We start from the raw sequence: 230,686 nt of genomic DNA, 5'->3' as shown, positions 1-230,686 counted from the left end.
CATCAATAACCCAGTAATTACAGACATATCTGTAATATAAATTTCATCAGGCTTGAGCAACTTAATAAACTTGCGAATTGCAATTAAATTCGGCAAAGTATGTTCTGCAACTGCCGGCTCTAGTTGATATTCTTGCATCATATATGATGCCGGCATATTAACTGTGTTTTTATAAAATTGATCGAATTCTTTCGAAGTTATTCTAGTGACTGTGTCATTTTCATGAAGATACTTATTACTTAAACTATCTGCATGTTGAATCATAATCGCTGCGTTAGCACTAGGTTTAATTTGCCGAGTTAAATGACCAATCTTTGCTCCAATGTAATCTTTGATCACATCGATCGGATTATTTGGAGTGGTAGTAGTAATTTCATTAATTTCTTGAATCTCACGTGGTCCTAAAGGTAAACTCCAAGTTGAAGCAAATTTATGATTTTCAAAATAAGACAGATTGATCATTGCTGATCCTAAACTTAATAAATAAATAGGAATTGTCTCAGTTTTCCCACGTTGAACTTTAGAAAAACTTTTAATTCCACTTAATACTTTAGCGTAGACAATTTGACTCCCGCTTAACCATTCAACTTGTAGTCCAGTTCGAACTTTAATTTGATCGGCAATATAACTCGCCGATAAGTCATCAATTAATTGTTGATTAGCGTAAAACTTAAAATCTTCAATTCTGTACTCTTTAAGTTTTTGCTTGAAACCATCAATTGCTATGCAGATTTTTTCCATGTCATTTTCAAAAACTTCACTTTTAGAATCCGCCTGTGCAAAAGAGGGAGAATCAATTTTTTCAATGATTGTCAAATCCTTCAAATTCACAATATTTAACTGAATTTTATAGGAAGACATATAAATAAGACCAAATAATTTATTTCGCATAATTTATCACCTATATTGTTAATGATGAAAATGATTACATAATTATTGTAACTTTATTTTTTAATAATGTAATAGATAAACGCTTATAAATAGCATATTTTTTATAAGTGCTTATCTTTTAATAAATTAACTAAGCGTGTTACTATCAAATTAGGCTATTAACAAAGAAAGGAAATCATTATGCAAGAATTTACTCTTGAAGAATTAAAAAAGTACAACGGTAAAAATGGCAATCCTGCTTATATCGCAGTCAATGGGAAAGTCTATGATGTCACTAATAACTCTCATTGGAAAAATGGTGAACACCATGGATACGAAGCTGGTAATGATTTAACCGAACCCCTTTACAACAAATCACCTCACGGAGATAAAGTTTTATCAAAGATCAAGCAAGTAGGGGTAATTAAAAAAGATTAAGCTATCCACGAAACGAATTATATACTTACAAAAAATGCCAGGCCTTTAAGGCTTGGCATTTTGCATTTAAAGATCTATATTATATTATTCTCTAATTATAAATAGCGCTTTTATGATATAATTTACTTTATGAATATAGTTTTATAGGGGAACTTTTATGATTAAATTAATTGCAGTTGACATGGACGGCACGTTTTCACAAAATTCATTCTAAATTAGACGAAAAAGGTATTCATTTTGTGGTAGCAAGTAGAAATCAATATTTCCAACTTAAAGATTATTTTACAGAATATAATGATATTGATTATATTACAGAAAACGGTGCTTTGATCCGTAATCCTAAAAAAGTTTATGTAGTTCATTCATTTTCAGAAGATGCGGTTAAACATATTGAAAGCTTTTTGATAAAACAAAAAGAAATAAATTTTTTAGTATGTGGTAAAAATGCTGCTTATGCTCTTAATAAATGCCTGAAGAATATTTTAAATTTTCAAATCATTATTATCATCATTTGAAAAAATACAAACTCTAGATTCAATTCACGACAAGATTCTCAAGTTCTCTATACAATGCCCTGACGATAAAACTGAGTACTATATCAAACTCTTTAAAGATAAATTAGGTAATTATAGTGATGTAACAAGTAGTGGACATGGAGATCTCGATATTATTCAAATTGGTATGCATAAAGCTAATGGATTAAGAGAACTAGGTAAAATTTTAAATATTAAGCTTAGTGAAATGTGTGCTTTTGGGGATGGTGGTAATGACTTGGAAATGATTCAAGAAGTGGGATATAGAGTTGCTATGAAAAATTCATCTCCTCCACTATTAATAGTAGCTAGCCATATAACTGACACTAATGATGAAGAAGGCGTTCTAAATTATATATAAAATAATATTTTATGATTCTCTACCTCTACTTATAACTATGAAAAAATAATGTAATTGACTACACTAATTACTAATGATTTTTACTATAGCTAAAAATGACGCCGTTGACATAACATTTTCCCACATAGTAACATAGAATAATAACTATCGTTTATGCATGAAGGAGCTGATCTCATTAATGGAATATGCAGCTAAAGACCCAGAACTCTGGAAATCCATCAAAAAAGAAGAAGATCGTCAACAGCACACTATCGAACTAATTGCATCTGAAAATATCGTTTCTGATGCTGTTCGAGAAGCACAAGGAAGTGTTCTCACCAACAAATACGCTGAAGGCTATCCCGGAAAACGTTACTATGGTGGATGCCAATATATCGATGAAGTTGAACAAAGAGCAATTGATTATGCTAAAGAATTGTTTGATGCAAAGTTTGCTAATGTTCAACCTCACTCTGGCTCACAAGCTAATATGGCAGTTTATCAAGCACTTTTAAAGCCTGGTGATAAAATTTTAGGAATGGGCATGGACGCCGGTGGTCACTTAACACACGGTTCCAAGGTCAATTTTTCTGGTAAAAATTATCAATCATTTTCTTATGGTTTAAATCCAGAAACTGAAGAGCTTGATTATGATCAAATTATGGCTGATGCTAAAGAAATTCAACCTCAAATCATCGTTGCTGGTGCTTCTGCCTATAGCCGAATCATCGATTGGGATAAATTTAGAGAAATTGCGGATGCTGTCGAAGCTTATTTGATGGTAGATATGGCTCATATTGCTGGCCTGGTGGCGACTGGTGATCATCCAAATCCAGTCCCTGTAGCTGATGTAGTAACTACTACTACACACAAAACTTTACGCGGGCCTCGCGGAGGAATGATTCTGACTAATAATTCTGAAATTGCAAAGAAGATCAACTCTGCCCTCTTCCCTGGAACTCAAGGTGGTCCCTTAGAACAGGTTATTGCCGCAAAGGCGCAAGCATTTTATGAAGATCTACAACCTCAATTTAAAATTTGGACTGATCAAGTAATCAAGAATGCCAAAGCCATGGCAGCTGAGTTCAATAAATCTGAAACTATCCGCGTTGTATCTGGTGGAACTGATAACCACCTAATGATTTTGGATATTACTAAAACAGGTTTAACTGGAAAAGATGCACAAAATTTGCTCGATAGTGTAAATATCACAACCAATAAAGAAAGCATCCCTAATGATCAGCGTAGTCCCTTTATCACATCCGGCTTACGAATTGGCTCACCTGCAATAACTTCTCGTGGTTTTAAAGAAGACGATGCTCGTACAGTTGCAGATTTAATTATTAAAGCTCTTACTAATGCTGATAATGAACTTGCTATTAAAGAGGTAGCTGAAGATGTTAGAGCTTTAACCGATAAATATCCAATTCACTAAAGTCCAAAAAGTGTTGCTAATTGGCAACACCTTTTTTGATGAAAGAGGCGCTTTGTTAATGACAAACATTATTGATGGTCGTAAAATTGCTAAAGAATTAAATGCTAAAACTAAAGAACGAGTAGAAAAGCTAAAATCTGTGGGTATTATTCCAGGAATTGTAGTAATTTTAATCGGAGATAATCCTGCTAGCGTTATTTACACTCGAAATAAACATAGAACTGCAGAAAAGTTGGGAATGAAATCTATCTTGAGAAAATTCCCAAAAGATGTGAGTCAAGCTGAAGTTTTACAAGCAATTCATCACTATAATGACGATCCAACTATTCACGCAATTTTAATTCAGCTTCCTTTACCTAAGCATCTCAATCAAACTGAACTTATTGAAGCAATTGCTCCTGAAAAAGATGTGGATGGTTTTAATTCTAAAAATGTTGGTAAACTTTATAACAATGAAAATGGACACTATCCTGTTTCTTGTACTTCACGGGGAATTATGACTTTGCTTCACTCTTATTTAGATAAAATTGAAGGCAAAAACGTAACAATCATTGGACGCAGCATTTTAGTAAGTCGTCCTCTTCAATCGCTTCTCATCAATGAAAATGCGACAGTAACAATGGTAAGCTTACATACGGATAATATCGATTATTACACTAAACATGCTGATATTTTAGTTGTAGCTGCTGGCAAACCTAACTTAATTAAAAAAGATCAGGTTAAGCCCGGTGCAACTGTGATTGATGTAGGAATTAATCGGATGGCAAATCATCATTTAGTTGGGGATGTAGATTTTGATGATGTTAAAGAAGTAGCTGAAAACATCACTCCAGTTCCTGGTGGCGTGGGTCCAATGACTATTGCAACCTTAATGCAGCAAACTGTAGATTTGGCTGAATGGAATAAATAGAAAAAGACGTTAAGCAGTATTATTGATACATTCCCCGTCAAGTAGACAGTAGAAACACATAAAGTTTTTATTCCTCAGTTGATTTTTAATCAGCTGAGGATTTTTTAGCCTCTTTTAACTTCTTTTCGTTTGCCAATATCTTTCAATTCGATGATTTGGTGCAATGGTTTGAGGATCGTAATAGTCAAAAATTGACTATCATTTTTATCCACATCATCAATCTTACTCATATTATCATTACTTAGTTCAAACCTGGATGGCAAGAAGATACAGTCGATCGCATCCTTGTCAAGATTTCTAATAAAAAGGCGACAATGACTTTTTATGCCAATTACTTAGCTAAAAATAAAAAACGGCTTCTTCCCTCAATCACATCTATGCAAGATGTGTGAGAAAAGCCGATTAGATTATAAACTATATAAGTAAGGTATGTTTTTTACTCTACCTTTTCAAAAACTTCACATACCATTGGTGCTTGAGGATAAAAGGCTTTACCTGCTTCTTGATATTCATGCCTAAAATAGTCATCGTGAACCCTACGCCAATATTCATAACTGCGATCACCCTCACCTTCGTGGTAGGCGTGCTCTTTAGAAATTAAACCATAAGGTATAATTTCCACTACCTTATCTTGAATAACACAAATAGGTTCTTCTTTACTATTCAAAACAATACTCCACTCACCTACTTGAGGTATTTTTTCATTTTTATCATAAAGTTCATAGGCAGATGTAGTAGCAGTTTTTATGCCTCGATTTACCAACTCAGCTAATTCGTCTGCTTGCTGCGGCGTTGCACCAAAAGCCCATGCTTCTACCGGAGTATCATATTCTAAGTTATGGCTTTGGCAAAAATCTTGCCAAAATTGTTTCAATTGTTTATTCATTTTTACCTAATTTCGTTAAAACTTTAGATCCAATCTCTAACCCCGCACTATGAGATTCATACCCCCAGTCGCGTTCATCATAGTTTTCTATATCAGCCAAAGTATCAGCAGTAAATAAAATTTGAGCGAAATCCACTTTTCTGAATTGCGCACAAGCTGCTAACGACGCACATTCCATTTCAACAGTTGCAGCTCCTAACTGACGAAAATGTGCGACTTTCTTGGGCGTTTCTCTGAAGAAGCCATCAGTTGTCCAAGTAGTAATTTCATCATACTTAAGATTTAAAGTAGCTAATGCATCTTCTACCCGTTTTAAGAAATCCTGATTTAAATCAATAAATTGACCTGGCTCCATATAATGAAAAGAGGTTCCTTCATCACGAATTGCACGTTTGACTAGTAACATCTCATTTTCAGGTAAATCAGTTAGCGTGCCCGCATTACCAACAGTTAAAACTTGATTCACGCCATAACTAATCAACCAATCAAGTAATTGGACAGAAGCAGGTCCTCCAAGCGGTGCTTGACATAAAGTAAAGTATTTACCATTTAATTCAACTTCATAAATCTTTGGACTAAAAGAAACTGACTCAAATTCACCTATAGTGCGGTGAAGATGCTGATCTAAAAATGCATCAATTTCATTCTGAGGAACAAAGGCATAAAGCAAGCGTGAGTGAAAATGAAATGGTTCTTGATCATGATCTGGTTCAATTACTGCATGATGGTTTGGGTCAAAATCTAAAATAAATGGTTGTTCTTTCATAAGCTTCTCCTACTTCTTTAAAGTCTTACAGATTGAATTTCTATTTAAAATTGTTCAATTTATTTAACACTTGACTACCCACTTCTAATCCAATTCCATATGACTTACGTCCCCAACCACGGCGCTCGTAGTTTTCCATTTTTGCCAATGAATCTCCAGTAAACAAAATTTGCGCAAAATCTACTTTTCTAAATTGTGCACACGCTGCTAAAGCCGCACACTCCATTTCAACAGTATCGGCTCCTAATTGACGAAATTGAGCAACTTTCTTTGGCGTTTCTCTGAAAAAACCATCAGTCGTCCAGGTGATGATTTCATTGTATTTATAGCCTAATTCTGAAATTGCTCTTTCAACTTGAGACAAGTATGCAGGTTCTAGTTTTACAAACTGACTAGGTTTTAAGTAATAAAATGAAGTTCCCTCTCCTCGAATTGCTTTTGTAGGTACAAGCATTGTATTTTCGGGCAAATCATTTAATGTACCAGCATTTCCAACCGCTAAAATTTGTTTAACTCCATAGTTAATTAACCAATCAAGTAACTTTGTGGCCGCAGGCGCTCCTAATGGAGCTTGGCATAAAGTGAAATATTCGTTTTCAATTTTGACCTCATAAATTTTAGGTCTAAACGAAATAGTACGGAAACTTCCTAGAGTGCGATGAGGATGTTGATCTAAAAAAGAATCAATTTCTTCTTTAGGAACAAAGGCGTAAAGTAACTTCGGATGAAAGTGAAATGGTAAGTCTTCAAAATCTGGTTCAAGCACGGCATGATGATTCCCATCAAAATCTAAAATAAATGGTTGTCCTGTCTTTTCTTTCATACCTACTCCTCCTACAATTTTTGTAATATCTCAAAGCAAATTTCTAATCCACGCCGATGTGAATCGGTTCCACCATCACGTGGATCATAGTCCTCTTCATTAGCTAAAGTATCAGCTGTAAACAAAATTTGCGCAAATTTGATTTTTCTAAATTGTGCACAAGCTGCTAGTGCTGAACATTCCATCTCTACTACAGAGGCTCCTAAGTCACGAAATTGCTTCACTTTTTTCGGTGTTTCTCTGAAAAAGGCATCTGTTGTCCATGTCGTCACTTCATTATATTTGTAGTCTAGCTCAGTTATTGCCTTTTTTACTTGACTTAAAAATTTGGTGTTCAAATCGACCGTTAGACTATCTTCTAAATAATGGAAAGAAGTTCCTTCATCTCTAATTGCCTTAGTCGGAATAAACATCTCATTTTCCGGTAAATCTACAAGCGCACCGGCATTTCCAAATGCTAAAACTTTTTTAACCCCGTATGCAATTAACCAATCAAGTAATTGTGTGGCTGCTGGTGCTCCTAAAGGAGCTTGGCATAAAGTAAAGTATTCTCCGTTCCTTTCAATTTCATAAATATCTGGTTGAAAGGAAATGGTATCATACGAGCCTAACACTTTATGGGGAACTTGTTCTAAAAAATTATCAATATCTTCTTTAGGAACAAAAGCAAATAATAATTTAGAATGAAATTTAAAAGATTGTTTTTCATAATCGGGTTCAATAACAGCTTTTGTATCTTTATCTATTTGTAAAATACATCGCTCTTCTTTCATACATACTCCTATTCAAAAAATGGATAATCTCGTTTATAGTAATGCTCAATAAAATTTAAGTGCTGCTTATTAAAAATATCCGGTAAATTATCTTTAGAAAAATATTTCAATTCCAATGTTTCTAAATCCGGTTTCTTATTCGTTTTACCTACTAGCTCTACCAAGAATTCAATCACGACAGCTTGGGCTACATCCCCATTAGGATAATGCTGGATAAAATCTGTCGAAATTCCTAGCAAAGATTTAACTTTCACTTTCAATCCTGTTTCTTCTAAAAATTCACGCACACATGTCTCTTGAGCAGATTCTCCAAATTCCATTGCTCCACCTGGCAGACCCCATGACTTAAAATCCGACCTTTTCTGCAACAAGATTTCATCTTGATCGTTGACTAAAACTCCACCAGCAAAATTTAAAATTAGTGGTTCATGGTCTACCTTTTTACGCAAGTTTTTAATGTAATCTTGTTCCATCTATTTCTTCTCAATCGTGTCTAACATTGTCTCTCCAATATGTCTGAAAGCCAGATCCTCAATTTTTTCAGTATAGTTAAAAATGCCCACTGCAGTAGTAAAAATCAAATATTGTTTTGTTAAGTCAGATAAGTGATAATTAGGATTCTTACTTGAATATCCCGCCAGAAATGATTGAATCAATTCTTCATTCAAATCAAAATCTTGGTAAAACAATTTTATAAAATCTTGATATACTGGCCCTAAACGTGCTTTTTCAAAGTCAATAAGTGCTAGCTTACTATCAACATATTTATAGTTTCTGATGCCCACATCACCATGCAAGACAAATTTTGAATGTTGAGATAATTCTAACTTAATTTCATTTTCATAAGGTAAAAATTTACTAGTAAGTTTCTTCAATCTTCTTTTGTATGAACTTTCTTTAAAAGAATCTATTTCAGCCACGTAATCATCAAACTGCCCATTAACAAGCTTAATTCTTATAAATGGTTTCACCTTTAAATGATATTCTCCTAATACTTGTCCCATCTCAAAAACTAGATTCGAATCAATCTTTTCTCCTATATCTTTTGGTGAGCAATCTTTTAACACTAAAACAAACGTATTATTAAGCGGAAAACCGCCTAAAACTCGATCATTTAACTGATTTGTAACCATCTTTTCAGTGTAATAACCTTGCTCTTTTGCAAATTGTTTTACAAAAATCGATTGCCGATATAAATTACTATAGCCAACAAAAGTGCTGTTAAGTGATTCATGATTAATTTCGTGCAAGTCAGATTTCAACCGCCTATTTAATTGATTAATGATTGTTGACATAGCCAATATCCTTCATAATCATTTCAATTTCTTGCCTTAAAGTTGTTTGGCTAGAAAACTTAGTTTCAGAAATAAAATTGATATAATCTTTTTCTTTCCACCACGAACGCATTTGCTTTTCTCCAAAAGAACTAATATGACGCTGCTTATGGCGTATTAGGGTTTCCTCAAAAGAAATATCAAAATAATATGCAAAAATTTCCTTACCAAATAGCTCCTCTGCTTGTCTAAACAAAGGCTCATACCATTCCGCATTCAAAATGCCTTCAAGGATCACATAATCACAATTTTGATAACCATAATGAAGTAAATCCTCAAATAATGGTAATCCTAAAGTGTTTTTTCCATCTTTAACGCGGAGTATATCTCGTCTAACTGTATCTTGTGAAATCAGTAAAGTATTACGCGGCAGCCGTTGATGAATTTCTTTCGCCAGAGTGGTCTTACCACTACCGGAATTACCTCTAATGATAATTAATTTAGACATTCTTATCTCACCTCTTTCATTTGTTGTCAATTTAAGCATTGCGTAATACAATGGTATTCCATGAAAGGAGATGTTTTTATGGATAATATGGTTACTCGTAATAGCACTGCTTCAACTCGTGTTTCTAAAAATGTAAAAGAAAAAGCAATAAGAAATTTAGCAACACGAGGAATTACTCTTTCTGAATTTTTAAGATTTGCTGTTGGAAAAGCAGCAGATGATGATATAGAACTCATTAATTTTCTAGATTCACCTGAAGCTTTAAAAGCAAAAAAAGAAGTAGAAACTGGAAATATTGAAAAAATTGGCACTTTAGACGATCTAGATAATTGGATGGATCGTTTATGAAAAATATTAGAATTTATATATCTCCGACCTATAAAAAAGAATTAAAGAAATTAAAGAGAAAAAATTATCCAGTTGAATTAATTAGTATCTGCCTAAAGGCTATTTTAGAAAATGACACCTCAAAGTTAAAGAAAATGAAGCACCATCAATTAAAGGGAAAATGAGAAGGTTATAACGAATTTCATCCTTCTCGCATTGGTAACTTTAACAATTCTACCTACGACCAATGGATTGTTGTATATTCGTTAAATCATAATGAATTAATTTTAACTTTAGTTACAACAGGAGATCATAAAATTTTAGATAAACATGCTCCATCCAAAATTTAAATATACATATTAAGAGACAACGATCACTCGATTATGACTGATCGTCTTTTTTTATTTTGCACTTAACTCTTTCTTCTGCTTTATCAACGGAATTATTAATAAAACAATGCTAAAGTAAGCTGCTGATACAAAAAACATCACTTTTAAATTTCCAGCCCACTTCATAATTGCGTTACTTACAAATAGAGAAAGACTGACTAAAATTTCAGTAATAAATGAAACTGTCGAAAGCATAGTAGATTTGTTGCTTTCTCCATAAATTGCTTCATTACTAGTAGCAAAAATCTGTCCTGACATCATCCCCATTAGTAATTCAATTAATAGAAAAAGGGGCAACAACAAATATTTATTTTCTATAATTCCACTCAGAACAAACACCAAAATCATGCACACTGTATTTAATATCGTAATACTTCTTGAACTAGCAAATGTTGATATCCTATTAAATATAAGCGACCCTAAAATAAGTGCACACATAAACAAGGTATAGACAAGAGATAAATTAAAGCCTAATTTTTTAACGTAGATAATCGACCAATATATTAGAATAAATTGCGTTCCACAATCATATCCAATATTCAGCAACAACAATATCCAGAAATTTCTTTTTTTAAAGAAACTAGCAATATTTTTAATATTATTTTTCCGCTTATGTGATGCCTTATTATCCGAAAAAGATAAAAACTGTATCATGAAAAAAATAAACGCAGGATATAATCCTAAGCCAATCAATGCAAACCAAACTGGTGCAGTATCTGTAATTGCAAAGAGCCCGGTACCAATATTTCCACCTATTAAGGTGGTTAAATTTAGGATGATAACTTGCATCCCCATTAATTTGCTATTCGGAGAAAGATGATTTTGCTCTTGCAAGTCAGTTATATAGGCAATGAGTGTTCCAGAATTAAGTGCAAGTCCAATTCCATATAAGAGTTCTGCTAAAGAAAAGAATAAAAAGTTTCTAAATAGAATTAGGATTAAAAAACTACTTGCAATAACTATGGAAGATAAAGCTAGAACTTTTAATCTTCCAATTCTATCTGCTAAATATCCAGCTGGTAGCAACCCCAGCATGATACCAATATTTTGAAAGGATTTTATTGAACTAATATTAGCATTCGGGATACCATTTTTAGCATAGAATAATGAAAATATTCCTGACATTGATGATCGGAATAGTGTAAACACTGCCGTAAAAGTTAAAAATAAAACTGCAATTTTAAAGCTTACACTTTTTGATTTCATAATCATCAATCCTCTTTATTTTTTTACTGCTACATAAACTTATTCCTATTCAAACTCCGCTTGCCAATATGGATCATGATATGCCTTAAAGCACATTTCTACCTGTTCACGTGATCCCTTATCTTCACTCAACTCGGGTAAATTATCCAACGCAAAATAACCACTTGCAATAGTTTCATCGTTTTCTTTAAAGCTTCCACCAACCGGCTTACATAAGAAAAATACTGTGCTAATTCCATAAGGATACATCCCTTTATAGTGCTTATTACTATCATGAATTGCAATTAATTTTTCAACTGTAATATCAATGCCAGCCTCTTCCTTGATTTCTTTAATCACATTCTCTTTAACTGATAGATTTACCTCACACCAACCACCTGGAATTGACCATAAGCCATCACTTTCTTGAACCAGCAACATTTTACTATCTTTAAAAATAGCTGCCCGAGTTCCTATCTTAGGAGTTTGATAGCCTACTTCATTACAAAATAGATTTTTTACCTTCTCAATTGACAAACCTGCCTTCTCAGCCACCATTTCAGCCGAAATATCGCGGATTTCTTGATAACGCTCAAGGTCAAAATTATCTTTTCCATATGTTAATCCAGCTTGCGCTAAGCTTTGAAGACGAATAGCCCAATCAACAAGTTTATCTGTCATTATTTTCACCACCTAAATCGAGTACTAACACAATTTCTTCCTCATCTTTTTCTCCGTTCGGAACAAACCCAGCTTCTTTGTATAATTTCTCCGCCCATTCGTTTCCAGGTACATAGGACAAATATATTTTTTTACCTTCGCTTAGAGGCTTTGCTCTTATATAATCAATAAGTTTATTTAGTGCTTTTTTGCCCAATCCTTTTCCTTGATATCTTTGGTCAATCATAAATCGCCAGATACAATAATTATTACGAGCTACTTTTGGTGCTCCGTCCCAATTGAATACATTAAAGTTAATCATAATAAAACCAACTAATATATCTTTTTCATACACAGCAAAAGTTTCAACTCGTTCATTTTCATTCTGGGTAGCATAAGCTTCTAATAAACTAACTGTATTAGTCGCAACATATGTCTTTTGATTTGCTTTAACTTGAAGATTGACAACATCCCATAAATTTTTGTTTGTTATCTTCTTAAATTCCATACCTGTTCCTCCTGATTTTACTCGTTCTTTAATACAAAGACTTTATGATTATTTTTATCATCTTTCACATACTGAAATCCTGCACGCTGGGCCACATGTTGACTAGCTAAATTATCCTGAGCCGTTCGTAAAATTAAAAATTCTAAATTCAGCTGTTTAAAAGCATACTCTACTAAAAACTCAACCGATTTGGTCATAATTCCTAAATGCTGCGCATCCCCAGAAAGCCAATAACCTACTTCACCTGATCTTTGATTCAATTCGTGCAAATCAATCATTCCACTAGGGACACCATCAACTAAGATAACTAAATTGAATGCCTCCCCAGCAACCATCTTTTCTTGAAACATTTTAATTGATGCAGCTTCATCTTTAGCAGACTTAATTTTTTCAATCCACTCTAAATATTTAGAAAATTCAACAAAATTCTTTTGAAGTTGATCAAACAGAGAAGCGGCTTGCCAGACTTCTGGTAAAACTAATTCAATTTTCTTATTTCCAGTTGAAAAACGATGTAAAACAAATGCAATATGTTTCATATATGGTGCTCCTCTTTTCTTAATTGTTAAATTATATTAAATTTTACTTAAGCTTATTTAATATTTCAAGAGCAAAATCATAAAAAATATTCATAAAAAATAAGCAGAGATCCACTAACTAATCTCTGCTTATCGTAATAATATACTTTTATTTTATTAAAAACTCACTAACTAATTTTAATACTTCAGGTCTATTTTTTCCGTTAAACATATGACCCTCATCTGGAATTAAATGGAGCTCACTTTTAGGCAAAAGTGTATGGAATTTTCTTGAGGCATTAGGTGACACAACTTTATCTGCTAAGCCATGAATCAATAAAACTTCCCTATTATAATGTTCTGCTGTTTGATAAATCGGTAATAATTGAGCAGTTCTAAAGTAAGCTCCGCCCACTTCAAAACCACCAACATTGACAGTTTCAGGGATATGCATTGGATCATAAGTACTGCCCTGACAAACTCCATCTAAAGCATCAGATTTAAGAGTTGCTGCAGGAGCGAGTAAAGCCAATTTTTCAATAACATCTCGATAATATCCAGCCAGCATTGACGCTACTACTCCACCTTGCGAGTGTCCCACTAAATAGATATGTTTTGCCTTAACAGTATTACGAACATAATCCAATATTTTTATTCCATCTAGGATTTCGCTGTAGACAGTCATATCTTCAAATTTACCATCACTTTTTCCGCACCCATCAAAGTCAAACCGAATTGTTGGAAGGCCTTGATCATTTAAGTAGTGAGAGAGAGCATACAAAATCTTACTGTCATCATAACCCAAATCACCTTTAAAACCATGCATTAAAATAGCAATCGTATCATTTTCAACCTTCTCGGTTCCCTCAAGTAAACCATGTAAGTTTAGACCATCACGTTTAATTGTAGTCTCCATTTTCTTCACCTCAAGTTAATTATAGTTTATAACTTAGGTTCAGCATAATTGCTAACGATTAAATAGACGAGAAATAAAACCTTTTTTCTTATTTTCTTGCTCTTTTTGCTCAGTTAACTTTTCAACTATTATCTTGTTCTGTTCAACTTGAGCTTTAATTAAAGCTGTCACAGTATCTTGCTGCTTTTCATCTTTATGTATTCGTTCATAGTGCTTTCTAATTAATGGCTCACCAATGAACTTATCAAACTTGTCAATATCAAGACGCATTCCATTACCGTATTGCTCAATTGCAATACCGCCTTCTCGTGGGAACATATTAAAGTAATTATCTAGAGTTTGATTAATATTCTCATATCCATTGGCTTTAAAATCATTAAAAATTGCTTTTGAAACATGGAAATACTTATCATCTCCATCAGTAAACGCAATATGTTCATAATGATCATCAAGAATTAACATTTTCCATGTAATACGGTTGCGATCAATTTTATAATCGTAGTTAGCTCCTAAAATATTCTTTAGGCGATCATAATAGCCATATTTCTTCAAAAGATTTCCTAAGATTTCTTTCGTTAAGCTCAAATAATCTTCGATTAGATTTGCCTCTTCTTCACCTGTAAGATGTACTAAACGCTTATTGAGTTCAGAAACTACATAGCGATAAATACGGTCATTATTATCATTAATTAACATATTATAGTTAATTTCTTGTTGATTTGATGGAAGCCATGGAGCTTCAAAGGATAAGTAATATACACGCTTGGTAATTTCTTCAAGATTGTTAATTTCTTTACTACCTGCATTATGGTTCATCGCAAAGATATTAACATTATGAATTCCTTTAATAGTATTAGACCATTGCTTAATCGCATTAAGAGCCACTTTACTATGTAAAAAATTACTATTCAATTCATCGACAATCATCGGAGAAATAAAACGTTGAGAATGCAAATAATTGTCTAAAAATCTAACTGCTTTATCAGTTCTAGCACCATTACCATCATTAATTTCAGTGTATTGCAAACTATGAGACTTGTCTCCAGTAAATTTTTTAAAATAATCTCGCACCAACAACGTTTTCCCAGTAGTGCCTCGTCCAATTAACACCATCGAAAGAGGAATCTGATCAGCACTTTTTGAAAAATTAGATTTACGATAAATTTCACGAATTTTCCAAATCATTGGAGCAGTCATCAGATAAATAAATGCAGAAAGTGCCTGGTGACTTTCATCTTTTACCTTATTCAATTTAAAGCTTTCAATAATTCTAACAAAAGTACGAACATCATCCTCACTAACTATGTCCGAATTAACTTCAAGCGAATGAAATAAATTAGTGTTTGTATCTTCAACAATAATATTATTATCTTTATAAGCCCAAACTGGTTTAGGATATAGAGTGCTAGCTTTTATTACACGGTTTTGAGATGCATCACTAAAGTCTTGATAGACAATTTTTTTAACTTCTTCACGGACCTTTTCTTCATTTCTTCGTTTATTACCCTTTTCCGTAAAAAGTTGCTTAGCTACTTTTTGAACAGTCTCAGGATGGAGCTCATAAGTTTCTTCTTTTCTAGCCGCATCCTTAGTAATCTTTACAATATCCTCCGGATTTACTTCAACAATATTTTGTTGGACTTTATCTACTACTTCATCTGCAATAATTGCAGTAATTTGCTTTTTAGTTTTACCATATAGATTATTGATAATTTTTCTATCTAAGTATTCAACACTATCTTCTTCGAAATTTTTCTTAAAAAGCTTTTGATGCTCTTCATAGATTTTTAAATCCTGTAGATCATTTTTCTTACCTTCATACATCCAAAGCATTTCATGATTCTGTTTTAAAGCTTTTTTAGTAAGATTCATTGAACCATTGAAGATAATAAAATTAGTATCATTTTCAATAATAAAATATTTACTATGAAAAAGTTCATCCTTAGTGAATCTTAAATTTAAAGTTTGATTTTCAATTCGATCTAAAAAGTCCGAATCTCGACTTAAAGACAATAGCTGTTTTACTTTATTAGAGACATTTAATAATTGATCTAAATTCTTACCAGTTTTCTGATCTTCCATCCCTAAAATTAGATCAATCTGTTTAAAGCGTGGCAAAAGCTCTTTCTCTATTATTTTAAAACTTCCAACAAAACTAACTCCCTTAAAAGAGTCATATCCTTCGACCAACTTAAAGAAATCTGGTTGTTTAAGCATTACATTATTCTTTAAATCATAAATTGTTAGCATATTTATCCCCTTTCTTTTTATTTTTTCGCACATATGTTCGCATTATTTACATAGAAATTATATCATAGTTTATTTTTATCTTTAATTTGTTTTTCCAAAAATTAATAAAAAATAGCCACTGTAGTTACAACACCGATTATCATAATTAATCCAAAAGTAGTTAATTTACTGAATTTTCTTGTTAATAAAAAGTAAGCTAATATTATTTGAACCAGCTCTGCACTAATCTGAATTATATTAAGATGGACTCGTATACTAAATATCCAACAAATAGTCACAATCGCAACTATTGCGATACCATACCATTTTAAAGCGATATTTTGAAACCAATCTTGAAAAACAAAATATACGGTGGCCAATAAATAAGGGACAAGCATATGCACTTCTAATTCCATTCCTCTTCCTCCTTTTGTAAGGTCGCTTCTGTCTAATGACTGTTAAGTTAAAAACTATGATCGAAAATCATATATTACTTTATAAAAATGTTTTTCTAAAACTTACTTTTCCTCTAAATAAAGCTCACGTAAACGATCTCTTAATTCAGGTGTCACATCCAACACATTTCTCAAATATGCATCCATGTTTTGATACTGCTCTTCGATTGTAAGTAATATCGTATCAAAAAAAGAATCAGAAGCAGAGCTCAAGATTCGCATATTGCTCCTAAAGGTAAGGTTTTCGCCTGCATTTTCAAACTTTTTATCACGTTCTGCTCGGTAAGAAGACAGAACCGAATTAGACACCAAGTAGTCTTGACGAATCGTTTCAAGATCAACGCCTAAAGTATACAAAATAAACAAAGCAACAAAGCCAGTCCGGTCTTTTCCTTCAGTACAATGGAAAAGAATCGTTCCTTCTTTAGTTTCAGACAATATTTTCAATACTTGACGAACAGTTTCTTGATCATGTGCCGCAACAACATGATCTCTATAATGATCACACATCATTTTAAATGCAGCATGCGGATTCTCATTATATAACTTTGCTTCTTGAGTTAAATTACTTTCTCCACCTAATGTTCCTTCTTCGCTGGAAAGTGGTATAGAAATATTTTGAATGCCGTCGATTTGAGGATCAGGATGAGAAGTGCTTTCTGATTTTGAACGTAGATCAATAACTTTAACAACGCCGTAATTCTTTAGAAATTGCTTGTCTTCTTGCGACATCTTACTAAGATCACCGGTTCTAAGAAGCCGATGCATTTTTATTTTGCGATTATTAAAACCTGTTAATCCACCTAGTTCACGCGGATTAATAGCTGTTGCGATTGATAATAGATTTGAGTACATATTATTCCCTACTTTTTACTATGCTTTAAAATTGCCAGCCAAATTAGATAACCTATTAAAATGATTAATCCAAATACCCCCCAGATAATTAAAGTAATATTTCTCATTTCTAGCGTCTGTACTACACCTGCTCCATCAACTTTTCTAATACAAATAAATACACTAATAACTACATATAAAAGTAAGACAATACCTCCACTAATTTTCCATGCTTTCATTTAACATTACGCATCCCTTTCAATTACCTTCTCAATATTTGGTGCAATTAAACTCTCTTCTAGTTTCATATCAACTGGCTTATATTCCATATCAATACATTCGTCCCAATATTCAATATGTTTCTTATCAATATAGCTTTCTGATTCTTCAACAGCATTTCCGCCTTCGCCTTGAACTGAATACCAGTAAAAATATGTATATCCATCTGGATTTTTTTCTTTGAACACACTCTCAATATACATCTTTTCACCAGCCATTGTGGCTACAGTATCAGCATGATGTTCATTTAAAAAATCCATCCACTCTTGTGCTTTAGCTTCTTTCCCTTTTTTAATTCTAAAACGAGTAAGTTCTATCTTAGTCATCAGTACTTATCTTCTTTCCATGCACATATTTTCGTTTTGCATTAATCGCCATTTTCTTAACAATGTTTTCACCAAGATCACTCCCAAGCATTTCAGAAATTCCTAATAGAAAAATGGCTACATCAGCCAGCTCTTCATTGATATTTTCTTGGTCCTCTTTAAGCCACGCTTGAAACAGTTCATTCACTTCGCCATACAACAAAAGAAGCTCAAACTTAACATCAGTAGTATTAAAATTATGTTTTTTCTTGTTCTCAATAACTGCTTTTTGTAATTTCTTCGTATCTATAATCATAATTTCAATCCTCAGTATTCACTATTAAATTTTTTCTCTACTATTTCTTTTACACTAGGATCAAGCAATGAAATAGAATTTAACTTTACATATATATCCTGCAATAATGATTTCAGATTATTAAATCGATAATATTCTAAAAGTTCATCTGAATAAGGGTCAAAAGTAAAAGCTTCAATCCAATTAACAAAACTACCAGAATTGATCTTATTTGCTTTAAATCCATTTACAAAAACATCGGCTAAACGATATTCTTCCCCGTTAATAAAACGTCTATCCACCTTATCCAACATTTCCTTAACAGCTAATAAAAAATCAGCTACCATTTTTTGATCAAAATTATCACAAAGTATGCTGTCTGATAATGCATCTGAGCAATGTGCTACTGCATGCACCCAACCATATTTTGGAGAGAAACCAGTAAAATCATGTTCATTTTCCAAATACTTGATTAAATCTTCAAATATTTGTCGCTCTTCATTCTTATTTAAAACCTGATAGTAACGAGATTTTCTATCATTATTTGTTCGAATAATTAAATCCCACAATAAGCACGTAAAAGATCTAGTTAGCGTTGCTTCTCTGCTTTCTTTAATGCAATAAAACAAGAGATTTTTTCTTCTAAGTTGCTTTATCAAAAATAAAATTTGCCGTTCAGTAAATTTTTCTTCTAAAAAACCAGCGCCCAAACTATTACAAACTAAATCATCTCGTATTTCACTCTTAGAATCTCCAATATTATCTAAAAGCCAATTCGTTTCTTCATCTGAATATAGAGCTTGAGAATTGTTCAATTTTTGTTTTAATATTTCTAAATCCATTTACTCACTTCAATTCCATCGTATCCTGTGAAAACTCTATTGGATACTCATCAGACCACTTTTCAACCACAGTTTTTACTACTTTAAAACCATATTTCTCATATAACATTTTAGCCGCAAAGTTGTCAGTAAACACTTCTAGCTTTATTGGTCTTTCTAATTGCTTTAAAGCAAACTCCATTAATTTCTTCCCAACTCCATGATTTTGAAAAGTTGGATCTACATATAAAAACGATAATTCATGTTGTTGCAAACCAACGAATCCGACTATTTTTTCTTCCTTAACAGCTACATAAATTTTGCATTTTAACAAATATCCTAAATATGGGGCATCCCTCAATTGGATAAACACTTGCTCCATATTAGCTGTCTTTAATTCCTGCAGTCGTGCCCTATCCATCACATGACACAATTGATCGAAATCAGAATTTTCATACTTTCTAATACACATTAGATATTAAAAGTCACTCCTAGCAAAATAAGCAGTACAATTGCCCAAACGAATCCTACAATCAAACCCAAAATCCAAGCCAGCCACTTTTTCATCTTTTGACTAAATAACATTGTGGCCAAAACAAACACTGCACTTTCAGAGAGAATTACTGGATAAGTAACCCAAGATTTTAAATTAAAAATTGGCAAAAGGAAACTAATAATTGTTGAAATAATAACTATAATGATCGGTACTCTTATAGAAGCATTTTCATTAAGTGAAACTACAAAGCCAATAATAATTGCAATAAATAAAGGTGAGGTATTAATAAACGATATTAAATTTTCTTGCATTTACACTTCCTCCAAATTCTTTTATTAAAATAATATCTAATACTATTTTAATTTTCAACAAAATATGCTATATTATTTTTATCAAAGAAGAAACGACTAAATAAGTCACTTTGATGGGGTCTAGAAAGGTATATTATGTCTTTAAAGTTTGCTAACAAAAAGAAGCTAGCACTTTATGTCCTTTTAGCCTGCATAAGTGCTTGTGGTAATGTCGTCATCGCTTATGTCACGAAGATAATGTTGAACAGTGCACAATATCATCGTGGCTCATTAAAGCAATTAGTTCTTATCGCTCTTTTAGGAGCAACTGTTCTAATTGTTATCATGTTTTTAAATTTTGGATATCGTTATTTACGTTTCGATATCACACGGGATATTAATATTAAGCTCAAGGATAAAACTATCACCTACTTAGTAAATCAACAAGCTGATTCACAAAAAGAAGGTCTCAACTTGATGACCAATGATTTAAAACAAATAGAATCACTAAAAATTGCTAACGAATTAATGATTATCTCAGAAGCTGCAGCTTTCATCATTTCAATTATTGTTGGTTTATTAAACTCTTGGCTTTTAACAATAATCTTTGTAGTAGCCACGATTATTCCAGGTTTTGTTCAGAAATTATTCGTTAAAGATATTCAAAACAAGGCAAAGGTTTGGGAAGAGAAAAATGCCGAATATACTCAAGCCGTTACCGATGCTATTAATGGTTCGAAAACAGCGATGCTCTATGATGTTGAAATACCGCTTGTTTCTTATGTAATCAAACAAGCAAAACAGATGGAAAATGCATTGCGTTCTTTGAACTATACCCAGGGTGCTATTTCTACTTTAATTATTACAATAGCAGATATTTTCAGCTTTATCGTTCCATTTTTAATTGGCGCCATTCTAATGTTCAATGGCCAAATTGGAGCTGGTACCTTAGTCATGATTGTTCAATTATCTAATGACTTTATTAATCCAATTACAATGATTTTTGATCAGATTAACCAAATACATTCTACTAAACCAATCTGGGACAAAATCGAAAAGGCACTACACTCAAAAAATACATCCCCTACCTCATCTTTTTTATCTTTCAATCAATTAAAGATTGAAAATTTAACATATATTGTGAATGATAAATCAATTTTAAACGATGTATCCTTTACACTCGAAAAGAACGAAAAAATATTACTAATGGCTCCAAGTGGTTTTGGTAAAACTACTCTCTTACGCTTGTTAGTAGGACAGCTTACTCCAACTGCTGGTTCAGTCATTATCGATGATCAACATATAGAAGATAACTGGACCAAGGCTCATGAATATTTCGGTTATATCAACCAAAAGCCATTTATATTTGATCGGAGTTTACTTTTTAACTTAACTTTAGGTAAAAAATATTCAAAAGATGAATTAATGAATGCGATTCAATTAGCCGGACTGACAGAATTAATTGACAGCAAAGGATTCGACTATCGAGTTGGTCAAAATGGTAATAATCTTTCTGGAGGTCAAATTCAGAGAATTGAGATCGCTCGAGCTATTTTAGCTAAAAGACCAATTTTACTTGCTGATGAAGCAACCAGTGCGTTAGATAATAAACTTTCATTGCAAATTCATAAAACACTTCTAACTAATCCTAACTTTGCAGTAATTGAAGTAGCCCATAAAATTTCCGATCAAGAAAAGAAACTTTTCGATAAAATTATTGATTTAAGTAAATAAAATATAGTAAAAAGGTACAGCCACTACATATAGCGTCACTGTACCTTTTTAGTATATTTTCACTTATTTTCTAACCACTTTATAACGATTGCTTCTATCTTCTACTTGTTCTTTATCAGCTGGATAACCAATTGGCACGAGCACAGTAGTTTCATAACCTTCATTCATTCCCAATTCTTTTTGGAGCTCAGGAAACTTATTTAGTGCAAATACTCCGCCCATTACATAAACTGATCCTAAACCTAAATCAGCTGCTTCTACCATTACATTCTCAACAGCTACAGAAGCATCCCTTTCACCAAATGGACTGTCCTTTTTAGTATTAATCATAAATATTAACGGTGCATTGTAACACGAATTGTCCGTACTATCTTCTATCTTTTTAAGTAGTTCTGGTTTTGTAATTATGCTAAGTTCCATGACATCTGTTTGGTGCATAGCACAAGGCGAAGCTTGAAAAGCATCAATTAGCTTTTGGATTTTTTCTTCATCTACTTCTTCATTAGTATATTTTCTACCTGCTTCTCTTTCAAAAATTGCGTTCATGATGTTCTCCTCCCTTCAAAAAGTGAAATACTTTAATAAAAATGTCTATAAATTAATCTTACACCATTTACATTCATCATCCTTAATGAGCGTTTTTATCAATTATTTTCTTCTAATCTTGTTTTTATTTTTCTTCTTTTCTATACTTAACTTAAATATAAGCACAATTAAGGAGTTAAAATGACAATTCACATTACTACTTTAAATGGAATGGCCTTATATAATGATGCTCAAAATAATCAACAGATAGTTGCAAATTACGGTAAGCAATTGGGAATGAACAAATTTTGTATCTTCACTTACAATTGGCCAGATGAACCAGTAGATGCCCGCAATACACGTTTTGATGGAATCATGGCTTCTTTAAATGCTGGAGATACAGTTATTTTACAATCTCCTAGTTGGATCTCTATGGACTGGGATCAAGCTTTTATTGATCATCTATTTATTTATCAAGCTATTCAAAAAATTATTTTTATTCACGATGTTATTCCTCTAATCGATAATAATAAAAAAGATTTACTGCCTAATGTAATTAATTATTATAATAAGGCAGATGTATTAATCGTTCCCTCTCAAAATATGTATGATTTTCTAAGAAAAAATGGGCTCCAAAAGAAGAAATATGTAATCCAGCATTTTTTCGATCATCCCTATACTTCTACTATTGACTCTTCTAACAAGCCTAAAAATAGTAAGACGATTAATCTTATAGATAAATTTCCCAATTCTGATTATATAAATCAGTGGAGTAGTTCTGATATAAAATTAAAATTATATGGTGCTAGAATTGACCACAGTATTAGCAACAATCCTAATGTAGAATTAGCTGGTCAAAAAAGTGATCCTGCTTTACTTGCAGAACTCCGGCAAACTGGAGGATTTGGCTTCGCTTGGTCTCAAGATGAATACAGCCACCTTCACCCCTCTTATATCGTAAGCACATATTTAGCCGCTGGTATTCCTGTAATAGTCAGTGATACATCTCCAATCGCAGAAAAAATAAAAGAGAAGAAATTAGGAATTGTCACTACAAGTTTAGAAGAAATCGCAGAAAAAATTTCAATACTCTCTGATGAACAATATGAAGACATGATTAAAAACATTGATAAGTTTTCAAAATTGATACAAAATGGATATTTTACTAAAAAAGTTTTAATAGATTCAGTAATGAAAGATAATTTTGAATAGGTAATTATATAATGGCCGTATATATCACAAAAATTAATGGTTTTTCCGTAGATATTATTCAACCAGTTCAAAAAATGGTTGTAGATTATGCAAATGAATTAGGTATTGATGAGTTTGGAATCTTTACTTACAATTGGCCAGATGAGCCTAAAATGTACCTTGATACGAGATTTGATGGAATCATTGCAGCTTTAAATCCGGGTGACACTGTGATTGTTCAAACTCCCGTCTGGCTTGGAGTAAACTGGGAAAATGCTTTTATCGATCATCTTAATATTTATCCGAATATCAAAAAAGTGCTATTTATTCATGATGTTCCTCCCCTAATGTCTCCGGAGAATCACTATCTTCTTCCTGCTTATATTGACTATTATAATAAATTCGATATTTTAATTGTTCCTTCTCAAAATATGTACGACTTTTTAAGAAAAAATGGATTAGCTGAAAAACCATACGTTATTCAGTATTTTTGGGATCATCCTGCTCAAATTCTTTATGATACTAAGCCAGAAAATAAAAAAATAATCAATTTTGCAGGAAGTGCTGAAAAATTTGGTTCTCTACCCGATTGGAAAGATTCCAAAGCTAATTTAAGAATTTATGGCAATCCAGTTGGTGAAAACAGGTCTAATGTACAATTTGTTGGGCATAAACCCGAATCAATATTATTAGACGACATACGTTCTCATGGTGGCTTTGGACTTGTATGGGGAACTATTAATAAATCCTGGGAACAATATATGACCTTAAATACTACTTTTAAAACTAGTACCTATTTAGCTGCCGGATTACCACTTATTGTAAAAGATAACCTAGCTGAAGTAGAAATAATAAAAAGAAAAAATCTCGGTCTAGTTGTAAACAATTTAGAAGAAGCTCAAGAAAAAGTCCTTCAAATTAGTGATTCTGAATATAATCAAATGGTCGAGAACGTAGATAATTTTGCAAAATTAATTAGAAACGGATATTTCACTAAAAGAGCACTAGTGGAGGCAATTTTTAAGGCTCGATTTGACTAGTTTTTAATCAATATCTTTATTTTTAGGCTTGATTTCAATATCGCATTGTAAATCAAGCTTTTTTCTATGTTTTCCTTATTCTTCCTTTTACTCCTAATGTTTATTTCTTATTCTTCTACCTATCTTTGTTAGAATGACGGTGAAAGCAATATTTTCAAAGAAAGGACGATAGTTATGGATATTGAAAAAGAGGTATCTAAACCAATCTTTAAAGCTACTTTATTAGCAATTTCTCTCTTCATTATGATGCCCTCTGTTATTTCTCCTGCTCTTCCCTTAATGGAAAGAGCCTTTCCTAATATTCCTCGTGTGACAGTTGAATTACTGACTACTATTCCTAATTTTGGAGAAATATTTGGTCTTTTAATAAATCCTTTTCTAGTTAAAAAAATTGGCAGAAAAAAAGTAATTTTAATTGGATTAGCTCTAGTTGGAATCTGCGGAACTTTACCAGTAATTGTTAATAGTTTTTGGCTAATATTTATTCTCCGGATCTTGCTTGGATTTGGTATCGGGATTTATAACTCCTTAGCCGTAAGTTTAATTATGATGATTTATGAAAATCATAAAACTGAACTCAATCGCCTATTATGTTTCCAAAACATTATGAACGATGTTGGCTACATCGCTTCTGCCTTTATTATTTGTTATCTAGTAACATTATCTTGGCACGCTGTTTTCTGGGTATATATCCTAGCAATTCCAGTATTTTTTATGTTTGAACACTTTATTAAAGTTCCTAAGAAAACTAAGCATTCTTCTGGAAAACATTTTTCCCTTTCTAATATAAAACAAGCTTTTAATTCAAACATTATTTATCTCAGTATCCTTACACTTTTGATTTATATTTTCTACATGGCTCTTGCTTACAAACTTCCTAGTTTTATCGTAGATTTTCATTTAGGAAATGAAAGTATGGCTTCGTTAATGCTAGCAGTAATTGCTATTACTGGTATTCCATGTGGTATCGCATTTAATTGGCTTTATATTAAACTGCACCAGCGGGTATGGGTTTTATGTATGGTTTTAAATGCACTTGGGTTTTACTTAATTAGTAGCGCAAGAAATACCTTTGTGTTGGTAGTGGGATGCATTGTACTTGGTGCAGGTTTTGGTATTGTAATGCCATACATCTTTAAATCGATTTCCTTAAGTGTCCCTGACAAATTAAGTAATCTTGCTACCACCTTATGCTTAATTATGATGGACATTGGGGCTGTAATTTCTCCCTTTATTATTTCAATCATTGCTAAGAATTCAGATAAAGCTCTACTTTCCTCAGCTATCTTCTTTGGAATCGTAACCTTAATTGAAGTTGCTAGGAATATATACGCCAGTCTAAAATACAAGAATTAAATACTTTAATATTAATCTAAAAAATGCTGCTAAATCTAAAGGTTATTAAGCCTTGATTTAGTAGCATTTTTCTTGTATTAGAGTATTTCAAACTTCTAATTAATCAAAATCTTATTTGGAAAATTGCTTAATTGTTCAATTGTTATCATTATCTGTCTTCTCATAAAAACATTTAATAAATGTGGATTTTACGCTATATTTATTTTAATACTTCTTTCGTTTTTATAGTAAAGGGTTAAGAATACAATGACTAGCAAGATCCTTAAAATCAACTCAAATACTTACCAATTATTTGAAAATAACAAAAGTATCGGCACAATCTCTACTTATACCAACGACTATCATAATCAAAATTGCTATCTTAAATTTAACCTTCTTACATATCCACTCTCTTCGCCTTTTTCTTTAATCATACAAGATAAAAAGAAACCACTACAAGTTATGCTTGATTCAACTGAAAAGTATTTAATCGCTTTTTTAACTAAAAATGGCTTTCAATTAAAAAGACGGTGTTTTTCATTAACTGTTAAAAAAGATAATATGAAATTGCTTCCTGAAGAAAAAATAACTATTCAAAAATTCGATATGCACAATAATAAATATTTAGACTGTTGTGATTTTCTATACCAATATTATAAAAATAGTCATAAAGTTGTGTCACCACTAACGATCTCAAAAGATCAGTTTATTAAAGAAGTTCCGACTAAAACAGGATATTATCAACTTAATAAAGATTCTCAAATTGAAAATATTATTTTTACCGAAAATAATGAAATTGCTTATATTTGTTCTACGAATCCAAAAACATGTCCTAAGTTCATTCAAAGCGTGCTATTAGATATGTTCAATTCTTTCGAAAGCATATTTTTTGAAGCAGACGATACTGATTGGGCAGCAATGGACTTACTTAACCAGTTTGATGTAGACGTAACTCAAAGTTACAATACATATATTCTAGATACATCCGTTACTAAAAATAAGTTAGACAATGATCTTTAATTAAAAATACATCCCTTTAGGCAGAAAATACTGGCAATCAATATTTATTTTAACGTTGATTACCAGTATTTCTTTATCTTCACTCTTTAACTAAATGAATTTCACGATCAAATAATGCACGCATATCTTGATTAAAATTGTGCGCTATAAAAATAATCGTTTCTTTACCCTTAACTAAATTCTTTAAAATATTCATGGTTGCTTTTTGATCTATCGCACTAGTTCCTTCATCGATCAAAATTATATCACTTCCATGCACTTTAGCTCGGGCTAGAACGATCTTTTGTCTTTGACCGCCCGAAATATTTAGTTTATCTAGATTTAATTGATGCTCTAATCCTTCCTTGAATTTAGCAATATCATTAGCAAAATTAACTTCTTTGATTATAGGCTCTACTTGAGAATTTAATTTTGAATTAAACATGGTAATGTTTTCTTCAATCGTCCCAGGAAAGAGATTTGGATCTTGTGGAATATAACCAATCTTCGACATATCAGGAACAACTTCTTTTCCATTTTTATCTTTAAAAATAATAGATCCCTGTGTCGGCCTTACTGAACCTAATATCAATTTAAACAAGGTAGATTTTCCAGCTCCTGAATCTCCAGTTAACAAAATCTTTTCTCCGGATTTTATTTGAATATCAGGAAAACTTAACTTCTCACCATTTGGAAAAGCTAAAGCTAAATTCTCAGTAGAAATTAGAGCTGGCTTTTTCCTCTGAACATTTGAATTATTCTGTAGTGGTGCAGAATCATTACTAATTTGGCCCATTAGTTCTTCAGAAGATTTCATAAAACTCAATGCTTGGATCATTTGTTGCAAGCCAATGGAAATATTAGCTGCAAAATTTTGTACTGACATGATTGCACCAAAAAGTACTTGTCCTTGAGTGATCATATATCCAGTCAAAGAAAGAAGGATCAATTGTCCTATTGAGTTACATAATCCATTTATTACAATTAGTTCTTGCTGAGTACCAGTTTGATGAATATGGGCTTTTTCAATCTTATTAGCTGCTTGATTCTGAACTTGAAATAGCTTTGCACCAGCAAAGTATCTGCGTAATTCTTCAACTCCAGAAAACCATTTTTCCAACACATCTAAATAATGTTTATTTTGAACAGAAACATTTGTTGTGGCCTTCTCCATCTTTTTCTGAATAAGTTTAGGAATATAGTAAGATGCAATATCAATCAAAATACTTACAACAAAAATTTGCCAATGAATTGTGAGTAAGGCAACTAAAGCACCAACAAACATTGTTCCATAAAAAGGAACGATAATGTACCAATCAAAATAATTTTCTCTTACCATCTCAAGGTCGTTGGTCATTCGATTTTGAACCGCAGCTATTTTGTGATACTTATCATCTTTAAAGTAATGACTAGCAAGATTATTACGAATTTTTTTATTATATTCCTCTTCTTGAATACGCGTAACAAACTGAATGTAATAAATTAACCCTTGCGCTGCTAAATATAAGAGTCCGCTAGCAAGACTTGTCCATAACACTCCCATCCAGTTTTTGTTCTTGATGAAAGTTAACCAGTACATTTGGACATACCCAGCACCAATTGCGCCCAATCCAGAAATAATGGATAAAAAATTGATATAAATAAATCTAAGGTAATTTGTCTTGATAAATCCTTTAAAGCTCATCCCTACTCACCTCCATTTTTCAAGCTGATTTTTCGATCAAACAGGTTCTCTAGCTCATCATTAAGATTATGGGCAATCATGACAATAGTAGTTTCATGATCAAGTAAATTTTCCAAAATTTTCTTTGTTGCCTTACTGTCAATTGCACTTGTTCCCTCATCAATAAAGAGCCATTTTGATCCGGCTAAAACTGCTCTCGCCAAAACGATTTTTTGCTTTTGTCCTCCTGATAAATTTCCTTCATCCAAATTAATTTCATGCTTTAAACCATCGGGGATTTTTTTAAGATCATTTTCAAACTCAACTTGTTTAGCTACTCTTTTTACTTTCTCATCAAGCTTTGAATTGAACATTGTCATATTATTTTCAATAGTATCGGGGAAAAGAGTATTATCTTGTGCTACATATCCAAGTTCATCACGATTGAGTTTGACTTCTTTACCATTCTTATCTTCAAAAATCACTTTTCCACTAGTTGGTGATAATTTACCTAAGATTAGCTTAAATAAAGTGGATTTTCCACTACCACTATCGCCTGTTACTAAAACTTTTTCACCACTTTTAATAGTTAAATCTGGATAAGAAATAAGTTCACCATTCTTAAATTGATGCTGTAGGTTCTTTATCTGTAATTTAGCTACTTTTTTATCTTGATGTTCATTTTGTAAAGGTGCGCTCGCGCCTTCTAAGGAGGTTATCTTTTCATTTAACTTCTTTGATGATTTAATTAGGTTCCATTGAGCAGCAAACTGTGCAGTGCCATTCATAACCGTTGTACAAAATTGAATTGTTGTAATGACAGCACCAAAGACTATTTGCCCATTAAAGTATAAATATGCAGCCAGAATCATCAAGATTATCTGTCCACCTATATTAACAATAGAGGTAGCTAAGTCCGCAATAGCAATTGTCGCACCTTGGTGAATAGCCGCCTTTTTATAATCATCAGCTGCTTGATTCATGGAGTCAGAATAAATTCTAAAACTACTATATCTTCTTAATTCATCTAAGCCATTAATCCAGTTTGAAATTGCTTTTAAAAGTTTTTCATTGCTTTTAGTGACTTCAATCGTGGCATTTGAACTCATATTTTCAAATACCTTTGGCAATAAAAGTGAGACTAAAGTTAGGATAACCGTTAATAAAACTAAGCTCCAATTATAGGAAAACAACACTACTATTGAAAAAATAACCATCAACCCATATAAGAAGGCAGCTTTAATTGGCGTTAAATAGTTTCTAGTTAATTGATCTAAGTTAGCAGCTAAATTGTTTTGAATTGATGCTGTATCATCAATTTGCTTTTTAAACAAATATAAGCTGATCTTTTTTCTTATTTGATGTAAATAACTTTGACTTTGTTTACTGTATAAGTAGTCCGAACCAGAACCCAATAATAACCGGCAAATATCACAGAGCCTTGATAAAGCAATAAAGATTACAAAGCCTAAAAAATTTAAATTCTTTAAATTATTAAATGCCGGTGTCATCAAATACTGAGAAAGGGTATCAATTACAGCAGCAAGTATTATCATTAAAAAAATTAAAATAAAGCGACCTTTATTTATTTTAAATATTCCCTTTAGCTTCATCCCTAGCCCCTCCCTTTTAATTATTTATTATATTTTAATGTTACTGCACCGATTTTAATTTACAAGCTATTTTTATTAAGTGGTCAAAAAGATAAACTAAGATGCAAAATTATACAAGTTAAGCGGCATAGATCGCTAAGTACGTGCATTTTTACTGAAAAAATAGAGTAGTATTTTTTATGCTTACATAAAGTTATTGCTTAAAAGTTACTATTGATACAACAAAAATGATTAAATAATATTTCATTTTTGCTTAAAGTATTGGATAATATCATTAAATTTAATTAATGGAGGTTATAGGGATGACGTATGTTTTTATAGGAGTAATTATTTTATTAATTCTTATCTATTTTTTATGCGGCTTACGGATCGTACCGCAAAACTATGTAGGTTTAGTTGAAACTTTAGGTAAATACTCAAGAACTGTAAAAGCTGGTTTAGTCTTTATTTGGCCAATTTTCCAAAGTTTAAGAAAAGTAAGCTTAGCATTACAGCCTTTAGAAATTTCTAAATATCGTATTATCACTAAGGATAATGCTGAAATCACTACCAGCTTAACCTTAAACTATCTTGTCACTGATGCATACAAGTATTTTTACAACAATACTGACTCCGTTGAATCGATGGTACAGTTAATCCGTGGTCATTTACGTGATATTATTGGACGAATGGAATTAAATGAAGCATTGGGTTCAACTAGTGAGATCAATGCTCAACTATCAAAAGCAATTGGCGATTTAACTGATATTTATGGAATTCAAGTAGTTCGTGTTAACGTTGATGAATTGCTCCCGAGTCCAGAAATTCAAAAGGCCATGGATAAGCAGTTAACTGCTGACCGTGAAAAAACTGCCGCTATTGCTCGTGCGGAAGGTGAAGCTAGAAATATTGAATTAACTACTAAAGCCAAGAATGATGCACTCGTTGCTACTGCAAAAGCAAATGCTGAAGCAGTAAAAACTCAAGCTGATGCCGATGCTTATCGAATTGATAAATTACAACAAGCTCTTGATAAAGCCGGAGATGGTTATTTCAGAAATCAAAGCTTAGATAGTTTTAACCAACTAGCACAAGGACCTAACAATTTAGTTGTGTTAGACAAAGATGAAATCACTGATTTAGGTAAAATCCCAGCCGCTAAAAAGATTTGGGATCAAAGTAAAGATTAATAAGAATACTAAAAAAACTTCTACCGTAAAAAAATAGAAGTTTTTTGCTCTATTCTAGATTGTAGTAATCAATACAAACATATCCCAAACGATTTCAACCTTAAGAAATTCCAGAAATTTCCTTCAGTTATATAAAAAACATCTTGCTCAAATCTCTACAATATGATATAAATTTATATACAATATAGGGAGTAACCTACAAATATAATTTGTATTTATGGCGTCATATCACGAAAGCAATTTCCGCTGTAAATTTAAATGGTGAGACTATGCATAAGCTTTTTAAGTTTGGCATAGTCTCTTTTTTGTCTGAACTCACCTAATTTCTGGAGGTTTTTATGAAAGACTACTACTTACAGCCAAAAGCTGAAGTTTTAAAAGAATTTAAAACGGACGCTAATGGTCTTACCGCTGAGCAAGCCGAAAAGAATCTTGCTAAATACGGTAAAAATGCTTTAGTTGAAGGCAAAAAGAAAACTGTTTTTCAAGTCTTTTTAGAGCAATTTAAAGACTTGATGGTCATTATTTTGATCATTGCTGCAGTTATCTCAGCTTTCACAGGTGAATTAGAAAGTACATTAGTAATCATTGCAGTTTTGATTTTGAATGCTGTATTAGGCACCGTTCAACATGTTAAAGCTGAAAAATCACTAGCATCCCTAAAATCACTTTCCTCGCCGAGTGCGAAAGTTTTACGAAACGGAGAAAAGATTGAAATTGATTCTACCGAGGTCGTACCAGGAGATATCATGCTCCTTGAAGCCGGTGACATGGTCACAGCTGACGGTAGAATTTTGGATAATTTTTCTCTCCAAGTAAATGAAAGTTCCTTAACTGGTGAATCGACTAATATCGATAAAGCCGATATAGACATCGATCACGAACTTCCTATTGGAGATCGAATCAATATGGTCTATTCAAGTTCCTTAGTTACTTATGGACGTGCAAATGTCCTCGTTACTGGGACTGGAATGAATACTGAAATTGGAAAAATCGCTTCTTTAATGAATGAAACTAAAGAGCGTAAAACTCCTCTTCAAGTTTCTCTCGACAACTTCTCTTCCAAGTTGGCTACCACTATTTTAATTATCTGTGCGGCAATTCTAGGTTTACAAATCTGGCGTGGTCAGCCCTTAATGGATGCCTTACTCTTTGCAGTTGCCTTAGCTGTTGCTGCCATTCCAGAAGCTTTGAGTTCCATTGTAACTATCGTACAAGCTATGGGCACTCAAAAAATGGCTAAAGAAAATGCAATTATTAAAAATTTAGCAGCTGTTGAATCCTTAGGTTCTGTTTCTGTTATTTGTTCTGACAAAACTGGTACTTTAACTCAAAATAAGATGACAGTAGAGGAAATCTATATCGGAGGGAAAGTATTAAAGCCCAACCAATTAGATTTAAGTAATCAGCTTCACCGGTACTTGCTCTATGATGCAGTTTTAAATAATGATTCAAGTATTAAAGATGGAAAAGTTATCGGTGATCCAACAGAATCAGCTCTTATTGAAATGTATCGCCAAGTGCCCGGAATTGATTTAGGTAATAATCAACTTGGTTTATCTGAAGACGATTTACGCGATTTATTAACTCGTCAACAAGAAATTCCATTTGATTCTGATCGAAAATTAATGAGTACTAAGCACCTGATTCACAATAAGCCAACAATTTTTGTTAAAGGTGCTATCGATGTTTTACTTGATCGCTGTGAAAATATCAGAATTGGCGATGAAGTTCGACCAATGACCGCTGAAGATAGAAAACAAATTTTAGCTCAAAATACTCATTTTTCCGAAAACGGTCTCCGCGTTTTAACTTTTGCTTATAAAGAAAAAGACGAAGATCTCTCTTTAGAAACTGAAAACGGCTTTACTTTCATTGGATTGGTTGCAGAAATGGATCCTCCAAGAGAAGAAAGTGTTGTAGCAGTTGCTCGTGCCAAAAAAGCTGGGATTCGCACAGTCATGATTACCGGTGACCACAAAGTTACCGCGGTTGCTATCGCTAAAAAAATTGGTATTTTCACTGAGGGCGATATGGCCGTAACTGGATTAGAACTTGATAAAATGAGTGATTCAGAACTTGAACAAAAGATTGACAAGATTGCGGTTTATGCTCGAGTGTCTCCTGAAAACAAAATTCGAATTGTTAAAGCATGGCAAAACAAAGACAAAATCGTTTCCATGACTGGTGACGGCGTTAATGATGCACCTGCTCTTAAAAAAGCTGACATCGGTGTGGCGATGGGAATTACTGGTACTGAAGTTTCCAAAGACGCTGCCAGCATGATTTTAGCCGATGATAATTTTGCAACTATTATTAAGGCAGTGGCAAACGGTCGAACAGTATTTGAAAATATCAAAAACGCAATTATGTATCTACTTTCAGGTAACTTATCCGCCATCATTACTGTTTTGTTCGCTTCAATTGGCGGCTTGCCAGTTCCATTTGTTGCTGTTCAGCTTTTGTTCATTAACTTAGTCACTGACTCTCTTCCAGCCCTAGCAATTGGTATGGAGCCGGGGGCACCAGATGTTCTAGATAAAAAGCCACGTGATCCAAAAGTGGGAATTCTTGATAAAAGCTTAGTGACTAAAATCACTTTACAAGGGGCACTTATCTCAATCGGTGTAATTGTTGCCTTTATGCTCGGCCTTCAAACTAGTTCTGCTGTAGCAACTACAATGGCCTTCTCAACTTTGACGTTTGCTCGTTTACTTCACGGCTTTAACTGCCGTTCACAACACAGCATTTTCAAGATTGGATTTAAGAATAACTGGTACAGTTTAGCTGCCTTTGGATTAGGTACGTTATTATTAGCTGCAATTTTATTCATTCCTGGATTACACAGCTTATTTGCAGTAACTCCATTAACAAGCACTCAATTCATTTGGATTGGCGTTTTAGCTCTAATTCCAACTGTAATTATTCAAATTGTTAAAACTATTAATGATAATAAGCAACACGTAGAAAAAGAAGTTTCTAATGTGAGATAGTATCAATAAAGAAGACAGTTGTAGTTCCAGCTAAGAATGATGATAACAACAATACACCATCATCAAGTGCTTCAACTTCAGCTCCTGAAGAACAACCTAAGACTGTTCAAGCTTTACCAGTAGTTACTGCTCAACCAAGCAATACTTCAAGTGATAATACCGATACTAATACAGGTGCATTACCACAAACTGGTAACTCAAAGAGCAACGTCTTTGTTGAATTGATTGGTCTTGGCTTCGTGGCTATTCCAGCATTGGCATTTGTTGAATACATTCGCCGTCACCAAACTTCTGGTATTGACTAAGATATATGTATTACGAAAAAAGAGATAAGCATTCATTGCTTATCTCTTTTTTTATTTATTTAATAATTAAATTATTTTAAATCTGCAACTAATGAGCCGAAATTGAAATTATTAGTACCTTTAGCGAAGTAAATACCGACTCCTATAGTTGTCCAGTAAGAATGTAATAAGTTGTTTTTATGTGCCCAATTTTGATCAGCATCGTTTTCCATAAATTGATTGTATGCAAAACGAGCTAATTCTTTAGGGGTATCATTTGGATATACCATAATTCCTGCTTCTACTTCTCCACCAGCATCAGAAGGCATTAAATCGTTACCTTTTTCGTCTTTATGGGCATCTTCTTCCCCAGTATTTGCTAAAGTGGTTCCATCGTGAATAGCTCTTTGTTGAGCTTCTGCGCTTAATTTCTCATCTAATTGAAGTGGATTCAATCCATTTTTAGTTCTTTCTGTATTAATCATTTGTACAAAGTAATTAATCACTTCTTGTTTTTGAGTAGAAGATAAATTTCCTACAATAACATCACTCTTTGAAGAATTCCTGTTTTTATGAGATGTGTTCGAAGAAATAGATGATTTTTTAGAGGTCATTTCAGTATCTTCTGAATGAGAAGCATTGTTAGTAGGGAGTTTTTTGGTTTTATCTTGCTTAGTCGAAAGATTTGGACTTGAACTGTTTGAAATTACTTCTGCAATATCGCTATGAATCCATTGACCATTACCAATTTCGTACATACCATTATCTTCTGCATAAACATTGTATGTACCATCTAATGCCATAGTTCCAATCCAGCTACCATTTGCAGTCGTATGAGAAGCACTGAAAACATCAGCATTTGTCTTATCAATTGAAACTTGGAACTTTGGTGTACCCATACCAGCAGTCTTAATTGTTAATTTGGTATTTGTTTCTTCAATAGAGCCAGTATTTACTCTGTTTGTGTGCTTTTTTGCATGTTTCTTTCGGCCGAGAATATAACTGGTTTTTACATTACCAGATTTAATGTAGCGGTTTTTACCTACTCGATAAAATACTTTGTCATTAATGCTTTTAACTGAGTAATAAGTGTAAGAATGACCTCTGTATAACTTACGTTTACCTACTCTGTGGCCTTTGGAATTGTATAAGAAAGCATTGTGCTTTAAAGCAACTTTCATAGTAGCTGCTTCCACAGTTTGTGGGTGACCAAGCAAATTACCATTAGTAGTTGCAGTTAATGGAAGGGCAAGTCCCATAGAAATTACAGTTCCGACAATAATCTTCTTTGCATTTAGTTTTTTCATAACGCAAACTCCCTCAAATTATTTTTATAATCATCAATAACTTAATGCTCTATGTCCATCCATTGCCCAGTGATGTTTGAAAGTTGCAATACTCATTGAACGCCTAGTTCCAGTCCACGGATCGTTATAATAAAGTGTATTTCCATGATAACCCGTTAAGGTAATAGCATGATTTGAAAAACCATCAAACCATCCTACCCAAGCTACCACCAAATGAGAGCGAATTAATTTCCTTTTAATTGCAGTTAAACTGCAATTGGTCATGTTACTAGCAGTACCAAGATAATGGGAAACAACGGGTTTAACGCCATTAGGAGCAACCCAAAAACCAAGTGGGAATTCTCTATATGGGGAACCTATAAAACCTTTATTTGGATTGTAGCTTCGTGGCATAATTTTAGCTGCTTGATCTTTAGTAACCATTTTGCCGGCAAAATTAATCATCATCGTTACGGCTGTAATTTCACATCCAGTCGGCATCTGGGGTCGTTGACATATCACCTTAGCGTTGTTTTTAATGCCCACAATAGAACCAGATTTATTAATCCAATAAGAAGATTTACCAGAGTTAGTATTGTTAAATCTCCTCTTACCATCTTGAGCAAAGTAACCGTAAGAAGATTTTTTAGGTATTTTACGCACTCCTGTGAGCATTACCCCTTGTTTATCAAACAAATACCAAGATTTATTAATATTTCTTAGTCCCTTTACAGGTTTATTATTTATTAAATAGTAGTTGTGACCTTGACGAGTTACCCATTGATTAGAAATATTTTTTGATTGAGGATGGGATGTAGGCGTTTTGACATCTTTATTTTCTTGATTTGGTTGCTTCTGTTTTTGAATATCTTTTTGTTCAGAAGTAGTTGTGCTTGACACATTTGAATCATAACTTTGATTATCTGCATTATTAATAGCTTTAGAACTAGAATTAACACTAGTTACAGTAGCAGCTGATACACTTTGGCTATTGACATTGACAAATATTATTCCTGAACATAGGAGCCCAACTAATAGAAATGCTTTTTTATTTTTCATATCTTCCCTTGTAACTAAATGAATGGTCTCTTAATACCAGCAATTATATTTCTTTGTCCGTTGACAATTGGCTGAACCATTACGCATGGTGGCCAGCTCTCAATTACACGGTTATTTCCAAGGTAAATAGCAATGTGCCAAATTGTACGGGTTCCTGGTTGATAGTAAAATACTAGATCTCCTCGTCTACGTTGTGAATATGGTACCCTCTTCAAATGCTTATCTGCCCATAGATTGCGAGAATTCCATTCATTTCCAGGATGAGCGTGGCCGATTGAACTAGTTGGAATTGGGCTAATACCCCCAGCATAAAGACTTTGCATTACCAAGCCAGAACAATCAACACCATAATTTGGACTTGATGAACAGCCAGCAAGCCAAGGTTTACCCATATATTTATAAGCTTGATTAATCATAGCTTCAATGTGAGCAGAGCGACCTTGCCATGCTTGAGCCTTAAGGGGCGCAACATAGCTATCAATGCCATACCATGAACTCTTAGAAAAGCCCATTTTTTGCCAAGTCTTCAAGTCAACATTCCCTGTTACAGGTAAATTATGGTTTCTTTGGAAATTTTTTACAGCATTATAAGTAGCTTGGTTATAGTAGTTTGTACCATACCACGTACCCAGTCTGTGCATTACTTTCCAAGTTTTGATACCTTCATAGCCTCGATAAAGATTATAACCTACTTTTCCATATGGTTTCACTTGTGTATAGTGAACTTGATGATAAGCTTTTGGATTTTGATAACCCTTAATCTTTTTAATCGAATTCTTTTTAGCAATGATAAAGCCAGACTGAGTTTTCAATACAGGAATTCCATCACTATTTTTAATCAAACTACTAATTAAATAATGACTACCAGATTTTGCTTTAACAGCAACTTTGGTTAAATTTGCATCTTTATACAAAGTAGTAGTTTTATTTAAACGAATAATCTTTGGATTTTTCCAAAGATAATCTGACTTGTTAATACTCGACTTTTTTTGAGAATCTATTGTTGCCGAATCATTTCCGTTAGACTCCCCTGAATCAATTTTAGCTGAAATTTGTGATGAATTCCCTTCCAAATTATCAGCATGTGCAACAGTAGAAGTAGATAAACCAAGAGCTAATAAAACAGCAGTAATACTTGCTGTAAACACTTTTCTTTTCATTCATTTTCCCCTCACATTTATAAAATTCAATGTAATTTTACTCTTAAATGAATCAAATTAAAAGATAATAATTTGTCTAAACACATTAAAGTAAAAATCCACTTATTTTTATAAGTCAAACGAAAAAGAAAATAACAAAAGTGAGTAAGCTCTATTCACAAATATATTCAGACGAAACATTAAAAAGTACTTTTATAAAATATTACTCAGAGCAATTTAATTGATTTCCACCATAAATATACAGAAAAAGGAGCGATGCTTTCGTATCGTTTCCTTTTTTCTAGATTCTAGCTTTATATCTTGTTAATCCATATTTTATGCTTACATATACAACCATGAAAATCGATCCACTAATAAGCCAATTAGGAAAAACGGATGTCATAACCACGGAGTAATCATTACTCCTAAGATCTATCTTTACCCCTAAAACATTCGAAATTAACGGAATATTTAAATGAAGCCATAAAATTAGTGAAAAATATCCCATTATTATAAGGATCCAAATTCCTAAAGCTTTAATTATTTGCCTTTCCAAATACCTCATCATCGTTATTTTCATCCCCCATAAATTACTCCTACCAAACTTATCAACCAGATGGCCCAAATAGTTCCTGCTATCAATGCGATAATGAATGCTAGTATTTTATTGATTTTCTTTTCTAGGAGGATGTTAATAAAAATTATCATCAGTACTTGAGAAATAGTTACTATCCCTTGTATTATCCTTTGTCGACCAATTAAGGGTAGTAGTAATGCAAATACAACTGTAGTAACTATTAAAATTATCCATACTTTCCAGGATGCTTTTTTCAATAATCCATCAGATTCAGTCAAAGCAAATCCTATTATTCCACCAATTAATACTGGGATCATAATAACACCTCCTAAAGATTATTTTTAATTATCACATAATCTTACTATCATTTACAATTAAAATTTCTACTTTTATAAAAATCTGCTTAACAATATTCTACAGGTACCTGTAGAATATTGTTATCATTTATAACAGGTACCTGATGTAAATTCAAGAGGATGTTGAAATAATGGAAAACGAAAAACAAAAATTGAATGAGATATTTATGGATTTACTCTATTTAATTCGAAAATATCATATGCTAACGCATCAACATGGTGGCCCGCTGGCAGATACTAGTCGGGACCAAGGAAGAATTTTGGCTATTCTTAAACTTAAACCAGAAATGACTACCAAAGATTTAAGTTATCTTCTTGGAATTCGGCAGCAATCTTTAAATGAAATGCTGAAAAAGCTGGAAAAAGAAGGCTATATTTCTCGAAATCCTTCTTCAAAAGATCGACGTGTAATGTTAATTAACTTAACTGAAAAAGGAAAAGCAGTTAAACAAATCGCTGATGATAATTCCGGGATACTGGACGATTTTTCCGAAGAAGAGCTCAGAGATTTCAACAAGTATCTCACTCAACTTTGCGAAGCTTATAATAAGAAAATTAAAGAAATTGCTACTCCAGAAGATGAAGCAAAATTTGATGAATTTTATCAACGAATCGAAAAAATGCGCGAAAAGATGGGCGATGAAGAACTCCGCAAGTTTATGCAGAATAACAGTCCTTTTGGTCCCATGTTTCATCGCCCTTTTTAAAGGAAAATTTAAATGAATAAAGAGAGACAAAGCACATTCAAATTTAGTGACTTTTTTTAAATTGATCAATCAAATTCATCCCAAATATTGGCAGCTGATTGTCGGAATTTTACTAGGTTTTATTTCAACGGGTGCTAGTTTATTCGTTCCACAATTAGCCCAACGATTAATTAACAACTTTCGACATGTTAGCACCAGCTTGATTATCTTAACAGCAATAATTTTTATTGGAGGATTATTAATCGGTGCTCTTTCTGGTTTAATTCTAGGGATTTTTGGTGAAGATGTTGTAGCCAAAATGCGTAAAACGCTTTGGAGTAAATTGCTTTATTTACCAGTTAAGTATTTTGATAATACTAAAACTGGTGAAATCAGCTCGCGTTTAGTAAATGACACTTCTCAAGTTAAAAATCTGCTTGCTAATACTTTGCCAAATGCTGTTACTTCTCTTCTCCAATTTTTTGGAGCCTTAGTGATTATGATGGCGATGGATTGGCAAATGACTTTAATTATGTTCATTGCAGTTCCCCTAGTAATTTTAGCCTTGTTGCCAATCATGCAACAATCTCGTAAAATCGGTCGCAAACGTCAAGATGAACTGGCTAATTTTTCTAGTGATTCAACTAGTGTGCTCAGTGAAATTAGATTAGTTAAATCTTCAAATGGAGAAAACAAAGAACTCACTACTGGAAACAAACGAATTTCTAGTCTTTATAATATTGGCGTTAAAGAAGCTTTTATTAATTCATTAACTCAACCAATAACTAACATGCTGATGATGTTTTTATTCCTAGGAATCTTAGGCTACGGGGCACTTCGCGTAATGAAATGCTTAGCGAAATTGAAGAAAAAGCCAAACATGATCAAGAAGTTGATATCGCGAACAAAGAACTTAAACTAGAACATGTTAACTTCTCCAAACAAATCTTACATAATATTAATGTTGAAGCAAAGCCAAATACAGTAGTTGCTTTCGCGGGACCATCTGGGGGCGGTAAATCGACTATCTTTTCCCTTATTGAACGTTTCTATAAACCAACGTCTGGTAAAATTACCATTGGCAACCAAGATATTGATGAAATTAGTTTAGAAAACTGGCGTAAGCAAATTGGTTTAGTGGGACAAAATTCAGCAGTAATGCCCGGAACTATTCGCGAAAATCTTCTCTATGGATTAGACCGTGAAGTTAAGTGATGCGGAATTATGGAATGCTTTAGAAATGGCCTATGCTAAACAGTTTGTTTCAGAAATGGACGATCAATTAGATACCCAAATTGGAGAACGTGGAATCAAACTTTCAGGTGGTCAACGTCAACGAATTGCGATTGCACGTGCTTTCTTACGTAATCCGAAAATTTTAATGCTTGATGAAGCAACTGCCAGTCTAGATTCTGAGTCCGAAGCAATGGTTCAAAAGGCCTTAAGTAGTTTAATGAAAGATCGAACTACTCTAGTTATTGCTCACCGTTTAAGTACCATTGTAGATGCGGATCGAATTTATTTTATCGATCATGGAACAGTTTCAGGGTTTGGAAAGCATGAAGAACTGATCAAGTCCACCCCGCTTTATGCAGAATATGTAAAGAATCAATTTAAGAAATAAAGTAAAAGACTAGTATTCTCGTTAATTTAAAAACGAAAATACTAGTTTTTTACTTTATCCATGTAATGCCTTATTTTCTCACTACCTTATAGCGATTCGATCTATCTTCAGGTTGACCATTATCAGCTGCATAGCCAATTGGCAAAAGTACTGCAGTTTCAAATCCATCATCCATTCCTAATTCTTTTTGTAAATCTGGAAATTTATTAAGAGCGATTACGCCACCCATTACGTAAACTGAAGCTAAGCCTAAGTCAAAGGCTTCAACCATCACATTCTCAGCAGCAACTGAAGCATCCCTCTCACCAAATTGACTGTCTTTTTTAGTATTAATCATAAATACCAAAGGTGCGTTGTAGCACGAATTATTAGTCTTTTCTTCTAATTTTTGCAATAATTCAGGATCCGTAATTACACTTAATTCCATCACATCAGTTTGATGGAGTGCACACGGAGCAGCTTGAAAAGCTTCAATTAGTTTCTTGATTTTCTCATCGTCAACTTTTTGATCCGTATACTCTCTAACAGCTCTTCTTTCAAAAATTGCATTCATAATTGTTCTTCTTTTCTATCCATGTAATCTTTATTTTAGAGGCATTTAGAGTGATTTTCCATAAACAACCTTTAGGAAATTATCTTTACGGCTCTATAATTTTTCCTGTTGAGAATACATCCTAAAAAAATAACCTCTACATACGTGGAGAACATAAATTGCAAATAATACATCAAGTACAGAAGAAGTTCCTAAAGAAGTACCAAAGAAGACTGTTATTAATAAATTACACCAAATTAAGAAAACTAAAAGACTACCGCAAGCTGATTTAGAGCTTTGGGACGATCAAAATTTTGACAATTTATAGAATTAAATTTGCCATTTTAAGAATATTTCTATGTCCATAATTTGTAGACGCATCTTTGTAGATAAACATATTAAAAACATTTTGCGCCATTTCTTGTGGTGTACTATATTTAATCAAACAAGATACTTCTCCGTAAGTTGAAGCGACTCCAACATGATAATCTGGCTGTTAGGTAGTATCCCATGCATTTACGTCATGGATTGCTCGTTGAATATCATAAAAATATTTAGCTGTATCATAAGTAACTGGTGCAATTTCCCGTATTATTCTCCATTCATTTACAAGCTGTACAAAATAGCGACCAGTTTCTTCAATAGTCTGCTTATCTAATGTTGGAACCGTAGTTGTAGAATTATTAATTGTTTTATTATTCTAAACACTGCTATTATCAGCAGTGTTCGTTAAATCAGTTTTAGTTTAAGAACACTCTCATCACAACAAGAAAAATTACTTCTTGTTGATTTCGTGAATGATTAAAAGTATGACGATTAATGTAAGGATTGTGTCATTCATTTTTCTCCCCTCGGCGGTGATAAAAATGATGACTGGGCGCCCTAAGAGTTTTTTACTCATTAAGGGATGTATGGAAGGCGTAAAATTGCGCCTTCTTTTTTTATCGGGTTTTTTTAGTTGTCATTTTCAAACCAAGAAGTATCCGATAGACTACGTTTAGTTGTATATATCTCATTAGTAAGTAAATGATTATTATCATCATATGTCCATAAAATGTCCCAGTGATATTTTCCATGAGAAGCTCGTTTTAGTTTAATACAATCGTTTTTTTCTAGATCGTAATAATCCCAACTTATTGCTTTACCATGCTTGTTAAGACGATATACTCGTGTTTTCTTAGTAATAGCTTTTGAACTATATCTATTACTACTTACTGGATTAGCTTTCTTTGCCAGTTTAAACCACGAATAGTCATTATGATTTCTAAGGATAGTATATACCCCTTTATCACCCGGAATCTTTAAGAACCACCCAAAATCAGCTCCTGTTTGTTCTACATATACAGGATCTCCTTCTGCGAGGTACGTTTTATAGCCTAAGGTACTTTTATAAGCTGGAACTCGTAAATAAATCTGTCTGATATAAGTTTGTTTAGTAAGCACAACTTTTTGAAAATGATTTCTGTTAACAGCTCGCTTTCTAGCTTTTAGCGTATTGCTATTAACAGCTTGAACAGTTTGTGTAGGAGTAATAGTAGTGGAAATTGTACCTACGCTCCCAGCCAGGATAATTGAAACCATTGCAGCAGTTAAATATTTATGCTTCATGCTTTTTCCTCCAATAAAAAATTTTGTCGAATACTTATACATTCTATTATCTGGAATATCGTAGTAGCTTAAAAATGCCGTCGGCGTAATAAAACTACTTTTCCGTAATTTTTTGCATAGGCATGAATCAGCTCAACAGAATACACATTTGCTGTATGTTCACAGGATCTTTTTGCATTCGGATCTGTACATATAGCTACATCATCTTGATGTATTATGTGGGCTATCTCATGACCTATCCCAAAAAGCAGCTTCTTAGTTTTATAGTAGTTTATATTAATGATTATCATATTTTGTGAGGGAAGAGCCTTACTGGAAAAACTAGGACGATGTTCGCCCAAATCGTAGTCAATATGATGAGCGATTGCTACATATAACATATAATAGGAAGTTGATTAAATCAGCTTCATATTTTTTTCTTATTGTGGCGTTCCAGTACAGCTTCAATGATTTCTTTATCTTCGTCGCTAACGGGGATACCATCGTAAGCTAAAACCACAGGGTCCTTGGCTAAATCTACTTCTAAGGAATGGGAAGATGATTTCAGACCGCCCATTCCTTTTATTATTTCATCTAATGTTCTAGGATCATTTGATTTACCAGTTAAATAATCAGTAGTTGTATTAAACTTATCTGCAAGTTTAGCTATTATTGGAATGTCTGGTTCTCTTTTTCCTAATTCATAGTTGGAATACGTTTGGTAAGGAAGATTAAGCTCAGAAATAGCTCGCTTCCGTGACCACCCCATAGCTTTACGCAGGCTGCTAAGCCTTTCACTAACAATACTCATAATATTTGTCTCTTTTTTATCCGATTTGATTTAATTATAGTTTTTGATTTCCATTTTAAAAATATCAATCACCTCCACATACGTGGAGAACACTTTCTTGCCAGTCTGTCACTTTTTCGCTTTGTGAGGATCACCTCCACATACGTGGAGAACACAAATGATCTATGGTGACATCTATCCATGTATCGGGATCACCTCCACATACGTGGAGAACACTAAAAGATGGAAAGGCACAAAGTACGAAGACTAGGATCACCTTCACATACGTGGAGAACACCTACAAGTGCCGTATCTGCAGACCAATGATTAAGGATCACCTCCACATACGTGGAGAACACTTTCTCATTATTAAATGTGTACTGTACAGATTGGGATCACCTCCACATACGTGGAGAACACGAAGGAGAACTGCAGTCAGCAAAGCGTGAGCTGGGATCACCTCCACATACGTGGAGAACACCACAGTTGCATTGTCGTCGAAGGTTCCTTGTTTAGGATCACCTCCACATACGTGGAGAACACAATTACTGATATTCCATTAAAATCAGTTCTTAGGGATCACCTCCACATACGTGGAGAACACTGATATTGGCGATTGCTACTTTAATTGGGGCGAGGATCACCTCCACATACGTGGAGAACACGATTTTTTTCTACTTCTTGAAATGAATTGGTCAGGATCACCTCCACATACGTGGAGAACACCTTATTCTACTTTTAAGTACTTTTCCAATCGAGGGATCACCTCCACATACGTGGAGAACACACTAAAGAAACGCCGTCATTAACCCATTTCAAATTTGGTAAAAAGCAATTTTTCTTTAGTTTGTACTTTATCCCACATCAAACCATCGACTCAATTATATCAAATATTCTTCTATATATATCTATCTCATATAATAACAATCTTAAATTATTATATTAAATAATTAGAAAACAGGATCAATCTTATAATGATCATTATTGCAAGTTAGTTTTTTACTACATCTATGAACTATATTTCAACTTCCGCATCACTTTTATCAACTACCATCTTAAGCAATAATTTCATCGAGCAATTGGATACTGGGCCGTAACCTCCTTCTGAAAGAAACGGAGCAATCTTTTTATTAGAAAATTGACTGCCATATTGAAGTAAAAAAGCTCTCATTGGCTGGCTTAAGATCATGGTCCAAGTTTGATAGCCTAAACAAACTAGGTCATGTTGACTCAAATCAGGTAAAACCATCACACGCTCTGGTGGATCATTTTGAATTCTTTCACGGTTAGCAGCCTTCACTGTTTTACGATAGTTACTCTGTAATATGTTCTTAAAATACTTTCTAAAATACTAGCATCAGTTTTAGGAACAATTTTACTTACTAATAATTTAGTTGAACCAAAGCATAACTAGAAAATAATAATACTTTTAGCATCCTTAGTTATCTTTCTGACTGGTTGACCATCGCCGTTAATATCTTTTTTCATCAGACGAAGTAGCATATCCATTTTTCCAGTCATAGCCACGTCTTTCTAATTGATTAGCACAAACATCTTCACCATCTAAATTGTCAAATCTTAAGAAGTACGATCAAATATAATTTTTAATTTTCCTTTTCATTCTTAACTTGATACTACAAGTACAAGTGATAAAACAAGACTGAAAATCACTTAAGATTTGCCAGTCTACGATTACGAAGATGATCTTATCAAAAAAATAGATCAACTCTTGACTTGAGAATTGATCCATTACGGTTCTATAATTTTTCCAATTGATGACAAGCTCTTTACTTACGATAATCATCAATATAGATAATATTATCAATATGGTTAGTATGCTTAATATTCTTTTTAGACGTAAAATGCTGATTAGCTGGATTCAGTAAATCAATCAATTGGTCCATTACCGAATCTTCAGTCGCTACTTTGCGAACAAGACCACTTTCTCTTAAATCAACGTTTTTAGTGCGGTGCAAACCCAATAACCCTGACTTAGCCAGGATTTTACGTAAATTACTTTTTTCAGTCATATTCAATTTTCCTTATTACTATATCTAAATTATATCCTCTCAATAATTAAATATCGCACAAAATTTGTTAGAGATCAAGTTAAAACAAGAGTTATGTTATTTTTTGAAAAGTATAAGTCAAAATTCTTTAACTCCTCTTGAAAATGTTTAATAATGACAATGTAAAGAGGGTGTTACTATGAACGAAACTGTAATGCGCGTAGCAATCAGAGAAAGAAAAATGGGTGAAATTCTTGCCCCTATTGAATTGATTTATATGTTTTGGTTGATGATGACTGTAATGTTTAATTTCAAGATATTCATGATTTCATTGGTTGTTCAATTTATCCTCATTGGGTTATTTGCAATTGTTGATTTGGTAATTGAAAGACCCGAAAGAAAGTTATTAGCCCAAAGGTATTAATTTATAATACTGTTTGTTATTTGACTTTGCATATAAAAAGCTCTTCGTTTGAAGAGCTTTTTTGTTACATGGTTAGATGTTCATCATGAATATGATTCTTCTTTATTCCCAATTGATGCAAAGTTTGTTTAACTCTAATTACAATTGGCGCAGATCCCACTATAAAGAAATTACTCCTATGCATTTTAGAACCCGACAAAATCTGATTCAATTCTGATTTCGTATAACGGTTTTTCTTTTTATCTATTTGAACTGCTTGAGATTTTAACTTTTCTAATTCATCTTCAAAATAAGGTTCTGAGCTGCTTCTTGACCAAAAAATCCAATTTTCCTATCTTCCAAACCAACATTTCTATAAAAGCAATGGCACACAAAAAACTTCAAGATCACAAAAGGAAACTTATTCCAATTAGTGATCCTGAAGCTCATTTGAAAATTTATGCAAATTATAGAATTAATGAGAAAGATAAAGTGTCCAAGCTTATTTTATTAAGCCAAAAAGTGATAAGTTTCAACCATATTCATACTCCTTTGTAATTACTTCTAAATCAATTTACATATTTATTGTAATAGTTGATAATTAAAGATAAAATTACTTTTTGAGCATAGTGGTATACAGTTTGTTGATAGTAGTAAGACTTATTTCTAGAAATTAGTTTCTTAATTACATTTGTTGAGTAGTAGGCCGAATAATAACTTCATTCCAAGCAGCATCAGCTGGTAAATCAATAGATTGTTGGATAGTTTCAGCAACTCGATCAACAGGAATACTAAAGTTCTTATAGAATTCCTCAGTTCCTTCTTTAATTTTTTCATCCGTAATAGAATTTACCAATTCGGTATTCACTGCTCCTGGAGAAATTAATGTAACTCGTACATTAGATTGTGCTTGTGCCATTTCTTGACGCAATCCTTCACTAATTGCCCGAACTGCATATTTAGTTGCAGAATAAACTGCACTCATAGGACCAACAATATGACCAGCTACAGATGAAATATTAATAATTTGGCCGCTCTTTTGCTTCATCATGTAAGACAAGGCAGCACCAATTCCATACAAGGTACCTTTGATATTAATATCAATCATATTGTCCCAGTCTTTAATCTTCTTTTGAGAAAGTAATGACTGTGGCATCACTCCCGCACAATTGATCCAAACATCAATTCTACCAAACTTATCACTTGCCAATTTAGCCAAAGCTTCTACTTCATCGTCTTTGGTAACATCGGTAGGTAAATAAATTGCTTCGCCACCTAGATCAGTAATATTTCCAGTAATTTCTTGAAGCCGTGGCACACGGCGTGCTCCTAATACAACTTTATTTCCATTTTTTGCTAAAAGCTTAGCAGTTGCTTCACCAATTCCACTTGATGCTCCAGTAATAACTACAACTTTACTTTTGTTCATTTTATGTTCTTCTTTCTAATACTAGTGATTAACTCTCTATGTTTTCTTCTTTTATTGTATATTCACTTTACCTTGATTTGCACATGATTTGAATTACTTCTTAGCATAAAGCTATAACTCACACTTATAGCTTCTTTGATCTCTTATCATGAATATAGATGTAAAATATGCAAAACAAGCTTTAAAAAGCAATCAAGCAGTAATCACTAAAACGCGACAATTTGATCATAAACTTTCTTGCATTTCTCTAGAAGAATGATAGTTTTACTCTAGATAACGCCAGTGAGCTGCAAGATCTTTTTCGAAAATACAATGTCCGAGCAACTTTTTCTGGACATATTCATGCTCAAAATATCATTTCTGCCAAAACTGATTGTCCTAGTTTTGACGTGGCAAGTTCTTGTTTTTCAATGTGTGATCAAGGCTATGGAATAATTTCACTGACTTCCAAAGAATTAAATTATCAACATTGTTCTTTTGATTCCACTGCCTTTTTAACTCCAGAGGAAATGCAACAACTTCCATCTGGCAATTTTCACGATTACTTGAGACACCAATTTTCTAAAGTTAGTCAACTACAAATGGACAAATATCAAGCAAAATTTGATTCCAAATCGGATTGGCAAGCAGCTACCAACTTGGTTAACAATTTGAATTAGGATTTTTTTACAGGAAAAAGCAATTACGACGTTGTAAATAAAGAAGAAATCAAAACTTCACCAGCTTATCAATTACTCCAGCAAAAGTTGCCCATGATGATTGACTATGTTGACTCTTTACTTTCAGTATCAACTAACAGTCAGCACATTAACATTAAATGGTAGCTTTTTCTAAAGATATTTAAGTCTTAGTAAAAATTATTCCTTACTTATTCCAAGTTGATTCATTTAGATCAATAATATCTTTTATTATGAAGAAATTTTTTACTATTTTATTTTCAATCATTATTTTAATAGGTTGTGCCTATTATTTTTTACCTAAGAAAGTGAATCCAGTTAAAAATGGACAAATCGTTCTTCAACCAGCAAAAATTACGGATTATGATACTGTTCAAACCAAATTAGCAAGTTCACGCGACTTTCCTATTTATCGAAATGTTTCCCAAAAGGGTGGGATTAATGCAATTTCTTCCACCAAGTATTTTAAAAAAGGACTGCTGCAATCACAGCATTCTGCTAAAACCGATCATGGAACTTATTGGCAGTTAGCCATTAATGGTAGAGACGTTGGCTGGGTTAGTGAAAAATTTTTCCGCCGAAATGAGATTTCAGTTGCAAAGAATATCTCACTAGTCAGAAATCGCTATTATAGTTTTCCAAGCAGAGACGCGATCGCTTACGCAGTTGATAGTCACGGCACCTTAATTAATCCAAGTCATGTGCATGTTTCCCAAAGAAAAATTAGTTCCGCCAACTCAGGGACTTTTCCAGTTAAATATAGCTATGAAAAGCTAAGCACTCAAGCACTGATCAATGTACGTTCCGATACTAGCGAAGGTATAACTGTTGCTAATAAAATTGGAGCACCGGGGCCAAGTGAAGCTAATGCTTTTACCGGAAGTTCGCAATCTTCTTCTCCGAATTGGAACCCCGAAAATAGCTACCAGCCTGAGACACAAGTTAATAGTTATGCTGGAAGTGGGCATGCAACAATGCGGACAGCATTTTACCAACCACGCTTTCATCTTTTGAGCTATGATCAAGAATATAATCAACTGAATCAGGTCGGCGTGATCCCTCAAGGAATCAATTTGTTTAATAATCAATTGACAGTTTCGTATTTCAGCCAGCCGAATGCTACTTGGGGACATTTAGTTACCTATAATCTCAATCAACTAACTAGCCCAACTCAAACTCAAAATTTACTCAATATGAGTTTTAAAGATTTTAAACAAACTAGTCAAAATATCGCGGTGTCACCATATTTGAAACTTGGTCATGGTCAATCGCTAGGTGTTACCAAAAACTATATTTATGTTTTGGCTAACAGTAATGCCATAGCCAATCCTGCTAAGTCAGAAGAAATTTTACAAATTTCACGTAAAAACTATCAAAGCAAGAATTTATGGACAATTAAAGTTTGGAATCGCTCGGAATACTATCCGCGTTATTTCCACAATGCCTACTTCGTCAATAGTCATTTAATGTATGGTGTTTTCCATAATGCGACTAAAGGGACCTATGAATATTGGCGGCTCAGCCGCCAAGGAAATACATGGACGCCAACGGAAGTCTCTGCCACTCAGTCTAATTTTGTTAAAAACAACTCTCCTCTTCAAGGCTTTACTTACGCAAATGGTAATTTCTATTTAGCCTTTAACGATAATGTTTTTGCAGTTAACGCCGAATCTGGCAGAGTTCTTAAACATTATCATTTTCATACTTTGCGCGAAAGCGAAGGAATTGCAGTTAAAAACGGCACGCCATATGTAGAATTAGCACGCCGCCCTGAATTATTAGAAATCAAATAGAGAGGCCAATTACGGCCTCTTTTATTGTATTTACGTAAAATATTGGCTGGGAAGGTGATCACATAACCACACTTCATCATTTCCAACATAGAAATCGATGCCATCATCATGTGCTTTTTGAGCATTGATCTGCAAAATTGCGGGGTGTGCATCCTTGCGCCGACCCACAGATTCAGCCATTTCAATATCAGTTGAAAGGTGAACATATTGGCGCCCCATTGGAAGAAGGCCCTCTTTTTCAATACTTGACAAAAAACGACGTGCAGTTCCATGGTACAGAACCTTAGGAGGAATGGCTTTCTTACGTTTAATAATTCCTGGAATTGAGTGACCATAGAGAGCGCAGATTTTATCATTTTTTATCTCAAAACGTTCTTTATCACTTGCTTGCATAATTTCACGGATCTTTATCTCAGTCAGCTTTGGCCAAAAATGGTGCATGTGATTCATCGCATTGAGAAATTCTTGTAAATCAACATAACCATACTCGTCAAGTTTTAAACCATATTTTCCAGGATTATGACGCAGACAGTAGGACATCTTTTTACTAATGAAAGTATTACTGCGTTGATCTTTCCTCGTTTGCATTTTATCATCTTCCTAACTAATGATTTGCATATAAATAATGAAGCCTAATTACCCCATCATACTTAGCAGGAACATCAAAAGTTTGTACTTTATCCGTGTTTTCATTTAAATCATTCGTCCCCTTAGTATATACCGTCATCGCATGAAGTACACTACCAATTAGCATGAAAACATAGTCTGCTCGATGCATAGCATCAAATATTCTTCGTTCTCCATCTTTATATCCATTGAAAGTTTCAACAGAACAATACTTCTTTATTTCATTTAAAAAGCCTACTGAATATTTATCTCCTATAATCACAATGCGCTTACTTGCTAACCGCACTAATTCCTCTGGGTTAGTTAACGAAATTGTAGGCTGACTTTCTTTTATCTTCTTAGAACTCTTCTTTTTATTAATTGACTGTGATTTAGAAACTGATCTAAAGGAAATTGTTCGATAAAAATGATCTACTCCCCAGCTCGCATTGTCATTAAGATGACATCGTACCACCGTATTTAAATCAAAATTAATATTCTTTAGAATAGAATCTGGGACTATAACCGGATAGTCTTGATTTTGGTTGATATCATGTAAAATATATTGGGCGTTCACAGTTTTAATATAACCATAGCTGTACTTTTCATGGTAATGAAAAGACAAAAAATCTTGCATGGCATTATCATAAATTTGATTTAATGTCGTTAATCGACGATATGAAGTAACATTATTTACTGAACACTTATCTATTAACAAATCAATCATTAATTCAGGAGAAGCAGCTCGCACGTTATCACGATAATGTACATTTTTTACCAAATCTCGTCTTCTTTTTCTTTCTGCGTTTAACTTACTTTCTAAATCAGTGATACGCCTTCCGTTTTGACTTTGACTCCGTTGCAATTTTAAATTTTCTCCATACAACTTATCAAATTGCTTAAGATTGTTCTTGTACAACATGTACAATTTATCATTCTGTTTCATTACTTCTTAAAATAATTGTGCCATGAATTCATTCTGCCTGATTAAACTATTAATAAACTGACGTACTTTACCATTTTCAGTTAATCCATGTTCTTTGAGCCAGTCAGATTCTTGATTTTTCAACTTGTTTATTTTGGTTGGTAATTATAGTTTGTAGTTGTTTTATTTTCTCATTCTTTTCAAATTCAACTGTCTTAATTTTTAAATATAAATTCTTTTGAAGAGCGTTCGCTTCTTTCAAATCCTTCTTGGTTTCCCGAATTCCTTTTTCTAAAAAATTAGTCCGAGCCATAGCTTTAGACAATTAGCGTCTTAACTTCTTGATTTCCGACTTATCTTCTTTAGAACCAATTTTTTGGATAGGTATGGTACTTTTCAAAGCGTGCTTCTTTTTTACTTTATTAAGCAACTCTTTTCGACGATCAAATTTTTGCTTATTATCTTTTGGAAGCTTGGCAGGCTTAAAACCATTAATTCGATATTTCTTAGCTACACTCATCTAAAAAACCTCTTTAATTATGTTCTATAGTTTGTAACCATTATACTATTTAACAAATAAAAATCTCCCTTCAAACGAAGAGAGATTTTATTATTTTTATTCAACTTCATCAACAGCAGTAGCCACATTGCGACTTCTGACAAAGTGTACTAAAAGTCCAATTACTAAACCAACCAAAGCGGGAACTAACCATGATAAGCCCATGCTTGCAAGTGGTAGTGCATTTCTCATTGAAGCAACCGCTAAGCCGAAGTTACTTTGACTAACGACACTTGGAAAGGCAACTACCATATCACCCAAGGCTGGCACAACTGTAAAGACGATTACAAAGAAGTAAACTACACCATCCTTTTTAAATAAAGGTGAACAAACTGACAAGATGATCAACACCATTGACAATGGGTATAGGAACATCAACATTGGAGTTGACCAAGAGATGATTTGATCTAAACCAAAGTTAGCTGTCAAAAATGATGCCAAGCAACTAAGTGCAAGCCAAGTATGGTAACTTACCTTTGGAAAATGCTTATGGAAGTCTTGGGCAAAGGCAGCTACAAGTCCTACCGCAGTGGTTAAGCATGTAACAGTTAATAAGAATGCCAAGAGAGCTTGACCAAACATCCCGCCGTAGTAATTAACGATTTGGTTAAAGGCAACACCGCCGTTGTCAGAAACCTTAAAATGACCAAGTGACATTGCACCCATTAAGATCAACAATAAGTAGATCAAGCCGATTGCCAAAACTGCCAACACACCTGATTTAGCAACCACTTTTGAAACGCTCTTGGCATCTTTTTGTCCCATGGAGCGAACCGCCGTGACAACAGTTACACCAAAGGCTAATCCAGCCAAGGCATCCATTGTATTATATCCTTCAAGAAAGCCGTTAACTAAAGCTGAACTCTTGTATGCACTGGTAACAGCTGCAGTTTGCGGATTTCCTAATGGATTAACAAATGCAATTACAAATACTAAAAACAATAAAGCTAAAAATAGTGGATTCAATACCTTACCAACATTAGATAAGATATTATTTTCGTGATATGAAAAAGCAAACGCTGCTAAAAAGAATAATGCTGAAAATACTAGTAACGCTCCAGTTTGCATATTTTTAGGAATAAATGGAGCTACCCCAACAGTAAATGATACAGTCGCAGTTCTTGGAGTACCAAAGAGTGGTCCAATTGTTGCATGGATCAATACCATGAAAACTACCGCAAATCCTGCACCTAGTGGCTTTCCGATATCATAAACCCCTTCCGATCGAGTGATGGCAACTGCTAAAACTGACAACAATGGGAGTAAAACCCCAGTGATTAAAAATCCAACAGCTGCGGTGCCCCAATTTGCACCTGCTAATTGTCCTAGATGCAGTGGAAAAATTAAGTTTCCTGCTCCAAAGAACAATCCGAATAGTAAGGAAGCAACAACTAAGTATTCCTTCCAAGTCAACTTACGAGATGTAAGGTTTTTCATACTTTTTCCTCCTAAAACATAACTCTGACCACAAAAAAAGTCCCCCAACCAGAATTTACTGATTGAGGGACGCTTGAGCGTGGTACCACCCTTTATTTATATTGCTATTACTAGCAATACCTTTCACGTACAGCCAAATTGGCGATACGCTGGCACTATAATGGGTGCTCCCACTATTTCTTACTAAAAGATTAAGAAATAGAACTCGAAAGTGATTTTCACTTAATCTTGAATTTGTCTTCTTCCACCTAACAAGACTCGCTGTTAATTAAGAATTAAGTTACTCTTCTTTCTCTTTGTTTTCAGATTAATTAAATTTGTTAATAACTATTTTAATTAATACATCATAATTGTCAAGACTTTTTAAGCATTTATTTATTAAAAAACATTTTACTCAAATTTAGCTTATTTTATGGTATCTTTAAGATGATTAAACAAGAAAGGAATTTCGACATGACTGTTAAAAAATTAGAAAACAGTAGCGATGAAGCTGTAGTTGCCGAAGAAGCTAAGATTTTAACTAATTTGCTTAATGAATCTACTCGCCAAGTGGTCAGCGATGAAACTTTCAATAAGATTCAAGAGTTGATTAAAATCTCAGCTGATAAGGATCATGAGAAACTTAAAGCTCAAATCGCCAAGTTAAATAATCGTGAGATGATCGTAGTAGCTCGCTATTTTGCGACATTGCCACTTTTAATTAATATTTCAGAAGATGTAGAGTTAGCAAGTAAAGTAAACCTGTTTAACAATACTGATCAAAATTATCTTGGTAAACTTAACGATACTATTGATCTAGTTGCCAAAAAGAAAGATGCTGAAAATATCCTTGAAAATGTCAATGTAGTGCCAGTTCTAACTGCTCACCCTACTCAAGTTCAAAGAAAGACAGTTCTTGAATTAACTGACCAAATTCATCATCTTTTACGCAACTATCGTGAAGTAAAAAATGGAACCATCAATCAAAAAGAATGGACCGAACAATTACGTGCTTGCATTGAAATCTTAATGCAAACAGACATTATTCGTAGCCATAAATTGAAGGTTTCTAACGAAATTACTAACGTTTTAGCTTATTATCCTAAGGCATTAATTCCAGCCATTACTAAATTCACTGCTCGCTATAAAGAATTAGCTAAAAAGCATGATTTAAACGTGCAAAACGCCACCCCAATCACTATGGGTATGTGGATCGGTGGTGACCGCGACGGAAACCCATATGTAACAGCTGATACTCTCAACCTAAGTGCCACTCTTCAAAGCCAAGTTATCTTTGAATACTACATGAAGAAACTTAAAAAGCTCTATCGCGGAATTTCACTGTCTACATCTTATATGACGCCTTCAGAAGAAGTAGAAAAATTATCTCAGCTTTCTAATGATAATTCTCCATTTAGAACCAATGAACCTTATCGTCGCGCATTTTACTATATTGAAAGTAGACTGGTTCATACTGAACAAGAACTTCTTGGGGTAATTGATAAAAACAATTTCCTAAAAGATCATGATTTAAAGCATTTAGATGGGATTCCAACTTATAAAGATGCTCAAGAATTTAAACATGACCTTGAAATTATCAAGGACTCATTAGAAGTTGATCACGATCAAGCCATAATCCGCAGCTACTTTACCGAAATTTTAGAAGCTATTGATGTATTTGGGTTCCATCTAGCAACCATTGATATGCGTCAAGATTCAAGTGTCAATGAAGCTTGTGTTGCTGAATTACTTAAGAATGCTGGTATTTGCGATAATTATAGTGAGCTCGACGAACAAGATAAAGTTGAACTTTTACTTAATGAATTAAATAACGATCCACGCAATTTACACGCTACTAATCGGCCAAAATCCGAACTTCTTCAAAAAGAGCTCAAGATTTATAAAACTGCTCGCCACTTAAAAGATCTTTTAGGTGAAGATGTGATTAAGCAACATATCATTTCTCACACTGAAAGTGTTTCTGACATGCTTGAACAAGCGATTATGCTTAAAGAATATGATTTAGTTGATAGTCAAAAAGCCCGCATTCAAGTTGTCCCTCTCTTTGAAACAGTCGAAGATTTACAAAATGCTCGAGAAATTATGAAAGAGTATTTGAGCTTTGATATTGTCAAAAGATGGCTTGTATCCCAAAACAACTATCAAGAAATTATGCTTGGCTACTCTGACTCTAACAAAGATGGTGGCTATCTGGCTTCTTGTTGGAACCTTTACAAGGCCCAAAAAGATTTAACCGCGATCGGCGAAGAAGATGGTGTAAAAATCACCTTCATGCATGGCCGGGGTGGTACAGTTGGCCGGGGCGGTGGTCCTTCCTATGAAGCAATTACCGCTCAACCATTTAAGTCGATCAATGATAGAATTCGGATGACCGAACAAGGAGAAATCATTCAAAATAAGTACGGCAACAAAGACACTGCTTATTACAATTTAGAAATGCTCGCCTCTGCCACAATTGATCGTATGGTTTCTAAACAAATCGTGAGCGAAGATCATATTACTGAATTTCGTTCCTCGATGGATGAAATCGTCGCCGAAAGTAATAAGATTTATCGTAAGCTCGTTTTTGAAAATTCTGCTTTTCTTGATTACTTCTTGCAAGCAACTCCAATTAAGGAAATATCTAACCTAAATGTTGGTTCTCGTCCAGCATCTAGAAAGAAAATTTCTGACTTCTCTGGTTTAAGAGCAATTCCGTGGGTATTTTCTTGGTCTCAAAGCCGGGTAATGTTTCCTGGTTGGTATGGCGTGGGTTCTGCTTTCAAGCACTTTATTGATCAAAATCCAGACAACTTAAAAGAGCTTCAAGCTATGTACCAAGGTTGGCCATTCTTCCATTCATTGATGTCAAATGTTGATATGGTTTTGTCAAAATCCAACATGGAAATTGCCAAACAGTATGCCGAACTTTCTGAAGGATTAGAAACTCAGGCTGTTTTTGACGCAATTTACAAAGAATGGAAATTAACCAAGGAAGTTATTCTTAAAATCGAGGGTCATGATGAACTTTTAGCTGACGCTCCTCTTTTAAGAAAGAGCTTAGACTACAGAATGCCATACTTCAATATTTTGAACTTTATTCAAGTTGAAATGATTAAACGCGATCGTGAAGACGAAATTCACGGCGTTTATGAAAGCATTATTCCAATTACTATCAACGGGGTTGCTTCTGGTTTACGTAATTCGGGATAAATTTTCTAAAAAGTCCATTGCATTCGATGGGCTTTTTTGTTTTGCTTCTTTTATATTGATAATAGAAATAGGAGGAAAAAATGGACATAGTTAAGAATTCTTTTACTGATGATGAAGAACTTAAGATTTTACAAGATCTAATCGCCATTCACTCTGTAAACGATCATGAAATGGAAGTTGCTTTATATTTACAAAAATTACTCAAAAAGCACGATATTTCGGCTAAGATTCTGCGATTTAGCGAAACTCGAGGAGATCTGATTGCAGAAATTGGAAGCGGTAAACCTGTTTTAGGCTTGTCAGGTCATATGGATGTAGTGGCAGCAGGAGATTTAAGTCAATGGAAAACCGATCCTTTCACACTGACCAATATTGATGGAAAGCTTTATGGTCGCGGAACTACCGACATGAAATCCGGTTTGACAGCAATGGTGATTGCATTGATCAGTATTCATGATCATCATTTATTAAAACATGGAACTTTACGTTTGATGGCCAGTTTTGGTGAAGAAATCGGCGAACAAGGTTCCCAACTGCTTAAAAATAAAGGATATATGCGGGATGTTGATGCCCTTTTGATCGGTGAACCAACCGGATATCAAATTGCAATTGCTCACAAAGGCTCTATGGATGTTCGTTTCACTTCTCATGGAATTGAGGCCCATAGTTCACGTCCTCAAAATGGCTATAATGCAATCAATCCATTGATGAAATTGCTTATCGAGGCCAATAGGTTCTTTAATCATAGTTCAAAAACTAATTCTCAATTGGGAAAGTTAACTTTTAGTACTACAATTTTTAATGGTGGTGATCAAGTAAATTCAATTCCTGCATTGGCTCAAGCTGAAGCAAACATTAGGACAATTCCCGAATTCAATAATGCCGAAGTTGAAAAGAACTTAAAAGAAATGATCGCTAAACAAAATAAAGCTGGCGCTAAAGTCGACCTTGATGTTTACATGTCTGAACCTTCTATTGAGACTAATGGCCAATCCAAATTTATAAAATTAGCTCAAAAGATTGGCGCTGAATTTGTAGGAAAAGCAATTCCAACGTTCGCTCTGAATCCAGTTACTGACGCTTCAAATCTAATTATTGATAAAGGTCCAGATTTTCCATTGGCAATTTTTGGCCCAGGAAATGATACGCCTCATCAAGTCAACGAGTATGTCGATCAAGAGATGTATTTAAAATTCATTGATATTTACATAGCGTTGTTCACTGCCTATTTAAATAATTAGATAGTTCGTATACAAAAATGGATCTTCTCACTTCTGGGGAAGATCCATTTTTATTTTAAAACTTGAATTGCTTTTGAAAAATTGGTTGCTGGCGCAAATCATAGATTGAACCATTAATGGGAGTAATTGCAAATGGACGTAAAATTTCAGGTCTTTTAGCAAAAATTTCATCTAAATACTTATCGTCCACTTCATGAACATCTCCATTTAAAGTAAAACTAACACTATCTAATGTCTCCTCACCCTTTAGAGCAGTAATTGAAATTAGCGGATGATTTTTCAATCTATCGTAAAAGGCTTTTTGATAAGTTGTGGCAAATATTAATTGATTGGCATCTTTTACTTCAATATCAGCAACATTGGTGATGGGATTGCCGATTTTATTGACAGTTCCAAATAGTACGGATTGAAAACTCTCTACAATTAAATTCAAAAATTGATCATTAGTTAAACTATCATCTAATTTTGGAACGGCTTTCCTCATGTTTACTGTTCCTTTTTTACTGTTCCTTTCCAATTTTGGAAACATAATCTTTTAGTTCTGACAATTTATCAATCCAAAAAGTAAAACCATACATTCCTAAATCTTCAGCTGCCGCAGTATTTTCCTTCAAGTCATCAATGAATAAAGATTCCCCAGCTTTAAGATGGTAACGGGTGAGCAACTTTTCATAAATGCGAGCATCCGGCTTCATCAATTTTTCGGCTGCCGAGAAAACACCGCCATCAAAATTTTCCCCATACTTACTCTTCATCAAATAATTCGCAAAGCGCATCCCCGTATTCGATAAAGCATAAATATGATAACCATCGGCTTTTAATTCTTTCATCCAATCAAATACATCTTGATAAAAGACCACTTTGCTTGGCCAAGTCTGCATAATAGTTCTTGCCTGATCATGCAATCGTTTAGGGAGCTTTTTGATAAAAATCTTGGTAGCTTCATCTTCTGACAAATTACCCCGATCTATTTCTAACCATTCTTTAGATTGAAAAATTGTCTTCTTAAGTAATTCATGATCAGCCGGACTTAAGTCATAATGATTCAAAATTTTATCGGGATCATAATTCATTACTACATTTCCAAAATCAAACACAATATTTTTCAACATTTTAAACACCCTTATTGAAACTAAAATAATATCTTCTATCTATTCTAGTAGTTTCAATCTATAATAGGCAATTTAATTTTCTTGATAATTTCTTGCTAAAAAATGCTCCATCCCTTCCGGTTCATGGCCAGTAATATGAGCAAAAGCGTCACTCATTCCATGCAAATATCCCATCGCTCCACCTTTATACATTGAAGCAAGTTCTGCGCCATCACCTTCAGCAGCATAAATTTTTCGCAATTAAAACTACTCATGGCACCCCTGATCCTAAATTAGCTAAAGCTACTGATCAAATTTCATTATTGGATGTTTATTTAGTAGTTGAAAAAAATAAACCACTTTTTCAAATTGATTATAAAACTAATCCTGACTGCATCGTGGGTGGCAATATCCAAGAAACTCTAAAAGAATATTACAATCAAGCTGAAGTTGCAGCTAAAGCTAAACTCAATAGTATTAAGCTTTCAGATGTAATTGACACAATTTTAGTAAAGCAAAAAGAAAAAGAAGCTTTCAAAAGACAAACAGAACAATAAAAAGGATTTTCTCTAAGATGGTTCTTTTGAGAAAATCCTTTTTAATTCAATATTGACGCAAATAATTACCAGTTTTAGTTTCAATCAGTTCAGAATTGATATTAAAAATCGGATCAACCAATTCAGGTATTAAAATCTCTTCGCTTCTTCCCTCAGCAACAATCTCACCGTGATTAAAAAGAACACTTCGATCACTAAACTCAAGAGCTTCATTTAAATCATGCAAGATCATACAAATTGTCAGATTCTGTTCTTTATTTAAACGTCGTAAAAGTTTTAAAAAACTATATTGAAAATGTAGGTCAAGATACGTAGTGGGCTCATCTAAAAATAAATATTCTGGATCTTGCATTAAAGCCACTGCAAGCCAAACTCGCTGTCTCTGGCCTCCAGAAAGGCAACTAAGATCTTTATTTTTTAAATCACTCAATTCCAAATAATCAAGAATTTTAGTCAACCGATCACTGTTTTTAAAATTATCCTCATAAGGGATCTGGCCCATTCTAACTAAATCAATTACTTGAATCTGATCATAAATTTGATTTTGTTGATGAACAATGGCGACATTTTGAGCATATTTTTTAGGGGGATAAGTCCAAATATCCTCTCTATTTAATAAAATCTGGCCTTTATTCGGCTTTAAGCTTCGCGTCAGTAATTTAAATAAAGTTGATTTTCCAGAACCATTAGGTCCAATTAAGGTCGTAATTTGATGGTCTTTTAATTCATAAGACACGTCCCTCACCGTCGGATAATCTCCATACGCAAAACTCACGCCTTCGAGTTTAATCATAACTTTTACCTCGATTTTCTTTAGCCAAAATGGCAATCAAGACAGGCCCCCCGATAATTGCTAAGAGTACGTTGGCAGCAATTTCATCAGGAGCAATGATTGTTCTTCCCACCGTATCGACAAATAGCAAAAACCAGCTTCCTGCAATAATCGAAAATGGAATTAATTTGTCATAATCATGACCTACTAAAAATCTTCCTTGATGAGGAACAATAATTCCGATAAAAGCTAGTACGCCCACACTGGCAGTCACAGCCGAAGCCAAAATCGTTGCCAAAAGAAGTAAAATCAGCCGCATCTTTTGTGCTGATAAGCCTAAAGAGCTCAATTCTTCATCATTCACCTTTAAATAATTTGCCCATGATGATAGAAACAAAGCACCAATAATCCCAATGATCCCAATAATGCCTAAACAAATTGTCGTCGTCCAGGTACTGGTAGCGAGCGACATCCCAGCATTTTTTTCAGGAGCAATCACTGAAATTAACCCACTAAAAATTGCATCGAGTGCCACTCCAACAATAATTAACTTATAAGGATTCATTCTAATTTGGAACTGAACTAAAAGTAAAAATGCAAAACAGCCGCCCAAAATGGCAAAGAAGATTTTCCCTAAAAACATGCTGGGAAAAATCAAGGCAAATACAATTTCAAATAAACTTGCCCCTGTCGAGACTCCCATAAATCCAGGATCCGCAATCGGATTGCGCAAACTTGCCTGAAAAAAGGCCCCACTTACCGATAAAGCGGCACCCGCTACTAAGTCCGAAAATATCCGCGGAAGCCGAATATTAAATAAAACATTTAATTGCGTGTTGATTAAATTTGTAAACGAAACCTTACTGGCGCCATGCGTTAAAGCAAAATAGAAGGTCGCTGCTAGTAAAACAATGAGCGCAAAATAGGTAATAATAGTTTTTTTCATTCTTATTTCTCCGGATAGAGCCAGTGACTTACTTTATTCAAGGCAATTGGGACATTCATATTCGCCGAAGCATTAAAATCAGGCTGCTGCAAGTCATAAACGCGATGGTTTTTAACCGCGAGCATTTTCTTCCATAGTGAGTTAGTCTTAAATTCTCGTTTAAACTGAGGCAGAGTTACCTTTGGCAGCGCATGTTCTAATCGTAAAATCACGTCTGGATTCTTTGTTGCTAAGCTTTCATTGCTAGGAGAAAGATAGATTTGATTATTTGAATGATAAACATTTTCGCCACCAGCAATTTGAACTAAATTACCAACATAAGACTTATTGGTCAAAATCATATAATTAGCACCTGGTAAGCCCATTAAAACTAAAACTTTTGGCTTTCGACCATGAATGCGTGCCTTCACCTTTTTAACAGCGATATTGATCTTATTAATTTGAGTATTCGCTTCGGACGTCCGATAGTACTCTTTGCCTAAATTGTTAAGAGTTGACTTTAAGTCATTTACTGAATCTAATTTTAAATACGTGACATCAACACTTTGCTTCTTGAAAGCTGCCCCATATTGATCTTTAAGTGTTGAAACCGCATAAACATGAGTGGGATTTAGAGAAGCAATTTTTTCAACACTGGGATTCATTGGACTACCAATTTTGGGAACATTTTGATAACGAGCTGGGAGTTTAGTCTGCGTCTTGGGCACGGCAGCCAGATTAAGATTCAATTTATCAAAGATTTCCACGATTGCCGCACTCGTTGCCACAATCTTTTGATTATCGGCAACCTTTTTATCAATAAAATGTTTAGCTGTAAATCCTCCCCCTACTAATACCAATAGGAAAATGATTAAGCCAATAATTAATCCTTTATGTGATTTCATTTTTTGTTTTTTGACCTTTTATTATTCTTTACACTTAATACGAAGAAGACACATGCTACTATAAGGATAATTAAACAAATTATCCCTCCGAGCATCACATAATAAAACATGCGCTCGTTATGTTCATTATCAAGCCTATTTTTTTGATTTTGCTTTAAACGCTGAGCAGCCAGATCCCCTTCTTCTTTCTTCACTGCTTCTGACTGCTTCTTTGCCTGACTAATTAGTGCATCTGGATCTTGTGTCTTCTGACCACTCTTACTTTCATCCCTTTTAGGATGAGAAGTGCTCGCTAATTTAGTAGGTGGTACTTTGTCCTTGGTCGGAGTTTTATCCGTTTTCTTTAAGGCAGGCAAATTTTGATCAAACAGGAACGAAATTTGGTGATCGGCCTTGTAAACTTTGGGCACATCAATGCTAATCGAACTCGAGATTTTGTGGTCAAGATTGTCGGCATAAAAACTGTAGTTATAATCATAATCAGTTCCATGACGCGTTTTAGTAATCTTCAAAGGGCTTTGCCCATTGATGGTGTTTACTTTTACCGGCCACGGACTCAAGTTATGCTTGGTGCGAATCGTCATTGTGACTAAATAGCGATTTCCGTCCGCCACAACTTTAGCTGGGCGAGCATAGTAACCATCAGCCATTGAAGTTTGGGAAGTCCCATATTTATAAGTCTTGTAATTTACATCTTTAGCTAAAACCGTCTCTGCAGAAAACAGACAGATAAAAAACAGCAAAAAGGAGAATAATCCAAATTTTACAAATTTATTCATTACCTCTCCTCCTTTTTCTTAACTTTTTTCGACAAAAACAAGGTCACTCCAACAATCGCTCCCGCTAAAACGATAAAGATAATTACTTCTTCCAAAATTGGATATTTAATTAGTACCACATCTGCATACGTGGGCTGTTTATCTTTAGGCAAAACATCATATTTAGCAAGGGCCTTTTTACTAGGCAGAGCAGCTTGAGATTCTGCTTTTTCTGGTTTGGTAGCAGCTTCTTCAGCTAAAGGCGCCTGCGTCGCAGCAGTGGATGTTTTTGAACTAGTTGTGCTCGCTGAATCCCGGGAGATAGAAGTTTTGGACTCGGTTTCATTACTAATGGCACTTTGTTTTTGTATAATTGTGCCTTTTCTTAAATCAAGCTTACCAAAACTAAACCAAACTTCAAAAGTCCGCTGATGAATGTTCGCAATCGGAACGCTTAAACGTACTCTACCCGAAATTTCATGCTCAAGCACCTTAATAGAACTAATATGAAAAGTATAAGTCCAAATATCTTTGCCATTTTGATGGGTAAAAGTTCGATCAAGAATCCTCCCCACTGACATTGATAACGGTTCAAATTTTACCAATCCATGTTTAACTCTGATAGTTAAAGTGACTTTGTAACCAGATTTTTGCTTTACCACCTTGGCTTTATGGGTATAAAAGTTATTGGCAGCAGAAACTCCACTATGATATTTCTTATATACTACATATTTTATATATTGGATATGTTTACTTTCAGAAAAAGCCTGATTTTTACTAATGGCTTGCTTTCTTACTCACTTTTTTATGTGAAACTGCCTTAGTTTTGGGAGTAGCAGCAGTTTTGATCCCGCCTATTTTACCGAACTTGATCCAAGCATCTTCAGTCATTTTGCCACCAAAATTAATAGTCACTTTCATTTTACTCCATGAGTCATTTTGAAAAGCCTTAGCTGGAAAAACAAAATCAAAACTGGAATGATTCTTCGTGATATTGGCTTTCTTACCACTAATTCCATTAATCTTTAAATTGCGAATAATACTTTCTACATTTTTACCTTTTCCTAAAGGGCTATTTTTTCCATCTACATGGACAATCAGCTTAGTGATTTTTCCATTTTTCACTCCTACATGAGCTTTAGTACCCACGAAGCCACGCGCCATTGATTTTTGTCGACTAGTGTGGTTAGCACTATATTTATAAACAAGCATGCTGACACTCTTTTGCGAAGCTTGGGCTGCCTTTACAATTTGAGGTTGATTAATTGATGAATCCGCTGTCATTCCCATTAGACTAATGGCCGCGGTGGTTGTTACTAGAACCTTGATAAAATTTTTATTCATTCTTATTTACCTTCTCTTCCACTTTTTTACCTATTATAAAATTTTTATACCAACTAAAGCAAACGGTTACAAGTTTAAAAAAGCTGTTATTTATATAAAATAAAAAATAACGTAACCGCTTTACTTTTTTGAACTATAATATAAAAGTAATATATTTATTCAAATAGTTAGGAGTTAATTCCATGAAAAAAAGTACTAAAGTCATTTTAGCTGCCTTGTCTTTAACTGCAGCTGGTATTACTACTACTGCCACTGCTGTACCTGCTTTTGCAGCAGATGATACCACTAACGATGTAATGGTAATCAGCACCCAAGATCAAAAGCAAACTGTTTCCCTTTCCGTTACTAAAGCAGGCACGACTACCCCATCTGAAGCTGCCCAATTTTTTGGCGACAGCGCAACAGTTACTACTAAGGATGGCAAAGTTACTGGTTTAAGCCTTCACGTTGATGGTTCTAAGTCACCAATGACTAAAGGCCAAGACATTTCAAAGATGATTGAATCTGTTACCTTGAACGGCGCTGAAGGCACAAAAGAAAACGTTGCTACTGACGGTTCAAGCTTCGATCTTGTCTTTCCAGCTTCCGCTTATAAAGAAGGTAAAGGCAGCATTGAATTCACCCTCAATGTAATGGGCCAAACAATGTCAGAAAAAGCTGACGTTACTTTAGGCAAATTATCTACTGAAGAAAATAAGGACAGCCAAACTGAAAACAAAGATAATCAAACTACTGATACCACTGATAAAACTGACGAAGAAAAGACTGACACTGATACTACTAATACCAAGGGCAGCAAGAAAGTTGTCATGGCTAATGCTTACGTTTATAACAAATCAGGCAAGCGTGTTGGCAAAAAGACTATCAAGCTCGGTGCCACCGTTAAGGTTTTAGGTACTAAGACTATCAAAGGCAAGCGTTACTACCAAATTGGTAAAAACAGCTTCATCAGAACTGTTAACATTGACGGCACTAAGCGCACTTTGAAGAAGAATGCTTACACTTACACCAAAGCCGGCAAGCGCGCAAGCAAGAAGCTTCTTAAGAAGAACACTAAGGTTGCAACTTACGGTAAAGTAATTAAGTTACATGGTAAAGATTTCTACCGGGTTTCTAAGGATACTTACGTTAGAAAAGCTAACTTTTAAGCTATAGAAAAAATTTTTTAAATGAAAAAAGGCGAGGATTCCCTCGTCTTTTTGTGTAGATGTTATTTATGGAATTTGGTGCAACTATTCCTCTACTACTGCAGAATTCTGTCTTCTCAAGAAATGAATTCCCAATCCAACAATCAATCCTATTAAGCTGAAACTTACCCAACTAAAGCCAATATCAAACATCGGCAAGTAATGTTGAGCATAAGTCAAAATTTCTTGAATAAAAGCAGTTGACCGCAATCCATCTGGCAATGCATTAATCATATCAAAAATCGCCGGAATCAACGTCAATGCAGTGGTTACTCTATAAACAATTGGATCATTTTTGAATAAAGGTGAAAGAATGCCCAAGATAACCAATGAAATTGCTAATGGATATAGAAGCATCAAAACTGGCTTTGACCAACTTATAATCATATCTAATCCCAAATTAGCAATTACGAATGAAAGGAAACAATTAATTGCTAAAAATGTTTTATAAGAAATTTTAGAAAAGCGTTGATGAAAATCTTGCGCAAATGCCACTACTAATCCCATTGCTGTTGTAATACAAGTCAAAGTAGTTAAAACAGCAATTAGTGCATCCCCTCCAATACCTAAATAACGATGGAATATTTGAGATAATGCTGTTCCCCCATTTGAACTTAATTTAAAGTCATGCAAACTTGTTGCACCTAACCAAATTAAGCAAATGTAAATCACCGCAATCCCCAAAATACCCACGAGACCACTTTTAACGGTAGTCATCGCAACTTCTTTTTCTTGTTTAAAGCCCATCTCACGAATGGCCGTAATTACTGTGATACCGAAGACCAAAGCAGCCAAACAATCCATAGTATTATAGCCTTGTAAAAAGCTATTCGTAAAAGCATTTGTCGTATATGCACTGGTCACCGGAGCAGTTTTCGCAGCTCCCATTGGATTTAAGAAAGCCAAGAAGAAAATCAAAAATAAGAGAACAAGGAATATCGGATTCAAGATTTTCCCAATTAAATCAGTAACCTTAGCTTCTGTCGCTGACAAACCATATACAATCCCAAAAAATATTGCTGAAAAGATGACTAGACCTACTTTATCTAAATTTGCTGGTAAAAATGGTGCAATTCCAATTGTATAGGGCACAGTTGCTGTTCTAGGAGTTGCTAGAAGCGGTCCAAGAGTAATATGAATTAACACTAGAAAAACGAGAGCATACTTTGATCCAACAGGTTTAGCCAAATCAAAAACACCTTGTGAATGGGTAATACTAATCGCTATCAACGCCATTAACGGTAAAAGCACACTCGAAATTAAAAAGCCATTACTCGCTGCGAGCCAATTTTTACCCGCTAATTGACCGAGATGTACTGGAAAAATCAAATTCCCAGCCCCAAATAACATTCCAAAAATCAATGATGCAATAACTAATGTTTGTCGAAACGATTTCGATTTTTTCATTATTTCTATCCCTTCCCGTTTTTTCACCATGAAAAAAGGCATCCCTTAAGCGAATTGCCTAAAGGACGCCCTTTGCGTGATACCACCTTTTATTTACATTATTATCACTAATAATGCCTTACGCGTACGTGAAAACTCAGATACGCTGGTGCAGTAACGGGCACTCCCGTCTAAAACTTCCTCCTGGTCGCCTTAGTCACTCATAGATTACTTTCACCTACACAAATTTAAACCTGCTTTCACTACGCCAGGCTCGCTGAATTAAACTAGCTGCAAGCTACTCTTCTACTCATAGTGTGTGAAATTATTGTTGTTAATAAATATACAGGATCGTAGTAAGTGCGTCAACTAAAACTTGAAAGTCCTTCTATCTTATATTCTTTTTATTATACCTGATCTGTTTTTATTTTCCTTATTGAAAGCGTGTTACAATTTTCTTCAGAAAAACACTTTGGAGGATTATATGGAAAAATATAACTATTCTAGTTTCAAAATTGCCGATATTGGTGATTATCTAAAAGTTTTTGCCTGCACAGCTGTAATGTCCCAACCCATCATGGCAATGATCATGACGCCTAAAGAACCCAATCCAATTCAAGATATATTTGGACTTTTATATAATTTGGTCAAATACACTGCCCCAGCTTTTATCTTTGGCATCCTCTACACAACTATTCGAATCCATGACCTAAAATGCACATTCAATCCTAAACTTTACTATCAAAGTAGCTGGAAGAATCTCTTTGTACCAACTATTTGGTGGACCTTGATTTATTTATTAATTATGCCGAATTTGCAACAAGTAAATCATTACTATAATTTCACGTCGTTCTGCTGGCAATTCATTAATGGTAATGCCGCTCCCCATCTTTGGTACAACACAATGATGCTCCAATTCATTATTTTAATGCCACTCTTTTGGCAGCTAAGTCAAGCCATGACTAGCCCTAAGCGCGGAATTAAGGTAGCAATTTTCACTTTTATTATCTATTTTGGCTGGCTTTTATTTTATGATTATTATGTCTTTCACGGAATTCACGCTAAAGATTGGTATTTATTAGATCGCATCTTTATTTCATTCTTCATATATGGTGTATACGGGATGCTCGCTTGGAAATTTCACACATATGTAAATTCATTTTTTACAAAATTTTGCAGTGTTTTTGCACTGCTATTTGCGAGTTGCTTTATCTGGACAAATCTCGAATTTCAATCTTTTGGCCATCCTGTTAATTTTAATAATGCTCCTTATTATAAACCATCTATGACTTTTTATTGTTTAGCAGTTATTGCCTTAATTAGCGCTTTTTGCCTCTTTCAAGTAAAAAACCACAAAATCAAAGAATTACATATCTTTCATTTCTTAGCGACATACGCTTATCGCGCTTATTTATCAAATGTATTTTGGAGCGAATTACTTTGGCAAATTCTCCATTTACAATCAACTGCTTATATCCATCCCTTTCTCACATTAATTTTCCTATGGTCCAGTACATGGATACTATCCTTTGCTTCAGCTTACTTAATCCATCAAATTTGGACTAAAACTAAAAGCATACTTTTTAGAAAAATTTCTTTTACTTAACACTTTTTTCTAATTCTTCCTTTTATAATTAAATACCATAGAAAAGGGTGATTAATGTTGAATATTTACGGAGATTTCGAACCTACACTACACGAAATACTAGATGACTTAATGACAGGGATCAATGACTTAAATTCTGATTATCAAAATCAGCATCATGAAAGTCTATTTGAACACTTAAATGGTCGAATTAAATCGCAAGATAGTATGAAGCAAAAGTGTCAAAAGAAAAATTTACCCTTGACGCCTTATTCTGCCTTAAGAGAAAATCGCGATAGTATCGGCATTCGAATTGTCTGCAATTTTATCGATGACATTTATACTTGTATCAACTCGCTAAAACAGATGTCAGACATTCAAATAATTAAGAAAAAAGACTACATTACTAATGCTAAAGCAAATGGCTATCGCTCCTACCATCTAATTTTAGCTAAGACAGTAGAAAAACTAGATGTTGATGGTACATTGGTCTTTCTATGGCGCGTGACTTAGTACATACTTTTAAAGGAAAAATCAAGGTCGAGTATCATGGGGATATGATCTCGTTCATTATTAACTTAAAAACACTGAAATAGTAAAAAACATTCATGCATCGTGTCATGAATGTTTTTTCTGTTTTTATCTCAAAATTTTACAATTAGTCATTGCTATTATCTTGTAATTTTTGTGCTTTCTTTACTAATCTCTCATTTTCTTTTTTAGCTTTTAATAAGCGCTCATGATAATAGAACCAAAAACTAATTAAAATGACTAATATAATTAATGAAACAATCTCTAGAGTATTCATTTTTATTATTATGATTTAAGGTATGGCAAGCTCAAAAACTATAATCATGAAATTGATTATCCCTTAAACTATAACTGATCTCCTTTTCAGTAATCTCACTTAAATTATAAGACGTTCACAAACTAAAAGAAATCAATTGTTAAAAAATACTCGTCATTTTCATCAAATCTAGCATCTGTTTCGCACTCCATGGAAGGTATTCCGCAATAGTAAAACCAGCCAAATCAAACTCGTTGCTAAGGTCACCAATATAGCGCCATATAGCTTCTCGTTCAATTTTTCCTTTAGCCGCATTTTCTGGAATTTTCTTTAGCTCTGGATTATTGAAATAAGTTGCATAAAAGACTGATGGGCTAGGATCCATCACGTCAACATCTAAGTGAATATAAAGATATTCGAAATTGTTCTTTTTAATCCATTTTCTGACTTCAGCCGGATCCAATTCATGAGACTCTTCGATTTTGTACTCTACGCCAGCTTGACTCAAGAGATCCTTTTCGGCTGGTGTTACTTCTTGCAAGCCTGCATAGTAAATTTGATTAGGCTTTAAAGGATGATCCACTTCTTTTTGAATGACCGAATCACCGCAATGAAGCAAATTTCCCACCACCATCGCATGTTCATTGTAATAAACATCGGGTGTTGAAATGTCTGGATGCGCATCAATCCAAATTACACCCATCTTTTCGCCATAAATTCCATTCAGATAGCTAATCGGTTGTTGCGAAACCAAACAATTTCCGCCAAAAGTAATAATGCTGTCAGGCTTTTCTTTTAAAATAACCTCTTTAGTATTTTGAAGATTTTTCAAAATTGCGGATTGTCCCTTAACCCCATTTTCCATTTTTTGAGGTTTAGTGCTATGGACTGTTTTTACTGTAATCGTCTTTTGATTTTTATTTTCAGGGGCAATAGCTTTTAATACTTTAGCCCCCAATTCATAAACAGGGTTATCTCCTGCTTGCCAATCTGGAATTACAAGTCGAATAGTTTTTTCTAACATAATATTTCACTCCTTTTATCTTCATTATAAAAATTGACATAAGTTAGCAGTCAAGAAAAACACCTTCCTACTCTTTATCCAACTTTTTTACAACTTTAGCAGGATTTCCAGCCACCATGACATTATCTAGTACACCCCTTTTACATTTATTCAAACTTAGTTTTCCAATTAGGACCTTTAGCTGCTGCCAAACACATCGCAATTTGCTCTTTAGTATTTCTGTCAATTGACAACTTCGGTAAATTATCTAAACTAAAGTAATCACAAGCATCAGTTTCATCATTAGGTACAAATTCCCCACCTAGTTCCTCACACAAAAAGAACAATTTCGTAACGTTTGTCGCCAAAATAGGTTTATTGTGATGATTTCGATCTTGAACAGCAATCAATTTTATCGGCTTGACAATTCGGCCAGATTCTTCTCGAGCTTCTTTAACGCAATTCTGGGCTACAGTTTGATCATAGTCATTCCAACCCCCGGGAAGTGACCATTCCTGGGCCATTTTTTCGCGAACAAGCAAAATTTTGTCATCTTTTACAATTACTGCGCGCGTTTCAATTTTTGGAGTTTGATATCCTTCATCCCCTAAAAACAGAGTCTCTATTTGCTCTTGCGGAAGACCAGTTTTGGCTTGCATCATTTCGCCGGCGATTCTCCTTACTTCTTCATAACGCTCACGATCAAAAACATCTTTGCCATAATGCAAGCCAGCTTGGGCAATACTTTGCAAATCTTGTGCCCATTTTGTAAATTGATTAATTTTTCCCATATTAAAACTCCTTATCTAAAAGAGGTAACAATGAATAATCTTAATATTGAACTCATCAAAATCTTTATCGCTGTCAGTCAGTTCCATAGTTTTAGTCGTGCAGGTAATTATCTTTACCTGGATCCTTCTACCGTTAGTAAAAAATTCGTCAATTAGAGAAAATCTTCCATCAACAATTTTTTACTCGCAACAGCCAAGGTGTCGAGCTTACAACAGCTGGTCTTAACTTAAAAAATAAATCTCAGTACCTTCTGGATGACCTAAAAAGTCTCAGCCTTACTCCTCAAATCAACTGGGAACTGCTACGCATCGGCATCTTGGACAATATTGCTGCCTATCACTATTCTAACTTTATCGCTCAACATCTCAATGATATCAAACACCTCCAAATTTCTGTTAAAGGGATTGATTTAGTTAAGTATTTCAACGACGGTCAGCTTGACACCATCATCATTAACGAGGAAAACCAATCAGATATTGAGGGCGAATTTTTGGAAAACAAACTATTTCAAGAAGGATTTGCCTTAGTTTCTAGCCAGTCTGCTCTTCCTTCAGCCTTTTCTTTAAAACAAATTACTTCTTCCAAATTGTTAATTGCGTCGCGTTATTGTCCCGTCAGCCAGCAATTACTTAATATCTTTGATTTTTCTGACGATCTTAAGCAAATTGGTCACACTAACACCCTTTTAGAAGTAATTGCTAATTCTGATTATCAGACGATGTTACCCTTGCAAATGGCAAAAATACTTACAACTAATGATCATCGCTTTCAAGCAAGTGAATTAATTGATTTTCCACCACGTACTATCAGCCTATTTTCTTGTACTGAAGATGTCCAGAATTTCTTACTTTCTCATCTTGGATGATCTGCCATACCTCCTTTGGCTGAAATAGCACTTCTCTACTCAATTTCCAAATAAAGACTATAATTACGTTCGGATCCTCCTATCCCTTCCTAAACTCTTTAAAAAGTATCGCTATCTTCGCGGTTCAGCTTTAAACGCTTTCTGCATGTTCGGAATTGTCAAACTGTTTTGGTCAACGCTGGCTTTTCTTTTAGATAAATATTTCAATTATGATAGCGCTGTAGCTGGAAGTATGGGACTACTAGGAATCGTATCGATTTTTGCTGCTCCCTTTATTGGGAAAATGGTCGATCGCTATTCTCCTAAGACTAACATTCTTATTAGTTGGTGGTTTGGAGTAATCGTCTATATCATATTTAGTATTTTTACTCATTGAATCTATTTATTGATGGTTGGAATTATCCTTCTAGATTTGAGCACTCAATTCAGTCAAGTTACTAATCAAGCAATTATTCAATCACTGAGTCGGAATTCTAACAGCCGGAACAATTCAATTTTTATGTTTTCCTATTTTTTAGGTGGTTCTTTAGGAACCCTGATTGGAATTAATGCTTGAAGTTACTTTGGCTAGATTGGGGTAATTATTAGTGCCGTCATCTTCTTGACGATCGCGCTTCTTAATTACCTCTTCGTAGGTGCGCCTGAAAAATTAAAGTAGCTATAATTAATAACAAGCTAAATTGCCAGATAATGGAGAAAATGGAATAATAAGAAAAAAGAAATGTTTTATGGATCTCTTTTACATTTGCTCTGGAGGACATTATGTAGCTAATAATTTTACTAATCCTACTTTTACGTCCCTTTATTAAAGGAACGTTTGAATACGAAAAGATTACTCGTAAAGAAATGGTAATTTTGCCAATCTATTCTTTCATTATGATGATTGTTTCCATCAATACCCACATGAATTGGCAAGATATTTTATTAACGCTGCTTTTATTCGCACTTGGCCTCTTTATTGGTTGGCTTCAAGCGCGCGGGGTAAATATTAAAGATGACGGAAAGAGCGATAAATATGGGCGCCCTATTATCAAAATCAGACGCAATTGGACTTATTTAGTGGGTTGGATCTTTATCTTTGCTCTTAATATTGGGATGCAAATTTATTTTGGCAAGCATCTTGATGTTGAAGACCTATCTTCTGATTTGGTAATTGATTTATTAAAGGATGCTTCTAGTGTCTTCTTCATTTTCTGGCATTCAGAATGGTTTGTGTGGGTATTGACAGTTGCTTCTACCTTAGGATATAGAATAAGTATTATAAGAAAAGATCCTCGTATCCAAGAAGCCGTCCAAATTAAAGAAAAGCGCAAACAGGTTATCACACAAAAGAAAATGAATAAAATGGCCAAGCAAATCAGCGAAAAAGATAAATAATATCTATAAAATTAAGTGAAAATTTCAAACTTTTTCTAACCTTAAAACACCTAAAGCTCTAGACTTTCACAAAAATATGTTAATTCTGTTATCAGAATATTAAAGTATGATTACGTTCTTTATTTTTAGATTTGTATATGACAAAATAGTAAGTAACAACCTTTGAAAGGATATATTTTGATGCAAATTATCACAAGAATAATTAATGTAACACTCAATTCAGATTTAGTTTTTGCTGTAAAAAAGCGTTTAGCTAAAATTGGACTAAGCCAAGGAACTTTTATTAATGGATTCGTACATTTTCTGGCAAACAATCGTTTCTTACCCTTTAAGAAGATGACACGAAAAGAAGAAGAAACCGCACAAAAGATTGCAACATTGAATGCTCTTGAAGAAAATGTATGTGAATATGACAAAAAGAAAAAAATTCAAAAATCTGTTAATAATTCCGCATATATTGCTGCCAAACAAGTTTTGCAAACTTGTCATTTGACAATGTCACGAGCAATTAGAATGCTATATGAAAAATTTGTTTTATCTGGCGAAATGCCATATCAATTCATAATATCAACTCCAGATCCCGTATATTGATCAAACTCCCCTTTAAAAAAGGGGAGTTTTTTAATAATCCGTATTATTTATTACTTTTTTGGCTCAACCTTATTCTACGTAGCGCTCAACTGTGTTAGAATAGTGTAGCTATGGAAAAACGTAATTGTTTTTCCAAAATTGTCAATCAGAAAGAGGTATTTTAAATGGCAACTATTAACAAAGCTGAATTGATTAAAGAAGTAGCTGATTCTACAGATTTGAATAAGACTCAATCTGACCAAGCTATTGATGCTGTATTTTCAGCTATCCAAAACGCACTTGCAAAGGGCGAAAAGGTTCAACTTATTGGCTTCGGTTCTTTTGAAGTTAGAAACCGTGCTGCTCGTAAGGGCCGTAACCCACAAACTGGTGCAGAAATTGATATTCCTGCAACTAAGATTCCTGCCTTTAAGCCAGGTAAGGGCTTAAAGGAAGCTGTTAAGTAATTTTTATTACAGAATAGTTCACACGACTTTCATCATGAAGGTCGTGTTTTTTTGTATTCAAAATAGTGAACATTCGTCTTTTGTTCTAACTAAATAGTATGCTTTTTGCTGTTATTTTTGCAAATATTAGCTAAATATAATATTTTTATTTGACTAAATACGTACATATTGATATTATAATACACAAATCGTTCGTATTATTTGATGGAGGAAAAACGATGAACACAAAGTTCAAAAAGATTTTATCATTCGGTGCAATCTTGGCATCTGTTGGAATTGCTCTTTCAGCTTGTTCAGGTAAAAAACAAGATACTGGCGGTAGTAAAAGTAGTAAACATAGCATTGCCTTAATTACCGACTCTAACGGTGTTGATGACCATTCATTCAATCAAGCTGCTTGGGAAGGTTTTAAAGCTTATGGCAAAGAACACGATCTCAAGCAAGGAAAAGGTGGTTATCAATACTTCCAATCCAGTGGTGCTGCTGATTATACTCCTAACTTTAATCAAGCTGCGAGTGCTGGTTATCAAACCATTTTTGGGGTGGGATATATGCTGGCTGATCCTGTTAAAGCAGCAGCTAAAAAGAACCCTAAGAAAAACTTTGTAATTATCGATAGTGTTGTAAATGGTCAAAAGAATGTGGCATCCGCAACTTTTGAAAGTAATCAAGCTTCCTATCTTGGTGGATTAGCTGCAGCCTACACTACAAAAACAAATAAAGTAGGGTTTATTGGAGGTGCCAAATCTCAAATTATCGATTTATTTGAAGCTGGATTTAAGCAAGGTGTGGCTGCGGGCGCTAAAGCTCTCCACAAAAAGATCACAGTTCAAACCCAATACATCGGTAATTTCACTTCAACTGATAAAGCAAAATCAATTGCTCAATCGATGTACGCTGATAAGGCTGACGTAATTTATCAAGCAGCTGGTAATGCTGGAAACGGTGTCTTCCAAGAAGCTAAGGACTATAACCAAACTCGTCCTGTAAAAGATAAGGTTTGGGTAATTGGAGTTGATGTAGATCAATCAAATCTCGGTAACTATACTGCTAAAGGTGGTCAAAAATCCAACTTCACTTTAACCTCTGTATTAAAGGGCTTAAACGTTGCTACTAAGAGTATTGCTAATGATGCTTACAAGGGTAAATTCCCAGGTGGTAAGCATTTAGTTTACAGCTTAAAAGGAAACGGTGTTTCAATCACCAAAGGTAACCTAGATGCTAAAGCTTGGACAGCAATTCAAAAAGCTCGTACTCAAATTATTAATGGCAAGATCAAGGTTGCTACCTCACCTTCAAAGTAAGTAATTTTAACGAGAAAAACTCTTCGCTTTGAGTCGGAGAGTTTTTTTATAAACATAGAAAGGCTAAATTATGGACGAACAACAAAATGTCATCGAAATGGCCAATATTGTTAAAGACTTTAATGGTTTTAAAGCTAACAATGGTATTAATCTTGAACTTAAAAAAGGTGAAATTCTAGCACTTTTAGGAGAAAATGGTGCTGGAAAATCCACCTTAATGAGTATTTTATCTGGCCTTCTTGAACCAACAAGCGGAGAAATTTTAGTTAGAGGTAAAAAAGTAAACATCAAAAATCCAACTGTCGCTAAGAATTTAGGAATTGGGATGGTTCACCAACATTTTATGCTTGCCCACTCTTTTACAGTCCTAGAAAATATTATCCTTGGTCATGAAACTACCAATGGACCCCTGCTTAATTTAAAAAAAGCACGCGAAGAAGTACTTGCCCTTTCTAAAAAGTATGGTTTAAGGGTTAATCCAGATGCCAAAATCTCAGACATCACTATTGCTCAGCAACAAAAAGTAGAAATCTTAAAAGTCCTTTATCGTGGTGCTAATATTTTGATTTTTGACGAGCCCACTGCGGTTTTAACTCCTCAAGAAATCACTGAATTTATTCAAATCCTTAAAGGTCTCGCCAAAGAAGGAAAATCTATTATTTTAATTACACATAAGCTAGAAGAAATTAAAGCTGTTGCTGACAGAGTAATTGTTATTCGCGCTGGAAAAAGTGTAGGCTACTTTAAAGTTGCGAATGTCAGCGATGAAAAACTAGCTGAATTAATGGTGGGCCGCCATGTTGAAATGACTCTCCATAAACAACCTGTTCAGCTTGGACCTGAAATATTACAAGTTAAAGATCTAAAAGTTAAAGAAAATCGTGGGAATTTGGCCGTCAAAGGATTGTCCTTTGATATTCATGGTGGAGAAATTGTAGGAATTGCAGGAATCGATGGGAATGGTCAAGACGAACTAGTTGAAGCTTTAACTGGTTTGCGCCATGTAGAAAGTGGTCAAGTAAAAATCAAAAGTAAGGACATGACTAATCGATCACCTCGCACAATTACGCAGCTCGGTGTATCTAGTATTCCTGCCGATCGTCAAAAATATGGCCTCATTCTTCAATTGCCTATCGCTGAAAATTTAGTTCTAAAGAATTACTACCATTCTCCATTTTCTAAGCATGGAATTATTAACTTTGATAAGATTCATCAACATGCTAAAAAATTAATCAAACAGTTTGATATTCGTACCACCAATGAAAATTTAGCAGCAGGTGAACTTTCGGGCGGTAATCAACAAAAAGTAATCATTGCTCGAGAGTTAAATCTTAACAGTGATCTAATTATTGCTTTTCAGCCTACACGAGGACTGGACGTTGGTGCGATTGAATATATTCACAAACAGCTTCTCCATGAACGTGACAATGGTAAAGCAATTCTCCTAGTTTCTTATGAATTAGATGAAATTATGCAACTCTCAGACAGAATTTTAGTTTTACACGATGGACAATTAGCTGGAAAAGTTAAACCTGAAACCACCAATGAAACTGAACTTGGCTTGCTCATGACTGGGGTTAAAAAAGAAAGGGCGTAAAAAATGATTCGTGTAAGTGAAAAAACTAAAAAAATTTTAGTACCGATCACTTCAGTTATTGCCGGTTTTTTGGTCGGTGCGATCATTATGATGATCTGGAGTTATAATCCTATTCAAGCTTATAGCTCTATGTTCGAAAGTGCTTTGGGAAATATGAATGGAATTGGTGAAACGATTAGAGAAGCCACTCCGCTAATTTTTACTGCGATTGGTTTTTCAATTGCTTCAACTGCTGGCTTCTTCAACATTGGGTTGCCGGGACAAGCTCAAGCTGGCTGGCTGACTTCTATCTGGATAGTGCTAGCAAATCCTCACCTGCCAAAAATAATTCTTCTTCCTTTAGCAATTATTGCTGGTGCATTTGCTGGTGCGGTTATTGCTGGAATTGCCGGATATTTAAGAGCTTATTTTGGTACTAATGAAGTAATTACTACCATTATGCTTAACTATATTGTGCTTTACTCATGCCAATATTTAATGCAACAAATCATGCCCCAAAGTTTTCGGATTGATACCGATACTACTAAAACTATTTCCGAAAACGGAAGCCTACATATTAATTGGCTCAGTGAACTTTTTGGAAGTTCTAGAATTAATGGCGGTATCTTCTTAGCCCTAATTGCTTTAGTCAGTTTCTGGTTTTTAATGAAAAAAACCACTTTAGGATTTGAAATTAAAGCTGTTGGTCTTAATCCATTTGCAAGTCGTTATGCCGGAATGTCCACTAAGAAGAATATTATTACTTCGATGCTGTTATCTGGTGCATTTGCCGGAATGGGCGGTGTTGTTCAAGGTCTGGGAACTTATCAAAATTACTTTACTCAAACCACTAGTGTAGATATTGGTTGGGATGGTTTATCAGTATCTTTACTTGGAAGCGGAACTGCCTGGGGAATTTTGATCGCAGCTCTCCTTTTCTCCATTTTAAAAATTGGTGGTCTTGGAATGCAAACAGCTGCTGGAATTCCTTACGAAATCGTTTCAATTGTAATTGCCGCTATTATCTTCTTTGTCGCAATTAATTATGTTGTGGGACTTTTATTTAAAGTAAAGAAAAGTTCTGAAAGTCATCCTCTTAAAAAAGGTGAAGAAATCGGTCCTAACAATGCTGTCGATGGTCCTGACATTAAGATTCCTAGAAGTGAGGTAGAAAATTAATGGATTTAACTACAATTTTAGCTTTAATTATTTCATCAACTCTCGTCTATTCAGCTCCTTTAATTTTTACATCTTTGGGTGGAGTTTATAGCGAAAATTCAGGAATTGTTAATATTGGGCTTGAAGGTATCATGACGATGGGAGCTTTTAGCGCAATCGTATTTAATTTAACTTTCGCTTCCACTTTCGGAAAAGCAACCCCTTGGCTGGGCGCTTTAGTTGGGGGAATTGTTGGCCTAGTATTCTCACTTTTACATGCTGTGGCTACTATTAATTTTCATGCCGATCATATTATCAGTGGAACTGTATTGAATTTAATGGCTCCTCCTTTAGCTGTATTTTTAGTGAAAGCTATCTATGAAAAAGGTCAAACTGAAAATATTACTGCCAACTTTGGTTACTTTTCTTTCCCTGGATTGGCTAATATTCCTATTGTTGGTAACATATTTTTTAAAAACACCTCTCTCCCAGCATACGTTGCGATTGTCTTAGCTATTCTTTTATCTTTTATCCTTTATAAAACGCGCTTTGGGCTACGCTTACGTTCAGCTGGTGAAAATCCTCAGGCAGCAGACACCATGGGTGTAAATGTTTATAAAATGCGCTATGCTGGCGTACTAATTTCCGGATTCTTAGGAGGAATTGGAGGCGCTGTATTCGCTGAAGCCATCTCTGGCAACTTTTCTGTTTCAACTATTGTTGGTCAAGGATTTATGGCTTTAGCTGCAGTAATTTTTGGTAAATGGAATCCAATTGGTGCCATGCTTTCTTCATTATTCTTTGGCTTTGCTCAAAGTTTAAGTATTATCGGCAATCAATTACCGGTCATTTCTAAAATTCCAGCTGTTTACATGCAAATCGCTCCATATGTAATTACCATTATTGTTCTTGTAGCTTTCTTAGGAAAGTCTGTCGCACCTGCGGCTGATGGTATTAACTATATTAAAGCTAAGTAAATTTCACCTATACAAAAAGACGAGTTCTACACTCGCCTTTTTTGTCTATCATTTTTATTTTTCTGTAAAGGTATTAGCTTTAATATGATTTAAAATTTGGTAACCAATAGCTTTATTCTGATCCTCATTATTTTGAGTTTGATTTAAAAACATAATCAAGCCATTTTGATTATCAGTTGTCATTTGGAACCAATTTCCAAAATGAGTCCCATATAAGTTACCATAGGCCATCTTCAAATTATCATTATTTTTCAGGTAAACCCCACCGGAATAGGAAGTTACTCGTGATTGAAGATGGGTTAAATAATTAAACTGGTCCTTCGTTAGGATTCTACCATCAGTTAAAGCAACCTGAATACGGTAATAATCCATTGGTGTAGAGAACAAGTTACCCGCACCCGGGAGTTGAGAAGCAAGAGAACGCTTCACATATTGAGCATTTTGGTAATTCTTATTTCTCCAAGTATAAGAAATTGCATCGGTTTTACTTTTTGGGATATCAGGATAAAAGAAAGTTCTCTTCAATCCTAATTTATTAATAATTCGGCTTTTAACATTAGCTTCATAAGATTGATTAGTTACTTGACGAATAATACCAGCTAGTAAAATATAGTTAGTATTATTGTAATAAAAGTTACCAGGATTTCCTTCTCGAAGTTGATTTACCCGGTTAATTACCCAATTAATCGCATCCCCTTCAGAATAATTAATCCCTTGATTCACTTCAGTTCCTGTAGCTAACAGCCCTGAAGTATGAGTAAGCAAATTACCAACCGTAATTTTATCTGCATTCTTTAAATTTGGATACCAACGAGAAATCTTGGTGTCTTGATTAAATTTCCCCTCAGAAATAAGTTGAGTAATAATCGCCCCAGTAATTACCTTTTGAAGAGAACACACAGGATAGACTACTTTAGTATTACCTGCGCCTAATCGGCGTCCATAATAGCCATATCCATAACTAATTTGTTGAGCATGTCCATCTTTAATTACTACTACAGTCCCTCGCACCTTATTTTGAGCTAAAGTGTTTCTGACAAAACTACGCATCTCATTTGTATCATAAGGTGCACTTGCAGCGAAAACTTGATTACTTGTTTGATTAGCAACCACAGGCGCACCCACTCCTAAAGCGAGTGCAGCAATTGCAATTTTTATGATTTTATGATTTTGTTTAGAACTCATTACCTTATAAATTCCTCTATCTTTACTTGATACAAAATCATTTTAGCATTCCAGTTTTACAAAAAAATTACAAAAGAAATACCGAAGCATCAATACTTGAAAAAGTTTGTGCTTCGGTGTAAAAATTATCTATTTACAAAAGTATTAGACTTAATTTTCTTTAGAATCCGATAACCTGCATCTTTATTTTTATTCTTATCTTGAGTTTGATTCAAGAACATAACTATTCCATTTTGATTATCAGAGGTAAGTTGAATCCAATTGGCAAAATGAGTATCTCCAAAATTGCCATACGCCATTTCAAGTTTACCTCCACGTCTCATATAAAGTCCACCAGAATAAGTGGTATCTTTTGCTTTAGCCTTTAAATGGGTCATGTACTTAAATTGCTTTTTAGTCAGGATCTTACCATTTTGCATCCCAACTAAAATCTTGTAATAATCCTTAGGACTTGAAAATACATCACCCGCTCCTAATAATTGAGTTGTAAGCCCCTGTGGTGCATATTGTGGGTCCTGATAATTTCTTCCATAACGATAAGTATACGAAATAGCATCTGTCTTACCCTTAGGTATTTGATTATACATGTAAGTTTGCTTCAAATTAAGAGGTTTAATTATTCTACTCTTTAAATTAGAAGCATATGACTTTCCCGTGGTCTTTCTAATAATGCCAGCCAACAAAATATAATTAGCATTATTATAATTAAATTTACCAGGACGCTGCTCCGATTGAGAATTTATCTTATTAATAATCCAATTTAAAGCTCCATTTTCAGAGAAGTTAATTCCATTATTCACTTCAGTTCCTATCACTGTGATTCCTGAAGTATGAGTCATTAAGTTCCCTACGCTAATCCGGGATGCATTCTTTAAATTGGGATACCAACGAGAAATTTTAGTATTTTGACTAAATTTTCCTTTATAAATTAGTTGAGTAATCATGGTAGCTGTTATTGATTTTTGTAAAGATCCTAATGGATATACTAATTTGCTACTTCCTGCTCCAATTCGACGTCGATAATATCCATAGCCATAACTTACTTGTTGAGCTTTCCCATCTTTAACTACAATCATACTTCCACGCAAATGATATTTTGCCATGGTATTCTTTGCATATTGTCGCAACGTAGTCTTCTTTTTATTAGATGTCTTTTTTACTTTTTTACTAGCTGCATAAGTAGGAGCAGAACTAGCTAAAGGAGCTGATAAAAGTAGCCCACTTGCTAGAGTAGCTACTGTGAATTTAGTAAGTAATTTATTTATCTTCAATTTTTAAAACCCTCTATTCTCAATACATCACTCACTATTCTAGCATTAAAATTCTTTCGCAGATAATATTTATACCAAAAGTTGTTTTTTTATAAGTTTATCTTTTTACTAATTTTTTGAGCATCTCTTTTATAGACACTATGAACAACTTTTTTAGCTAAATCTTGAAATTCAATTGCTTGGCTAGCCCCTTTTCTACTATTAATAAAAGTTATTCTGGCATTTTCAGGGTTGGTCTTATCCGATACCACATATCCTACAGCAGGACTTAGGACATAAACTGTTCCAGCGCTAGGCGCTTTGACTTCGTAATTTCCAAAATCATATTGAGGATAGGATGCAATGGTTAAACCTTCATTTTCTGCATTATTAAATACATTGTTCCATGCTGGATCATCAGAAAATTTTATATGAGCATATGCAATTGTAAAAGCTGCCGCTTCTTTAGAGGATATATTTCTATGATGAGCATACCTAACATTTTCAGTTGTTTTAGCTCTATTTTTATTACTAATCAGGGCCGATGAACTAGCCTGATTGCTACTTTGCGTTTGGAGAGTAAAAAACACCACCCCACCTGCTGCTAACAAAATTGTTCCTGCCGCAATGATTAAACAATTTCGCCGAGTTTTCCTATTCTTATTTGTTTCATGGTTATTAGAAGCTAATTTTCTAATTGAACTATTTTTTAAATTAGCTCCACAATGATTACAATATTTATCATTTTGACCTACTTTAGTTCCGCATTTTGGACAATACTTCATTATTTTTTACATTCCTAACTTCTTCATTAGTTCATCGTTGTGGTTTTTATATTTATTAGTGAAGCGCGCCGCATCGGTTGGATTTTTAAAGAAAATTCCTGCGGGTCCTGTAGATCCACTCATTAAGTATTGAACTCCATCAATAGTATCTACACTGTAATTTTGAGTATCAATTCCATAATTTTGTGCAGGAATATAACTCACCCCATCCGGGGTACTTTCGCCAATTAACTTACCATAATACTTTTTGCGAAATTCGTTTAATCCTTTTTCACTATTAGGCATCTTTTTAACTTTATAAATAGTCTTTCCATCAACAGCATTATTGGTAATTTGAACTCTATCACCTAGTTTTGAAGCAAATAATCCAGCCGCATACCAAGTTCCTTGTAATTTCGATGAAATAGAAATAGGTTGAAGATTTCCGTTATCATTGTTTGGTTTGCTCTGTTCTCTTGAAGCATGAGATCGCAAAGATTGCTGTGCTTGAGAACTACTCTGCTTTTCACTTTGGGTAGCCATTTGAGTCTCAAGATTCATATTTTCACTAATCTTTTTTGCAATTGACAGTTTTCCTTGCTTTTTAACAGTAGTATAAACTGCCTGCAAATTAACATGCCCCAATTCTTGTTGAGTATCGCCAAATGTTACACTTCCTTGGCCTGGACGCTTATCATTACTAAACGTCAAAGCCCCTTCTTTATTTATAATGTATAGAGATTGAGAATTTTCAGGCTGAACAGTATAATTCTCAAATTTATATTCTTGGTAGCGATCAACTTCAAGAGTTCCTACTAGTGAATTTTGATAAATTTCATTCCAATTTTGATTATTACTATATTTCAAGTGAGCGTATTCAATGGCTAACCCCGTAGCTTCCTTAATAGTTAAATCTGCCACAGGATTATTTTTAGATGATATTTTACTTAATGAGTTTTTATGAGTTACAACCACTTTATGATCTTGATGATTAAAATAAAAAAGTCCCAAAAATATCACCAATAAAATTAATACAACAACGATTAAACTTGTTAATAATGTTTTTTGTTTTTTAGTATTCATTCTTACTCCAGATCTATTATTTCTACACTTTCAAGGTCTATTCTACTACGAAAAGACATCTTAATAACAATAAAAAAGCCCCAATAAATGGGGTTAATTGACCTAGGGAATATTAATTTTCAGATTCATCCGTGAAAGTTATTTTATTAGCTAATTTCTTAACTTTAGACATGTTATTTACATCCTCTAACATTTGATAATCATAGACGCGAACTGGATCACTCATATCCTTGTCAAAAAACGAAACCAATCTTTGCCCTTTTTTATCTTGATAACCAATGCCGATGCCTTTTTCAAAAACATAAATATAATTCTTACCTTTTGCGGTAACTGTCGCATTCCCAAAAGTATAACGTGGAAAACGTCCAATATTATAATTGTTATTGCTTACATCGTCATAAACACTCTGCCAATTGCTATCTAACTTAGAATCATCGTTGCGATTTGCATAAATTAAACTAAGCGCTAAAAGTTGTTTAATAGTCAACTTTGCTGCTCGCTCTTTTAAAGAAGAATTTGACGTTTGAACGGTGGAATTAGTTGGCGCATTTACCATTTTAATCACTTCATAGCCAATTCCTGTCAAAATAATAATTCCCACTACAGCAAAACAAGCTATCAAAATTTTCATTCCAACACTCATTTTCATGAATTGAGATTTATTTGCTGAAGTTGGCTGAATTATTTGTTTATTTTTAGGTGCTATTCTTTCATCAATGTGGCCGTAATTAGTATCCGATTTTAAAATCCAAGAACTTTGATCTCCCACTCGATAAAAGGTCCTCCCATTAATTTTTTTGACTTCAAAAACTGTCAACTTTGTACCGTTTTTTTCAGTCTTATTCTGTTGTTGACCTTGTGCATTATACAAATAAGCTGGTGCACCATTTTCAGTCATCACAATAATTGTATCTTTAAATTGTGGATCGGTTTTATGATTCTTATCCATTTTTCCTCCCCTTCTTATCTATTTATCCAAGAAAAAACTACTGCTAACCTCGTTGACCTAGCAGTAGTTTTATAGATATTAATCGTCAGAATCTTCATTATGAGAACTGATTAACTTACCATCACCTATAGTTTTAATAAGATAATCGTCCCCATCTTTTTGTAAGATTCCCCCCGTATATTCAACAATTTGTTTCTTAGTGTAATCATCATAATTCAAAGTATAGGTAACCTTATAGTTAACCTTGCTTTGATTACCTTTAGCAGGATAGATAGATTCAATAGAAACATCTGTATCATAACTGTTAATCTCATCTGATTTATCCCAACGATCATTTTGTTGTTTGATTTGACCGTACCACTTATTGTCAGAACCATTCACAAATTTATCATCATTTGGATCTTCATAAGCATCACTCAACAAATCATTGGCATCATCTTTTGAAATTAGGCCCTTCCATTTAGGAGTAACCACATAAGAACCGTCTTGTTTAGTAACATCGGCACTGTTTTCATTACTTGCATCATCAGTGTAATCGTCATCCTCGTCACCTTCGCTGGTGAAATCACCAAATGAATCAGACATATCAGTTACAAGTTCAGACTTGGTACCATTATAAAGAACATAAAGTGCCATATTACGAGTAATTGGATAAGATTTAAACGTTATCTCTCCATCGTTATCCAGCGTACCAACTTTTTTATCATTAATATATACTTCACCATTTGGAACACTCTTCACACTAAAAGTTTGAGTTTCAATATCCATATTTAAGGTCTTATTTGCCCAAATATTGCTAGTTGAAGTTGCTGATAAAGATCTCCCTTCAACCTTGGAGTTAACCGCAAAATGATACTTACCTGGAAATACGAGACTTAATTTCTTATAGTACTTACCATTGTCTCCACTTAGTTTTCCAATGCTCTTGCCATTCATGGTAACTGATGAATCACCGTGATTGGTTTCTACTTGAGGTTGATAAGTCTTAACTTGTAATTGATATTTAGGGAAAAACAACAAGTAGTGTCCATTTTTAACTAAAGAGATATCCGAATTTGGATCAATTCCATCCTTCAAATTTTGATTCATTTTAGTAACTGAAGTTTGGTGTTCTTGATAATAGTTCTGAAGTGGCTTAACTGTCTCAGCCGTCACTTTCATTGCAGGAGTATCCGGAACTACATATTTGGACATATCTTCTTTAGGATTTCGTAAGGTTTCAGTAATTTTATCAATCTGGTTATTTTTACTGTAATGGTGAGTTCCCCAAGCATAGAAGATGATAAATACCACGAATGGTGCACTTACAGTTGAAATAATAATTTTAGTTTTCTTGGAAAGTGGCTTATGTGGTCGCGGTTGTGTACTTCTCGATGGAGTAGGCTGAGTAGAATTTTCTTTTTGTGGAGTTTGCTTTGTCCTCACGTTATACCCACAGTTTGGACAAAATTCTGCACCTGGCTTTAAAGGATGACCACAATTTGGGCAAAACACTTGCGCTTTCGACCTCTTAGGAGATTCTGGAATTTCTTGTTTCTTTTCACTAGCCGATATAGGTGCATCTTTCTTTTCAGTTTTTGGAACTTGACTTTGTTTATCAGCTTTCTTACTAAGTTTAAAGCCACAATTTGGACAAAAGTCAGCATCAGATTTTAATTCAGCACCACAGTTTGGGCAAAATTTTTTCGCTTTTTCCACGATCTCTCCCCCTCTTTATAGTCCTGGAATCGAAGATCCGATTTGAGAAATAAGTGTAGCGCCCATAATAGAAACAAAGATTAAGCCCGCAACAGCTTGTAATACCATGAATAACAAAAATCCATAAAACTTATCATGTACAGGATTAGGATCACCGAGAACTACTACCATTAAAGCAAGTTCAAACACACTTACAGCTAACCATAGCATCAAAACAGATACGGCAATACCTGCAGGTCCCATAATTAACATAAAGAGGAAATAAACCACTATAAAGATTGCAGCTAAATTGCTGGTATGCACAATATGATTAGTAAATTCCATAAAGTCTTTACTTTTGCCATAAATAACTTTATAAGATAAATGAGCAGCCAAAATAACAATAGCTTCAGCTAATGCAATAAAGAAAATAATTTCGATAGCTGTACCAAAAGTAAAATTGGCTGATGAACTCATAAAGTTTGTACCACCAAGCATAGAATCAGCGGCACCAGCTACTCTTTGCTCCCCAATAAACATCCCTAGACCAATTAAAATATCTTCTACCAATAAGGTGACCCAACCATACCATCTTTCACCTTGCTGATCCGCAAAAGGATGTTTCCAAGAATTTACAAACCATTGCCACATATTATGAGCATCAAAATTTTGAACGTTTTGAGTAATATGTTGTCTCATTTGAGCACCAAGAGGTTGTTGATTGCTATTTGAATTAGAATCAGCAATTTTTTGAGTATTTTGAGTATTCTGAGTATTAGGATTAATACCTGTATCATTGGTGGAACTAGATTGATTATGCCCAACATTTCCATCAGTGGAAACAGTTTGTTGATCATTTTGTTGAGGTGCATCTTGAGTAGAAACCGATTGCGCCTTTTCCACTTCAGAATCTAATGGTACATTTCTTAAATCAGTACCACAATTAGTACAAAAATTTACATCTTGGTCCATTTTAGAACCACAATTTGGACATGCTTTCATTTCATTCTCCTCCATATATATGTCTCCACACCATTTTAAGCTATAGATCCAGATAAAAAAACACTAAATTTAAATTTTATATAAAAATAGTTAATTTTTCACTAAGAAGCTGGACTTTTGTGCAAATATTACTATTTTTGATAAAAATTTCCTTCTAATCACCTCAAAATCGATGTAATTAGATAGAGAACTTTTTAAATTTATTCAAATAATCAAATTCAATGCTAATCCTCAGATTCTTTCATTCTTTCAATTGTTACAATTCGAGGAGTGGTATTAATTCCATACTTTTTAGAAATATTGTTAGAAGGAAGGATAATTTTTACCTTATCACCATTTTTAGATCTTCAGCTGTGGATACCAGCTTAGGATGTGTCTTTTCCATGTAATTAGTAACAATATCTGAAAAAACTTTTCGCAATGCGCTATCATGTTCAGCATAATCTTCTAATTGTTTAGATGCAGCAGTCTCTTTATAATCATAAGCATCTAAAAAAGCACTTGGATGATTAATTAAGTATTTTGCTCCTGGAGAATTAGGATCAGCAATTAGGACAGAAATTCATTTATACTATATCCTCCATTTTCCACTTACTCCCAAAAACCAAATAAAATATTATTTAACTTTTGTTTAAACATTTTTAGTATAGTTTTTCAATTTAAATATTACAATACTCTCCTTTTATCGCATTTTTTATAATTAAGAGCCTTTTTATCAAAACTCTGTTGCGGTACACTAGTAACAGAATACATGAGGATAAATTAATGAAGAAAAAGATATTACTTATTACATTAATAGCTGCTGGATTAGCTCTCGCTGGCTGTAGTCGGCAAATAAAAAAAGCATCTCGACCATCACCCAAGACTAGTCAATCTTCTAAGAAGAAAGTTTCTAAACCTGATAGAATTACTCAAATGATGAATAAAATGACTCTTGATGAAAAAATTGGTCAGCTCTATTTTGCTCATAGTACAGATAACTTTGATCAAATGAAAGCGAATATTTCTAAATATCACTTAGGAGGAACTACTCTTTTTGGTCCGGACTTTAAAGATCGTTCCAAGACTCAATTCAAGCAAGAAATGCAAACATATCAAAGTAATAGTTCATACGGACTCCTGATCGCGACCGATCAAGAAGGAGGAACTGTTTCACGGATTAATACTAATTCAAAAATTTCAACCAGAAAATATCCCAGTCCTCAAGAAATTTATCAAATTAAAGGATTAAATGGAATCAAGCAAGAAGATAGTAAAGTCGCTAGAATTTTACGAGAAAATGGTATTAATATGAACTTTGCTCCAGTGGCAGATGTAGCCCGAGATAGGCAAAGTTTTATTTATGATCGAACACTTGGGCAAAATTATGAAGTAACTGCAAAATATATCCCGATTGCAGTCGATGCTATCCAAAGTCAAGGAGTTGCAAGTTGTTTAAAGCACTTTCCGGGTTATGGAGATGCAGCTGATACTCATACCGGCTTTGCTCAAATCAATAAACCTCTCACAAAATACGAACAAGAGGATCTTCTTCCCTTTAAGGCCGGAATTGAAGCAGGTGTAGACAGTATTATGGTTTCTCATATTGTAATTAAAGGTCTCGATCCTAACCTTCCAGCCTCTCTTTCTCCTGTAGTTCATAAATTGCTACGAAAGAAGTTAAACTATCAAGGGCTAATTCTCACTGACGATTTACAAATGGGAGCCATCACCCAATATGCTAAGAAGCATAATACAAATGCTGATGTTCTTGCTTTAAAAGCGGGCAATGATATGCTTTTAGGCGGAAATTATCAAACTGGCATCCCTGCCATTAAAAAAGCTATTCAAACTGGACAAATTAGCACTAGCCAAATAGATCATTCTGTGAGAAGGATTTTCTTACTTAAAGAAAAACTAGGTATTTTGAAGTAAACAAAAAGTCTCCAAATGGAGACTTTTTTGCTAATTAAATTCCTTGCGTAACCAGTTTTTTAGCCAACTTATCTACATAAGCTTTTTGCTCACTTGTTTGATAATACTTTTCAGCTAAATCTGAAATAGTAACATGGATTGTTTTCTGAGGAGCATCTGCATTATCTTTTGCTCCTATTGGATCAAGATACTTAATAATAAGTTCATCGCCATTTAGCTTAAATTGAGTTTGACTCACACCATCGCCACCAAGTTGTAAAATATAATATCCATTCTTGTACTTCAGATCTTGAGTATGGTTCTCATAATTAAAATTAACGTCTTGTTCAATATCTGCAGAATGACTCAATGCTGCAAAAATAGCCAGTTGCCTAATAGAAAAATTAGAATTAAAGCTCTTACTATTATCAACTTTTTGAAATTCATTCCAATTTTTCTTTTTTACTTCTTTATAGGCAGTTACAGGGTTAACCGTTCCCAACACCTTTTTACCATCAGATATAGTAAGTGTGGAATCACTATTTGCTTTATTTTTATTGGTAGAGAACACTACTTTATTGTTGATTACATAAATGTAATGATCTTTTTGAGCCGCGATATTTACACCGTTTAAGTTGTAATGAGTATGTCGTTGCACCATCAAATTTCCATGAAGAGCTTGGTGATATACTTTATTCCATGAGGGATTATTATAATGCTGATGTGTATATACAATTGTCAAATCTGCCAATTTTTTCTTGGGCATTTTATTTACAGCTGTAATTTGCTGCTTGTTTTCATACAACTTATATGTAAATATCCCACCAACAACTAAAATAATTACTGAAACTAATAGAATCCACCATTTTTTTGAGTTATGTGTTCGAGACTTGGAAGACCTGGTGGGCAATGAAATGGATGATTGAGACGTCTCTTTTTTATGAGTCAAATTTTGACCACAATAAGGGCAAAATTTTGCAGCCGCATCTAATTTTTTACCACAGTTAGGACAAAATTTGGTCATTAATTTTCTCCTTTACTGGTAGCATTTACCTTTGCATGATACTGTTGTTGATCTAATAACTTGTTGGCCAAATCATCAACTTTTGCCTTTTGTTGAGGAGTTGAATAATATTTAGCTACTAACTTAGATAAAGGTACTTTTTTAATCACCATTGGGGATGAAGCCACACTACCTCCAGTCAGATCATTATGTTTAGTTATTAAAATATCTCCTTCACGCTTAAAATCTACAATTGTAGTATCGTCTCCATGTCCATCAATAAAATAGTCACCGGTTTTTTTATTATAACCATAACACATGGTTCCAGTAAGAACAGTAAAATCTTTTGTTTTTGCAGTTTTGTTTATACAATCGGTCACCCAACTTTCATCCCCACCGCGGTAAAATCCAGCGAGCACAGCTAATTGTTTAACTGAAAAATTAGGAATAGATTCATTTGATGAGGTTGAAGCAGAGGCTTTCTTTTCACTATTAGATCCCCTCTTGGAATCCCTAGTGCTATTATCATTTCCACCATTATTGATACTCTTAGTCATCCCTTTAATTTCATCAGAATAAGAAGCAAATTTTTCCTTTAATTCAGACTTTGAATTGACAGTCGTCCCGTCACCGGTAACTTTGACATCATCATCTTCTACTTCCACATCAACACTTCCGAATTTATTAGTTAGAGTGTAAGTAGTATCAGATTTTTTGTCGGCAGTTAAATCCCCGTCACTTAAATCTTCTTGAACATCGTCCACTAACTCTGCATTATTTTTAATATGACGACTTTGAACATAATTATCATGAGCATAAGCCATGTATCCCATCAACATCCATTCATCAGTCGAATATTCATCACTTGAACTTGACTGCTCACTTTCTGGATTATCATTTTGATTATTATGTTCATTCTTTTTAATACTTAAACCAACTGCATTTTGTTTATCCTGTTTAACAGGCAAAGCTTGCTGTCTTTTATTGAAAAAGATTCCCAAACATACTCCGACTACAACTAAAGCTAAAACAATACTCCAAATCGCTTTTTTCTTCATTTTTATCCTCCTGTTTTTTCTTCACTCCAGTTTTCTATTCTACACCCTTTCTTTCTTGCTCCATCCTTTAGTTAAATCTATAAAGCATATTATTAGCTATTTCTATCCAATAGCATATATAATATTTGTAGAAAAGTTTATTTTCTTGATCTAAGTCAATTATTTTGGCAAAAATAGCTAGTATAATTAACTTAACAAAGATGAAAGAAAGGAAAATTCACTCATGAAAAAATTAGATTCAAACACTTTAAACCAACACCAAAAAGACTTCTTCAAGGATCATTTAGCATACCTTTCAACTGTAGATGCAAATGGTAATCCTCAAATTGGACCTAAAGCTTCAATGAAAGTTCTTGATGATAATCATTTACAATACCTTGAAAAGACCAAGGCACATGCTTATGAAAACTTAAAGAATGGTTCAAAGGCAGCAGTTGTAGTTGCTGATGTTCCTACTCACACCAATGTACGTATCATTGGTACTGCTCATATTCATGAAGATGATGACTATCAAAAGAAGATCGCAGCTGAAGGCGGCGCACCAAATGCTTACGTAGTTGACATCGATATTGAAGAAATTTACGAATAATTTCTATAAAATTAAAAGCAGCTTGCAATTGCAGACTGCTTTTTTATTATTCATAAAAAACGTGAGGAAGCCTATTAATGGAAATCAAAGAAATCACCCAAAATAAAAAGTCCTATCTTTCTTTATTGCTGCTAGCTGATGAACAGGAAAACATGATAGATGAATACTTAGCTAAGGGTAAAATGTATGTCTTATTTGAAAAAGATATACCAGTTGCAGAATGTGTTGTCTTAGCGCATGATAATGAACTCGAAATTATGAATTTAGCTACAGATCCTCACTTTCAAAAACAAGGATATGCAAAAAAATTAGTAAGTTTTATTGAAGACAACTATCGAGCTACTTACTCTACACTTATGGTAGGAACTGGTGAAAGCCCATTAACTTTACCTTTTTATCAAAAGCTGGGGTTTGAAACTTTTGATCGAAAGAAGGATTTCTTTACAAACAATTATGATCACCCTATTTTTGAAGAGGGACATCAATTAGTTGACATGATTATGCTAAAAAAGACGCTAAGCAATTAAAGATATTTGCTTCCTTCTTTAATAGAAAGTGGAGCCATATTATCTTGATGAATTTGAATAAAGTCTTGTACCCAAGTTGGATCTGTTTTTGAATAATCCCGAAGTGCCCAACCAATCGCCTTATTGATAAAGAACTCCTCTTGATCCAGATTATTTTCAAGGATAGTATTAAGTAATTTTACATTCATATTCTTTTTACGAAGTAATTGATGTTCAATAGCTACCCGTCTTAACCAAAAATTCGAATCTCTTGACCACTCAAGCATCACTTTATCAACTCGTGAATCTCGTAAACCTAATTTCCCAATAGGTTTAATTAAACTATCAATCGTATCCCACCAAGATTTTTCTTCTACAAATTGACGAATTTTATCCAAATCTTCAAACTGTAAATACTTTTCTAATGCAATCAAATAGTCACAAGCAAAATATTGCATTTCGCGATGAGAATCTTGCCAAGCTTGTTTAAGCAATTGCCAATCAATTGTGTGTTGCTGTTTTTCCAACAGCAAGTCTTGATGATAAATTACCTTTCGTGCGAGGCTTTGATACCCATAAAAATCAAACTTATTTCGCATATAACGCTTCATTTGAGTTGCTCTTTTAGGATCTTGATTTTCTTCAAACTTTTTCTTTAATTCTTCGTAATTCATTTTCATCCTTAAATCTTTTGATTAGAAATAATAGCTTCATGTTTTTTAATATTCTCAATTCTTTGATCATTTTTAGAGATGAGAATTAAATATATAGCTTCGATCATTGTAAAAGCAGATACCCGAGAAAAGTAATACTGAGTCTGAAGAACCGTTTGCCGTGCTGACGTCTGCAAATGATAATCTGCCTCCAGAGCAATCGGAGAATCGGATCTATTAGTTAAAGCAATAATTTTCATACCATTTTCTTTGGCAACTCTAATTTGTTTCAATAAAGCTGCAGATTCGCCAGAATTTGAAATTATCAATAAGCAATCTTGAGCGGTTAAATTTATCGTTTGAGCAATCGCAGTTTCTACACTTCCACCCGAGGACATGGCAAAAAGACCAATTTGATTAAATTTATATACGGCATCCGCCGCTACAGGATAGGTATCCCCTTCTGCGCTAATTTGAATTACCCGACTGTGAGTTAATAAATTTAGCACATCTTCAAACACAGAACTTGAAACATTTCCTAAAGTCGCCTCAATTTCGGCTATTTTATTATCTTCAATTTGCTTTAAGCCGCTTTGTAAGTTATCTTTTCCGATATCTTGTAAAGAATGGCTTTTTTTATTGCCATCGGCTTGAGCTAATTGAATTTTTAAATCATGAAATCCCGTTAAACTAAGATTATGACAAAAACGAGTAACTGATGCATCACTAACATTTGCTTTTTTAGCTAAAGCAGAAATCGTCATGTTTACAATGTGAGCAGGATCTTCCAAAATTACATGAGCAATTTTTTGATCACTTTGAGACATAACTGGTAACTTGCTGTAAATTTTATCGACAATATTTGTCATACTTTCACCTCAAATATATTAGTTCTTCTATTATATCATTTGTAAATAAATTTCATAAAATTTGTATTTATAAAAATAATTTTGAATCGCTATTGACTGTAAATTGTTTTCAAGCTAATATATTTTATGTAAATTAATTACATGATTGGACGGTGATTAGTATTCAAACTATTAGCTCTTTAGCTTTTTCAAAAATTAAGCCACATATGACAGTAAGTCTTGGTGGTGGTCATAACGTATTTAACTTAGCTCAAGAAATTGCACATCATAATGAAATAGATCTAATTCTATGCTCACCTTCAGAAATAACGCGACTTAATTGTCAAAAATTAGGATTGAAAGTAGTTAATCTAAATCAAATATCTCATATTGATCTTGCTTTTGATGGCTGCGATAGCGTTGATTATAATTTTAATGCTTTAAAAAGTAATGGTGGCATTCATTTATACGAAAAATTAGCCAGTCAAATTAGTGATAAATATGTTTTGCTTGTCCCACGTAAGCGAATTACCAAAGAACTTACAAATAAAGTTCAACTTTGTATAGAAGTCGCTCCTCCTTGTTTAGGCCAAATTCTGCAAACTTGTAAAAATCTAAACTTACAGGCCCAAGTGAGAGAGGATAAAACGATAGCATCCTTAGCTTACACTTCTTTAGGTAACTTACTAATTGACGCTTATGCAAAAAACTGGAAGGATATTTTGAGCATTAATACGCAACTAAGTAAACAAAATGGCGTGGTTAGCACTTCCTACTTTCATAATTTAGTAACAAGTTTAATTACAACTGATGTCAAAGATAACGCAATTGAAATTAAGAAAGGTGATTTAAAATGAAAAAATATAATTGGGGTATGATCGGTACTGGATGGATTGCTCATGAAATGGCAGATGCATTGAACGCAGTTAATGGTGAGGTTTATGCAGTTGCAGACGTAAATGAAGAAATGCTCGAAAAATTCGCTAAAGAAAAGCATATTACATATACCTTTACCAATCCAGATGAAATGATTGCTGATCCAAATATTGATATTATTTATATTGCTACTCCACACACTTTTCATTATGAATATATCAAAAAGGCTTTGAATGCAAACAAACATGTCTTTGCAGAAAAAGCAATGACCGTAAACGCTCGCCAATTTGATGAAGTAGAAAAACTTGCCAAAGAAAAAGGCCTGATTTTAACTGAAGGATTTACCCTTTATCATATGCCAATTTATCAAAAAGTACTTAATTTGATTAAAAGTGGTAAACTTGGAAAAATTAAGATGATTCAAGTAAACTTCGGTAGTTTGAAAGATTATGATCCTAAAAATCGTTTCTTTAATAAAGATTTAGCAGGCGGTGCTCTTTTAGATATTGGAGGTTATGCAACTGCTTTTGCTCGAACATTTCTAGATGAAGCTCCCGAAAGTATTCTTACTACTGTTAAATTCTTTGAAACTGGAGTAGATGAACAATCAGGTATTATTTTAAAGAATACCCAAGATCAAATGGTAGTTATGGCACTTTCAATGCGTGCTAAACAGCCAAAACGTGGGGTAGTTTCTGGAACAAAAGGTTACGTTGAAATCAATCAATATCCTCGTGCTACAACAGCCGAAATCACTTATACTGCTAGTACTCATGAAGAAACTCATGAAACAATGACTGCTGGCAATAATGATGATGCACTTAAATATGAAGTTCAAGATATGCAAAGATATATTGAACAGGGACATGATGATGGTCAACTTCAAATGTCACATGATATCGCTCATATATTGACTAGTGTTCGAACTTCGTGGGGAATGAAATATCCTTTTGACTAAACGGAGGACAATAAAAAGGCGTCACTTTACGTGAGGCCTTTTTTAGTTTCAGCTTTAAGCTAAACAATCTTATAATAACCAAGAGCTTTTTGAGCAGCTAAATTAATTAAATTCCATTGACGATCGAAACTTGGTGAGAAGAAGAAGTCAGCTTCTGCCAAATCTTCCAAAGTTAATTTATATCTAATAGCTAAGCTTAAAACATTTGCTTGGCCCGTAATATCATAGGTTGAAAGAGTTGACCCACCTAAAACTTGATGACTATCTTCATTATATACAATTGAAATATAAGCTTCAGGATTGTCTTCATCTGGAATATAATCTGGTCTAATTCGATCTTTAAAGACTACTTCAACTGCATTAATGCCTGCCTTTTTAGCATTTTTAAGGCTTAAACCAGTCACTACGGCATGAGTATCAAATGCCTCCAAAACTTGCGCACCTACAATTCCTTTAAATGGACGAGATGGAGTAGTTTCAAACAAGTGTTGTACTACATATTGAGCTTCATGACGCGCTGCAATTGCGGAAGGAATTGGTACACGACGATTTGCAGGAATATCAAATGGAAATACAGCATCTCCAATTGCATAGATATCTACAACACTGGTTCTGAAGTAATCATCAGTCTTAATATACCCATTATCATAAAGTTCAATAGTTCCTTTAAGCCATTCAGTATTAGGAGTAACTCCTACAGCAATAATTACTAAATCAGTCTTAATTTTACCATGGTCCGTTTCAACAGCTTCAACTTTTCCCTCACCAGAAAAGCCAGTGACCTTATTATTCATGGCTAAGTTAACGCCATTTTTAGTTAGAACTTCGTCAAAAATATCAGTGTAAGTATCATTAAGATAATTTTCTAGAGGTTTTTTACCTGAATCAATCAAAGTTACATTCTTACCGGCCTTCGCCATTACTTCGGCAGCAGCAATTCCGTTACCAGCCCCAATGACAGCAACATTTTTGATGCTATCATCCTTTTGAGCTGCATCAATCTTTTTTGCCCAATCGTAACCGCGCATTAAATAAATATTGTCTAAATCCGCACCGGGAACGTGCAAACTTGCTGGTTCAACTCCTGATGAAATAATTAACTTATCATATTTAAAATCTTTAGTTTCACCAGTGTTTACGTCCTTAGCAGTCACTGTATTTGTATAGGTGTTAATTTCAGTGGCTTCTGTATTGTTATACATATGGCCACCTCTCCCCTTCAAATCTTCAGGTCTGAAGTTTCTTACATCGTTAATACCTGTAGTCTTTCCTTCCAGATATAATTTCATTCCACATGACATAAACGAAACATAATCTGATTTTTCTAGCAAAATTACATCAACATTATCATAGCGATTTAAGATTTCAAAAGCTGCTTCATGGCCGCCGTGTGATCCACCGATAATAACTACTTTACGCTTTTCCATGAAAAAACCTCCTCAATATTATTCTTGATACCTTAAACCTATCACTTCCTAACTACAATGTTAATAAAAATGCTTAAAAATTTCGAAACTAACTTCTTCTTTAAACAAAAAATGAGAGCCTCTTATTAGCTCTCATCATAGAAACTTTATTTTGATTACATTTTTCCGCCAAAGACTGGGAAAATTCCTGCTTTACCATAGTCGACAGGTGTAAATTTCTTAAGCTTTTCCATATCCTCATCGCTAATTACAAAATCAATTTCTGCATTACTCTTCATGTGAGCCGGATTAGCAGACTTTGGCAAAACAACGCAATTAAGTTGCCAATCATAACGAATACATAGTTGGGGCACACTTACACCATATTTATCAGCCATTTTCTTAATTTCTGGATTATTTAAAGCAGCTCCATGAGCGATCGGTGAAAATGCTTCAACTACAATATCATTATCTTGACTATAATCAATTAAATCCATTGGAGTTTCACCAATATGAATCAAAATTTGATTAACAGCAGGTTTAGTAGAACTGTTCTTAATCAAATTATCTAAATCGTCCTTTTCAAAACTAGAAACACCAATTGTGCGCAGTTTTCCTTCTTTAACTGCATCTTCCATAGCACGCCAAGTTTCAAGGTTACCTTCCAAGTGACGATCACTTGATTGATTTACTTCATTCCAAGGTTGAGGATTATGAATAATCATCATATCAAGGTAATCTAAGTCCATTTTTTCTAAAGTTTCATCAATTGAATCCTTAGCTTCTTTATAATTTTTTATTTCTGCAGCAACTTTTGAATTAATAAAAATCTGATCACGAGCAATTCCAGAATTTCTTACTCCTTCACCTACTCCATGTTCATTACCATAAGCTTGAGCAGTATCAATATGACGATAACCAATTTTAATTGCTTCTTCAACAGCTTTAGGTGTTTCAGAATCAGGAATTTCCCATACACCAAGGGCCATCTTAGGAATTTTTAAACCATTATTCATTGTTAAAGTTTCATCAAAAATAGACATAAAACCATTCCTTTCTCATTAGCCTCATTATAAAGTTAGCCCTATTTAATATCCAAGATTTATAATGCATTAATTACTATAAGTTTTATGCATAAGTTTTGCCCCCACGTATGTAGGGAATACGATTTTGTAAAAATCCTATAATTACAATTTACAGGATCATCCCCACATACGTGAGGAATACTAATAAAATACTGTCCTTCCAGCATTTTATTTTTATTATACCTTCAAATTTATTTAACTTCTATCAGGATTTTAATAATTCAAAAATATTAAATTTACTACAAATTCAACTCATATGCTAAACGGTCTGGATCTTCATCTTCATTACGTTGAATAATTCCACGATATTCAAAACCATTGTGAGTGGCTAATGCCTGCATGGGAGCATTCAATTTATGAGTATCGACACGGAAATTTGAAATACCTTGAGCATATTTTAAACTAATAATATTGGATAAGAACATCTTCCCCAATCCATCACCTTGGAAATCTTTACTAAAGCAAATTCGGTGAATCGTTGCATAATTTTCGAGCTCATTCTTCCAAGCTCCATCTATTTCTTGATATGTAGGCTCAATTCCCACAATCACTGCAGCATAAGCAGCTACCTTATTTCCAACTATAAAAACATATCCGCTTTTATTTTTAATATCCTCAAGAATGCTTTCTTCATTTGGATAACCGTTTTGCCATTGAGTACTGCCAGATTTTTTCAAAAAGTCCTTGGCATTATCAATAATTTTCATAATTGAGATTAAATCATCATTTGTAGCTAAACGGGTATATTTTTGCATTTTAATCTCCATAGTGTGAACACTCCTGGTAGAAACAATAGTCTTACAAGCTTATTTTCTTAGTATAGCAAAAACGGAAGACATTAAGTTAATGCCTTCCGTTTTCTTTTGAATCAAAAGTATTTAAAACAATTAGTCTTTTACAACATCTTTAGTGTTCAACCACTTGTTTGATGAAACCTTAACGATCTTCTTGCCGTTAACTTTCTTAACATCTTTTGCAGTAAAAGTTGAACCCATCTTGACAGTCTTTGAAGTCTTCTTAGCATCCTTGTTGTAAACTGCAACAGTTTGCTTCTTAGTATCTTTGACAGTTACGAAAATCTTTTCGCCCTTCTTAATGGCTGGATCAGTTGGAGCAATTTCGGCAACACCCAACTTTGGAGCATTGAAAGTAGCAGCACTAACAGTTGAACCAACACCTAAAAAACTAACAGCAAGAACTAAACTTGAAACAACTTTAACTAACTTCTTCATTTTAAATACCTTCGATTCTAAAACTCTTCATTTCCTCTTGACAACTATATTACATAACATTCGTTATTAAACGCAAGCATTTTTATAAAGAAATAAAAAGTGGCCTAAAGCCCGATATCATGGGGTTTTAAGACACTTTTGAGGTTAAAAAAGATAACGAATAAATAAAATAATTTTGTTATTTTCACGGTATAATGAGTTTATCTAGAGGAGGGAATTAAATTGAAACTCATTTCACTTAATCAAGCTGAAAAACTTTTAAAAAAATCTATTAAAACCAACAAGCCACGAAAAATTGCATTCTTAACTAAAAAGAAAGATCGTTCTTTAGCTCTTGAAACTGCAGCCGATTCTTACTTTTTAACAGAAAAAGGATACTATAATCAAGTCAAAGAATTAAAATTCGACAATCTAGAAGATAAACATATAGTGAACGCCGCTTTCAAACGTGAATTCCCACGTAGCCATTGGGTATATTTAATCGAAAAATAGAAGTTTACTTCTTATCTTTTACCTGCCCGTAAGTTTCAAATTTCTTCTTTACTGCAGCCATTTCTTCTTTAGATAAAATAACTGGATTGCCAATACTTGAAGCACGAATATATAACTTACACATCATTTCAATATTGCGCGCAATTCCCATGGCAGAATCAATATCTTTTCCAATTGCCAGCAAACCATGATTTGCTAGAAGAATTCCTTTATTCTTACCCATTACGCGATAAGCTTCTTGGGCAATTTCAGAAGACCCATAAATTTTATAGTCAGTGCAACGAAGCTCATCCCCAATATCAGCCATAATGTAGTGCAATGGCGGAATATTAATTCTTAAGCAAGCACAAGCAGTTGCATAATCAGCATGAGCATGGACAACTGCACGTACTTCTGGATTATGACGATAAAAAATGCTATGCAATTCATACTCACTAGATGGCTTTTTATCGCCTTCTAATACATTTCCATCCAGGTCCATGACCACTACATCTTCCAGCTTAGTCTTAAAATAATCAATTCCCGAAGGACTAATTAACATAACTTTCTTTTCAGGAATATAAATGCTGAGATTACCGCCAGTTCCAGTGGTTAGATTATTGGTAATCATTTGCTTACCATATTCTACAATCTTTTTACGTTCTTCAATATAATCCATTATTTTTCCATCCTATTTAATAAAAATCTTCGCCACCAAGCTTAGCATATGATGCCAAATCATATGGTGAAAATACTCCGCGATCAGTTACCAAAGCATTGATCAAATATGGAGGAGTAATGTCAAAGGCCGGATAAATCGACTTTACACCGTCCATCGTGTATTTCTTTCCTTCAAACTTCAAACTATCTTCTGGGTCCCGCATTTCAATTTTAATGTCTTCATGACTCTTCTTATCTTGATCAGGAATTTCGGTAGGGAAATACGGAACTCCGACGCGATTGCAAAGAATGGCATTTTGTTTAGTTCCAACCTTATTTACTAAATAGCCATCCATCGTCACTGAATCTGCAGCTGTCGTAAAGATATCAATATCCCCACGTTCAAGTACAAAGTTAACCATATTGTCGGGTACCATAGTAGTTTCAAAACCACCTTCTTGAAAACAACTGGCTGTCAATTTTGCCCCTTGGAAGAATGGTTCAGTAGCTGTGTCATAAGCTTTCAAAGTCTTATTTTGTTTCTTGGCAGCTCGAATAATACAACCAATAACTGTTTCGGCGTAACAGTGAGTAAGAATACTTGAGTTGTTAGAAAGCAAACTTACAAAGTTGTCGCCAATTTTTTGTTCGGTTGCATATCTTCTGTTTAATGAATCAATCGTATCATTGAAAGCAGCTTCAACTGCTGATTTCCCTGCTTGAAGAGCTTTTAATTGTTTATCTAAAGCCCGATGCGTGATAGCAGAATAACGGTTGGCGGTAGTAGGACGCGCATTCCCCAATTCATCAGCAGCTTTAGTCAAAAACTCAACTTGCTCTTCTTCTGGCATATTTTTACATTGATAAGCTGCAAGTGCCATCCCCATTCCAACTGCAGTAAAAGGACCTGCACTTTGGGTCACCATATCTTGAATAGCTTTAATTATCTCATGATAATCCGTATAGATCACAAATCTTTTTTCACACGGAAAAACACGCCGATCTAAAATTCTTACTTTTCCATCTTCATACCAAGCTACATTCTCATATCTTAGAAGAAAAGGCATTCCTTCATCTTCACGCTTCATTTCATGCCCTCCTATTTAGCAATCATTTCATCGAAAATTTGATCAATATCAGCAACAATTTCTTCACCATTATTGTAAACCGAGCGATTCATAATCAAATTACTCCCAATTTTAACAAAGATTTCCATTACTAAGTTTTGTAAATTCTGATCTTCAATATCAGTAATTTCAAGAACTTTAGAGTCACCTACTGTTCTTCTAATAATCTCAGTCCCCGCATAGCCTAAAGTATCATTTTCTACATTGCGCAGGTAACTATTCTTGAAGCCCCGTTCTTTATAGAATGGAAACTTCACGATCTCATCATACTTTTTAGCCATTTTATTAAATGTCATATCAAGAACTTGAGCAATAGTCTTTTGAAGCCAAACAATAAATTCTTTATTACCTTTTCCTTCCTTATTTAAATATGCTTTTTGAACCACATATGGGAAAATCAAGTTTCCGATTACATTTCCGATGTCATATCCCATTGGTCCGTAAAATGCAAACTCACTATCAAACACGCGAATATCTGATTGATTGATAAAAATCGAGCCACTATGTAAATCACCATGCAAAAGGGCTTGCGCATTATTCATAAAGTTATTCCGTAGTTTGCCTACTTCAACCTTAAGTGAAGAATTTTTATAAAGATTTTGTTTAATAAATGGCAAGATCTTATCATCAAAAACGTTTCTCCCTAAGTAATTATAGTAAGGTTCAGTCAAAACCAATTTTTCAGTAATGTCACATGGACCCACATTCACGAAGTCTTTAACCATCTTTTTCTTTTCGATTCGATCCATTACTAAATCAGTTGTTGGCAACAAAACATTTGTCATAAAACTTGAAATTTGATCAGCAAATTTAGGAAAAATCTTCTCTTTCTTCAGTTCATAACGTAAATTCTTGAAATCTGCTACATTTTCCATCAAAATGACATGCATGGTTTCATTATAATCATAAACTTCAGGAACTTGACCTCCACTTAGCTTTCTTTGGATTTCTAAAGTGCGATCTTCAATATGACCACGATGTTGGTCTAGAGGATTGCCCGACGTTCTGATAGTTTTACCAGTTTGTTTTAAAATAAGCGACTTTTTACCATCATCCACTCGATAAACATGATTAATATTTCCATCGCTAACTTCTTTGATGTTTAACTCACTAGCCTTTTTGTCCCCAAAGAAGTCCGTATGATCAACTACATATTGTTTAGCGTCATCTAAATCCAAATCAAAGTATTTACTGTAATCCATTTTTGAAATAATTCACCTTGATAATTCTATTTATCTTGTAACACTTACTAAGTATCTCACAATTTTTATAAGTCAATTAAAAAATAATAGATTATATAAAATAATATATTATTTATATTATATATATCTTAGGTATTAATGATATAACTGATCTACCTAATATTAGATAAATAATATTCGTTAAGCAATTTGATCGGATATGGCAAAACCGTATATTGCTTGAATCTAACCCAGGTCATACTCATTGACTTTAGAAGTGGTTCAATATTGGTAAAAGTATTAGTTGCTTGGATTGAATTGATGGGGTGTATCTCCCTAACTACAGATGCACGTGGTAAAGTTTTATTCATACCTTTACCTATTTCACCTACATTGTAATAAATACTTTGATTTTTTATATAATAATTTATATTCACCATTCCACTCAAATACTTTTCTAAATCAGCTTCCCCTCTTCCAACCTTTTTTCCTTCTTTTAGCGCTTCATAATAATTCTTGTTAGGGATAGTCCGTAAGCCCGTAGCCTTTACTTCAAAAAATGTTCCATTTTTATGATCTTTAATAATACATTCAACAGCGTTTATATTGCCGGAAACTAAACCAAATTTTCTATAAGGATCTATATCTTTAAAAGGATGTAGTTCTCTTATTTCAAAAGTATCTCTGTGGGAAATATATTGAAGAGTTGCTTCCTGATCAGGATAATATTTATAAAAAGAAAAGTTTGATAAATCCACCATCTTTTCCCATCCTAAAGTTGAATGAGTATTTAGCATTTCTTTTATCACTAATTCTTTTACAGCATTTAAAAGTAAAACTGGAACTTCCTTACCCTTTAAATTTTCTACGGCTAAATGCTGTACTATATCACCTTTATATTTTAAATACTGATCTTCTTTTTTATTGCGATCGTACCAATCAATATCATGAATTAATACTAAAGTAGGAACACTTTGATTCTGCATTTTGTTTGAAAAAGGCTTTACTTTCAAAGGCTTCCCCGCTTTAATTGCTGGAAATATTTGGGTAGTATCACTAAATATTTTCAGCAATTCTTCTACTTTTTTATCATCTTCAGTCATATTTTTAATATAGATTATCTTATCTTTAAAAACATCTCGAATAGATGCTTCAAGTTCTTTCCTATGAGCAGGTTGTCCCATAGGATCCTTCAAAGTTTCTACTGCAATTGTTTTAAAAGCTAACTTAGAAAGATATTCAGAAAACTTTTCATTCATTTTATTTAAAATCAAATACTCTATACCAACGATACTCGATTCCAACTTTGAAATAGTGGTATTGAATCTCCAGAATTTAGTCAGACTACCTTTACCATTTTTTACTAAAGGATGTTGCAAATATAAATCATCATTTTCTCCTTTTTGATAACACCCCGAAATTTGGCTAATAGAGTTGTGTTTAACGTCAATTTTGTAACGTGCACTCTTCCCTAATCCTCCTTTAGAAAATTTAGACAAGTCACCCCTTCTATCTTTATGTGTCTTAAATGCAGCAATTTTAGTAAATTGCCGAGAATGTACTTGTAAATTAAGTTCTTTACTAAATTCTACTTCATTAAGAGTAAGTTGTTTTTGGGCTGTTAACGATGAATTAATATAAAGTCTACCAAGAATATTGCTACCTTTTACAATATTAAAGCTGCTCAATAAGCAAAGTAAAATATTTAAAATAGTATCTGTCTCTAAAATATTAAAATCTACCTTTTGTAATTGAGAAAACTGTGCGCCCATTTTCTCTAGCTTGGCTCTCAATTCATATATATCAATAGAATTATTTACATCAGTTAAAAGATATATCCAAATTCCTTCTTTTGATTTTTTATAACTGACGGCCAAAATCTGAGGATTTTCCTGTGCCAATCGATTGAGTAAACTTTTAGGTATAAATTTCATCGTACAATTTAGCTGAAATAAAATATAATCTTTATTCAATTTTTTATAATTAATAATTGGTTTTTCGATCTGATTAATTGTTATTTCCATAAGTTAATTCTCCCAAATCCTGAATCAAATCATTATTTAGAGTTCCATCATTATCAAACAAAGCTGGATAAATATAAACTCCGTCGGATTTAATTTTATCTAAAATTCGAACTGGTTTATATTCCATATCACTTTCAAATTGATACAAATTTACAATTACTACTGCTTCTCCTTCAGATACACCTAAACGTTCTTTTTCTTTTTTTATAACTTGTTGATTAAGATTTTTCTTGCTCATACTATATTTATTCGAATTATAGTTTTTCACATCCACATATAAAATAGAATTTTGTATATTGAGAAAGCCATCATATAATTCAAATTCTGACTTAGCCAAATCTTTCATAGAATGAAAATTCCAAGAATAATGGCGTGCTATAATTTCAAAAATCTTTTCACTAATAGCAGCCTTATATAAATTATTGAAAGCTAATGGAGCTAGAAGCAATTTCCCTTTTTTAGAAAAATCCAAATCATATCCTTCGCGTTGAAGTTCCTTTTTAATCCAGGGATTTTTGTCAAAAATCTTATTCAAATATGATAATTCTTTTTTTAAATTAAATTCATGATATTTAAGTAAGGGATTATCTTCATAATGGGCTTTATAACTTTTCAATTTTTGATTAGCTTTTTCTTCAGTTGAAGCAATAAAGGCAAGTTGATATTCTTGATCTTTAAAACAATAAAAGTAATTTTTGATTTGATGCTCGTTTTGATAATAAAAACCATACAGCGTATTATCTAAATTAGAAGGAATTTGACTAGAATCTTGAATTATTGGATGTTTTCCTATAAATTCTCTCAACAATATCCATTCACATTGTTTTCCAATACCCAATGTACGTAAATTATTTGCCAAATCTTGAAGAAATATCCCTTTTTTATTAATTAAATCTATCATTGCTTGTTCTTCGGGTGAAGTAAATAATTGTTGATAAGCATCTTCTAACAAAGGAAGATGCTTATTTAGGATTTTCTCCATAATGACATTGGTTCTCTTTGAAGCTAAATACTTATAATCTAAACGTTCCGTCATTGAATAATCTAAATTAATGAGAACTTGATCCGCTTTTCGACCATTTCTACATAAACGTCCCATTGCTTGTTCAACATTAACAGTAGAAGCTATTTTCATAGGAATTAAATTCCAAAAGGGTACTCCTTTATGATTAAAAAATGTCCGAATTCGCTTTTTAATATCATCTTGATTTAAATCAGTTAAATTTGAATAGTGTAACATATATTGTTCATATATAAATTTAATGTCATCATCTACAGAATTTTGCGTATTATTTTGAGAAACTACAGCTAAATGAGATGGTTGTTCTTCATAGATTCCAGTCACATCTACTTGAGACGTATCACTATGTTCATCATTTTTTTGATAATACCTACCATATTTTTCTTCTAACTTATCACTTAACTTGTAACTTAAATTTATTCCTCTACTGAAAGCCTCTCTATTAGTAAACAAAATTTTAAACTGTCCGGCTCCCCATTCTTCCTTTATGTTTTTTATATTCTCTTTATTTTGAGCATTTATAAACTCAAAATCTGAACTCTTAGTAGAAAATCCTAATCGAGTTAAAGCTGCCAATAACCACTTTTTGTCATTCATATCAGGATCATTATTTTCATCAGTTAATTGTACGTTAGTAAAGATAACGTAAGAATTACAATAAGGATGTTTTTGATAATTTTGATAAAAAGCTATTGTTGTTAATAGCCACTTTAGTTGCCGAGTAAAATTAAAAGAAACGTTTTGAGCGAGATCATCATCACTTTTATCTGCAGCATTTATAAAATTCATATCGGGATTGATGCCAATACGTTCATAGTCAGAAATATGAGAAGTGGGAAATTCCATTAATAATTCTCTCGCTGCTTCTAAAGATAATTCCAGATTAAGCTCTTGTTTTAAAGTATTAATCATAACTTGAGCTAAAGTTCCATGAGCTGTTATCAACGATTTCCCTATTTCATTAATATTCCAGTTTGCCTTTTCTTCTAACTTCTTATTTCGTATTTTATTTTCATTATCTAATACAGCTTCGAGCTTAGAAGACAAGCTTACATTATGTTTAACATTATTTTTTACCCAATTTAAATCAAAGTTGGAAATCGGTGAAGGATTATCTCCCGTAGCTGATAAAAGAATGGTCCTAGTATGATTAGCAATTTGAACTAATACTTTTTCTGGAAAATTATTTTGTAAATAAAGATAGACATGCACATTTTCATCTTTTTCATTAGATATAATATTGAAAACATTAATTCCTTCTGCGTACAAAGTAGTATCTTTAGCAAAATTGTTTCTAATATTTGGAATTGTTCTATTTGGTATATCATCTAGAAAGTTTTCAATAAAATAGTCGGCTAAAAATTCATTTTGCGTTGGAAGAAGAACATTATTTAATTGACGAACTAATTCTGATTCAAAATCATCTGTATGAATACTAGTTGCCTTGTATACAGCTTTAGTAATGGAATACATATTCCTAGTAAAGAACTTCAATAATCTTTCTAATTTTTGAACTATAGTAGTCAAGCGATATTCTTTCTTTTCTAAATACTGAGCCCTATTATTTTTAAGTACATTTAAATTTGCCTTTTTATCATACTCCCACACTAAATATTGCTTGTTTCCATTAAAAAGATAATTTTGTTGACCGCAATTAAAAATAAAACGATTAATTTCGTTTTCCTTTACTTCACTAGAAATTCGTAAGCCACTTTCAAGATGATATTGATCATACACTTCTTTAAATTTTTTATACATATTTTTAAAACGATCTTGATTTTTACGTCCTCTTTCATCTACCACATTTTGGACGAAGTTAGAAGGCTGATTGATTGAAGGTGTTAAATTCATATATACACGCTTGAATAAAGTTATAACATCTTCTCTACGACTAGAAGATTCATCTTGATCTACTAATATATCTAGCATTATTTTCTTTTCTTCATCAGACTCATCAATGAAAGTGGTTACTTTTTTATTATCAAAATTAATATTCCAAAAATACATTCTATTTCCTAAAATCGGATTGTATTTTCTAATAAATTTATGCATAGTTAAAACAATAACCTGATATTGATGAATATTTGAGTCAGGAAACATTTTAAAACTCCAAGGAGCAATTTCTCTTCGAAAGTCTAATTTATCTTGAAGAGTACTTAAATTTTTATCTTGTTTACTTGCGATCTGATTTAAGTCTTTTCTTAGAGCATACTTTAATTTAAAAAAATCATTTGACGACTTCGTATTAAATACATATTTTGGAATTAAACTCTCTAAAACTTCTATGGTTGACGTTAACTGAGGATTTAAACCTTCTTTCCATTTATTCAGTACCTCAAATTTGCTTCGAAATATATTATTAAAGTCATTGTTCAAGAGAGAATCAAAGTAATGACCGATTGCATCATGATCACTTTCTAAAAGTAGAATCTTATCTTTATTGAGAGGATCTCGGCCACATAGTTCATTATATATTTCATTTCGATTTTCTTTATTATTAGTTACAACAAAGAATATCTCATTACCATTTGCGTTAATTTGTTTACATACAGTATTTTCAATTGCATAAGTTTTTCCAGTTCCTGTACTTTGAGTGATAGTTGCTAAAAAAGACTTTCTATCCTTATTGTTTTTAAAAATCCAATCAAGACATTTCTCCGTCCCATTCTTTACATTTATCTATTATGTTTTTCTCCTTAAACTACTGATTATTTTCTCTATTAAATAAACGTGATATTATAAATATGATATATATTAATCATTTGTTCAATATTAAATATATTTTTTATAATACTACTCATTTTGAAAGATTAAGCTTCAATTTTTACTTCTTTAGGCTTACACTTATAATTATAAAAAATAAGGTTCTATATTCTTTGTTTTTATAATTATTATAGTCTTAGTATAAGACGCAATTGCTATTATAACAACACTTATATAAAGAAATCTACATATTATTTATAGTTATATATTTATATAAAAAATCTCGAACCCCTATATATAAGGTTTTCGAGATTTTTCTATCAATTTTTAAAACTGCTTATTTTTCCAAATCTTTCTGGATTGCTTTCATCTTGTCAATATCCATTTGATCAATTTGCGTTTTCATATCTTGCCAAGATTTAGACAAAGTTTTATCTTTTTTAGCTAATATTCTTTCTTGCAATTGAATCAATTTTTTCAAATTATCATAGTTTTGAATCAGTTGATCTACTTGAACCTTCATCATGTTAAAATCAGGACCAATATCTTCAGCATTGCTGCTAACTTGCAAAATTGCTTTTATTTGAGGTTGGCAATATGACGCAAGAGCTGTATTAATTTCATTAAATTCTTGTGCAGCTTTATGATTTAAAGTCAGAAGATCTTTTTGTTCTTGAACTTCGACTAGATCTTCCATAGCTTTATTTTTGTAATACAAATCTGTTGCAAAACTAAAAATAGCTTTTTCATTACTTAGAAATTTTTCTTTATTGTCCATAAAATATCCCTCCTAATAATCAGATTTTCCCTTTTAAAAATAGATCATTTAGCTTAAGAAAGCAATTTATACGCCTTTTAGTTTTACAGTATAACTAATATTAGAAATATATCAAATTTATCCAATATTAATAAAATATATAATATTAGAAATATAAAAAGCATAGCTAATATTAACTATGCTTTTTATATTATTTATTCATTACTCTCATCATCAAAAAACGACATGGTTTCAACACCTGATTGACTAAAATCAAGTGTAACATTACTATCGGTCGTTGCTTGTAAATCTTTAGTTTGACTTTCCAAACGCTTCAAACGTTCTTTAGCCTCTTCTTGATCCTTTTCACGATCTTTTTCAGTTTTAGCAAATCCCATCTCTAGCAAAGCTAAATCTTCTTTATCCTCTTGAGTTAAAAAACCTTTTTCTCCAACTTGTTTATACACATCAATTAACTGACCAAACTGGACATGTTTGTATTGACTAAGTGATTTTAAATCACTTCTGTGGAAAACTGTTCGCTTTTTTCGATTATGAAGTTTATTAGGAAGGAAATATGAGCGCATATGACCGTCTTTATACTCTTTTAGTGATGTATCTAGGGTAAAGCCGAAAAACCTGTCTAGGGCCCTAAATTTCTCTTTCTCGGTTAAAAATGGATTTGACTTAATGTAATAGACTGAATTTGTATCCTCAATACTGGAATCATAATAAATATCTTGTTGATTTTTTTGTTCAGGAACCCAAGTAAATATATACGATTCTAACTTTCGACCACGAACTCCTTTACGATAATTCTTAGTGATTTTAAAATTTTGAAAATTAGCACTCAATTCCTCTTTACAGATCGTCAAAACGCGCCGATCGATGTCTGTGGGACGATAAGATTTAGGAATTTGCAGACGTTTACGAAATTCATCGATGGTGTATTCTTTTTTCCCTGTTGTACGCCACTGTTTCAATAATCTAAAAAGTTTTCTTGAATAGTTGGAATGCAAGCGTACATATTGCGTAATCGAAAATCGAGTCCAATGTTCTAAATGATTAAATAAATACAAAAAACTATTGCTTACTTCTACACTAGTTTCAAGGGTATCAGTGTCTACAATCGATTTTTGAAAAATATTTTCTCTAGTTTTAGTAATATGGCCAGTTTTTTTATCGATATCCTCTTTGGATAGCTGAATAGTCAGCAATTTACTAAAAGTATCGTCAACGTTTTTTGCAATTTGTTTATTAGAAATATGACTATTGTAGCCCACTTCTCGCTTTATTTGCTCTGGCGACAGAGTAATTAAATTATTGCCCTGATCTTTCACTTGGGCAGCAATAAGCCAAAAAATATTGCTATTAATTTCTGGCAAACTATCGATAGGTTCAAATATGGGATCATCGTTAAAACGATTGTCAATCTTAATTATTTTCTGAATAGGTCTCTTTTTAGCTGGCATCTTTTACCGCCCTTTTTTATAACGACACAAAGAATGTGTCACGTCGTTGTTTTGATTAAAAACACTATAAATCAATTAAGACCATGCTTCAAGGGCTTTTGGTAAATTTTCTCCATGATGTGACACCCTTATTTAAAATTTATTCCATGGCCTGACACCCTTATTATTAAATCCCATTACACCACCTCTCCCGAAGATGTCACTCTTATTTAATAAGCTCCACGAAATGACACTCTTATTCAAAATTAGTCTATTTATCTCCATAACATGACACCCTTATTCAAAAGAATGACTTTTACGCTCCATGAGCTGACACCCTTATTTATTCAAAAAATATATGTTTCACAATAAATCAGTGAAAATATTTAATTTTTTATATAAAAATTTCAAAATATCCTCCATGATGTGTCACTCTTATTAACTCCACCAGATGTCACTCTTATTATTTCTACTAAAGTCACCTCGCAAAATATAGGGCTTATTAATAATAAATGCAATATCAAGCCACTATATGTAGTGGTTCCATAAAATGTCACTCTTATTAACCAAACTTAAATAAATCTAAATATTTCAACAATGAAAGCGAATTTATTATACTTTTATAATTTTTATATTTAGTTCCACGATAATTTGTCCAAAAATAATTTCACAAAGTCTGTGGATAACTTTTCTCCATAAAGCGTCACCCTTATTTTTTGAGGGTACTTTTCCACTCCACGTCGCGTCGTTTATAACTCCACGTGGCGTCGTTTAATAATTCCACATCACGTCACCCTTATTAAAACTAACTTCAAACCTTGGTATTACTAGGAGAAAGCGTATTTTCACTCATTTTTAAGCTCCACGCTACGTCACCCTTATTTTTTTATTTAAAAAATCCTCCTCAGCCCTTGATACAACTGTAATAAAAGCACATTTCGGTTTAATTTATGCTCCACGTCGCGTCGTTTTTCAAACGCGGAATCGCCCATCACTACTGGGCTTAGAGATTCGCTAAAGGGTAATATAAAGGGTATATATAAAGGGTATATATAAAGGGTATAAAGGACTTTAAAAAAATAAAAAAACTAAGACGCTTACGCGTAAAAATTGAAAATTAATAGTGAAATTTTAAAATCGACTTAGTTAAAATGTTTTATTTATTACTAAACACAATTTTAATATTTATTTTTCTGTGCCAATTTTTCTTGGGAGAATTATTTTTAGGAAAATATATACTCTTGTTGAAATACATAATTAGATACATTTAACATATTAATAGTTTTTATTATGTATTAGATATTACATATATTTAGTAAATACAAAACATATAAAGTATTTTTAGTATCTTATATTTAATAGAAATTAATGATATCATTATTATAGTAGAAATTATTAATATTATATAACGAGGAATGCTTATGAAAGTCATTACTGTAACTAATCAAAAGGGTGGGACTGGTAAGACTACCACGTCTCTTTTTCTAAAAGATGCTCTAATTGAAAAAGGAAAAAAAGTACTATTGATCGATCTTGATCAACAAGCAGATGCCAGTTATGGGACAGGTGTAGAATATGATCCTAGTCAAACAACTTACGAATTGTTAACACAAGATTTAAATCTTGACGATATTTTAGTACATGTTAATGATCAACTTGATTTAGCACCTGCTGGCAATCAAATGGCCAAACTTGATGTAACATTAACCCAAGACCATATGTTAGATGCTCAATTTATTTTGTCAGATAAGTTAGAGGACTACAAAAACAATTATGATTATGTCATTATTGATACTCCACCAGCTTTAAGTATGGCTGTAATGAATGCTTTAACTGCTTCAGATACAGTAGTAGTGCCAACTCAAGCTGATTTGTTTTCATTAAAAGGATTAGGTGATTTGGGTTCCACTGTGGCAGCCATTAAACGGAGAAGTAATCCAAAATTAACAATTGCTGGTATTTTAATAGGACGCTACAATTCACGAACCATCTTCAGTAAAGCAATGACCACTGCACTTACCGAAGCAGCTCAATCGCTTCAAACTCATGTCTTTGAAACTAAAATTCGAGAAGCAATTTCTGTAAAAGAATCACAGAATGCTTTTCAGTCTATTTTTGAATATGATCCAAAGAGTAAAGTTACCCATGATATTAGCAATTTTGTTGATGAGTTATTAGGAGAGCTAGAAAATGAGTAAAAATATTAATATTAAACAACCAAAATCAGTTCAACGTGCGGCACAAGAAATGAATCCTGCAGATGCTTTAGTTGATACTATTAGTCGTGGTAGATCTGAAAGAAAATCAAGAAGTTCTGAAATCGATCATCGGAAAAAGCCTACTGAAGAATTACGTTCAGAAAAGCGTGTTCTATCAGTTACCAAACAAATTGATAGTGACTTAAGAATTATGGCTGCGTACTATGGCGATAGTATTAATGAAGTAGTTAATAAAGCTATTCTAGATCTAATTAAGAAAACCGATCGAAAAGAAGAATTTCAGAATGTATTGAAATTCTTAGAAAAATCTAACAAATCCAAATGGAATATATAAAATATTTATCATATTAAAAACATTATATATATTTGATATATTTTAAATATGCAATGAATAGAAGACGATATGTCTTCTATTTTTTATATTCTAGATATACCCTATATATGAACCATATATTAAAATTTGATGGAACTTTGATATAATAGGGTAAGTTTTTATAAATAAAAAATAATGTTTTGCATGAAAAAAGGAGGTATTCCTATGCAAAAGAAAAAACTAAAAAAATTATTGCACACTCGTAAAGGACTTCAATATGAAGAAAAAACAGATTATGAAGTTGATGACCGACTGCAACTAAATTATGTAAGTATTAATCAAATAAAGTCAGATGGGATGACGACTAGTTTTAATAAGATTAGAAGGGAGAATACGAAAAATGTTCTCAATAAATATAATCATCCCGATTCTCAGCACATTCGTTTAAAGCCTTACTATGATTCTGGAATTTGGCTACATTGGCTTGGAGTGCTGAGTGACTTAACGCTGCCCAATACTACCAACAATTTAAATGGGGAACTTTTGTTAGATAAATTAACTACGGGAGATAACAAAGAACTCTTAGATTATCATGTATGGCTTAATTTGAAAAATGTTAAGTACATCAAATCTCAAAATCAAAAACTAGGTATTGGCGATATTGTTCAAGGATTTAGTAAGATTAAACGCTATAATGGCAATAAATATGGTCTTGATACTACTGTTATTGAAAAAGCTGGGATTTTTAAGGGAGTGGACAAGCCAGATATCTTGGTAAGCAATTATGATCGTCAAGATGATTGGGTAATTGAAATTGAAAATTCCACTTCTAGTATGCGTGCATGGGAAAATTATCAAGAAAGCCAAGATAAGACAGATCTTGAAAAAGAACCAGGTCATGTGGAAGTAAGATATCAACCGAGCCGCTATAAGAAATATCGTGATCGTTTACAAGAAACTGAACGAGAAACTTCTGAAGAGGTTTTGCCTCTAATTAATGAAAAGGAAACGGAATATCATGCAGAAGTAGAGAAAGTTTATATTTCTCATAACAATAAAATTAATCAGCCACGCAATCAACCTAAACTTCAATTGAAACGAATTACTAATCCTCATGGGCGCTTAATTATGCCAATTGTCGATTTGCCTTATATCGATGAAGCTAAAAAAATGGGAGAAGTAGAGCCTGAAGATATTGTGGTTTTCCAAAGTAAAGCCAATGATGTGATGCCTAATAGTTTTGGTTATATGAATAACTTCCGAGTTGTAACTAAACCTCCTAAGCATTCCTATATTGAATTACCCGAAAATCCAAATACTTTTTTGGGATATATTATGTGGATTCACCCTGATGAAAATCGTATTCCTGAATTAGTTTTGAATTATCAAACTTGGGCAATTTCTCATGGAATTCATGTTGATAAAATAAAGAATCAACTAGCTAGTTTAGCGCCGGTGCGGCCGATTACAGAATCGGAACTTGCTGAAAAATTAGGAATTTCAACTGCTAGAATTGAAAATGCTGTTCAACAAGGTGTTGTGAAGACCTATGAATCTAATGGAGTTAGGATGTATGATGCTAATGCTTGGCAAACTTTTATAGATTTGTTGTCTGCCCAAGATCTACGTTCTGTAGAAGCTGTTAAGGAAAAATATATTCTTTATAGTACGGATGATATTGCTCATTTAGTTGATAGACCATTGGATGAAGTGCGTGATAAAATTCGTAAAAGTAACTATGATCCTTTAAATGGATGGCATTATAAGATTAATCTGTATGGGCCAAACGTTTATAAGATGTTTAAATCTCGGATTGTAGCTAAAAATTTAGTTCCTCCACGACAAAGAATAAAGATTCAGAAGGAAATCCCACGTGATGAAAATTATGTTAAGAAGTTTGCTCCAGAGCTTACTTCTAAACCCGAAACCAAGCCAGTTTCACCTAACTTACCAGTACCACAAATAGTTCCTAAGCAAGAGACACAAGGAGTTCCTGTTTCTATTAAGACTAAAGCTCAAAGAAAAGAAAAAGCAGCTGCTCCTGAAGCTAAAAAACTTCAGAATGTACCAGCAGTCATTGAAAATAAAGCAGATACTATTTCTATTCAAGTTGAAACCTTTGATGCTAGATATGTAAATACTGAATTTAAGAATATGTCTGAAGCAAGTCACTATATTGAATCAACGGCGGCACAAAAGTGGACGAATCATTTTCTTCATGTTAAAAATTGTGAAACAGGTAAGTTAGAAATGATTTCAACTAAAGCAGTAATTAATGTGAAAGCAATAGAATGATATCTCTAATCTATGCAATATAATAAATATTTCTAATATTATTTAAAAACCGAGTTTTCAGTAGACTCGTTTTTTAACTTTATATTACATATTTTATAGATATTTAAAACATATGATATACTATTGATATTTAATATGGATTAAATATGTATCAAAAGCTTGATTTATCAATGGTTCTCCACTAGCAAAAAATATTTTTTAAAAAATTGTTGACTTTTAAATTTAAGAGCGTAGTATATTGAGCAACAAGAATTAATCAATAGCTTTGATAAGGAAAAGTAAGTTAAGCCTAAATTTTCAGAGAATTCCTGGGTGGTGAAAAGGGATAATGATGGTTTTGCTGAAAATCACCTTTGAGCAGAATTTACGATATTTAGTAAGTTCAGGGTCCGCCCTTTATAGCGGCGACGTATCGCTCACTTTGTGGGCCGCACGTGCATGAGGCTGAACTTTTTTCAGCGAAAAATAGGTGGTACAGCGCAAAAGCGCCCTATTAGATCAATTCGATCTAGTGGGGTGCTTTTTTCTTACCTAAAGCTAAGGGGATTTAAGAGGAGAAGAATTATGAAAGTAAGAAATTTATTGTTGTCGGCAAGTGCGGTATTAGCTACATTTACTCTCAGTGCGTGTGGAAAGAATAGTTCTTCCGCGTCTAAAGAAAATCAAACTTTACATTTGATGCAAACTGGTGAAATTATGTCGCTAGATACTGCCAATCAAGCTAATATTAGTCAATGGAATGTACTCGAAAATTCTATGGAAGGACTTTATCGTGCTAATAAAGCTGGAAATCCTGCACCAGCTTTAGCTACCGAAGTTGTCAAACCCACTAATCATGGCAAACGCTATACATTTAATTTAAGAAAGGATGCTAAATGGTCAAATGGCGATCCTGTTACAGCTCAAGATTTTGTTGCATCTTGGAGAAGACAAACGAGTCCTAGTGCGCAGTCAGGGTATTCATATATTTTTACAGGTGTGAAGAATGCTAACAAGGTAAACGAAGGTAAGCTTCCAGTTAATAAATTAGGAGTTAAAGCTTTAAATAAACATACCTTACAAGTAGATTTAGAATATCCGATGCCATATTTTACTCGGATGATGGTTATGCCTGCCTTCTTCCCCCAAAGTCAAGCTGCTCTTAAAAAATTTGGTAATAAATATGGTACTTCCTCCGATAAAATGTATTATGATGGTGCTTTTAAAGTAAGAGGATGGACGGGAAGTAATTTATCATGGAGTTTAGAAAAGAATGATAATTACTTTGACAGCAAAAATGTAAAACTTAAAAAGATGACGATGCAAGTGGTTAAAGATGCTAATACTGCGCATCAATTGTTCCAGCAAGGTGACTTAGATGATGCAACTATCACGGGGACTACTGCTCAAGGTTTACAAAAGAATAAAAACTTAATGCATTTAGATCGTGCTGGCGTGTATTACTTACAACTTAATCAAGCTAAAGGACATCCACTATCTAATTCTAACTTACGAAAAGCTGTTTCATTAGTTTTGGACAAAGATCATTTGGCTGAGAAAGTTTTATCAAATGGATCTAAGGCCGCACATACTTTTGTCGCTCCTAAATTAGCTAAAGATCCGACTACTGGTAAAGATTTCGCCACTGAAATGAAGCCCCAAGAAACTTATAACGTTAAAAAAGCCCAAGAATTATGGGCAAAAGGTTTGAAAGAAACTGGCAAAAAATCCGTCAATCTAACATATTATACTGATGATCAAACTATCAATAAAAATGTGGGACAGTTTGTCCAATCTCAATTAGAAAACAAACTCAAAGGAGCTAATGTTGAAGTTCATTCAGTTCCTGATAAAAATGCTCAAAGTAATGTTGCCAAAGGAAACTTTGATATGCATTATGCATTATGGTTAGCCGATTATGCAGATCCAATGAGTGATTTTGATGTTATGCAAACCAATAACTCTCAAAACTATGGAAAATATAGTAGTAAAGCTTACGATAGCTATGTTGATCATGCCAAAAGTCAGGATGCCGCCAGGCAACAAAATTATTGGAAGAATATGCGCAGTGCTCAAGGTCAATTGAGTAAAGATAATGCGGTCTTACCTCTTTATAACATGACAGAAAGTCACTTGGTTAAATCAAACCTCAAAGGTGTGTTATGGCATCCGGTGGGAGAAGTAGATTATACACATGCATATTTTGAATGATATTATTAATATCTATAATTTGTACAATATTAATTAAATAGAATATATTTCATAAATAAAAAGTCTACAGCTAGTTTACACAAATGGCTGTAGACTTTTTATTTTAAAAATGCGCTAAAATTTTCTTTTGTGTTTCCATACCTAACTCAATCCATTTATTGACTTTATCATTATCAACTCTAAAGACTGGGGCACTGATGCTAAATGCACCAAAAATATGATCATTTTTTATAAGAGGGAAGCCAATGCAATAAATTCCATCTTGATTCTCAATATTATCAACTGCATATCCTTGTTGTTTGATCTGAGTAAGTTCCTTTAATAAATCTTCGCGATTGGTAAAAGTGCTTTTGGTTAAAGGAGTTAGAGCGGTTTGATCAAGATAATGATTAAGTTGTTCTTCCGAGTAAGTCGAAAGCAGGGCTTTACCCATTGCTGAAGAATACATATTCATTGAACCGCCGAGTTCTAGATCAAAGCGAATACTATTAGAGCTTTTGGCTCGGTTCAATAAAATGATTTGATTATTTTCTAAAATTCCCAAGTTGACAGCTTCGGTAGTTTTGTCGCGTAGTTCATTTAGAAATGGCATTGCTATATTTGAAATATCGAAGCTTTTTGTAGTTTTATCTCCATATTTAATAAAAATTGAACCTAAATAGTATTGTTTTTCAGTACCAACGGAACGTACAAAACCACAATATTCTAAAGTCTGCAAAATTTTCAAAACTGTTGGTTTGGAAATTTCTACACCAGTACTAATTTCTTTTAAAGTAGGAGCAGTTTCTAAATTGGAAATAAAATCTAAAATTTTCTTAGCTTTTAATAAAACCGTGCCATATAAACGTTTTTCTGTCATTCTTCTCACCTTTCAATATCTATTATACTCAAAAACTATATAAAAACATTAAAAATTACTTGTAAATGTTTTTGAAAAGGCTTACACTATGTGTGTAAAAAAGAAATTGTATTTCTAAATAAGAAATATAAAGATTATGTAGGAGGAAAAGAAAATGTCAGAAATTCATGAATCAGAAGAAGAAATTAGACAGCACGAAGAAGAATTAAAGAACAACTTTAGCATGGATAAATTTAGCTTGAAAGGTAAAGTTGCAGTTATCACTGGTGGTAACACCGGACTTGGGCAAGGCTACGCAATTGCGATGGCTAAAGCTGGTGCAGATATCTTTATTCCAACTTATGGTAAACAGGAATGGGACAATACCCGAGACTTAATTGAAAGTGTTGGACGAAAAGTTGAATTTATGGACGTTGACTTAACTAAACCTGGTGTTCCTCATGAGGTTATTGAAGAAGCTGTTAAGAAGATGGGGCACATTGATATTTTAGTTAACAATGCGGGTATGATTAAACGTAATCCACTTCTTGAATCCAAAGATGAAGACTGGGATCGAGTAATTGCCATTAACTTAAGTGCTGTTTATCATATGTCCCTTGAAGCATGTAAGGTTTTTGCTAAACAAAATTACGGTAAGATTATTAACATTGGTTCAATGCTTTCCTTCCAAGGTGGAAAATTTATTCCTTCATACACTGCTTCAAAGCACGGTGTTGCTGGACTTACTAAAGCCTTTGCGTCTGAAATGGGTGCTTATAATGTGACTGTTAATGCAATTGCACCAGGTTATATTAAAACTGAAAATACTGCTCCAATTCGTGCAGATAAGGCTCGTAATGATGAAATTTTAGGTAGAATTCCAATGGGTCACTGGGCTGATCCATATGAATTAATGGGACCTGCAGTCTTCTTGGCAAGTGATGCTTCAGCATATATCAACGGAGCTATTTTATCAGTTGACGGAGGTTACTTAGTTCGTTAGCTTAAGAGAATTTATTCTCTAGAGGAGACAATCATGGGTGTTATAAATTACATTATGTCCCTAGGTGCTAGCGTAATGATGCCAATTATTTTCTTAATTCTAGGTTTAATTATTGGAATGGGATTTGGTAAATCACTTGTATCTGGACTTAAAGTGGGAGTAGGTTTTGTTGGATTAAGTGTAATTACACAATTATTATCAGAAAATATTGGACCTGCGGTTAATACAATGGTAAAAATATATCATTTGCATCTTTACACTCTGGATATTGGATGGCCAGCTGCTTCTCAAGTTGCATTTGGTACATCGGTAGGTGCAATTATTATTCCATTAGGGCTAGCAGTAAATATTATTTGCTTATTAATCGGTTGTACTAAGACATTAAATATTGACCTATGGAATTATTGGCATTTTGCCTTTATTGGATCTATTGTATATTTTGCGACAAAAAGCTTTTGGTGGGGCATGTTTGCAGCTATAGTTACAATTATTGTTACATTGGTAGGTGCAGATAGATCTCAAAAGAAAGTTGAAAAGTTTTATGGAAAAGATATGACAGGAATTTCTATTCCTCAAGCTTTCTGTGTCAGCTTCATTCCTTTTGCAGTAATGGTTAACTGGATTGTAGATAGAATTCCAGGCCTTAATAAGGTAGATATTGATGCCGATAAAATGAAAGAAAAGTTTGGAGTATTAGGAGATCCAATCGTTTTGGGTGTAATTATCGGGATGCTTATAGGTGCCTTAGCGCGTTATCCAGTAGCTAAAATTTTACAATTAGGTGTCGTTCTTTCAGCAGTCATGGTTCTTATTCCGAGAATTACTAGTTTATTTATTGAAGGTTTGTCTCCAATTGCTAAACGTACTCAAGAAATTGTTAAAAATAAATTCAAAGGAAAAGAGTTTAACATTGGAATGACCCCAGCATTGGTAATCGGTAATCCTGTTACTTTGGTATCTAGTTTGCTATTAATTCCAATTATTCTTTTCTTGTCTGTAGTGATTCCAGGAAATCAATTTCTACCATTAGCTAGTTTATCTGGGTTAATTTATATTTTCCCATTAGTTCTTCCTTATACAAAAGGTAACGTTCTTAAATCATTATTAGTAGGGATCGTTAGCTTGATTTTGGGAGTTCTTTCGGCTACGACTTTGGCTGGTATCTTCACTAAAGCTGTTAAGATAGTTCAAGCAAGTTTAATTCCAGCCGGTACTTCTTCTGTAGCAAGCATTGACTTTGCTGCTAGTCCTCTTGCATGGATTGTATATGAATGTACTGTAAATCTTCCTATTATTGGTGCAATTATTTTAACCATAATTGTAGTTTCTTTAATGATTTGGAACAAGAAAGAAATTAAGAAAGGTTTGTAATAGAGTGAAATCCTTGAGGTGAAATCTTCGAGGATTTTCCGGTTAACGAGGTGAATAAAAATGACAGAATTTATTACTCTGGGCGAACCTCTTGTCGTATTTTGCTCAACCCAAGCGGATTGTTCTATTGAAGATGCAACTAATTTTAATAAAGTAATAGGTGGTGCAGAATTAAATGTTGCCATTGGTGTACAAAGATTAGGTCATTCCTCAGAATATGTAAGTCAGGTTGGTGCCGATCCTCAAGGAGAATTCATTCAAAAAAGAATAAAAGCTAGTCACATTGATGTAAATAATTTAAAGCAGTCTAAAAAGTATTTCACTGGTTATCAAATGAAACAATTAGTTACTCACGGAGATCCTTACGTTTTTAATTTTAGAAAAAATTCTGCGGCTTCACATTTAACTCCAAAAGATGTCTCCTCTATCGATTTAAAAGGAGTGAAGTTTGCTCATTTAACAGGAATTTTAGCTGCAACTTCTGAAAAAGCAAAAAAAGCCAGTGAAACCTTTGCTCGGAGAATAAATGAAGCCAATATTATCTTAACGTTTGATCCTAACTTAAGACCTGCTATGTGGCCAGATAAGGAAAAAATGATAACAACAATTAATCATTTAGCCAAATATGCAGATATTGTATTACCCGGCCAAAATGAGGGGAAAATTTTGGTCGGTAGTGATGATCCTGAAAAAATAGCAGATTTTTATTTAAATAATGGACAAACAAAAATAGTTTTTGTAAAAACAGGAGCTAAAGGAGTATATTTCAAAACTAAAATGGGTAATGCGGCTTTCGTTCCAGGATTTAATGTAAAAAAAGTGGTGGATACTGTTGGTGCGGGAGATGGATTCGCAGTGGGTATTATTACGGCTTTAATGGAAGGAAAAAATTACGTGCAGGCAGCTAAGCGAGGTAATGCAATTGGAGCTATGCAAGTACAGACGCATGGCGATAATGATGGCTATCCGACATATAATCAATTAATAGATTTTTATAAAGAATATGGAGTAATTCAAAATGATGTTGTCAAAGTTTAGATCTTTACAGAAAGTTGAAAGAGCTGGTGTAGTAGCCGTCATTAGAGGTTATAGCCAGGAAAACTCTTATAAGACCGCTAAAGCTTGTATTGCAGGAGGGGTGACAGCCATTGAATTAGCTTTTACTTCTCCCAATACAGATATAACAATTAAACAATTAAGTAAGGAATATGAAAATACTAATGTAGTTATTGGAGCTGGTACTGTCTTGGATAGTGCTACAGCACGAATAGCAATTATAGCTGGTGCCCAATTTATTGTTAGTCCATCCTTTAATAAAGAAACTGCTAAAACATGCAATTTATATGATATTCCATATATTCCAGGATGCTTTAGTCCAACCGAGGTTCAGCAAGCTTTAACTTATGGAGCAGATGTAATAAAAATTTTTCCGAGCTCTATTGTGGGACAAAAAATTATTTCAGAAATTCATGGTCCATTTCCATATGTTAATGTTATGCCTAGTGGAGGTGTTTCTCTAGAAAATATAAATAAATGGTTTGAAAATGGAGCATATGTTGTTGGTGTAGGAGGAAGCTTAGTAGGTCCTGGACTTAAGGATGATTATATTCAAGTTAAACATAATGCAGAAGCTTTTCATGCAAAACTACAAAGAATAGAGAGTAACGTGGTATATGCTTCATAGATAATATATATATATTATTTCTAATATTAAACAAATATGACATATTATTAATTTTAACAATATAACAAATATAAGTGATATACAGTTTAAAACGAATTTAAGCTGTATATTGCTTTTTTTATTTTTCATAAAATAAAAATTAAATATTTTTAAAATAATTATTGAAACTTTATAAATATAATGATATTCTTATAACAATTTCATCTTAGATGAAAATTAACTCATAACACTAGACATACAAGATAGGAGGATGAATGTATGAGTGATTATAGCTGGCCAAAGAGCCACAATAAGTATTCTTATGTTTTCAAAACAAGAGAAGGCTTAAACAAGATTGAAACACAAAAACGTGCGAAGAGCGTTTCAGATATGCGAAAGAAATGGGTGGCTACAGCTATTATTGCTTTAGCATCTGGTTCGACTGTCTTTTTGAGTCAGACATCTTCTGTTGAAGCAGCAATAGGAGAGACTTCTGTCCAAAATGTTAAAGTTTCTGTGGCTAAAAATGAAAGTGATTCACAAAAATTTAATAATAGTCAGAACTTGGAACAAAAAACTCCGCAAGCAGCAGCTGCTAATCAAAATGGGTCACAAGTACAAAATGACCATACTGAAACTCAATTACAAAACCAACAAACTACTCAATCTCAGGTAACTCAAGCTCACACAGAAGAAAATAATGCTTCATCAATTCCTGAACCAGCTAATCAGGCCGATCATGTAAAAGGAAATGTTCAATCTGCATGGGACCAGGGTTATAAAGGTCAAAATACGGTTGTAGCCGTAATTGATTCTGGGGCTGATACCAGTCATAAAGATTTCCAAACAATGCCATCTAATCCAAAACTTAAGCAAGAAGATGTTCAAAGTAAGATTGATCAGCAAGGATATGGAAAATATGTTAATGAAAAATTTCCATATGTTTATAATTATGCCGATAGGGACAATGATTATATTAAATCGGATGATAATAATCAAAATGATAGTCCTCATGGGCAACATGTTTCTGGAATTATTGCGGCAGATGGGCACCCTGAGGGTGATCAACAATATGTTGTCGGAGTTGCTCCAGAAGCTCAGCTTATGCAACTTAGAGTATTTGGGCAATTTTCTGATGAAAAAACAGATGATGTAGCAAGAGCTATCTATGATGCAACTAACTTAGGTGCCGATGTTATCCAAATGTCCTTAGGACAGGGTGTGGCAGATCAACAGTTAACTAATATTGAACAAAAAGCAGTTCAATATGCGATTGACCATGGTGTATTTGTTTCAATTTCTGCTTCTAATAATGGAAATTCTGCTTCAGTAGATAATCCAAGTAAAGTTACCGCAAAAGGTTATGGGTCCGGATCAGAAGCTGGAAATTATGAACCTTTGAATTCTGGAACGGTCGCCAACCCCGGTGCTTCTAAGAATGCCTTAACTGTTGCTGCGGAAACTTCTGGAACTGGCAAAGATAGTGACATGGCTTCATTTTCATCATGGGGACCATTATCTGATTTTAGTTTAAAGCCAGATCTTTCAGCTCCTGGTTATCAGGTGGTTTCAACTGTTAATGATAATCAATATCAAACAATGAGTGGAACTTCAATGGCTGGTCCATTTGCAGCTGGCAGTGCTGCTTTAGTAATCCAACGGCTAAAGCAAACTAATCCAGAGTTAAAAGGAGCAGAACTTGTTGCTGCAACTAAAGCATTATTGATGAATAGCGCTAAAGTGCAAACGCAAAATGGATACACCACGCCTGTTTCTCCAAGAAGACAAGGTGCAGGTCAAATTGATGTAGGAGCTGCTACGGCCAATCCAGTTTATGTAACTGCTGCTGATGGAACGAGCTCCTTATCTTTACGTCAAGTTGATGAAAAAACTACTTTTACTCTTACTTTTCATAATTTAACAGATCAAGAACAAAGCTACAGCTTTAATGATTTGGGGGGAGGTTATACTGAACAACGTGATCCCGATAGTGGGGTCTTTCATGAGGTTCAATTAGCAGGAGCTCATGTGAATGGTGTAGGCAATTTTACTCTAGCACCAAAAGAGGTTAAAGACCTTCAATATACATTAGATTTACAGGGGTTAAATAAAAATCAGCCAGTAGAAGGATGGCTTCATTTTACTAATGATAAAGATAAATCGACTGTGGTAGTGCCATATTTAGCATATTATGGTGATTTGACTAGTGAAAATGTCTTCGATCAAAATGCAAATGAAGAAAAGCCAGATATTCAAGGTAATCGTTTCGTTAATGAAAACAATTATCCACTTGGAGTAACTGATCAAGAATCTTTAAAACAATTAGTAAATGTTGACAGTGATTACAATTGGCAAGAAGTTGCTAAACTTTACGAAAGTGGAAAAGTTGCTTTTTCACCAAATGATGATCATCAAAGTGACCTTATCAAGCCATATGCTTATTTAAAGCAAAATGTAAAAGACTTAAAGGTTGAAATTTTAGACGCTAAGGGTAACGTAGTGCGCGTAGTATCTGATGTTCAAGGGGTTGATAAGTCTTACGATGAAAGTGGAGTAACTAAAGATGCTAGTCTTTCAGTCTCCATGAGAGACAATCCCGATGCTTTTGAATGGGACGGTAAAGTTTACGATACTAAAACTGGTCAAATGGTAACGGCGCCCGATGGACAATATACTTATCGCTTTGTTGCTACTCTCTGGAATGAAGGACCAAATCAAAAACAGACTGCAGATTTTCCAGTTGTAGTAGATACACAAGCTCCTAGTTTAAGCGTTAAATATGATTCGGCTACTCATACTTTGTCCGGTAACTATGAAGATAAGGGTGCAGGTTTTACGGATTATTCTTATGTTACTGTCCAAGTAAATGATAAAGTCTTTGGTTACAAGTTGAATGAGGGCGAATCAGGTTTTGACAACAGTGAAAAAACAAAAGGTCATTTCAATTTTACTTTAAGTTCAGATGCTTTGGATGCTTTAAGTGGTAGTTTGAATAAAGTTTCTGTAACTTTAAGTGATGTAGCTAACAACACGACAGTTAAAACTGTTGATGTTCCTGCTGTTAAAGATCAACCAGCAGTTTCTGTGTGGAATGCAACCGAAGGGGTAGAATTTAATAAAAATTCTAAAGACTACAATAAAGAAAATGATACTTACACTTTATATGGTTCAGCGGCCCAAGATTTCTATTTAAATGGTGCCTTAGTGCAAGTACGAGATGGCAAATACGAGGTTCCAGTAAAAACGACTACCCAAGATTTGGTATTTTCTACTGATCAAGCAGGTAAAAATGTTTTAAAGTCTTTCACTACTTTTACCCCTAAGGCATTCTTTAATTGGCAAAATGTCGATGGCTTTGACGGGAATTTTGGAGTAAATATCTATTCTGTGAAGACTAATGATCCAAATAATGCAGTTGTGCAAGCAGCAGTTCCTCTAGGTAAAAATGTCAAAGCCTATGCTCAAGACTATTTCACTGGTGAAGTATATAAAGGCCAAGTAGAAAATGGAGTAGCTACTTTCCATGTGCATACTTCTATTAATCAAGGCGAAGACGGTATATTTAAACGTGCGCTTTTAACAGGGTGGAGTGAAGTGGACGGTCCGGCATATAATGATAAACAAGTTACCAGTAAAGCTGGTGTAGCTAGTTCAAATCATTTAGGTGTTTATTACACCACTGATAAGGTTAATCGAAAGGTTTATACTGATCGCGCTGATTTAGGTGTAGATGTTCAAGATGAAGCAGCTGACTTAAGTTCATTTGGCCCAACCGCATACCCAGGACATGCTCTAGCAGATTTAACTACTCGAACGGATCCTAATCCAGCAATTCATTTTGATTATTTGAATGATAATGACACTACTAGATTTGGACAAAATGCAGTGACTGATGGATATTATGATTCCGTAACTAAAAAGTTTACTGTTACAGGACATGTCGATCCAGAAGTTAAATCGCTTACTGTCTTAGGAGATAGTTCTGATGAAAATGCTCCTCAAAATCAAGTCAAGTTGGGCAAAGATGGCAAGTTCAGTTTTAGTTTCACTACTGAAAATGTAGGCCAACGTCCCGTAGCTTATATTTATACTGATCAAAATGGTCAAAAAGTTCGCGGTACCCTAAATGTTGTCTTAGATACAGTTGCGCCAACCTTAAATGTAGATCAAGTAAATGGTAACGAACTTGAAGTCAAAACTAACAATCCTCTTTTCAAACTTTCAGGAGTAGTTAATGATAATTTAGATGGCTATAGACTTTATGTAAATGGCAATAATATTTATCGAGAATTCTTAAATTCTGGCTACAATAAATTAGCAGGTTTAAATACTGATGGGACAGATGTAAACCCATATGGTCCGCATAACTTTGAAGAAAGTTTCAATTTAAATGATGACAACAATCAACCAACTACTCATGTCTTTACGATTTACGTAGTTGACCAAGTTGGTAATAAAGTAGAAAAGAAGATCGCTGTTAATTATGATCCAGACTATGTGGCTGAACCTCCAAAAACGGATCAAGATCAAAATTCTGGTCAGACTGCACAACCGCAAACAAATCCAGCAGTAAATGTTGATAAGCCTACCACTCCAGATAACACATCTGAAGTTCCAGCTGTTGATCAAACCAAACATTCAGATAGTGAGCAAACTAATCAAGTTCCAAAGGATAATCCGACAGATCAACTCTCTGTTCAAGTTCCTGTTTCACGTGAAACTAGTGTTACAAAAGATAATAATCTTAATGATGTAGTTTTAACGGCTAAATCATTCCCGCTTCTTCATGATGCATATTTATATGATGAAAATGGGGAAGTCGTTTTAACTAGTGATCCACAGAAGAAATCAGTTTTGAAGAAAGGCAAGACAATCAGTGCGCTTCAAAATGGACATGTTTATGTAATTAAAGGTGTAAAATTCTACCAAGTTGGTAAGAATCAGTATGTAAAGGTCGCCAACACTACTTTGCAAGCTGGTAAGAGATTGCAATTAAAGCATAATGCCTTTGTTTATGATGAAAAAGGAAAGCTGGTTAAGAAGCATGGCAAGAGTGTACTTTTACCAAAAAATAAGTGGGTTTCAGCTTTAAATAATGCAGACAAGTTTAAAGTAAATGGTGTAACTTATTATAAACTTACGGATCATCAATATATCAAAGTTGCTAATACCGTCGTTCAACCAGCTAAGAAACTTAAGTTAACTCATAATGCCTTTGTTTATGATCAAAATGGCAAACGAGTTAAAAAGAGTAAGCTTTTAAAGAAGGGCACAGTGCTTTTGGCCTTAAATGGAGCTGAAAAGTTTAAGCTCAAGAATAAGACTTACTATCAAGTTGGTAAGAATCAATATGTAAAAGTCGCTAATACTTTATAATTTTTATACTTTTCCCCATAAAATAAGCGCGAAATTCTTATAATGAGAATTCGCGCTATTTTTGTTTAGATAATGAAAAGCTTAAATGGGGTATAAACAAAAAGCAATGCAAAAATCACAACTGCTATTAATTCAAATATATTTCTTTTAGCTAACTGGTTAAATTGATCAGGTTTAATTTTATTCTGCCGAAATGCTTGATTGAGTCGAAAATGTCGAATCGCTAAAATAATAGCTATAGTTAAGTAAATGCTAATACCAATAATATTGAAGATTTTCATTGATTTCTCCTTTTTGACAATCAAAAACCATGAGTAGAAATATCATAGGGCGAATTTAACACCATCGGCTTTATCATTTTTTTGGTTTCTTTAAGGGTGAATTCGTCGAAATATTCTACCCACATGAATAATGGACCTAAAAAAGAAAGTGCATATCTTTTAGCAACGATTGCTAATTTTAATGTATCCTTTTTCAAAATGTACTCTTGATGATATGGGTGAAAATAATAAATAATCAGTTTTTTGACTGTATTTGTAGTTAAGTCAATTAATTGATAACTAAAGTTAGGATCACCATTTTTAGAAATGAGGGGAGCTAGCATATCCTGATGATCATTAAAATATTTGACAAGCTTATCAACATTTTGATCAACTAGTCGACTGATATCTTTTTTATTTGGGGCATGAGTTACAGACGCCCAATTTTTGCCATCGGCATTTAAAGCAATTTTGAATTCTTCCAATAACTCCTTTTTTAAGTCCTTTAAAACATCACTTTTGTCCGAGTAATATTTATTGAATAGATTGCCGTTGAAAACACGGGATTTTAATCCCGTGATGAAAACGCCTCATTTCATCACCTTCTTTTTAAAGTCTATGTTTCCTTCTTTTGAAGTTTATCAAATCTATGATTGTAAGTGTTACAACTCTCAGCTTAATTACATATATTGGTTTTAATTATAAAGTAGTTCTACCATCTAAAAGTGTTTCCTTTAAAGAAAAAGAACTACCTGTTTTAAAAGAAGACGACCAAAAAGAAATTACTTTAACTTCTATTGGGATTTTTTTAGTTGGCTTATCTGGATACATTCTTGTCTCTTCTTATGAAAAGAAGGGAGAGAAATAATGACCGTTCGCTATAGTGCAAAAATGATTTTGAAGAAATCTTACAAACTCTTTAATAAAAATGGTTTGGATAATTTGAAAGTATACACCATTACTCCTGCTTGTCATTGTTCAACTACTCCAATATATTATTAATTCAAATCACAAAAAGGACTGTAAAAAGCAGTCTTAGAACTTGCATATCATGATTTTGAAGAAAAATTAGCCACTGAAGTTAAGGCAGAAGAAGTTCAATTTTCTAATCATGAACCTTATTGGTATTTTTATCGGGTTCTTTTATCATGTCCAGGCTTGGTAAAAGAAGTAAGTGTAAATAATAAACAAGTAATTCGGACTCTAGCAGAGATATCTCAAAACTATTTTCCTGATAATTTACTTTCTATGCTTGAGGCTAATATATTGTTAGTTGGAATAGCTCTCAATTTTAAAGAGAGATCCAATTTATCATTTTTAACTTTTTCAAATGTTGTAGAAAATTTGCTACGAAATCTCAAAAGAAATATTGAAGATGCTTAACTTTAAAAGATGACCTTTAAGGTCATCTTTTTTATGCCATTTGAAGACGAACTTCATTTGGAGTGAGATGGAATTTCTCTTTAAATTTGTTGTAAAAGAAAGTTCGATTACTAATACCTACTCGAATCATAATCTTACTAATTGAGAGATTACTTGAACATAGTAAATCATATGCACTAAGCAATCTTTGATCAGTTAAAGCTTTAGAAAAGGGAGAGCCAGTTTCGTTTTTGAATAAAGTACCTAAATAAGAACGATTATAGTTGGTCATTTTAGCTAAAGATTCTAAAGAAACGGATTGGTAGTTCTGCGAAATCTCTTTAAGCATATATAGTACTAAATTTGAGAGTTGCTTTTTTATAGTGATACTAGAGTTAAGATCCGTATTTCGGGAAAGCAAGATTAACAATGCGTTTAAGTAGTTATCCAATAACCTATTAGAAAATTCACCTGGATTGTAATATTCCTCGATAATTTGATTAGTAATGGTTTGAACTTGTCCCTCAGTATTTTTAGCCCGATAAATGAGGTATTGACTATATTGATCGTTAGCAAGAAGGAACTTAGAAATAATGTTGGTTTTATTCTTAATTGGTGTTTACATGTTTTGGAACCTAGTGGTTGGTGCAATGGGATTCTTCATGCCATATGTATATGAAACAGTAGGTGGTTTAAGCAATACTCAAGCTAATATTCTTCAAGGCTGTTTTATTGGCATTTACTGCTTTAGCAGGATATTTTGGTTTTGCTCTTCATGGAGATAAGTGAAATCACAGAATTTTCTTCTGTGTAGGCGCATTGATGGCTTTAATTTCCTGGGTTATTTTAGCCTACATTGGTATGGGATGGCCAGCTTTAATCACCTTCGTAACTTTATGGGGGATTTCCGCAGGAATTGGTGCGCAAGCATGGTACGCATTATGGTCAACTGAACTCTTCCCCACAAAATATCGTGCCGGTGCCCAAGGATTTATGTTTTTTGCAGTAAGAGGAAGTGCCGGAATTTGGTAGATTGTTTTTCCCACTATTTTAACTTCAATGGGTTTCAAAGCTGCGGAAACTTTAATGATTATATTCTTAGCGATTTCATTAATTATTGGGACTATTTGGACACCTAAGACGCGTGGCAAGTCTCTTGATGAAATTACTAGAGAACGTTATGGCGATGAGGAAAAATAAATTAATCTGAATTGAAAGGTATGATAATTATGGAACTATGAAAAGTTGTCCAAGTAAATTTAGATTTAGTTGATAGCATTGATAACTGGAATTTTGATAAGTTAAAGTGTGCTGAACTGCAAGAAGTAGGAATTGAAAAATCAATTATATATTAGATAAAAAGAGTAGCCAACTTTTTATTACTTTAGATGTGAGAGATTTTAAATCTTATCAGAAATTGTCTACTCAATATCAGGATGCATGGTGGTCACATCTAGAACCGTTGCCTAGTATAGATGGTAAAAGCCTTTTGGATTATACTTGGCATGAGGTTTTTAAAATTGAAGATGATGAATAAGACTAAGGGGTGAAAAATTTTCACTCCTTTTTTGAGGGGAGAAAGAGTAAAATATGATATTTTAAATATAAAGTAAATAAATTTGAGGATATATAAGAAAGGGTTGTTGATATGATGGGGTTTTTTAGTGTATTCCCCACGTGTGTGGGGGTTATAATAGTCGAGCTATTAATCGTGTATGAAGTCTCATGATTAAGTAATATTTTTTAAAAGTGAAATTTATTTTTCCTGAACTTTTAAATTTTCAGAAGTTGTTTTATAGTCTATTAAGTCAAAAAATCTCCATTAAATCAAGGTTAACTATCTTCCAAGATTTAATAGAGATTTTCATTTTACATCAATTTTATATTCTTCATAGTGAATTATAATCCAAATGAAATTTTATAAAGCCAAATTCCTAAAATACACCCTAAAGTAGTAGCAACTACGGGAATCCAACTATAGCCCCAATTTGAACCACCTTTATTGGGAATGGGTAAAATTGCATGAACAATCCGTGGACCAAGATCACGAGCGGGATTAAGAGCTGGTCCGGTTGGGCCTCCTCCGGCCATTACCAATGCAGTAATTACAAGACCAATCCCGATATTAGCAATATCAATAGATTGTTTAAAGAACATTCCGCGATATAATCCCATAGCAATAAATCCTAAAATTGCTGTATCAATAAATTCTGTTACAAAACCATTTAACTTATTATCTAAAGCATCCCCTGTAGAGAAGCAAGCTAGAATTGCTCCCGGATCATCAGGGGTATTTTTAAAGTAAATCCAGTAAATCGCTACTACAAGTAGTTGACCACTTATTGCTCCTAACATTTGCGCAACAATATAAGGAACTACATGAGCTCAAGGAAAAACTCCACAAGCAGCTTCACCTATAGTAATAGCTGGATTAATATGGTTACCCGAAATGGAACCAAACAACATAGCTGGAAGCATTACTCCAAAGCCAAACCCCCAAGCGATAAAATTCCAACCACCGTTTGATTGACCATTTGTTCCATTAGCTGTAGTTCCCTTTAAAAACGAATTGGCAACTGCACCGTTACCTAATATTACTAAAATTGCAGTTCCAAAAAATTCTGCAATATAACGAGATATCCATGGACCAGACATATACTTTCACTCCTTTTTAAACATATTTCTACTGCGATTATAGCCACGCACAGTAAACGCTTTCAAACGAGCGAAAGTAGTCTAATACAAATTGTTATACTAGGAATTAATAAAAGTTATAAGTTAGCTCATCCCTATCTGTGAAAGCGATTTCTAGAATGGAATGTGAAAAAATTAGTGAATTTCTTAAAGCGTTATAAAACCAATAACTATTTTTTATACATGAGTTAATTCTTACAGTCACAAGCAATTGTAACAATAAGTAAAAATTAATAGTTAAAATAGCAAATTTGAATTTTGTGTAGACTTGAACAAGAATTAATGGCGATGAGAGCAAAAGATGAGTTTGTTTTTTGAAAGGACAAAAATCATGAGTTTTAATAATTATGAAAACGTATTATTAGAAGAACCTGAAGAAGGTATTGCTGTTTTAACTATTAACCGTCCTAAAGCTTTAAACGCTTTAAACTTAGCTACTTTAAAGGATATCGGTGATGCTTTAAGAGAAGTAAAGGGTAGAGAAGATATTCGAGTTGTTATCGTCACTGGGTCTGGTGCTAAGTCATTTGTTGCAGGTGCTGACATTAAAGAAATGCAAAATGATAATGTAACTGAAGCTTTGAAGTTATCTAAGTTAGCTCACTCATCATTTGGTGAAATTGAACACTTACCACAATTTGTAATTGCTGCTGTAAATGGATATGCATTAGGCGGTGGTTGTGAACTTGCATGTTCATGTGATATGAGAATTGCTTCTACCAATGCTAAAGTTGGTCAACCAGAAACTGGTTTAGGTATTATACCAGGATTTGGTGGAACTCAACGTTTAACACGTGTTGTAGGTCGTGGAAAAGCTAAGGAGTTAATTGCTACTTGTGATATGATTGACGCTAAAGAAGCTTATAGAATCGGTTTATTTGATGAAATTGCTGAACCTGAGGAATTGATGGATAAAGCAATTGAAATTGCTCATAAGATTATGAAGAATGCCCCATTATCAGTAGCTCGTGCTAAATATTCAGTGGATCGCGGAGCTGACTTACCACTTGATGTTGCTATCGATCTTGAAAGTCAAATTTGGGGTGAAATGTTTGATACTCAAGATCAAAAAGAAGGTATGGCAGCATTCGTTGAAAAGAGACCTAAGCATTTTATTGGTAAGTAGTTACATAAGATAAAGATTATAGTTAAGCATATTAAAAGGAGAACATATTATGAATCGTGTTACAGAATTATTAGGTATTACGTACCCTGTTATTCAAGGTGCTATGCAAGAAGTTGCTACGGCTGACTTAGCTGCTGCTGTATCAAATGGTGGTGGATTAGGAATTATTGCAGCTGGTGGTAAAACTCCTGATGAATTAAGAGAACAAATTCAAAAAGCTAAGAAATTAACCGATAAGTCATTTGCTGTCAATTTGATGTTAATGGATAAAAATACCCCAGAACACGTTAAAGTTATTATTGATGAAGGTGTTAAGGTAGTAACTACTGGTGCGGGTACTCCTAAGCCATATATGAAAGATTTAAAAGGAGCAGGAATTAAAGTTTTGCCAGTTATTCCTAATGTTAAGATTGCTAAGAAAATGGAAGAAATGGGTGCTGACAGAGTCATTGTTGAGGGTATGGAAGCCGGTGGCCATATTGGCGGTACTACTTCTATGGTATTATGGCCTCAAATTGCTGATGCCATTAACATTCCATTAATTGCAGCTGGTGGTATTGGTGATGGTCGAGGAGTTGTAGAAGCCTTCGTAGCAGGTGCTGAAGGAGTACAATGTGGGACTATCTTCTCAATTGCTAAGGAAAGTCCTGTAGGTGATAACTGGCGTAAAGCTGTAATTAATGCAACTGATACTGGTACGGCTGTAGTAGGTTCAACTATTAAAGGTGGTGCTACTCGTGGTATCGCTAATGAAGAAGCGGGTAAGTTATTCGAACTTGAAAAGACCGGAGTTTCAAGAGACGAATTTAACTCTGCATTAAATAAAAGCTTGTATGTAGGGGTTAGAGAAGATGATCCAGATAAGAGCTTCTTTATGGCTGGTGAAGTAGCTGGAATGATCAAGGAATCTAAACCTGCTGCAGAAATTGTTAAAGACTTAATGGATGATGCTCAAAGAATCTTAGACCAAAAAATCGAAATTATGTAATTATTAATATTAAAAGTTAAAAAATAGAGGCAAAAGTACTTTTGCCTTTATTTTTTTGATAAGCTATAACTTATGGTTATATCCATACTGAAAATTAATGATTTCACAATCTATAATGTAAGCGTTATCTTATAAACGTAAAGAAGAAATCCAAGAATTTAAAATTCTACTAGTTGAAAATGGCTCTCAAAATCATCATTAACTCATCTGGTTTCCAATTCAGTAGAAATGTAGGATTACTAACAGCTTATAGCTAGGAGGAAAATTTTATGTCAGTTAAAGTTATTGATAGTAAGACCGCAGCCGAATTAGTACCAGATAACGCTACTGTTGCTCTTGATGGATGCTTGAGTACAGATGTAGCTGAAGAAATTTTGGAAAAGATGAAGGCTAGATACCAAGAAACTGGTCATCCAAAGGCATTAGATGTTTGGTATGGATGCGGTATTGGAGACAATAATGGATCAGCAGTTGAAAATTTTGCTGAAAAAGGGATGCTACGTCGAGTAGTTGGTGGACTTTGGTCCTTAGCTCCAAAATTGGCTCCAATGGTTGCAGCAAATGAATTTGAAGCATTTAACTTCCCACAAGGCACAATTTCACAGCTCTTTAGAGATGCTGCAGCTCACAGACCGGTTTTGGTAACTCATACTGGATTAGGAACTTTCGTTGACCCTGAAAATGACGGAGGTCGTTTGAACGAAGCTGCTAAGAATTCAACTTTAGTTAATAGAATTAAGATTCATGGTAAAGATTATTTAGCTTATGAAACCCCGAAACCTGACGTAGCTATTTTCCGTGGTACTTATGCTGATGAAAATGGAAACATCACTTTTGATGATGAACCATTAACGATGGATGTAACTGCTGTAGCCATGGCGGCTCATAATAATGGCGGTAAAGTGATTGTTCAAGTTAAGAAAGTAGTAAAAGCTGGAAGCTTAGACCCTAAGGCAGCTCGTGTTCCAGGAGTTTTGGTAGATTATGTAGTTCCAACTGATAATCCTGAAATGACTAAGCAAACTACAGATTATATCTATAATCCCGATATTATCAAATCTAATATTGTAAAAGATGCTCAGCAATTAGATCTTCCTCTTGATAAGAAGAAGGTAATTGCTAGAAGAGCTGCTTTTATCTTCAATCCAGAAACAGATCATTGTGTAAATTTTGGTATTGGTCAATATCCAATGTATTGTGCAATGGTAATGAAAGAAGAAGGTTTATCTGATAATATCGTTACTACCGTGGAAGCCGGTACTTTTGGTGGTACTTCACTTGGTGGTGGGAGCTTTGGTACTGCTATTGCCCCTCAAGCTACTATTGATGAACCATATATGTTTGATTTCTATAATGGCGGGGGGTTAGATGCTACGTACTTAGGTTTAGCTGAAGCTGATGAAAAAGGAAACTTGAATGTTTCTAAATTTGGTCCAAAGATTGCTGGTACTGGTGGATTTGTTGATATTACACAATATACCTCAAAGATTGTCTTTACTGGTACTTTCACGGCTGGTGGACTTAAAGAAGAAATTAAAGATGGTAAGTTACACATTATTCAAGAAGGTAAAGTAAAGAAGTTTGTAAAACATGTTCAGCAAATCACATTCTCAGGTAAGGTTGCTTATGATAGCAAGCAAGAAGTTTGGTATGTAACGGAACGTGCAGTCTTTAGATTAGTTAAAGATAGACTCGAACTAGTGGAAATTGCACCGGGAATCGACTTACAAAAAGATGTTCTAGATCAAATGGACTTTAAACCTATTATTAGTAAAAACTTGAAGGAAATGGATGCTAGAATTTTCGAAGAACCGGTAATGAATATTAAAAATGATAAGTAAAAGTAGTTTTTAACTTTGACGAAAGGAAGAGGTACTGGTGGACATTGATAATATTAGGTATTTATTAACAGTGGTTGATAATGACTTTAATTTAACTAAAAGCGCTAAGATCTTGCATGTATCTCAACCTGCAATTAGCAAAGCAATAAAGGATATTGACAGATTTAGCTGCATTAGGTGATGTAATTGATATGAATGATGTAAATGAAATCTATATCCCATTAGTTAAATTTTTACATCTCTTTGCTCAACATAAAAAGATGCTTTCTCAATTACAGAGTCACTTTATTGGAGTTGATGAAATAAATCATCCATTTATTATTGGTATTTCTGGTTCAGTTGCTGTGGGAAAGTCGACTACAGCTCGACTGTTGCAGATTTTATTAAAACGTTGTTATTCTAATCTTCATGTTCAACTGATGACTACGGATGGGTTTTTATACCCTAATTCTGAATTAGAAAAAAGACGTTTAATGAGTCGCAAAGGTTTTCCAGAAAGTTACAATATGAAATTATTGTGTGACTTTTTATCTGATGTAACTAGTGGAAAAGAAAATGTTTACTATCCACTTTATTCTCAAGAGTTAAGTGATATTGTTCCAGGAAAATATGGTATAATTTCTCAACCAGATGTATTGATTATAGAAGGAATTAATACGTTACAGCTTCCTCCAAATGGGGTAGTAGTAACAAGTGATTTCTTTGATTGTTCTATTTACATTGATGCAAATGAAGATATAATTGAAAATTGGTTTATGGATAGATTTAAGCATTTACTGAAGATTAATAAAAATAATCCTGAAAATTTTTACTATGATTGGGCTAATGAACCGCTCAATGTGGCTGTAGATAGAGCGGAAAAAATTTGGCAAACAGTGGATCTAGTAAATTTGCGTGAATATATTGCTCCCACTAAAAGCCGGGCGAATGTAATCCTGCATAAGAGTCATGGGCACCGAATTGATAGAATATATGTAAGACATTATTAATGTAATTAGTTTTCCTTCAGAACTCTTTGAGTTTTGAAGGTTTTTGTTATAGCCTGTTATCAGGTTAATACAGAATTAAGTAATGTATAGTGTTGAAATTTTAATCTCTTTTTTGATTGGGAAAAGGGCACAGACTAATGTAATATTTTAAATACAAAGTAAATGAATTTAAGGGTATAATAAAAAAGAATTGTTGATATGGCGGGATTCTTTTAGAGTATTCCCCACACACGTGGGGGTGATCCTGGGAAAAGAAATATAAGCCAGTCCACTTTAAAGTATTCCCCACACACGTGGGGGTGATCCTTTTATTGATAATGCGGGATATCAGTCAGATTAGTATTCCCCACACACGTGGGGGTGATCCTCAGACTGCGCGAAAGGAAAAGGTTCCCGGAAGGTATTCCCCACACACGTGGGGGTGATCCAAATTCCTAATATTTAAAGATTGACGCCTTAGAGTATTCCCCACACACGTGGGGGTGATCCTACAAGTTTAGCGATTGGACGGTAGCGGATGTAGTATTCCCCACACACGTGGGGGTGATCCTATAGCGGGCAATTTGATAGCTGTCTGGTATGAGTATTCCCCACACACGTGGGGGTGATCCTCAATAATCGTTAACCCTTCACTAGCATTTGATGTATTCCCCACACACGTGGGGGTGATCCCATAGAAGAATGTACCAGTACCACTAGTAGCATGTATTCCCCACACACGTGGGGGTGATCCTTTCTTTGATATTTTTTGATGGAATACCGTACTGTATTCCCCACACACGTGGGGGTGATCCCTAGACGTGTGAAGAGCCGAATATAGCTCCTGTGTATTCCCCACACACGTGGGGGTGATCCTCGAGCCAATCCTTGACCTTGACCATAAGCACGGTATTCCCCACACACGTGGGGGTGATCCTTTCTTTGATGTTTTTTGATGGAATACCGTACTGTATTCCCCACACACGTGGGGGTGATCCTGTGGGCACCCATTTTAGCAAGCCAGCCTTTAAGTATTCCCCACACACGTGGGGGTGATCCTAATTTCATATCGTTAACTCTCTTTTCTTAAAAAACTTCACAAACAACAATTTGCCTATGTACCAGTAGTTTGATAAATATTTCTCACAAGCGTAATACAAAAATTTTTCACAAACTATATATAAAGATTGGTATAAAAAAAGACGCTGATTATTCAGCGTCTTCAAATGTTTACTTTTTATTTTAATATGAGAACGACGGAAATTGAACCCATATCTTCCCTAAAAACTAGGACTGTCTTCCCGGTTAGACGACTTATTCTCAATTTCTATTATTCCATATTTTCTTAACCTTAGCAATTATTCGATTCTATTTTTCCGTTGGATAATAGGTACCATTTTCTGAATGATTATATCCAAAAGTATTCCCCACAATACGTGGGGATGATTCTAGCTGATAGAGTGACATTCTCAGGCTTGATATTATTCATCGGCAAACTTCTTTTGCGTGACGGTTAATTTATACTCGTTTGCTTTCTTACGATTTTTGTTCAAAGCTGGTTCACCTCCTCCAATCTTTTGAAAAACAAAAAAGCATTCAACTAAATGCTGAATGCCTTGTAACGACTGGATTTGCACCAGTTACTTGACTTCCTGCACACGTCTTTCATTTAAATATACAAGTACCATATAGGCACTTTATATACCCACTCTTTCCGATCGCTTAATACTGTTGTATTATGCAGAGCCCTGTTTTCCTTCATAAACTACGTCTTTCTTTTATTATTCCATTGATTCATCATTTTTTCAATAAAGAAGATTCTTCTTTATTAACCTTCCTCGTACCATTGTCAGCATGCACATATTGTATTTCACACACGTGGGAGTGATCCCCACCAAATTAGAACATATCAAGCCAAGACTTGGTATTTATTACGGTAGGTGAGCTCTCTAATTATTGTTAACTATTTTATGGTAGTTTGCTAAAAGGAAAAGAGATAAGGAATATTTACTATGTCAATTTTGGAAAATCAAGCAAGATGGAGAAGAGAATTAGCTAAAATATGTAATTAAAAAACTAATAACTAATTAATTCAGAATCTAAAAGTACTTCAGATGATAGAGTTAAAGCTAAATTTGTCAATTTTATATCAAATTTTTTGAGGTTATATTTTATCTTTAATTTAAAGAATAGGTGTTTAGCCAAAAAATCAAAAGAATGAAGCCAATCTTGCATTATTTCACAAATAGTTCCAAAGTTAGAATTATTTTCAATAAAAAGATTATAATTAAAAAGGTATTCTTCACTGTAGTGAAGGTGATCCGAATATAGTGTATAGTTCGGAAAGTATTCTCCACAGATGTGGAGTTTTAATAAAAAATATAAACAATATTGTGTAGAGTAAATTCAAAAGTGATATAATGAAATCGAATTCAAAAAGGAGATGGTAGTTAATGATAAATTTATCCCCAGCCACTAAGGCTTTATGGGGAAAGAAGGCAGTTCATGACGATCAAGAATTTTGGCTTCCTTTAGTTGCACATTTAATTGATACTAAGAATGTAATGCAGTGGCTTTATAATGATTGGATTAGTGAAGGTACTAGAGAAATTTTACAACAAAATCTGTCTTCTGATGATGTTTATAAGTTGGTAGGATTTCTGGGCTTCTTCCATGATTTTGGTAAATCTACGCCAGCTTTCCAATATAAACAATCTTTTCCAAGACATAAAGATTTGGATGAAGATATAGATGAAAATTTAAAACGAGCTGGTTTTTCTTCAATCCAAATGGATAACTATAGAATTCGTAAATCACCTCACCCTATTGCTGGTGAAACTCTCCTGGAATCTTTTGGATTAAATGAATCAATAGGCTCAATTATTGGTGGCCATCATGGTCTTCCTCCTAAAAGAGATTTAACTTCTAACCAATTGACTACATATGCTTCAAATCTCTGGGGTAGAGACAGAGATACCAAAATTCAGGACCAATGGAAATCAGTTCAAAATAATCTTTTTCAATATGGATTAGAAGTGTGTCACTACGATGATATTAAGGATATTCCGGAAGTGACTTTGCCGCAAGCCGTAATTTTAGAAGGTATGTTAATCATGGCTGACTGGCTTGCCTCTAGTGAGAAATTAACTAACTATAGCAATATATCGTTATTCCCGTTAATTTCATTAGAAGAAGATTTTGATTCATTAAATATGAAAGAGCGTTATCAACACGCTATCCAAAACTGGGATATTAGTGATCAGTGGATGCCTGAAAAGATAGCTTCGGTTGCTGAACAATATCGCTTAAGGTTTAATTTTGTTCCTCGCCCAGTGCAAAAAGAAATGTCGGAAATAATTTCTCAATCTAATGATCCAGGGTTGATCATTATTGAGGCGCCTACTGGAATTGGTAAAACAGAGCTGGCGTTGACAGCAGCTGAGCAATTAGCCTTTACGCAAGGAAAAACTGGTTTATATATGGGATTGCCGACGCAAGCAACAACTAATGCTATGTTTTCGAGAGTTAAACACTGGCTTGATAGTATGGCGAAAGAACAAGCTGCTCACCCCGATATAAAATTACTGCAAGGTAAAGCAAAATTTAATAAAACATATACTAATTTACCTTATGCCGAAAATATCTATGATGATACAGATGGAGATGTGGTAATTAATAGTTGGTTTGCGGGGAAAAAGTCGAGTCTATCTCATTTTGCAGTTGGAACAATTGATAATCTTTTACTCACTGCCTTAAAGCAAAAACATCTTTTTCTAAGACATTTAGGCTTTAGTGATAAAGTGGTGATAATTGACGAACTTCATGCATACGATTCATATATGAGTTCATATTTAGAGAAAGCTATTAAGTGGTTAGGGGCATATCATGTGCCTGTAATTGCTTTATCAGCAACTTTACCTAAAGAAAAGCGAAATGATTTATTGAAAGCTTATTTGAAAGGAAAATATGGTAGTCCAAAAATAAAAGCTAGTGATAATTGGGAACATAATGAAGGCTATCCATTACTCAGTATATTAGATGGAAATAAATTGGAACAAGTAAGTAACTTTTCAATTATAAATGATGAAAATAAAACTATCAATGTGGTTCGGTTTAATGGGAATGAAGAAGAAATTATTAATAGAGCTGTCGCAGAAATAGAAGACGGCGGCATAGCTGGAGTAGTTGTTAATACCGTTAAAAGAGCACAAGATTTAGCAAGATTGGTTCCTGAAAATATTGAAGTATTGCTTTTGCATTCTGCTTATTTAGCACCTGAACGTGAAAAAATTGAAGAACGACTTCAAGCAAATATTGGAAAAGATGCTACTCGTCCTAAAAAAATGATAGTTATCGGAACGCAAGTTTTAGAACAATCTTTAGATATTGATTTTGATGTTCTTTTCACTGATATTGCTCCCATGGATTTAATTATTCAACGAATTGGTAGATTGCATCGTCACAAAATTTCCCGACCTACCCATTTGGCTAAACCCACCGTCTATATAACAGGAATCAACAGCTACGGTGATTATGGTGAGGGCAATGAGTTTATCTATGAAAAGTATTTATTAATGAAAACTGATCATTTCCTAACGGATAAAATCAATATTCCTAAGGATGTGTCTCCATTAGTGCAACAAGTATATGATCCTAATGTAGATAAGGATATTAAAGATATTTCTGACTCTAAGGCAAAGTTTGAAAAGGATTTAAAAAAATCTAAGAAGAAGGCTCGGGTATTTCAAATAGGCAATCCGAATAAAAAAGGAAAAAATAATTTGTTTGGATGGCTAAGTGATGGACAAATTAATGTTAACGATGACAATCATGCCGCTGCTTGTGTTCGAGATATAAAAGAAACTATTGAAGTGATTCTTTTAAGAACTACTAGTGAAGGAACCTTTTTGATGGATGGTCGTAATATTGAAGAAGTAAGCAGTGAGGAAATAGCTGGTCAAACTATTCGATTACCCTTTGCAATAGTAAATAGTTCAAAAAGTAAAGATCCAATTGATAAAACAATTAGAGAATTGGAGACTAATATGCAATCTTTACATAATAAATGGAAAGAGGACATTTGGTTACGTGGCGCCTTAGTTCTAGAACTCAATGAGAATAATTTAACGACTTTAAACGGATTTAACTTAAAATATTCTTCAAAGTTAGGATTAATGTATGAAAAGGAGGAGGAAGATGAATAAACCAAGTTTTAATCTCGTCACTGAACCTTGGATTCAAGTTTTAGATCAAGATGGTAATTTAAAGGAAGTTTCATTATTAGACGTTTTTGAAAACGCTGCTGATTATCAACGTTTAGCTGGTGATATGGCGAGTCAAGATTTAGTAATATTACGTTTACTTGTTGCTATTTTGACTACTGTATATTCACGAGTTGATATGGATGGAGAAGCTTATGAATGGTTAACTCTTGATGAAAAAATGTATCTTAAGGAAGCTGAAGAAGAAGATTATGATCGTGCTGATCTGATAAATACCTGGCACCTTTTACATAAAAATGGGAAATTTTCTACGCCTGTTATTCAATATTTAAAAGAAAATAGCTCTAAATTTGATTTTTTAGGGGATGATCCTTTCTATCAGGTTAATAAAGAGGTTTATGATCAGGAAGTACCTGCTAATAAAAAAATTAACCTTAAAAAGCCAAAAGGCACGGTTGATGTTAAACAAATAAATAGAACTATCTCTGAAAGTAATAATAGTCCATCAATTTTTTCACCTAGAACCAGGCACACTAAAAATGAAGTAAATTTGGCGCAATTAGTCCGCTGGATCATAACTTATCAAAGTTTTACAGGGGTTACTGATAAAACAAAAGTAGATAGTAAAGAGAAATTTTCCGTTTCGGCTGGTTGGCTGTATGGATTAAATCCTGTGTTTGCTCAAGGGGAAAATTTATTTCAAACTTTAATGTTAAACTTGGTCTTTTCAGAAGAATATGAAGACGAAAAACCTTTTTGGGAATTTGAAAACATAGTTGAATATATTGAGTTTCTAAAAGATGAGCCTTTTGCTCGTGATCTTTCAATTAGCACTTTGTACACGTTATGGTCAAGAATGCTACATATTGAATGGGTAAATGAAAAGCCTATTATCTTTACTGCTGGATTACCAAAATTAGATAGTACAGAAGCATTTATTGAACCGATGACTACTTGGCATAGAAATAAAAAAACAGGAGAAGTTTATCCAGCTACCAAGCATTTAAACGATTTAACAAAAGCAATGTGGAGAAATTTCGGGCAATATGTTAAAACTACGGGTTCTGATGAATTAGAAGACATGCATGAACCAAAAATAATTCAGTGGCTGAGAGAGGTCCAGAATAACGAATATCTTCCTACAGATACTTCATTAACTCTGAGAACTACAGTACTAATTAGTGATGGAAATGCCACTTCACAATCTCCAGTAGTAGAAATTAATGATAGTTTTAAAATCAGGGCAGACGTACTATTTGATAAAAATTATAGGAACTATTGGCCAGCAGATATTGAAAATATGATCGATTTAACTCAAGAGGTTGGAAAAGATTTTTGGATCTTTACTAATAACATTAGCAAATTGAGAGGTCTAGATGGAACTGATTTCGCTGATAATTCAACCGCTAAATTTTATGAAGGTCTAAATCTTCCTTTTCTTAATTGGCTAGCAAGTTTAAGAAATGATCAAGAACGGGCAGATAAAACAGCTGAGTGGAAGAAAATTTTAAAGACAATAGCGATAACAAAAGCTGAAGAGATTCTAAAAAATGCTTCTCCAAGAGATATTATTGGCCAAAAAAATCATGATAAGAAAGATGAACAAAGTGGAATAAAAAATATATTTACTATATTTAACCACTATAAGTTAAATATATTTAGTCATATTAAATGATAATTTTTAAGGAGGGATGATTATTTTGATGACAAAGATTGAAAAAGATACCAATAATATTATAACGAAATTACATGAACGAGGAGGCAACGATAAAGCCATCTTAGCTGCTCTTAGACGTTCCAATTCTATTTTAAGTCGTCAAGCTACTGTTGTTTGGCCGATGCTATTTGAATATATCAAAGATAAAGATACTTTTGGTGAAAATAGTAGGCAAACAATTTCAGAACGAGCGATTTTCACTGCTTTGCGTTGCTATGCTGTCTTTGAGCAAGGTAATGATAGTGAAAGAGATCGAGAATATGATAATGAAAATGCAAACTCATTATTTAGAAATTTATCATTTTTGCGTAAAGATGAACGGTTACGAGATGCTTTAGATAGACGTGCCCAGGCTGTATTAAGTACAACAAATATAGAAGCTGTTACTCGATCCCTAGTGAGTTTAACTAAAATTATAAAAGCTAATAATTCAGCTGCAATTATTAATTATCCTGAATTAGCAAATGACTTGTATAATTTTCAATTAGGCTTTGAATCTGCTAGGAAAGTAGCCATTAAATGGGGAAGAGAATATTTTTGGATTAACGACAATAGAGAAAGTAACGAGGATTAAAAAATGACAAAAAATAATTTATATGTAGATATTCACGTATTACAAACTATTCCATCTTCAAATATTAATAGAGACGATACTGGAGCACCTAAAACTGCTGTGTACGGGGGAACTACTAGATCACGTGTGTCTTCACAAAGCTGGAAAAAAGCTATTAGAGAAGGCTTTGAAAAAGATAGTAGGGAGTATGATTGGCGTAGTGGATTTCGTACTAAAAGAACGGCTACTTTATTGGCCAAAGAGTTAATGAAACAAGATTCTTCTTTAAGTTTTGATGATGCACGTAAAAAAGCTAAAGAAGTTTTATCTGGTATGGGATTAAAGTTTGATAAAGCAAAGAAAATTGATAAAAATAATGATAAAGACTTTGAAACTAAGGTTTTACTTTTCTTTAGCCCTGGTCAATTAAGAAAATTGGCAGAATACATATTAAATAGCAATGAAATTGATAAAAAAGAGGTAAAAAAACTTTTGGTTGAAAATCAATCATTAGATTTAGCACTCTTTGGTAGGATGGTAGCAGATGATCCAGAGCTAAATGTTGAAGCTTCTTCTCAAGTGGCACACGCTATTTCCACTCATGAAGTTGTGCCCGAATTTGACTTCTTTACAGCAGTAGATGATGCTAAAACATCCGAAGAATCAGGTTCTGCTATGCTTGGGACTCTTGAATATAATTCTTCTACTTTATATAGATATGCAAATATCAATATGGATGAATTAATTCATAATTTAGGAATAGATTTGGCTCAAATTGGATTAAAAGAATTTATTAAAAACTTTGCTTTGACAATGCCTAGTGGTCATCAAAACTCTTATGCAAATAAAACTTTACCTCAATATGTTTTAGTCACTCTAAGAGAAGATACTCCTGTAAACTTAGTTTCTGCATTTGAAGCAGCTGTTCAAAGTAATAGTGGTTATACTGAAAAATCAATTAAGCGACTAGAAAACGAATTTGATAATATTAGCGGATGGATTGGTAAGCCAATTGCTAGTTTTGTTCATGCAAATAAAGAATTTGAAACAACTGTGGGAGAAAAAGAACCAGATATTAATAAATTACTAGATGATGTTTCTACTGTAGTGGCTAAGAGGGTAGAAAATGAAGACACTAACGATTAAGTTGAAGGCGCCACTTCAAGCTTATGGTAATGAAGCTACTTTTGGGAGACGAACTACCAATCCATATCCTACTAAAAGTGCAGTAATTGGAATGATTTCTGCGGCTTTAGGATATAGTCGGAATGATAAAAGAATCTTAGAATTAAATAATTTAGCGTTTGCAGTAAGAAGTGATCAACCAGGCCAAGTCGTAAACGACTTTCAAATTGTTGAATATGCAAAAAGCGCCACAAAAAAAGCCAAGAAATTAACGTACCGCTATTATCTACAAGATGCGCTATTTATGGTAGCGATTGGATCAGACGATGATGAACTAATAGAAAAAATTCATTATGCTTTGCAACATCCAAAATTTTCATTGTTTTTAGGTAGACGCTCATGTCCTCCTGCTGGACCACTTGAAATTGAAATGTTTAATAATCAAAGACCATTAAATGTTTTAAAATCAATGGATTGGCAAGCAGCTGAATGGTATCAAAGGAAGCATTCTAATTTTAATGCAGAGCTAATTTATGATGCTGATCTTGGATCAAAAGATAATTTTACATTTCAAATAAAAGATAAAGTGGGATCGTTCGATCAAAGAAATCGATATTATAATTACCGTGAAGTGGTAAGTACATATATACCAATGAAGAATAAAATAAATGCGCATGTTGAAACGACGCATGACATAATGTCGAATATATAAGAGGTTAATAATGTATTTATCAAGAGTTGAAATTGATTTAAAAAACAGACGAAAAATAAGCGATTTGTCTCATTTGGGTGCCTATCACAATTGGGTTGAATCATGTTTTCCAAAATATCAAGACAAAGATAATCGTCCAAGAAATCTATGGCGCATAGATATTTTAAATGGAAAAAGCTACTTATTGGTTTTGAGTGAACAGAAACCAGATTTAGAAAAACTAACTAGGTATGGAGTTTTAGGAACAGCTATAACGAAAAAGTATGACGATTTTCTCGATAAATTATATGTGGGAGAAATCTTACGATTTCGTTTAACAGCAAATCCTACTCGAAAAATAAGTGTTCCTGGTCAAAGACAGGGCCGAATTATGCCGCATATTACTATTGCTCAGCAAAAAAAGTGGTTTTTAGATCGAACTGAAAATAACGGATTTAAAATAGTAGGAATTCAAGAAAATCATCCAGAATTTGATATTGTTAATCGTGAATGGAAATTATTGCGTCATAAAGGAAGTGGAACAGCCAGACTGAGTTGTGTCACCTTTGAAGGAATTTTAGAAATAACAGATCTGAAAAAATTCAAAAATGCAATGATAAATGGTATTGGAAGAGAGAAAGCGTACGGAATGGGATTACTAACAGTTATCCCAATGTAATCATGCAAAGAAAATTTGGAGCGAAAAAGCCAGAAATTAGTGAGTTAAGTAAGGTTAGTGACAGGATAACTTTTTTATATTTAGAGCATGCAAAGTTAAATCGTATTGACAGTGCGATTAGTGTAGCTGATAGTACGGGAACGGTCTATATTCCTGCTGCAATTATTAGCGTTTTACTGCTTGGGCCTGGTGTTGATGTAACTCATCGCGCAATGGAACTGATGGGAGACGCAGGAATGGCAGTAGTATGGGTAGGTGAAGATGGAGTAAGGCAATATGCCTATGGACGCTCACTGAATCACTCATCACTCTTGCTTCAAGCACAAGCTAAATTAGTTTCTAACACTAGAACACGCTTAGCGGTTGCTCGAAAAATGTATCAAATGCGTTTCCCGGGAATGGATGTTTCTGGGCTAACGATGCAACAATTGCGTGGTAAAGAGGGAGCACGGATTAGAAGAGTTTATCAAGACCAGTCTCAGAAAACAGGAGTTGCCTGGTCCCGGAGAGAATACAAGGTAGATGATTTTGAATCAAGTACTCCGATTAATCAAGCTCTAACAGCAGCTCATCAAGCTTTGTATGGATTAAGTTATAGTGTAATTGTTGCTTTAGGTGCATCGGCTGGACTGGGGTTTATTCATACTGGCCATGATTTATCCTTTGTATATGATTTTTCTGATCTGTATAAGGCGGATTATTCAATTCCTATTGCTTTTGAAATGGTTAAGGAATATGGAAAAGATGACATTGCAACACATACCAGACATGCAATGAGGAATGCTTTTAAAGATGGGAAATTAATAGAAAAAATGGTAAAAGATCTCAAATATCTATTGAATGTTAAAGATCTAGGCGAAGTGCATGCAGTAATGAACTTGTGGGACAATAGAAAAGGACTTCAAAAATTTGGAGTCCAATATCATGAGCTAGAGGAGTAATTTTAATGATTGTAATTACTCTATCTAAGACACCAGCTTCCTTACGTGGCGACTTAACTAAATGGTGTCAAGAAATTCAAACGGGCATCTATGTTGGAAATGTTAATACAAAAGTTAGAGACTTATTGTGGGAACGTGTTCAAAAAAATATCGGTCAAGGAGAAGCGACACTAGTTTATAATACGAATAATGAATTAGGTTATACCTTTCGAACCACTCGATTAGACAGAAAAATAGTAGATTTTGATGGTATTCCTTTATTAAAACATGTTGATGTAATGCCAAATTTAAAAATAGGATTTAGTAATGCTGCAAAATATCATAAGGCTAAGATAACTTCACGGTCTGTGTTACATAATTCAACTTTGTTAAAATTTGCGGTCCTTGATATAGAAACTACCGGATTGGCTCCTAATAAGAGTGAAATTCTTTCTATTGGTGCTGTTAAATATTTGAAAAATGGAAAAGTTGATGTATTTTATAAGTTAATTAGGGATGTAAACTATATTCCAGCTAATGTAAGTGAATTAACTGGTTTGAATATGAAGATATTAAAATCAAAAGGAAGTAATTTAATTGAAGTTTTACGGATGTTGAAAGACTTTCTTGGTGATCGAATTATATTAGGCTATAATCTGACATTTGATATTAGTTTTTTGGATATAGCCTATAAAAGAAATAAAATTTCTGGATTAATTAATACTTCTAAAGATTTACTTCCAATAATTAAAAAGAATAATAAATTTCTCGATAATTATAAGTTGAGTACAGTATTATCTGAATATAAAATTGAAAATCAAAATCCGCATCATGCAGATTTTGATGCAAAAAGTACGTATCAATTAGCCTTGAAATTGATTGATGAAGGAAAATTAAAGCTTTAAAGTTTTCAACGGTAATGTATTTAACTTTAGATAATTTTCAAAATTAATTTGGGTATTGTATGTGATCAATTGGGAAAGGTCTCTCTGAATCTTCAGAAATTATGAGTAGTTACAAATAGGTTTACATTTAAGTATAACTATAACTTGAAAAGGCACTTAAAGAAGTGAGAATATTTGTAATTAGATCTCTATAATTTTATCGGAATATAGGTATGCAATCTAGTATAGTAGAAGAAACTAATGAAAATTAGAGATTTTGAATTATAGAAATGGCTATAGATCAGCATTTGTTTAGTGTATTCCCCACATGGGTGGGGGTGATCCTCATTTGAGGTTTAGTTTGTGGATCTCCAATTGGTATTCCCCACATGGGTGGGGGTGATCCTATAGTCACCACTATTCAGACATAATCAAATTTGTATTCCCCACATGGGTGGGGGTGATCCTAATTACATTTTTAGCGCCTGCAGAGTGATAAGGTATTCCCCACATGGGTGGGGGTGATCCTCAAATCATTTAAAATTCTTTCTCGCGTTTGGTGTATTCCCCACATGGGTGGGGGTGATCCTGAATCAGAACAAGAAGACACTAGCACAGATGGGTATTCCCCACATGGGTGGGGGTGATCCCGGCTACTGAAGTAGTGACGAATAATTCTAAGAGTATTCCCCACATGGGTGGGGGTGATCCTTGAGGGACCAGCATTGTTACAAAATCCATCAAGTATTCCCCACGTAAGTGAGGGTAATTCTGGTCTCCCAATGACTCTAAACTTGTGGAAAATTATATTTTTGGAGGTTTCTTCAGATGAAGAAAAAGTGGATTGCTATTTTATTAGCACTAGTTTCTTTAATAGTATGTGGTACAACAAGTACTCAAAGTGTAAAGGCTAGTACGCCGTCAATTAACTCAAGCTACTGGAAGCGTAATCGCAAAGTAATCGTGACTAGAAATGTAAAGATCTATAAAATGCGTACTGCTACAAGACAAGTAATTAAGTCTAATTCTAAAACTTTAAGGAAAGACACGATAGTTTTTATAACCAGAAACAAATCTAAAGTTTGGATTTTTAGAGGTAGAATTCCATCCATAGGTGCAGCTTCTTTGAAAGGATATACTTGGGTAGCTGTTCAGAATAATAGTAAATGGATTGCTACTTACAGTAAAAGTAATGTAAAGAAGTACACTAAAAAATCTGTAACATCTTCTAAACCAGTGGCTTATGATGAAGATAATCAAGGAGATGAAGAAGACAATCAAGCTACAGGTCCTGAACCTACTCTCGAAGACTTAAAAAAACTATATCCAGATCGTTACAAAACCCAAGAATTAAGTGATGACATTATTAATCAGCTTAACAGTAATATTAGTCTAATGCAGAAATGGCAAATTGTTAAAAGTTTATCTGGTAATGATCGTACTCAAGCTGAACAGATTCTAATGAAGAATATGGGGATGATTAAAAATGTTGCCGGAGGTGGAACTTGGTCCCCACTATCAAGTGGTCAATTTGAACAACAAATGGATCGTGTAACTAGTGCTTCACAAAGATCTGCCAATTTGATTATGGGTAACTAATACTATTTGTTCAAGGTATTCCCCACATATGTATGGGGTGATCCACAAACACTTAGCAATGTTCTTACTACTGTAAGAATTATCGCTAACATAATAGATAATATTATTAAAAGCCATTTATTATATTTAAATCTCATCCATATTTTTTATAACTTCACCTTAATTATTTACATACCAAAAAGCGAATCCTGATATATCAGGATTCGCTTTTTTATGATTTACTTTGAAAACAGAATTTCAATTATAATCCTTCAAGGTCATCTATCCAATCAGGATCATACTTAACATTTTTATATACTTGTTTACCAATTGCTAAATTAAAATTAGCAAGTATCTGTTCATAACGCTTAATCATATAAGGCATTACTTCGTTACGTGGTAATTCTCCAATATTAACAAGGTCTTCAATATATTTTTTACTATAGTCAGATGTTTTATTACTAATTTCTTCTAAATACTCCTTAGAACATTCATTAGTAAAATCACCGTATTCATAGGGAGCGCCATATTTTAATAATGGAACTAAATATTCTTGGGGTAAAATTTTACCAGTAGACCTATTGACGGTATAAAAATAATAATCAACCGCAAAAACATAATATTCGTTGTTTTTAGCTAATAGTTTAATCATCATATTTACCTCCAATTACTTTATATTTTATACCGTCTTGTTTTAGTTCTGGTTGTAATATTTCAGTTAATTCTAGACACTGATACATAATTAACATCATTTGCGGATAAATCTCCATGTATTTGAGCTTCTGTATAATCATATTTGTAATCCTTAATAAAATTATTAATACTGGTATATTCATGGCTCAATTTTCGTGAAGGATCTTTCCAAATTTTTTGTTTAATTTTAGAATTATCATCAGCATTAAACAACCATAAATTTCTCAACAATAAAAAAGACCACTTTAATGCAGTCTCTTGAATATTATTTCTTGCGGGGGTCTTTAACACCTGTTATAGCTTCCATTCCTTCAGTTGTAACTACCCATTGTTTTCCAAATTTTCTGATTGATCCCTTTGGAAATTTATTGGGATTTTGTTTCATAAATGGTCGAACATAGTTTTCTGCATGACCCCAAATTTTTGATGCTTCATTTGCTGCCATAATATTCGGATCATCAAGATTTAATTTAACCATATATATTTTTCTCTATAAAAAGTGCTCCTTTATATTTCTAATTTGTGTGTAATATCATTTAGTACAGGAATATTCAAAAGAAAAGTATCTTCTAATTTTGCAGCTTACTTATAAATCTAATACAAAATAGCTAAAATTAGATTATTTTGCTCCATTGATATTAAACCCTCCTTTTGCACATTCCTATTTCTGTTCATTATATCATTTTATAGTGAAAGAATTAATTTTCATTGATCTCGTCTTCTCTAAAGTTCCAATAAAAAATCTGCCAACTCACTGAGAGCTGGCAGATTTTTTGTTATTCATGCATAAGTTTTGTTTGTGCCTCCATTTTCTTCATTCGTGCTTGAAGAGTTTTCAACTGAGAAGTGGACAGAACTTGCCAATTTTTAGGTACATAAAAGTTATATTGGTGTTTCTTGAATTCATTATTATGACCAAATACTCCAAACATGAATGCATTAAAGCTATCTTTGTAAACATATCGAGTAGTTTTTATTACTACTTTTGGAGTAGAAGAGCGAGTAACGTGAATAGAAGTATGATCAGTACGGGTAGTTTTTGGTTTTTTCTGAAGATTGTCAGTTTTATAAAGGTAAACTTTTTCTGTACCATTTCCTAAGGGTTGGTAAAGCAAGATAGGTAGTTTAGGATTAACACTCGAAACTAATTGATGACTACTAGTTTCAACCTTGGTTTTCATCCCATAATGACTATAATCGTGTTCTACAATTCCCACAATAGTCAAAGCAACGAATGCTAACGAAATCCACGCACAAATTGTATGGCCTTTTCCAGGAATTACATTAAAGTAAATGAAACCGATAGCGGCGATAATTAAAATAAGAATAATCATTATTTTTCACCTCTCTCAAGTCTTTGCTGAGCACGATTACCTTTTTTCAAGAAGAAGGAAAGGACTAATGCAATTAAAGCAAAGAGAATACTCATTGCAAACGATGCTCGGAATCCATCAAGCGTTGCGTTAATCGCATTATTCTTATATTGAAGAGGAAGATTGTGAAGCATAGTTTTACTTGGCATGTTATTGTTAGTGGTAGTAGTCAATACGGAAACTAAAATGGCAGTCCCAATTGAACTAAGTACCTGTCTAAAGGTATTGTTAACCGCAGTTCCGTGAGAAATTTTATCTAGAGGCAGTGAATTCATCCCGGAAGTAGTAACATTCATCATAACCAAAGCTACCCCGACCATTCTCACGGCATATAACACAGTAATCATCAAGTAAGAACTTTGAGTGGTTAAAAATAGAAATGGTACGGTGCCTAAAGTAAGCAAGGTCATCCCTGTGATGGCCATTTTTCTTGCACCATATCGATCGAAAATTCTACCAGTAATTGGGGACATAATTCCGATCATCAAAGCCCCAGGTAATAGCATTAAACCTGAATGGAAGGCAGAAACTCCACGCAAGTTTTGAATGTATAAAGGAAGAACCATTTCAATTCCAACCATGGCAAGGTTAGTGATACCACTTAAAGCAGCCGCTAATGAAAATTCAAAATGTTTAAAGACGGTAATATCTAAAAATGGATCCTTCATGTGAAGTTGACGTAAACCAAATAGGATTACAAATACGATTCCAAAGGCAATAAAGCCAAGGATTTCTGGATTAGTCCAACCTTTGTTTCCTGCTTCAGAAAAGCCATAAAGCAAACTTCCGAATCCTAAAGTTGAAGTAGTAACTGAAATTATATCGATTTTTTCTTTTTTAGTGGGGAGGACATCCTTTACTAAAAAGAAAGCCAAGATGATAACGATTCCGGCGATAGGAGCAATAATGCTGAATAAATAACGCCATGAAAGATTGTCGACTACCCAACCAGATAAAGTTGGTCCAATCGCTGGTGCAAGCCCAATAACAATTCCGACTGTTCCCATCGCAGCCCCACGTTTATCGGGGGGGAAGATGGAAAGCATGATTGTTTGAAGAAGTGGCATTGTAACTCCAACTCCTAATCCTTGAATAATTCTTCCCAGAAGAAGTAATTGAAAATTGGGAGCAATAGCTGCAATTACAGTTCCAATAAAGAAGACTGACATGGCACTTAGATACATTTTTCTTGAGCCAAAGCGATTGATTAACCAAGCAGAAATTGGAATCATCACACCATTAACGAGCAAGAATGCCGTTGAAAGCCATTCGGCGGTTGCTGTACTAATATTAAAAGAGCGCATGATAGATGGAAGCGCTGTTGACAAAAGGGTCCCATTTAAAACCGTACAGAAGGAGCCGATGATTAGAACCAAAACAAGTAAATTCCGATTGTATTTATTTCCATGAATATCGGTGGGTACTTTATTCATAAAATTCCTTCTTTCTAAAAAGTGACTGTAAAAACTATAGTCCTAAAATTATTAATTGTCAAATAATCTTACATTAAGGTTATATAATTTAACATCAATGTTGAATTATATAACGAAACATTTTAAAATAAATTTAACTAGAAAGTAGGAATTTAAATGACAACAAATAAAGCGAAAGCTATTCATGAACTTTTTAAAAATTTAGCAATCGGCATTGGAGAAGTAAGTAAAATAGTCGGGGTTTCTCAAAGACAGCTTCGCTATTGGGAAAAGAAGGGATATATTAAGCCTATTGATGATGAAAACGCAGGAGTTCGTCGTTACAGTTTGGCTACCGTATATTTGATTGCCTTTATAAAGGATCAATTAGATGAAGGATATACTCTGGCTGCTGCTTATGAAAAATCCAAGGATGTGCGTGTTAAAAGTAAAATAAGCCGCAAGTTTTTCAAACATAGCTTTAGTAATATTACTGTAACTGATTATGATAAGGCCTATGGAGAAATTGATTTAGGAGAAATTCATTCTAAGGACGGCGAAAGTAGGCAATTAAAAGGTATTGTTGATGAGAATGGGAGTTATTATAGGATCGATGAGTAATTTCTAACTATATTATTTTCTTATAGGAATCGATAGAAAATTAATATTAATAAATTTAAATAAAATAATTGACAAAAAGTAAGTTTAATTCTAAACTAGAAGTCGATTAATGAGTTACTTAATGTAAGTAGCTAGAAGGGAGTATGAAAATGTTGAATTTAAACTTGGCAAATAAATCAGTAAAGGTATGTTGTCGTTGCGACAGCAATATTTGTCATGCAGAAAAATTCAGCAACCGTACTTCATAGCTATTTTAGAAATAACTGTTTTAAGATCTACGAAACTGAGTTTTCGTAGATCTTTTTTGTTTTGTGGAGGTAAATAATGAATTGGAATGTAATTCAACAAGCGCTGCCTACTTTTGGCCAAGCTTTCCAATTAACTTTGTGGCTTTCATTAATTGGAATTATTGGATCAATTATCGTAGGGACGATTGTAAGCTTAGTACAATATTTTAAAGTACCAGTCTTTAATCAGATTCTAACCGGATATGTTGAACTTGCTCGGAACACCCCATTGCTAATTCAATTGTTCTTTTTATACTATGCATTTCCTGTATTTGGATTAAAAATGTCAGCTGAAGTGTGCGGGATCATCGGATTAATCTTTTTGGGTGGAGCATACATGGCTGAAGGCTTTACAGGTGGATTTAATGGAGTTAGTGAAAGTCAGATTAACAGTGGTAAAGCCTTAGGAATGAATAATTTTCAATTAGCACGGTATGTAGTCTTTCCTCAGGGTTTTGCGCTAAGCATGCCAGCGTTGACGGCAAACATTATCTTTTTAATTAAAGAAACATCTATCTTTTCAGTAATTGCTATCCCAGAGTTAACCAACACTGCTCTTGATTTAATCGGCATGTACTATCGTTCAAATGAATATTTATTAATGCTGGTGGTTGCATATGCAATTATTTTGATACCAATTATTTTACTTTTAACTTGGCTTGAAAGGAGAGTTCGCTATGGTGCATTCGGGGATTAACGTTTTATTTGAAGGTAGTAACTTTGCACGGTTGATGGCTGGACTGTGGACATCAATTTGGATAGCAGTTATTTCAATAGTTTTAGGTTTAGCTTTAGGAACAATTTTTGGAATTTTACGAACGTTGCCTAATAAGATTGTTCGCTTTATTTTGAGAGTGTATCTAGAATTCTTTAGAATCGTGCCAACGATTGTTCTTCTATATTTGGTTTACTATATTTTGCCACGAACTTTCCATGTAAATTGGTCTGCTACGTGGATGGCTGTCCTCGCATTTACCTTGTGGGTTGCAGCCGAATTTAGTGATATTGTCCGGGGAGCGTTAGAATCAGTACCAAAAAGTCAAAAAGATTCTGGATTAGCTTTAGGTTTAAGTAGAGTCCAGCTTTATCGTTATGTGTTGTTACCTCAAGCAGTAAAATTGGAACTTCCAGCAACGATTAATTTAGCTACCCGTGTAATTAAAACCACTTCATTATTAATGGTCATCAGTATTATGGAAGTTATTAATGTTGGTCAACAAATCATTGAAGCTAATAATCAAAAGTATCCAACCGGTGTTTTCTGGGTATATGGCTTAATCTTTATTTTGTATTTTATTTTAGATTACCCTTTATCCGCTTGGGCTAAGCGATTAACTAAAAATAGATAGGTGAGAGATATGACAGAAGAAGTATTAAAAGTTGAAAATCTAAACAAATTTTATGGGGACTGGCAAGTCTTACATGGCATCAATTTTGATTTAAAAAAGGGAGAAGTGGTAACGTTACTGGGGCCTTCAGGTTCTGGAAAGAGTACCCTTCTAAGAACTTTAAATGGTCTAGAAGATTATCAAAGTGGAGCTATTTATTTTCATGGAAAGAAAATTGATCCTAGTCCTAAAAATTGGCAGCTTTTACGGCAAAAGATTGGAATGGTTTTCCAAAGTTATGACTTATTCCCTAATTTGAGTGTAATGGAAAACATTCTTTTAGCTCCGGTCAAAGTACAAAAGCGTAATGAAGCTGATGTAAAAAAAGAAGCTGAGGAACTTTTAAGAAGGGTCGGCCTAGAAGGTTATGCTAATTCATACCCACGGGAACTTTCTGGGGGCCAAAAACAACGTGTGGCAATTGTGCGAGCATTAGCAATGAATCCAGAAATTATGCTTTTTGATGAAATAACGGCATCCCTTGATCCCGAAATGGTACGCGGGGTTCAGGAAATTGTTGAAGATTTGTCTAAACATGATCATATGACGATGATTATTGTTACTCACCAAATGAATTTTGCAGCTAAAATTGCAGATGAAGTGCTATTTTTGGAAGATGGGAAGATCTTAGAAGATACGCCGGGAAATGAATTTTTTAAGAATCCAAAAACGCAAAGAGCACGAGAATTCTTAGATAGTATGGACTTTTAGGAAGGCTAAATAAAAATGAAGAAAAGAAATATATTTAGCTGGATAGTGGGGATTTTAGCCATTATCACGGTAATTGTGTCGGCATATTTTGGACTTACAGAGCCTAATTTGAATAGTGAGACTTCTGCGAGCCGCTGGAGTAATCAAAATAGCGTTTCACAAATTAAAAGACGTGGCTATTTACGTGTTGCAGTTTTTGGAGATTTGCCTCCTTATGGCTGGGTAAATTCAAGTGGAAAGCGTGTGGGCTATGATGTTTATTTAGCTCATCGAATGGCAAAGGATCTTGGCGTCAAAATTCGTTTTATTCAAGTAAATGCGAATAATCGTGTTGATACTCTTAATTCTAATAAAGCTGATATTGTACTCGCCAACTTTACCGTTACTCCCGAGCGAAAAGAAGTTGTTGACTTTGCCAAACCTTATATGAAGGTATCTGTCGGGGTGATTTCTCCTAAAAAGGCTCCAATTACAAGTGCAGCTCAATTAAAAGGGAAGAAATTAATTGTTACTAAGGGTACTACAGCAGAAAATTACTTCACTCAACAAAAGGGAGTGAACTTACTGAAGTTTGACTCAAAAACTCAACAATTTAATGCTTTGAAAAATGGCCGTGGGGCAGCCTTGGCCGATGATAATTCTTATCTCTATGCATGGGTTAAACAAAATCCAAATTATACTGTAGGTATCAAGAGTATCGGACCACGTCAATATGTTTCACCTGCGGTGAAAAAAGGAAATCGTTCGCTTTTGAAATGGACCAATCAGGAAATTACGAAGCTTAATCGTCAAAGTTTCTTTGTAAAAGATTACAATAAAGAATTACGACCATACTTTGGTAAAGATATTAAACCAACTGATATTATTTTGAAACAAGGATAGAAATATATAGCAAAAAAAGATCGTTATCTAATCGATGATAGCGATCTTTTTGTATTATTTTTTGTAATTCATTTGTAAACGTAATGCTTCGTAAATTGGACGGCCACCAAGTAAATCCAGAACATAATACGAAACAAAAGTCACAATAATTAATGGAAGAATTTGTTGAACAGTACCAACCATTTCAGTTAAGAGCATAATTGCGGTATAGGGTGCTTTTTCAATTGCACCGAAGTAAGCGGCCATTGAAATCACCAAAATATGAACAAAATAAGTGGATGGGATGACTCCAGTTTTGATCATTACATTTGCACAGATCATTCCAAGAAGTGCCCCTAATACTAAGATCGGCATAAAGATTCCTCCTGGAACTGATGCCCCATAAGAAAGCATAGAAAAGACAAATCGAATAATGAAAAGAACGATGGGGATTAAAACTAAACTCCATGGTCCCATTAAAAGTTGGGTATCTAAACCGTGATTGAACAATTCAGTAATTAAAACGTGAGAACCGCCTAAAAGTTCAGGTTTCCATAGGCCGATTGGAATAATCAAAATAAAAGGAATAATACTGTGATAGGCAGCCGGAATTTTCTTTATTTTGCTAAACCATGGTTTTAAACTTAAAAGCACATATTGATAAACATAAGCTAATAAGCCTAAAACAATTCCGATTAATGGTAAAGTCCAATAAGCATAGACTGGGAAGTATCCACGTACTGGCAAGTATAAACATGGTCGGTTCCCAAAAAATAGAAAAGTCATAAAGTCCGCTGAAAAGCTTGCTGCTAAAACTGAGACTACGCGTTTAGGGTTAAAATTAAAAGTGATTTCTTCTACTAGAAAAAGGGCTCCGGCTAATGGAGCACTAAATGCTGCCGATAAGCCGGCAGCAACTCCACATTCTTGTAGTTCAGTTAAATCATCGGACTCCCTCTTAAAATTAAAGACATTTTTTCCTAATCCTTGGCCTACCATAGCGCCCATTTCAATACAAGGACCTTCCCGTCCTAGCATTAATCCTGGACAAATGGCTAAGAGACCGCCAACGAATTTTCGCCATAAAATCTGCCATTCCGGCATTTGGTTTTCTTTTAGGAAAATCGCTTCAATTTGTGGCACCCCTGATCCAATAACTTGATCTAAATAGGGTTTAGTGATTTTTCCTAAAAGTAGACAAATCCCAATCATTACTAGTACATATGGAAGTAGCAGGTAAGGTTGAGCTGCAAGTTGAGGATAAATGAAATCAAGGAATTTCATAGTTTGGTCAATGATCCATCTGAATACACTGACGATTAATCCTGTAACTAATCCCACGGATATCGCCCGAAATAGCCGATAAGACATTCGACTAGAAAAGGGCTTTCTTAAAATTTGCTTCGCACTTTTAATCATAATGTTTTCCTTATTACAATGTTATCTATCCATCTTCTATCTTAGCAGATCTTTACCAAAAATTTAATATTTTTAATAAAGAGGGCTGACTTACAAATCATTAGCGTTACCATTTAATTGTAAGTAATAGAAAACGGTTACAAATATAAGGATAATATGTTTTTGGCAGAAATTATTCCAGTTTGCACAGCACGCTAATCAGCCGAAAACTTATTGGCTGATTAGATCCATGTTTAGTTAGTGATGAATTTAATGAGGAGAAGACAAATGACTAAAGTTGCTGTATTAAGTGCTAGTGGACAAATTGCAAAGTTGGCAGAAGAATTGTTGTTAGAAGATGACAGTAACCAATTGGTTTTGTTTTTGCGCCATCCTAATAAACTTGATAAGTCTAAGATTGATGAAAAATGTGAAAAAATCGTTATTGGGGATGCAAGTCGTAGCGATGAAGTAGCAAATGCAATTAAAGGTGTCGATATTGTTTATGCTAATTTAGCTGGTGGCAATATTGAAGAGCAGGCTAAGGCTGTTGTAAAAGCCATGGATGATGAAAATGTCAAACGCTTGATTTGGATCTCATCACTTGGGGTGTATGATGAAGTTCCCGAAAAGTTCGGTGAATGGAATAAGAATATATTAGGTTCTTATTTGATGACTAAAATCCCACTAAAGATATTCGTGATAATGTAGGACTTAATAAACCTAACACTGATGGTGATAAGCCTGCATGGTATTAGCTAAAATAAAAAGGAGCTACTCAGCTCCTTTTTTGCATATTAATATAAGGTATCCCAAGGTTCAACTTTAATAGGTTTAGTTTTTAATACCTCTTGTACTTCTTTTGGTAAGTATTTTTTATTAGCAACAACTTGGAAACAATACTTCTTGAACCAAGATTCCGTCATTGATAAATAACCATCAGTTCCAATTTCTGGGCCCCATGAATTTTCCACTTTCCAACGAGTAGGTTTTCCATTGACTAAATTAACCCCAGTAATTGCCATACAATGACTAGCTGATCCTTGACGAGTTTGTAGACGCTCTTTCTTGTTCATCTTATAGTCAATACCAATAAGTTGATCTGGCTGATAAAGTTTGTCATCAAGCCAACCACGTTTACGCGCATCAGAATCAATATCGACGTCGCAGCCAAACCAAACAATATGACCATCTTTTAATTGATCAATAGCAGCTTGTTCTAAATATTTGAAATCTACGTTTACATATTCAGTTTGGAAACTTCCAGCAACATTGTCCTGCATTTCATTCCAATAAATATGGTTATATTCATGGTCGGGATAATCAACAAGCTCTACATAGTCATCTAAATTGACATTGACGTAGTTTTTAAAAAAGTCTTGAGGAGTAATATCAAGGTCTTGGTGGAAATTACCATTATCATCCTTGAATTCTAAATCAAAAGTCTTAGGTGGTTGTCCAAAAGCCAGTACACATAAGCGATAAATTTCGCTTAACATTTCTTGACGACGTTTTTCAATTTCTTCTTCAGCTTGACCAGTTCTAACCATTTTACGTAATTCTAGAGTATCTTTTCTTTGCAAACTGGCATTGATTTGATCAAATTCATGAGTATTCATCGTATTGTGTGTATCGGGCATTACATAGCTAGGAGCCACACCATAAGTTTCTACTAAAGCTGCAGCGTTATCCCACTCACCGCCATCATCCATAGTGTAACTTAAGTAAGACATCACATAACGATCATCAATCTCTTTATCGGCACTCTCAATAGCCCGTTGGAGGAATAAGTTTGCGCGTCCTAAACGATCCCAGAAGAAGGAATAATTTTGAGAAAATTCAAAGTTCTTTACATGATGTTCTTTGGAAAATTCTTGGCGTAAAGTATTAAGCATTGCAAAAAGCCAACATCTGCCACTATGGCGTTGATTAGTAACTTTTCCAGTTGGTACTTCAATAGAAAAAGTCATGTTGTTACGGCTGCTTGCACTTGGATCTTCGCTGCTTGCTAAAAAGCCACTCTTTGCAATGCTACGGCCAGCTAACAATGCACTTTTATCTTTAAGGAAATCTTGATCAAATTTCTCAATCATTTCTGGTGTTAATTTTTTAGCTTGATTTTTCATAAACGCACCTCAGTTTTAATCAATTATTTACTATTCTATCATGTTTTTCTCTTAAAGTGCTAGCATCCCTAGACAGATCATTAATGGAATGGTTATCACTGCCACTAAAGTTGAAATACACATGAGTTTTGTGGGGAATTTTACATCATATCCACTCATCAAGCTAAAAAGCACAACTACGCCAGCAACTGGACATGCTGCCATAATTAAAACTGCTAATTTGGCCGTTTGTGTTAATGGAGTTATGGTTAAAATACCTAGTACACATAAAGGAAAGAAAATGTTTCTAACGAAGACACCAAACCAAACATTTGGATTTATTAGATCTTTTTTCAAATTAATAGATCCTAGATTAGTACCGATTACAATCATACTCAAAGGCGTATTAATGTCGGCGATGTAATTCATCGGGGTGGCGATGAGCGTTGGAATTTTGAATTGAGTGATGAATACAATTAGCCCAATAATAGCAGCGATAATATTCGGATTGGTACTTACTTGTCTAAAATGATCCGCGAGGGATGTATGATTTTTTTGAAACATGTTAATCCCATGAGTCCACATGAAAATGTTATAACAAATTAAATAAGGTACGGCAAAGAATACTCCTGTTGATCCTAAGATTGCTTGTACTAAAGGTATGCCCATAAAACCTGCATTAGTGTAGGTTCCCGCATACTTTAGGACTGTCCTTTCTTGCTCATTTCTTATTCTGCTGAACAAAAAATGACTTACAAGAATTTTGAAAATAAAAATGAAAGTGATTAGGACTAGCAAGACACCAAATTGAATTAGACGTGTGGTAGTTAATCTTTGTTTAAAAGAATTAATAATTAAACAGGGCGAGACAACGTACAGCAAGATTTTGGTTAAGTCTTTGCTAGTTTGTTCATGTAAAAATTTCACCTTATAACAAAGCCAACCAATGACCATTAGAATGAACATAATTACAACTTGCTTGGTTGGGATTAAAAAAGTCATTAAATTTATTCCTCCTATAAAAAAGCTAGAAACAAACACAAAGTCAGTTTCTAGCTTTTGCTGTTATTTTAATAATAACGTTGGGGGAATGTTAATGCAATTATTTATTAGGGATGTAGTTTTTACGATCAAGTTTTGGAACTGTAATGGGGTGACCGGCCTTAGTCTGATCTTTGATGTAATTGACGAGTACTTCAGTATCATCTTCTGCGGTAGCTGTTCCCAATACTTTTCCTTGAGCAAATTGAGGGAAGTCGTCTCCGCCATCTTTTAAGAAATCATTTATGACGACATTGTATTTCTTATTTAGATCAAGTTCTTTTCCAGAATTATCATAAACTTTTGCAACTTTATAAGATTGGGAAGAATCACGGTTATCTGTAAAGTCATACTTTAATCTAGAAATTAATAGGTAGGTACGCCCGTTTTTATATTGCTGATTCAAGACATCGTAGATTTGTTGGCCGGTCATCGATACTACGTAAAGCATGTTGCCAAATGGTTGGACATCTTGAGCCGCACCCCAAGTAATGGATTTATCAGCCTTTACTTTTAACCCGGCTCTTACCCCACCACCATTAGTCATGGCAAAATCGACGTTTTCTCGATTTTCTTTTTTAGCTTGAGCAAGTTGAGCATCTACTACCAAATCACCGGTTTCATTTTCTTGGTATTTATTGTTTGCATCTCGGCCAGTAAAGGACGTGGCGCTCGCAGCTTCCCCGATTTTTTGATTAACAATTGAGGCAACGCGTTTATCTGCGTCTTGAACAATAGCTTTAACTTTAGCATTATCCTTAACTTTTGGGTCATCTTTAACAGATAAAACTGGGAATACATGAGATTTAACGCTGTTTTTTACAAAATCGTGAGTTTTAGGATCGATGTAACCGATCACGTTATCATAGGCTTCACCAGAATAAATAGCTTGAACCAAATTTGTATGGCCCACTTTAGCATTTGCATATTGGTGGGAGTGACCGGCTAAGTAAACATCAACTGAGTTGTGGGGATCAATTTTGTAAAGTTTCTTCAAAATATCAACACTTGCACCTGTGGTTGTAGCTTTCCCTTGCGCGTCAACTGTACTGGCTACTCCTGTATGAGCCATAACTATAATAGCTTTAATTCCTTTTTTACGTAAAATACGATCATACTTGGCGATGGTGGTTGCCTCATCAAGATATTTATAAGGATGGTAATTTTTGTAAGTGGTTAAACTAGGCATTGTCTTAGTCAAAATACCGATAAAAGCAATTTTTGTCTTTTTACCATTTGGTGTTTTCACCGTCTTAATGATGTAAGGTTTCCAATTGAAAGGAATTTTGTTATTCGATCGTTTAACCACATTGGCAATCGTAATTTGAAGGCCAGAAGGAGTGTGGGGATAATTCATCTCGGCAGAATTGTAAATTTTGGTGGGCTTTTTTCCTGAAACAATTCGATGGAATTCTCCTAGGCCTTCGTCAAATTCGTGATTACCCAAAGTTCCAATGTTGATATTCATAGCCTTGAGAGCATGCATAGTTGATTCATCTTGCAAAAGGGCTGAATTAGAAGGAGAAGCCCCTACCATATCTCCAGATTCAACACGAAAAGTATAGCCATTTTTGTTGTGTTGTTTGAAATAATTTTGAGCTTGATTTAGATAAGAGCCTAAACGAATAGCACTTCCAGCTTGCACATATTTGTTATTTCCAATATAAGCATTCCCAGTTCTGCTGAGTCCTCCATGAAGGTCGTTAATACCTAAAATTTGAACCGGGATATCCTTTGCGTGTTTTTTACTGTTTCCCAAAATGTTCGTATTTTTAGGATTAGAAGAGGTATCTGTATAGGTGGTAATAGTTACTCCTTTTTTAGCAGCTTGGACTGAATTTCTAGAAAATAGTCCCTCAATCGCTAGTAATACAGTGGCAGACGTTAGCAGAGCTTTATAATTCATTGGTTACTCCTTAAATAAAACTAATAACTTTTGATTTAATTATATAATGAACTATTTTTAAGTCAATGATAAATAATATTCGTAATTTGAATAAAAGAAGTATAAGGATTTAGCGATAGTACGAATAACAATAACTTCTATTTAAACTTTCTTAATATATACTTTATCTTCTTTTATACATTAAATATTGACGCAGTGTCACTTTATGTGATTAAATAATATCAAGCTCAATTTAGAGAGATAAATTTAAAATCAAGAAAGTTTTTATAGATGCGAGGTAAGTTTTATGATTCCGAAAAATAATATTAAAGAAAGAATTCGTAAAATGGATTCCCAAAGAGAACATCATGCAATTCGTAAATTAACTACGGGGGCAGCTTCTGTTTTAATTGGGTTAACATTTATGGGAACTACTGGTCGAAGTGTAAAAGCTGCAACTGGAAATGAAAATAGTGAAGCAGGGATTGAATTAGAAGTAAAAGCAAATAATACTGATACTTCTCAATTAGAAGCAGTTTCTCAAGAAACTACTCAAAATAATCCAACTTCAGAAGTAACAACTGAAATGCCAGTTGCTGAAAACACTAAAGCACAAACTACTGATCAAGCAGTTACTCAAAACGATACTGCTACAGAAACGCCTGCTCAAAATGCTCAAAATGAAGCGACCACTTCTCACGCAGCTGAAACTACTGCTCCAGTAGCTTCTCAAACTGAAAACAACACTGAAGTAGCAACTGAAACTGCTCCAGTACAAAATACTGAAACAGTTGAATCTCAAGCCACTAAGAACACTAATTCGGTAGAAAATCAGACAAATACTGTAACTACTGCAGAAAATAACAATCAAGTTGAATCTCAACCACAAAATAATGTAAATACTGAAAACATAACAGTAGACAACTCTACTAATGAACAACAAGTAGCTGAAAAAGTTGAAAATTCCACTGAAGCGAAAGATTCAAATGCTTCAACCATAGAAACACAAACTACAGAAAAAGCTGAAACTACTCCAGAAGTTCCAGCTCCCTCTGCGCCAAAGGCAGATACTGAAGTTAGTGATAAAGTTGTAAACTTGGGTGAAACTGGAGATAAAGAATTAACTACCGATGATAAGGTAAAAGATCCTAATAAGGATAAAGAAGCTGATAAAGTCGAAAATGATAACATTATTGACTTAAATGCAGCTGACACTGAAGGTAAGGTAGTAATTAGTGCTACAGATCCTAATAACTATCCAACTGACGCTGGTAAATTAGTTGGTGATGATAAGTATATTTACCAAATTGTTACTTTAAATGATACAAGTTCTAGATTAGTCTTAGCGATTAACAGAAATGATCATAATGATGAAAGTATCTATGCTTATGTAACTAATAGCAATTACAGTAGTGCTAGTCAAACATTTGAAATTAAGGTTGGAAACAACAGAGTAATTACAGTTGGTAATCATAAATACCAGATCAACAATACTGGTAAGAGTGATGTAACGATTGACAATGGTAATGGTACTACTACAAAAGTTCCAACGGAAAATACTTCTACTATTACTGGTCAACCAGGCTGGATAGATACGGATACAATTAGTCCAATTTATGGATTAGGCAACACAACTAATAATAACTATACTGCCTTAGGGGAAATCATCCCTGTATATACTGAAAATTCTGTAATTAAATATTACTATAAAGATAGTGAAGGCAAATTACATGAAATTGAAGGTTCAGATCAATATCCAAATATAATTGTTTCTGGTCTTACTGGTCAAGAATTTGAAATTAAAAATGTAGATCAGTTTAAGCAAATTATTAATGGGTATTACTTAATTCCAGATAATTTTCCAAGTGGTGACTTTAAAGGTACTCTTTCTCAATTTAAAGAAGGAGAATACTATAAGAAAGTCTACTATGAATATGGAAGTAGCAATGTAGAATTCTATGTAGTGTACAATCAAATTTCCCCAGATGGAACTATGAGAATTAGTTTATTTGATGGTGATAAGACTACTGCTGTAGAAAGTCATGTTGTTGCTCCAGGTCAAGCAGTACAATTTAGTAATTATAACTATCTTGGCCGTAACCCATTCGTAACTTCAACTCCCCACGAAGTTCAATTTATCTATAGTCAATTGGGTTCAATTATTCCAGTTGATGAACAGGGTAATGTACTTGGACCTTCTGTACAGTTTAATAATGGTTCGGATGCATTTAGTGCAGGTGCAACTAAGGCTCCAGAAATTTTGGGATATACTCTTAAATACCAAGAGCAAGCCGTTATTACTCCAACTGGAGACTTAAGTAAAGACATTTATGTCGTTTACGTTCCAAATAACGCTTCTGCGGAAGTGATCTTCCAAGACGTAACTACTGGAACACCTGTAGTTTTAGACACTTTAACCACTAATGGTAGTCATGGCTATGACATTAGCTTTACTACTAATCCATTAGATATGATTAAAGAGTTCGAAAATAAGGGCTATGTTTTAGTAAGTAACGGCTATGGTGAAGGCGGTCACAAGTTTGATTCTACAAACCCACAATCATTCTTGATTACATTCAAACATGGTGTATTTGAGATTACTCCGGAAAATCCTGGTAAGCCAGATCAACCAATCAATCCTGATGATCCTGCACCAAATCGTCCAACTTATCCAGCTGATTCTGATAAATTGACTACAACTATCACCCAAACAATTAAGTATGTTTACTCAAATGGCTTAACCGCAGCTCCAGATAGTGTACAAACTATTACTTTTACTGCGAAGGCTTACATTGATAAGGTTACAGGTGAATACGTTTTAGTTGATAACCAAGGAAATATTATTGGCAAGGCTGATGGTCTAACCTGGAATGCGGACAGTGATACTTTTGGTGAAGTAATCTCACCAACTATTCCAAACTATACTGCGGATAAAACCAGCATCCCAACCATGACAGTTAACCGTGATGACAACAATATTACTATCACTGTAACTTACACGCGGACTGCACAAAAAGCCGAATTCGTTTTCCAAGACATTACTGATAATAAAGAAATCAGCTCTAATACTGTGGAAGGTGAGTTTGATAGAGAAATCAACTTTAATCCACAAACTGTAATTGATCAATTAATCAGTCAAGGTTATGAATTAGTTAATAATCCATTTGTAGTTGGTACTAAGTTTAAAGATGGTGAAGTAAATCCAAATGCGAATAAGTTCATTATTACGTTAAAACATGGTATCGAAGAAGTAACTAGAGAAGAAACGGTAGATCGTGTAATTCACTATGTTTACCAAGATGGCTCAACTGCTAAACCTTCTATCACTCAAACGGCTACATTTGTTGGAACTGGTACCCGTGATAAGGTAACTGGTCAGGAAATTTTGACTTGGTCTGAAAATGTAATATTGAGTGAAGTAACTTCTCCAACGATTTCAGGATACACGCCAAATAGGTTAACGGTTTCTGAAGTTGAAGTTTCTCATGACTCTTCAGATATCGAAGAAACCGTAACTTATATTGCCGGCGAACAAACTGCCGAAATTTACTACGTAGATATCTTTAATTCTAATGACCCTCTTCAATTAGGTAGTGATTCTGTAATAGGAAAATTCGGTGAAGAAATCAATTTTAACCTAGATCCTGCAAATATCATTAAATTATATGAATCTCAAGGTTATAAGTTAGTTTCGAATAGCTTTACTCCAGGAACTAAGTATGGTAATAGTGAGGAAAACCCAGACGTAAATGTTTTCTATGTTTACTTTACACATGCTACTAAAGAAGACACAACCACGGTTCAGGTAAGTCAAACTATTAACTACAAATACGAGGATGGCACTACGGCTCGTCCAAGTAATGTTCAAACCATTACTTTCACAGGAACTGGGTTGATCGATGTTGTAACAGGTAAATTAATTGGTGACTACACTTGGACTACTGATAAGAATTACTTCGATGCAGTAAAATCACCAGACATTATTAATTACACTCCTACTATTAAAGTAGTCGGTCAATCTGATGTAATTACTCATGAAGATACGAATCGGGTAATTGATGTCATTTACGCAGCTAATATTCAACAAGCAACCATTACTTATATTGATAAAACTACAGGTCAAACTATTAAGGTTGATAGTGTAGAAGGTAAATACAAGGACAAGATTAACTACTCAACTCAAAGTGTAATCGATGAACTTGTTAATAAAGGCTATGTATTAGTAAGTGACGGCTTTAGTCCAGATGCGATCTTCACTGAAGGTCCTAATAAATTCTGGGTATACTTAGAACATGGTATTAAAGATGCAGACGAACAAACTGCTACTACCAATCGTGTAATTCACTATGTTTATGCAGATGGCTCAACTGCTAGACCTTCGGTAATTCAAACCATAACTTATAAAGGAACTGGTAAGATTGATGCCGTAACAGGTGAATTGATTGGTAGCTATACTTGGACTACAGGTAGTTATGATGAAGTAGAATCACCTAAGATTCAAGGTTACAGTCCAGATATTTTAATTGTTGAAAGTGTTGCTGATGTGCAACATACTGCTGGCAATAGTGAAGTACAGGTAACTTATATTGCTAACAAGCAAAGTGCCCAAATTACATTTATTGATGTAACTGACAATAAAGTTATTTCCTCAAGCGAAGCAGTGGGTAACTACGGTGACAAGATTATCTTTACTGATAATCCAGAGGAATTAATTAAACAACTTGAAGCGCAAGGTTATGTTTTAGTAAGTAAGAGCTATGAGGGTGACTTTAACCATAGCTTCTCACATGATAACGATAACAATATCTTCGAAGTGAGAGTAAAGCATGGTACTGAAAGTGTCACGGATCATAAGACTATTACTCAAACTATCAAGTACCAATACGAAAATGGTACGATGGCGGCTCAAGATCATGTCGTAACTTTGACTTTTACAGGCCAAGGAATGATTGATAAGATAACTGGCAAGTATGTAATTGTGAATGCTAACGGAGATGTTATCGGCGAAGCTAGTGGTTTAACTTGGACAGCTGATAACGGCGATACATTTGCGAGAGTTGATTCTCCAACTATTAGTGGCTATGGACCAAACAAATTATTTGTAGAAGAAATGGTAGTAAACCAGGACTCAAATGACATTGTAGAAGTAATCACTTACTATGCTGGAGAACAAACCGCGGAAATTACTTATATTGATGAAACTACTGGTGAAATCTTAAGTGTTGATAGTGTACTTGGTAAATTAGGTGAAGATATTAACTTCACAACTGCTCCAAGTAAAGTAATTGAGCAATTATTAGCATCAGGTTATGAATTAGTTTCAAACAACTTTACTCAAGGAACTAAGTATGGTAATAGTGAAGAAAATCCAAATGTTAACATTTTTGAAGTAAGAGTAAAACATGGTGTGATTCACGTTAACCCAGAAAATCCAGGTAAGCCAGATACTCCAATCAATCCGGACGATCCAAATAGTCCAGTTTACCCAACAGATTCAATCATTCTTGATAAAGATGTTGAACGTGTAATCGAATATGTCTTTGCAGATGGTACTACTGCTGCACCAAGTGTGGTTCAAGTAGTGAAGTTCCAGGGTTCAGGTTACATTGATAAAGTAACGGGTAAATATATTACAGTTGATCAAGATGGTAAGATCATTCTTGATGAAAATGGTAAGCCCGTTGAAGGTAAATTAACTTGGGTACCTGTATCAGGTAGTTGGGATGCACAAGTTTCCCCAACGATTAATGGATACACTCCAGATATGAGCGAAGTTTTAGCTCAAGTGGTAAATCCAGAAGATGCAAATCAAACTGTTAAAGTTACTTACAACGCTAACAGAGAAACTGCCCAAATCACTTATATCGATGAAACTACTGGCCAAGTAATTAGAACTGACTACGCATACGATGTCTACGACAACCCAATCACTTTCGAAAATGATCCACATAAGATCATTGAAGAGCTTGAAAAGATGGGTTACGTAGTAGTCAATCCAAGTGGTTTCACATTTATTAATGGCGAAACTAAGTACGGCGACAGTAGTAAAGACGCTCAAGTTAACCATTTCGTAGTTCGTGTAACGCACGGTTATGTAGAAATCAAACCTGATGACAACATCAAGGGCGATGATCCAATTAATCCAGACGATCCAGATGGTCCAACTTATCCATTCGGTGCAGATGAATTAAACAAGGACATCAACCGTGTAATCCATTATGTATATGAAAACGGTACAACAGCTAAGCCGTCTGTAACTCAAACGCTTAACTTCGAGGGTACTGCATACATTGATAAGGTTACTGGTCAATTAGTTCAAGTTAAGGACGGCAAGATTGTTGTTGATGAAAACGGCAAGATCGTCCAAGGAACTATTACTTGGGTAGCAAGCGACGGTACCACATTTGAAGAAGTCGTTTCTCCAAGTATTGATGGCTATACGCCAGATGAAGATAAGGTTCAAGCAGTTGATGGTATTAGTGCTGATCATGGCGACTTAACCGAAACTGTAGTTTACAAAGCAGATAAGTTAACTGCTCAAATCGAATATATTGATCAAACTACTGGTGAAGTCTTAGATAGTGATAAGGTTGATGGAGTAATTAACGAAGTAATCAAATTCAGCAAGGACCCTGCAGAAGTAATCGCCACCTTGATCAAGTTAGGTTATAAGGTTGTAACTAATGACTACACTGAAGGGGCAGTTTACCAAAAAGATGCTCAAAAGAATATCTTCAAGGTATACTTGGTGAAGGATACAACTTCAGGTGGAGATGATAAGCCAGATCCAGAACCAACTCCGGATCCAACGCCAACTCCTGACCCAGAGCCAACACCAGATCCAGAACCGACTCCGGAACCAGAGCCAACCCCAGATAAAAAGCCAACGCCAGAACCTGATGAAGATAAACCAACTCCTTCAACTCCGGATAAGGATGACAAGGATAAAGATGATTCTTCAAACAAGGGTGACGCTGGTAACAAAGGCAATAACAATGGTGGTAACGCTGGAGATGGCAACAATAAGGTAGATCATGAAGTTGTTGTAGGTGAAGCTTCAAAATCTGAAGCTGTTGATAATACAAGCTCTGATCAAGTTGCGGAATCTAAAAACGCAGAATCTACTGAAGAAGCGCCAATGGTTTATGCTGCAACTGTTGATGAAAATGCGCCAGCATCAGAAGTGGACCATGATAATGGAACCACTAATACTCAAGAAGCCAAGGAAAGATTGCCACAGACTGGTGTACAAGAAAGCAAAGCAGGAATCTTCGGATTACTCTTAGCTGCAGTCGGCTCATTATTCGGACTTGCAGGAACTAGAAAACGCAAAGACAAATAAAAAGATAACTTTTTAGGTAATTCGTTAAGGCGAATTGCCTTTTTGGTTGTTTAGAGATATTAGGGAGGACCTATTTGATATTGAAGAGTAGAATATACTTATAGGTTGTTGATAAGGAGACTAGAAATATGAGCTTAACTCTTGGAATTAATGATCATGTCGATCAACGTAGAAAGTTGCCATTTACCCCTAGTGTTGAAAGAACTGGACTTGAACAAGCTGTCCAGGAAGCTAAAAACCAGCAATATGCAAATGAATATGATTCCTTAGAAGATTTTAGAAAGGATTTATATTCTATTTATTAAAATGCATAGTATAATTAAAGTAACTTAATTACTGGAAAGGGATGTAAAATTCAATGGACGGAACATCAAGCAATATGCTTTGGATTGTACTTGGCTAATTAAAGATTCAAATGGTAAATAAGATTTTTAGGTAATTCGTTGAAGCGAATTACCTTTTTTGTTGTGAAAAATATTTTTGACTATATCCGAAAGTTGGGCCGCTAGTTGAGTATTTTATTGGTAAAATGAAGAAAGCTAAAAAAAGAGATGATTATAATGAACGAAACAGCTAGTATCTTGTATTAGGGATAAGTATATAAGGGAAATTAATGAATGAAACATCGATAAATATGCTTTGATAATTAAGTAGTTAAAAATAATAAGAGGAAAGAAATAATAAATCTTAAATTTCTACCCTCAAAATAGAGCCTTTCACAGGCTCTATTTTTGTTTTGGCTTATAAAATTGTGGGAAAGATGAATCCTTAATCATAAAGAATTTGATTCCAACTTTCTGAATCAATGGGATAAAATATCTTTAAAACAAAAAAGGATGTTGCTGCAAATAGCATCCCTCTAGAAATAGAAGCCGTTAGTAAACGGTGGATGTTAACAGTTTATATTATAAAAACCGCTAAACTCTACCAAAAGTCAATAGCGGTTTTATTTACTTTCACAAAGAGTGAAATAGTTCTATTTCTGACAATAATTGTACCAAATTTCGGGGTGCAGTTATTGTCTTTTTTTGTTTTCGCTCGCCAACCGATTGAAAAAACGCTTAAAAAGTAAATCAATCGGTTTTCTATCGCTTATTATTCTTAACAATTTTCCGATTCAAAATGGTATCAATAGTTTGTGCCATATGTTCACGATATTTCGGATCATCTAAAAGCATGGTGGTAATTACGTCAATGGCATACATAATCGAGAATTGAGAATTGATAAAACGCGCATCATTAATGAAGTCGGTATTTCGAACGGCAACCACAATGTCGCTCAACTTAGCTAAAGGACTGTCTTCAATCCCCGTAATAGCGACAACCATCGCCCCACGCTTCTTGCCTAATTTAGCAGCGTTAACGATCTCGGTAGTATTTCCTGTAGAAGAAATTGCTAAAATCAGATCATTGCTATCCATAATACTGCTAGTCATATACATAATTGAACTTTCAGTCATGGGAAAAGTTGAAATGCCCATTCTGAGCATCCTTTGTGACATTTCTTGCGCTGTATAGCCAGAACTTCCAATTCCGAAAATATAGACACGCGAAGAAATCTTGATCAATTTAACGATTTTCTTCAATTGATTGATATCTAGTTTTTGCGAAGTTTCCTTTAATACACGATTATAAAAGTCATATACGCGATGTGGAGTCTCTTTTTTGACCTTTACTTTAGGCTCTGAAGGAGCAACATTCGTGCTGGAAGCTAGATTAAGTTTTAGTTCAGCGAAATTTTTACAATTCAATCGTTTAGAAAAACGGGTAATAGTTGCATTACTAACGTGGGCTAATTTAGCGAGTTCAGAAATGCTCAACGTTTGTACCCGTTTGGGTTCTTGAGCAATAAGCATCGCAACTTTTCGTTCTTGAGAGGGAAGAGTGGGAATAGAGTTTTCTAAATGTGATAGAAATGACATATGCAATTCCTTTCAATTTAATCTAAAAAAATACGAGTAAGATAATTTTCCGTACTCGTATTTTTTATATTAATGATCTAGAGCAGGCTATAAAGTTACTAATTATTATAGCTTATCTAAAGGGAAGTTAAAACGTGTTTACTATATAGGGGAAGGAGTGGAATATAATTTATTTGAAGTATTTGTTATAAATTTCGTCAGCACCCTTGATTACTTTGTCATCATATTTTGCCATTGGAGCACGGGTATAGCCAGCATGAACGCCCATATGCTCTAAAATAAGTTTGATAGTTGGATAAATACCGTTGTTCAGCATCGCAGTGATGACATCATTCTTTTGGTGTTCAAGTTCTCGAGCTCTTTCAAAATCGCCCTTATTGTAAGCATCAATTTCTTCTTTAACTACTTTAGTGTTGACATTATAAGTGGAACCAATACAGCCGTCTACGCCTTCAATCAATGCTGGTAAAAGCATTTCGTCAAATCCTGATAAAATCTTCTTATCTGGGAAGCGCTCACGAATTCTTTCCAAAAGGTAGAAGTCAGCGTTAGTATACTTAACCCCAATGATCTTAGGATTTTCGAATAATTTAGCGAAGTTATCAAGTGAAAGTGAGACACCTGTTAATGCTGGAATTGAGTAGACTAACAAGTTTGCATCTACGTCTTTTACAATTTCATCATAATAATGCTTAATTTCATCAAAGGTAAAGTTGTAATAGAATGGTGTAACTGCAGAAATTGTCTTAAATCCAAGCTCATTAGTTACATACTTAGCAAGTTCCATTGCTTCATGAAGGTTAGGCGAACCAACTTGAGCAATTAAGTCTACATCATCATTGTGTGCTTCATCCCATGCAATATCGAAAACTCTCTTCTTTTCATCTTTGCCTAGCATGAAGTTTTCACCGGTAGAACCACCTACATAAAGACCGTCAACCCCTTCAACGTCAATATCATGGCGAATGATCTCACGAGTACCTTTTTCATCAATGTTGCCATTTTCGTCAAAAGCTGTCATCAATGCAGCATATACCTTTTGCATTTTGAATCCTCCGATTGTTAAGAAATAATATATTCATTTTTTCCAACTTGTAATAGTTTTCTAACTCAACCGTCATCGCAAATATACCACGTGAAAATTGTTATTGCAAATAATAAAGTTTGAAAAAAGTTTTCTTTTTAAAGCGCAAGTCATAATATATAAAGGATTAGAAGTAATCAAAAAAATTATAGATATTGTTGTTATTGAGAAAATATTTTTCAAATGATATTATGTAAGCGCTTGATAATATAAAACTAATGGACAGAAAGCGTGAAAATATGACAGACTATTATTTAGCTTTTGATGTTGGTGGAACGACGATTAAGTATGGATTAGTAGATAAAAATTTAAATATTTCTCATACTGGAAAAGTAGCTACGGAAAAGAATAAAGATGGCCACATTCTAAAAATGCTAAAGAAAGTGACATCTCAGTTTAAGAATGAATATCATTTGATAGGTATCGGCGTTAGCACTGCTGGTATTGTTGGAAAAAATGGAGAAATTGCTTATGCGGGTCCAACAATTTTAGATTATAGGGGCACTCCAATTAAAGCCGAGCTCGAAAAAGACTTTAATTTGCATACGAATGTTGTAAATGATGTCGATGCTGCTTTACTTGGTGAAAAGTTAGCCGGAAACGCAAAAGGTTATACTTCGATTTATTGTGTGGCTCTAGGAACTGGAATTGGTGGAGCTTATTATGAAGCTGGCAAAATGTTCAGCGGTGCGCATGGGACTGCAAATAATATTGGTTGGACATTGTATGATGTCAAAACCAAAACTAATTTTGAACAAAGAGCGTCTACTCTTAGTTTACAAGCTAAATTAGCACCTTTAGGCATTGATCCTATTGAAGGCTTTAAACGGGCAAAGACAGGAAGTTCTCAAGAAAAGAAGATCATTGCAGATTGGAGTTTAGAAGTAGCTGAAGGATTAAGCAATATTCTTTTACTATTTGATCCTGAAGTTTTGATCATTGGAGGAGCGGTATCAAAACAGGGTGACTATTTAAAAGAACTGCTTGAAAAACAGTTAAAGAAAATTTTGCCACCTAACTTATGTAAAACCAAAATCAAGATGGCATCCCTTGGTAATAAGGCCCAATTATATGGCGCGATTGAGAAGTTTTTTGACTAATTTTAGAAAGCGCTTGCATAAATAAGAAATTAGTGTATTATAAAAAGTGTAATAGTTAATGAAAATTCAACCGTACCTATGTGAGACATAATGCCGCACATATTAAGTGCGGTTTTTTTGTCCTTTGATAGACAGAAAAGAGGCAGACATGAAAGTTTCAATTAACACTGCAGTATTTCTCGATCATTTGAACAATGGCATGAGCCAATTGGAAAGCTTGAAAATTTTAGATGGGCTTGAAAATGAAATTGATAATATTCAAGTTCGTGGTGAATTTTTTGATGAGAAAACTAAAGATCAAGAAATAGAAAATATTAAAAAAGCGTGTCAAAACAATGGCTGGGGCCTCTATTATTCAGTACCTGAGGAATTATTTAACAAAGGCAAGATTAATTCTAGCATTGATAGCAACATCGAAATGGCTAAAAAACATGACTTGAAGTATCTCAAATATTTCATTGGCGATGTAAAAAATGTAGATCCCAAGGAAATTGCTGCGTTAGATCAAAAATTGGCTGATGCTGGAATAGAGCTAACTCTGGAGAACTTATCTAACGATTCTGGAAGACTAGAAAAAGTAGAAGAAGGCTTGGAAGCCATTAAAAATAGCAAAAATATTGGTTATACCTATGATGCTGGTAATTGGTATTGGGTGGATGAAAATCCATCTGTTGCCTTCAAAAAATTAAAAAATCAGATTACAAACTATCATTTAAAGGACATTAAAGATAAAGAAACAGTCATGCTTGGAGAAGGCGATACTGATTGGCAACCGATGGTTTTAAGCCTTTCAGACAATATTCCTATTTTCCTAGAATATGGGATTCCAGATGAACAAATCAAGCATGAGGTTGAGCTAGTTAATAGTGTGATCAATAAACGGTAGGTGATTTAAATGACTTACCTGGCAGAACTGTTTGTGATTTTGCTACTTACTAAAATTGCTGCTCACTATTCTGTGAAACTAAAGATGCCAAGTGTAATTGGTGAATTATTAGTGGGAATCGTAATTGGACCAGCGATGTTAAATTGGATTCACCCAACAACTTTTATTAATTATTTTTCTGAACTTGGTGTAATTGTTTTGATGTTTATTGCAGGGCTTGAAGGAGACTTGAAGTTACTTATTAAATATTGGGCACCGGCTTTAACAGTTGCAACATTGGGTGTAATTGTGCCTACAGGAACAGCTTTTCTTCTATGTCACAATTTATTCAATTTTTCAGTTAAAGCGTCCGTCTTTATGGGTCTTGTATTGAGTGCAACTTCAGTCAGCATTACTATTCAAGTTCTGAAAGAGATGCATCGATTAAATACTCGTGCAGGTGCAATTATCTGTGGAGCAGCCGTGGCAGACGATATTATCTGTGTGATTTTACTTGGGATTGCCAGTAGCATTTATGGAACATCCCAGCATGAATCAATTTGGTTGATGGTTTTAAAGATGTTCTTGTTCTTTGTAATTGTACTTTTAATTGGAAAATTTATCGTTCCTAAATTTCTGAGTATTTTCCAAGATTTAAATGCTACTGAAAGTGATACCGCTGGAGCCATGATTCTTTGTTTTGGAACTGCTGCTTTGGCTGTGATGATGGGAATGAGTGATGTCTTAGGAGCATATTTTGCTGGATTAGCAATTTCAGAAACTGATTTTGAAGATCATTTGGAAGATAAAATTGAGCCTATTGGTTATGCAGTTTTTATTCCGGTTTTCTTTGTAAGTATTGGTTTACAAATTAGTTTCAAAGGGATGCAAAACGACATTGTCTTTATCATTCTTTTGATTATTACGGCAATTTTAGGAAAGCAAATTGGTTGTGGACTTGCTGCAAAAATGTTTCATCTAAGTTGGACAGAATCAAATGTGGTTGGAGCTGGTATGGTCTCTAGAGGAGAAATGGCATTAGTTGTAGCCAATGTAGCCTTAAGTTCACATTTAATTGATCAAAATCACTATACAGCAATGATTTTAGTAACTGTAATTACGACATTAGTAGCACCTCTGATTTTGAAACTCTTTATCTTGAAGAGTAATAAAAAAGTCGCTGCAAAGGATGCCGTATCTATTGATAATGAATAAAAAAGTGAAGAGGAGAAAAAAATGACTAAAACAGGGTTTGGTTTTTGGAATTGGGTCGTCCTGCTGGCGTACCTAGTTGCAATGTTAGGCGTAGGTGCCTATTTCACTAAAAGTGCAAGTAAAAGTACAGATTCATTCTTTAAGGCAAATGGACGGATACCTGCCTGGGCAGCTGGGTTCAGTATTTGGGCTACTACATTAAGTGCGATCACTTTTATGTCAACGCCGGAGCAGTCTTTCTTAACGGACTGGGGCTATTCCGTAGGTAGCTTTACTATCTTTTTGATTATTCCTATTTTGATTAGATATTACGTGCCTTTCTTTAGAAAATTGCAAGTAACTACGGCTTATCAATATCTAGAAAAAAGATTCGGTCCCGTAATGCGTGCCTTAGGTAGTGGGCTTTTTATGCTATACCACATTGGGCGTGTGGCAATTGTTATTTACCTTCCAATTTTAGCAATTACATCGGTATCTAATATCAATCCAATACTAATAGCAGTTTTAGTTGGTGCAATGTGTATCATCTATGCCTTTCTTGGTGGTATCGAAGGGGTTATTTGGACAGATGTTATTCAAGGTTTCCTTCTTTTAGGAAGTGCATTGTTAATTTGTGGAATGGCAATATTTAAAACTGGTGGCTTTGGGTCCGTTGCTCACATTGCAGTTTCTAGCCACAAATTTTTCTCTAATGCAGATTGGAATCCTGCTGATTTACCTAAATTTATTCCAATTATTTTCGCGGGACAATTCTTTAACAGTATGTATCAATACACTGGTAGTCAAGATGTAGTTCAACGTTATCAAACTACCCCAAGCATGAAAGCTACCGCTAAGTCTCTTTGGACTAATGGATGGCTTGCATTAATTACTATTCCTTTGTTCTTTGGAATGGGAACACTTCTATTTTGTTTCTACCATTCAAAGGCAGCTTTACCTGGTGATTTCAACACAAGTGCTATTGTGCCATATTTCGTAATTAAAGAAATTCCAGCTGGACTTGCCGGATTGATCATTGCAGGGATTTTTGCGGCTGCACAATCAACTATTGCTTCAAGTTTGAACGCCATTTCATCTTGTGCTATTACGGACTTCAAGCAAAGATTCTTTAACAATAAATTCAAGAACTTAAGCGACGTGGCCTTAGCTAGAATTGTGATTGTTGTCTCAGGTTTAATCAGTTTAAGTGTTGCTATCTATCTTTTGCTTGGTAATGCTGCACAAACTTGGAACCTCTTCTTATCAGTTACTGGTTTGTTCGGTGTTCCAATCGCCGGTATCTTTGCTGTTGGTATTTTTACTAGATCTGCTAATAGATTTAGTGTAGTAGTTGGTGTCATTATTAGTGCTGCAGTGACTTACTACCTCCAAACTCAGGGTGTAGCAACTTTAGTTCAACCATGTGTATCGTTTATTCTTGCATTTTTGGTAAGTTGGATTGTTGGATTAATGACTCCACAATATGGTCATGATGTAACTGGTTTAACTGCTAAAACTATTAAAGATGCTTATAATCCTACAGTTGATGCTGAAGAAGTTGAAAATGCAGATGCTTAAAGAATAAGGTGAGAAAGATGGAACACGCAAATTTTTTGAAAAAGATGGAAACTTACATGGGAAAAGATAATCCACCAAGTGATTTTGATGAATTTTGGAATAGGCAAATAGCGTCTCTTCCTGAATCGATTCCTTATGAAATCAAACCTCGACATTTTGGTGTGAAAAATACAGATTTCTTTGATCTGTATTTTAGGGGCACTAATGATGGGATAGTTCATGCTAAATGTATTTTCCCTCATCATCAAAAAAATGTCCCAGTTGTATTTTATTTTCATGGCTACATGGGTCAAGCACTAGATTGGACTAGCTTTCTAAAGTATATTCCTTTAGGAGTTGGAGTGGTTGCCATGGATGTGCGTGGACAGCAAGGAGAATCAGTTGACAATGGAATTTACAAAGGAAATACTGTCCTAGGCCATATTATTAGAGGTGCTGTTGAAGGAAAGGATCACCTTTTTTACAAAGATATCTATTTAGACGTATATTCCTTAATTGAAGTAGTAGCTGATATGGAGCGGGTTGATAACTTACATCTTTACACCTGGGGTGGGTCTCAAGGAGGAGCTCTTTCCTTAATAGGTGCCGCGCTTAACCATCGAATTAGACGGTGTGCAACTCAATATCCATTTTTGTCTGACTTTAAGTATGTGTTAGAAATGGGAGATATGGGGCTTCCATATGATGAATTGTTTAGATATTTCAAGTTCTATGATCCGTTTCATAAAACAGAAGCTAAATTGTTAAAAACTTTATCTTATATCGACGTTAAGAATTTTGCTCATTTAATTCGTTGTCCAGTTTTAATGTTTACAGGTCTTGAAGATAAAGTCTGTTTTCCAGCAACTCAATATGCGATCTATAATAGAATCGAAACCGAGAAAAAACATATTTTGCTACCAGAATATGAACATGAAGCAATGTTCTATTATGTTGATAGTACAGCCTTTAATTGGTTATTGGGAACTAACTTTCCTGAAGGACCTAATGAGTAATTAACTAAGAAGGAATAAAAATGAAAAAGGAAGAATTTATTGAAAAGGTACATGGTGGTTTGATTATTTCATGTCAAGCACTTCCTGGTGAACCTCTTTATACAAAAGAAGGAGGAGTTATGCCACTTATGGCAAAGGCAGCTCAAGAAGGTGGTGCCGTCGGCATTCGGGCGAACTCCATTCGAGATATTAAGCAAATCAAAGAGGTAGTAGATTTGCCCATGATTGGAATTATTAAAAGAGATTATCCTCCTGAAAAGCCTTATATTACTCCTACTATGAAAGAAGTAGATGAATTAATGAAAACCAATGTGGAAGTGGTTGCTCTTGATTGTACTCTTCGTCCACGTCATGATGGAAAAACAGTAGCAGAATTCATTGATGAGATTAAGACTAAATATCCTGATCGTTTATTAATGGCGGATACTTCTAACTTTGAAGAAGCAAAAAATGCATATGATGCAGGCGTAGATTTTGTGGGGACGACGTTATCGGGTTATACTGAAGAAAGCCCTAAATCTGATCATCCAGACTATGATTTGGTTAAGAGTTTGGTTGATGCAGGGATGCCTGTAATTGCAGAAGGTAAGATTCATAGCCCAGAACAATTGAAGAAAATGATTGAAATTAATCCAACAGGAATTGTAGTAGGAGGCGCAATTACCAGACCTTTACAAATTGCCAGGAGTTTTACTTCAGTTTTTGAAAAAATGTAAATATTTTATCTAAATAAGACTATAGCTCATTTGAACTATAGTCTTATTTTTATAATTAATTTTTGTTAGCTTTATTAATTGCACTAATTACAGAGTAACGGAAACCATTTTTCTCTAAGTCAACAACACCTTTAATAGTAGTGCCACCAGGTGAACATACTTGATCACGTAATTGAGCTGGCGCAAGTGGGCTATCGTAAGCTAGACTTGAAGAACCTTTAACCATACTGGCAGCTAATTTATTAGCAACTGATCTTGAAAGGCCATTTAAAACCCCTGCATCTCCTAAAGCATCTAGAAACACATCTACAAATGCTGGCCCACATCCAGCAATCGTACCTACAATGCTAAGTTGATTTTCTTTTACTGTGATTATATCGCCTAATTGGGCTAAAAAGTCTTCGATTTCTACTTTAATATCACTTTCCATATTTTTAGGTAAAAATAATCCAATGGTTCCAGAATTAATTGATACGGGAATATTTGGAATCATACGAGCAACCGGATTATTAGGTAAAGTAGTATGTAAGTCCTCGTAGGAAACTCCAGCAGCTGCCGAAATGATGATCGTCTTTTTATCAAGATCTAGTCCTTTTGCAACTTGTAGAGTAAGGGGCGCCGGTGTAGTTAAAATTACGATATCGGGCTTGAGACTGTTTAAATCTAATAAGTTGTCGATTAAGTCAAAGCCGAGCTGTTGGGCAAGGTCATTAACTCGGGGATTAGTAGGATTTTCACCGATAATGACATTGTCTGGGGAAGATTTGACTAAGCCTTTAATAATGGCACTCCCCATGTGGCCGACACCAATAACTGCAATTTTGGTCATAATAGGTACCTTCTTTTTGATGAATCTGAATAAACTTCTACTTCAATTTTATCATTCTTGATGATTAGTGGTTACTGGCAGTTTTCAATCACACTAAAATATTTATTTTTATAAAAACACCGATTGTAAAATGAAGTTGGACATTTCGGCTTAAATAAAAAAAGGTCATTGAACCTTGTTTGATAGAATGTTAATAACCACAAAAACTTCTAGAAAATGAGGTATTCAAATGAACCTTTCTAATAATTCTTCCATGATTAAACATTCTCGTGGAAAACATTTAAGTTATGAAGAACGTGTTTTGATTCAGATTCGTCGTAAAGATAATAAATCTATGCGCTATATCGCACGTGAATTAAGTTGTTCACCGCAAACTATTTCAAACGAAATTAAACGTGGCACTGTAATTCTTTATCATGGGTCAGTTAAACGCTATAAAGCAGAAGTTCGTTAAGAAGCTTATCGAAAACACAGGCTTAATTCTAGTCGTAAGCTCAAATTCTTAGAAACCAAAGTATTTATTGATTATGTAGCAGAGCACTTTCACAGCTATCACTGGTCTTTAGATGCTTGCTGGGGCCGTGCTACTTCCAAAGGCTTGTTCTCTAGTCAGGAAGTGGCCTGCACAAGAACGCTTTATAATTACGTAGACCAAGGATTAATTGGCATTAGAAACGCTGATTTACCTGAGAAGCTTAAACGCAATACCAAGGCCAAGCATGTTCGCCGGAACAAAAAGAAACTTGGACGAAGTATTGAAGAGCGTCCTAAAGAAATTTACCAGAGACCCCGCTTTGGAGACTGGGAATGTGATTTAGTATTAGGTCATAAGACAAAAGATGATGAAGTATTATTGACTCTCTGCGAAAGAATGAGCCGTGAGTTTTTAATCATTCGTATTCCAGATAAGACCTCTGCTAGTGTTATGCAGCCTTTTAAGGATCTGCATGAAAACTACTAAGAGCACTGGAATGATATCTTCAAAACAATTACTACTGACAATGGATCAGAATTTGCGGACCTTTCTAATCTTGAGAAAGTTTCTAAGACTCTAGCCTATTATGCTCATCCTCATACTTCTTGTGATAAAGGAAGTATTGAAACACATAACGGACTAATTCGCCGCTTCGTTCCTAAAGGTGAGCGTATTGAAAGCTATTCACTTCAAGAAGTTATTGACATTGAAACTTGGATGAACACTTTACCTAGAAAGCAATTGGCATATCACACTACAGATGAAATTTTTGAAAAAGAATTAGACAACATCTATCAAGCAGCATAAAGTGTCCAAGTTATTATTGCAATTTACGATTTTTATAAAAATATTATTAGGCTTACTAAAAATAGGTTGAAATGGAAGGGATTAATAGGACTATTGAACTTGTAATTTCATTATTTGATAAAAACTACTTCTTTTTAAAAGAACGTTAAAGTTATGAATTATAATTACTAATTAATTGTTAGAAAAGATAGTTCTAGTAAATTATGAGTAAAAGTTGACATAATAGAATAACAAATTGTATAATATACACTTTAGTTTCTTAAAATCATCATTTCTAGTCGTGTAAATACTATAATTGCTATTGGAAAAAGGTTATAATTGTATGTGTAACAAGGTAATAGGAAAGAGTTTATATGCAACAAAATTTAACAGAACAAGCCTATGAAAAAATATTGAATAAAATTATTTCACTTGAATTTGAACCTGGTCAAAGAATTTCAGAAAAGGGAATTGAAAATGTTATAAAAATAGGTCGTACTCCTGTTCGTGATGCGCTTTTACGTCTTCGCCAAGAAGAATTAATATATGTAGTTCCTCAGTCAGGAACCTATATTTCTAAAATTAATTTAGATCGAGTTTTTGATTCGATTTTAGTAAGAAACAGTATGGAAAATAAAGTTTTACAAGAAGCCTGTGATCAAGATTATTCTCGCTTAGAAATCTTTCGAATAAATCAAACTATTGAAGAGCAACGCCAGGCCGCTATCGATCGTGATTTAACTACTTTTTTACATTTTAATGATCAATTTCACAAACAATTTTATATGGATACTCATCATAATTTTTTATGGAATTGGTTAACGAGAATCAATATCTACTTTTATAGATTAACTGCCTTAAGCTTAAAAGTAGATGAAAGTAATTGGGAGAAATCAACTGCTGAACATGAGCAAATAATGAAAGCAATTTTAAATCACGATAAAGCTGAATTAAAAGAAGCGTTTCAGTATCATATTAGTACAGCTCCAGAAACTGAACAAAAAATTGAAAAGCAGTATGCTGATTACATCCAGCATTAATTTTAGGGGCAAGTTTTAATTACCGATAAAAGATCCAAAAAAATCACAAGTCTAAACTAACTTTGTAGGATAGACTTGTGATTTTTATAGATGGGGTCACGACTATTAGATTGACTTAGACTGTGAACTGTGGAGGTATTGCTATATCCTAGGGATGTCGCGGTCATCTTTAATGAAGTCGTCTTATTGGTTAACAATAATAAAGTGATTCAGAGTATTGTTTAGTTGAAAAAGTAAAATTGTAGCTAATAGTTTGTAAATTTGAAGGGGAGGTCGTTGAGATGGCAGCTAATGAAAAAATCATTGCGTTAGTTAAACCAGAGTATTTGAAGAAAATTCCGGCAATTTTTAGAAAGCATGCTACTGACGGCACATGCAAATTAATTGCTCGCGAACATCCAGATCTGTACAAGGCTTTTGAAGATGGTGAGCCCACTGATAGTCAAAAGCAAGAAATGACCGATTTAGTAAACGGCATTTTTGAACAAAGAATGAAAAAGCACAAGATGTTATAAAGAATAGTAACCCTCACGAAAAATGTCTGAGGGTTATTTTTTGAGCAAAATAGTTGCAATTCTGAAACCGTTCTTATATACTTACTAATAGTTAGTTAAATACATAAATTTAGAAGGAAGTGCCTCAAAATGCAAATTAAATATTGGTCAGATATCGCATGTCCGTTTTGCTATATTGGTTCACATAACATGAAAAAAGCTATTAAGGATCTTAACTTAGAAGACAAAGTTCCACTTAAGTTCTTAGCTTATCAGCTTGATCCCACGGCACCAACGGTAGCCCCTGAATCAGCTACAAAAGTTGTGACTCCAAGAATGAAGCAAATTGAAGAAATGGCTCATCAAAGTGGCCTGGAAATGAATTTAGCTGATGTTAAGCACGTAAATAGTATGGATGCACATCGTTTGATTAAGTTTGCTTATACTAAGAGTGATGAGCTTGCTAATAAGTTGATCAACCGTCTTTATCAACTTTACTTTGTTGATGGTAAGTCAATTGCTGATCATGAAGTTTTGAAAAAGAATGCGACTGAAATTGGCTTAAAGGAAGACGAAGTTGAAGCAGTTTTGAATAGTGATAAGTTTGAAGATGCTGTTAAAAAGGATGAAATGGAGGCAGTTCAGCTTGGTGTTCAAGGCGTCCCGTTCTTTGTAATTAATGACAAATACGCAATCAACGGCGCTCAACCATATGAAGTAATAGTTAATGCATTAAAGAAGATTTCAAATGAGGAGGATAAAGATGGAGAAGACTAAGCAAAAAGATGAAAAGAAGAAGTTAACTTCTTTAACTTCAATTGGTACCGACAACAATATGGTGTGTGGACCTGATGGTTGTAGTTTAGCTGATCATTTTGATTGGGCCAAAGACAAGCAAGAGAGGAATAATAAGTAAACCAAAAAACTAGCCTGGAATACCAAGCTAGTTTTTTAATGCCTTAATTTAATTGATCGTTCAGTGAGATCATCTCCAAGAGACTTTGTGCAGTAGAGGAGCCTTCGTTGCCGACTTTTAAACCCGAGCGTTGAAGGGCTTGATCAATATTGTCCGTAGTTAAAATACCAAAAGTAATTGGAATCTTGGCTTCCAAATTCATCTGCATTAAAGCACTTGTGATATTTTGAATGATCATATTGTAATGATCAGTTTCACCCTTAATGACAGCACCTAGGCTCCTGATGCCGGCATATTGATTGCTATTTAAAAGCTTCTGCGCAGTAAAACCGATTTCAAAAGCTCCGGGAACCCAATAGATATCAATATCTTCATTGATTTCTCCTAGGCTGATTAAGCAAGGATACCCTGGATTTTAATCCGGGGAGGAATTACACTTTCAGCCTTTTTATATTTTGTCTTTTTCTCCTCTAATTTCTATGATATAATCATTTTCAAACGCTTGTTTGGAGGTAGATAATTTGGATCAGGCAGTAACGATTAAAGCCAAGCTCCTTAATATTGATGATCAAACTACACACGCTTTTATAAAAACCATGACTGCATACAGAGATGCCTGCAACTTCGTTTCACAGTATGTTTTTGACCATGATTTTGAGTTTCGATTTTCTCAGCTAAATCAAGCCCTTTATCATGATTTGAGAGACTTGTTTGGGCTCAAAAGTCAAATGGCTCAATCGGTTATCAGAAATGTTGTTGCTCGCTATAAAACCATCAAAACCCAATTGAAGCAAACACCGTTTCGCTATAATACTGGGGAAAAAGATGCGCAGGGCCATGCTATCTGGTCGCAGATTCCGCGTGATCTCACTTGGCTTTGGCGTCCAGTTAAGTTTAAGCGTCTTCAGCTTGATCTTCAGCGCAATCGCGACTGGTCTTATTTAAATACAAGCAGCCAGCTTTCTTTGAATACCTTAATGGGGAGAAAGAAAGTTAATTTTGTCTGCAAAAATTTCGACCAGTATCTTGATGCTAGCCGTTGGAAGTTTGGCTCAATTAAGCTGCTTCAGTTCAAAAATAATTGGTATGTCCACCTTAGTGCGACGATGTCCCTTCCTGAATATGAATTAAAGCAGACCCAGCATATCGTTGGGATTGATCGCGGTCTGCGCTTTTTGGCTGCCTGCTATGACGAACAGGGCCAGACTCTGCTTTGCAGCGGACAAAAAGTATTGCGCACCAGGCGCAAATATAAGAAACTCCGTGCTCAGCTTCAAGCCAAAGACACTAAGTCTGCCAAGCGAAGACTTAAAAAGATCGGTCAGCGAGAGAACCGTTTTATAAGCGATGTTAATCATCGCCTTACCAAGACACTCGTTGATCATTACGGTCCCAATACTATCTTTGCTTTAGAAGACTTAACCAATGTCCGCTTTGCGACTGAGAAAGCTGCCAAAAAGCGTCGCTATGAAATGGTTTCTTGGACTTTTTACCAGTTTGAGCAGTTTTTAGCTTACAAAGCTAATTTGAATTCTTCAACTGTTGTTAAAGTTTCTCCCAGATTTACCAGCCAGCGCTGTCCTAAGTGCGGAAGAATCCGTAAGGAGAACCGCAACCATGAGTTGCACCTCTACATTTGTGATGAGTGCGGCTACAAATCTAATGACGATCGCTTAGCGGCCATGAATATCCAGTTTTTAGGAGACCAGTATTACCAGGGTGTCAAAAGACCTAAATTTACTAAAATAAGATCTGCCGAGTAAACTTGGCAGGTAAACGGGCATCGTCAACTGCCCGACGATGCAGCCTCGGAGGCGGAAGTCGCAAGACGCTATAACCGCTATCTAGTAAAAATAGATGAGAGCTGCAAACCCTAGAATTTATTCTAGGGTAGTTGATCCCTAATTCCAAATTGATGAAGAGTTTCTTGAGCGCCACTGACCAAATTCTTGGTGACTAAGTGGTTAAATTTGGCAATCACAATCGCGATTTTGCCATGTACATTTGTAAAATTACCTCTATATTCTGTCATTATTCTGCCTCGTTCAAATTTAATAGATGATGGAATTTATTTTTCTTGGTTTGTAAATAATAGAGATCAAATTCATTAGGCTCAATTTCTAAAGAGATGCGCTGGTGAATTTGAATGCCAGAGTCTTGAAGCTGATCAATTTTATCAGGATTATTGGTCAAAAGGTCAACTGGCTTAATTTTCAAATCTTTAAAAATTTCAGCTGCCACATCATAACTCCGTTCATCAGGTTTAAATCCTAAACCCTACTTAGTGTTCCCAGAAACTCGGTACTTTAGTACAGGTGTAGTTCATGTCAAAATTACCTTTAGCAAGATCAATTTGAACATTTTTAGTTGGCACTGCATGAATTTCGACATTAGCATTAGGCAAGTTTTCTTCAACTTGTGATTGAATAATTTTTTACATAATTTCTAAAATAATCTTAGGAAAAGGTCTTTCTTCTAGTTATAGGGCTCAAGAAGAAGTATAATAAAAGTGTAGATTTAAAGACGAGGTGTATTATTATGAAGAAAATTATGATGTTTGTCGGTGCAGTTACTACAGGTATTGCTGCAGGAGTTCTTGTTAAGAAATATTTGCAAAAAGACGCTGAAGAAACAGAAACTACAGAAGAAGATCGTGGAGTATCTCCAGTTCGAATTTATGAAGATGATAATGATCAAACTTCTGATGAAAACTCTGATGATGTGCCAAGTCTTAAAGCTGATGCCATCAACCATGGATACAAACCAATTGAATACTAATATATGAGCATTTCTACGTGAGTAGAGATGCTTTTTTAATAGAAAAGAGGAAATTTGTTATGGATACTGACGATTATGAAATTGATTTTTATAAGTTAGGTAAGGTTAGCCCAGAAGTTAAGGCTATTTTGGAATATTTGGTTAAGGAATACCAAGATTCTTCTGATGCAGATGTTTTGCAAGATGGTGTTGTAGTAAGCTTTGACGATATGGCAAAGGCTGCTCACCTTGATAGAGATAAGATTGTAGATGAAGTCTTTAAAGCAATTGATGCACCTAAGAATGAAATTACTGAACAACAACGTTCATACATTCCACTAGTTCAAAGTTGCATGGCCGATGAAAAAGCTCAAGAATTTAGAATTGTTGTTAACCCTCATCTTTTTGATTTAATCTAGCATGAAACTGTTGTGAAACCGTTGATGGATAAGGAATAATTAGCTATTCCACAGCTATTATAAAACCCCTGATTCTGTAATTGGAATTAGGGGTTTTGTGTTAGAAGATACATTATTGGCTTGCGTCAAATTTTATGTTTTGTTATGTTGATTTATATAATTTTCGTTTTGCAACAACAATAAATATAGGAGAAAATGATGGCTATTGAAAAAGCAGAGTTAAAATTTGAAAATGAATTAATTCATAAATTAGAGACTCTTGGTGGAGTTAAGCAATGGAAATATGAAGCTACAATAAAGACTACAGACCAACTTTGGAGCAATTTTAAAACTATCCTAGAAGAAAATAATCGTGATAAATTAGATAAACCTTTATCTAAGGATGAATTTTCACAGGTAAAACGAATTATTACTACTTTAAAAAATCCATATGAAGCTGGTCAATTTTTATATGGCCTTAATGGTGTGTCACAAGTTGAAGTTGATTTAGATTCTGGAAAACATATTTATTTAACAGTTTTTGATCAAGCTCAAATCGGTGCCGGTAATACAAGGTATCAAGTTGTTAACCAAATTGAAAGAGATGCAGTAATTCCTGGTTATCCAAAACGACGCTTTGATACAACCTTATTAATTAATGGTTTACCAATAATCCAAATTGAAGAAAAAGCAGATTATCATGATGTTGATGAAGCGTTGAATCAAATGCATCGCTATATTCATGAACAACAATATGGAGACATCTTTTCTCCCTTACAAATCTTAGTAGGTATGACACCACATGATGCAAAATATATGGCAAGAACTACAGATGAAATGTTCAATAAGACTTTTGCCTTTCAATGGCAGCGTAGGGAAGATAATACTCCAGTATTAGATTGGCAAGAATTTACCTCTAGTATGTTGTCAATACCAATGGCCCATAAAATGGCTACAAACTATATGATTTTAGATGGTACGCCAAGAAAACAAATGATTAAGGTTATGCGACCATATCAAGTTTATGCAGCTAGCTCAATAATTGATAAAGTTCGGCAACATGATTTTGATATTAACGACCAAGAAATTGGTTATATCTGGCATGCAACTGGGTCAGGTAAAACTATTTCGTCCTTTAAGACGGCTTGGCTTGCTTCAAGATTGCCAAATATAGACAAGGTTATCTTCTTGGTAGATCGAGTTGCTCTGACTAATCAGACAGTTGATGAATATAGCGCTTATGATCCTGAAAAAGGTGAAAATGGTAACGGGGGTGTGGTTACTGATGCAGCAAACCGATGGGTATTATCTAAAAAGATAAAATCTAAAGGGAATGGAATTATAGTAACGTCTATTCAAAAAATGGCCGCTTTGGTTAAAGACAAGAAGGGGATTAATGACATTGCCAAGAAGAATATTTTGTTTATTGTCGATGAAGCCCATCGCTCAACAGCTGGGAATATGCTTCAAAGTATCAAGACTACTTTTACTAGATCTGCTTGGGTAGGTTATACTGGTACGCCTAATTTTGATAAAGCTCCTACTACAAGAGATATTTTTGGTAATTTAATACATGCCTATACTATTGTGGACGCTATTAGGGATGGAAATGTTTTAGGATTCAAAGTTGATTTTGAAACAACATTGTCTGATGAAGTATTAAAAGAGCAATATTTGCCAGCATATTTTAAGGCAAGATATCCTAAATACAGTGAAAAACAAATTCAAGATCGAATTGAAAACCTACAACCAGAAGATATGGACGACATGATTGAACCCAGCGTTTATGACAACAATCAAAAGCATGTCGAGTTGGTTGTTAAAGACGTTTTGGATAATTGGGACAAGCGTTCAAGAAATAGTGAATATAATGCCTTATTTACTACTCACGTTGGTGGTAACAAAGCTTCAACGCCAATGGCAATGATGTTTTATAAAGAATTTAAGAAGCAGAATAAGTTGCGCAAAAAGCCATTAAAGATTGGAATTACTTTTAGTCAGGATAATTCTAATGGTGACAATCAACTGGAAAATAATAAGTCTCTTGAAGAAGCAATCAAGGACTACAATAAGCAATTTGGAACTAGTTTTGGTGTTAAAGATGCAAAAGAATATACAGAACAATTAGTTTCGAGATTAAATCGGACTATTTATGATGGAAATTACGTTGATCTCGTTATTGTCGTTGACCAATTGCTGACGGGATTTGATGCTCCGCAATTAAATACTTTATATGTAGATCGAACTTTGCAAGGCTCTGCTTTAATTCAGGCATATTCTAGAACTAATCGTGTTTATGATATGCAGACTAAACCATTTGGTCGGATTGTAAATTATCGTTGGCCTGTTCAAAGCGAAAAGTTAATGAAAAAAGCTTTGGCTGAATATGGCGATAAAAATTCTGCTAATGAACAGCAAGTACTGGATACTAAGGTTCCAAAAAATGTTATTTCTCCTGAATTTAAAGATGTGAAGAAGGAACTAAAAAAAGTAGTAAATCGACTCAGTAGTACTACTAATGAATTTACGACTGTGCCACAAAATATAGAGGCTAATCTTCAGGATCAAATGTTAAAAGATTTGCAGCAGTATAACCATTTGATGGCAATGGCCAAGCAAGATGATCATTATAATGAGAAACAACCTGAAAAGTTTTTGAATGAAATTGGATTATCCCAAAAACAAGAAGAGATACTGACTACAACATTAGCCATTAAATTAAAGAAGAGAATTGCCAAACGTATTGGTGCAGATTTTAACGATATTGATTTAAGTATGGAGCATGTCAAAGAAGTACAGGTTTCATACACCTACCTCAAGCAATTAATAGCTGAATTAATGAACCAAAAACATGAAAAGCAAGAAGAAAAGGCAAGAAATACTGCTAAGCAGATTAAAGAACTTTCAGATCGAATGGAAGATCGCAAAAAGGCTGAACAAATCAATCAATTTACAGATAGTATTTTAGATGGTTTCGAAGTGTCTACTTATCCTGTTAAGCAGGATGACATCGATGGATTCCTAGAAAAATATTCTAATTGTTCGATGCGTGAAGAAATTCTGACCTATAAGCGCAAATGGGGATTAGTTGATATTAAGGATAATCAAAAGGTTAACGATATTATTTATAATCATGTTCAAGGTGCAGATGATCTTAATATTGATGGTGAACTCGATAATATTATTCGTGAGGCATCCTTAGTTTATAAGACTGATGCAGAGGATGAAAAAGTTAGAGCATTAGCAAAGATTAAGTACCGTAGAAGATTAAGAGAAACTTTAAGTGAATTTGCAGACGACATTACTAAGAAATATTAGGAGAAATATATAAATGACTACAGCTAAAGAAGTGACAAGCCAAATCTGGGAAATGGCTAATCGATTAAGAGGTAATATGGATGCTTCTGAATATAGAAACTATATTTTAGGGTTTATGTTTTACCGTTATTTGTCTGAAAGACAAGAAAAGTATTTATTTGATAATAAAGTATTTGATGAAAATCCAGATGATATTAGTGGGATAACAGCAGAATATGTAAAAGAGGCTGATGGAGAATATATTGCTGATTATTTAGACGACATTGCTGGTTCGTTAGGATACGCAATTGAGCCCCAGTATATGTGGAAGACGATTGTCAATGAAGTAAATAACAATACAATTACACCTGATACATTTCAAAGTATGTTTGAGAGCTTTGATAATAACTTGAGATTGAATAGTAAAGCTACTCAAGATTTCACCGGTGTATTTGATGATATGAATTTAAACAACTCGCGCTTAGGTAATACTACAGCGTCTAGAGCGAAGGCATTAACACAGATTATAGATTTAGTTGATCAAGTAGATTACATAGATGAAAATGGTAAAGATATTTTAGGTGATATCTATGAATACTTGATTGCTAAATTTGCTGGAAATTCTGGTAAAAAGGCTGGAGAATTCTACACTCCACATGAAGTTTCAGAAGTTTTAGCAAAGCTTGCAACTGTGTCATTAGATCAAGAGAATAAGAAACCATCTGTATATGACTTTGCTTGTGGTAGTGGATCTTTACTTTTAACTCTTAAAGATGAAGTAAAGAATAAAATTCTGTACTATGGTCAAGAGCTAAACACTACTACATATAACCTGGCACGTATGAATCTTATGATGCACGGTGTTCCTTACGATCGAATGACTTTGAAAAATGCAGATACTTTAGAGCAAGATTGGCCGGACGGAGTAGATGCCCAGGGAACAGATCGACCAAGATTCTTTGATGTAGTGGTTGCCAATCCACCATATTCAGCAAGATGGGACAATAGTGATCGTAAATTAAAGGATCCACGTTTTAAAGACTATGGATTAGCTCCAAAGACTAAGGCTGATTACGCATTCTTATTGCACGGCTTGTATCATTTAGATCAAAACGGAACAATGGCCATTGTTTTACCTCATGGTGTCCTCTTTAGAGGAGCAAAAGAAGGTAAAATTCGTGAAGCTTTACTTAAAAAGAATCAAATTGATGCAATTATTGGTATGCCTGCTGGATTATTCTATTCAACTGGAATTCCTACTGTTGTATTAGTGCTTAAGAAGAATAGAACTAATAAGGATATTTTATTTATTGATGCATCAAAAGGATTTGAAAAAGGAAAGAATCAAAACAAATTAAGAAAAGAAGATATTGATAAGATAATCAATACTTATAAAGAGCGTAAAGACGTTGAACGTTATGCTCACGTAGCTTCATTCGATGAAATTAAAGAAAATGACTTTAATTTAAATATTCCTCGATACGTTGATACTTTCGTTCCAGAACCACCTGTTAATTTGAAGAAGGTAGCTGCTGATCTTCATGAAACTAATATTGAAATTCAGAAGAATCAGAAAGAATTAGTAGGGATGCTTAAAGAATTAACATCTGAAGATGACGATATAATGGATGGATTGAATGCCATTATTAAGGAATTGGAGGAAGAAACTCGTGACTAAAAGTGACGATAAAAGAGTACCAGCACTGCGTTTTAAAGGCTTCACTGATGATTGGGAGCAACGTAAAGGAAATGAAATATTTATTTCTAAATCAAATAAAGGATATACAAACTTACCAGTTCTATCTGCAACACAAGATATGGGAATGGTATACAGAAACACATTAAAAAGCGACATAAAATATCAGATAGATAACTTAAATAATTATAAACACATTGAACCAGGAGATTTTGTTATTCATCTTCGTTCATTCCAAGGTGGCTTTGCTTATTCTAATATTGAAGGAATTGCTTCTCCTGCTTATAAAGTTTTCGCATTTCAAAATTCTAATAAATTTAACGACATTTTTTGGAAAGAAAAATTTAAAAGTTATCAGTTTATTCAGTTGTTAAAAAAAGTCACTTACGGAGTACGAGATGGAAAAAGTATAAGTTACACAGATTTTATTACTTTAAGAGAAACATTTCCGTCTTTTAAAGAACAAAAACAGATTGGCGATTTGTTAAATAAAATTAATGCGTTACTTTCACTTCAGCAACGAAAAGTAAAGCAGCTGAAGTTACTGAAAAGAGCTATGCTTCAAACTTTATTTACCAATAAAAGTGTCCCTCAATTACGCTTTAAAGGATTTACGGATAATTGGGAACAACGTAAGTTAAAAGATCAAGCAATAATAATTATGGGGCAGTCTCCCGATGGATCAACATATTCTGATAAACCTACTAAATATATTTTAGTTCAAGGAAATGCTGATATTCAGAATGGTTGGGTAAAACCACGAGTTTGGACTACTCAACTTACGAAACTGGCTAAAAAAGGCGATATATTGCTTAGTGTAAGAGCTCCTGTAGGAAAAGTGGGACGAACTAATTATGATGTTGTTTTAGGTCGTGGAGTTGCGGCAATAAAAGGAAATAATTTTCTATTTTTCTTGTTTCATAAATTAAATATAGATAAATATTGGAAAAAATATTCTACAGGATCAACTTTTGAATCCATTAACTCTGCTGATATACGCAACACAATAATACATATTCCTCAAAAAATTGAGCAGACAAGAATTGGTACACTAGTTTCACATATAGAAAAGCAAATTACGTTTCAGCAAAATAAAATAAAGAAACTAGAGAGCCTTAAACAATTCCTCCTCCAAAACATGTTCATCTAATTACAAAAGGACATCACTAACCGATGTCCTTTTTGCTTAACCTAATTGTGATAAATGATGCAAAATTTTATCATTATCTTTATTTTCAAGTTCACGAATAATGTGAATATATGTTTCCTGTGTTGTAGTTGTATTACTATGTCCCAATCTTTTAGCTACGCTGGCTATAGACACTCCCTCATACAAAAGTAATGAAGCATGTGTATGACGCAAGCCATGAATTGAGATGATCGGAATATCTAGCTTTTCACAATACGTCGCTAACTTTTGATTTAACGTAGAATTATACACTCGCTGATTCTTATCAAAGAATATCAATTGGTTATCTTCTTTAGAACGAATTAAGGATTGAAATTGCTGCATTAATTGCCAGTCTACCATAACAGAACGATTAGATGATTCATTCTTAGTAGGTTGAAAATGACCTATTTTTTCTTTGTAATTCCATGATTTATTAATAATTATTCTCTGCTTTCCGAAATCAAAGTCTTCTTTAGTTAAAGCTAACGCTTCAGCGAAGCGTAAACCAGTTTTTGCAATCAATAAAAAGAACCAGTCCCAATTAAGCTCAGAATTTAAATCTAATGATCTAAGTAATTTTTGTAAATCAAACAAGTTTAAATATTTTATTTTCTTTTCACTAGGACTACATCCTTTAATAATTGCACGCCTTGTAGGATCACTCTTTAACAAGCCATCATCGACTGCATCAAATAAACTTGCCTTTAAATGATGGTGGAAATCTAAAGTTGTAGTCTTTTCATGATTACGCGCGTACAAGTTTAGAATTTGTTGATAGTTACGACGATTAAGTTCATTCATATGTAGATCTGGTGCAAGTTCTTTCAAGCGTTTTTGAACTAAGTAATACTTATCAAGAGTGACTTGTCGAACTGCATTGTCTTTGTAAATATGAATCCAATCAAGATAATACTTGTAAAATAACTTGGTGCTATATTTCTTTTGTGACATAGAAAAACCTCCTTAAAATATTAAGTCACGTACTTAATTGTTTAAGGAAATTATATTTTTGCAAGAGTTTTTAGATAAACATATTTTGGAGGAGGAATTGCTTGATACTAGTTAGCTTTTTAATTTGAATCTTACTTAACTCAATTGATTTATCAATTTGCTTGAATAAAGATGATATTCTTTGTTCCTCCTCTTTATCAGATGGAACTTGAATTAAAATTTTTTCGAATAAAGGAAATTTTAAGTTCCATGTGTCTGATGTTAATCCCTGTGAATGCTGTCTAAAATTAAAAAGCATTCTTTTATTTTTAAAATAATAGTAATAAAAATTTGGATTTTCTTCTTTTTTTGGCGTAACAACAGTATATGCTGGACTAACAATTCCATTATATTTTGATACACCAACAGCTCCTTGCCACATGCGCATTGAATTATAAGCTAAATCATTTATTTTTACTTCTTTGTAATTGCTCTTATCATTAGATGAATTGTCTTTTCTATCATTCTCTAAAAAAGGATATACCCCTTTGGAAATGGATACTGATAAAAGCATTCCATTTTTATTTCTTTGATTTCGTTCTTTAAAAATAGAACTTATTTTTTGCAAATTCCATTCTTGTGTAGAAAGCTTAATTTTTTTAATGCCTTGAGTATTCGGAAAAACATCTTGAAGTAAAGCAGATTTCATGCTGTTTAGATCATTCAATTTTCGTTGCTGAAGGGCTATACATTTATTTATTTTCTCCAAGAGTGCAATAATTCTTTCCTGTTCTTTTAATTTTTGGGGATATAAGATATTCAGATTTTTTAAATCATTTACATGAATATGAACTATTGATTTTCCTTGAGCTCTTGATGCTAAAAGTTTATGACTTTTACCATATGTGAGCAAATATGCTAAAAAACCAGGAAATATATATTTATTAGGTTTTATAATTATTAATCCACCAGCTAATATTATTCCTGAACTGGCTATCCAGCTAGCTCTGGCGATATCTATAGACGTTTCACCTGAATCAGGTAATACAACCTCGTTTCCTGTACTAAAAATAGAATTCAAAAGTAACTTTGAGTAAAGTCCGGTGTTTAAAATTTTTTCAGAGTAATGAGTATATAATTCTCCATACAAGAGTATGGGTACACCATCATCAATTAAATCTTTTTTAGTATAACCTTTTCCTTTAGAAAAAAGACCTATCTTATCCAACTTACGTTGCTCCCAAACGATTAAAAAGAATGTAGTTTATAAAATAGTTAGAACAATAACTCAACAGAATTAATAAACCTCTATTTACCATTGACAATCATTTTTCATCATAGTATATTATTAATCAATAATTAAAAGAATTTGAAAAGCAGAGTAACTAATGGAATTTGCTTACAGAGAGTTGTCAGGTGGTGAAAGACAATGCAAATGAAGTTAGCGAATATGGGCTTGGATATCAGTGTCAGTGATATGTAGCTGGCAACGGTGTTGTGAACCGTTATTTGTCACAAACTATGATAGTAGTTAGTGAGGTTTATTTGCGCAAGCAATAAACAAATTAAAGGTGGTAACGCGAAGCACTCGTCCTTTTGGGACGGGTGCTTTTTGTTTACATTAAAAAATGAAAGGGGCGTGAGTGAATGGGTTTAATTGAAAAAGTTAAATCTGGAATTGTGCTTGATGGTGCAATGTCTGATGAACTTGAAAACCAAGGAGTTAATACAAATAACCACTTATGGACAGCAACAGCTTTAATTAATCAGTTGGATAAAGTGTATCAAGCGCACATGGATTATTTCAATGCTGGTGCTGAACTTGTAATTACAAATACGTATCAGGCAAATGTACAAGCATTTGAAAAAGCAGGTTATTCTCAAGAAGAAGCGGAGAAGTTTATTCGGGATGCGGTTAAAATTGCTAAAAAGGCGCGAGATGATTTTGAAAAGAAAACTGGCCAACACAATTATGTGGCAGGAACAGTTGGAGCTTATGGAGCATATTTAGCAGATGGAAATGAGTATCGAGGAGATTACGATTTATCCAAAGAAGAATATCTGGAGTTTCATTTGCCAAGATTAAGGCTCGTTTTAGAGGAAAAGCCAGATTTGATTGCATTAGAAACTCAGCCGAAATTGTCGGAGCCGGTGGCAGTTTTAGATTGGTTAAAAGAAAATGCACCACGGGTTCTTGTGTATGTCAGTTTCACTTTAAAAAATGTTCAGCAAATTAGTGATGGAACTTCGATTGCAGAAGCTATTACAAAAATTAATCAATACGACCAAGTTTTTGCAATGGGAATTAATTGTATTAGTCCCGATTTGGTGAAAGACGCACTGATTGAATTTGGCAAATATACTGAAAAACCGTTGGTAGTATATCCAAATTTGGGTGCAAGTTATGATCCAAAAATTAAGCAGTGGCGGGAATTTGATAAAAAGTTTGATTTTAATACTTTGACTAAGACTTGGTATGAATGTGGAGCTCGCTTAATCGGGGGATGCTGCACAACGGGACCTGAGGAGATTAAGCAGATTCGTAAAACACTCGATCAGTTAAGATAGGAGGAAAAATTATGGCTTATAAAACTCACTTGAAGCGAAAAATGGAAACTCGTCATATTCGGATGATTTCTTTAGGGGGTGTCATTGGAACCGGATTATTTTTAAGTTCGGGTTATACGATTCATGAAGCTGGGCCTTTGGGAACTGTGATTGCCTATTTAGTTGGAGCACTTATTGTTTTTGCGGTAATGCTTTGCTTAGGTGAACTGTCTGTTGCGATGCCTTATACTGGGGCTTTCCATGTTTATGCAAAGAAATATATTGGTCCTTCAACAGGATTTATAGTAGCTATCTTATATTGGCTGACATGGACAATTGCTCTTGGATCGGAATTTACGGCTGCGGGTTTAATCATGCAAAAATGGTTTCCTAATGTACCAGTGTGGATCTGGAGTTTAACATGTATGGTGTTAATCTTTTTAAGCAATTTCTTTTCTGTAAAAATTTTCGCAGAAAGTGAGTTTTGGTTTGCAGCTATTAAGATTTTTGCAATTGTAGCTTTTATTGTTTTAGGGATTTTAGCCATTACTGGAATTCTGCCGGTAAAGGGATATGCCCATGCACCTGGATTAGTTAATTTTTATAAAAATGGTTGGTTTCCTAATGGTTTTGGGGGAGTTTTTACTACAATGCTTACAGTAAACTTTGCTTTTTCTGGTACAGAGTTAATTGGAATTACAGCTGGAGAAGCCGAAAATCCTCAGAAGGCAATTCCCAGCGCAATAAAAACTACTTTGTGGCGTTTGGTGATTTTCTTTATTGGAAGTATTGTTGTAATGGCAGCGTTGATCCCTTATAAGGTAGCAGGTGTAACTCAGAGTCCATTTGTTTATGTTCTTGACTTAATTCATGTGCCGTTTGCAGGGAATATTATGAACTTTGTGGTTTTGACGGCAATTATTTCAGCTGCCAATTCCGGATTATATGCTTCAACGCGCATGCTGTGGTCATTGAGTAATGAAGGCACGATTCCCAAGGCTTTTAAAAAAACTGGAAAAAATGGAGTTCCAACTTTAGCTTTAGTAGTGAGCATGCTTGGCGGAATTTTTGCTCTTATTTCAAGCAAAGTTGCTCCAGGTACCGTTTATTTAGTTTTAGTTTCTATTTCTGGATTGGCGGTTGTCTTTGTTTGGATGGCAATTGCACTTGCTGAACTTAATTTTAGAAAACAATTTCTTAAAGATGGCCATAAATTAAGCGAATTAAAATATCGCACGCCATGGTATCCTGTAATTCCATATTTTGCTTTTATTTCTAGTCTGCTATCCTGTGTTTTGATTTGGTTTGATCCAACTCAACGTGTAGCTCTTTATTATACAATTCCGTTTGTGGCGATTTGTTACGTGGCTCATTACTTATGGCGTAGGAAAAATAAGAAATTTGAAGTTGTTGAAGAATAAAAGAGTCTTGAATTTAGAACACTTATCTACTTAGAGATAGGTGTTCTTTTTGTGATATTAACAAATAAGCTTACTATTGTTTTTGAAATTCTGTGATCTTTAATTTCTTCTTTGAATTAGAAACTTTTAAAATAAGTATTATATTGAACATACTGTCGCTGAAGAAGCAGAATTTTATTCCATGATGAAAGTGATGGTTTTCATCGTTTTCTTGGTGAAGCATGTTTTTCGCTCTTTTATTTTGATATAATTTTTAAGAATAAAAGAACTAATGTGCTATTCGAAAAAGCTTAAAATTTTATCTCAAATAAATTTTTATATCCGTCAAGGAATAATTTCTTAAAGATAAAATTGGTCCTTTGGCAAATACTTGTATTTTAGATGATGTTAAAAAACGTAAATTGTAAATATAAAAATACATGATATACTGTAGTTGTAATAAATGAAAGGAGCTAAAAATGAGATTTGGAATTCCAATTTGTCTACATTCAAAGAATCCAAGTGAAAAAGCAGAAATCAAGATAGATATTGATTATGATGCTTATGTTTTATCATTAATTAAAACAGGTCTCTCAGCTGAGAATCCTAATTTATTTAAAGAACTATTTGAGAAACCTACACAAAAATGTTATGCAACTAGTGTATTCTTCCCGAATGCTACTTTTACTAAAAATAGCATTATTTTAAATAGAGAGGGGGAAATGAAGTTATATTTTTCAACTGCGAATACTAATATAGGGATTAACTTTTATAATGCATTTATTTATTTAAATCATCTGGATGTAAGTAAATTGCCGTTTGGGCACGAATATTTAGCAGACGTAAAGAAGCTATATACAATAGAACTTCCTAAAATCACACAAAATCGAACAATCTTTAAAACAATGTCTCCAATTGTAGTTAGAGATAACAATGGAAGATTTATTTCATGTCCGACTGATGTAACAGAAGAAGAGATGATTAAATTTAATGAAACCTTGCGCAGAAATACTTTTAATAAATTAAAAGATAACCCGATGCTTGCCTCAACAGTGGAAGAATTATGGTTTAAACCATTGAAAATGAGAAAGACTGTACGTAAATCATTTGGTTTGAATATTGAATGCACAAAAGGGATTTTTGAATTAGAGGGTAATCCTACCCTCTTAAACTATATTCACTCAGGTGGTCTCGGTGAAAAAAATGGCAGCTTTTCGGGGATGATTAGTTTAATTTAGAATAGGTGGTGAATGATATGGAGGACACCAATACTACCACTGTTAATTTTAGAATAAATAGTTGGATGGAAAATGCTGGGATAGTTGGACTGCTGAGAATTCTAAAAAACGATCCCAGATATTTAAATAGCTATAGCATGAGTGAAAGCGCTGTAAAATTAGATCCGAAAGTATTAGATGATTTTTCTGATTTATATTTTAAATTCTTTATTAAAAATTATGGACAAGTCATTAGATATTCCAAAATTATTGAGGAGGAAAACTGGCTTAAAACTCTTAAAGATAAGGATTTTAAGGACTTCGACGAAAAAGATTTAAAGAGATTAACTGATTGGTTTGATAATATTGTAAAATATTCCGTCAATTCAGCTAGTTATAAAAAGGTTATTAAATTTATAAATAGTGATTTTGATGTTAAAGCAGAAGTTAAAAGTTGTAATAAGAAAATAAGAACTTTAAATAAAAAGAACTTTTTAACTAAAAATTCTGATGAAGCCAAAGAAATATTACAAGAACTAATTAATCAGCTCTTGAAAATCATTGAATATTTTAGTACAAGTCAAGCTAAAAAATATTTTCCAGCGAAGACATTGAACTATATTATTATCAATAAAGCATGGAATGGTGTGTCTTTTCTTAATTCTCAGACAAAAAATTTGGACTTTTATGAAGATTATCAAAATTACTTTGTAGTACCAGTTCAAGAATACTTACAAGAAGATCATGCTAAAGATAAATATGTATGTTCAACATGTGGACGACCTGTAAAGAAGTTAAAATACTCATATGGTTTTATAAACAATATGGGTTATGATTTAAATAAAAAAACAAGTAATGCGTGGAATTTTAAAAATGACCTGTATATTTGTCCAATTTGTCAATTTTTGTATTCACTAATACCGGTGGGATTTACATATAATATGTGTGGCCAAGGGATTTTTATTAATGAAAATTCTTCAATTAGAAATTTGCAAGGAAAAAATGATCTTGTTTTCAGTAATATGATGAGAAAGATTAGCGATAGCACCCGAACTAGTCCATATCGAGCTCTTTCGGCTGCCTTTAAAGATGAGGAAGCAAGTGGACAACACGCTCCTTTGGGCAATATTCAATTGATTACATATGATACAGATCATTATAATTTTCAAATTGTTCCAATTGTTGCTTCTAAAGTATTAACTAAAGCTGTGGAACATACCTATAGTGTGACACGAACTGGTAAAGTTAAGAGTTATTTAGCTAGCTTGTACAATGCTGGAATTAGTAATTTCAGGGGTGTGAATTATTACGGTATTTTAGATAGTGTAATGAATTGTTTGTTTAATAATACTAATTTATTTAGTATTATCTACCAATTGGAATTGTTGAAATTGAGCAACACAGAGGGTTGTTTTTACAATGATTTTCAAATAATGACTGTGATTCGCATGAACGGATGGTTCTTAAATGAACTACATAAGTATCGAGGAAGCAAAATTATGAAAATAGAAGAGAATAAATTAACAAAAGTTCGTGGTTGCGGGATGTATGTGAGAATGGGCTATGATAATGAAAATAAGGCTAAGTCATTAGCTTATAAAATGCTTGAAGCACTTCGTACTAATAATATCGATAGATTTATGGAGCTGTTGCTTAATGCGTATTTATATTTAGATAAAACCGTACCTAAGATTTTTATTGAAACTCAGTCTGAGACCGAAGTATTCAAAGATTATGCTTTTGCATTTATTGCAGGGTTAATTGGTAATAGTGAAAAAGAAGAGAATAATTAATAAATGGAGGATGGACATATGATTCAGGATAATATGGGACTAACAGTAACTATCGTTTTTCAAGCTTCAAGCGCTAATTATGGTGAGAGCTTAGGTAATGTAGCCTTTCTTAAAAAACTTACTCGTGGAGATGGTCAGCAATACTCTTACATTTCACGCCAAGCAATTCGCTATAACATTGTTCAACAACTTGGTGAAAAAGAAGCAACTTTAGAGGCTGAAGGCAGTGGTGATAAAAAGGTAATTCAGTTTGCTAAGGACGCATCTATTAAAGATTTTTCGGAAATTGATTTCTTTGGTTATATGAAAACTGAAAAAGGTACTAATTCATCTATTAGATCAGCTCGGGTACGTCTTTCAAATGCTATTAGTCAAGAACCCTATGAGGGAGATACCGATTTTTTAACTAATATGTCATTAGCTCAAAGAATTCGTAAAGCTACGGGTGATAATACAATCCGTAACAGTATTGCGCAATCAGAAATTCAACATTCGTATCATGTTTACACCTTAACAATTGATTTAGATCAAATTGGAATCGACGATAATGATGGTACTAATTTGGATGCAAGTGAAAAAAATCGTCGTGTTGCCAAATTATTAGATGTAATTCAATATTTATATCGTGATATTAGAGGTCGTCGTGAGGACTTAAAGCCCCTTTTCATTATAGGTGGGGTTTATGATATTAAAAATCCAGTGTTTGAAAATGCTGTTAAAGTTAAGAATGCTAAGATTGACATTGAATCAATTCAAAGTGTTCTTGATGATCCAAGAGTTGAAGATAATACTAATATTGGATTTGTAAATGGCGCATTTGATAATAGTCAAGAGATTAAAAATAAATTGAATGCAGTGACAGTAGCTAAGTTTATGACAGATTTAAAGAAAAAGGTTGCTGAATATTATGAAGGTAATTAGAGTTAAATTGCACCAAGAAACTGCTAATTATCGAGTTCCGGCTAGTCATGGGTTTCGTGAAAGTTATCCCTTACCTCCTTATTCTACAGTGATAGGGATGGTTCACTACTTATGTGATTTTTATGAATATCATCCAATGCAAGTTAGTATTCAAGGTTCATATGTATCAACAACTAGTGATTTTTTTACACGATATGAATTCAAAAATGGTATGAAATTTGATCCAGAAAGACACCAGTTAAATGCTGAAGGTTTTGGAATTAGTAGAGGTATTGGTCATGTTCAGTTGCTTTATGATGTAAATTTAATATTGCATATCAAGCCTAATGATGAAAGTGAACTGGATACTATTTATCATGCTTTAAAGTATCCTCGTGAATTTCCAAATTTGGGTCGACGAGAAGATTTGGCAAATTTTGAAGATGTAAAGATTGTTGATATAGAAGAAAAAGATGAAGATGTACCCGTAAATCATAGCGCATATATACCTGTTCAAATGTCTGAAGATGTGGGTCTAGAAGATGATGGTGTGGGAAATAAAGGGACACATTATTATTTAAATAAGAATTATAAGTTGGTAACAATTAGAAAAGGTCAGACACAACGTCGGTGGAATAAAGTTGAGGCAATATATGCTTCTGGATTTGTAGTTTATAAGGCATATGTTGATGAAGATGGTAATGTAGTATTCTTAGTTTAGAGCTGTCGATGTTCAAAAATCAATTTTTTACAGAGGATCGACAGGTACTATTAAGCTTGATATGATAGCTTTTCTGAAATTTTATAATCATTTTTATCAAAAATAGAAGTATATTTAAGATGGTCGACAGAATTGGAACTGTAAAGTATTGATTTGTAAGATCTGTCGAAGGGAACTGTTTTTATCTAACTTAAGAGGAATGTAAATACAGTATAGGTCACTTGCTTGAGAGCCAAAATACAGTTTTTATCTAACTTAAGAGGAATGTAAATATCTGTTCAGTACACTTTCAACAATGAAGCTTACGGGTTTTTATCTAACTTAAGAGGAATGTAAATAACCCAAACGATGGGTATGCAACTCACTAAGAGCATGTTTTTATCGAGAAATGTAAATATTGATAAAACTTGGTGTGATGCTGCTAAAGCTGCTATCGCGTTTTTATCTAAGGAATATAAGTTTTGAACTTTGCTGACAGACAAGATATAAGTTGTTTTTATAAAAAATATATAAAATTTGGTACAAAAAAAGCCGTTGATGGTTCAGCGACTTTAAATATATATTTTTTCGAGACTCTTCCGCAATAATACCTACTGCTTTAATATGAGAACGATGGGAATTGAACCCATACCTTCCCTAAAAACTAGGATTATCTTCCCTGTTAGACGACTTATTCTCAGTTTCATTATTCCATATTCTCTGCATTTTAGCAATATTTGATTGTGTTTTTCTGATGGATAATAGTTTTTATCTAGCTTAAGAGAAATATAAACGAAATAACAAAATATCAGTTAGCAGAAAAAATTTGGAGGATAGGAATATGAGATATATGGAAGTACATCTTGCATTTACTCTATAAAATAGAAAGTGGGGAAAAATGAATAACTATTTAGCCAAGTCTTTAAATCAATCTGAAGGAAACCACTGTGAGACGATTGTAGAACATACTAATAATTTGTTGAGGCAATATAATTTATTGAAACAAACGTATCCTGACATATTTCAAAACTTTTGGCTTTGTCAGAATACGTTTAATAATATGTTGAAGCAGCCAAATATTCATGGCAAGGATGACTGGCGTCTCTTAGAAATTGCTTGTGCTTATCATGATTTAGGTAAAATGAATTTACGCTTTCAGAAAAAAGTAAAGGCTGAGAAAAGTTATTGTGAAGATGAAATTCCGCATGCCTTGTTAAGTATTACAATGCTTCCAATTGAGGAGTTGAAAAAACAATATACAAAAGAAGAACTCATAGCCTTAATTTTTGCAATAAAATGGCATCATGAACGTGATCTTGGAAATATAGATAAAGAATATTACGAGAGAGAAATAGAGACTTTAAGGAAAGAATTTGATGGTTTTGATTATTCGAAATTAAATTTTCCAATACATCCTCAGGAACCCACTAAAATAAGAGTTCAATATCTGAAGAATCACTTAGGACATCGATTATCATATGCGAATGAACCAAATATTTTTGATGAATTTGTAATGCTAAAGGGATTGCTTAATCGCATTGACTATGCTGCTTCTGGCCATTATGAAATTGAATCTAAATCACGTGTGTATTTGAGTCAAAATATTCTTCAACATTGGCGAAAAGATAATCCTACTACTAACTGGAACGATTTACAAGATTGGACTTATAAAAATCGAAATGAGAGTATTATTGTAGTGGGACAAACTGGATTGGGAAAAACTGAATCAGCACTTAGATGGCTTGATAATTCTAAATCGTTCTTTGTCTTACCTCTAAAAAGTGCAATAGATTCTATTTACGATAGAATTTCTAAAATAGTTTTTCAAAATAATAGTCATGAAAATTTAGCACTTCTTCATTCTGATATGATGTCTAAAGCCTTATCGGAAAAATTTAATAAAGAAGAATCTTTTGATGAATTTGTAAATGAAGAACGAAGTTGGTCTAAACAGTTGTCTATTGCTACGCTTGATCAAATTTTTAGTTTTGTATATCATTATAAAAATTATGAACCTAAACTTGCTACTCTTGCTTATTCTAAGATCGTAATTGATGAAATTCAAATGTATTCTCCAGATCTTTTAGGATATTTGATTTTTGGACTGAAAGAAGTGCAAAAATATGGCGGAAAATTTGAAATTATGACTGCAACATTACCTCCATTTTTGGTAGATTTACTAAAAAGTCATGGTTTAAGATTTAAACAAGCACCGCAGCCATTTTTGGATTCTAAAGTAGACCATCGACATAAAGTTAAAGTTCTCCATAAACAAATTAACTCAGACGATATTATTAAGATGACTTGTCATCAAAAAACGCTAGTAGTATGTAATACCGTTAAATCTGCAACTAAATTATATTCAGAATTAAAGCAAAAAGGAATATTGAATATCCATTTGATTCATAGTAGATTTATTCGAAAAGATCGAAGTAAAAAGGAAAAGGAGATACTTGAATTTGGTCAAAAAGAAAATCAAAAAGCTGGAATTTGGATAGGAACGCAGGTTGTTGAAGCCTCATTAGATATAGACTTTGATTTGTTAATTACTGAACTCTCTGAAATGTGTGGTCTTTTTCAAAGAATGGGTAGATGCTATCGAAAGCGCAATTATGAAGGTAAAGAGCCAAATGTTTACGTTTTTGATGGTGGAGACAAACCTACGAGTGGAATTCATAAGAGTACGCATGAATATAAGAGAGAGGAAAGACATTCTGTTGTTGATTATCATCTTTTTAATCTATCTAAAAAAGCTATTGCTAAGCTAGATGGATATTTAACAGAATCAAATAAATTAAAACTAATTAATGAGAACTATGCTACGGATAAATTACTAGATATTGAAAATTGCAAACTTATTGAGAAGGTTAATGATTGTATTAAATATTTAGATGATTTAGCATTTTTGAATACACCAATAAGTAAAGAAAAAGCTATAAATGATTTTAGAGATATCAATACAGTAGATGTTATTCCCGAAAAAGTATTTCTTGAATATAAAGATGAAATTGAATCAGCTGCTCAAACTTTGAATACTCATCTTAAAAAAGAAGATTTTCCGGATCAAGTAACATATAAAAAACAATGTCAAATTCTTGTACAAGAAAAAATTAAAGCGCGAGAAATAATCAATAATTATTTAGTCTCAATTCCGTTTTATGTAAACAATAAAGTTTCTAAACATAGATGGATGGAAAACGATTTAATCAATAAATTTGGATATAGAATTTTACCAGCGGACTTTGATTATGATTCTGAAACTGGATTGTCTTATCGAGATGGTGCTAATCTGAATAATGAAATTGATTATGATGATAATATGTTTTAGTTTGGAAAATTTTAAAATGCGAATAACAGGTAATATGGTGAATTATTTCTTTGTTTGTAAAAGAAAACTATGGCTCTTCCAACATCAAATAGGATTTGAGCAAACCAGTGAACGCGTTATGTTAGGAAAATTATTGGATAAAACTAGCTATCAGGGTCGTGGTTTACACCATGTGATGATAGATAACCTAATTGATATTGATATGGTTGAAAATTGGCAATTAATTCATGAAGTAAAGAAGAGTAATGCGCTTGAACCGGCAGCCGTATGGCAATTAAAATATTATATTTATTACTTACGAAAGAAAGGGATAAGTATTTCTAAAGGCTTGCTGGATTATCCACGCCTTAAGAAATGTGTAAAAATTGACTATACAAGTAAAGATGAAGAAATAATGGAAAATTATATTTCAGAAATTGAACAGATTTGCAAGCAATCTACTCCGCCTAAACCCGAGCTTAAGTCAATTTGTAAATCATGTGCATTTTATGAATATTGCTTTTCTTAGGTGGCTAAAAATGGAAGATTATTATTTATTTTCTTCAGGAAAATTGGAACGCAAAGATAATACAGTTAGATTGACAAGATCGGATGGAAAATATAAGGATCTAAAAATTGAGGTTACAAGAAGTATATATTTATTCGGTGAAGTTTCGACTAATACTAAGTGTTTAAATTATCTTGCTCAGAAGAAAATTCCTATACATTATTACAATTACTATGGATTTTACAGTGGATCATTTTATCCCCGGGAAGAAAATGTGTCTGGCACACTCTTAATTCAGCAAGTACAGGCATATACAGATTCTCATAGAAGACTTTATTATGCTAAAAGATTTGTTTTAGGGGCCGCTAAGAATTTATCAAGAAACTTGAGGTATTATCAAAGAAGAGAAAGAGATTTAAATAAAAGTATAAAAGAAATTACATCTCTAATTCCACAGATAAATGAAGCGAATAGTGTTGAAGAATTGATGGGAATTGAAGGCACAATTCACAGAAAATATTATGCAGCTTGGAATCGTATTTTTATTCCAGATGTAGAATTTTCAAAAAGGGTTCGAAGACCACCTGATAATATGATAAACACGCTTATTTCGTTTTTAAATGGTTTAATGTATACAACTTGTTTGTCAGAAATATATGTGACTCAACTTAATCCAACTGTAAGTTATTTACATAGTGCAATGGATAGGAGATTTTCCTTATGTCTTGATATATCGGAAATATTTAAACCGATAATAGTAGATAGGTTAATCTTTTCACTTATTAATAAAAATATGGTTACTGAAAAAGATTTTAATAAAGAATCGAATTTTTGTTATTTGTCTGATAGAGTAAAACGGTTAATTGTTGGTGAGTATGATAAGTATTTGAAACAAAAAGTTAGGTATAAAGCTTTGCATAGGGATGTATCTTATAGACATTTAATTCGATTGGAATGTTATAAGTTGATAAAATCTCTCGTTGAAGGAGAAGCATATGCCCCTTACATTATGGGATGGTAGTAATTATGTATATAATTTTGGTTTATGACATTGTAATGGATAAACAAGGTTCTAAAGTAAGTAGACATGTTTTTAAAATTTGTAAAAAATACTTAACTCATGTTCAAAATTCTGTTTTTGAGGGAGAATTAACCAAGGCACAGCTTGCAAGACTGCGAAGTGAATTAAATAGATGGATTAGAAAAGATGTTGATTCAGTAATTATATTTAAAAATAGAAATAAGAATTGGCTTGATAAAGAATTTATGGGACAGGATTTGACGGATTTAACATCGAATATTTTTTAAAATTAATCTGTCGATATGAGACATGCGGAAAAAACACGCAGATCGACAGATGAAAAGAATGCCTGTATAATACTATTGTTGAATTATATCTGATGAGGTAAGTAATCTATATATGCTTTTTTGGTTAGGTCGACAGATATAGCTTTTGAAACTAGTGATATAGCAGGGCTTACGATGGCTAAGGTTTTTATTTAACTTAAGAGGAATGTAAATTTAGAGGACGTAATGAGCTTTACAAAGAGATTTAGCGTTTTTATTTAACTTAAGAGGAATGTAAATCAGTCAACTTACTGTGTAAGCATGTAGGTAAAAGCAAGTTTTTATTTAACTTAAGAGGAATGTAAATGCATGGCAGTCCGCTGTGCTTAGTATCCGCGGTGAGTTTTTATTTAACTTAAGAGGAATGTAAATTTGTATTTCATGGCATGTAATCTCCTATGTAATCAGTTTTTATTTAACTTAAGAGGAATGTAAATGTTTACCACAAGTGCGAGCTTTGCAAGAGAGTCAAAGTTTTTATTTAACTTAAGAGGAATGTAAATTATATCTATAGAGAGATAGATAGATATATAGATGAGTTTTTATTTAACTTAAGAGGAATGTAAATGTAATACTATTATAGATAATGACCTACCAAAGATACGTTTTTATTTAACTTAAGAGGAATGTAAATCCCCTAGGAAAATCCCGGGAGTGGCTTAGTTGGTTTGTTTTTATTTAACTTAAGAGGAATGTAAAGGATAGTCTTGCTCTTATCGGTACCATAACTAAAAGGTTTTTATTTAACTTAAGAGGAATGTAAATGTTTACTAACCCGACACTTATTCTTTCATTCCAAATGTTTTTCATTGCTTTTTCCTTCTAGGCTGATTAAGCAAGGATACCCTGGATTTTAATCCGGGGAGGAATTGCACTTTCAGCCTTTTTATATCTTGTCTTTTTCTCTTCTAATTTCTATGATATAATCATTTTCAAACACTTGTTTGGAGGTGAATAATTTGGATCAGGCAGTAACGATTAAAGCCAAGCTCCTTAATATTGATGATCAAACTACACACGCTTTTATAAAAACCATGACTGCATACAGAGATGCCTGCAACTTCGTCTCACAGTATGTTTTTGACCATGATTTTGAGTTTCGATTTTCTCAGCTAAATCAAGCCCTTTATCATGATTTGAGAGACTTGTTTGGGCTCAAAAGTCAAATGGCTCAATCGGTTATCAGAAATGTTGTTGCTCGCTATAAAACAATCAAAACCCAATTGAAGCAAACACCGTTTCGCTATAATACTGGGGAAAAAGATGCGCAGGGCCATGCTATCTGGTCGCAGATTCCGCGTGATCTCACTTGGCTTTGGCGTCCAGTTAGGTTTAAGCGTCTTCAGCTTGATCTTCAGCGCAATCGCGACTGGTCTTATTTAAATACAAGCAGCCAGCTTTCTTTGAATACCTTAATGGGGAGAAAGAAAGTTGATTTTGTCTGCAAAAATTTCGACCAGTATCTTGATGCTAGCCGTTGGAAGTTTGGCTCAATTAAGCTGCTTCAGTTCAAAAATAATTGGTATGTCCACCTTAGTGCGACCACGTCCTTTTCTGAATATGAATTAAAGCAGACCCAGCATATCGTTGGGATTGACCGCGGCCTGCGCTTTTTGGCTGCCTGCTATGACGAACAGGGCCAGACTCTGCTTTGCAGCGGACAAAAAGTATTGCGCACCAGGCGCAAATATAAGAAACTCCGTGCTCAGCTTCAAGCCAAAGGCACTAAGTCTGCCAAGCGAAGACTTAAAAAGATCGGTCAGCGAGAGAACCGTTTTATAAGCGATGTTAATCATCGCCTTACCAAGACACTCGTTGATCATTACGGTCCCAATACTATCTTTGCTTTAGAAGACTTAACCAATGTCCGCTTTGCGACTGAGAAAGCTGCCAAAAAGCGTCGCTATGAAATGGTTTCTTGGACTTTTTACCAGTTTGAGCAGTTTTTAGCTTACAAGGCTAATTTGAATTCTTCAACTGTTGTTAAAGTTTCTCCAAGATTTACCAGCCAGCGCTGTCCTAAGTGCGGAAGGATCCGCAAGGAGAACCGGAATCATGAGCTGCATCTCTACATTTGTGATAAGTGTGGCTACAAATCCAATGACGATCGCTTAGCAGCCATGAATATCCAGTTCTTGGGCGAACAGTACCACAAAGGTGTTAAAATACCTAAATTTACTAAATTAAGATCTGCCGAGTAAACTTGGTAGGTAAACGGGCATCGTCAACTGCCCGACGATGCAGCCTCGGAGGCGGAAGTCGCAAGACGCTATAACCGCTATCTAATAAAAATAGATGAGAGTTGCAAACCCTAGAATTTATTCTAGGGTAGTTGATGTTTTATCTATTTCTCTAAAATTCTAACTATAAAAGGAGCTCAAGAAAATTTCCTTGAACTCCTTTTTCTTCTATTTAGGCCAATTCTTAGCTAATTCTTTCAAGAAAGGTTGAATGACCGATCTTTGATTTTTTAGATAAGTACCATACAATTCAATATAATTATCTTCATCTTTAATAGGTACTAAAATTCGATTATCATCGTCTCTTTCTTTATAACCAGTTGCTAATGTTAGGTTTGTTCTAAAAACTGGAAAATTGGAATAGTGTGTTAATTCATCTAAAGCTGGCAAATCTTTTTGATATAAAAATTGTACTTCTGGAATATGATCTTCAATTACTTGAACCCATGGCCCAATATCTTGAACTACTAAGAAGCTCAACCCGGCTAAATCTTTGAAAGTGACGCTCTTCTTTTGGGCCAGAGGGTTCATTTTGTCAATGCGAACGGCTAGTTCTTCCGTACCTAAGTACATAGATTCAATATCTTCTTCGTCGAATTCTTCAGCGGTAAAGATGAGCCTCTCCTTATATGTTCTTAAATCTGAAAGAACATGATTTTGGGAAACTAATTGATGGTTGAAAGTTAGTTTCTCTTTGAAATCGTCTTTTTTTGCTTCAGTTAACAATAGTGGACCGGGAGCAACCGAACCAATATTAATATAGTTTTGCATTTTACTGAAGTTTAAAATCTTTTCGGTAAAATCATTTTCTGCCTGAAGCAGTTTCTTAGCTTCTGATGCAGCAAGCTCGCCAGTTTCATTTAAAGTTATACGATTTACTTGGCGATTAAAAAGCTCAACACCCAATTCTTGCTCTAATCTTTTCATTCCTCGTGTAACGCTTGGTTGAGTAATCATTAAATGCTCAGCAGTTGCACTCAAAGTTCCATATTTTTGAAAGACAACTAATTCTTCTAATAATTCTAAATCTATCATGTTTTTTGCCTCACTATACATTTAGTGTATAGTATCACATCGTTACTGGAATATCTATAAAAAGAATTATAGATATTTAATAATTAATATTTAGCTTTTCCAAATCTGTTATACATTCCACGTACAACTCCTATACGATTTAAACAATGTATTTTTTGAGTTGTTAATATAAACTAAAGAACTAACAACTTTTTAAGGAGGATATTATATGAAAGCAGCAGTTTTTGTAGAACCCGGTAAAATGGAAGTTAAAGAAATGCCAAAACCGAAGATTGAAAAGTCAACTGATGCAATTATTAGAATTGTACGTGCTTGTGTTTGTGGTTCTGACTTATGGTGGTATCGTGGAATTTCTAAGAGAGAATCTGGATCATTTGTTGGTCATGAAGCTATTGGTATTGTTGAAGAAATAGGTAAAGATGTAGTTGCAATTCACCCAGGTGACTTTGTAATCGTGCCATTTACTCATGGTTGTGGTAGATGTGCAGCTTGTTGGGCTGGTTTTGATGGTTCATGTTTGAATCCAACTGAAGGTGTAAACGCAAGGTGAATATTTACGTTTTGAACATGCAAACTGGGCTTTGATTAAGATTCCAGGCAAGCCAGAAGACTATACTGATGCTCAATTGAATAATTTCTTAACTTTAGCTGATGTGATGGCGACTGGTTACCACTCAGCAGTTAGTGCCGAAGTTAAAAAAGGTGACACTGTTGCTGTTATCGGTGATGGTGCGGTTGGTCTTTGTGGTGTAATTGGTGCTCGTTTATTAGGAGCTAGTCGCATTATTTTACTTAGTCACCATGAAGATCGTGCTAAGCTCGGTCGTGAATTTGGTGCAACTGACATTGTTTCGGAACGTGGTTACGATGCTGTTAAGAAAATTATGGAATTGACTAACGGTGTTGGTGTTGATGCTGTTCAAGAATGTGTTGGGCTACTAGCGTAATTGAACAAGCTGGCAAAATTGCTCGCCCCGGTGCTGTTATTGGTCGTGTAGGTGTTCCTCAAACTGAACCATCTTCCAACACTTTATTCTGGAAAAACATCGGTCTTCGCGGTGGTATTGCTAATGTCACAACTTACGACAAGAATGTTTTGTTAAAAGCGGTTCTTGAAGCTGAAATTGATCCAGGAAAGGTATTCACTCAGCGTTTTGACTTAGATCATATTCAAGATGTTTATGAAGCAATGGATGAACGTGAAGCTATTAAGTCATTAATTATCGTTTCAGATAGTAAATAATTCATTAAAAGTGCACCTATGTGCGCCCTTTAATTTTTAAAAAATAGTTGTCCCACATATATTTTGGGTGCAAATAGAAAGAATATTCCGGATAATTTAATTATGTATTCGGGAGCGGGAACGCAGAACTATGTGGCTGATGTGCTTGTGCCTGTATCTGGTGTAGAAGCTAGAAAATATATTTATCAAGGCACAGCTAAAAGCTACACTCAGATTACCGTTACAGGTAAATTGGCTCAACATTCGGCGTTGCCACAAAACAGTCAAGTAATTGAATTAATCCAACGTTATATTTTAGAGCAACAATCTCGTCGAAGAACACCAGCAGATCGGCGTCCATAAAAAAGACCAGAGCTTCAAAAAGGCTCTGGCTTTTTTAATAAAATTAGTGGTCGATTTCACTAAGCTCCATCATATTCTTGTGAAGTCTGATGACACTTTCAGGAACTTCCTTATGATTAGTAATATAAGCTGCCAGTGATTTATCTAATGCAAGAGCAACTTCTCGCATTGGTTTACCGGCATCTCTTCTTTCATAAGCGATCCTAAAAATATTCATTAATTCAGTATTCTTTTTAATTTCAGGATCATAATACAAAATGTTTTTGATATCATTTCTGATTCTATACTCTTCATCTATCGCAGCCATAGGATTACCTTCTTTCTAAGTTTAGTATAGTTCTTTTCAGGATTCTTACCTAAATAAAAGTACTAATATTTCTAACTTTCATCCCTGCATTAAAAAGACTGATAATTGCTGTACAACAGATAATAACAAATAATTGTGGCATCAAAAGGCTGATTACGTATCCTATTAGTAAAGTTATGATCCACCTAAATAAATTAAGTTTATTGATTGAATTATATTGGGGTTTATTATAGCGAACCGCAATAGTTAAACCAATATAAAATAAAATAGGAACATTTCGCCGTATAAACAAGAGACTGCAAAAATCAAGTTGGCATTTTCTTCACTAATGAATTTTAGGGATACTGTAATTAGGCTAAGACCAAACAGAATAAAATAATGCAAGTAAATTAATAAATTTCCTGTTTCGTTTGGTCTTTTTTCTTCAATAAAGAAGATCGTCATATTTTTAGAACTAGTTTGATTAATGGTTGATTCATAACCTCGACGTCCCTTCATAATATTAAATATCAAATAAATTATAGCAAATGGGAGATCTAGTAGTTTTCGAAAAAGAAAACTATTAGCTATGTTTTTATTAAACATAAGAAAATCCAAATAACGTTATAACTATAAAAAATAAAATAATGACTTCAAGCTAATATTGTTTAATGTTTAAGTAAATGATGTTATTATATAGACCATGAATAATCAAAGTTATTTATTGTAATAAGGAGAAGGCTATAATGTTTTCAAAGAGAAATATAAAATTGAGAGAAGAAAAAAATAGAGATGAAAAACAAAGATTTTCTATTAGAAAACTAACTATTGGAGCTACCTCTGTTTTGGTAGGGGTGTCATTTTTTATGTATGGTGCACAAAGTGCATCAGCTGCTACCACTGATGATGCTCCTGTAGTTGAAAAATCCGCTACTGAACCGTCAAAAGAAGATGGTAATAAGGTAGTGGAAAGTAATAATCATAATGATTCTAAAAATAATACTGATGACTCAAAGGGCAGTGGGGATGCTCAACGAGATGTAACTTCTGGTACTCAATCAGAGAAAACTGAAAGTAATGAAAACGCAAAAAACTCAGTTGAAACTGCTGATAAAGCAGTAAAGAGTGCTGATGATCAAGCAAAAACACAACCTAGTTCAACAGATAATACTGTAAAAACTGAGAAGGATAACTCTGAATTAAAAAAGGATTCTTCTTTAGAAACGGGAAGTACGGCTACTTCGCAGAATGTGATTGAATCTCAAGATAAGCATGAGCAAACTTCACCTTCAGTTAAAACAGCTGATGAACCAAAAATTGTTGATAACGCCAATGAGTCACCAACTGCTACAACAGTTGAAAATTCTAAGGCTACTCAAACTGAAAACGCATCTGTAGGTAAGAATGATACAACTTCTACCGAAATTCAGAACAATACTAGTGATACTCTAAGTCAAAAGAATACTAATTCTTCTACACTTGCTTCACAAGATGCAAATTCCAAGGTTAATCAAAAGAATGCCAAGTCAGATACTATCGAATTAGAAGTCCCTACTGTTAATAAAGTAGAACCGTCTAAAGATGTTGGTGCTAATACAGTTGCTTTAAATCTAGAGGATACTAAGCATCAATTAACAAATAATATGAGTATAGTTGAAAGTGAAAAAATTGGTGCTTTATCTGTTAAAAATAGAGCTATGCTTTTATCTGATAAAGATAGAGCTATATTGACATCCTTAATAGCAGAAGATCAAGATCCTAATGCCGTAACAGTTAGTGATGCTAAGGGATTTATTAATGCAATTGAAAATGGTACTGCTACTACTATTAATGTTGCTAAAAATCTTAATTTAGCGGACCAAACAGATAAGAAGTATACAGAAATTAATATCAAGAATAAGCGTAATATTGTAATTCAATCAGATAATCCAGAAGAAAAACGTACAATTGATTTCTCTGGATATTCATTTGATATGAATACAGAGAATTCCGTAACCTTTAAAGATTTGAATATTTATGCTCGTAGTTACTGGGGCCTTGTTTATAATGCTGGTGGCTACACATTTAATAATGTTAACTTTACTGGTTCACAACTTATCTATACTAAACCAAGTATTAATTCAACCTTAACATTTAAGAATAATATTACTGCAAATTCTGTTTCCTCTTATGTAGGACCACTTGATGGTAAGACCCGCGATACTCAACAAAACGGTGGGCAGCAAATTCTTCAATTTGAAGGTGGAACAAATCAAATTATTTTTGATGAAAACAGTAATGTGACCTTAACAACAGAAGATGCTAATGCTCTTGAAATTGATGGTGGGACCACAACAATTGATGTAAAAGACGGTGCAAATGTAGCAATTAATCCACATTCTAAAGGTAATCCTGAAAGTCGTAATGGAATTGGAACTGGGTATGTTGCTCGTGCTATTGCTGCCAATGCAAAGATGACAATTAATATTGATCCAAATTCAACTTTAACTATTAATACTGAAAAGGTAGATGACGATAAAGATGTTGCAGGAGCATTATATTTAAATTCTGATGCTGCTCTTAATGTAAATGGTAAATTAGTTATCAATTCAAATGGCACACCAAGTGCAAGCAAAAGCAATGGTGTTCCAGTATACATCAATGGAAGTGCAAATATTAATGTTGGAAATGGTGGTAGTTTCGTATTAGATGCTACAAATCTTGGAGACTATAGTTCAAGTCTAATTTCTGTTAATGGTAAGGGGACGGTTAAGTTAGATCCTCACTCTACTTTCAAGATTAGCGGTGACGGTACTGGAGCTGTAACTGCAATTAATCTTTCAAGCGGTAGTACTTTCACTTCTGACCAACCAGATTCATTTACTATTGATCTCTCCGCAAATACCAGTAATGGTAAGTCACTAATTAAAAATGGTACTATTAATTTCAGTCGTGTTAAGACGGTTACTGATGGAAACGAATCACAGCCTTTGGGCAAAATTGATGTAACTTATGATAGAAATGGTAATGCTACTTCTTACACAATTACTGCACAAGATAAAAATACGGTTAATCAAGTAGCAGAGGGACTGGCTAACAAGAGCTTGATTAGCTTAGTTAAAGCTGGTGAGGACGTTACTCTATCTAACCTTCATTTAAGTAAGAATAATGTATTGACTGGTACTGTAGCTTCAAGTGGTAGTGACAATCCAATTTATGTAACTGTTACCGTTGGTGGGGTAAGCACTAATGTGCCAGTAGTAGGACATTACACTGTGTACACCAAAACTAATAAAACAGTAACTTCAAACAATGTTGATTACGCTGCACAAACTGCTTCAACTGGTGGTAACTTCTCTATTGATTTATCCAAGCTTGCAAGCAAGTTGACTGATGATGCACAAGTTGCAGTTACTGCTACAAAAGATTTCGTTGAATCTGCTCAAACTAAAAGCGTAGCAGCATTACGTGCGCTTAATACTGCTACTCTTCAAGAATTAGTAGATGCTGCTCCAGCAGAAGAAGCAAAGCCAAGTTACTACAATGCTACTGAAGAAGCTCAAAAGGCATATACTGATGCAATTTCAAATGGTAAAACTATTCTTGATAATCCAAATAATTACGATCAAGGTGACGTTGATGATGCCGTAACTGCCATTCAAAATGCTCAAAAAGCTTTAACTGGTAAAGAAACCAACAAGACTGAACTTCAAGATGCTATTAACCAAGCATCAACAGTAGAATCAAGCGATAACTACACTAATGCTGATTCTAATTTACAAAAAGCCTATACTGATGCAATTAGCGCAGGTCAAACAGTTTTGAGTAACGATAATGCTACTCAAACTGAGGTAGATAATGCATTAACTACCATTAATAATGCAAAAGCTGCTTTGAATGGTGATGCTAAGAAAGCAGCAAGTAAGGAAGCACTTCAAAAAGCAGTTAATGAAGCATCTACTGTGAAATCAGATGATGCTGCATACTACAATGGCTCTGATGAAGCTAAGACTGCTTATGATAAGGCAATCAGTGCTGGTCAAACAGTTTTAGCTGATCCAGACGCAACTGCTACTCAAATTACTGATGCTTTAAAGGATATTAATACTGCTAAGGGTAATCTTAAAGGTGAAGCAACTGATAAATCAGCGCTTCAAAAAGCAGTTGACAATTCTGCAACTGTAAAAGAAAGCAATAACTATACTAATGCGGACGAAACTCAAAAGACTGCATATGATAATGCAGTTACAGCTGCACAAACAGTTTTAGATAAAACTAATGCAACTCAGGCAGAAGTAAACCAAGCTCTTCAAAATCTTGAAACTGCAAATAGTAACTTAAATGGGAATGCCAAGACTGAAGCCGCAAACAAGGCTGCCTTAGAAGCTGCTGTCAAAGATGCACCAAACGTAAGAAATACGTCTGCATACTACAACGGTAGTAAAGAAGCCCAAACAACATATAATAATGCAATTACTGCTGGTCAAGCAGTTTTGGATAATCCAGATGCAACTGCTACTCAAATTACTGATGCTTTAAAGGACATTAATACTGCTAAGGGTAATCTTAAGGGTGAAGCAACTGATAAGTCAGCGCTTCAAAAAGCAGTTGACAATTCTGCAACTGTAAAAGAAAGCAATAACTATACTAATGCAGACGAAACTCAAAAGACTGCATATGATAATGCAGTTACATCTGCACAAACAGTTTTGAATAAAACTAATGCAACTCAAGCAGAAGTAAACCAAGCTCTTCAAGATCTTGAAACTGCAAATAGTAAGCTAAATGGCGATGCTAAGACTGAAGCCGCAAACAAGGCTGCCTTAGAAGCTGCTGTTAAGGATGCACCAAACGTAAGAAATACGTCTGCATACTACAACGGTAGTGAAGAAGCCCAAACAGCATACAATAATGCAATTAAGTCTGGTCAAGCAGTTTTAGATAATCCAGATGCAACTGCTACTCAAATTACTGATGCTTTAAAGAACATTAATACTGCTAAGGGTAATCTTAAGGGTGAAGCAACTGATAAGTCAGCGCTTCAAAAAGCAGTTGACAATTCTGCAACTGTAAAAGAAAGCAATAACTATACTAATGCAGACGAAACTCAAAAGACCGCTTATGATAATGCAGTTAAAGATGCACAAACAGTTTTAGATAAAACTAATGCAACTCAAGCAGAAGTAAACCAAGCTCTCCAAGATCTTGAAACTGCAAATAGTAACTTAAATGGGAATGCCAAGACTGAAGCCGCAAACAAGGCTGCCTTAGAAGCTGCTGTCAAAGATGCACCAAACGTAAGAAATACGTCTGCATACTACAACGGTAGTGAAGAAGCCCAAACAACATACAATAATGCAATTAAGTCTGGTCAAGCAGTTTTGGATCAGGCAAATCCATCTGCAAGTGATGTTAAGAATGCTTTAGATGCAATTAATGCAGCAAAAGATAACCTTAAAGGCGAGGCCACTAATACTGAAGCCTTGGAAACAGCTTTAACCAATGCCAATAATGCTAAGGAAACTGGCAACTATACTAACGCCGACCAAGCAAATCAAGAAGTTCTTAATAATGCAATTACTGCTGGTCAAGAGATTTTAAAGAATACTAATGCAACTCAGGCAGAAGTAAACAATGCAGCCAAGGCTATTACTGATGCAATCAATGGCTTGAATGGTGATACTAACCTTACAAATGCTAAGAATGCTGCTACTGAAGATATTCAAAAGGCTTTAACTAAGAAATTAGAAGAAATTAATTCAGCTAATAATTTAACTACTGATGAAAAGACTGCTTTGAATAATGAAGTAGCTCAAAAGGCTCAAGCTGCTAAAGAAGCAATTAAGGCTGCAACTACTCCAGAAGCTGTAACTACTGCTCAAGACAAAGGTATTAAGAATATCACTAATACTGAGGTACCAACTGAATCAGCAGCAAAACAAGCAGCTAAGAAGGCAGTAGCCGAAGCAGCAAAAGCAAAGACTAATGCAATTGATTCTTCAAACTTAACAGTTGAAGAAAAAGCAGCCTTGAAGAAAAAGGTTACTGAAGCACAAACCGCTGCAGATCAAGCAATTGACAATGCAAAAACAAATGCAGCAGTGACTGAAGAAGAAGACAAAGGTATTAAGGCAATTAATGGTATTGAAGTACCAAATAAATCAGATGCTAAGGAAAAGGCAATTACTGATCTTAATACTGCTGTTGAAAATGCTAAGAAAGCAATTGATCAAGATAGCAACTTAACAGATGAAGAAAAACAAGCAGCTAAAGATCAAATTGATTCTGATGCTAAGACTGCTCAAGAAGCAATTGATAATGCAAAGACTAATGATGATGTTAAGAAGGCAGCTGCTGATGGTACATTAGTAATTGATAAGGATGTTGCTAATGCAGCTATCGACAATGCAGTTGCCGGTAAGAAGAACGAAATTTCTAAATCACCATTAACTAATGAAGAAAAGACTGCTTTAAACAATGAAGTAGATGAAAAGGCAAATACTGCTAAAGAATCAATCAATAATGCCACTACTCCAGAAGATGTAACTGAAGCACAAACCAATGGCGTGAATGCAATTAATGGTATTGAAGTACCAACTACATCAACTACTAAGGAAAAAGCAACAACTGACCTTAATACCGCAGTTGATGAAGCTAAGAAAGCAATTGATCAAGATAGCAACTTAACAGATGAAGAAAAACAAGCAGCTAAAGATCAAATTGATTCTGATGCTAAGACTGCTCAAGAAGCAATTAACACTGCCAAGGCTAATGATGATGTTAAGAAAGCAATCGATGACGGTACATTAGCAATTGATAAGGATGTTGCTAATGCAGCTATCGACAATGCAGTTGCTGGTAAGAAGAACGAAATTTCTAAATCACCATTAACAGCTGAAGAAAAGACTGCTTTAAACAAGGAAGTCGATCAAAAGGCTCAAGCTGCTAAAGAATCAATCAATAATGCCACTACTCCAGAAGCTGTAACTACTGCTCAAGGAAAAGGTATTAAGAATATCAATGATATTGACGTACCAACTGAATCAACAGCTAAACAAGCAGCTAAGAAGGCAGTAGCCGAAGCAGCAAAAGCAAAGAACAATGCAATTGATACTTCAAACTTAACAGCTGAAGAAAAAGATGCATTGAAGCAAGAAGTAACTGAAGCTCAAAACGCTGCAAATACTGCAATTGATAATGCAACTACAAACGCAGCAGTGACTGAAGCACAAAACAAGGGCGTTAGTGCAATTGACGACATTGAAGTCCCAACAACATCAGCAAATAAGGAAAAGGCAATCACTGATCTTAACAACGAAGTTGAAAATGCTAAGAAAGCAATTGATCAAGATAACAACTTAACAGATAAAGAAAAGCAAGCAGTTAAAGACCAAATTGACTCTGATGCTAAGACTGCTCAAGATGCGATCAACGGTGCTAAGACTGACAATGAGGTAAACAATGCCGTTAACAGCGGTAAGGTTTCAATTGATAAAGAAGTTGCTAACGCAGCAATCGATAATGCAGTTGCTGGTAAGCTTAAGGAAATTCAAGATCCACTAACTACTGACGAAAAACAAGCTTACACTGATTTAATTAATTCTGAAGCAAATAATGCAAAACAAAATATTGCTAACGCAACTACTGTTGAAGAAGTAACTACTGCACAAACAAACGGTGTAAATGAAATTACTAATACCGAAATTCCAACCACTTCTTCCGCTAAAGATAAGGCCATTGCTGCCATCAATGATGCTCTTCAAAAGAAGACCGACGAAATCAACAACGCATCTAATATCAACACTCAAGAAAAGACTGATTTAATTAATCAAGCAACTGAAGCAGCCAATGTAGCTAAGAACAATATCAACAATGCTACTACTAATGTCGATGTTAATACTGCCCAAACAAATGGTGAAAAAGCAATTGCTGATGTAACAGTTCCAAACTTGTCTGATGTTAAGAAGGAAAGTATTGATCTAATTAACAAGGCCTTAGATGCCAAGACTGACGAAATCAACAATGCTTCTAACCTTTCTCAAGATGAAAAGCAAAGTTTGATCAATGATGCAACTAATGCCGCAACTGAAGCAATTAACAACGTCAACCAATCTCAAACAAATGACGATGCTAAAGCTGCTGCAACTACTGGTGTTCAAAACATCGAAAACATTACTATTCCAAGTCTTGATGAATCTAAGAAGAATGCTAACCAAGCTATTGATGACGCATTGAACGCTAAAGTAAATGAGATTAACAATGCTTCTAACTTGAATGATACTGAAAAGCAAAAATTAGTTGATCAGGCAAAAGCAGCAGCAACTACTGCTAAGAATAATGTTGAAAATGCAACTACCAACGATGATGCTCGCGATGCAGCAAATGCTGGGATTGATAACATTAAAGGTATTACCTTTACTTCACTAGAAGATGCTAAGAAGGCTGCAAATACTGCAATTGACAATGCTTTGCAAGTTAAGACAGATGAAATTAATAATGCATCTAACTTAAGCACTGATGAAAAGCAAGACTTAATCAATCAAGCAAGTGAAGTAGCTAAAAATGCAAAAGACAATATCAACAATGCAACTACCAATGATGCTGTGACTGACGCGCAGAATAAGGGTATTGCAGATATTGCTAATGTGACTGTTCCAAGCTTAGCTCAAGCTAAACAAGATGCAATTAATGCAATTAAACAAGTTCAAGATGCTAAGAATAAGCAAATCTCTGCTGCATCTAACTTAAGTGCTGAAGAACAAAAAGAATTAAGTGATCAAGTAGATAAAATTGCTAACGATGCAATTGCTCAGATTAATGATTCATCAACTACTACAAATGATGCAGTTACTGCAACACGTGATGACGTAATCAAGCAAATTACTGATCTATTTATTCCAACTCTAGACGGTGCACAAACAGATGCTCTTAATGCAATTGAAAGTGCTAAGAATGCTAAGCTGAATGACATTAACAACGCTACTCACTTAACTGATCAAGAAAAGCAGGCTTTGGTTGATCAAACAAATAAAGCTGCCGATGATGCAACTAAGGAAATTAAGGGCGCTCAAACTAATGATGCAGTCAAGAGTGCAGAAACAGCCGGTTTAGATAATATTAATAACATTACTATTCCAACCTTAGTTCAGAAGCAGCAAGAAGCTATTGGAGAATTGAATGTAGCACGTGATGCTAAGAATAGGGCAATTGATGATGCTACTGATTTAACTACTGATGAAAAGAACAGCTTGAAAGATAAAGTTCAAGCAGAATACAGTAACGCAGTATCAAATATTACCAGGGCAACAACTGATGAAGCAGTAACAACTGCTAAAGAAAACGGGATCGCTGCAATTAAAGACATTGAAATTCCAACTAAGTCAGCTGCTAAGGAACAAGCAACAAGTGACCTTAATACTGCAGTTGATGAAGCTAAGAACGCAATCGATCAAGATAACAACTTGACTGATGAAGAGAAGCAAGCAGCTAAAGATCAAATTGACTCTGACGCTAAGAAGGCTCAAGAAGCAATTGATAATGCTACTACTAATGATGAGGTTAATACGGCTGTTGATAATGGTAAGCTTGCCATTGATAAAGATATTGCTAATGCAGCAATCGATAATGCAGTTTCTGGTAAGAAGAACGAAATTTCTAAATCACTATTAACTGATGAAGAAAAGGCGGCTTTAAACGATGAAGTAGATGAAAAGGCACAAGCTGCTAAAGACGCAATCAATAATGCCACTACTCCAGAAGCTGTAAGTACTGCACAAGAAAATGGTATTAAGAAGATCAATGATACTGAAGTACCAACTGAATCAGCAGCGAAAGAAGCTGCTAAGAAAGCAGTAGCAGAAGCTGCCGAAGCTAAGAACAATGCAATCGATTCTTCAAACTTAACAGCTGAAGAAAAATCTGCATTGAAGCAAGAAGTTGCTGATGCACAAAATGCTGCTAATACTGCAATTGATAATGCAACTATCAATGCCGCAGTAACCGAAGCAGAAGATAATGGTATTAAAGCAATTAATTCTATTGAAGTACCAACTAAGTCAGATGCTAAAGAACAAGCAACAAGTGACCTTAATACCGCAGTTGATGAAGCTAAGAAGGCAATCGACCAAGATAGCAACTTGACTGATGAAGAGAAGCAAGCTGCTAAAGATCAAATTGACTCTGACGCTAAGAAGGCTCAAGAAGCGATTGATACTGCTAAGACTAACGATGACGTCAAGAATGCAATCGATGATGGTACATTAGCAATTGATAAGGATGTCGCTAATGCGGCCATCGACGATGCAGCTGCTGGTAAGAAAGCAGAAATTTCTAAATCATCATTAACAGCTGAAGAAAAGACTGCTTTAAACAATGAAGTCGATGAAAAGGCAAATACTGCTAAAGATGCTATCAATAATGCCACTACTCCAGAGGCTGTAACTACTGCACAAGAAGATGGTATTAAGAAGATCAATGATACTGAAGTACCAACCGAATCAGCTGCCAAAGAAGCAGCTAAGAAAGCAGTAGCCGAAGCTGCAGACGCAAAGAACAATGTAATCGATTCTTCCAACTTAACAGACGAAGAAAAATCTGCATTGAAGCAAGAAGTTAGTGATGCTCAAAGTGCTGCAAATCAAGCCATTGATAATGCAACTACTAATGCAGCAGTAACTGAAGCGCAAGACAACGGTGTTAAGACAATTAATAGTATTGAAGTACCAACTAAATCAACTACTAAGGAACAAGCAACAACTGATCTTAACAACGAAGTTGAAAATGCTAAGAAGGCAGTTGATCAAGATACCAACTTAACTGACGAGCAAAAACAAGCGGCTAAGGATCAAATTGACTCTGACGCTAAGAAAGCGCAAGATGCCATCAACAATGCTAAGACTAATGATGATGTTAAGAAGGCTGTTGATGATGGAAAATTAGTAATTGATAAAGATGTTGCCAACGCTGCTATCGATAACGCAGTAGCTGGTAAGAAAGCAGAAATTTCTAAATCATCATTAACAGATGAAGAAAAGGCGGCTTTAAATAATGAAGTCGATCAAAAGGCTCAAGATGCTAAAGAAGCAATCAATAATGCCACTACTCCAGAAGCTGTAAGCAGCGCTCAAGAAAGTGGCATCAAGAATATCAATGATACTGAAGTGCCATCTGTATCTCCTGCCAAAACTGCTGCTAAAGAAGCTGTACAAAAGGCTGCTACTGATAAGATTACAGCTATTAACAATGCCTCAAGCTTAACTAAAGAAGAAAAATCAAAATTAGTAGATCAAGTAAACAATATTGTTACTCAAACTGATGCTAATATTGACAAGGCAACAACAAATGCAGTGATAAAAGAAGCTCAAGAAAATGGTATTAGTGATATCAATAATATTGAGATTCCAACAACGTCCTCATCTAAAGATCAAGCAGCTAATACCATTGATCAAGCTGCTGATGAAGCTAAAAAGGCAATCGATGCAACTCCTGGTTTAACTGATGATCAAAAACAAGCAGCCAAAGGTCAGGTTGATAAAGATGCAGAAAATGCTAAGAACAATATTGCTAATGCTACAGATGACCAAGGCGTTCAGAATGCTACAAATGCTGGTTTATTAGATATTGACAAAGTAACTGCTAAAACTGCTGTTGATTCTGCTGCCGCTATTAAGAAAGATGAAATTTCTAAAGCGCCACTTACTACTGATGAAGCTAAGAACTTGAATGATTTAGTGGACGCAGAAGCTCAAGCAGCAAAAGATGCAATTAATGGAGCTACTACTATTCCTGGTGTTGAAGATGCTAAGAATACTGGTGTAGATACCATTAATAACATTCAAGTTCCAACAACTTCTCCAGCCAAAGATAATGCAAATCAAGCAATTGATAATGCTTTAGCTAACAAGACTCAAGAAATCAACGATGCAAGTAACCTATCTGATAAGCAAAAACAAGATCTAATTGATAAAGCTACTCAAGAAGCTGAAAATGCTAAGGATAATATTCAGAAGGCTACTAGTGATGAAGCAGTCAACCAAGCTACTGATAACGGCGTGAAAGCTGTTGCAGACATTACAGTTCCAAGTTTAGATAATGCTAAACAAGATGCCACTCAATTGATCGATGATGTTCTTAAGCAAAAAGAAGATGAGATCAATAATGCAACTTATTTAACTGATAAAGAAAAGAATGATCTTATTAAACAAGCTGAAGATGCAGCTAACGAAGCTAAAAATAAGATTAATCAATCAACTACTAATGATGATGTTGCCTAAGGAAAGAGATAGAGGAATCGAAAAGATTACCAATATCAAGGTGCCAAGTTTAGACGATGCTAAGAAGAATGCTTCTAAGGCGATTGATGATGCTTGGGAAGATAAAACTAAGGAAATCAACGATCAATCTAATTTATCGATAAGGAAAAGAACGATCTTATTGATCAAGTAACTGAAATTGTGCGAATAAAGCTAAAGATAAGATCAATCATGATGTCACTAATGCAGATATGCTAAGGATGAAAAAGAAGGTATTGATGAGATTGTCAATACCAAGGTGCCTGGATTAGATGATCACAAACGAAATGCAATTGATTCCTTAGATGAAGCTAAGACTACTAAACTTACCGAAATTAGTAATGCTACTAATTTGACTGCTAAGGAAAAGAATCAGTTAACTCAACAAGTTAATACTGAGTATAATAAGGCTCTTGATAATATTAATAAAGCTACAACTAATTCTGAAGCTGATAAGGCAAGCGCAGATGGAGTAGCAGCAATTCTTAATATTGAAATTCCAAGTCTTAGTGAAAAGAAGCAAGATAGTATGATGCTCTTAAACGAAGTTCGTGAGGCTAAAAAAGAAGAAATCAATAGTGCAACCAATCTGAGTGAAGACGAAAAAGATAAGTTGACTAAGCAAGTTGATCAAATTGCTGATAATGCTATTACTGCAATAACGGTGCAAAAGATGATCAGGCTGTGAAGGATGTGGAAGATAAAGGTATCCATGATATCCCTTGATGTTAAAGTTCCAAGTTGGATGAAGTTAAGAATAATGCTAAACAAGCCAATTGCTGATGCCTTAGAAAGCAAAACTAAGCAGATTAAGATGCACCAAACTTAGATACTGCTACTAAGCAAGATTTAATTAATCAGGCTAATGGATGCCGCAGAGAAAGCAAATAGAATATTGAGAATGCAACGAGCAATGATGCGGCCCTTAAAAGCGGCAGATGAAGGTGTTAAGGAAATTAATAGCATTAATATCCCAAGTCTCGATTCTGCGTTAGAAAAAGCTTTGAATGCAATTCAAGATGCATTAACTAATAAACTTGATGAGATTAATAAGGCAACTATTTACCACAAAGTGAAAGAAATGAATTAATCACTCAAGCAATAAGACTGCCGAAGATGCTGTGAACGCTGTAAATACTGCTAAAACTAATAGCGCTGTTCAAGAAGCCGCAAGCGAAGGTGTAAAGAAGATCAATGCAATTGTTGTGCCAGCACAAGTAATTGACAACAATACTCCTTCCAACAATGATCAAACAAATACTGATCAAACAACACTTGAACAAGATAAAAACCAAGCTATTGATTCTATTAATAATTCACTGAATAATAAAGTGAGTGAAATTAATAATGCCTCACACTTAACTAATGAGGAAAAGCAAAACTTGATTGATCAAGCTACTGCAGTTGCAGATAAGGCTAAGGAAGCAATTAATAATGCAAGTACATCTGAAGAAGTAGAAGATGCTAAGAATAAGGGAATTGAAGCAATTGATAAGATTGTGATCTCAAGTAATTCAACTTCTAAGCAAGAAGCAATTAATACAATTGACAATGCATTGAAAGATAAGATTAAAGATATTAATAACGCTTCAAACTTGTCTAATAAAGAAAAGCAAAACTTGATTGATCAAGCTACTGCAGTTGCAGATAAAGCAAAAGAAGCAATTAATAATGCAACTGAGGCTACAACTGTTAAGAATGCTATGGATCAAGGTGTAGAGAGAATTAATAGTATTGAAGTTCCAAATAAAGTAATTAGTAAGAAAGATACAAGCCAAAATTCTAATAATGTTAACCAAGTAGAAAAGACACATACTAGTTCACATGCTAATCGCAAGGGTGTTACTAAGGAATCTAACTCTACTTCCTTAAATGCACAAAATCCAAAATCTGATAGTAATTTAATAAGATTGCTAAAAATAAGAAGGTATTACCTCAAACTGGTAGTAAACAAAATGAAGGATTAGTCGCTTTAGGACTTTTAGCAGTTGGTATCGCTGGATTAATTTCTGTTTTAGGTTCTCATAAGAAGAAAGACTAGATTGTATTTTAGATCTAATTAGTTTAAAACTCCTTTAAAACTCTGACGAGTTTTAGGGGAGTTTTTTTATATTGATATAAAGTAAAAAGCATTAAGATAGTTCTCAATGCTTTTCTTATGCGTGCGCAGGAATAATTAAGTAAAAAGTTTATGAAATTTTGAGTTTGGTCTATAACAATTACATTATATGTACTTAGAAATTGAATACAAATCTGTCCAAAAATTTCCAATAAATTCATTGCAATTAATAAACCAAAAATACTTTTCTTTTTGTATGCAATGTAACCATAATGACAAGACGCAATTACACTGGAAAGTGCTAATGCAAATAATAACTCGGTAATCATCTAATCCTCTTTTCCAAATTTGACATTCTTATTTTATCATTGTTTAAAAATTAGATATCAAAATTAATTGTTTTTCCTTGAATTGTTGTATAGTTAAGGAAACTAGTTTAGGAATATAAAAAAGGAGGAGAATAAAATGAAGAGTTTGACTTTAAATAGTGGAGTAAAAATTCCTATTTTAGGATTTGGAACTTACGAAATTTTACCAGCTGAAACAAAAAAGGCGGTTTTAGCGGCTTTTAAAGATGGGTATCGTTTAATTGATACGGCACAATACTATAACAATGAAAGAGAAGTTGGGGATGCCATTCGCGAGAGTGAGTTAAAGCGAGAAGATGTCTTTATTACTACGAAAACAATGACAGATGGATATTATGAAACCAAAGTGGGCTTAGATGAATCACTTGCTAAAAGCGGTTTAGACTATTTTGATTTAGTTTTGATCTGTTGTTTCAGCGTGGTAGTCATCTCTTTTAATTCGTCCTTTGCCTTTTTATATTCAAGCACCGTTAAACTTTTACGCTCTGACCCTTTTTCACCACGTTCAAGCTCAAAACCATGCTCATTTAAATACTTTGGTAATTCGTCTTGCACCGCCTGTAAGGCTTGACGAT

At 34.0% G+C, this 230,686-nt stretch carries 204 protein-coding genes, 11 pseudogenes, 4 CRISPR repeat arrays and 4 other annotated features (1 of these 223 cut by a window edge); of the genes and pseudogenes, 113 read left to right on the top strand and 102 right to left on the bottom strand.

The window, feature by feature from the left end:
* On the bottom strand, nt 1-891 hold the 5' portion of the coding sequence (locus tag KBW87_RS09205; RefSeq protein ID WP_057811355.1) for a Ppx/GppA phosphatase family protein. 645 nt of this gene lie to the left of the window's left edge; only the first 891 of its 1,536 coding nucleotides appear in the window; it begins with the start codon at nt 889-891; its stop codon lies beyond the left edge, outside the window.
* Between the two features lie 180 nt (nt 892-1,071).
* Between KBW87_RS09205 and KBW87_RS09200 the strand changes: the two genes are divergently transcribed.
* The 5 genes from KBW87_RS09200 to KBW87_RS09180 all read left to right on the top strand — a co-directional run bounded on the left by KBW87_RS09200 (nt 1,072) and on the right by KBW87_RS09180 (nt 4,526).
* Nucleotides 1,072-1,308 carry a cytochrome b5 domain-containing protein gene (locus KBW87_RS09200; protein WP_057811357.1) on the top strand — a complete coding sequence of 79 codons (237 nt, stop codon included), beginning with the start codon at nt 1,072-1,074 and terminating at the stop codon, nt 1,306-1,308.
* Between the two features lie 239 nt (nt 1,309-1,547).
* On the top strand, nt 1,548-1,823 hold the full coding sequence (locus tag KBW87_RS09195; protein ID WP_255807347.1) for an HAD hydrolase family protein: 276 nt from the start codon (nt 1,548-1,550) through the stop codon (nt 1,821-1,823).
* Nucleotides 1,795-2,202, top strand: a complete 408-nt coding sequence (locus tag KBW87_RS09190) for an HAD hydrolase family protein (RefSeq protein ID WP_369424472.1) — start codon at nt 1,795-1,797, stop codon at nt 2,200-2,202. The genes KBW87_RS09195 and KBW87_RS09190 overlap by 29 nt, the downstream gene beginning before the upstream one ends.
* A 178-nt stretch (nt 2,203-2,380) precedes the next feature.
* The gene (glyA, locus tag KBW87_RS09185; RefSeq protein ID WP_057811359.1) at nt 2,381-3,616 is read left to right on the top strand and encodes a serine hydroxymethyltransferase; all 1,236 of its coding nucleotides are present in this window, start codon (nt 2,381-2,383) and stop codon (nt 3,614-3,616) included.
* Nucleotides 3,617-3,674: 58 nt separating this feature from the next.
* On the top strand, nt 3,675-4,526 hold the full coding sequence (locus KBW87_RS09180; RefSeq protein WP_057811361.1) for a tetrahydrofolate dehydrogenase/cyclohydrolase catalytic domain-containing protein: 852 nt from the start codon (nt 3,675-3,677) through the stop codon (nt 4,524-4,526).
* A 104-nt stretch (nt 4,527-4,630) separates the two neighbouring features.
* Here KBW87_RS09180 and KBW87_RS09175 read toward each other — a convergent pair whose 3' ends face one another.
* From KBW87_RS09175 to KBW87_RS09140, 8 genes are all read right to left on the bottom strand, one after another.
* Nucleotides 4,631-4,756, bottom strand: a complete 126-nt coding sequence (locus tag KBW87_RS09175) for a hypothetical protein (protein ID WP_255807345.1) — start codon at nt 4,754-4,756, stop codon at nt 4,631-4,633.
* Nucleotides 4,757-4,962: 206 nt separating this feature from the next.
* Nucleotides 4,963-5,412 carry an ASCH domain-containing protein gene (locus KBW87_RS09170; protein WP_057811363.1) on the bottom strand — a complete coding sequence of 150 codons (450 nt, stop codon included), beginning with the start codon at nt 5,410-5,412 and terminating at the stop codon, nt 4,963-4,965.
* On the bottom strand, nt 5,405-6,178 hold the full coding sequence (locus KBW87_RS09165) for a nucleoside phosphorylase (protein ID WP_057811365.1): 774 nt from the start codon (nt 6,176-6,178) through the stop codon (nt 5,405-5,407). The genes KBW87_RS09170 and KBW87_RS09165 overlap by 8 nt, the downstream gene beginning before the upstream one ends.
* 40 nt (nt 6,179-6,218) lie before the next feature.
* The gene (locus KBW87_RS09160) at nt 6,219-7,001 is read right to left on the bottom strand and encodes a nucleoside phosphorylase (protein ID WP_057811368.1); all 783 of its coding nucleotides are present in this window, start codon (nt 6,999-7,001) and stop codon (nt 6,219-6,221) included.
* An 11-nt stretch (nt 7,002-7,012) separates the two neighbouring features.
* Nucleotides 7,013-7,774: a nucleoside phosphorylase gene (locus tag KBW87_RS09155; RefSeq protein WP_057811370.1), complete on the bottom strand. Its 762-nt coding sequence runs from the start codon at nt 7,772-7,774 to the stop codon at nt 7,013-7,015.
* 8 nt (nt 7,775-7,782) lie between these two features.
* On the bottom strand, nt 7,783-8,247 hold the full coding sequence (locus tag KBW87_RS09150) for an NUDIX hydrolase (protein WP_057811372.1): 465 nt from the start codon (nt 8,245-8,247) through the stop codon (nt 7,783-7,785).
* On the bottom strand, nt 8,248-9,069 hold the full coding sequence (locus KBW87_RS09145; RefSeq protein WP_057811375.1) for a phosphotransferase: 822 nt from the start codon (nt 9,067-9,069) through the stop codon (nt 8,248-8,250).
* On the bottom strand, nt 9,053-9,556 hold the full coding sequence (locus tag KBW87_RS09140; protein ID WP_057811377.1) for a kinase: 504 nt from the start codon (nt 9,554-9,556) through the stop codon (nt 9,053-9,055). The genes KBW87_RS09145 and KBW87_RS09140 overlap by 17 nt, the downstream gene beginning before the upstream one ends.
* Before the next feature lie 78 nt (nt 9,557-9,634).
* On the opposite strand from KBW87_RS09140, the gene KBW87_RS09135 reads away from it, so the two are divergent.
* Both KBW87_RS09135 and KBW87_RS09130 read left to right on the top strand, forming a co-directional pair.
* On the top strand, nt 9,635-9,904 hold the full coding sequence (locus KBW87_RS09135; RefSeq protein ID WP_057811379.1) for a hypothetical protein: 270 nt from the start codon (nt 9,635-9,637) through the stop codon (nt 9,902-9,904).
* Entirely contained in the window at nt 9,901-10,068 is a 168-nt protein-coding gene (locus KBW87_RS09130; RefSeq protein WP_236695282.1) for a hypothetical protein, read from the top strand. Before KBW87_RS09135 ends, KBW87_RS09130 begins: the two co-directional genes overlap by 4 nt.
* Before the next feature lie 216 nt (nt 10,069-10,284).
* Here the strand turns inward: KBW87_RS09130 and KBW87_RS09125 are convergent, their stop codons facing one another.
* The 14 genes from KBW87_RS09125 to KBW87_RS09060 form a co-directional block, all read right to left on the bottom strand.
* On the bottom strand, nt 10,285-11,478 hold the full coding sequence (locus KBW87_RS09125; RefSeq protein WP_236695283.1) for an MFS transporter: 1,194 nt from the start codon (nt 11,476-11,478) through the stop codon (nt 10,285-10,287).
* 45 nt (nt 11,479-11,523) lie between these two features.
* Complete coding sequence (locus KBW87_RS09120) at nt 11,524-12,138, bottom strand: NUDIX hydrolase N-terminal domain-containing protein (protein WP_057811384.1); 615 nt, start codon at nt 12,136-12,138, stop codon at nt 11,524-11,526.
* Nucleotides 12,128-12,625 carry a GNAT family N-acetyltransferase gene (locus tag KBW87_RS09115; RefSeq protein ID WP_057811386.1) on the bottom strand — a complete coding sequence of 166 codons (498 nt, stop codon included), beginning with the start codon at nt 12,623-12,625 and terminating at the stop codon, nt 12,128-12,130. Before KBW87_RS09115 ends, KBW87_RS09120 begins: the two co-directional genes overlap by 11 nt.
* A gap of 17 nt (nt 12,626-12,642) precedes the next feature.
* Nucleotides 12,643-13,164 (bottom strand): GNAT family N-acetyltransferase, encoded by a 522-nt coding sequence (locus KBW87_RS09110; RefSeq protein WP_057811389.1) that lies wholly within the window; start codon nt 13,162-13,164, stop codon nt 12,643-12,645.
* Between the two features lie 148 nt (nt 13,165-13,312).
* Nucleotides 13,313-14,059, bottom strand: a complete 747-nt coding sequence (locus KBW87_RS09105; RefSeq protein WP_057811390.1) for an alpha/beta hydrolase family protein — start codon at nt 14,057-14,059, stop codon at nt 13,313-13,315.
* A 51-nt stretch (nt 14,060-14,110) separates the two neighbouring features.
* Nucleotides 14,111-16,309 (bottom strand): phospholipase D family protein, encoded by a 2,199-nt coding sequence (locus KBW87_RS09100; protein WP_057811392.1) that lies wholly within the window; start codon nt 16,307-16,309, stop codon nt 14,111-14,113.
* A gap of 101 nt (nt 16,310-16,410) precedes the next feature.
* On the bottom strand, nt 16,411-16,704 hold the full coding sequence (locus tag KBW87_RS09095) for a hypothetical protein (protein WP_057811394.1): 294 nt from the start codon (nt 16,702-16,704) through the stop codon (nt 16,411-16,413).
* Between the two features lie 102 nt (nt 16,705-16,806).
* The gene (locus tag KBW87_RS09090) at nt 16,807-17,598 is read right to left on the bottom strand and encodes a tyrosine-protein phosphatase (RefSeq protein ID WP_057811396.1); all 792 of its coding nucleotides are present in this window, start codon (nt 17,596-17,598) and stop codon (nt 16,807-16,809) included.
* An 8-nt stretch (nt 17,599-17,606) separates the two neighbouring features.
* Nucleotides 17,607-17,816 carry a DUF3923 family protein gene (locus tag KBW87_RS09085; protein ID WP_057811398.1) on the bottom strand — a complete coding sequence of 70 codons (210 nt, stop codon included), beginning with the start codon at nt 17,814-17,816 and terminating at the stop codon, nt 17,607-17,609.
* Between the two features lie 6 nt (nt 17,817-17,822).
* On the bottom strand, nt 17,823-18,182 hold the full coding sequence (locus KBW87_RS09080) for a DUF6176 family protein (protein ID WP_057811400.1): 360 nt from the start codon (nt 18,180-18,182) through the stop codon (nt 17,823-17,825).
* Nucleotides 18,175-18,477, bottom strand: a complete 303-nt coding sequence (locus KBW87_RS09075) for a MazG-like family protein (protein ID WP_057811402.1) — start codon at nt 18,475-18,477, stop codon at nt 18,175-18,177. The genes KBW87_RS09080 and KBW87_RS09075 overlap by 8 nt, the downstream gene beginning before the upstream one ends.
* 11 nt (nt 18,478-18,488) lie before the next feature.
* Nucleotides 18,489-19,298, bottom strand: a complete 810-nt coding sequence (locus KBW87_RS09070) for a DUF2785 domain-containing protein (protein ID WP_057811404.1) — start codon at nt 19,296-19,298, stop codon at nt 18,489-18,491.
* A 4-nt stretch (nt 19,299-19,302) separates the two neighbouring features.
* Nucleotides 19,303-19,749, bottom strand: coding sequence for a GNAT family N-acetyltransferase (locus KBW87_RS09065; protein ID WP_057811406.1), 447 nt, complete (start codon nt 19,747-19,749; stop codon nt 19,303-19,305).
* Nucleotides 19,749-20,084, bottom strand: coding sequence for a hypothetical protein (locus tag KBW87_RS09060; protein ID WP_057811408.1), 336 nt, complete (start codon nt 20,082-20,084; stop codon nt 19,749-19,751). The genes KBW87_RS09065 and KBW87_RS09060 overlap by 1 nt, the downstream gene beginning before the upstream one ends.
* 135 nt (nt 20,085-20,219) lie before the next feature.
* Here KBW87_RS09060 and KBW87_RS09055 point away from each other — a divergent pair, with 135 nt between their 5' ends.
* Nucleotides 20,220-21,797, top strand: coding sequence for an ATP-binding cassette domain-containing protein (locus tag KBW87_RS09055; RefSeq protein ID WP_057811410.1), 1,578 nt, complete (start codon nt 20,220-20,222; stop codon nt 21,795-21,797).
* Nucleotides 21,798-21,860: 63 nt separating this feature from the next.
* Here the strand turns inward: KBW87_RS09055 and KBW87_RS09050 are convergent, their stop codons facing one another.
* Entirely contained in the window at nt 21,861-22,343 is a 483-nt protein-coding gene (locus tag KBW87_RS09050; protein ID WP_057811412.1) for a nitroreductase family protein, read from the bottom strand.
* Between the two features lie 180 nt (nt 22,344-22,523).
* Between KBW87_RS09050 and KBW87_RS09045 the strand changes: the two genes are divergently transcribed.
* From KBW87_RS09045 to KBW87_RS09030, 4 genes are all read left to right on the top strand, one after another.
* Nucleotides 22,524-23,534 carry a glycosyltransferase gene (locus KBW87_RS09045; RefSeq protein WP_057811414.1) on the top strand — a complete coding sequence of 337 codons (1,011 nt, stop codon included), beginning with the start codon at nt 22,524-22,526 and terminating at the stop codon, nt 23,532-23,534.
* An 11-nt stretch (nt 23,535-23,545) separates the two neighbouring features.
* Nucleotides 23,546-24,553, top strand: coding sequence for a glycosyltransferase (locus KBW87_RS09040; RefSeq protein ID WP_057811416.1), 1,008 nt, complete (start codon nt 23,546-23,548; stop codon nt 24,551-24,553).
* 174 nt (nt 24,554-24,727) lie between these two features.
* The gene (locus KBW87_RS09035) at nt 24,728-25,909 is read left to right on the top strand and encodes an MFS transporter (protein WP_057811418.1); all 1,182 of its coding nucleotides are present in this window, start codon (nt 24,728-24,730) and stop codon (nt 25,907-25,909) included.
* A gap of 246 nt (nt 25,910-26,155) precedes the next feature.
* Nucleotides 26,156-26,908 carry a hypothetical protein gene (locus KBW87_RS09030; protein WP_057811420.1) on the top strand — a complete coding sequence of 251 codons (753 nt, stop codon included), beginning with the start codon at nt 26,156-26,158 and terminating at the stop codon, nt 26,906-26,908.
* Between the two features lie 79 nt (nt 26,909-26,987).
* Here KBW87_RS09030 and KBW87_RS09025 read toward each other — a convergent pair whose 3' ends face one another.
* The gene (locus KBW87_RS09025; protein ID WP_057811422.1) at nt 26,988-28,571 is read right to left on the bottom strand and encodes an ATP-binding cassette domain-containing protein; all 1,584 of its coding nucleotides are present in this window, start codon (nt 28,569-28,571) and stop codon (nt 26,988-26,990) included.
* A gap of 2 nt (nt 28,572-28,573) precedes the next feature.
* Nucleotides 28,574-30,163 carry an ATP-binding cassette domain-containing protein gene (locus tag KBW87_RS09020; RefSeq protein WP_057811424.1) on the bottom strand — a complete coding sequence of 530 codons (1,590 nt, stop codon included), beginning with the start codon at nt 30,161-30,163 and terminating at the stop codon, nt 28,574-28,576.
* Nucleotides 30,164-30,465: 302 nt separating this feature from the next.
* Here KBW87_RS09020 and KBW87_RS09015 point away from each other — a divergent pair, with 302 nt between their 5' ends.
* Complete coding sequence (locus KBW87_RS09015) at nt 30,466-31,332, top strand: SPFH domain-containing protein (RefSeq protein WP_057811426.1); 867 nt, start codon at nt 30,466-30,468, stop codon at nt 31,330-31,332.
* A 338-nt stretch (nt 31,333-31,670) separates the two neighbouring features.
* The gene (locus KBW87_RS09010) at nt 31,671-34,325 is read left to right on the top strand and encodes a cation-translocating P-type ATPase (RefSeq protein WP_057811428.1); all 2,655 of its coding nucleotides are present in this window, start codon (nt 31,671-31,673) and stop codon (nt 34,323-34,325) included.
* 376 nt (nt 34,326-34,701) lie between these two features.
* On the opposite strand, the gene KBW87_RS09005 is transcribed toward KBW87_RS09010, so the two are convergent.
* The 4 genes from KBW87_RS09005 to KBW87_RS08990 all read right to left on the bottom strand — a co-directional run bounded on the left by KBW87_RS09005 (nt 34,702) and on the right by KBW87_RS08990 (nt 38,987).
* Nucleotides 34,702-35,916 (bottom strand): SLAP domain-containing protein, encoded by a 1,215-nt coding sequence (locus KBW87_RS09005; RefSeq protein ID WP_057811430.1) that lies wholly within the window; start codon nt 35,914-35,916, stop codon nt 34,702-34,704.
* Between the two features lie 33 nt (nt 35,917-35,949).
* A complete protein-coding gene (locus KBW87_RS09000) occupies nt 35,950-36,954 on the bottom strand; it encodes a C39 family peptidase (RefSeq protein ID WP_057811432.1) in 1,005 nt (334 codons plus the stop codon).
* A gap of 14 nt (nt 36,955-36,968) precedes the next feature.
* Nucleotides 36,969-38,114 (bottom strand): NlpC/P60 family protein, encoded by a 1,146-nt coding sequence (locus KBW87_RS08995; protein WP_057811434.1) that lies wholly within the window; start codon nt 38,112-38,114, stop codon nt 36,969-36,971.
* Between the two features lie 555 nt (nt 38,115-38,669).
* Nucleotides 38,670-38,987 carry a hypothetical protein gene (locus KBW87_RS08990; protein WP_057811436.1) on the bottom strand — a complete coding sequence of 106 codons (318 nt, stop codon included), beginning with the start codon at nt 38,985-38,987 and terminating at the stop codon, nt 38,670-38,672.
* A gap of 170 nt (nt 38,988-39,157) precedes the next feature.
* On the opposite strand from KBW87_RS08990, the gene KBW87_RS08985 reads away from it, so the two are divergent.
* Nucleotides 39,158-39,733 carry a MarR family winged helix-turn-helix transcriptional regulator gene (locus tag KBW87_RS08985; RefSeq protein ID WP_083478889.1) on the top strand — a complete coding sequence of 192 codons (576 nt, stop codon included), beginning with the start codon at nt 39,158-39,160 and terminating at the stop codon, nt 39,731-39,733.
* Between the two features lie 16 nt (nt 39,734-39,749).
* Nucleotides 39,750-41,336: pseudogene (locus tag KBW87_RS08980) on the top strand (ABC transporter ATP-binding protein).
* 70 nt (nt 41,337-41,406) lie between these two features.
* Here the strand turns inward: KBW87_RS08980 and KBW87_RS08975 are convergent.
* The 5 genes from KBW87_RS08975 to KBW87_RS08955 form a co-directional block, all read right to left on the bottom strand.
* Nucleotides 41,407-41,889 (bottom strand): nitroreductase family protein, encoded by a 483-nt coding sequence (locus KBW87_RS08975; RefSeq protein ID WP_057811438.1) that lies wholly within the window; start codon nt 41,887-41,889, stop codon nt 41,407-41,409.
* A 933-nt stretch (nt 41,890-42,822) separates the two neighbouring features.
* Complete coding sequence (locus tag KBW87_RS08970) at nt 42,823-43,476, bottom strand: hypothetical protein (protein WP_057811440.1); 654 nt, start codon at nt 43,474-43,476, stop codon at nt 42,823-42,825.
* A 406-nt stretch (nt 43,477-43,882) separates the two neighbouring features.
* The gene (locus KBW87_RS08965) at nt 43,883-44,266 is read right to left on the bottom strand and encodes a helix-turn-helix domain-containing protein (protein WP_057811444.1); all 384 of its coding nucleotides are present in this window, start codon (nt 44,264-44,266) and stop codon (nt 43,883-43,885) included.
* A 65-nt stretch (nt 44,267-44,331) separates the two neighbouring features.
* A CRISPR array of direct repeats spans nt 44,332-45,032; the repeat unit is 28 nt; unit sequence GGATCACCTCCACATACGTGGAGAACAC.
* A gap of 228 nt (nt 45,033-45,260) precedes the next feature.
* The gene (locus tag KBW87_RS08960; protein ID WP_057811446.1) at nt 45,261-45,545 is read right to left on the bottom strand and encodes a flavodoxin family protein; all 285 of its coding nucleotides are present in this window, start codon (nt 45,543-45,545) and stop codon (nt 45,261-45,263) included.
* A 487-nt stretch (nt 45,546-46,032) separates the two neighbouring features.
* Entirely contained in the window at nt 46,033-46,275 is a 243-nt protein-coding gene (locus KBW87_RS08955; RefSeq protein WP_057811448.1) for a hypothetical protein, read from the bottom strand.
* A 178-nt stretch (nt 46,276-46,453) separates the two neighbouring features.
* On the opposite strand from KBW87_RS08955, the gene KBW87_RS08950 reads away from it, so the two are divergent.
* The gene (locus tag KBW87_RS08950) at nt 46,454-46,678 is read left to right on the top strand and encodes a hypothetical protein (protein WP_057811450.1); all 225 of its coding nucleotides are present in this window, start codon (nt 46,454-46,456) and stop codon (nt 46,676-46,678) included.
* Nucleotides 46,679-47,342: 664 nt separating this feature from the next.
* On the opposite strand, the gene KBW87_RS08945 is transcribed toward KBW87_RS08950, so the two are convergent.
* Nucleotides 47,343-48,086, bottom strand: a complete 744-nt coding sequence (locus tag KBW87_RS08945; RefSeq protein ID WP_057811454.1) for an SDR family oxidoreductase — start codon at nt 48,084-48,086, stop codon at nt 47,343-47,345.
* A 410-nt stretch (nt 48,087-48,496) separates the two neighbouring features.
* Here KBW87_RS08945 and KBW87_RS08940 point away from each other — a divergent pair, with 410 nt between their 5' ends.
* Both KBW87_RS08940 and KBW87_RS08935 read left to right on the top strand, forming a co-directional pair.
* Nucleotides 48,497-48,745: a hypothetical protein gene (locus tag KBW87_RS08940; RefSeq protein ID WP_057811456.1), complete on the top strand. Its 249-nt coding sequence runs from the start codon at nt 48,497-48,499 to the stop codon at nt 48,743-48,745.
* Between the two features lie 251 nt (nt 48,746-48,996).
* Nucleotides 48,997-50,556, top strand: coding sequence for an SH3-like domain-containing protein (locus KBW87_RS08935; protein WP_057811458.1), 1,560 nt, complete (start codon nt 48,997-48,999; stop codon nt 50,554-50,556).
* A gap of 30 nt (nt 50,557-50,586) precedes the next feature.
* Here KBW87_RS08935 and KBW87_RS08930 read toward each other — a convergent pair whose 3' ends face one another.
* The 5 genes from KBW87_RS08930 to brnQ (KBW87_RS08910) all read right to left on the bottom strand — a co-directional run bounded on the left by KBW87_RS08930 (nt 50,587) and on the right by brnQ (KBW87_RS08910) (nt 54,083).
* A complete protein-coding gene (locus KBW87_RS08930) occupies nt 50,587-51,144 on the bottom strand; it encodes an RNA 2'-phosphotransferase (RefSeq protein ID WP_057811460.1) in 558 nt (185 codons plus the stop codon).
* A 16-nt stretch (nt 51,145-51,160) separates the two neighbouring features.
* Nucleotides 51,161-52,108 (bottom strand): hypothetical protein, encoded by a 948-nt coding sequence (locus KBW87_RS08925; protein ID WP_057811462.1) that lies wholly within the window; start codon nt 52,106-52,108, stop codon nt 51,161-51,163.
* Nucleotides 52,109-52,211: 103 nt separating this feature from the next.
* The gene (locus KBW87_RS08920; RefSeq protein ID WP_057811463.1) at nt 52,212-52,412 is read right to left on the bottom strand and encodes a hypothetical protein; all 201 of its coding nucleotides are present in this window, start codon (nt 52,410-52,412) and stop codon (nt 52,212-52,214) included.
* Nucleotides 52,413-52,607 carry a hypothetical protein gene (locus KBW87_RS08915; RefSeq protein ID WP_057811465.1) on the bottom strand — a complete coding sequence of 65 codons (195 nt, stop codon included), beginning with the start codon at nt 52,605-52,607 and terminating at the stop codon, nt 52,413-52,415.
* Between the two features lie 96 nt (nt 52,608-52,703).
* The gene (brnQ, locus tag KBW87_RS08910) at nt 52,704-54,083 is read right to left on the bottom strand and encodes a branched-chain amino acid transport system II carrier protein (RefSeq protein WP_057811467.1); all 1,380 of its coding nucleotides are present in this window, start codon (nt 54,081-54,083) and stop codon (nt 52,704-52,706) included.
* A gap of 62 nt (nt 54,084-54,145) precedes the next feature.
* Nucleotides 54,146-54,389, bottom strand: a binding site (T-box leader).
* A 147-nt stretch (nt 54,390-54,536) separates the two neighbouring features.
* Between brnQ (KBW87_RS08910) and ppc the strand changes: the two genes are divergently transcribed.
* Nucleotides 54,537-57,275, top strand: coding sequence for a phosphoenolpyruvate carboxylase (gene ppc, locus KBW87_RS08905; protein WP_057811469.1), 2,739 nt, complete (start codon nt 54,537-54,539; stop codon nt 57,273-57,275).
* Between the two features lie 80 nt (nt 57,276-57,355).
* A complete protein-coding gene (locus KBW87_RS08900; protein WP_057811471.1) occupies nt 57,356-58,516 on the top strand; it encodes an ArgE/DapE family deacylase in 1,161 nt (386 codons plus the stop codon).
* 55 nt (nt 58,517-58,571) lie between these two features.
* On the opposite strand, the gene KBW87_RS08895 is transcribed toward KBW87_RS08900, so the two are convergent.
* The 3 genes from KBW87_RS08895 to KBW87_RS08885 form a co-directional block, all read right to left on the bottom strand.
* Complete coding sequence (locus KBW87_RS08895) at nt 58,572-59,000, bottom strand: pyridoxamine 5'-phosphate oxidase family protein (protein ID WP_057811472.1); 429 nt, start codon at nt 58,998-59,000, stop codon at nt 58,572-58,574.
* Between the two features lie 16 nt (nt 59,001-59,016).
* Nucleotides 59,017-59,628, bottom strand: coding sequence for an HAD family hydrolase (locus KBW87_RS08890; protein ID WP_057811474.1), 612 nt, complete (start codon nt 59,626-59,628; stop codon nt 59,017-59,019).
* 72 nt (nt 59,629-59,700) lie between these two features.
* Nucleotides 59,701-59,868, bottom strand: a complete 168-nt coding sequence (locus KBW87_RS08885; protein WP_236695289.1) for a hypothetical protein — start codon at nt 59,866-59,868, stop codon at nt 59,701-59,703.
* Here KBW87_RS08885 and KBW87_RS08880 point away from each other — a divergent pair.
* Nucleotides 59,868-60,164 (top strand): annotated as a pseudogene (locus KBW87_RS08880) (Rrf2 family transcriptional regulator); the annotation flags it as partial. The gene KBW87_RS08885 and the pseudogene KBW87_RS08880 overlap by 1 nt on opposite strands.
* 46 nt (nt 60,165-60,210) lie before the next feature.
* Here KBW87_RS08880 and KBW87_RS08875 read toward each other — a convergent pair.
* The 6 genes from KBW87_RS08875 to KBW87_RS08850 all read right to left on the bottom strand — a co-directional run bounded on the left by KBW87_RS08875 (nt 60,211) and on the right by KBW87_RS08850 (nt 64,868).
* The gene (locus KBW87_RS08875) at nt 60,211-60,957 is read right to left on the bottom strand and encodes an ABC transporter ATP-binding protein (protein ID WP_057811475.1); all 747 of its coding nucleotides are present in this window, start codon (nt 60,955-60,957) and stop codon (nt 60,211-60,213) included.
* On the bottom strand, nt 60,950-61,882 hold the full coding sequence (locus KBW87_RS08870) for a FecCD family ABC transporter permease (RefSeq protein WP_057811477.1): 933 nt from the start codon (nt 61,880-61,882) through the stop codon (nt 60,950-60,952). Before KBW87_RS08870 ends, KBW87_RS08875 begins: the two co-directional genes overlap by 8 nt.
* 2 nt (nt 61,883-61,884) lie before the next feature.
* The gene (gene isdE, locus KBW87_RS08865; RefSeq protein WP_057811479.1) at nt 61,885-62,766 is read right to left on the bottom strand and encodes a heme ABC transporter substrate-binding protein IsdE; all 882 of its coding nucleotides are present in this window, start codon (nt 62,764-62,766) and stop codon (nt 61,885-61,887) included.
* A complete protein-coding gene (locus tag KBW87_RS08860) occupies nt 62,763-63,545 on the bottom strand; it encodes an NEAT domain-containing protein (RefSeq protein ID WP_057811480.1) in 783 nt (260 codons plus the stop codon). Before KBW87_RS08860 ends, isdE begins: the two co-directional genes overlap by 4 nt.
* Complete coding sequence (locus KBW87_RS08855; protein WP_057811482.1) at nt 63,545-64,186, bottom strand: hypothetical protein; 642 nt, start codon at nt 64,184-64,186, stop codon at nt 63,545-63,547. The genes KBW87_RS08860 and KBW87_RS08855 overlap by 1 nt, the downstream gene beginning before the upstream one ends.
* 115 nt (nt 64,187-64,301) lie before the next feature.
* Nucleotides 64,302-64,868: a hypothetical protein gene (locus KBW87_RS08850; RefSeq protein WP_057811484.1), complete on the bottom strand. Its 567-nt coding sequence runs from the start codon at nt 64,866-64,868 to the stop codon at nt 64,302-64,304.
* A 182-nt stretch (nt 64,869-65,050) separates the two neighbouring features.
* Here KBW87_RS08850 and KBW87_RS08845 point away from each other — a divergent pair, with 182 nt between their 5' ends.
* Nucleotides 65,051-66,016 (top strand): SLAP domain-containing protein, encoded by a 966-nt coding sequence (locus KBW87_RS08845; RefSeq protein ID WP_083478890.1) that lies wholly within the window; start codon nt 65,051-65,053, stop codon nt 66,014-66,016.
* 84 nt (nt 66,017-66,100) lie between these two features.
* Here KBW87_RS08845 and brnQ (KBW87_RS08840) read toward each other — a convergent pair whose 3' ends face one another.
* Nucleotides 66,101-67,462: a branched-chain amino acid transport system II carrier protein gene (gene brnQ / locus KBW87_RS08840; protein ID WP_057811487.1), complete on the bottom strand. Its 1,362-nt coding sequence runs from the start codon at nt 67,460-67,462 to the stop codon at nt 66,101-66,103.
* A gap of 58 nt (nt 67,463-67,520) precedes the next feature.
* Nucleotides 67,521-67,764, bottom strand: a binding site (T-box leader).
* A 161-nt stretch (nt 67,765-67,925) separates the two neighbouring features.
* Here brnQ (KBW87_RS08840) and KBW87_RS08835 point away from each other — a divergent pair.
* Nucleotides 67,926-69,047 carry an acyltransferase family protein gene (locus KBW87_RS08835; protein ID WP_255807332.1) on the top strand — a complete coding sequence of 374 codons (1,122 nt, stop codon included), beginning with the start codon at nt 67,926-67,928 and terminating at the stop codon, nt 69,045-69,047.
* Between the two features lie 54 nt (nt 69,048-69,101).
* Complete coding sequence (locus KBW87_RS08830; protein WP_304665547.1) at nt 69,102-69,539, top strand: GTP pyrophosphokinase; 438 nt, start codon at nt 69,102-69,104, stop codon at nt 69,537-69,539.
* A gap of 434 nt (nt 69,540-69,973) precedes the next feature.
* Here KBW87_RS08830 and KBW87_RS08825 read toward each other — a convergent pair whose 3' ends face one another.
* Nucleotides 69,974-70,837 carry an arginase family protein gene (locus tag KBW87_RS08825; RefSeq protein ID WP_057811491.1) on the bottom strand — a complete coding sequence of 288 codons (864 nt, stop codon included), beginning with the start codon at nt 70,835-70,837 and terminating at the stop codon, nt 69,974-69,976.
* Between the two features lie 146 nt (nt 70,838-70,983).
* Complete coding sequence (locus KBW87_RS08820; protein ID WP_057811493.1) at nt 70,984-71,607, bottom strand: NUDIX hydrolase N-terminal domain-containing protein; 624 nt, start codon at nt 71,605-71,607, stop codon at nt 70,984-70,986.
* Between the two features lie 317 nt (nt 71,608-71,924).
* Here KBW87_RS08820 and KBW87_RS08815 point away from each other — a divergent pair, with 317 nt between their 5' ends.
* The 9 genes from KBW87_RS08815 to KBW87_RS08780 all read left to right on the top strand — a co-directional run bounded on the left by KBW87_RS08815 (nt 71,925) and on the right by KBW87_RS08780 (nt 79,902).
* Nucleotides 71,925-72,473, top strand: coding sequence for a hypothetical protein (locus KBW87_RS08815; protein WP_236695285.1), 549 nt, complete (start codon nt 71,925-71,927; stop codon nt 72,471-72,473).
* 73 nt (nt 72,474-72,546) lie between these two features.
* Nucleotides 72,547-72,849: an MFS transporter gene (locus KBW87_RS09660; RefSeq protein ID WP_338108172.1), complete on the top strand. Its 303-nt coding sequence runs from the start codon at nt 72,547-72,549 to the stop codon at nt 72,847-72,849.
* A 470-nt stretch (nt 72,850-73,319) separates the two neighbouring features.
* Nucleotides 73,320-73,850: a hydrophobic protein gene (locus tag KBW87_RS08810; protein WP_236695287.1), complete on the top strand. Its 531-nt coding sequence runs from the start codon at nt 73,320-73,322 to the stop codon at nt 73,848-73,850.
* Nucleotides 73,851-74,030: 180 nt separating this feature from the next.
* Nucleotides 74,031-74,441 (top strand): hypothetical protein, encoded by a 411-nt coding sequence (locus KBW87_RS08805; protein ID WP_057811495.1) that lies wholly within the window; start codon nt 74,031-74,033, stop codon nt 74,439-74,441.
* A 164-nt stretch (nt 74,442-74,605) separates the two neighbouring features.
* The gene (gene hbs, locus KBW87_RS08800; RefSeq protein ID WP_057811497.1) at nt 74,606-74,887 is read left to right on the top strand and encodes a non-specific DNA-binding protein Hbs; all 282 of its coding nucleotides are present in this window, start codon (nt 74,606-74,608) and stop codon (nt 74,885-74,887) included.
* Between the two features lie 218 nt (nt 74,888-75,105).
* Entirely contained in the window at nt 75,106-76,191 is a 1,086-nt protein-coding gene (locus tag KBW87_RS08795) for a BMP family lipoprotein (RefSeq protein WP_057811500.1), read from the top strand.
* A 70-nt stretch (nt 76,192-76,261) separates the two neighbouring features.
* Nucleotides 76,262-77,788 (top strand): ABC transporter ATP-binding protein, encoded by a 1,527-nt coding sequence (locus KBW87_RS08790; protein ID WP_057811503.1) that lies wholly within the window; start codon nt 76,262-76,264, stop codon nt 77,786-77,788.
* 3 nt (nt 77,789-77,791) lie between these two features.
* A complete protein-coding gene (locus tag KBW87_RS08785; RefSeq protein WP_057811504.1) occupies nt 77,792-78,946 on the top strand; it encodes an ABC transporter permease in 1,155 nt (384 codons plus the stop codon).
* The gene (locus tag KBW87_RS08780) at nt 78,946-79,902 is read left to right on the top strand and encodes an ABC transporter permease (protein ID WP_057811506.1); all 957 of its coding nucleotides are present in this window, start codon (nt 78,946-78,948) and stop codon (nt 79,900-79,902) included. The genes KBW87_RS08785 and KBW87_RS08780 overlap by 1 nt, the downstream gene beginning before the upstream one ends.
* Before the next feature lie 54 nt (nt 79,903-79,956).
* Here the strand turns inward: KBW87_RS08780 and KBW87_RS08775 are convergent, their stop codons facing one another.
* The 7 genes from KBW87_RS08775 to KBW87_RS08745 form a co-directional block, all read right to left on the bottom strand.
* Entirely contained in the window at nt 79,957-81,087 is a 1,131-nt protein-coding gene (locus KBW87_RS08775; RefSeq protein WP_057811508.1) for a serine hydrolase domain-containing protein, read from the bottom strand.
* A gap of 125 nt (nt 81,088-81,212) precedes the next feature.
* Complete coding sequence (locus KBW87_RS08770; RefSeq protein ID WP_083478894.1) at nt 81,213-82,352, bottom strand: serine hydrolase domain-containing protein; 1,140 nt, start codon at nt 82,350-82,352, stop codon at nt 81,213-81,215.
* A 95-nt stretch (nt 82,353-82,447) separates the two neighbouring features.
* Entirely contained in the window at nt 82,448-83,122 is a 675-nt protein-coding gene (locus KBW87_RS08765) for a zinc-ribbon domain-containing protein (RefSeq protein ID WP_057811510.1), read from the bottom strand.
* A gap of 6 nt (nt 83,123-83,128) precedes the next feature.
* Nucleotides 83,129-84,184, bottom strand: a complete 1,056-nt coding sequence (locus KBW87_RS08760) for a hypothetical protein (protein WP_057811513.1) — start codon at nt 84,182-84,184, stop codon at nt 83,129-83,131.
* Nucleotides 84,185-84,296: 112 nt separating this feature from the next.
* On the bottom strand, nt 84,297-85,133 hold the full coding sequence (locus KBW87_RS08755) for an SLAP domain-containing protein (protein ID WP_057811515.1): 837 nt from the start codon (nt 85,131-85,133) through the stop codon (nt 84,297-84,299).
* A 78-nt stretch (nt 85,134-85,211) separates the two neighbouring features.
* The gene (locus tag KBW87_RS08750) at nt 85,212-86,831 is read right to left on the bottom strand and encodes a zinc-ribbon domain-containing protein (protein ID WP_057811518.1); all 1,620 of its coding nucleotides are present in this window, start codon (nt 86,829-86,831) and stop codon (nt 85,212-85,214) included.
* Nucleotides 86,832-86,846: 15 nt separating this feature from the next.
* Entirely contained in the window at nt 86,847-87,812 is a 966-nt protein-coding gene (locus tag KBW87_RS08745) for a zinc ribbon domain-containing protein (protein WP_057811519.1), read from the bottom strand.
* 765 nt (nt 87,813-88,577) lie between these two features.
* Here KBW87_RS08745 and KBW87_RS08740 point away from each other — a divergent pair.
* Nucleotides 88,578-89,726, top strand: a complete 1,149-nt coding sequence (locus KBW87_RS08740; RefSeq protein ID WP_057811521.1) for a glycoside hydrolase family 3 protein — start codon at nt 88,578-88,580, stop codon at nt 89,724-89,726.
* A 34-nt stretch (nt 89,727-89,760) separates the two neighbouring features.
* Here KBW87_RS08740 and KBW87_RS08735 read toward each other — a convergent pair whose 3' ends face one another.
* Together KBW87_RS08735 and KBW87_RS08730 are read right to left on the bottom strand one after the other, a co-directional pair.
* On the bottom strand, nt 89,761-90,729 hold the full coding sequence (locus KBW87_RS08735; RefSeq protein ID WP_057811523.1) for an Lreu_0056 family protein: 969 nt from the start codon (nt 90,727-90,729) through the stop codon (nt 89,761-89,763).
* Nucleotides 90,729-91,766 carry an Lreu_0056 family protein gene (locus KBW87_RS08730; RefSeq protein WP_057811524.1) on the bottom strand — a complete coding sequence of 346 codons (1,038 nt, stop codon included), beginning with the start codon at nt 91,764-91,766 and terminating at the stop codon, nt 90,729-90,731. The genes KBW87_RS08735 and KBW87_RS08730 overlap by 1 nt, the downstream gene beginning before the upstream one ends.
* Nucleotides 91,767-91,989: 223 nt before the next feature.
* Here KBW87_RS08730 and KBW87_RS08725 point away from each other — a divergent pair, with 223 nt between their 5' ends.
* Together KBW87_RS08725 and KBW87_RS08720 are read left to right on the top strand one after the other, a co-directional pair.
* Nucleotides 91,990-92,355 carry a pyridoxamine 5'-phosphate oxidase family protein gene (locus KBW87_RS08725; RefSeq protein ID WP_057811528.1) on the top strand — a complete coding sequence of 122 codons (366 nt, stop codon included), beginning with the start codon at nt 91,990-91,992 and terminating at the stop codon, nt 92,353-92,355.
* A gap of 77 nt (nt 92,356-92,432) precedes the next feature.
* Nucleotides 92,433-92,882 carry a GNAT family N-acetyltransferase gene (locus KBW87_RS08720; RefSeq protein ID WP_057811530.1) on the top strand — a complete coding sequence of 150 codons (450 nt, stop codon included), beginning with the start codon at nt 92,433-92,435 and terminating at the stop codon, nt 92,880-92,882.
* Here the strand turns inward: KBW87_RS08720 and KBW87_RS08715 are convergent.
* Entirely contained in the window at nt 92,879-93,535 is a 657-nt protein-coding gene (locus KBW87_RS08715; protein WP_057811549.1) for a DNA alkylation repair protein, read from the bottom strand. The genes KBW87_RS08720 and KBW87_RS08715 overlap by 4 nt on opposite strands.
* A gap of 8 nt (nt 93,536-93,543) precedes the next feature.
* Entirely contained in the window at nt 93,544-94,383 is an 840-nt protein-coding gene (locus KBW87_RS08710) for a MurR/RpiR family transcriptional regulator (protein WP_057811532.1), read from the bottom strand.
* Between the two features lie 152 nt (nt 94,384-94,535).
* Here KBW87_RS08710 and KBW87_RS08705 point away from each other — a divergent pair, with 152 nt between their 5' ends.
* Nucleotides 94,536-95,219: a ribose-5-phosphate isomerase A gene (locus tag KBW87_RS08705; protein WP_338108171.1), complete on the top strand. Its 684-nt coding sequence runs from the start codon at nt 94,536-94,538 to the stop codon at nt 95,217-95,219.
* On the top strand, nt 95,216-96,196 hold the full coding sequence (locus tag KBW87_RS08700; protein ID WP_057811533.1) for a Gfo/Idh/MocA family protein: 981 nt from the start codon (nt 95,216-95,218) through the stop codon (nt 96,194-96,196). The genes KBW87_RS08705 and KBW87_RS08700 overlap by 4 nt, the downstream gene beginning before the upstream one ends.
* A 59-nt stretch (nt 96,197-96,255) precedes the next feature.
* Here KBW87_RS08700 and KBW87_RS08695 read toward each other — a convergent pair whose 3' ends face one another.
* The 4 genes from KBW87_RS08695 to KBW87_RS08680 all read right to left on the bottom strand — a co-directional run bounded on the left by KBW87_RS08695 (nt 96,256) and on the right by KBW87_RS08680 (nt 99,919).
* Complete coding sequence (locus tag KBW87_RS08695) at nt 96,256-97,623, bottom strand: FAD-dependent oxidoreductase (RefSeq protein ID WP_057811534.1); 1,368 nt, start codon at nt 97,621-97,623, stop codon at nt 96,256-96,258.
* A gap of 155 nt (nt 97,624-97,778) precedes the next feature.
* Nucleotides 97,779-98,645, bottom strand: coding sequence for an aldo/keto reductase (locus KBW87_RS08690; protein WP_057811535.1), 867 nt, complete (start codon nt 98,643-98,645; stop codon nt 97,779-97,781).
* Between the two features lie 281 nt (nt 98,646-98,926).
* On the bottom strand, nt 98,927-99,442 hold the full coding sequence (locus KBW87_RS08685; RefSeq protein WP_057811553.1) for a GNAT family N-acetyltransferase: 516 nt from the start codon (nt 99,440-99,442) through the stop codon (nt 98,927-98,929).
* Nucleotides 99,443-99,574: 132 nt separating this feature from the next.
* A complete protein-coding gene (locus tag KBW87_RS08680) occupies nt 99,575-99,919 on the bottom strand; it encodes a hypothetical protein (RefSeq protein WP_255807326.1) in 345 nt (114 codons plus the stop codon).
* A gap of 222 nt (nt 99,920-100,141) precedes the next feature.
* Here KBW87_RS08680 and KBW87_RS08675 point away from each other — a divergent pair, with 222 nt between their 5' ends.
* Entirely contained in the window at nt 100,142-100,411 is a 270-nt protein-coding gene (locus KBW87_RS08675; protein WP_057808752.1) for a hypothetical protein, read from the top strand.
* A gap of 4 nt (nt 100,412-100,415) precedes the next feature.
* Here the strand turns inward: KBW87_RS08675 and KBW87_RS08670 are convergent, their stop codons facing one another.
* From KBW87_RS08670 to KBW87_RS08640, 7 genes are all read right to left on the bottom strand, one after another.
* A complete protein-coding gene (locus tag KBW87_RS08670) occupies nt 100,416-101,069 on the bottom strand; it encodes an L-fuculose-phosphate aldolase (RefSeq protein WP_057808751.1) in 654 nt (217 codons plus the stop codon).
* A gap of 16 nt (nt 101,070-101,085) precedes the next feature.
* Complete coding sequence (locus tag KBW87_RS08665) at nt 101,086-102,138, bottom strand: s-methyl-5-thioribose-1-phosphate isomerase (RefSeq protein WP_057808749.1); 1,053 nt, start codon at nt 102,136-102,138, stop codon at nt 101,086-101,088.
* A gap of 11 nt (nt 102,139-102,149) precedes the next feature.
* Entirely contained in the window at nt 102,150-103,379 is a 1,230-nt protein-coding gene (mtnK, locus tag KBW87_RS08660; RefSeq protein WP_057808747.1) for an S-methyl-5-thioribose kinase, read from the bottom strand.
* Between the two features lie 152 nt (nt 103,380-103,531).
* Nucleotides 103,532-105,382: a hypothetical protein gene (locus tag KBW87_RS08655; RefSeq protein WP_057808745.1), complete on the bottom strand. Its 1,851-nt coding sequence runs from the start codon at nt 105,380-105,382 to the stop codon at nt 103,532-103,534.
* Nucleotides 105,366-108,779: a hypothetical protein gene (locus tag KBW87_RS08650; RefSeq protein WP_057808743.1), complete on the bottom strand. Its 3,414-nt coding sequence runs from the start codon at nt 108,777-108,779 to the stop codon at nt 105,366-105,368. The genes KBW87_RS08655 and KBW87_RS08650 overlap by 17 nt, the downstream gene beginning before the upstream one ends.
* Before the next feature lie 664 nt (nt 108,780-109,443).
* Complete coding sequence (locus KBW87_RS08645) at nt 109,444-109,884, bottom strand: hypothetical protein (RefSeq protein WP_057808741.1); 441 nt, start codon at nt 109,882-109,884, stop codon at nt 109,444-109,446.
* 194 nt (nt 109,885-110,078) lie between these two features.
* Complete coding sequence (locus KBW87_RS08640) at nt 110,079-111,335, bottom strand: replication initiation protein (RefSeq protein WP_057808739.1); 1,257 nt, start codon at nt 111,333-111,335, stop codon at nt 110,079-110,081.
* A 1,400-nt stretch (nt 111,336-112,735) separates the two neighbouring features.
* Between KBW87_RS08640 and KBW87_RS08635 the strand changes: the two genes are divergently transcribed.
* From KBW87_RS08635 to KBW87_RS08620, 4 genes are all read left to right on the top strand, one after another.
* Nucleotides 112,736-113,512, top strand: coding sequence for a ParA family protein (locus KBW87_RS08635; RefSeq protein WP_057808736.1), 777 nt, complete (start codon nt 112,736-112,738; stop codon nt 113,510-113,512).
* The gene (locus tag KBW87_RS08630) at nt 113,505-113,867 is read left to right on the top strand and encodes a hypothetical protein (RefSeq protein ID WP_057808734.1); all 363 of its coding nucleotides are present in this window, start codon (nt 113,505-113,507) and stop codon (nt 113,865-113,867) included. Before KBW87_RS08635 ends, KBW87_RS08630 begins: the two co-directional genes overlap by 8 nt.
* A gap of 204 nt (nt 113,868-114,071) precedes the next feature.
* The gene (locus KBW87_RS08625) at nt 114,072-116,141 is read left to right on the top strand and encodes a hypothetical protein (RefSeq protein WP_057808733.1); all 2,070 of its coding nucleotides are present in this window, start codon (nt 114,072-114,074) and stop codon (nt 116,139-116,141) included.
* A gap of 256 nt (nt 116,142-116,397) precedes the next feature.
* Nucleotides 116,398-116,637: a binding site (T-box leader), on the top strand.
* Between the two features lie 68 nt (nt 116,638-116,705).
* On the top strand, nt 116,706-118,331 hold the full coding sequence (locus KBW87_RS08620) for a peptide ABC transporter substrate-binding protein (RefSeq protein WP_057808730.1): 1,626 nt from the start codon (nt 116,706-116,708) through the stop codon (nt 118,329-118,331).
* Nucleotides 118,332-118,434: 103 nt separating this feature from the next.
* Here KBW87_RS08620 and KBW87_RS08615 read toward each other — a convergent pair whose 3' ends face one another.
* On the bottom strand, nt 118,435-119,190 hold the full coding sequence (locus tag KBW87_RS08615; protein WP_057808728.1) for an IclR family transcriptional regulator: 756 nt from the start codon (nt 119,188-119,190) through the stop codon (nt 118,435-118,437).
* Nucleotides 119,191-119,344: 154 nt separating this feature from the next.
* Here KBW87_RS08615 and kduD point away from each other — a divergent pair, with 154 nt between their 5' ends.
* The 5 genes from kduD (at nt 119,345) to KBW87_RS08590 (ending at nt 128,582) form a co-directional block, all read left to right on the top strand.
* The gene (gene kduD / locus KBW87_RS08610) at nt 119,345-120,172 is read left to right on the top strand and encodes a 2-dehydro-3-deoxy-D-gluconate 5-dehydrogenase KduD (RefSeq protein WP_057808726.1); all 828 of its coding nucleotides are present in this window, start codon (nt 119,345-119,347) and stop codon (nt 120,170-120,172) included.
* Nucleotides 120,173-120,205: 33 nt separating this feature from the next.
* Nucleotides 120,206-121,543, top strand: a complete 1,338-nt coding sequence (locus KBW87_RS08605; protein ID WP_057808725.1) for a PTS galactitol transporter subunit IIC — start codon at nt 120,206-120,208, stop codon at nt 121,541-121,543.
* Between the two features lie 60 nt (nt 121,544-121,603).
* Nucleotides 121,604-122,581, top strand: a complete 978-nt coding sequence (locus KBW87_RS08600) for a sugar kinase (protein WP_057808723.1) — start codon at nt 121,604-121,606, stop codon at nt 122,579-122,581.
* On the top strand, nt 122,562-123,227 hold the full coding sequence (locus KBW87_RS08595; RefSeq protein WP_338108163.1) for a bifunctional 2-keto-4-hydroxyglutarate aldolase/2-keto-3-deoxy-6-phosphogluconate aldolase: 666 nt from the start codon (nt 122,562-122,564) through the stop codon (nt 123,225-123,227). The genes KBW87_RS08600 and KBW87_RS08595 overlap by 20 nt, the downstream gene beginning before the upstream one ends.
* A gap of 258 nt (nt 123,228-123,485) precedes the next feature.
* Complete coding sequence (locus KBW87_RS08590; RefSeq protein ID WP_057808721.1) at nt 123,486-128,582, top strand: S8 family serine peptidase; 5,097 nt, start codon at nt 123,486-123,488, stop codon at nt 128,580-128,582.
* Nucleotides 128,583-128,647: 65 nt separating this feature from the next.
* On the opposite strand, the gene KBW87_RS08585 is transcribed toward KBW87_RS08590, so the two are convergent.
* Entirely contained in the window at nt 128,648-128,863 is a 216-nt protein-coding gene (locus KBW87_RS08585) for a hypothetical protein (protein ID WP_057808719.1), read from the bottom strand.
* Between the two features lie 20 nt (nt 128,864-128,883).
* Nucleotides 128,884-129,327, bottom strand: a complete 444-nt coding sequence (locus KBW87_RS08580; protein WP_057808717.1) for a hypothetical protein — start codon at nt 129,325-129,327, stop codon at nt 128,884-128,886.
* 164 nt (nt 129,328-129,491) lie between these two features.
* On the opposite strand from KBW87_RS08580, the gene KBW87_RS08575 reads away from it, so the two are divergent.
* The 3 genes from KBW87_RS08575 (at nt 129,492) to KBW87_RS08565 (ending at nt 130,225) form a co-directional block, all read left to right on the top strand.
* The gene (locus tag KBW87_RS08575; RefSeq protein WP_057808715.1) at nt 129,492-129,710 is read left to right on the top strand and encodes a hypothetical protein; all 219 of its coding nucleotides are present in this window, start codon (nt 129,492-129,494) and stop codon (nt 129,708-129,710) included.
* Nucleotides 129,710-129,844 (top strand): hypothetical protein, encoded by a 135-nt coding sequence (locus tag KBW87_RS08570; protein WP_255200663.1) that lies wholly within the window; start codon nt 129,710-129,712, stop codon nt 129,842-129,844. The genes KBW87_RS08575 and KBW87_RS08570 overlap by 1 nt, the downstream gene beginning before the upstream one ends.
* A gap of 156 nt (nt 129,845-130,000) precedes the next feature.
* Nucleotides 130,001-130,225 (top strand): hypothetical protein, encoded by a 225-nt coding sequence (locus KBW87_RS08565; RefSeq protein ID WP_157055097.1) that lies wholly within the window; start codon nt 130,001-130,003, stop codon nt 130,223-130,225.
* Between the two features lie 31 nt (nt 130,226-130,256).
* On the opposite strand, the gene KBW87_RS08560 is transcribed toward KBW87_RS08565, so the two are convergent.
* Nucleotides 130,257-130,553, bottom strand: coding sequence for a helix-turn-helix domain-containing protein (locus tag KBW87_RS08560; protein ID WP_057808710.1), 297 nt, complete (start codon nt 130,551-130,553; stop codon nt 130,257-130,259).
* Between the two features lie 235 nt (nt 130,554-130,788).
* On the opposite strand from KBW87_RS08560, the pseudogene KBW87_RS08555 reads away from it, so the two are divergent.
* Nucleotides 130,789-131,404, top strand: a pseudogene (locus tag KBW87_RS08555) (MFS transporter); the annotation flags it as partial.
* A 699-nt stretch (nt 131,405-132,103) separates the two neighbouring features.
* Here the strand turns inward: KBW87_RS08555 and KBW87_RS08550 are convergent.
* Nucleotides 132,104-132,859, bottom strand: a pseudogene (locus KBW87_RS08550) (MIP/aquaporin family protein).
* 370 nt (nt 132,860-133,229) lie between these two features.
* Between KBW87_RS08550 and KBW87_RS08545 the strand changes: the two are divergent.
* The 5 genes from KBW87_RS08545 (at nt 133,230) to coaA (ending at nt 137,842) form a co-directional block, all read left to right on the top strand.
* The gene (locus tag KBW87_RS08545) at nt 133,230-134,024 is read left to right on the top strand and encodes an enoyl-CoA hydratase-related protein (protein WP_057808707.1); all 795 of its coding nucleotides are present in this window, start codon (nt 133,230-133,232) and stop codon (nt 134,022-134,024) included.
* Nucleotides 134,025-134,073: 49 nt separating this feature from the next.
* Entirely contained in the window at nt 134,074-135,012 is a 939-nt protein-coding gene (locus tag KBW87_RS08540) for a nitronate monooxygenase (protein WP_057808705.1), read from the top strand.
* 269 nt (nt 135,013-135,281) lie between these two features.
* Nucleotides 135,282-136,853, top strand: a complete 1,572-nt coding sequence (locus KBW87_RS08535; RefSeq protein WP_057808703.1) for an acyl CoA:acetate/3-ketoacid CoA transferase — start codon at nt 135,282-135,284, stop codon at nt 136,851-136,853.
* 37 nt (nt 136,854-136,890) lie between these two features.
* Complete coding sequence (locus KBW87_RS08530) at nt 136,891-137,034, top strand: LysR family transcriptional regulator (protein WP_338108162.1); 144 nt, start codon at nt 136,891-136,893, stop codon at nt 137,032-137,034.
* A gap of 10 nt (nt 137,035-137,044) precedes the next feature.
* Complete coding sequence (gene coaA, locus KBW87_RS08525) at nt 137,045-137,842, top strand: type I pantothenate kinase (RefSeq protein WP_083478826.1); 798 nt, start codon at nt 137,045-137,047, stop codon at nt 137,840-137,842.
* A gap of 217 nt (nt 137,843-138,059) precedes the next feature.
* Nucleotides 138,060-138,880: a CRISPR direct-repeat array (repeat unit 28 nt; unit sequence GTATTCCCCACACACGTGGGGGTGATCC).
* A 422-nt stretch (nt 138,881-139,302) separates the two neighbouring features.
* On the opposite strand, the gene KBW87_RS08520 is transcribed toward coaA, so the two are convergent.
* Nucleotides 139,303-139,458 (bottom strand): hypothetical protein, encoded by a 156-nt coding sequence (locus KBW87_RS08520; RefSeq protein ID WP_157055096.1) that lies wholly within the window; start codon nt 139,456-139,458, stop codon nt 139,303-139,305.
* Nucleotides 139,459-140,274: 816 nt separating this feature from the next.
* Between KBW87_RS08520 and KBW87_RS08515 the strand changes: the two genes are divergently transcribed.
* The 9 genes from KBW87_RS08515 (at nt 140,275) to KBW87_RS08475 (ending at nt 151,211) form a co-directional block, all read left to right on the top strand.
* A complete protein-coding gene (locus KBW87_RS08515) occupies nt 140,275-143,025 on the top strand; it encodes a CRISPR-associated helicase/endonuclease Cas3 (RefSeq protein ID WP_057808702.1) in 2,751 nt (916 codons plus the stop codon).
* Nucleotides 143,018-144,718: a type I-E CRISPR-associated protein Cse1/CasA gene (locus KBW87_RS08510; RefSeq protein ID WP_083478824.1), complete on the top strand. Its 1,701-nt coding sequence runs from the start codon at nt 143,018-143,020 to the stop codon at nt 144,716-144,718. Before KBW87_RS08515 ends, KBW87_RS08510 begins: the two co-directional genes overlap by 8 nt.
* Before the next feature lie 28 nt (nt 144,719-144,746).
* Nucleotides 144,747-145,334: a type I-E CRISPR-associated protein Cse2/CasB gene (gene casB, locus KBW87_RS08505; protein ID WP_057808698.1), complete on the top strand. Its 588-nt coding sequence runs from the start codon at nt 144,747-144,749 to the stop codon at nt 145,332-145,334.
* 3 nt (nt 145,335-145,337) lie between these two features.
* The gene (gene cas7e / locus KBW87_RS08500; protein ID WP_057808696.1) at nt 145,338-146,459 is read left to right on the top strand and encodes a type I-E CRISPR-associated protein Cas7/Cse4/CasC; all 1,122 of its coding nucleotides are present in this window, start codon (nt 145,338-145,340) and stop codon (nt 146,457-146,459) included.
* A complete protein-coding gene (gene cas5e, locus KBW87_RS08495) occupies nt 146,440-147,150 on the top strand; it encodes a type I-E CRISPR-associated protein Cas5/CasD (protein ID WP_057808693.1) in 711 nt (236 codons plus the stop codon). The genes cas7e and cas5e overlap by 20 nt, the downstream gene beginning before the upstream one ends.
* 10 nt (nt 147,151-147,160) lie before the next feature.
* A complete protein-coding gene (cas6e, locus tag KBW87_RS08490; RefSeq protein ID WP_057808691.1) occupies nt 147,161-147,808 on the top strand; it encodes a type I-E CRISPR-associated protein Cas6/Cse3/CasE in 648 nt (215 codons plus the stop codon).
* A gap of 2 nt (nt 147,809-147,810) precedes the next feature.
* Nucleotides 147,811-148,749, top strand: coding sequence for a type I-E CRISPR-associated endonuclease Cas1e (gene cas1e, locus KBW87_RS08485; RefSeq protein WP_057808689.1), 939 nt, complete (start codon nt 147,811-147,813; stop codon nt 148,747-148,749).
* 5 nt (nt 148,750-148,754) lie between these two features.
* Nucleotides 148,755-149,633: a type I-E CRISPR-associated endoribonuclease Cas2e gene (gene cas2e / locus KBW87_RS08480; RefSeq protein WP_057808687.1), complete on the top strand. Its 879-nt coding sequence runs from the start codon at nt 148,755-148,757 to the stop codon at nt 149,631-149,633.
* 296 nt (nt 149,634-149,929) lie between these two features.
* Nucleotides 149,930-150,324: a CRISPR direct-repeat array (repeat unit 29 nt; unit sequence GTATTCCCCACATGGGTGGGGGTGATCCT).
* A gap of 116 nt (nt 150,325-150,440) precedes the next feature.
* Nucleotides 150,441-151,211: a hypothetical protein gene (locus KBW87_RS08475; RefSeq protein ID WP_057808685.1), complete on the top strand. Its 771-nt coding sequence runs from the start codon at nt 150,441-150,443 to the stop codon at nt 151,209-151,211.
* A 241-nt stretch (nt 151,212-151,452) separates the two neighbouring features.
* On the opposite strand, the gene KBW87_RS08470 is transcribed toward KBW87_RS08475, so the two are convergent.
* The 4 genes from KBW87_RS08470 to KBW87_RS08455 all read right to left on the bottom strand — a co-directional run bounded on the left by KBW87_RS08470 (nt 151,453) and on the right by KBW87_RS08455 (nt 154,689).
* Nucleotides 151,453-151,845 (bottom strand): hypothetical protein, encoded by a 393-nt coding sequence (locus KBW87_RS08470; protein ID WP_135960279.1) that lies wholly within the window; start codon nt 151,843-151,845, stop codon nt 151,453-151,455.
* 303 nt (nt 151,846-152,148) lie between these two features.
* Nucleotides 152,149-152,361: a helix-turn-helix domain-containing protein gene (locus KBW87_RS08465; protein WP_057808676.1), complete on the bottom strand. Its 213-nt coding sequence runs from the start codon at nt 152,359-152,361 to the stop codon at nt 152,149-152,151.
* A gap of 298 nt (nt 152,362-152,659) precedes the next feature.
* On the bottom strand, nt 152,660-153,217 hold the full coding sequence (locus KBW87_RS08460) for a DUF4811 domain-containing protein (protein ID WP_057808674.1): 558 nt from the start codon (nt 153,215-153,217) through the stop codon (nt 152,660-152,662).
* A complete protein-coding gene (locus tag KBW87_RS08455) occupies nt 153,217-154,689 on the bottom strand; it encodes an MDR family MFS transporter (protein ID WP_057808671.1) in 1,473 nt (490 codons plus the stop codon). The genes KBW87_RS08460 and KBW87_RS08455 overlap by 1 nt, the downstream gene beginning before the upstream one ends.
* Nucleotides 154,690-154,845: 156 nt before the next feature.
* Here KBW87_RS08455 and KBW87_RS08450 point away from each other — a divergent pair, with 156 nt between their 5' ends.
* From KBW87_RS08450 to KBW87_RS08430, 5 genes are all read left to right on the top strand, one after another.
* Nucleotides 154,846-155,289, top strand: coding sequence for a MerR family transcriptional regulator (locus KBW87_RS08450; protein WP_057808670.1), 444 nt, complete (start codon nt 154,846-154,848; stop codon nt 155,287-155,289).
* A gap of 324 nt (nt 155,290-155,613) precedes the next feature.
* The gene (locus KBW87_RS08445) at nt 155,614-156,273 is read left to right on the top strand and encodes an amino acid ABC transporter permease (RefSeq protein WP_057808668.1); all 660 of its coding nucleotides are present in this window, start codon (nt 155,614-155,616) and stop codon (nt 156,271-156,273) included.
* Complete coding sequence (locus KBW87_RS08440) at nt 156,254-156,925, top strand: amino acid ABC transporter permease (RefSeq protein WP_057808666.1); 672 nt, start codon at nt 156,254-156,256, stop codon at nt 156,923-156,925. The genes KBW87_RS08445 and KBW87_RS08440 overlap by 20 nt, the downstream gene beginning before the upstream one ends.
* 9 nt (nt 156,926-156,934) lie before the next feature.
* Nucleotides 156,935-157,675, top strand: coding sequence for an amino acid ABC transporter ATP-binding protein (locus tag KBW87_RS08435; RefSeq protein WP_057808664.1), 741 nt, complete (start codon nt 156,935-156,937; stop codon nt 157,673-157,675).
* Nucleotides 157,676-157,690: 15 nt separating this feature from the next.
* A complete protein-coding gene (locus KBW87_RS08430; RefSeq protein WP_057808661.1) occupies nt 157,691-158,557 on the top strand; it encodes a transporter substrate-binding domain-containing protein in 867 nt (288 codons plus the stop codon).
* A 54-nt stretch (nt 158,558-158,611) separates the two neighbouring features.
* Here KBW87_RS08430 and KBW87_RS08425 read toward each other — a convergent pair whose 3' ends face one another.
* Nucleotides 158,612-159,955 carry a ClC family H(+)/Cl(-) exchange transporter gene (locus tag KBW87_RS08425; protein ID WP_057808660.1) on the bottom strand — a complete coding sequence of 448 codons (1,344 nt, stop codon included), beginning with the start codon at nt 159,953-159,955 and terminating at the stop codon, nt 158,612-158,614.
* Nucleotides 159,956-160,222: 267 nt separating this feature from the next.
* On the opposite strand from KBW87_RS08425, the pseudogene KBW87_RS08420 reads away from it, so the two are divergent.
* Nucleotides 160,223-160,692: pseudogene (locus KBW87_RS08420) on the top strand (NAD(P)H-binding protein).
* Between the two features lie 39 nt (nt 160,693-160,731).
* On the opposite strand, the gene KBW87_RS08415 reads toward KBW87_RS08420, so the two are convergent.
* The 3 genes from KBW87_RS08415 to KBW87_RS08405 form a co-directional block, all read right to left on the bottom strand.
* On the bottom strand, nt 160,732-162,060 hold the full coding sequence (locus tag KBW87_RS08415) for a C1 family peptidase (protein ID WP_057808658.1): 1,329 nt from the start codon (nt 162,058-162,060) through the stop codon (nt 160,732-160,734).
* A 51-nt stretch (nt 162,061-162,111) separates the two neighbouring features.
* Nucleotides 162,112-163,041 (bottom strand): AEC family transporter, encoded by a 930-nt coding sequence (locus tag KBW87_RS08410; RefSeq protein ID WP_057808657.1) that lies wholly within the window; start codon nt 163,039-163,041, stop codon nt 162,112-162,114.
* Nucleotides 163,042-163,141: 100 nt separating this feature from the next.
* Nucleotides 163,142-164,986 carry a bifunctional metallophosphatase/5'-nucleotidase gene (locus KBW87_RS08405; protein WP_057808655.1) on the bottom strand — a complete coding sequence of 615 codons (1,845 nt, stop codon included), beginning with the start codon at nt 164,984-164,986 and terminating at the stop codon, nt 163,142-163,144.
* Between the two features lie 286 nt (nt 164,987-165,272).
* Between KBW87_RS08405 and KBW87_RS08400 the strand changes: the two genes are divergently transcribed.
* Both KBW87_RS08400 and KBW87_RS08395 read left to right on the top strand, forming a co-directional pair.
* Nucleotides 165,273-172,307 carry a mucin-binding protein gene (locus KBW87_RS08400; RefSeq protein ID WP_057808653.1) on the top strand — a complete coding sequence of 2,345 codons (7,035 nt, stop codon included), beginning with the start codon at nt 165,273-165,275 and terminating at the stop codon, nt 172,305-172,307.
* A gap of 128 nt (nt 172,308-172,435) precedes the next feature.
* Nucleotides 172,436-172,612, top strand: coding sequence for a hypothetical protein (locus tag KBW87_RS08395; RefSeq protein ID WP_157055095.1), 177 nt, complete (start codon nt 172,436-172,438; stop codon nt 172,610-172,612).
* A gap of 780 nt (nt 172,613-173,392) precedes the next feature.
* Here the strand turns inward: KBW87_RS08395 and KBW87_RS08390 are convergent.
* Together KBW87_RS08390 and KBW87_RS08385 are read right to left on the bottom strand one after the other, a co-directional pair.
* On the bottom strand, nt 173,393-174,229 hold the full coding sequence (locus KBW87_RS08390; RefSeq protein WP_057808651.1) for a MurR/RpiR family transcriptional regulator: 837 nt from the start codon (nt 174,227-174,229) through the stop codon (nt 173,393-173,395).
* 169 nt (nt 174,230-174,398) lie between these two features.
* Entirely contained in the window at nt 174,399-175,274 is an 876-nt protein-coding gene (locus tag KBW87_RS08385; RefSeq protein ID WP_057808649.1) for an N-acetylneuraminate lyase, read from the bottom strand.
* Between the two features lie 278 nt (nt 175,275-175,552).
* Here KBW87_RS08385 and KBW87_RS08380 point away from each other — a divergent pair, with 278 nt between their 5' ends.
* From KBW87_RS08380 to KBW87_RS08355, 6 genes are all read left to right on the top strand, one after another.
* Complete coding sequence (locus KBW87_RS08380; protein WP_057808647.1) at nt 175,553-176,413, top strand: ROK family protein; 861 nt, start codon at nt 175,553-175,555, stop codon at nt 176,411-176,413.
* 148 nt (nt 176,414-176,561) lie between these two features.
* Complete coding sequence (locus KBW87_RS08375; protein ID WP_057808645.1) at nt 176,562-177,299, top strand: sugar phosphate isomerase/epimerase family protein; 738 nt, start codon at nt 176,562-176,564, stop codon at nt 177,297-177,299.
* A 9-nt stretch (nt 177,300-177,308) separates the two neighbouring features.
* Entirely contained in the window at nt 177,309-178,493 is a 1,185-nt protein-coding gene (locus tag KBW87_RS08370; RefSeq protein WP_057808644.1) for a cation:proton antiporter, read from the top strand.
* A gap of 21 nt (nt 178,494-178,514) precedes the next feature.
* Entirely contained in the window at nt 178,515-180,050 is a 1,536-nt protein-coding gene (locus tag KBW87_RS08365; protein ID WP_057808642.1) for a sodium:solute symporter family protein, read from the top strand.
* Nucleotides 180,051-180,067: 17 nt separating this feature from the next.
* Complete coding sequence (locus KBW87_RS08360) at nt 180,068-181,045, top strand: alpha/beta fold hydrolase (protein WP_057808640.1); 978 nt, start codon at nt 180,068-180,070, stop codon at nt 181,043-181,045.
* Between the two features lie 20 nt (nt 181,046-181,065).
* On the top strand, nt 181,066-181,761 hold the full coding sequence (locus KBW87_RS08355) for an N-acetylmannosamine-6-phosphate 2-epimerase (RefSeq protein WP_057808637.1): 696 nt from the start codon (nt 181,066-181,068) through the stop codon (nt 181,759-181,761).
* Between the two features lie 55 nt (nt 181,762-181,816).
* Here the strand turns inward: KBW87_RS08355 and proC are convergent, their stop codons facing one another.
* On the bottom strand, nt 181,817-182,590 hold the full coding sequence (gene proC / locus KBW87_RS08350; RefSeq protein WP_057808635.1) for a pyrroline-5-carboxylate reductase: 774 nt from the start codon (nt 182,588-182,590) through the stop codon (nt 181,817-181,819).
* A gap of 229 nt (nt 182,591-182,819) precedes the next feature.
* On the opposite strand from proC, the pseudogene KBW87_RS08345 reads away from it, so the two are divergent.
* From KBW87_RS08345 to KBW87_RS08325, 5 genes and pseudogenes are all read left to right on the top strand, one after another.
* A pseudogene (locus KBW87_RS08345) lies at nt 182,820-183,872 on the top strand (IS30 family transposase).
* Between the two features lie 353 nt (nt 183,873-184,225).
* Entirely contained in the window at nt 184,226-184,891 is a 666-nt protein-coding gene (locus KBW87_RS08340; protein WP_057808633.1) for a GntR family transcriptional regulator, read from the top strand.
* Between the two features lie 281 nt (nt 184,892-185,172).
* Nucleotides 185,173-185,406: a hypothetical protein gene (locus tag KBW87_RS08335; protein WP_057808631.1), complete on the top strand. Its 234-nt coding sequence runs from the start codon at nt 185,173-185,175 to the stop codon at nt 185,404-185,406.
* 129 nt (nt 185,407-185,535) lie between these two features.
* On the top strand, nt 185,536-186,162 hold the full coding sequence (locus KBW87_RS08330; protein ID WP_057808628.1) for a DsbA family oxidoreductase: 627 nt from the start codon (nt 185,536-185,538) through the stop codon (nt 186,160-186,162).
* Nucleotides 186,149-186,301 (top strand): hypothetical protein, encoded by a 153-nt coding sequence (locus tag KBW87_RS08325; protein ID WP_170207454.1) that lies wholly within the window; start codon nt 186,149-186,151, stop codon nt 186,299-186,301. The genes KBW87_RS08330 and KBW87_RS08325 overlap by 14 nt, the downstream gene beginning before the upstream one ends.
* Before the next feature lie 43 nt (nt 186,302-186,344).
* On the opposite strand, the pseudogene ribH reads toward KBW87_RS08325, so the two are convergent.
* Nucleotides 186,345-186,698: pseudogene (gene ribH / locus KBW87_RS08320) on the bottom strand (6,7-dimethyl-8-ribityllumazine synthase); the annotation flags it as partial.
* A gap of 124 nt (nt 186,699-186,822) precedes the next feature.
* Between ribH and KBW87_RS08315 the strand changes: the two are divergent.
* Nucleotides 186,823-188,064 carry an RNA-guided endonuclease TnpB family protein gene (locus KBW87_RS08315; RefSeq protein WP_255807318.1) on the top strand — a complete coding sequence of 414 codons (1,242 nt, stop codon included), beginning with the start codon at nt 186,823-186,825 and terminating at the stop codon, nt 188,062-188,064.
* A 122-nt stretch (nt 188,065-188,186) separates the two neighbouring features.
* On the opposite strand, the gene KBW87_RS08310 is transcribed toward KBW87_RS08315, so the two are convergent.
* From KBW87_RS08310 to KBW87_RS08300, 3 genes and pseudogenes are all read right to left on the bottom strand, one after another.
* Nucleotides 188,187-188,333, bottom strand: a complete 147-nt coding sequence (locus KBW87_RS08310; protein WP_236695262.1) for a 6,7-dimethyl-8-ribityllumazine synthase — start codon at nt 188,331-188,333, stop codon at nt 188,187-188,189.
* Nucleotides 188,333-188,575, bottom strand: a pseudogene (locus tag KBW87_RS08305) (GTP cyclohydrolase II); the annotation flags it as partial. The pseudogene KBW87_RS08305 and the gene KBW87_RS08310, both read right to left, overlap by 1 nt.
* Before the next feature lie 7 nt (nt 188,576-188,582).
* Nucleotides 188,583-188,705, bottom strand: coding sequence for a hypothetical protein (locus KBW87_RS08300; RefSeq protein ID WP_255807317.1), 123 nt, complete (start codon nt 188,703-188,705; stop codon nt 188,583-188,585).
* A 134-nt stretch (nt 188,706-188,839) separates the two neighbouring features.
* Here KBW87_RS08300 and KBW87_RS08295 point away from each other — a divergent pair, with 134 nt between their 5' ends.
* The 5 genes from KBW87_RS08295 (at nt 188,840) to KBW87_RS08275 (ending at nt 195,599) form a co-directional block, all read left to right on the top strand.
* The gene (locus KBW87_RS08295; protein WP_057810285.1) at nt 188,840-189,079 is read left to right on the top strand and encodes a hypothetical protein; all 240 of its coding nucleotides are present in this window, start codon (nt 188,840-188,842) and stop codon (nt 189,077-189,079) included.
* A gap of 59 nt (nt 189,080-189,138) precedes the next feature.
* The gene (locus tag KBW87_RS08290; protein WP_057810287.1) at nt 189,139-189,477 is read left to right on the top strand and encodes a hypothetical protein; all 339 of its coding nucleotides are present in this window, start codon (nt 189,139-189,141) and stop codon (nt 189,475-189,477) included.
* 198 nt (nt 189,478-189,675) lie between these two features.
* A complete protein-coding gene (locus KBW87_RS08285; protein ID WP_057810289.1) occupies nt 189,676-192,774 on the top strand; it encodes a type I restriction endonuclease subunit R in 3,099 nt (1,032 codons plus the stop codon).
* Between the two features lie 13 nt (nt 192,775-192,787).
* Entirely contained in the window at nt 192,788-194,431 is a 1,644-nt protein-coding gene (locus KBW87_RS08280; RefSeq protein WP_057810291.1) for a type I restriction-modification system subunit M, read from the top strand.
* Nucleotides 194,424-195,599, top strand: coding sequence for a restriction endonuclease subunit S (locus KBW87_RS08275; protein ID WP_057810293.1), 1,176 nt, complete (start codon nt 194,424-194,426; stop codon nt 195,597-195,599). Before KBW87_RS08280 ends, KBW87_RS08275 begins: the two co-directional genes overlap by 8 nt.
* A gap of 36 nt (nt 195,600-195,635) precedes the next feature.
* On the opposite strand, the gene KBW87_RS08270 is transcribed toward KBW87_RS08275, so the two are convergent.
* Both KBW87_RS08270 and KBW87_RS08265 read right to left on the bottom strand, forming a co-directional pair.
* Nucleotides 195,636-196,571, bottom strand: coding sequence for a site-specific integrase (locus KBW87_RS08270; protein ID WP_057810295.1), 936 nt, complete (start codon nt 196,569-196,571; stop codon nt 195,636-195,638).
* A gap of 70 nt (nt 196,572-196,641) precedes the next feature.
* Complete coding sequence (locus tag KBW87_RS08265; protein WP_255807361.1) at nt 196,642-197,799, bottom strand: restriction endonuclease subunit S; 1,158 nt, start codon at nt 197,797-197,799, stop codon at nt 196,642-196,644.
* Nucleotides 197,800-197,909: 110 nt separating this feature from the next.
* Nucleotides 197,910-198,149, top strand: a binding site (T-box leader).
* Nucleotides 198,150-198,197: 48 nt separating this feature from the next.
* Between KBW87_RS08265 and mmuM the strand changes: the two genes are divergently transcribed.
* The 11 genes from mmuM (at nt 198,198) to KBW87_RS08210 (ending at nt 212,470) form a co-directional block, all read left to right on the top strand.
* Complete coding sequence (gene mmuM, locus KBW87_RS08260) at nt 198,198-199,118, top strand: homocysteine S-methyltransferase (protein ID WP_057810297.1); 921 nt, start codon at nt 198,198-198,200, stop codon at nt 199,116-199,118.
* A gap of 11 nt (nt 199,119-199,129) precedes the next feature.
* Nucleotides 199,130-200,518, top strand: a complete 1,389-nt coding sequence (locus KBW87_RS08255) for an amino acid permease (protein WP_057810299.1) — start codon at nt 199,130-199,132, stop codon at nt 200,516-200,518.
* 458 nt (nt 200,519-200,976) lie between these two features.
* Nucleotides 200,977-201,735, top strand: coding sequence for a CRISPR-associated endoribonuclease Cas6 (cas6, locus tag KBW87_RS08250; RefSeq protein ID WP_057810301.1), 759 nt, complete (start codon nt 200,977-200,979; stop codon nt 201,733-201,735).
* Nucleotides 201,736-201,752: 17 nt separating this feature from the next.
* Nucleotides 201,753-203,507, top strand: a complete 1,755-nt coding sequence (gene cas8a1 / locus KBW87_RS08245) for a type I-B CRISPR-associated protein Cas8b1/Cst1 (protein WP_057810304.1) — start codon at nt 201,753-201,755, stop codon at nt 203,505-203,507.
* Nucleotides 203,508-203,525: 18 nt separating this feature from the next.
* Complete coding sequence (gene cas7i, locus KBW87_RS08240) at nt 203,526-204,428, top strand: type I-B CRISPR-associated protein Cas7/Cst2/DevR (RefSeq protein ID WP_236695263.1); 903 nt, start codon at nt 203,526-203,528, stop codon at nt 204,426-204,428.
* Nucleotides 204,415-205,128 carry a type I-B CRISPR-associated protein Cas5b gene (gene cas5b, locus KBW87_RS08235; RefSeq protein ID WP_057810306.1) on the top strand — a complete coding sequence of 238 codons (714 nt, stop codon included), beginning with the start codon at nt 204,415-204,417 and terminating at the stop codon, nt 205,126-205,128. The genes cas7i and cas5b overlap by 14 nt, the downstream gene beginning before the upstream one ends.
* Nucleotides 205,129-206,005: 877 nt before the next feature.
* Complete coding sequence (locus KBW87_RS08230) at nt 206,006-208,435, top strand: CRISPR-associated helicase/endonuclease Cas3 (protein WP_057810308.1); 2,430 nt, start codon at nt 206,006-206,008, stop codon at nt 208,433-208,435.
* Between the two features lie 16 nt (nt 208,436-208,451).
* Nucleotides 208,452-208,943, top strand: a complete 492-nt coding sequence (gene cas4, locus KBW87_RS08225) for a CRISPR-associated protein Cas4 (protein WP_057810314.1) — start codon at nt 208,452-208,454, stop codon at nt 208,941-208,943.
* A 10-nt stretch (nt 208,944-208,953) separates the two neighbouring features.
* Nucleotides 208,954-209,943, top strand: coding sequence for a type I-B CRISPR-associated endonuclease Cas1b (gene cas1b / locus KBW87_RS08220; RefSeq protein WP_057810310.1), 990 nt, complete (start codon nt 208,954-208,956; stop codon nt 209,941-209,943).
* A gap of 5 nt (nt 209,944-209,948) precedes the next feature.
* Nucleotides 209,949-210,230 (top strand): CRISPR-associated endonuclease Cas2, encoded by a 282-nt coding sequence (cas2, locus tag KBW87_RS08215; RefSeq protein ID WP_057810316.1) that lies wholly within the window; start codon nt 209,949-209,951, stop codon nt 210,228-210,230.
* Nucleotides 210,231-210,412: 182 nt separating this feature from the next.
* Nucleotides 210,413-211,034: a CRISPR direct-repeat array (repeat unit 31 nt; unit sequence AGTTTTTATTTAACTTAAGAGGAATGTAAAT).
* Between the two features lie 194 nt (nt 211,035-211,228).
* Nucleotides 211,229-212,470: an RNA-guided endonuclease TnpB family protein gene (locus tag KBW87_RS08210; protein ID WP_255807315.1), complete on the top strand. Its 1,242-nt coding sequence runs from the start codon at nt 211,229-211,231 to the stop codon at nt 212,468-212,470.
* 207 nt (nt 212,471-212,677) lie between these two features.
* On the opposite strand, the gene KBW87_RS08205 is transcribed toward KBW87_RS08210, so the two are convergent.
* Complete coding sequence (locus KBW87_RS08205) at nt 212,678-213,544, bottom strand: LysR family transcriptional regulator (RefSeq protein WP_057810485.1); 867 nt, start codon at nt 213,542-213,544, stop codon at nt 212,678-212,680.
* 208 nt (nt 213,545-213,752) lie between these two features.
* On the opposite strand from KBW87_RS08205, the pseudogene KBW87_RS08200 reads away from it, so the two are divergent.
* Together KBW87_RS08200 and KBW87_RS08195 are read left to right on the top strand one after the other, a co-directional pair.
* Nucleotides 213,753-214,787: pseudogene (locus KBW87_RS08200) on the top strand (zinc-binding dehydrogenase).
* 63 nt (nt 214,788-214,850) lie between these two features.
* Complete coding sequence (locus tag KBW87_RS08195) at nt 214,851-215,129, top strand: alpha/beta hydrolase (protein WP_338108167.1); 279 nt, start codon at nt 214,851-214,853, stop codon at nt 215,127-215,129.
* Nucleotides 215,130-215,172: 43 nt separating this feature from the next.
* On the opposite strand, the gene KBW87_RS08190 is transcribed toward KBW87_RS08195, so the two are convergent.
* Together KBW87_RS08190 and KBW87_RS08185 are read right to left on the bottom strand one after the other, a co-directional pair.
* Nucleotides 215,173-215,436 (bottom strand): bacteriocin immunity protein, encoded by a 264-nt coding sequence (locus KBW87_RS08190; protein ID WP_057810481.1) that lies wholly within the window; start codon nt 215,434-215,436, stop codon nt 215,173-215,175.
* Between the two features lie 246 nt (nt 215,437-215,682).
* The gene (locus KBW87_RS08185) at nt 215,683-215,934 is read right to left on the bottom strand and encodes a hypothetical protein (protein WP_201779839.1); all 252 of its coding nucleotides are present in this window, start codon (nt 215,932-215,934) and stop codon (nt 215,683-215,685) included.
* A 227-nt stretch (nt 215,935-216,161) separates the two neighbouring features.
* On the opposite strand from KBW87_RS08185, the gene KBW87_RS08180 reads away from it, so the two are divergent.
* The 8 genes and pseudogenes from KBW87_RS08180 to KBW87_RS08150 all read left to right on the top strand — a co-directional run.
* Nucleotides 216,162-227,666 (top strand): DUF1542 domain-containing protein, encoded by an 11,505-nt coding sequence (locus tag KBW87_RS08180; protein WP_255807313.1) that lies wholly within the window; start codon nt 216,162-216,164, stop codon nt 227,664-227,666.
* Complete coding sequence (locus KBW87_RS08175) at nt 227,659-227,838, top strand: hypothetical protein (RefSeq protein WP_255807311.1); 180 nt, start codon at nt 227,659-227,661, stop codon at nt 227,836-227,838. The genes KBW87_RS08180 and KBW87_RS08175 overlap by 8 nt, the downstream gene beginning before the upstream one ends.
* Nucleotides 227,839-227,943: 105 nt before the next feature.
* Nucleotides 227,944-228,372, top strand: a complete 429-nt coding sequence (locus KBW87_RS08170; protein WP_255807310.1) for a DUF1542 domain-containing protein — start codon at nt 227,944-227,946, stop codon at nt 228,370-228,372.
* 3 nt (nt 228,373-228,375) lie between these two features.
* A complete protein-coding gene (locus KBW87_RS08165) occupies nt 228,376-228,513 on the top strand; it encodes a hypothetical protein (protein WP_255807309.1) in 138 nt (45 codons plus the stop codon).
* A gap of 72 nt (nt 228,514-228,585) precedes the next feature.
* The gene (locus KBW87_RS08160) at nt 228,586-228,774 is read left to right on the top strand and encodes a hypothetical protein (RefSeq protein ID WP_255807308.1); all 189 of its coding nucleotides are present in this window, start codon (nt 228,586-228,588) and stop codon (nt 228,772-228,774) included.
* Nucleotides 228,775-228,805: 31 nt separating this feature from the next.
* On the top strand, nt 228,806-229,651 hold the full coding sequence (locus KBW87_RS08155) for a DUF1542 domain-containing protein (protein WP_255807307.1): 846 nt from the start codon (nt 228,806-228,808) through the stop codon (nt 229,649-229,651).
* Entirely contained in the window at nt 229,594-229,725 is a 132-nt protein-coding gene (locus tag KBW87_RS09655; RefSeq protein ID WP_369424471.1) for an LPXTG cell wall anchor domain-containing protein, read from the top strand. Before KBW87_RS08155 ends, KBW87_RS09655 begins: the two co-directional genes overlap by 58 nt.
* A 483-nt stretch (nt 229,726-230,208) precedes the next feature.
* Nucleotides 230,209-230,517: pseudogene (locus KBW87_RS08150) on the top strand (aldo/keto reductase); the annotation flags it as partial.
* A gap of 44 nt (nt 230,518-230,561) precedes the next feature.
* Here the strand turns inward: KBW87_RS08150 and KBW87_RS09650 are convergent.
* A pseudogene (locus tag KBW87_RS09650) lies at nt 230,562-230,686 on the bottom strand (plasmid recombination protein); the annotation flags it as partial.

This window comes from Lactobacillus intestinalis (assembly GCF_024397795.1).
Taxonomy (GTDB): domain Bacteria; phylum Bacillota; class Bacilli; order Lactobacillales; family Lactobacillaceae; genus Lactobacillus; species Lactobacillus intestinalis.
Note: the sequence above shows the minus strand (reverse complement) of the source record. Positions and strands in the feature narration are given on the sequence as shown.

Excerpts from the sequence above, each read along its gene's own strand:
- cas6 (WP_057810301.1), top strand. The coding sequence starts at position 200,977 with ATGAGATTTGGAATTCCAATTTGTCTACATTCAAAGAATCCAAGTGAA.
- KBW87_RS08895 (WP_057811472.1), bottom strand. The coding sequence starts at position 59,000 with ATGAGGAAAGCCGTTCCAAAATTAGATGATAGTTTAACTAATGATCAA.
- KBW87_RS08370 (WP_057808644.1), top strand. The coding sequence starts at position 177,309 with ATGACTTACCTGGCAGAACTGTTTGTGATTTTGCTACTTACTAAAATT.
- KBW87_RS08655 (WP_057808745.1), bottom strand. The coding sequence starts at position 105,382 with ATGGAAATAACAATTAATCAGATCGAAAAACCAATTATTAATTATAAA.
- KBW87_RS08635 (WP_057808736.1), top strand. The coding sequence starts at position 112,736 with ATGAAAGTCATTACTGTAACTAATCAAAAGGGTGGGACTGGTAAGACT.
- KBW87_RS08990 (WP_057811436.1), bottom strand. The coding sequence starts at position 38,987 with ATGATCCCAGTATTAATTGGTGGAATAATAGGATTTGCTTTGACTGAA.
- KBW87_RS08375 (WP_057808645.1), top strand. The coding sequence starts at position 176,562 with ATGAAAGTTTCAATTAACACTGCAGTATTTCTCGATCATTTGAACAAT.
- KBW87_RS08690 (WP_057811535.1), bottom strand. The coding sequence starts at position 98,645 with ATGTCTATTTTTGATGAAACTTTAACAATGAATAATGGTTTAAAAATT.
- KBW87_RS08295 (WP_057810285.1), top strand. The coding sequence starts at position 188,840 with ATGAAGAAAATTATGATGTTTGTCGGTGCAGTTACTACAGGTATTGCT.
- hbs (WP_057811497.1), top strand. The coding sequence starts at position 74,606 with ATGGCAACTATTAACAAAGCTGAATTGATTAAAGAAGTAGCTGATTCT.
- KBW87_RS08940 (WP_057811456.1), top strand. The coding sequence starts at position 48,497 with ATGTGTGATCAAGGCTATGGAATAATTTCACTGACTTCCAAAGAATTA.
- KBW87_RS08805 (WP_057811495.1), top strand. The coding sequence starts at position 74,031 with ATGCAAATTATCACAAGAATAATTAATGTAACACTCAATTCAGATTTA.
- KBW87_RS08845 (WP_083478890.1), top strand. The coding sequence starts at position 65,051 with ATGAAAAAAAGTACTAAAGTCATTTTAGCTGCCTTGTCTTTAACTGCA.
- cas5e (WP_057808693.1), top strand. The coding sequence starts at position 146,440 with ATGAAGACACTAACGATTAAGTTGAAGGCGCCACTTCAAGCTTATGGT.
- KBW87_RS08510 (WP_083478824.1), top strand. The coding sequence starts at position 143,018 with ATGAATAAACCAAGTTTTAATCTCGTCACTGAACCTTGGATTCAAGTT.
- KBW87_RS09070 (WP_057811404.1), bottom strand. The coding sequence starts at position 19,298 with ATGGATTTAGAAATATTAAAACAAAAATTGAACAATTCTCAAGCTCTA.
- KBW87_RS08470 (WP_135960279.1), bottom strand. The coding sequence starts at position 151,845 with ATGATGATTAAACTATTAGCTAAAAACAACGAATATTATGTTTTTGCG.
- KBW87_RS08765 (WP_057811510.1), bottom strand. The coding sequence starts at position 83,122 with ATGAAGTATTGTCCAAAATGCGGAACTAAAGTAGGTCAAAATGATAAA.
- KBW87_RS08165 (WP_255807309.1), top strand. The coding sequence starts at position 228,376 with ATGTGGAAGATAAAGGTATCCATGATATCCCTTGATGTTAAAGTTCCA.
- KBW87_RS09065 (WP_057811406.1), bottom strand. The coding sequence starts at position 19,749 with ATGTGTATTAGAAAGTATGAAAATTCTGATTTCGATCAATTGTGTCAT.
- KBW87_RS08440 (WP_057808666.1), top strand. The coding sequence starts at position 156,254 with ATGGTGCATTCGGGGATTAACGTTTTATTTGAAGGTAGTAACTTTGCA.
- KBW87_RS09135 (WP_057811379.1), top strand. The coding sequence starts at position 9,635 with ATGGATAATATGGTTACTCGTAATAGCACTGCTTCAACTCGTGTTTCT.
- cas7e (WP_057808696.1), top strand. The coding sequence starts at position 145,338 with ATGACAAAAAATAATTTATATGTAGATATTCACGTATTACAAACTATT.
- KBW87_RS08560 (WP_057808710.1), bottom strand. The coding sequence starts at position 130,553 with ATGCTTAAAGAGATTTCGCAGAACTACCAATCCGTTTCTTTAGAATCT.
- KBW87_RS09155 (WP_057811370.1), bottom strand. The coding sequence starts at position 7,774 with ATGAAAGAAGAGCGATGTATTTTACAAATAGATAAAGATACAAAAGCT.
- KBW87_RS08595 (WP_338108163.1), top strand. The coding sequence starts at position 122,562 with ATGATGTTGTCAAAGTTTAGATCTTTACAGAAAGTTGAAAGAGCTGGT.
- KBW87_RS08280 (WP_057810291.1), top strand. The coding sequence starts at position 192,788 with ATGACTACAGCTAAAGAAGTGACAAGCCAAATCTGGGAAATGGCTAAT.
- KBW87_RS08965 (WP_057811444.1), bottom strand. The coding sequence starts at position 44,266 with ATGAGTATTGTTAGTGAAAGGCTTAGCAGCCTGCGTAAAGCTATGGGG.
- KBW87_RS09095 (WP_057811394.1), bottom strand. The coding sequence starts at position 16,704 with ATGGAATTAGAAGTGCATATGCTTGTCCCTTATTTATTGGCCACCGTA.
- KBW87_RS08390 (WP_057808651.1), bottom strand. The coding sequence starts at position 174,229 with ATGTCATTTCTATCACATTTAGAAAACTCTATTCCCACTCTTCCCTCT.
- KBW87_RS09015 (WP_057811426.1), top strand. The coding sequence starts at position 30,466 with ATGACGTATGTTTTTATAGGAGTAATTATTTTATTAATTCTTATCTAT.
- KBW87_RS09160 (WP_057811368.1), bottom strand. The coding sequence starts at position 7,001 with ATGAAAGAAAAGACAGGACAACCATTTATTTTAGATTTTGATGGGAAT.
- KBW87_RS09150 (WP_057811372.1), bottom strand. The coding sequence starts at position 8,247 with ATGGAACAAGATTACATTAAAAACTTGCGTAAAAAGGTAGACCATGAA.
- KBW87_RS08685 (WP_057811553.1), bottom strand. The coding sequence starts at position 99,442 with ATGCAAAAATATACCCGTTTAGCTACAAATGATGATTTAATCTCAATT.
- KBW87_RS08665 (WP_057808749.1), bottom strand. The coding sequence starts at position 102,138 with ATGAAGCGTGAAGATGAAGGAATGCCTTTTCTTCTAAGATATGAGAAT.
- KBW87_RS08575 (WP_057808715.1), top strand. The coding sequence starts at position 129,492 with ATGATTGTAAGTGTTACAACTCTCAGCTTAATTACATATATTGGTTTT.
- KBW87_RS08700 (WP_057811533.1), top strand. The coding sequence starts at position 95,216 with ATGAAAAAATATAATTGGGGTATGATCGGTACTGGATGGATTGCTCAT.
- KBW87_RS08355 (WP_057808637.1), top strand. The coding sequence starts at position 181,066 with ATGAAAAAGGAAGAATTTATTGAAAAGGTACATGGTGGTTTGATTATT.
- KBW87_RS08695 (WP_057811534.1), bottom strand. The coding sequence starts at position 97,623 with ATGGAAAAGCGTAAAGTAGTTATTATCGGTGGATCACACGGCGGCCAT.
- KBW87_RS08985 (WP_083478889.1), top strand. The coding sequence starts at position 39,158 with ATGGAAAACGAAAAACAAAAATTGAATGAGATATTTATGGATTTACTC.
- KBW87_RS08830 (WP_304665547.1), top strand. The coding sequence starts at position 69,102 with ATGTTGAATATTTACGGAGATTTCGAACCTACACTACACGAAATACTA.
- KBW87_RS08395 (WP_157055095.1), top strand. The coding sequence starts at position 172,436 with ATGAGCTTAACTCTTGGAATTAATGATCATGTCGATCAACGTAGAAAG.
- KBW87_RS09175 (WP_255807345.1), bottom strand. The coding sequence starts at position 4,756 with ATGAGTAAGATTGATGATGTGGATAAAAATGATAGTCAATTTTTGACT.
- KBW87_RS08710 (WP_057811532.1), bottom strand. The coding sequence starts at position 94,383 with ATGACAAATATTGTCGATAAAATTTACAGCAAGTTACCAGTTATGTCT.
- KBW87_RS08900 (WP_057811471.1), top strand. The coding sequence starts at position 57,356 with ATGGACATAGTTAAGAATTCTTTTACTGATGATGAAGAACTTAAGATT.
- mmuM (WP_057810297.1), top strand. The coding sequence starts at position 198,198 with ATGGGTTTAATTGAAAAAGTTAAATCTGGAATTGTGCTTGATGGTGCA.
- mtnK (WP_057808747.1), bottom strand. The coding sequence starts at position 103,379 with ATGGATTACAGTAAATACTTTGATTTGGATTTAGATGACGCTAAACAA.
- KBW87_RS08890 (WP_057811474.1), bottom strand. The coding sequence starts at position 59,628 with ATGTTGAAAAATATTGTGTTTGATTTTGGAAATGTAGTAATGAATTAT.
- KBW87_RS08425 (WP_057808660.1), bottom strand. The coding sequence starts at position 159,955 with ATGATTAAAAGTGCGAAGCAAATTTTAAGAAAGCCCTTTTCTAGTCGA.
- KBW87_RS08625 (WP_057808733.1), top strand. The coding sequence starts at position 114,072 with ATGCAAAAGAAAAAACTAAAAAAATTATTGCACACTCGTAAAGGACTT.
- KBW87_RS08640 (WP_057808739.1), bottom strand. The coding sequence starts at position 111,335 with ATGCCAGCTAAAAAGAGACCTATTCAGAAAATAATTAAGATTGACAAT.
- KBW87_RS08875 (WP_057811475.1), bottom strand. The coding sequence starts at position 60,957 with ATGATTAAACTCGAAGGCGTGAGTTTTGCGTATGGAGATTATCCGACG.
- KBW87_RS08745 (WP_057811519.1), bottom strand. The coding sequence starts at position 87,812 with ATGAAAGCATGTCCAAATTGTGGTTCTAAAATGGACCAAGATGTAAAT.
- KBW87_RS08870 (WP_057811477.1), bottom strand. The coding sequence starts at position 61,882 with ATGAAAAAAACTATTATTACCTATTTTGCGCTCATTGTTTTACTAGCA.
- KBW87_RS09030 (WP_057811420.1), top strand. The coding sequence starts at position 26,156 with ATGACTAGCAAGATCCTTAAAATCAACTCAAATACTTACCAATTATTT.
- KBW87_RS08190 (WP_057810481.1), bottom strand. The coding sequence starts at position 215,436 with ATGGCTGCGATAGATGAAGAGTATAGAATCAGAAATGATATCAAAAAC.
- KBW87_RS08460 (WP_057808674.1), bottom strand. The coding sequence starts at position 153,217 with ATGATTATTCTTATTTTAATTATCGCCGCTATCGGTTTCATTTACTTT.
- KBW87_RS08160 (WP_255807308.1), top strand. The coding sequence starts at position 228,586 with ATGCAACGAGCAATGATGCGGCCCTTAAAAGCGGCAGATGAAGGTGTT.
- KBW87_RS08955 (WP_057811448.1), bottom strand. The coding sequence starts at position 46,275 with ATGACTGAAAAAAGTAATTTACGTAAAATCCTGGCTAAGTCAGGGTTA.
- KBW87_RS08515 (WP_057808702.1), top strand. The coding sequence starts at position 140,275 with ATGATAAATTTATCCCCAGCCACTAAGGCTTTATGGGGAAAGAAGGCA.
- KBW87_RS08335 (WP_057808631.1), top strand. The coding sequence starts at position 185,173 with ATGGCAGCTAATGAAAAAATCATTGCGTTAGTTAAACCAGAGTATTTG.
- KBW87_RS09060 (WP_057811408.1), bottom strand. The coding sequence starts at position 20,084 with ATGCAAGAAAATTTAATATCGTTTATTAATACCTCACCTTTATTTATT.
- KBW87_RS08365 (WP_057808642.1), top strand. The coding sequence starts at position 178,515 with ATGACTAAAACAGGGTTTGGTTTTTGGAATTGGGTCGTCCTGCTGGCG.
- KBW87_RS09180 (WP_057811361.1), top strand. The coding sequence starts at position 3,675 with ATGACAAACATTATTGATGGTCGTAAAATTGCTAAAGAATTAAATGCT.
- KBW87_RS09115 (WP_057811386.1), bottom strand. The coding sequence starts at position 12,625 with ATGGAATTTAAGAAGATAACAAACAAAAATTTATGGGATGTTGTCAAT.
- ppc (WP_057811469.1), top strand. The coding sequence starts at position 54,537 with ATGACTGTTAAAAAATTAGAAAACAGTAGCGATGAAGCTGTAGTTGCC.
- KBW87_RS08310 (WP_236695262.1), bottom strand. The coding sequence starts at position 188,333 with ATGACAGAATATAGAGGTAATTTTACAAATGTACATGGCAAAATCGCG.
- KBW87_RS08680 (WP_255807326.1), bottom strand. The coding sequence starts at position 99,919 with ATGAAGAAGTTAGTTAAAGTTGTTTCAAGTTTAGTTCTTGCTGTTAGT.
- KBW87_RS09075 (WP_057811402.1), bottom strand. The coding sequence starts at position 18,477 with ATGATTATAGATACGAAGAAATTACAAAAAGCAGTTATTGAGAACAAG.
- KBW87_RS08630 (WP_057808734.1), top strand. The coding sequence starts at position 113,505 with ATGAGTAAAAATATTAATATTAAACAACCAAAATCAGTTCAACGTGCG.
- KBW87_RS08975 (WP_057811438.1), bottom strand. The coding sequence starts at position 41,889 with ATGAATGCAATTTTTGAAAGAAGAGCTGTTAGAGAGTATACGGATCAA.
- KBW87_RS09020 (WP_057811424.1), bottom strand. The coding sequence starts at position 30,163 with ATGAAGCTAAAGGGAATATTTAAAATAAATAAAGGTCGCTTTATTTTA.
- KBW87_RS08755 (WP_057811515.1), bottom strand. The coding sequence starts at position 85,133 with ATGGATAAGAATCATAAAACCGATCCACAATTTAAAGATACAATTATT.
- KBW87_RS08645 (WP_057808741.1), bottom strand. The coding sequence starts at position 109,884 with ATGGACAATAAAGAAAAATTTCTAAGTAATGAAAAAGCTATTTTTAGT.
- KBW87_RS08715 (WP_057811549.1), bottom strand. The coding sequence starts at position 93,535 with ATGAATTACGAAGAATTAAAGAAAAAGTTTGAAGAAAATCAAGATCCT.
- KBW87_RS08915 (WP_057811465.1), bottom strand. The coding sequence starts at position 52,607 with ATGAGTGTAGCTAAGAAATATCGAATTAATGGTTTTAAGCCTGCCAAG.
- KBW87_RS08535 (WP_057808703.1), top strand. The coding sequence starts at position 135,282 with ATGTCAGTTAAAGTTATTGATAGTAAGACCGCAGCCGAATTAGTACCA.
- KBW87_RS08400 (WP_057808653.1), top strand. The coding sequence starts at position 165,273 with ATGATTCCGAAAAATAATATTAAAGAAAGAATTCGTAAAATGGATTCC.
- KBW87_RS08545 (WP_057808707.1), top strand. The coding sequence starts at position 133,230 with ATGAGTTTTAATAATTATGAAAACGTATTATTAGAAGAACCTGAAGAA.
- KBW87_RS09035 (WP_057811418.1), top strand. The coding sequence starts at position 24,728 with ATGGATATTGAAAAAGAGGTATCTAAACCAATCTTTAAAGCTACTTTA.
- KBW87_RS08290 (WP_057810287.1), top strand. The coding sequence starts at position 189,139 with ATGGATACTGACGATTATGAAATTGATTTTTATAAGTTAGGTAAGGTT.
- KBW87_RS08930 (WP_057811460.1), bottom strand. The coding sequence starts at position 51,144 with ATGCAAACGAGGAAAGATCAACGCAGTAATACTTTCATTAGTAAAAAG.
- KBW87_RS09085 (WP_057811398.1), bottom strand. The coding sequence starts at position 17,816 with ATGAAAGCATGGAAAATTAGTGGAGGTATTGTCTTACTTTTATATGTA.
- KBW87_RS08725 (WP_057811528.1), top strand. The coding sequence starts at position 91,990 with ATGAAAAAATTAGATTCAAACACTTTAAACCAACACCAAAAAGACTTC.
- KBW87_RS08185 (WP_201779839.1), bottom strand. The coding sequence starts at position 215,934 with ATGAAGGGACGTCGAGGTTATGAATCAACCATTAATCAAACTAGTTCT.
- KBW87_RS08850 (WP_057811484.1), bottom strand. The coding sequence starts at position 64,868 with ATGAATAAAAATTTTATCAAGGTTCTAGTAACAACCACCGCGGCCATT.
- brnQ (WP_057811467.1), bottom strand. The coding sequence starts at position 54,083 with ATGAAAAACCTTACATCTCGTAAGTTGACTTGGAAGGAATACTTAGTT.
- KBW87_RS08735 (WP_057811523.1), bottom strand. The coding sequence starts at position 90,729 with ATGACCAAATTTTGTCCTAACTGTGGTAAAAAATTAGATGCGGCTGCA.
- KBW87_RS08590 (WP_057808721.1), top strand. The coding sequence starts at position 123,486 with ATGAGTGATTATAGCTGGCCAAAGAGCCACAATAAGTATTCTTATGTT.
- cas7i (WP_236695263.1), top strand. The coding sequence starts at position 203,526 with ATGATTCAGGATAATATGGGACTAACAGTAACTATCGTTTTTCAAGCT.
- KBW87_RS09130 (WP_236695282.1), top strand. The coding sequence starts at position 9,901 with ATGAAAAATATTAGAATTTATATATCTCCGACCTATAAAAAAGAATTA.
- isdE (WP_057811479.1), bottom strand. The coding sequence starts at position 62,766 with ATGAAATCACATAAAGGATTAATTATTGGCTTAATCATTTTCCTATTG.
- cas2e (WP_057808687.1), top strand. The coding sequence starts at position 148,755 with ATGATTGTAATTACTCTATCTAAGACACCAGCTTCCTTACGTGGCGAC.
- cas6e (WP_057808691.1), top strand. The coding sequence starts at position 147,161 with ATGTATTTATCAAGAGTTGAAATTGATTTAAAAAACAGACGAAAAATA.
- KBW87_RS08935 (WP_057811458.1), top strand. The coding sequence starts at position 48,997 with ATGAAGAAATTTTTTACTATTTTATTTTCAATCATTATTTTAATAGGT.
- KBW87_RS08230 (WP_057810308.1), top strand. The coding sequence starts at position 206,006 with ATGAATAACTATTTAGCCAAGTCTTTAAATCAATCTGAAGGAAACCAC.
- KBW87_RS09025 (WP_057811422.1), bottom strand. The coding sequence starts at position 28,571 with ATGAGCTTTAAAGGATTTATCAAGACAAATTACCTTAGATTTATTTAT.
- KBW87_RS09010 (WP_057811428.1), top strand. The coding sequence starts at position 31,671 with ATGAAAGACTACTACTTACAGCCAAAAGCTGAAGTTTTAAAAGAATTT.
- KBW87_RS09170 (WP_057811363.1), bottom strand. The coding sequence starts at position 5,412 with ATGAATAAACAATTGAAACAATTTTGGCAAGATTTTTGCCAAAGCCAT.
- KBW87_RS09000 (WP_057811432.1), bottom strand. The coding sequence starts at position 36,954 with ATGAAAAATAAAAAAGCATTTCTATTAGTTGGGCTCCTATGTTCAGGA.
- KBW87_RS08540 (WP_057808705.1), top strand. The coding sequence starts at position 134,074 with ATGAATCGTGTTACAGAATTATTAGGTATTACGTACCCTGTTATTCAA.
- KBW87_RS08785 (WP_057811504.1), top strand. The coding sequence starts at position 77,792 with ATGATTCGTGTAAGTGAAAAAACTAAAAAAATTTTAGTACCGATCACT.
- proC (WP_057808635.1), bottom strand. The coding sequence starts at position 182,590 with ATGACCAAAATTGCAGTTATTGGTGTCGGCCACATGGGGAGTGCCATT.
- KBW87_RS09165 (WP_057811365.1), bottom strand. The coding sequence starts at position 6,178 with ATGAAAGAACAACCATTTATTTTAGATTTTGACCCAAACCATCATGCA.
- coaA (WP_083478826.1), top strand. The coding sequence starts at position 137,045 with ATGAATGATGTAAATGAAATCTATATCCCATTAGTTAAATTTTTACAT.
- KBW87_RS08270 (WP_057810295.1), bottom strand. The coding sequence starts at position 196,571 with ATGTCACAAAAGAAATATAGCACCAAGTTATTTTACAAGTATTATCTT.
- cas1b (WP_057810310.1), top strand. The coding sequence starts at position 208,954 with ATGGAAGATTATTATTTATTTTCTTCAGGAAAATTGGAACGCAAAGAT.
- KBW87_RS08435 (WP_057808664.1), top strand. The coding sequence starts at position 156,935 with ATGACAGAAGAAGTATTAAAAGTTGAAAATCTAAACAAATTTTATGGG.
- KBW87_RS08445 (WP_057808668.1), top strand. The coding sequence starts at position 155,614 with ATGAATTGGAATGTAATTCAACAAGCGCTGCCTACTTTTGGCCAAGCT.
- cas5b (WP_057810306.1), top strand. The coding sequence starts at position 204,415 with ATGAAGGTAATTAGAGTTAAATTGCACCAAGAAACTGCTAATTATCGA.
- KBW87_RS08255 (WP_057810299.1), top strand. The coding sequence starts at position 199,130 with ATGGCTTATAAAACTCACTTGAAGCGAAAAATGGAAACTCGTCATATT.
- KBW87_RS09050 (WP_057811412.1), bottom strand. The coding sequence starts at position 22,343 with ATGAACGCAATTTTTGAAAGAGAAGCAGGTAGAAAATATACTAATGAA.
- KBW87_RS08570 (WP_255200663.1), top strand. The coding sequence starts at position 129,710 with ATGACCGTTCGCTATAGTGCAAAAATGATTTTGAAGAAATCTTACAAA.
- KBW87_RS09120 (WP_057811384.1), bottom strand. The coding sequence starts at position 12,138 with ATGACAGATAAACTTGTTGATTGGGCTATTCGTCTTCAAAGCTTAGCG.
- KBW87_RS09105 (WP_057811390.1), bottom strand. The coding sequence starts at position 14,059 with ATGGAGACTACAATTAAACGTGATGGTCTAAACTTACATGGTTTACTT.
- KBW87_RS09125 (WP_236695283.1), bottom strand. The coding sequence starts at position 11,478 with ATGAAATCAAAAAGTGTAAGCTTTAAAATTGCAGTTTTATTTTTAACT.
- KBW87_RS08285 (WP_057810289.1), top strand. The coding sequence starts at position 189,676 with ATGGCTATTGAAAAAGCAGAGTTAAAATTTGAAAATGAATTAATTCAT.
- KBW87_RS08585 (WP_057808719.1), bottom strand. The coding sequence starts at position 128,863 with ATGAAAATCTTCAATATTATTGGTATTAGCATTTACTTAACTATAGCT.
- KBW87_RS09005 (WP_057811430.1), bottom strand. The coding sequence starts at position 35,916 with ATGAAAAAACTAAATGCAAAGAAGATTATTGTCGGAACTGTAATTTCT.
- KBW87_RS08670 (WP_057808751.1), bottom strand. The coding sequence starts at position 101,069 with ATGGATTATATTGAAGAACGTAAAAAGATTGTAGAATATGGTAAGCAA.
- KBW87_RS08720 (WP_057811530.1), top strand. The coding sequence starts at position 92,433 with ATGGAAATCAAAGAAATCACCCAAAATAAAAAGTCCTATCTTTCTTTA.
- KBW87_RS08615 (WP_057808728.1), bottom strand. The coding sequence starts at position 119,190 with ATGACAGAAAAACGTTTATATGGCACGGTTTTATTAAAAGCTAAGAAA.
- KBW87_RS08795 (WP_057811500.1), top strand. The coding sequence starts at position 75,106 with ATGAACACAAAGTTCAAAAAGATTTTATCATTCGGTGCAATCTTGGCA.
- KBW87_RS08600 (WP_057808723.1), top strand. The coding sequence starts at position 121,604 with ATGACAGAATTTATTACTCTGGGCGAACCTCTTGTCGTATTTTGCTCA.
- KBW87_RS08180 (WP_255807313.1), top strand. The coding sequence starts at position 216,162 with ATGTTTTCAAAGAGAAATATAAAATTGAGAGAAGAAAAAAATAGAGAT.
- KBW87_RS08860 (WP_057811480.1), bottom strand. The coding sequence starts at position 63,545 with ATGAATAAATTTGTAAAATTTGGATTATTCTCCTTTTTGCTGTTTTTT.
- KBW87_RS08360 (WP_057808640.1), top strand. The coding sequence starts at position 180,068 with ATGGAACACGCAAATTTTTTGAAAAAGATGGAAACTTACATGGGAAAA.
- KBW87_RS08475 (WP_057808685.1), top strand. The coding sequence starts at position 150,441 with ATGAAGAAAAAGTGGATTGCTATTTTATTAGCACTAGTTTCTTTAATA.
- cas1e (WP_057808689.1), top strand. The coding sequence starts at position 147,811 with ATGCAAAGAAAATTTGGAGCGAAAAAGCCAGAAATTAGTGAGTTAAGT.
- cas4 (WP_057810314.1), top strand. The coding sequence starts at position 208,452 with ATGCGAATAACAGGTAATATGGTGAATTATTTCTTTGTTTGTAAAAGA.
- KBW87_RS09090 (WP_057811396.1), bottom strand. The coding sequence starts at position 17,598 with ATGTACTCAAATCTATTATCAATCGCAACAGCTATTAATCCGCGTGAA.
- KBW87_RS08380 (WP_057808647.1), top strand. The coding sequence starts at position 175,553 with ATGACAGACTATTATTTAGCTTTTGATGTTGGTGGAACGACGATTAAG.
- KBW87_RS09045 (WP_057811414.1), top strand. The coding sequence starts at position 22,524 with ATGACAATTCACATTACTACTTTAAATGGAATGGCCTTATATAATGAT.
- KBW87_RS08740 (WP_057811521.1), top strand. The coding sequence starts at position 88,578 with ATGAAGAAAAAGATATTACTTATTACATTAATAGCTGCTGGATTAGCT.
- KBW87_RS09100 (WP_057811392.1), bottom strand. The coding sequence starts at position 16,309 with ATGCTAACAATTTATGATTTAAAGAATAATGTAATGCTTAAACAACCA.
- KBW87_RS08465 (WP_057808676.1), bottom strand. The coding sequence starts at position 152,361 with ATGGTTAAATTAAATCTTGATGATCCGAATATTATGGCAGCAAATGAA.
- KBW87_RS08205 (WP_057810485.1), bottom strand. The coding sequence starts at position 213,544 with ATGATAGATTTAGAATTATTAGAAGAATTAGTTGTCTTTCAAAAATAT.
- KBW87_RS08410 (WP_057808657.1), bottom strand. The coding sequence starts at position 163,041 with ATGACTTTTTTAATCCCAACCAAGCAAGTTGTAATTATGTTCATTCTA.
- cas2 (WP_057810316.1), top strand. The coding sequence starts at position 209,949 with ATGTATATAATTTTGGTTTATGACATTGTAATGGATAAACAAGGTTCT.
- KBW87_RS09145 (WP_057811375.1), bottom strand. The coding sequence starts at position 9,069 with ATGTCAACAATCATTAATCAATTAAATAGGCGGTTGAAATCTGACTTG.
- glyA (WP_057811359.1), top strand. The coding sequence starts at position 2,381 with ATGGAATATGCAGCTAAAGACCCAGAACTCTGGAAATCCATCAAAAAA.
- KBW87_RS08810 (WP_236695287.1), top strand. The coding sequence starts at position 73,320 with ATGGTAATTTTGCCAATCTATTCTTTCATTATGATGATTGTTTCCATC.
- KBW87_RS08430 (WP_057808661.1), top strand. The coding sequence starts at position 157,691 with ATGAAGAAAAGAAATATATTTAGCTGGATAGTGGGGATTTTAGCCATT.
- kduD (WP_057808726.1), top strand. The coding sequence starts at position 119,345 with ATGTCAGAAATTCATGAATCAGAAGAAGAAATTAGACAGCACGAAGAA.
- KBW87_RS08415 (WP_057808658.1), bottom strand. The coding sequence starts at position 162,060 with ATGAAAAATCAAGCTAAAAAATTAACACCAGAAATGATTGAGAAATTT.
- KBW87_RS08945 (WP_057811454.1), bottom strand. The coding sequence starts at position 48,086 with ATGAACAAAAGTAAAGTTGTAGTTATTACTGGAGCATCAAGTGGAATT.
- KBW87_RS08825 (WP_057811491.1), bottom strand. The coding sequence starts at position 70,837 with ATGTTAGAAAAAACTATTCGACTTGTAATTCCAGATTGGCAAGCAGGA.
- brnQ (WP_057811487.1), bottom strand. The coding sequence starts at position 67,462 with ATGAAAAAATCGAAATCGTTTCGACAAACATTAGTTATTGCATCATTG.
- KBW87_RS08775 (WP_057811508.1), bottom strand. The coding sequence starts at position 81,087 with ATGAGTTCTAAACAAAATCATAAAATCATAAAAATTGCAATTGCTGCA.
- KBW87_RS08780 (WP_057811506.1), top strand. The coding sequence starts at position 78,946 with ATGGATTTAACTACAATTTTAGCTTTAATTATTTCATCAACTCTCGTC.
- KBW87_RS09055 (WP_057811410.1), top strand. The coding sequence starts at position 20,220 with ATGTCTTTAAAGTTTGCTAACAAAAAGAAGCTAGCACTTTATGTCCTT.
- KBW87_RS08340 (WP_057808633.1), top strand. The coding sequence starts at position 184,226 with ATGCAACAAAATTTAACAGAACAAGCCTATGAAAAAATATTGAATAAA.
- KBW87_RS09040 (WP_057811416.1), top strand. The coding sequence starts at position 23,546 with ATGGCCGTATATATCACAAAAATTAATGGTTTTTCCGTAGATATTATT.
- casB (WP_057808698.1), top strand. The coding sequence starts at position 144,747 with ATGACAAAGATTGAAAAAGATACCAATAATATTATAACGAAATTACAT.
- KBW87_RS08450 (WP_057808670.1), top strand. The coding sequence starts at position 154,846 with ATGACAACAAATAAAGCGAAAGCTATTCATGAACTTTTTAAAAATTTA.
- KBW87_RS08820 (WP_057811493.1), bottom strand. The coding sequence starts at position 71,607 with ATGGGAAAAATTAATCAATTTACAAAATGGGCACAAGATTTGCAAAGT.
- KBW87_RS08730 (WP_057811524.1), bottom strand. The coding sequence starts at position 91,766 with ATGAAGAAAAAAGCGATTTGGAGTATTGTTTTAGCTTTAGTTGTAGTC.
- KBW87_RS08385 (WP_057808649.1), bottom strand. The coding sequence starts at position 175,274 with ATGCAAAAGGTATATGCTGCATTGATGACAGCTTTTGACGAAAATGGC.
- KBW87_RS08455 (WP_057808671.1), bottom strand. The coding sequence starts at position 154,689 with ATGAATAAAGTACCCACCGATATTCATGGAAATAAATACAATCGGAAT.
- KBW87_RS09110 (WP_057811389.1), bottom strand. The coding sequence starts at position 13,164 with ATGAAACATATTGCATTTGTTTTACATCGTTTTTCAACTGGAAATAAG.
- KBW87_RS08925 (WP_057811462.1), bottom strand. The coding sequence starts at position 52,108 with ATGAAACAGAATGATAAATTGTACATGTTGTACAAGAACAATCTTAAG.
- KBW87_RS08995 (WP_057811434.1), bottom strand. The coding sequence starts at position 38,114 with ATGAAAAGAAAAGTGTTTACAGCAAGTATTACTGCTGTTTTATTAGCT.
- cas8a1 (WP_057810304.1), top strand. The coding sequence starts at position 201,753 with ATGGAGGACACCAATACTACCACTGTTAATTTTAGAATAAATAGTTGG.
- KBW87_RS09200 (WP_057811357.1), top strand. The coding sequence starts at position 1,072 with ATGCAAGAATTTACTCTTGAAGAATTAAAAAAGTACAACGGTAAAAAT.
- KBW87_RS08330 (WP_057808628.1), top strand. The coding sequence starts at position 185,536 with ATGCAAATTAAATATTGGTCAGATATCGCATGTCCGTTTTGCTATATT.
- KBW87_RS08620 (WP_057808730.1), top strand. The coding sequence starts at position 116,706 with ATGAAAGTAAGAAATTTATTGTTGTCGGCAAGTGCGGTATTAGCTACA.
- KBW87_RS08950 (WP_057811450.1), top strand. The coding sequence starts at position 46,454 with ATGAACGAAACTGTAATGCGCGTAGCAATCAGAGAAAGAAAAATGGGT.
- KBW87_RS08835 (WP_255807332.1), top strand. The coding sequence starts at position 67,926 with ATGGAAAAATATAACTATTCTAGTTTCAAAATTGCCGATATTGGTGAT.
- KBW87_RS09140 (WP_057811377.1), bottom strand. The coding sequence starts at position 9,556 with ATGTCTAAATTAATTATCATTAGAGGTAATTCCGGTAGTGGTAAGACC.
- KBW87_RS08325 (WP_170207454.1), top strand. The coding sequence starts at position 186,149 with ATGGAGAAGACTAAGCAAAAAGATGAAAAGAAGAAGTTAACTTCTTTA.
- KBW87_RS09080 (WP_057811400.1), bottom strand. The coding sequence starts at position 18,182 with ATGACTAAGATAGAACTTACTCGTTTTAGAATTAAAAAAGGGAAAGAA.
- KBW87_RS08790 (WP_057811503.1), top strand. The coding sequence starts at position 76,262 with ATGGACGAACAACAAAATGTCATCGAAATGGCCAATATTGTTAAAGAC.
- KBW87_RS08605 (WP_057808725.1), top strand. The coding sequence starts at position 120,206 with ATGGGTGTTATAAATTACATTATGTCCCTAGGTGCTAGCGTAATGATG.
- KBW87_RS08760 (WP_057811513.1), bottom strand. The coding sequence starts at position 84,184 with ATGAATACTAAAAAACAAAAAACATTATTAACAAGTTTAATCGTTGTT.
- KBW87_RS08405 (WP_057808655.1), bottom strand. The coding sequence starts at position 164,986 with ATGAATTATAAAGCTCTGCTAACGTCTGCCACTGTATTACTAGCGATT.
- KBW87_RS08970 (WP_057811440.1), bottom strand. The coding sequence starts at position 43,476 with ATGAAGCATAAATATTTAACTGCTGCAATGGTTTCAATTATCCTGGCT.